Source organism: Mesorhizobium australicum WSM2073 (genome assembly GCF_000230995.2).
In the GTDB taxonomy this organism is placed as follows: domain Bacteria; phylum Pseudomonadota; class Alphaproteobacteria; order Rhizobiales; family Rhizobiaceae; genus Mesorhizobium; species Mesorhizobium australicum.
The window spans coordinates 2,994,427-3,217,879 of sequence record NC_019973.1; the positions used below are offsets into that span (position 1 = coordinate 2,994,427).

Below are 223,453 nucleotides of genomic sequence, written 5' to 3' on the forward strand. Positions count from 1 at the left end.
TGACGAAAACCTCGATCTCGTCGACGAGGCGATCGGAATTCTCGCCCCAGATCACGTGATCCCGGCCGGTGAGCTCGACATATCTGGCGCCTTCGATATGCGTTGCCAGGTAGCGTCCTTCTTCCCGTTTGACCCAGCGGTCGCCCGACGTCTGAACGATCAGTGTCGGAACATGAATGACAGGCAGGATGTCGCGAACATCGATTTCGGTTCCCCAGCGCCAGAGCGAGATCGCGTCTGCGGGCGAGGCTGAATTCCTGAGGTAAGCGGCGAACCATTCTCTTTCGGACGTGTCGTTCATCAGGCTGGGGGCCGCATTGCCCATGTCCGCCGGCTCTCCCCACTGTCTCTCAATGGTGGCCAGGTCTTCTTCCACCTGCTCGGCCGTCCTTGCCCAAGGGTAATCCTTCGACCATCTGCCCCTGGCATAGGTTCCGTTGAGCACAAGTGCCGCCGTGCGCTCGGGGTAGGTCGCCGCGAATAGCATGCACATGGGGCCGCCCTCGGAACCGCCGAACACAACCGTGCGCTTCGAGCCGACCGCATCCAGCACGGCTCGCATGTCCTCCATCCGCTCTTCCATGGTCGGCAAACCGATATTGCGGTCGGATAGCCCTGTGCCGTGCTTGTCCATGCGGATCAAGCGGCAGAAGCTGCCGAGCCGCTGGAACACATGCAAAAGCCGTGGCGAGGCCCAGGCAAGGTCGAGATTGGAGACCCATCCAGGCACATAGATCAGGTCGATCGGCCCGTCGCCGGTCACCTGATAGGCGATGCTGACCCCGGAGGATTTGACATAGTGGGTGTAGGGGCGCAGGGGTTCGCCGCCCGCCTCGGCGCGCGGCGGCTCGGAGGCCGAGGCCGGACGCGGCGATGTCGTGCGGCGGGCCCGCAGCGTATCGTGCAAATGTCTTGTCTCCGGCTCGGGCTGCAGCCTCAGCTCCCGCTGCAGCGCATCGCGGCAATTGTCATATTGCTTGAGCGCCAGATTGATCCGGCCCTGCGCCGCATAGACGTGCATCAGGGCGCGGTGGATGTCCTCCCGCAACGGCTCCATGGCGAGCAGGCGCGTAGCAGCGCGGACGCAGGATCCTTGGTTGCACTATAATGCGCGACCAGCCTGTCCAGCGCCGCGACAGCCGTTGCCCTCAGACGCTCGCGCTCGATCCGCAGCCAGTCCTCGAAAGGCTCCTGCTTCAGGCCGAAACCGTCAAGCAGGTCGCCGCGATAGACGACAAGCGCCTGTTCGAGGTTATCAGGCTCCGAGCTGGCCGCCAGCGCCTCGAACCGCGCGACATCGAAATCAAGGCCATCGAGATGAAGGGCGACATTGTCGCTATCCCTGAGGAAGCGAGCACTGCCAGAAGCTTGCATAGCCTTGCCGACAACCGAAACCGCTTGTCGCAGGTTCATCCGCGCCTGGGTCTCGCTGTTGCCACCCCACAAAAGGGCGGCGAGCTTTTCGCGCGACTGCGCATGTCCCGATTGCAGCGCGAGGTAAGCCATCATCGCCCGCGCCTTGCGGCTGAAGGCGGGGACCGCAGCCCCAACGCCGGCAAAGTCGAAACCACCCAGTAGATAGAGATGAGGCCCGGTCATCGGATCCGCCACAACAGCCACCACGCACCGGCGATCCTTTCGTGTCGCCGTCCCTATTTCAACCGTGATTCTGCCAAAATCGCGCTTTTCACGATTCCATCACGCTGGTTGCTGCGCGTTTCTCACGGCTGTCGAGGAGATTGCCGCACTGAGCCCCTTGTTTCTCACTCCGCGTGTCTCAGGAGGACGCCGTGCAACGCCCAAGCTCGATCGACTGGCCCATCTGGCATGACGATCCCTTGCATGAAGAGTCTTGGCACAATCCGGCGTGGCGCGGCGCGGTTGCACCACTGTGTCACGACATTGCGCTTGCCAACTATCTCGAAAGGCAAAAGGCCCACCGCGGATCAGTGGTTCGCCGGCTTGATCTCTCAGCTGCCGTCATGGGCCGCGCATGCGTAACTATCGCGCGTGTCGGACGCGCTTTCCTCCAGCGATTGCGCCCGTTGCAGCGTAGCGGGGACCCTGCGAAGAATGCTTGAGTTGGTCGACGACATTGACTTGAGAATGTCGAGGGCCCACTCGGGATTCAGCAAGGCTCTGGGCCATCGTGCGCGGCACCCGAGACCGGTGACATACTGCCCTATCCACGGACTGACCTTCCGACCCACAGGGCCGAACCCCGCCATGACCCCTTCTCCCACAACCGGGAGCAGGCAGGCTCGGTTGGTCGGCAATTTCGGGGCCGATCAAGTCGATGCGAGCGACAAGCCCTGAAAGTCATTTTTGAAGATCCAAGCCTCAAAGCTCCTGGTCTGCCTCTGGCCGCGTTTCCGCCGCCCGGTCATCGACGTTCGTTGCCCTGCGCGCTGTGCCGCCGTCTTGCGGCCAGCGGCCAAATGCGCGAATGTTGTCTTTGGACTTAGCCGACTTTTTTGACACGTTGACCGGAGTGGGCCATGCCGCTCGACATCGAGACCCGGTTTCTCTGCCTAGCGGATCTTGAACCGGCGGCACGAGAGGTATTGCCGCACGCAGTTTACGAGTTCATTGCTGGGGGTGCTGGCGACGAAATCACCAAGCGTGACAATGAAGCCGCATTCGACCGCATCAGATTAAGGCCGCGCGTGCTACGTGATGTGACAAGACTTGATACCGGGATCACGCTCTTCGGACAAAGTCTGCCGCATCCGATCATCCTGGCCCCAATAGCATATCAGCGGCTGGTGCATCCGGAAGGCGAGGTGGCAGCGGCGCGCGGCGCCGGAGTGGCGGAAGCGGTGTTCACTCTGGGTACCACGGCGACGGCGGCGATCGAGGATTGCGTGGCGGTGAGCCAGTCTCCAGTCTGGTTCCTGCTCTATTGGCAAAGCGATCGCGGTTTCAATGGCGAACTCGTATCGCGCATGGCGGCACTGGGCGCGAAGGCAATCAGCGTGACTGTCGACTTGCCAACGCCAGGCGATCGCCACAGGCAGTTCCGGGCAGGATTCAAAATTCCCGACAGCCTCGCAACGCCATACTTCAAGGACCGTAACACCGGCGTGCTCAAAGTTGGCACTGCGCAGCGGCGGGCGATGCCGACCTGGGCGGATATTGCCTGGCTGCGTTCGCTGACAACCCTACCGCTTATCCTGAAGGGCATTCTCGATCCTGACGATGCCGAGCAGGCAATCAGAACCGGTGCCGATGCCATCGTCGTCTCGAACCACGGTTCGCGCAACCTCGACACCCTGCCAGCGACCATCGACGCCCTGCCCGCCATCTCGGAGCGGGTAGCCGGGCGGATTCCCATCATCCTCGACGGCGGCGTGAGGCGTGGCACAGACGTTTTGAAGGCGATTGCCCTAGGGGCAAGCGCCGTCATGATTGGTCGCCCCTATGTCTACGCACTTGCAACGGATGGTGCCGACGGCGTAGCCTATTGTGTCAACCTGCTCCGCAGAGACTTCGAGGCGGCAATGGCGCTAACCGGCCGGGCGCGCATCGACGAGATCGAGCGGTCGGCAATCTGGTGAAGCCCGAACTATTCCTCGGCATGTTCAGTATTGCAGCTCTACGCTTTACTCCGTCCCGCTTTTTGTCCAGCCGAGCGCCCACTATATTGTCGCCGGTTCTGAGAATTTGGACAGAGAAGCCGATGGTCTGCTGTCGGCCCCACAACAGCCGTTTATGTTCATCGCGAATCGCCAACGCGCGTTGTCATAGTCCCACCCTGTGGTGGGCTGGTGCCATCACCAAATCTCACGCCACTCGCTGGCCGGCGGTAGCCGGGTGGCCCCGGAGTGATTGAAGCGCACGGCGCTGGGGCTGAAGGCGGTTGGGCGTAGCTTGGGGTTCCGGCCTGGCGGTCAGCCGCCGCGGCCTTCCGCGCCGTTGCATTGGCGCTGCCCCGGGTCGAAACTGCCGCCATGAAAACAGTTCCCAGGCTCACCACACCAAGGCTCGTGCTTCGGGCGCCGGGCGAGCGGGATATCCTGGCTTGGTTCGCGCGCGCGAGCGATATCGAATCCGCCTCCCTTGCCGGCGATCCCGTTGCCGACGACATCAGCGCGGGCGCGCGATGGCTCGCCCTTGCGCGTCAGCGGTTGGCCGACGGCCGGGCGATCAAATGGTCGATAGACCAGCCAGGCGTGGCGGACGCGATCGGGACGATAACCCTGTCCTTCGGCGCGAACGAGGCTAAGGCAGCCGCATTGGGATTTGTGCTGGGACGTGCGCATTGGGGGCAAGGACTGGCCAGCGAGGCGGCACGCGAAGTGGTTCGCTACGCCTTCGAGACCCTGGCGCTCGAACAGGTGACGGCCGAGGCGGCGGCGCGCAATATCGCGTCGCTGCGGATCCTGGCGAAGCTCGGCTTCAAACATGTCGGGAGCTTCATCGATGAGTCCGACGGCGAGCAATGCGAGCGTTTCGTGCTCGACGCGCGCATAGGACCGTTGGTCCTGGCGAACCAGGCTTAGAGCTATCGGAGCACGCCAAGGGCCACCGTGCTCTGCAAATCAATCGCACGTGGTCGCGGCCTTGAGCGCTTCGGCCCGGGCCGGTTCGCGCAGGTCAGCGATCCGTCGAACGGAAGCGTAGAATCTCGGATAGTCGCTGGAGCACAGCTCGAACAGGCGAATAAACGCAGGAACCTGTTCGCCATAAACAGACGTCGCGGCGAGCTTTGCGTTGTTGATCGGCGCATTGAACCAGGCATCGTATCCCCGGTATCCGTGCCAGCTTCCGTCGCGCATTTGCCGGTAGCGCGTCCGAAACCTGTCGAGCGTGGCTGCCTTGGCCGCCGCCATCCCGTCGGGGGTCCGGGAGCTTTCATAGACCTGCCGCAACTCGTCGCGGGTTTTCGACACCAGTGCGAGAAAACCGGCGCTGCGCTTGCGATCGGCCTCGTAGCGGCGCAATCCGGCGCGATCGCCGGCGGCGCGGAGCCATTTTCTCGTGCCGGTGGTTTCGACGGCGACCGCGAAAGCCTCATTGAATGCGGAATCGCCGTTCACATAGAGGCGCTGATGCGCCAGTTCATGGAAGACAAGGCTCGCCAGATAGGTGTCGTCCTGACGCAGCATGGTGCTTAGCAGCGGATCGCTGGACCAGCCCAGCGTGGAATAGGCGGTAATGCCGGTGACATAGACGTCCAGCCCCTGTCGATGAAGTGCCACGGCGCTTTCGGTCGCGGATTTCCGATCGAAGTATCCCCGGTATGGAACGCAGCCGAAAACAGGAAAGCACCACGTTTTTGGCGTGAGCGAGAATTGCGGGGCGGCAAAAACGGCCCAGGTCACGGCGTCCCGGTGGATGTCGACATAGCTGCGGTAGCTGCTGTTGTCGGGCAGTGCCAGCTCATCCGTCGCGAACCGCCTTATGGCGCTCGCCGACGTCAGCTTGGCGCGCAATGCCTCCGGCGTCGAAGGGGCCTGGATCAGTTTTCCAACGTCTTGGCGCGCGGCCATGATCCGGACATGGCCCTCCAGCGATTGCGCGTAGTAGGAAACGCTGGTGCAGCCGCTCAGCGCGGACGCCATGACGGCCGCCGCAAACAATCGAAAAACGCGCTTCACTTCTTCCCCACCGCCTCGTCACCTGCCATGGAGCACATGTTGCGCCCCAATGTCCAAACCGGCGCACCAATTTTCGTCAAGATCCATAGCGAGCAGCGGCGCGGACTGTCGACCCGGCTTCTGGCTGACGACAAATCTCCCCCACCGCTGACTCTTTTCCGGATACTCAAACGTCTTAGCTACAGTGAAACACTGGAGCAGGGTCAAATGAGCCTCAGGGACAAGAAAATCGTGGTCACCGGCGGCAGCCGTGGGCTTGGCCTCGGATTGGTCGAAGCGCTGGTCGAGCAAGGTGCCGGCGTGACCGTGGTCGCGCGGGGCACCGAGGCGCTGCAGGCGGTCGGTGCGCGGCTTGGGGTCGCTACCATCGCCGCCGATGTCACGGACGAGGACGCCGCCTATCGCATTCTTGGCGAGGTCCGCCCTGACATACTGGTGCTCAACGCCGGCGCCACGCCCCGGATGGGGCGGCTGGACCAGTTGAAGTGGGAGGACTTCTCCATCGCATGGGAAACCGATGTCAAGGCCGGGCTCTACTGGCTGCAGGCGTCGCTGAACCTGCCGCTCGGGCCGGGCAGCCGGGTGCTGGTCGGGTCGAGCGGTGCGGCCGTCACCGGCTCGCAGATGTCGGGCGGTTATGGCGGCGCCAAGCGGATGCTCTGGTTCATGGCCAAATATGCCAATGGCGTGGCGCAGGAGAAAGGCCTCGGCATACGCTTCCAGGCGATCGTGCCGCGGCAGATGATCCTCGACACCGGGATCGGCGATGCGGCCGCCGGCGCCTATGCCGGCTCGATGGGCATCACGCCGGAACAATTCGTCACCCGCTTCGGCGCGCCGATGCCGCCCCGGGCTTTCGGCGACAGGGTGGTCTCGCTGCTGGAAGACCCGCAATATGGCGAGGGCGTCGTCTTTGGCCTCAGCGGCGACGCCGGGGTGACGATCATGGAGGGCGCCGGTCCTTGAGCGACGCAAAGCCAGCGGTGGAGCGCGACCGGCAGGAAGGGCTGCTTGCCCTTGCCACCGCCTTGCGGCCGGAGCTGCACCGCTATTGTTCGCGCCTGATGGGCTCGGTCATCGACGGCGAGGATGTCGTGCAGGACACGTTCGCGCGCGCCGTCGTTGCCCTGGAGGAGTTGTGTGAGGCGCCGCAGCTCAGACCCTGGCTGTTCCGGATCGCCCACAACCGCGCGCTTGACCTGTTGCGTAGCCGCGCAATCCGCGCCGTGGAGCCGATCGAGGCGGCGCTCGACATAGCCGACGAAGCCGACCCGGTGGAGGTGCTGATGCGCAGGCAAGCCGTGCAAACCGCCGTGTCGCGCTTCGCCGAGCTTCCGGTGACGCAACGCAGCGTGGTCGTCCTCAGGGATGTGCTCGACGAGCCGCTGGCCGACATCGCCGCCCTGCTCGGCATCACGGTCGATGCGGCGAAGGCGCATCTGGCGCGCGGCCGCGCCCGGCTTCGGCGGATCAACGCCGAGGCCAATCCGCTCCCCGATGCGCGCATCGCATCGGCGGCCATCCTGCGCTACGTCAATCTGTTCAACCGACGCGACTGGGACGGCTTGCGCGCGCTGCTGGCCGACGATGTGAGGCTCCATCAGTCCACGCACAAGCCGCGCGCGGGGGCCGCCGACGTTGGCATGTTCTTCACCATCTACGCCAGGAGCGGCGGCTTGTGGCTCAGGCCGGCATGGGTCGAGGGCCGCGAGGTGATCGCGGTGTTCGAAGACCGGGCCGACGCGAAACCCAGTCATTTCATGTGGCTGGAATGGCGCGACGGCCGGATCAGCTTCATTCGCGACTACCGTTATGTCCGGTACGTTCTCGAGGACGCCGACCTGGTGCTGGCAAGGTGAGGCGCCGTGCCTTCACGAGATGAGGGCGGCGACCTCGCGGTCGGACGGACGCTCGCTCGCGGCCAGCCCGGAGGCCACGCCGGCGCGGTCGGCGGCGTTGCGGTTCTGGCTCATCTTGCGCTTGCCTTCGAGCCTGACGACCGGCATGCGCAGGCCGACAATGCCGCGAAGCTGCGACTGGATGAAGTCTGGCGGCGCGTCCGACACGGCCCAGGGCGCGGCGCGCGCGCCCTCATGCAGGTTGGTCAGCCGGGTGACAACTTCCAGCAGCCTGTCCGCATCCTCGAAGAACTCGACCGGCCCGTAGGCATGAACCGCGGCGTAGTTCCAGGTCGGCACGACCTTGCCGGTTTCCTGCTTGGTGGCGTACCAGGCCGGCGTCACATAGGCGTCCGGGCCCATGAAGATGGCGAGCCCGTCGCCGATCGCGGGAACGCGCCACTGCGGGTTGGCCTTGGCCAGGTGGCCATGGATGACGCCGTGCTCGCCCTCGGTCTCGTCGAGAAAAAGCGGCAGGGGGGTGGCGAGCGGCCCGTCCGCCGTGGCGGTGACGAGATTGGCCAGCCGCGCGGCGCGGATCGTCGCGATCAGGCTATCCTTGTCGTCGTCGCGGAAGGCGGGCGGCGTGTACATTTTCGAACTCCTCGCATTGCCCTCACAGATGCCACACAATCCGGCCCGTTGGGAATATCCAGTTCGAGGCATCCAGGTGGCCAGTTGACAGAGCTTTGCGGCGGAGCTGGCCGGCGTGCCGCCGAGATCAGCCGAGAAGGTTGCGCGCGGTCCTCATGAAGATCTTCGAGCCGATCGGGATCAAATCGTCGGGAAAGTCGTAGTCGGGATTGTGCAGGGCAGGGTGCCGCTCGCCCGCACCGAGGAAGAACATCGCCGACCTGGCGCTGTGGCCGAACAGGCCGAAATCCTCCGAGGCGCGCATCGGCAAGGCTTCCTCGCCATGCGCGACGCTCTCTTCATCGAGGGCGCGCCGCAGGTGCTCGACCGCATCCGGCGCGTTGACGCTGGCGACGAAGATCTCGTGATAGTCCCAGCTGGCGGAGAGGCCGTGGCGGCCGGCAATCTCCTTGACCAGGGTTTCGGCGGCGGCGCAGAGGTCGGCCATGCGCTCGTCGCGGCGCGTGCGCAGCGTCGCCCAGACCTCGGCGTGGGCGGGCGCGATGCCGAACACGGCTTCGCCCATCCGCGCATGGGTGACGGTGACCATGGAGAAATCATCGTCGGCGAAAGTCGCGCGGCCGAGCGCTGGCAGGGCCGGCATCAGCTCCGAGATCGCCGGCATGGGCGAGGTTCCGGTCTCGGGCATGGAGGAATGCGCGGTCTTGCCCTCCAGCACGATGCGCATGCCGCGCGAGGCGCAGTTGACCACGCCGGGCTTGAGCCTGACTTCGCCGAACGGCACGCCGGGCAGATTGTGCAGCGAGAAGGCGAAATCCGGCGCGATCTCGCCAAAGCGCGGATCGGCGACGACGCCGGCCGCGCCATTGCCGGTTTCCTCGGCGGGCTGGAACATCAGCACGACGCGGCCGCTGGCGGGCCGTTCGCGCCCGAACTGGCGGCCAAGGGCGGCCAGGATAGCGGTGTGCCCGTCATGGCCGCACATATGCGACTTGCCAGGAATTTGCGATGCATGCGGCACGCCGGACAGTTCCTCGATGGGCAGCGCGTCGAGTTCGGACCGAAACAGGACGGTTGGTCCGTTTTTGCCGCTGTCGTAGATGGCCGCGACGCCGTTGCCGCCGAGGCCGGTCAGCACCTTGTCCGGCCCGGTGTCGGCGAGGAAAGAGACGACCTCTTTCGCCGTCTTCTCCTCTTCGTTCGAGATTTCCGGCTGCCGGTGCAGCTTGCGCCGCCATTCGGTCAGTTCGACAATGTCGCGATTGGTCAGGGTCATGGTCTTTCGCCTCCACTGCGGTCCTCTGCTAACGATAAACGGCCGTGCTTGCCACAGTCCAAGTCCCGGGCTTTGGCGGGCCAGGCCTCGAGACCGGTCTACTTCACGCGCTTGGGGCAGAGCGCCTTGAACTGGTCCAGCGTATAGTCGTAGCCCGAGGCGCCGGAGCCATCCAGCACCGCTTTCTCGTCGACGGCGGTGATCCGGTAATCGGTTGTTACATCCGTGCCCTTGTTGCGGCCCTGGAACAGCATGGCGGCGCCATAGAAGGTGGTGAATTCGCCGGTCTTGCAGTTGGCGGTGATTTCGAAATGCAGGGGCGCCTTCATTTCCGCATCAATGCACTCCTGGGTGAAATCATGGCCGTATTCGCGGCAGTAGAGGCGGGCCTTCCGCCTGTCGTGCCTGGCCAGGATGCTGGCGTGCGTGGAGCCGATGCCCGACTTTTTGACGATGGTAAGCTCCATTCCAATTCGGGCGCCGTAATAGAGCGTCGCGGCGCCAGCCGGCGCGGCCAGCGTCACGGCGCAAAGCACAGCCAACAGACATCGCATGGAAACTCCTCCCTTGGCCGGGAAGGATTGACGCACGGGGGGGCGGTCAAGCCCCAATCGGCCCGCTGGCTGACGCTTCGCGGCCATGTTCCAGGTCGAGTGGACCGCATTTTGCCGCACCTGGCCCAATCGCCTCGGCTCGGGAAACGGATGGTCATTATGAGACGATTGTTTATAACGGTCGCTGAAAATCGCGATACCAAGGGGAGACGATGCGCTACATACGTCCGCTTTCAATCGAAGACGCCGTCGGCCAATTGGCCGGATCGGCCGGCCCGGCCGCCATCCTTGCCGGTGGCAGTGACCTCCTGGTGAGGATGAAGGGCGGCTTTGTCGAACCCGAACTGATCATCGACATCAAGTCGATCGCCGGCCTGCGCGACATCAGGGAAACCGCCGACGGCTTCAGCATCGGCGCCGCCGTGCCCTGCGCCGTGCTGGGCGAGAACGCCGGCTTGAAGAAGGCCTGGCCTGGAGTGGTCGAGGCGGCCAAGCTGATTGGTTCGAAGCAGGTGCAGGGACGCTGCACCATTGTCGGCAATCTGTGCAACGCCTCGCCGGCGGCCGACAGCGTTCCGGCGCTGGTGGCGGCGGGCGCCAAGGCCGTGGTCGTCGGCCCGTCGGGCAAGCGCACCATTGCCGTCGAGACGGTGCCGACCGCGCCGGGCCGAACCTCGCTCGCCAAGGGCGAGATCATCGAGGCGATCCTGCTAGGCAAGCCCGCGCCGCGTTCGGCCGATGCCTATCTCAGGTTCATTCCGCGCACGGAGATGGACATCGCCGTGGTCAGCGCCGGCGTCAACCTGACGCTGGACGAGGCGGGCGTGGTGACAGCGGCCCGTGTGGCGATCGGCGCCGCGGCGCCGACCGTGTTGCTGGTGGAAGAAGGGGCCGAGGCCCTGATCGGCCGCAAGCTCGACGAGGCAGCGCTGGAGCGGCTGGCCAAGGTCTGCGCCGGGGCCTGCCGCCCGATCGACGACAAAAGAGGCACAATCGAATTCAGGCGCAAGGTTGCGGGCGTGCTGGCCAGGCGGGCCGCAATGACCGCCTATGCACGTGCAGGAGGCAAATGATGGCTGGCGTAGCGGTTTCAACCACGATCAACGGCGACAATGTCGAATATCTCTGCCAGCCCGACGAGACGCTGCTCGACGTGCTGCGTGACCGGCTCGGACTGACCGGCGCCAAGGAAGGCTGCGGCACGGGCGACTGCGGCGCCTGCAGCGTCATCGTCGACGACCGGCTGGTCTGTTCTTGCCTGGTGCTTGGCGCGGAAGCGGAAGGCCGCCGCATCGAGACCGTCGAGGGCATGGCGCATGGCGACAGGCTGCACCCGCTGCAGCAGAAATTCCTGGAGCACGCCGCACTGCAATGCGGCATCTGCACGCCCGGTTTCCTGATCGCGGCCAAGGATCTCCTGGCCAAGAACCCCGACCCGACCGAAGAGGAAATCCGCTTCGGCCTGGCCGGCAATCTCTGCCGCTGCACCGGCTACGACAAGATCGTGCGCGCCGTCCAGGACGCGGCCATCGTTATGAAGGGAGCCTGAGATGAATTTCGATCCGCGTTTTTCGGGGCGTAAATTCGCATCCGTCGGCACGCGCCCGATCCGTCCCGACGGTGTCGACAAGGTGACCGGCCGCGCCCGCTATGGCGCCGACTTCAACATGGCCGGCCAGCTGGTCGGCCGCGTGCTGCGCAGCCCGCACGCGCATGCCAAGATCCGCAAGATCGACACTTCCAAGGCGGAAGCGCTTCCCGGCGTCAAGGCGGTGATCACCGCCGCCGACCTGCCTGACCTCACCGATGGCGATGCCGCCATGTACGACATCCTCGACAATTGCATGGCGCGCACCAAGGCGCTCTATGACGGCCATGCGGTGGCCGCGGTCGCGGCGATCGATGCCGGCACGGCCAGGCAAGCGCTGAAGCTGATCGAGGTCGACTACGAGGTGCTGCCGCATGTCACCGACGTCGACGAGGCGATGGCGCACCACGCGCCGCTGATCAACGACACGATCTTCACCGAGGGGCTGGAGGAAAAGCCGGTCAAGCCCTCCAACGTCACCAAGCGCTCGCAGTTCGGCCATGGCGACGTCCATCAGGGTTTTGGGCAGGCCGATTTCATCGTCGAGCGCTCGTTCAAGACCGAGCAGACCCACCAGGGCTATATCGAGCCGCATGCCTGCGTGGCCAATGTCAGTTCCGACGGCACGGCGGACCTGTGGGTCTGCACGCAGGGCCATTTCGTCTACCGCCAGCATTGCGCCCAGCTGCTGGGCATGGAAGCCTCGAAGCTGCGCGTCACCTCGTCGGAGATCGGCGGCGGTTTCGGCGGCAAGACCCATGTCTGGGCCGAGCCGGTGGCGCTCGCTCTGTCGCGCAAGGCCGGCCGCCCGGTGAAGCTGGTGATGACCCGCGACGAGGTGTTCCGCGCCTCGGGCCCGACCAGCGCCACCTCGATCGACGTCAAGATCGGCGCCCGCAAGGACGGCACCATCACGGCGGCGGAAGCGACGCTGCGCTACAGCGCCGGCCCCTATGCCGGCTCCTGGGCGGAGATCGGCGCCATGACGGCGTTCGCCTGCTATAAGCTGGATAACGTCAAGACGGTGGGCTACGAAGTGCTGGTCAACCGGCCGAAGACCGCCGCCTATCGCGCGCCCTCGGCGCCGATGGCTGCCTTCGCGGTGGAAAGTGCCGTCGACGAGCTCGCCAAGGAACTCGGCATGGATCCGGTCGAGTTCCGCATCAGGAACGCCGCGCAGGAAGGCACGCGCTCTTCCTACGGCCCGGTCTACGGCCCGATCGGCATCGGCCCGACGCTGGAAGCGGTGAAGAGCCATGCGCACATGAAGGCGCCGCTGAAGGAGAACCAGGGCAGGGGCATGGCCTGCGGCTTCTGGTTCAATTTCGGCGGCCAGACCTGCGTGGACTTGAACATCGGCATGGACGGCTCGGTGTCGCTGGCCGTCGGTACCGTCGATGTCGGTGGTTCCCGCGCCTCGCTGTCGCTGGTCGCGGCGGAGGAGCTCGGCATCGACTATTCCCAGCTCAAGGCGGTGGTCGCCGACACCTCTTCCCTCGGCTACAACGACATGACCGACGGCAGCCGCGGCACCTTCTCGTCCTCGATGGCGACCATCTCGGCCGCCCGCAACGCGATCAAGATCCTGCGCGAGCGCGCCGCGCAGATGTGGGACATCTCCGTCGACGACGTGATCTGGGAACAGGGCCATGCGGTCGCCAAGGGCGAGAAGCACGGCAATCTCGGCAAGCTGTCGCTGAAGGAGATCGCGGCCAAATCGGGCACCACAGGCGGGCCGATCGCCGGCCATAGCGAGCTCGTCGCCGACGGCGCCGGCGTCTCCTTCGCCACCCATATATGCGACGTCGAGGTCGACCCCGAGACGGGTTCGACCAAGGTGATCCGCTACACGGTGGTGCAGGATGCCGGCAAGGCGGTGCACCCGACCTATGTCGAGGGCCAGTACCAGGGCGGTGCGGCGCAAGGCATCGGCTGGGCGCTCAACGAGGAGTATATTTACGGCAAGGACGGCCGGCTGCAGAACGCCGGCTTCCTCGACTACCGCATCCCCGTGTGCTCCGACCTGCCGATGATCGACACGCAGATCCTGGAAATCCCCAACCCCAACCACCCCTATGGCGTGCGCGGTGTCGGCGAAACCTCGATCGTGCCGCCGCTGGCGGCGATCGCCAACGCGGTGTCGAACGCGGCCGGCGTGCGCATGACCCACATCCCGATGTCACCACCCCGCATCCTGGCGGCGATCGAGGCGGAACGGGAAGGGTAAGGCGAAAGCTAGGGATAAGGTGTGTTGAGATTCAGGTCAGGTCGAGCCGAAAGTGGCGGGTTCCGAGAACCTGAGCGGAGCGTACTTGAAGTACGTGAGCACCGGAAGCGCAGGAACCTGCCATTTGCAGGCCGGCCTCACCTGAATATCGGCACACCTTAAGCGATGGTCGAGGTCACGCTCTGGGGGGCGCTCAGCCAGCTTGCCGGAGGCCAGAGCAAGGTCGAGGTCGAGGCCAAGGACATAAGGGAGCTGTTCAGGAAACTGGCTGAACAGTATCCCGGGTTCGAGCCGTGGATCGATCGCGGGATTGCGGTCGCGATCGACGGGACGATTTATCGGGATACGTGGAGCAAGAAGCTGCCGGAGGGGGCGGAGATTTTTCTGCTGCCTAGGCTGGCTGGGGGGTGAAGCGGGCCGAACACTTCAAGGCCCATTTATTCGTTAGTCTAAGAAATGTTGCAGCTAACCGCCTCAAAGGGCGCATACGCGAAAGCAGATTGCAGCCTGAGTTTAGTGCCTTATCCATAAAGCTTTTTTTGGCACGATTAAGGGCCCCACCAAATCAGGCATCGCATAGTAAATGTGGATGCGTGCGAGGTACTTCCCATGGAAGCACTTCTATTATAAACACATTTTGGGGCATATTTTTCGGGGTCATTGGGGCTGTGGAATGACGAGCAACGTTAGCTTAGCGGTTTGGTGCAAGCCCAAGAAGCAAACCGCCACGACACAAATTGAGGCGCATTTCAATTATTGGCGAATCGCAGGCGACGCAAATTTTCGCAGGAGCGATAAGGAGGCGATATCCGATTTCATCGAAGTCGGCCTCATGGTGGATGATCCGACGCAGATCGACTCCATTCGGATATTTATCCCTTTGGAAGTCGAGAGGATAGCAGTAACCGATTGTTCTACTTACTTCACCACGGCCGATATCGCTCAGGGGATTTTCAACGAGTTGCTTCGCGGGGTAGGAGCGGCCAACTCGGGGCCGAAAAGTGTTGAGCTGTTGAGAGGAGACAATTCGGTCTTCGCACGGGTTCACAGCTTCACCAAGTCCGACTCAGGCATCGTTGCAAAAGAACTCGACCTAGAGAAGCGTGATAACGGTACACTGCTGACAATATCAAGTCACGCCTTAAATGATGCTTCTGCTCTTTATGGCCAAAGTCCATCCCCGGCTTATTTCCGGTTGCGCATTAATATAAGTGATGTGGAAAGCAACCCTCTTATTCGTGTTGTATCGACTCCGGATAGACTTCTTCAAAGCAGCTACGATCAAATTGAGTACCTGGATTTTCGATTGAACGAAGCCCGCACCCTTCCTGACCCTCTCGAGTTGGACATGAGAAATGAGAGAGGGACGGGTGTGAAAATGCGCCTTGTCGCCTTTTTGACTGCAATCCCGGTGCAATCTGAAATTTCAATTTCAAATAATGCTTCTCACAAGATGCGTTTGCTTGAGCATGATTTGTGGAACGCATATATGCCAGGAGGAATTCCGGAGGGGATGGTGGTCTACCACTGGAAGCGCACAGCGAGCGGGCTCATTGAGTCCGCGTTGACGGGCGAGTTCACCGGCGAGATTGGCGACTTTACGGCGTTTGTGAAACTCAGGACGCGCCGGTCAAGTGTGCGGATATGGTTAGCCTATCTCGCTGTCGCATTTGTCTTCGGCGTCCTCGGTAATCTAGTCGCCAATTTCGTCCAAAGCTGCATCGATGGCCGCTGGTAAGCCTTGGAGGCAGGCCCGACCTCTCTATCTGTAAGGCTCAGGATAGCGCGAATTAGGGCGGGTTACTCTACCGTCGGCACGGCAAACCGTATAGGAAGCGAACGATGATAACGCAGACGTCACCTCTTGGGCTTTCCTCCCAGTCCGAAAGGACCGGCATTGTCCTGTCGCCCTCCGAAGCCGAAGCCTTGCGCTTTCTGCTGCCGCTATCGAGTGATTACCCCGGCATCGATAGATGGTTTGCCACAAAGGTCGTGCCGGGTTTGCGCATTGGGTCCCGAACTCTCCTTCGCATCGAGCGCGATGGCGATCTCGTGGGTCTCGGCATTGCTAAGAAGGAAGATGACGAGCGAAAGATTTGCACAGTCCGTATTGCGCCTTCTTACGTTGGAAAGGGTATCGGTGTTCGTATTTTTGACAGGCTTCTGACGTGGCTTGATGATGATAAGCCGCATTTAACAGTAAGTAGTGAAAAATTACCGATCTTCGAGCGGATTTTCGAATATTATGGTTTCAATTTGACTTCCAAAAATCACGGTCTTTACTTGCCAAAATCAACTGAGTTTGGTTATAATGGATTTACTACTTCGGAAATGCTCTAAGCATAATCCTCTGGCTAAGGCGGTCAATCGCGGGTTGCAAATCATATTGAGGTTCCGAAACAGCATCTATTATTAGCGGCTTACCAAGCGCTTTAGCATAAGAAGTGACCGCCTTTCGTTCTGCCTGAGCCTCATCGCCAATCTGTGCGACTGAGCGCTGGGGGCGAGGGCGAGACGCCTCTTCCCTGCGCTGCTTAATCGTTGCCGGGGCGGCCTCGAGCAAGATAAAGCCGTCAGGCTCAATGGCCATTATAATATCAAGCGGCACTTCCACGAAAACGGTGTCGTTGTCTATCACCGCATGGGAATCAAGAAGGATCGTGCGGCTTGGCTCGGCTTTCCGAAGTGCCCTTACGGCAGACGGAAGAACGGCTTGGTTTTCAATTACCGAAGATGCGGGTCCGATGCGTAGCGCTTCGACAGGAATTCCGTGGGCTTTCTGGAGGATTGCGCTAGCGCGATCGTAGAGATAGTTGGGGTGGGCGTCCACATAGGCTAAACAAGCTGTCGTTTTGCCCACTCCTGAAATGCCGAAGACCATGATCAGGGGCGAACGTTCCATTAGAGCAGCGGAAGCTGTTGCTGGCGCCGGATATCCTCCCCGCGCCCAGCGACATACATGTAGGATTGCGGGGGTGTGAATTCTTCAATAACATCAGCAGGGACAATGGGTTCGCTGAATATCCGCAGCTCTCCAATTCTCAGCGCATACGCTTTCTCTCGACCGGCAAAATAAGCATCAAAGTATCCTTTCGTAATTCCGGAGCCATTCTCAGTTGATAGCCACAGGCGTTCCGGATCATCTTCGATTATGTCGGCAATATCGAATTCCGCGACAAATCGCCCAACGGGCTTGGTCGAGTAAATTAGAACTGTGTTTATATCGCGTCGTGCAAAAATTCTACGGCGAAACTCGAAAATTTTGATTCCGCTTAAAATATTTGCTACGTGCACGGGTTTAATCGACAATAAGACGCGCATTTACTTCTCCGGCAGAGAGGATATGCGTGAGCTGACCTAAGGTCAAAGCGCGCAAATCCCATCTGGGTTGAACGGATAATATGCCCTCCTCAATGAGGCGACCTCGGGTCGTTCGCCGGTTGAAGGCAGCATTATAGGTCATTTTGGCCACACTTAGCCGGTGCCGCGTTCTGAATTGGTCTCGCAGTTCTTCTTCGGTGAAAACACTACGCGGCCTAGTATAACTCAGAAAGTCTTCGACATCGGCGAAGTCGCGTTTTGTCTTTACCTCCTCTACTATGCAGATCGACGTCACTACAGATCGATAGTGGGCGTGGCCAGGTCTGTCGGTAGTTCGATAAAATATTACTACGTCTCCTGGCGACATTCTTTGAAGAGAGAGGCCCGATATGTAAACTTTATGAATTGTGTTTGTGTGTGAAACGTCTTCAACAATCTCTTGTGATTCGTTTCGTAAGATCGAATCTGGAAGTAGGCGTGTATGATACTCCGGGTAAATCGCTAACAGCCAATATGATTGGCCAGCAGTATGAATAAATGGATAGTCCTTAAGAGCGTCACCCGATAGATCTGTCAGAGACCGTGTCAGAACAATTTCGGTTCCGTTTCGAGTTGTCTTCGTCGCAGTCTGCTGAAAGCCGTAGCGTTCAAAGAGGTCGATTAGACTGTCATGCACTTCAAAAATTGTAACGTAGATTCCCTCAGCCCCTTTATCAAATGCTGTGTCGAAGATTTTTTTGATGACCCTTTCACCGAGCTTCGTGCCTCTTGGGACTATTTTGAGTGTTCCAACTTTGAGCCAGGCTTTCGCCGGTAGCGGAGGCTCGACGTCACTAACAGCGCCGTCCTCCCGCTTTAGGTAGATCATTCCACTGAGTTCTGCGTCGTCATCAACGACGTATAGTTCTTCGTTAGCCTTGCTGAGAAACCAATCGGCAAATTCAGCATAACCCGCCTTCAGGCTGTCGAAGAACGGATCGTCAATCGACAGATCCTGAAATTTGGTAAGTCGCAAACGCCTCGACATGCCCCCTCCAGCCGATACGTCTCCACTATCGTTCGACCTACAGTCTTGAATCGATCTTGACCGATTCTGTCAATGCAGATTGGCGTCGGCCCATCGATGGCCGGGTGAAGGGCTCAGGCCAACACCCATCACTACCCCAAACCTCACGCCAAAACGTCCGCCGCTCGCGCAATGTCGCCGTGATAGCCGCAATTCCTCCTCGATCTCGCGCATGCTCGGAGGATCGCGTCGCCGGTGGCGCATCGGGGAACCGATTGGCCCGCGTCGGCAGCCGATGTCCTCGCGGCTGAAGCGGGCCTCGGCCTCGTCGACGACCGCCCGGGGCCGTTGATTGGGGAGCTCCTCAGGCCCCCAGCGTCGGCCCCGTATCACATCATCGCTTCCTCCTCTCATCGTCCGCTAAGGCTCTTCCCGTGCGCCGCCAGCGCTGCCCGACCCCCTACGCGCCGGCTGACAAAGGCGTTCCGCGAGCGCTGTCATTCGATGCCGCTCGGTTTGCCTCGACACCGAATCGAAACTGTTTCGCCTGCTTCACGCTCCGACCACTCCTGCCCCCTGCGCCCGCATATACACCAACCCCGCCACCGCCAAATCCCCCACAGCCAGCCCCCGGAACACAAACGCCGTCGTCTCGCCCGGCCCCTCCCGCCCCGCAAAGTCCCCACAAACCAGCCCCGTCAAATCTCCGGCAACCAGTCCGGGATCAACCATCGGCTTGGCCATGTTTCGCTCCTGCTCCAAATCGTCGACGATGATGCGGTCGAAGCGGGGCATGGTCTCTCGCAGCCAGGGCAGGGCCTGGTCGGTCATCACGGTGAAGCTTCCCGGCTTCAGCCAGTTGGCGTCGAGGAAGGGCGCGGGTTTGGGCACCAGGGTCACCGTCGTCACCACCATGTCGGCGCCTTCGATCGCGGCCCTTGCCGTGTCGCATGGGATTGCCTCCAGTCCACGCGATTGCGCCATTTGGCACAGCGCGTCGCGGTTGGCGGTGCCGCGGCCGAAGGCGCGGATTTCGCGCAAGGGGAAGAGGTCGGCGAATGTCTCTAAGTGTCCACGCGCTTGCACCCCGCAGCCGATGAAGGCCAGGGATGACGCGTCGCCGCGCGCCATGCGCCTGGCGGCGACGGCGCTCAAGGCGGCCGTGCGTTTCTCCGTCACCCAATTGCCGTCGACAAGGGCAAGCGGCAGGCCGGTCTCGGCGTCGAGCAGCGTGATCAGCGAATTGAGCGTCGGCAGTCCGCGCCCGGCGTTGCGCGGATTGACGACCAGCGATTTCGTCGCCAGGACGGGCGGCGTGGAGGCGACGCCCAGCGTCGCCATGATGTAGCGGTCGTCGCCCGGCAGCACCACCGCCTTCGGCGCGCACCAGACTTCGCCTCGCCGCTGGCCGACGATCTGGCGCTCGATCTCGTCGACCACGTTGGGCGTGGAGATCGCCAGGCGATCGAGAACCGCCGATGACAGATAGGGCAGGGTTTCGGCGGTGTTCATCATGTCATTTTCCCCAAGAAACCGTCAGACTACACGATGTGCGCGGAGCCGGAAGCCTGGCTGGGCGAGCGGCGGGACGGCATGCCTGGCCGGGTCCAGCCATTGCCGGTCTTCCCGGCGGGTCGGGTGGCCTTGCTTAAACCTGCGTTCTTGGGCTGAATGGCTAGACATGCCGCGAGGAGGGCATCGAGATGAGCCAGGACAGTCCACGGCCACTTGCCGAGATCGCCAGCTATCATGCCCATATCTATTTCGACGGGCCGGCCGAGCGGCAGCAGGCCGAATGGCTGCGGCTGCGCATCGCCGAACGGTTCCGCGTGCGCCTGGGCAGTTGGCACGACAAACAAGTCGGCCCGCATGAGCAGGCCATGTACCAGATCTCCTTCGCGACCGGGATCTTCGGCGCGCTGGTTCCGTGGCTGATGCTGAACCATGGTGGGCTGAGCATCCTCGTCCACCCGAACACGAGCAATCCCAAGCGCGACCATCTGGTCGATCCCATCTGGATCGGCCGGCCGCTGGCGGTGCATGGCGACGTGCTTCCGGAGGACCATGAGGCGGAAGAGGCGCTGGAACCCAACACCGAGCCGTCCCTGCCGGCGTAGGCCGGCGCCGGTTCCACGCCGCGCAGGGCATTGCGCGATGCCGTTGGGTACGCTTCTATCCCTGCCGCGCCATGGGGGTCATCATTTGTCTGGCAGGAACCAAACGTCCACCGGTCACGAAGCGAGCGAGGCCGGCTGGCTCGATCTTCATTTCGAATCGTCGCGGCCCGAATACGAGGCGGCCTTGCTCGACGCCGGCATCCGCCCGGGCTGGCGCGTGCTCGATGCCGGTTGCGGCAGCGGCGGCTTCCTGCCGCTCATCGCCAGGGCCGTCGGCCCCTCCGGCTTCATCGCCGCGCTCGACCTCGCGCCCGAAAACATCGGCCGGGTCGAGGCGCTCGCGGGCACGCTGCCCGAGCCGCCGGAAATCGCCACGCATGTCGGCAGCATCCTGTCGCTGCCCTTCGCCGACGCATCGTTCGATTGCGTCTGGTCCGGCAATGTCATGCAGTATCTGACGCCGGCCGAGTTCGAGCTTGCCGTCGGCGAGGCCAGGCGCGTGCTGAAGCCGGGCGGTATCCTGGCGGTCAAGGATTTCGATTCGACCATCCTGCAGATCCTGCCCATGGACCGGGCGCTGCTGGCGCGCTTCATGGCCGCCAGGCTGCAAGGGTTCCGCGACCGGGGCGTGCTCGGCACCGACTGCGGTTCGACGCTTCCGGCGCGCCTGCGGCAGGCGGGCCTGGAGGTCGTCAGCCGCAAGGGCTGGCTGGTCGAGCGCTGGGCGCCGGCGCCTCGCTTCACGCGCGACTATGTTCGCGACCTGCTGGCCTATTTTGCCAGCGTCGCGCCGGGCTACGCCCTGCCTGACGCCGACCAGGCCTATTGGCGTGAGCTGAAGCAGCGGCCGGATCGCCTGCTCGACGATCCCGATTTCTGCTACCGCGAGTTCTTCGTCATGGCGGTCTGCCGGACCTAGCGCTCGGCCGCGACGACCGATGCCCGGCGGCTGCGCGAGGCCGGGGGCATACCCGCTTCCGAGATCCAGGCCAAGCCGCATTCGCCAGTCATCCAGTCGAATGGCCGGCTTTCGATCGAATTTCTTTGCAACCCGTTAATGCGGCCATGCGTCAATAAGCATCTGCTAATTATCCGGTGGCGTGGGGTACGCAATGACCAGAATCTTGGCAATGGACGCTATGTGCCGCCCAAGGACACGAGCGTCTCCTTGTTCGGCAAGGTTGCGCCGGCGCTGTTTCCGCTCGTCGCGGCGGCGCTGGGCTACGTGATCGGGCGGCAATTCCTCGGCCTGTAGCAGCAATTCCAGGAAAGTGCGTAGCGCTTCCCCTGGGGAATTGCGTGCTTTGGCAAGGCCGACAGGCATCAAGCGCCGGTCTCGGCTGCCGCCTCCTCGGCGGCGGCTTCGGTTCGGCGCACGCGGTCGCTGGCCAGAAGCACGACCGGGCAGGCGGCTGCGGCCAGAACCGCGCTCGCCGTGTCGCCGAAGAACAGCTCGTCGCCTGGCCGCTGCGTGACGCCCATCACCACCATGGCGGCGCCCTTGGCTGCTTCCCTGGCGATCGCCTTGTCGGGCGTGGCGCGCGTCCTGATCGCGGTCTCGACGGCGACGCCATAGCGGTCGGCGAGATCGGCGACATCCTTGAGCACGGCCTCCTCGCGGCGGTGCGAAACCGAGCTCGGCCGGCTGCCCTTGCGGGCCTGCGAGACATAAAGGACTTTCACGCGCGCCCGGTGCGGCCGCGCCAAGGCGAGCGCGAAATCAGCCGCGCGCCGCGCCACCTCGGTGCCGTTGACGGGAACCAGGATGGTCGCGCCGGCGCGCAGCATCGGCATCTTGCCATCTGCCTTGGCGCCATTCAGCACCAGACAGAGCGGGCCGTCGAAGCCGCTGGTGATGGCGTTCAGCGTGCCGCTGAAGGCGCCTTCGGCCAGCGCATTGTCCAGCCCGACCAGCAGCAGGCCGTAGCCCTTGCGGGCTTCGGCGGCGATCGTCTCGGCGGTGGCTTCAAGCTCGGTGCGGGCCGTGAGGTGGACCTTGTCGACGGGCGTATCCTCGGCCTTCCTGACAGCCTTGGCGCTTCTGGCCGCCCCCCTCTTGACCTGCTTGGAGGCCCGCTCGGGACCTTTGTCGCGGGCAGGGCCGGGCAATTTGCCATCCTCGAGGTGGAGCAGCGTGGTCGGCATGCCGCTGCCGCCGCCGACGAGACCGGCGAGATAGGCGGTGAACTTGCCGACCGGGCTGTCGTCGACGAGCAGCAGCAACCGCTCCAGCTTGGAGACGAAGCCGCGCTCGTCGAGCAGTTCGCGGTCGACGCGCTGCTTTTCCACGTCGCCGACCGGCAGCCGGCCGAGCGCCCAGCGCAGCATTGGCGGCATGGCCAGCGTGGTGATGACGGCCATGGTGACGATCATGGTGAACAGATTGTGCGAGAGGATGTTCATCGAGAGGCCGATCGAAGCGACGATGACCTCGGTCGAGCCGCGCGCGTTCATGGCGCTGCCGACGGCGGTGGACTCCTTCAAAGACATGCCGGCCAGCCGGCCGCCGAGGAAAGCGCCCGAGAACTTGCCGATGCTGGCGATCGCCACCAGCGCCAGCGTCAGCAGCGCCAAAGTCGGGTCGGCAAGCACGGTAAGGTCCGCGGACAGGCCGGCCATGCCGAAGAACACCGGCATGAACAGCGCCGTGATGACGCCGCGCAACTGGCCCTCGATGTGGTCCGACAGGATCGGCGATTCCCCGACCAGTATGCCGGCGACGAAGGCGCCGAGCACGGTGTGGACGCCGATCAGATTGGTGATCAACGCCATCACACCCATGATGATGAGGATAACGGTGATGACGGCGTATTCGCTGCGGAAGGAATCGTTGCTCCAGCGGATCAGGGTGAACACCAGGCGGCGGCCGATGGTGAAGGAGAACACCATGAACAGCGCCACTTCGGCGACCGTCAGGACCAGTGGCAGCACCTGCAGGCTGCCATTGGTGGCGATGCCGAAAGTGACGGCGATGATCAGCCAGCCGATCGTGTCCTCGATGATTGCCGAGGAGACGATGATCTGGCCGAGATTGCGGCGCATGAAATTCATATCGCGCACCACCATGGCGACGATTTTCACCGAGGAGATCGACAGCGCCGTGCCGAGGAACAGCCCGGCGACGATGCGTTCGCTCGGCTCGGGCAGAAGCGAATCCGGCAAGACCTGCGCCAGCGCGAAACCGCAGGCAAAGGGCAGGACGACGCCGGTGATCGAGATCGAAAAACAGGCCGCACCCACCCGCCGCACGAGCCGCAAATCCGTCTCCATGCCGGTCAGCAGCAGGAGCAGCAGGATGCCGAGCTGCGAGACGGCATCGATCATGCTTTTCTGCGCCGGATCGGTGGAGAAGATCAGATGCTGGGCGCCGGGCCAGAGCCAGCCGAACAGCGACGGCCCGAGCAGGATGCCGCCGATCAGCTGGCCCATGATCGCCGGCTGCCGGTAGCGCTGGAAGATTTCGCCAAGGCCACGGCCGACCAGAAGCAGAAGCACGATCTCGGCGACGAACAGCCCTTCGGCCGAGCCGCCCATGCCCGAGGCGTGGCCGGCCGGCTGCGCGGCCAGCGCCTGGCTTGCCGGGGCGAGGGCGACGATGGCCAGCGAAAGGGCGGCCGCGGTGCCGTGCGACCTTGTTGCCAGTGGGTGGATCATGGGTCCCTTCAAGACGCCGCCGCGGACTGACCATCACAACGCGCGGCCGGGGTTTGCGTTGCAGCCATCCATCACGAGGTATCGAACTCAGACGTGGACGTCGCCGAAGGAGAGTTCGCCGTCGTCGCCCGGTGTCAGGAAGGCGGCTGCCAGCAGGACGGCATAGAGGAGGGCAACCACGGCGACGATGACTACGCCCGGAATGGGACCGAGCGCCGCGGCGCCGACAGCTTCGCGCATCGTGCCGACAAAGCCGACCGGCACGCCTTGGTCAATCAGGCTCGGGGTCGACAGTTTGAGGATCCAGGCGAGCAGCAGGATCAGCATCATGTGCAGGTAGTTGCGGCGCAAGCGGCGCGCCAGCGCCACGCGCTGCGAGACCAGGAATTTTGGCGTGCGCAGGCTCTCGCCGAGGATCAGCAGCCAGTCGGAGGCAAAGTCGGGCCGCGGCGAGAAGATCTGGGCGAAATAATGGCGCTCGAACTGGCGCACGCGGGCGCGATAGACATCGAAGAAGCGGTAGCGGCGCGCCTCGATCCACAACAAGAGCAGCACCAGCAGCATGGCGAACAGCAGCACGCCGTGATGGGCACTGGCCGTCGACAGCGACACCGACAGCATCGCCGCGACAACGGTGATCGCCCAATTGCTGGTGCGGTCGAGGCGGTCGCGCCAGCCCGCCATGCGGGCGATCTCGGCGCGATGGAAATGGGACATCACGGTGACCAGCTCGCCAGGCGAAAGCGGCCTGCCGACGGGCGTTGCCGGCGCATCGTTCATGACTTCCTCCCCGCCGACAACGCTTATGAGGCAATGTCGTTCCGGCCAGCGGTCATTCGGGCCCGCCGGTCCAGTCGGCCAGCAGGGCAGCGAGACCAAAGGCGGCGCCGATGGCGCAGAGACAGGGCCAGCCGCCCAGGGTCCAGCCGATGCCGGCCAGCAAGGAGCCGATTGCGCCGCCGATGAAGAAGATGCCGACGAACAGGCCGTTGAGGCGGCCGCGCGCCTCGGGACGCAGCAGGTTGATGGCGCGGCGGCCGAGCGTCTGGTCGCCGGTGACCCCGATGTCGAGCAGCACGGCGCTGACGCCCATCAGCGCGAGCGGTGTCCATGACACTCCGGACTGAAAGGAGCCGGCCCAGGCCGCGAGCACCAGCGCGCCGATCAGCACGAGATGGCAGAAGATCGTCGCCGCCCGCGTCCAGCCACGGTCGCCGGCGCGACCGAACAGCGGCGTAACCACGGCACCGCCGGCGCCGACGAGCGCGAAAAGCGCGATACCGCGCTGCCCGAGGCCGAAAGGCGGCTGCGCCAGGCGCAGGGCCACCGCCGTCCAGAACAGACTGAACGCCGCCATCACCAACGCCGCGGTCAAGGCGCGGCGCCGCAGCACCGGCTCTTGGCGCAGCAGATGGAACAGTGAAGCAATCAGCGCGCCATAGGACGATTTCACCTCCGGCCGCCGTCGCGGCAGGGTGAAGGCGAGCACGATGGCGAGCAGCGTCAGGGCGGCGGCGCTGAGGCCATAGAAGGCGCGCCAGCCCCAGGCATCGGCGACGAGGCTGGCCAGCGGCCGTGCGAGCAGGATGCCGATCATCAGTCCGCTCATCACATCGCCGATGACGCGGCCGGCCTCGCCGGGCGGCGCCATCGAGGCGGCGATTGGCACCAGTATCTGGATCGCCGAACAGGCGGCGCCGAGCACGAACAGGACGATCAGCAGCGAGGCGATGGTGGGCGCCAGCGCGGCGATGCCGGCCGCAAGAGCCGCCGCGCCCAGCATGCGCAGGATCAGGGTGCGGTTTTCGCCGAGATCGGCCATCGGCACCAAGAAGAACAGGCCGGCGGCATAGCCGAGCAGCGTCGCCATGGCGACCAGACCGACGCTCGCTGTGCCGGCGCCGAGCGACGGGCCGATCAGGCCGACCAGTGTCTGCGGCGCGAACAGATTGGTGACGATAATGCCGGTAGAGGCTGCAAAAAGCAGCTTCTGCGGGCCGGTGATGGTTCGAGCCGGCAGCCGTCCGGCCAGTTGGCCGTCATTGGTATCGAGCATGAAGTCCTCAATGAAGTGGCATATCCTGTAAGGACTTTATGCCGAAGCTTTATCATGCTACAATTCAATCTAATCGATAATGATTATGCGAGATATGCATGAACATCCACGATCTCGAAGCTTTCGTCGCCGTGGTGGAAACTGGCTCGATCGTCGGCGCCTCGGCCAGGCTCAATCTCACCCAGCCGGGGGTCACGCGCCGCATCCAGAACCTCGAGGATGTGTTGGCGACAGCATTGCTCGACCGCCAGTCGAAGCCGCTGAAGCCGACCGCCTCGGGACGCGAAGCTTATGAGCATGGCCGGCGCGTGCTGCGTTCGCTGGAGGACCTGAAGGCAGGCGTGTCGCCGCAAGGCGAGGTCAGGGGCGAATTCCGCCTGGGCATCATGCCCTATCTCTCGGATGCGGCGCTGGCGCTGCCGCTCGATGGCCTGCGCGCCGCCTTCCCGCAATTGACGCTGCGCATCACTTCGGGCTGGTCGCCAAGGCTGGTCGAGCAGGTGGCGCGCAGCGAGGTCGACGCGGTGGCGGTGTGCCTCGCCGAAGGCCTGGCGCCACCGGACGAACTGGCCCGCGACGATCTCGGCGTACAATCGGTGCTGCTGGTCGCGTCTCCCGGCCTTGGCGTGCCGAAGCAGGCGAAGCTTGCCGATCTATCGCGCTTTGCCTGGGTGATGAACGAAAACGGCTGCGGTTTTCGCGCCTTCATCCGTCAGAGCTTCGAGGCCGCGAGGCTGCCTTTCCAGGTCGGCGTCGAAGCGCTCAGCGTCGATCTCAGAATGTCGCTGGTGGCGCGCGGCCATGGCATCGGCATCGTCACGCCGGGCGCCTTCGCCGACAGTCGCTGGCGCGATGCCGTCGAGGTGATCGACTGCCCCGACTTCAAGCCGCAAGTGCGCGCCTGGCTGCTGCACCGCCCGCCTGCCGGGCGGCTGGGGCGCCCCATCGCGCTGTTCCGCGATGCGCTGATCGACGGGCTCAAGCTGCCGATGCCGCTGGTGTCATAGGCACGCCGAACGTCGCCCGATTTTGTTGAATCTGATCAAGCTGCTGCACGGGATGGCTCAGGTATGGATTCCAGGTTTCGAACGGTTCTGGCTCTTGAGAATCCCCTAGCCTTCAGCAACATGGCTGCCATGGCCGAGGCACGACAATGAGCAAGCCGATTTCCGCCGCACCGCGCAAATCAGCGCCACGCAAGGCGCCGATGGCGCTGACCGAGGCGCTGGTGGCGCGCACCTTGCGCGTGGTCGAGGATGCCGGGCCGGTGCCGGGCATGATCCCGATGACCGATGACGACTATGCGCGGTTTCGCGACGAGATCCTGGCCTCGGCACCGGCCGGGCCGCTGAGGCTGTTCGCCTATGGCTCGCTGTTGTGGAAGCCGGCGGGCGAGGTGAGGGGCGGCGAGCGGGCGGTGGCGCGGGGCTGGCACCGGTCGTTCTGCTTCACGGTGCAGCGCTTTCGCGGCACGCTCGAGCAGCCCGGCCTGATGATGGCGCTCGACCGTGGCGGCCAGTGCCAGGGCATGGTGTTCGAGATCGCCGAACCGGTAGCCGCCAATCTGGAAGCGCTGCTGCGCCGCGAGATGACCATTCTGCCCGCCGTCAACGTGCCGCGCTGGCTGCGGGTCAGCACCGAAAGCGGGCCGTGCCTGGCGCTCGGCTTCGTCGTCGATCCCGCCAACCCGCGCTATGCCGGCAAACTGGACAAGCCCGCGGTCGCGGCGACGCTGGCGAACGCCGTCGGCCATTGGGGCTCGGGCGCGCAATATCTGTTCGAGACCATCCGCCATCTCGACGCCTGCGGCATACGCGACCGCAATCTGTGGCAACTGCAGGAACTGGTGGCGCGCGAGATCGGTCGCAGCCACGTCGCCGTCTAGCCACCACCGTATTCAGGACGCTGCAATCTTTCGCTTGACGAACATATATCCCTGTGGTTATACGTCAACCAATAGCCAACGGGTTATCGATTAGAGATGCCAGACGCTCATGACACGCTCTTCAGGACGCTCGCCGACCCGACACGGCGGGCGATCTTCGAGCGGCTGTGCCGCCAGGGAGAGCAGACGGTCGGGGCGCTGACCAGCCAGTCCGGCGTCTCGCAGCCGGCGGTGTCGAAGCATCTCGGCGTTCTGAAGCAGGCCGGGCTGGTGCGCGACCGCCACGAAGGCCGCCAGACGCATTACAGCGCCCAGCTTGCCGCGCTGGCGCCGCTGATGGACTGGACACGCCATATGGCGGGGTTCTGGGAAAGCCGGTTCGACGACCTCGAGGATTTGCTCAAAAGGATGGACCAGTGAACGATAGTGCACAGCAAACCCGCACTGTCGTCGTCGAGCGGGAGATCTCCCATCCGCCCGAAAAACTCTGGCGCGCGCTGACGCAACCGCATCTGATCGAGGAGTGGCTGATGAAGAACGATTTCAAACCCGCCGTCGGCCATCGCTTCAACATCAGCGCCGACTGGGGCGGCGTGCTGGACTGCGAGGTGCTTGCCGTCGAGCCGCACAAGAGGTTGTCCTACAGCTGGAACCTCGCGCATCAGGACCCAGCGTTCGATCTCAGGAGCGTTGTGACTTTCACGCTCACCCCGACGCCAACGGGAACCCATCTGCGCATGGAGCAGGCCGGTTTCCGGCCCGACCAGAAGCGGGCCTATGGCGGCGCCAAGGTGGGTTGGCCGCAATTCCTGGAAAAGCTGGAAGAGCTTCTGGCGCGGACGGACTGAGGCCTCTCGGCCGAACTGAAAGCCACAAAGCCACACAGAAAAAATAGAGGGCGGGTTTCCCGCCGGCAAAACCATGGAGAAAAAGCGATGAAGATCAAACTGACCAGCATCTATGTCGACGATCAGGAAAAGGCGCTTGCCTTCTACACCGGCGTGCTGGGCTTCACCAAAAAAGCCGATTTCAGCAATGGGCCGTTCCGTTGGCTGACGGTCGTCTCGGCCGAAGAGCCCGACGGGACCGAATTGCAGCTGGCGCTGAACGACAACCCGGCGGCCAAGGCCTACCAGCAGGCGATCTTCAAGCAGGGCCAGCCGGCGCTGATGCTCTTCACCGACGACATCAAGGGCGACCATGAGCGCATCAAGGCGAATGGCGGCGCCTTTGCCATGGCGCCTACCGACGTGACCGGCTCGACCATCGCCAAGTTGGAGGATGGCTGCGGCAATCTCATCCAGATCACCGAACTGGCGCGCTGGTAAGGCGCCGGGTTTCAAGGCATAGCGCAAGAGGAGGCAGAATTGGACTGGAGCAAATGGATGCGGCAGGCGCATCGCTGGCTGTCGATCATCTTCACGGCGACCGTCGTCGCCAACTTCGTCACCATGGCGTTTGGGCAGCCGCCCGCCTGGGTGGTCTATTCGCCACTGCCGCCGCTCTTCCTTATGCTGTTCAGCGGCCTCTATATGTTCGTGCTGCCCTATGTCGCGAAAGGACGCAGCGCACAGCGGGCCAATGGATAGGAGGAAAGCGCATGGCCAAGGCGACCCCGGCCAAGGCTGAGCCGAAGCTGCTTTCCGGCGGCAACCCGCAGATCGCCAAGGGTTATGACGACGCGCCGGTGCAGGCCTATATCGCGGCGATGCCGGGCTGGAAGCGCGAGATGGGCGGGCGGCTCGACGCGCTCATCGAGCGCGCCGTGCCCGGGGTGAACAAGGCGGTGAAATGGAACTCGCCTTTCTACGGCGTCGAGGGCGAAGGCTGGTTCCTCAGCTTCCATTGCTTCACCAGATACATCAAGGTGGCCTTCTTTCGCGGCATGTCGCTGGATCCGGTGCCGCCGGGCGAATCCAGGAACCAGGACACGCGCTACCTCGACATTCATGAGGACGACGCGTTCGACGAAGCGCAGTTCAGCGCCTGGGTGAAGCAGGCGAGCCTTTTGCCTGGCGAGCGCATGTGAGTGCCCTATCTAGCATTCGAAGGAGAAACGGCATGACGACCACCCAGGACAGCAAATCTCCCTCCGAGCTGATCGACGGCAGGATCAAGGACTTGGGCGACTGGCGCGGCGAGATGCTGGGGCGGCTGCGCACGCTGATCCATCAAGCCGATCCCGACGTGGTCGAGACGTGGAAATGGCGCGGCGTGCCGGTGTGGGAGGATGCCGGCATGATCTGCACCGGCGAGACCTACAAGGCCGTCGTCAAGCTGACCTTCGCCAAAGGTGCCGCGCTGCCCGATCCCGCGCGCCTGTTTAATTCCAGCCTCGAAGGCAACACACGGCGCGCCATCGATTTCCAGAAAGGCGAGGAGGTCGACGAGGAGGCCTTCAAGGCGCTTGTACGCGCGGCGGTGGCTTTGAACAAATCCAAGTCCCGAAAGTAATCGTTCATTGCGCATAGAGGTCACGGTCGGCGCTGCCCCTCACTGTCCTGCCGGACATCTCTCCCCGTAAACGGGGCGAGAGGGCTACCGCGAGGCCGACGCTCTTTCCGCAACGCCGGCGATTGGCGAAATCGGCGAGAACGGCGTCCCTCGCCCCGTTTACGGGGAGATGATGCCGGCAGGCAGGCGAGGGGCAGCGCTGACGGCAGATGATTGCCAACGGCTTCAACACGGCGGCCCGCGGACGCTGCCAGCCTCACCGCAAGACAGCCGCGTTTACGATCTGGGAAGCTTGATGGTGCTAGACATCGCGGGATGATGGCTGGCCAGCCGGGCCGGCCGGTTTGGATTCCCCGCCATGAACAGCAGCCCAATGCGCATGCCGTGGGTGGACACGGCCAAAGGCCTCTCGATCATCCTCGTGGTCATGATGTACTCGGCCTACAACACCGGCGAGTATACGGGCGGCGTCGGCTTTCTCCACTATGTCATCGGCTTCGCGACGCCGTTCCGGATGCCGGAATTCTTCCTGATCTCGGGGCTGTTCCTGTCGCAGGTGATCGACCGGCCGTGGCGGCGCTATATCGACCGGCGCGTCGTCCATTACCTCTATTTCTACGTGCTGTGGGCGATCATCTCGATCGGGCTGAAGATCGGCATCTTCAGCCGGGATCCCGCCGGCATGCTGCACGACCTGGCAATGGCCGTCCTCCAGCCCTATGGCGTCCTGTGGTTCATCTACATGCTGGCGGTGTTCGGTCTTGCCGCGAAACTGCTGCGGCAGCTTGCCGTGCCCGCCTGGATCGTCATCCCGATCGCCGCCGGCCTGCAGATGTGGGCGCCGCATCCCGACAGCTACGCGGTCGAACAATTCGCCGCCTATTTCGTCTTTTTCTACGTTGGCTTCGTCATGGCGCCGCTGGTGTTCCGGCTCGTCGAATGGACGCAAGCCCGCCCGGCGCTGACCGTCTCCGGGCTCTTCCTGTGGGCTGTCGTCAATGGCCTGCTGGTCTATTCGCCGGGTTATGCCATGCAGCCGGTCGGCATGCAGATGGGCCTGGCGGCATGGCCGCCGCTGCATCTCGTCCTGGCCGTCGCCGGTGCCGTGGCGCTTTGCGTGGTTGGCGGTTTCCTGTCGAAATTTCCCGCCATGGAATGGCTGCGCTGGCTGGGCGAACATTCGCTGGTCGTCTATGTCGCCTTCACCATTCCGATGTCACTGTTCCGCGGCGCCGCACTGGCAAGCGGCCTGCTGACCGACACCGGCTTGCTCAGCCTGGCGGTGCTGCTGGTCTCGATCGTCAGCCCCGTCGTGCTTTACTTCATTGTCCAGCGCATCGGCTTCGGCATGTTCCTGTTCGAGCGGCCGGCCTGGGCGCATATTGACGGCAGCGCCGCGAAAACAGCGCCGAAAAAGCCGCTGACCGCCGCCGCCCAGTCGAGCCGGACATAACCGGCCGCCCCACGGCGTTGCCGCCGGTATCAACCATCCCGCAGCCAGACCAGCATCTCGCCCGGCTCGCGGTTGTCCCAGGCGAAATAGGGGACGGCGGTCAGGCGGGTCTCGACCTTGGCCGGCGGCTCGGAGCGATAAAGGCCGTCCTGCCAGCCGTCCCCGGCATCGGCTTGTGCCGTGGCTGAAAGCGTCACCACGCCGCCTAGCAGGTCCGGTTCGTCATGAGCCTCGATGCCGGCCGTGCGCGGCAGGGTCAGGCGATGCAGGCGGCTGTCATTGTCCGATGCCTCGACGCAGTAGATCAGCGGCCCGCGCGACAGCGCGACGCGGCCGGCGTCCTGCCTCACCTCGGGATTGGCATAGAGCCGCTCGATCGGCATTTCGAGATCGAGCCTGACACGGTCGCCCTTCTTCCATTGGCGCCGGATCGCGGCGTAGCCGTCACTGGTCACTTCTGCGAGGTCGATCGCCTCGCCATTGATCTCGAGCTTGGCCTTGGAGCTCCAAGCCGGCACACGCAGGTGCAGCGTGAACTCCACCGACGTTTGCGGCTCAACGGTGATCTCGACGGCACCATCCCAGGGATAGCGGCTCGCCTGCGTCAGCGTGACCGGTGTGTCTGCAATGTCGAAGCGGGCGGTGGAATCGCCATAGAGATGAACTGCCAGCGCGTCGTCCGCCAGGCTGTAGAAATAGCTGCCGATCGAGGCGACCATGCGCCCGATATTTGGCGGGCAGCAAGGGCAGCGGTGCCATTTCCATCTGTTATGCTTGCCCCGGCTTTCCAGCGGGTTCTCGTAGAAGAACAGCGAGCCGTCGAGCGACAGGCCGGAAATGGAGCCATTGTAGAGCGCGCGCTCCATCATGTCGGCGTAGCGGGCGTTCGGCCCCATGCCGAGCATGCGGGTCGCCCAGAACACCAGCCCGACCGACGCACAGGTCTCGGCATAGGCGGTTTCGTTGGGCAGGTCGTAGTCGCTGGTGAAGCCCTCATTGTGCGCCGACGGGCCGAGCCCGCCGGTGATGTAGAGGTTCTTGGTGGTGAGGTCGTCCCACAGCCGGTCGAGCGCCACCCGCAACGTGTCGTCGCCATATTCGGTCGCGATGTCGGCCATCCCTGAATAGAGGTACATGGCCCGCACCGCGTGGCCGACGACCTTGTCCTGCTCGCGCACCGGGATGTGCGACTGGCTGTATTCGTAGGTCTTGAAATGATAGGCCTTAGGGTCGGCGCCACGGGCGCGTGCCTCCTCGTCGAAATAGTGCGGCTGCTGCCCGCGCTGGTCGATGAAGTATTTGGCCAATTCCATGTACTTTTGTTCGCCCGTCACCCGCGCCAGCTTGACCAGCGCCAGCTCGATCTCCTCATGGCCGCAATAGCCCTTCTTCTTGCCGGGCTCGGGCCCGAGCACCGAGGCGATGTGGTCGGCGTAGCGGCACATGATGTCGAGCAGCTTGCGCTTGCCCGTCGCCTGGTAGTAGGCGACCGCGCCCTCGATGAGGTGGCCGGCGCAATAAAGCTCGTGGCAGTCGCGCAGATTGGTCCAGCGCTTGCCCGGCTGGATGCGCTGGTACCAGCTGGAGAGATAGCCGTCCTCCTGCTGCAGCCTGCCATACATGTCGATGACGGCGTCGATCTTCTTCTCCAGTTCGGGATTCTTACGCCGGTAGAGCGAATAGGCCGCGGTCTCGATCGTCTTGCCGAGATCGGAATCCCAGAACATCTGCGTAGTCACCGTCGAGCCGGTGAAGCCGGCGGAGGCCGCCTCGTCGGGCGAGGGCGAGTGGAACGGAATGACGACGCCTGGCGAGGGCTGGTCCGGATCGATCTGCTCCAGCATGCGCGCCGCCACGCAGCGGTCGTAAAGGATGTCGGCGGTGCGCGTGGCAACCGCCTCGGCGCGGTCGCCCCAGAAGCCGCGCACGTCGACCTGCGGCACCGGCAGCGGGCGGAAGGCGAGCTTCGGCTTGCCCGTCTCCTGCGATTTATTTGGGGTGGCGTGGCGGGGGGATGGCGATGCGGTCATGAACTCACTCCATTCGATCTGACGTCTATCTCTTTGTTGGAGCATGATCTTTCCGAAAACCGGTTCCCACTTTTCGGGATCATGCTCTATTTGACGGCCCCGGCCATCAGGCCGCGGATGTAGAAGCGCTGCAAAGCCAGGAACAGGATCAGGCACGGCACCATCATCACGGTGACGCCCGCCTGCACCGCGCCCCAGTCGATGGCGCCGAAGCGGCCGGACTGAAGTGCGGTCATCATCACCGGCAGCGTGAACTTGGACTGGTCGGTCATCAGCACCAGGGCAGCGAGGAATTCGTTCCAGGCGCCGAGGAAGGCAAACAGCGCGATGGTGACGACACCAGGCCAGACCAGCGGCAGCATGACCTTTATGAGCATGGTGGCGTTGCCGGCGCCGTCCATGCGCGCGGCCTCCTCGATCTCGCGCGGCACCGCGTCGAAGGCGTTGCGCATCATGAAGATCGAGAACGGCAGCTGCAGCGTCACATAGACGCCGACCAGGCCGGTCAGCGTGTTGTGCAGGCCAAGCTTGGTCAGCACCAGGAAGATCGGCGTCAGGATCGACTGGAACGGGATCATGATCGTCGACAGGATGAGGACGAAGAACAAGTCCTTGAACGGGAACCGAAACCGCGAAAAACCGTAGCCGGCGAGCACGCTGACGATGACCGACAGCATGACCGTCATCACCGAGACATAGATGCTGTTCTGCGCCGAGGCCCACAGGCCGTCGCCGAAACTGTTCAGCGTTTGATAGTTCTCCAGCGAGAAGCCCGTCGTCGGCCAGGGCGGCAGCGGCGGCAGGCGCGCCTCCTGTGCCGGCTTGAAGGCCGACAGCACCGTCCACACGATCGGCGCCACGAACAGCACCGAGGCGACGATGCCGGTGGAATGCCTGGCCAAGCGCGCGGCAAGCTTGCCTGTGCCCGATATCGCCTGCGTCATCAGTCGAGCCCCTCGGGTTTGCGCAGCAACCAGAGCTGGACGAGGCTGAGCGCCACCAGGATGACCAGCAGCACCATCGAGAGTGCCGCGCCATAGCCGAGCTTGAACGAGACGAAGGACTGGTTGAAGATCCAGTACACCGCCGTCAGCGTCTGGTTGCGCGGGCCGCCGCGCAGGATGATGTAGAACTGGTCGAAGGCAAGGATGGAGCCCGCGACCGACAGGATCAGCGCCAGCGCCAGGGTGCGGCGCATCAGCGGCAAGGTGATCGCCCGGAACCTGGCGAACGGCCCGGCGCCGTCGATGACGGCGGCCTCCTGCAGATCCTGCGGGATCGACTGCAGGCCGGTCATCAGGATGATCATGGTGAAGCCAGCGACCTTCCACACCACCATGGCGATGATCGACCAGAAGGCCGGTTGGAAGGTGGCGAGCAGGTTGAACTTCTTGTCGATCAGGCCGAGATCGTAGGCGGCGGGGCTGAACAGGCCGGAATCGACGTTGAGCAGCCACGACCACAAAAGGCTCGCCGAGGCAAAGCCGACCACCGCCGGCATGAAGAACATGGTGCGGTAGAGGTTGGTGAACGGGCGCGGCCGCTCGATGAAGATCGCCAGCGGAAAGGCGACGGCGAAGATCGCGATGGTGACGATCAGCGTGTAGTAGCCGGTGAATCTCAGCGCGTTCCAGAACCTGGTGTCGCGCAGGATTGCCCAGTAGTTGCCGAGGCCGATGAAGGAGTGCTCGCCCATCAAGGGCCAGTTGTGCAGCGACATCCAGGCCGTCATGCCGAGCGGAATGACGAAGAACAGCATGACCAGCGCCACCGCCGGCGCCACATAGAGCAGGCCAATCCATTGCCGGCGCCCGGCGCCAACGCGTTTGCGGAGGCGGGGTGGGGCGGTGGTTGCGGTGATGGTGGTCATGGCTGTTTCCCTGGCGCTGCGTCCCCTCCTCCTCGAGGGGAGGGTCCGGCCGAAGGCCGGGGGTGGGGTCCTCCGCCAAGCGCGCCGACATCAAGGAACGTCGAGCACTGCCGAGACGACCCCACCCGGACCTGCGGTCCGACCTCCCCTCAAGGGGAGGTGGAGGCGGCGCTACTTCTGCGGCGCCTGGTCGATGATCGACTGCATGGTCTCCTGGGCGTTTGCTATGGCGCCATCGACGTCGTCGCCGAAGAACACCTCGTTGATCATCTGTGTCCACGGGCCGTTGGCGGAGTTGATCAGGTCGTTGAACACCACCGAATACGGCGTCTTGCCCTTGGCCATCGCCTCGGCGGCGATCTGGTAGCGCGGGTCGAGCTCCTTCAGCGCGTCCTTGGCGATGTCGCCGCGCACCGGCAGGCTGCCGTATTTGGCCAGGATCGTCTGGCCTTCGAGCGAATAGGCGAAGTCCAGGAACTCCTTCACCACGGCGAGTTTCTTGGTGCCCTTGGTGACAACGAAATTGTCGCCGCCGGCAAAGGACGACCAGTTGCCATCCTTGCCCGGCAGGAAGGTGACGCCGTAGTCGACATCAGGATATTGCGTGTTGAGCGCGCCGATGGCGAAGGCGCCGGAGGGCGAGATGCCGATATTGCCGGCGGCGAAGGCGGCAAAGAAATTGGCGCCGGTGTCGGTCTGCGCGCCCGCCGGCACCAAATCCTTCTTGACCATCGAGCGGTAGAGATCGATGGCGCCGCGCAATTGCGGGCTGTCCAGCGTCGCCTTGGAGCCGTCCTCCGACAGGATGTCGCCGCCCGAAGCCCAGATCAGCGGCGTGAAGGTGAAGATGTTGCAGCCACCGCAATTGCCGGAGAAGTAGAAGCCCTTGATGTTGCCGCCAAGCGCGTTGACCTTCTCGGCGTCGGCTTCGATCTCGGCCCAGTTGGCCGGGCCTTTTTCAGGGTCGAGGCCTGCCTGCTTGAACAGCTTCTTGTTCCAGATCAGCACCGAGGCGTCGGCCGAGAAGGGCAGGCCGTAAATGCGGTCCTTGTAGGTGCCGGTCTTCACATGCGCGGGCGACAGGCTGGCGAAATAGGGGAGCGACTTCGCCCAGTCGGTGATGTCCTCCAATTGGCCGGCGGCCGCGAAGGAGGGCGTGTAGATCAGGTCGAGCGACAGCGCGTCGGGCGCCGTGCCGCCGGCCGCGGCCGCGCCATATTTCGGGATGATCTCGGCATTGGGGATGATGTCGAGCTTGACCTGGTCCTTGTTCGCCTTGTTGAAGGCGTCGACGATCCTCGGCATGAAGTTCGAGCCGTCGGCGCGTACCCAGATGTTGGCGGTTTCGGCGGCGGCAAATTGCAGGCCGCAACCCAGAACGGCAGCCGTCAACGTCAATTTGGTCAGGGCCAATTTGGTCAGGGCCAATTTGGTCGGGGCCAGTTTGGCAATCAAAGTCCTCATGTTCTCCTCCTCCTCATTTGGCCGCGATGCGCGGCTTGCCGCCGATCGCGGCGCTTCGTTTCTCAGCCGTCTTTTCAGCCGTCGGGCAGGCGGCCGCAGGACTGCCGCACCACCAGCCGGCACGGCAGTTTTCTGATGCCCGGCGCGGCGGGCTTGCCGCCGACCAGGGAAAGCAGGGTCAGCCCGGCCTCGCGGCCGAGCGCTGTCAGGTTCATGTCGACCGAGGTCAGCGGCGGGCGGGTCGCCTCGGCCACGATCTCCCAATTGTCGAAGCCGATGACGCCGACATCGCCGGGAACGCTCAAGCCACGCTCGCGCAGGGCATCGATGACGCCGCGCGCGATCTGGTCGTTGCCGCAGAAGACGGCGTCCGGCTTTTCTCCCCCGCCATCGAAAAGGATCGTCACCGCCTCATGCCCCCAGGCTTCCGACCAGGCGCCGAGCAGGGGCTCGATGAGGGGTAGGCCGTTCTCGATCAGCGCGGCGCGATAGGCCTGCGCCCGTTCATGCACCACGGCAAAGCTGGCCGGGCCACTGACATGGGCGATGCGCTTGCGGCCGAGCCGGCAGAAATGGTCGACGGCCAGCCGCGCCCCGCCCGCATCGTCGGAAACGAAGGCGACGGCGTCGGGATCGGGCTGGGTGAAGGCGTAGATCACCGGGATGCGCAAATTGGCGAGATCGATCGGCAGATGGCGGTCGATGCGCTTGCCGGTGGCGATGATGCCGTCGACGCGCTTGTCGAGCATGGCCTCGACATGGAGCTGGCCGAGACGGGGATCCTCCTCGACATTGCACAGGAATACCGAGACGCCGGCATCGACCAGCGCATCCGAAATGCCCGACATCAGCGGCAGCGAGAAACGGCCATAGGTGTCGTTGGTGAGCAGGCCGACAGTAAAGGAGCGGCGCCTCAGCAGGCTCTGCGCCAGGCTGTTGGGCCGGAAGCCCAGGTTGCGCGCCGTCTCGCGAATGCGCTCGCGAGTCTCGGCGGTCATGCGCCCCTGATCGTTGAGCGCCTTGGATGCAGTGGCAACGCTGACGCCGGCCTGCGCGGCCACGTCGCGCAAGGTGACGGGTTTGGGAAAGACCGGAACTGGCTGGTCGTCCGATGCCATCGCGGCAGAAATCCTTGGTTGGAAAAAGGTTTTCCCTTACCGGCCCGAATAAAGCCCGGCTAACGGCCGAACGCCATCGGGACTGTCTGGAAAAACCTTTTCTCAACTTGAAGGCTAGGCCAGATTGGGGGACCGATCAAGAGGAAAATGGCCAGATCAGGGTTCCTCGGTACCATCCGCTATTTCGCGCGCGGCCGCGACGTTTCGCATCTTCGAGGCCGAAAGGCAGGTGAAAGGGAACGCGCCGCGGTGTGGAGCTGGACGCTCTTGCCCTTGGTCGGCAGGACCATTGCATGGCTGGGACGTCAGACGTGGCTTGAGCCGCCGCATTCCTCGACTTGGTGCAAGCCCAGCGGGAGACTGCTCACGTCCTTGGAGTGACTCTATGCCTTCTTGGCCACACGCTTCTTTTTCGGCGCCGGGTTCAGCGCTTCCGCCACGCGATCGGCTTCTTCCTTGGCCAGGCGCAATTCCCTCAGCCTTGCCGTCTTGATCTCCCTGGCCCTCGCCTCGGACATGTATTCGGCGGTTGCCTTGTTGCGCTCCGCGGTTTTCTTCTGCTTGTCGACAAAGCGGGCTTCAGCTTTTTGCATGATCGTCTGATTGCCGTCGGCCATTGAAGAAATCTCCTTCGCGCGTGAAATCGTGAAAATGAACTTCTCGATAAATAGGCGCCCGGAAGGAAAAATTCAATCTTTCGAATAATTTGGCCTCCTTGTCGGCGTCAGGAGACCGCGCTTCGAAATAATACTTTTGAAATTTTTCTCCCGCCGGAATCAAATCTTGCGCCGGGAATGGAGATAGCGCCAAGGCGCCAACGGACAGAATTTCGAACGGAAAACCGTTTCGCATTTTCCTGGAATTGCCTAGGATGGTCAGGTGGTCGTTTGGTGCAGGGTTTGCGGAAACGGAACCGCGATTCCCGGTTTGGAGACAAGTCATGTTCGCGGCCCAGGCCATCGATATCTCAGACAAGGCCGCGTTCTACCGCGACCTCGCCAAGCAATTGAAGGCGCTGCTCGAGGGCGAGCACGATTCGATCGCCAACGCCGCCAATACCGCGGCGCTGATCTTCCAGATGGTGCCCGACCTCAATTGGGCCGGCTTCTATTTCCTGGCATCGGACGAGGAGTTGGTGCTGGGGCCCTTCCAGGGCAAGCCGGCCTGCGTGCGCATCGCCGTCGGCCAGGGCGTATGCGGAACGGCGGTCGAGCTCGGCACCTCGATGCTGATCAAGGACGTGCATGATTTCCCCGGCCATATCGCCTGCGACGCCGCCTCGCGCTCCGAGCTGGTCGTGCTGCTCGAGGACGAGGAGGGCGTTTTCGGCGTGCTCGATCTCGACAGCCCGCTGCCCGGCCGCTTCGACAGTGCCGACCAGGCCGGCATCGAGGCGCTGGCGGCGATCTATGTCGCGGCGAGTTCGTTCCAGGACTGAACTTCCGGCAGCGTAATCAGGGCGCTGCCTTCAGCGCGCGCCTGAAGGCCGTGGTCGCCATGTCGATCAGTTGCGCGTGGATTTGCGCGCGTGACCGGCCCGCGCCGTCGTCGCATACGGGGTCGCCGATCTCTTGGGATATGATGAGCGCCGGCGCGCCGGGCTTGCACTCGCCGAACATGCTGTAGTGGCTGGCATCTCCGATCGTCGCGTAGCTGGAATTGGGGATCGCCTTGGCGATGCCCGAGGCATCGGCGGTCGCGGGGATCTTTCCCGGCTGGCCAAGATTGACGATGTCGATCGGGATTTTGATGCCGGAAATGCTCCCGGCGTCAAAGACATCCGATGGCGCGGGGTCGACCGCCATGACGAAGCGGACGCGCCGGTCGCTGTTGTCGCGGCCGGCGAGCCGCATATCCATGGTGTGGAGGTCGACGCCGCTTTGCCTCACCCAGCCGCAAAGCGAGGCGTTGAGCAAGTCGGTGTCGCAATAGGCCGCCAGCAGCTTCGGGTCGACGCGTGCGCCGGCAATGGCGAGCGCCGTGCCGCCGCCCATGGACAGGCCAAGGGCGCCCACTTTGCCTTGCTCGATGTGGTCCCGGAAGGAGGCCTCGTTTTCCATCGCGTCCAGGGTTGCCGTGAGATCGGTGGGGCGCAACCACAGTTTCATCGTCTCGGCGGCGGACCTGTTTTTTCCGCCATTTCCCGGATGGGTGGGCCCGGCGACGATGAAGCCTTGTCTGGCCAAGGGCGCCGCGATCCAGCTCAGGGCTTGCGGGGTGCCGGCCAGGCCGGCGCCATGCGAGAGCAGGATGAGCGGGAATTTGCCGGGAGATACCGGCGCATCGCGCTCGGCGGACGTTCCGGTGAAGAGCTGGCTATCGCCGAGCATGACAGCCACGCCGCCCGGTTCTGCCGGGTACCAGACGGTGACGTCGAGATCGCTGCCGCGCTCCAGCGATCGGGCCGCAACATGGCGAACACCGACTGCATCGACGGCATTGGCCTGATGTTGCAGCGCCAGCGTGGAAACGATGATGGCGCAAAGCATGGTTCGAAATCTCATTGAAGTCTCCGTTTTCCGACAGCGTGCCATCGCCGGAACCCCCGAAGTCTCCGGGCAGCAGCTTTGGTCGCAGTCTCGATGACGCGGTATCGCCGGGTCCGGGGGCGCCCGCGACCTCGATCGCGATCGAGGACGTCCACAATCGCGATCTGGTACGGTCGCCGCGGAGCGGCGTGCTCAGCTGCTCAGGGGGCTCGCAAGGGACGGCGCCCGCGCGTTCTTCTCGCGCCAGGCGAGCGGGGTCGTGCCAGTCACGCGGCGGAACTCGCGGTTGAAGTTCGATTTGGTCTGGAAGCCGGCGGCGAACATGATCTCGGTGACGGACTGGCCGGTTTCGCCGAGCAGCCGGCAGGCCTCGGCGATGCGGTGTTCGTTGACATATTGCGAGACGTTCCTGGTCGTCGCGCGATTGATGGCCGCCGAGATCTGCCGCGCCGGAATTCCGGCCCGCCGGGCAAGCCGGTTAAGGTTGAGGTTGGCGTCGCGATAGAGCTTCTTCTCCTGCATCAGCTCGTTCACCCTGGCGATCGTGTCGGCGTCTTCGCCGTCATCGGGCGGCGATAATTGGTCTATCGGATCGGCGAGGGTGCCGGGAACATGGCTTTGGCTGGCCGCCGCCGCCGCCACGCCGACAATGACGAGGATGAAAAGATTGGCGATGCCGATGATCGTCGCGGCACGGTCGCCATGGCCGGATGCCAGCTCGAAGGATACCAGCATGTCGACCAGGGCCGACAGGCACAGTGCCAATGCCGCCGCGATGATGGCCCTGTAGGCAGGCACCGCGCCGTCGAAAGGCGCCAGCCGAAGCCCATCCGCGCCGGACCGCAACAGCCAGAGGATGGCCGCGGCGTAGATGAAGTCGATTGCGACGAGCGCCATGTCGACCGCGTCGCGCCGCACTATGACCAGCAGCATGACGATTGCCGCCGGCGCCGCGTGGAGCATCAGCAAGGCCGGCCACCGGCGGTGGCTGGTGCGGACCAGCCTGGAGACACCAGCATAGAGCAGCGAGGGCATGATGGCGGCGGAGACGGGAGCGATGTAGCCGACCTCGCGGATGCCATAACCCCAGCGCAGGCCGGTTAAAATAGATTGCAGCGCGGCAAGCAGGATCAGGCCAAGAAGCGGCAGGTTGGGCGCCGCCTCATCCTCGCGCCTGGCGACGACCCAGAGCAGGATGAACAGCAACAGCGCGACGACGAAGGGCAGGGGAACGAATGGCATGGGTCGGGGGCTCTGTGCTGACAGACGGACCCTAGCCGAAGTGGTCTCGATTCCCAATTAGAGCCGTTCGGAAAACCGGTCCGCACTTTTTCTGGAATTGCTCCAGCGACAGAGCCGAGCCCATCTCAGACGAATTTCACCAGCATCAAGCTGAAGCCGCCGATGAACAGGAAGGCGCAGAAGGCGAGCGCCAGCGGGCGCAGGCCGCGCGAGCGCAGTTGCGAAATGTCCGCCTGCAGGCCCATGGCGGCCAGCCCCATGGTGAGCATGATGGTGGTGGCCAGCACTACCGCCTGCTTCACTTCGGCTGGTATCGTAACCAGGCTGTTCAATGCCACGACGGCGACAAAGGCGGCGACGAACCACGGCATGGGCGGGCGTGCAGCCGACTGGTCGTCACTTTTGCGGCGCGCCATCAGGCCGAGCGCGATGACCATCGGCGCAAGCATGGCGACGCGGGTCAGCTTGGCGACGGTGGCGATCTCGCCGGATTGGGTGCCGTTCTGGAAACCGGCGCCGATGACTTGCGCCACCTCATGGATGGAGGCGCCGGCCCACAGTCCGAAGGCGTGCTGGTCGAGGCCGAGCAGCGGCGCCAGCAGCGGGAAGCCGAGCATGGCGATGGTGCCGAACAAGGTGATCGAGGCGACGGCATAGGTGACGTCCTCGTCGCGCGCATCGGTGACGATGTTGGTGGCGACGATCGCCGAGGCACCGCAGATTGAGGTGCCGGCGGCGATCAACTGGGTGAGCTTGGCGTCGACGCCGATCAGCCGGCCGAGCGTGATGGTGAAGACGAAGGTGGCGCCAAGGGTCAGCGCGACGACACCGACGCCGCCGGTGCCGATCGAGACGACCTGGCCAAGCGTCAGCTGGAAGCCGAGCAGCACGATGGCGAAGCGCAGCAGGCGCTTTTGCGAAAAGCCTATGCCGGCCTTGGCGTGCGCCGGTGTGCCGAGCACGTTGGAATAGATCATGCCGGCGACGACGGCCAGGATCATCGGGCTGAACAGGGCGAAACCGGAGACATTGCGGGCCGAGAAGGCGACGGCCGTGATCATCGCCACCAGCACGATGCCGGGAAGGATGCCGTTCGCCAGGGAATCGAGGCGCTTGCGACCTTGGGCCAGATCGGCGGAAATCAGGCCTTTCGGAATACCGTTCGCGATGCGAGTCAGGGACGACAATACAATTCTCCGTGCGAGTACGCCGGAGAAATGTCATTCCAACACTCATCTTTCCAACGAATTATTTTCGTTAGAATGATCGATTTTTACGAACGGTCTTAGCCCCTCGAAAGCTGAGGGGCCGGCCTACAGCTGCGCTTCGATCGCCGCCTTGTCGATCACCGACCAGACGTGCCTGATCCTGCCGTCGAGAAACTCGTAGAAGACGTTCTCGCTGAAGGACACTTTCCTGCCGTTGACCGGCAGGCCAAGAAAAGTTTCCTTCGGCGTGCAGTTGAATTGAAGGCGGCTCGCTATGAAAGGCGTATCGGCGATCAGCAGCTGGATGTCGAAATAGAGATCTGGAATTTCGCGAAAATCCCGCTCCAGCATGTCGCGGTAACCCGACAGGCCGACCCGGTCGCCATTGTAGTGCACCTCCTGGTGTACGAAGCGGTCTAGGCTCCGCCAGTCCTGGGCGTTGAGGCAGGCGATGTAACCACGATAGCTATTGGCAAGATCTTCATCGGTCATAGCATGCTCCGGTGCTTTGCCAACCGCATGTCTTCCACGACTGTTCCGGACGGCGAGAAATGCTTGTTCGGGGAAGACATAGAGCGGCGATACCGGAATGCGAGTGCGGCATCAGGGAAGGACTTCGAATTCCGGTCCACCGATCACCTCGTCGATCGCCTGTGGGTCGACGTGCTCGCTGTCGACCGAGGCTTCGAGCTGCGACAAGGGGGCTTCAAGGGTCCAGGTAACGCCGTGGCTGTCATATTCGAGAACGCCGGTGCCACTCACAGCTGCTGGAGCGACGCGCTGGAGCACGACGGTGCCGAAACCGCCATGGCCGATGTTCTGCACCTGAGGACCATCGCGCTCTTTCCAGATCAGCTGGAACCGTTTCAGGTCGCCTGCCTGGCTCACCTTCCATTGCACCGATATCGTTCCCTCGGCGGCCGAAAGCACGCCATATTTGGCGGAATTGGTCGCCAGTTCATGAAAGGCGATGCCGAGATACTGGACGGCATTGGGGTTCAGCGTCAGGGAAGGGCCAGCCATGGAAATCCGTTCCTCGTTGCCGAACGGTTTGGCTTGTGCCAGGAGCAGCTCGAAAATCGTCGCGCCTCGCCAGTCGCCGGATACCAGCAGGTCGTGCGAGAGCGACAGCGCCATGATGCGCTCGCGCACCTGGCGTTCGAACTCCGCCGGTGTCGAGGACCTCTTGCTGGTCTCGCGGATCATAGAGATGATGACGGAATACTGGTTCTTGACCCGATGGTTGACCTCGCGCATCAGCATGCGGATGCGATATTCGCTCTCCTTGGCTATCGAGATGTCGCGGGCGATCTTGGAGGCGCCGATGATCCGGCCGACGGCATTGCGTACGGGCGAGATCGTCAGGGATACGGGCACTAGGCTGCCGTCCTTGCGGCGGCGGATGGTCTCGTAGGTCTCGACCCGCTCGCCTTTGCGGATGCGCTCCAATATGCGCGGCTCCTCGTCCAGGTGGTCATCGGGTATCAGCATCGTCACGGACCTGCCGACCGCTTCGTCGGCGGTGTAGCCGAACAGGCGCTGGGCGCCTGAGTTCCAGCTCTTGATGACGCCGTTCAAATCCTTGCTGACGATTGCATCGAAGGAGGATTCCACGATGGCCGACAGATGATGCCTGGCCTCGTCGGCAAGATGCCGGTCGGTGAGGTCGAACAGCATGTTGACGGCCCCGACCAGCCTGCCTTGGTCGTCATGGAGCGGCGTGGGATAGGGAAGGAAGGGCACGCGCGTGCCGTCGGGACGCTGCGAGATGGCCGACTGGTTTCTGACCGGCCGGTTCTCCCGCAACGCAATGGCCATCGGGCATTGGTCGTGCGGCAAGACCTGCCCGTCGGTCGTGAACAGCTTGTGCGTTACGCACCACTGGTCTTTTCCGAGCTCGGGCTCGCGCCCGGCAAAATCGGCCGCGGCCCGGTTGAAATAGGTGATCCTGCCTTCGCTATCGGTCGTGTAGATGGCGACAGGAAGATTATCGAGGATTTGATGGGATAGATCGAGTGTCGAACTGTTCGACAGGTCCGTCATGCGCAAGGTTCCATTTAACCACCGTGAACGCTGTCCGGCTGAATTGGTTCCTGGACCCGTAGGCTAGCCGCGATAACGCAGCGCATCGACCAGCAGCGTAAAGGCGGGCGTCGCCTGGCGGCGGCTGGGATAGTAGAGGTGGTAGCCGGGAAACGGCGGGCACCAGTCGGCCATGAGCCGCAACAACCGGCCATCGGCGAGATGCGCCGTCACTTGATCCTCCGGGAGATAGGCGAGGCCGACGCCGGCCAACACGGCATTCATGCGCAGCCCCGCCGTGTTGAAGACCAACTGGCCGTCGACGCGCACCTTCAGCTCGCGTCCGGCCTTCTCGAATTCCCAGGCATAGAGCCCGCCATGGGTCGGCAGGCGCAGGTTGATGCAATTGTGATCGGTCAGGTCCTGCGGCGTGCGCGGCTTCGGCCGGCTTGCGAAATAGGCCGGCGAGCCGACCACCGCCATGCGCATGTCCGGCCCGATGCGCACCGCGATCATGTCGCGCGCCACCTGTTCGCCCAGCCGTACGCCGGCGTCGTAACGCCCGGCGACGATGTCGGTCAGGCCGTAGTCGACGACGATCTCGACCCGGATGTCGGGATATTGCGGCAACAGCCGGGCGATGGCTGGCCACAGGACCGTGTCGGCCGAATGTTCGCCGGCGGTGATGCGGATGGTCCCGGCGGGCTTTTCTCGCAATGCGCTCAAGGCGGCGAGCTCACTTTCGATCTCGTCGAGCCTCGGTCCGACGGTGCGGGCCAGGCGTTCGCCGGCTTCGGTCGGCGAGACACTGCGCGTGGTGCGGGTCAAAAGCCGCACGCCCAGCCGCTCTTCCAACGTGCGCAAGGCATGGCTGAGCGCCGATTGGGATACGCCAAGCTTGGCCGCCGCCCTGGTGAAGCTCTTCTCGCGCGCGACGGCGAGGAAGGCGGTCAACTCATTCAGATTGTCGCGTGGCATTGATGAATTTCTCTCATAAGTACATGCCGGATATAGCAGCTACTCATGACCATCGCAGCCCCTAAATAGAACGCAATCGGCCGAACAAGCCGGCGCTCCTGGCCTGGCGGCAATGTCCTCCCGGCATCACGAAAGGACGGAAAACGTGGAGATCACACGAAGCGGCTCGCAGCCCTCGGCGAAGGGGCCCGCCGAATATTTCACCGGGGCGGTGCGCATCGATGCATCCTTCAAGGGCAGCGACCTCGCGCGCGTCGGCGGGGCCACCGTGACCTTCGAGCCCGGCGCGCGCACGGCCTGGCACACGCACCCGCTCGGCCAGACGCTTATCGTTCTGTCGGGCGCCGGTCTGGTGCAATGCGAAGGTGGGCCGATCCAACAGATCCGTCCCGGCGACATCATCTGGTTCGCGCCGGGCGAAAAGCATTGGCATGGGGCGTCGCCGACAACGGCGATGAGCCATATCGCCATTGCCGAAGCGCTCGACGGCAAGGTCGTCGACTGGATGGAGCATGTCACCGACGAACAATACGGGATTTGACCACCAGGCCTCGCCCACCGACGACACAAGAAGGAGATCCTCATGACCCATGCCCCAGCGCCTCCCAAAAGCCCGTTTTCCGACATCGCTCCAGCACTCGGCACCTATACCGACGAGGTGCTTTTCGGCGACGTCTGGAAACGCCCCGGCCTCTCGCCGCGCGACCGCAGCCTCGTCACCGTCGCCAGCCTGGTCTCGGGCTACCGGATCAACGAGATGCCGTTCCACATGAAGCGGGCGCTCGAGAATGGCGTGACCCATGACGAGCTCATCGAGGCCATCACGCATCTTGCCTTCTATGCTGGATGGCCGCCGGCAAGCACCGCGATCGGCATCGCCCGCAAGGTCTTCGAACAGGCCGACGCCGAGAAGAAGGGACACTGACGATGCAAAAGCGCACACTTGGAAACAGCGGCCTCGAAGTCTCGGCCATCGGCCTTGGCTGCATGGGCATGAGCCAGTCATATGGGCAGCCGATGAAGACGCCGGATGCGGTCCGTCTGATCCGGGCGGCATTCGAGCGCGGTGTCACCTTCTTCGACACGGCGGAGGTCTACGGACCGTTCAGGAACGAAGAGGTCGTCGGCGAGGCGTTGCAGCCAATCCGCGACCAGGTGGTGATCGCCACCAAATTCGGCATCGACATCGCCGGTGCGGCCGGACACCAGGGCATGGACAGCCGGCCGCAGCATATTCGCGACGTCGTCGAGGCCTCTCTCAAGCGGCTGAGGACGGACTACATCGATCTTCTCTACCAGCATCGGGTCGATCCGGTCGTGCCGATCGAAGAGGTGGCTGGCGTGGTGAAGGACTTGATCAGCCAAGGCAAGGTGAAGCATTTCGGCCTCTCGGAAGCGGGCGTGCGCACCATCCGCCGCGCTCACGCGGTGCAGCCGGTCGCCGCGCTTCAGAGCGAATATTCACTCTGGTGGCGTGAACCCGAGGAGGCGATCCTGCCGGTCCTCGAGGAACTGGGAATCGGCTTTGTGCCTTTCAGTCCGCTGGGCAAGGGTTTCCTCACCGGCGCCATCAACGCCGGGACGACGTTCGATGCCAACGATTTCCGCAACAGCGTTCCGCGGTTCACGGAGGAAGCCCGCCAGGCAAACCAGGCACTGGTCGACGCCATCGTCGCGATCGCGGCTGACAAGAACGCGACATCGGCACAGGTCGCGCTTGCCTGGCTGCTGGCGCGCAAGCCCTGGATCGTTCCCATCCCAGGCACGACCAAGCTAAACCGCCTTGAGGAAAACATCGGATCTCTCGCCGTTGCCCTGACCGCGGACGATCTTCGCGATATCGAGAACGCGGTCTCGGCGATTGCCGTCCAGGGAGAACGATACTCCCCGCAACAGGCGGCGAGGATCGATCGCTGAGGGTCCCAGCCGTATCAGGCCAAGGCGTTGCCGACGGTTTGGCCCAATGACAGGCCGAGGCGGTGTCTTGACGCGGGACCGTTGCTGCTCCAGCTTGCCGCGATGTTCGTTCCCGCGCCCGTCATCGCCAAGCGACGCCGCTTCCGCCCAGCGTGGAGCGGCACGCTGATTGCGCGACGACAAAGGCCGGCAGGATAAATCCGCTTCGCTCGTTTCCAGCCCCGCCCGCGACAACAGCCGGCGGGGTTTTTCATGCCTGGAGCACTGTCATGATCATCGAGTCTGCCATCCGGTTTCGGCCGGCCGAACCCGCCGATGCCGCCGCCATCCGCGACATTGTGCGTGCCGCCTATGCCAAATGGGTGCCGGTGATCGGCCGCGAGCCGCTGCCGATGCGCGCCGACTACGAAAAGGCCGTCGCCGAGCATCCGTTCGACCTCGCCGTCGAGGACGGCCGCATCGTCGGCATGATCGAGACCACGCTGGCCGACGATCACCTGTGGATCGAGAACGTCTGCGTCGCGCCGGAAGCGCAGGGCAGGGGTATCGGCCGCCTCCTGCTGGAGCGTGCGGAAATCAAGGCGCGCGAGGCGGGCCGCAACGAGCTTCGCCTGTTGACCAACGGCGCCTTCGAAGCCAACGTGTCGCTCTACAAGCGGCACGGCTATACGGTCGACCGGGAAGAGCCGTTCATGAATGGGGTGACGGTCTATATGAGCAAGAGGTTGACATGACGATCGGAGCGCGACGATGGCTGCGAGGATAACGCTGAAGCAACTGTCCGGGCTCTACGCGATTTCGCGGCTTCAAGCCGCTGACGGTATTCCTGGCTGGGCGGACGGACCAGGTTTCGTCAGCATCACCAGGACCGACGACGAGCTCTCGATCACCTGCCTTCAGGATCGCGTGCCCGATGCCGTCAAGCATGACCGCGACTGGGTCGCCTTCAAATTGCAGGGGCCGTTCGCGTTCGACGAAACCGGCATCGTGCTGTCCGTCATCAGGCCGCTGTCGGAAAACGGGCTGGGCATCTTCCTGGTATCGACCTTCGATGGCGACCACCTGCTGGTGAAGGACAAGGACCGGCCGGCGGCAACACGGCTGCTGGGCGAAGCCGGGCATACGCTGCTATAGTCCGCTCATCGCTGGTCTGGCCGTCTGGCTCAACCACTGCCGCGCTGGCTCAACCGGTTCGGGGATTGCGTTTGACAGCGCCGTTCGCGCATCGTTATTTCTAGCCAGATATCACGGCCTGACCGGCCATGCGGCACCCCAAGGAGAGACCATGTCACACGATCTGCAGTTCTACATCGATGGCGCGTGGGTCGATCCTGTCGTGCCCGACACGCTCGACGTAATCGATCCATCGAACGAGGACGCTTTCGCGCGGATTTCGCTCGGCTCCAGGGCCGATGTCGATAAGGCGGTGGCCGCCGCCAAGCGCGCCTTCAACACATATGGCTTCACCTCGGTCGAGGAGCGCCTCGACATCCTCAACCGCGTCATCGAGGTCTACAAGAAGCGCAGCAAGGACCTGGCGGTCGCCGTGTCGCGCGAGATGGGCGCGCCGCGCCAGATGGCGCTCGACAGCCAGGTCGGCATCGGCCTGGCGCATCTGGCCAAAATGGCCGAGACGCTGAAGAATTTCCAGTTCCGCCACGTCAAGGGCAACCATCTCGTGGTCAAGGAGCCGATCGGCGTCGTCGGCCTGATCACGCCCTGGAACTGGCCGCTGAACCAGATCACCTGCAAGGTCGGTCCGGCACTCGCCGCCGGCTGCACCATGGTGCTGAAGCCGTCGGAAATCGCGCCGCTCGATGCCATCATCTTCGCCGAGATCATCGACGAGGCCGGCGTGCCGAAGGGCGTGTTCAACCTCGTCAATGGCGACGGCCCTGGCGTCGGCCAGGCGCTGTCCAGCCATCCCGACATCGACATGATGTCGTTCACCGGTTCGACGCGAGCCGGCATATTGGTGGCCAAGGCCGCCGCTGACACCGTCAAGCGCGTGCATCAGGAGCTTGGCGGCAAGTCGGCCAACATCCTGTTCCCGGATGTCGACCTCGCCACCGCCGTCAGCAAGGGCGTCGCCGGCTGCTTCAGCAACAGCGGCCAGTCCTGCAACGCGCCGACGCGCATGTTCGTGCCGCGCGACCGCCACGACGAGGCCGCGGGATATGCCAGGACGGCGGCGGAAAAGTTCACGGTCGGTCCAGCCGACGGCGCCAACACCAAGCTCGGCCCCGTCGTCAGCCAGGTCCAGTTCGATAAGATCCAGGACCTGATCCAGAGCGGCATGGACGAGGGTGCCACGCTGGTCGCCGGCGGCCCCGGCCGCCCTGCCGAACTCAATCGCGGCTACTATGTCAGGCCGACCGTGTTCGCCGACGTCACCCACGACATGCGCATCGCGCGCGAGGAGGTTTTCGGGCCGGTGTTGGCGATCCTGCCCTACGACACGGTCGAGCAGGCTGTCGAGCAGGCCAACGACACCGTCTATGGCCTTGCCTCCTACATCCAGGCCAAGGACCTACAGAAGGCGCGCGAGGTCGCGGCCCGCATGCGCTCGGGCAATGTCTACATCAACTATCCCCAATGGGACGCCGGCCTGCCCTTCGGCGGCTACAAGCAGTCGGGCAACGGCCGCGAATACGCCGAATACGGGCTCGAGGATTTCCTCGAGATCAAGGGCATCGCGGGGTACGAGGCGGCGGAGTAGTGCAGGACTTTCGGGCCGGCGCAACGCCGGCCCGGTCAGAAGGGACAGGTCCCGTCAGAAGGCTCTATTTCAGCGGCAGAAACAATTCGCAGACCACATCAGGCACCGGCACATTCGGGAACATCGAAAAGTGCCGTTGGCAATAGATCGGGAAGTCACGCGCTTCCTCGCCGCTGGCAGGAAGCCAGTCGCGATAAAGGTAGAGCGCGGCTGACTCCAGGTTATTGGTATTGTGGACGACGCGCAACACGGCGCAGCGTCCGCCGGGGATCACGCCAGCCATCATTTGCCCGTCATCAGCGTCGATCGGCAGGTCAGTCCCGACACACAGGTCCATGCTGTAATCGGCTGGGTTGGCGGGCATCCTCTCGGAACGGAAGACGTTGAAAGTCGGGCTCGTCTCCGGCGACAGGCCGGCGGCCTTGCGCCAGGCGATGAACCGCTGGATGGTGTCGCCGAGTGTCGCCCGGTCGCCTCGATGTTCCATGATCGCCACCGGCGTCGGGGGCACATCGCGGATCGTCACGTCGTCGTGGTCATAGGTAATGTGCATGAGCTTGCTCCTTGCATTGTCCATAGGCCCGAAGGCCGCAAGCCACGGTGCCCAGTCGGGCGACTTCCGGAACGATGAAGGAGACTGCCCGAACCGTTGCCGAAAGGCGCGGGCGAAGGCGTCCGGTGCATCGTAACCGGCATCCATCGCTATGTCAGTGACGCTTTCGGCATCCCTGAAGGCCAGCCGGTATGAAGCGCGCTTCATGCGGGCAAGCTGGACATAGCGATGAACGGACAGCCCGAAGGTCGCCGTGAACTGCCGGTGGAAATGGTATTTGGAAAATGCCGCGATGCCGCTCAAAGCATCCAGGTCCAGATTGCCGTTCAAATGCTGGTCGATATGATCCAACACTCTCTGCATCCGGGCATGGTAGTTTTGAAGCGCCGCCTTCATCATTCCGTTCTCCGTGGCAGCACCAGCTAAAGCGTATGCGGACATGACGCGCTCGACCGATCTTGCGGTTTGTCACGGGTCGCGGAACCGGGCGCCAAGGACCGTTTAGGGGCACGCGCGACCTTAGTTGGAAATCCAACTACCGGGAAATTCGACCGTAATTGTTGATGCAACATTGTTCGGACCATCTAATCGCCATCAGTGCGGTCTTCACTGGCAATGGCTCCCCGCCTTGCCAATTGGCATATACATGCTATATATCTGCCAATTAGCGAGGTCTAAACATGCAGCTTCAAGCCATCACCGCCACACCGGCCACGGTCGGCTCAGCCATTTCGGATGAAGAGGCAGGCGCTTTGGCGCGCACCACGGTCAACCTGTTCAAGGCCTGGAACCTCACCGACTTCGAGGCCTGCGTCCTGCTTGGCGGCATTTCGGCGCGCACCTGGGCGCGGTGGAAGGAGGGCGGCATCGGCCGGATCGACCGCGACCTGCGCACCCGCATGGCGCATCTGATGGGCATCCACAAGGGGCTGCGTTACCTCTTCACCGAGCCGGCGCGCGGCTATGCCTGGATACGCAAGCCCAATGCCACCTTCGGCGGGCAGTCGGCGCTCGACGTGATGCTGCGCGGCGACATTTCCGATCTCGCGGCGATGCGTGAATGGCTCGACGCGGAGCGTGGTGCATGGTGAGTGGGCTCGCGGTCCGGCGCCGCGTCCACTGGCCCCAGACCTATCGCATCATCCGCTCCATCCATCCGCCGATCGATCTGTTCGAGGACATCGCCGATCCGCGCGACTGGGAGGCGCTCGCCGCCGTCGAGGAGAAGACCAACCCGCGCATCCGGCTGGAGCTTGGCGATCTCGGCAAGGTGCCGGCCGCAAGGCGGGTTTCCGGCCCTGGCGCCAGCTTCGTCATGGCGCCTTTCGTGCATTGTTCCGTCCTTCGGCCCGGCCGTTTTTCGGACGGCAGCTACGGCATCTACTATGCCGGCGACAGCGAGGACGTGGCGCTGGCCGAAACCATCCACCATCACCAGAAATTCATGCGCGCCACCAACGAGGCGCCCGGCTGGACGGCCGATTTCCGCGTGCTGATCGGCAGCGTCGATCGCGACCTCGACGACGTCAACGCCGTGCCCGGCGTGCTCGATCCCGACGACTACACGGCGTCGCAGGCGGAAGGGCGGGCGCTGCGGGCCGCCGGCAGCGACGGGCTGGTGTGGAACAGCGTGCGCATGCCCGATGGGGAGTGCATCGGCATCTTCTGGCCAAACGTCATCGGTGTCCCTGTGCAGGGCCGCCACTACAGTTACCACTGGGACGGCGGCCGCGTCGATTTCGTGCGCCAGCACGACACGGGCAAGGTGCTGGAAGTGGTGTGAGCGAAGGCGGCCGCGGCGACCAGTCCCAGCCTTTACGTAGCCTTGCGTGCCTGCGTGACGGCCAGCCATACGGCCGAGACGAGAAAATAGAAGGCACCGAACGCGGCATAGGGCGCGATGTCGGTGATGCCAGGCGTCGCGGTGCCGATTGCCTGTTTGATGAAGAAGCCACCGGCCAGCGCCGACTGCGCACCGCTCAGCACCATCGCCCATTGCGCGCCTGCCCGCCAACGGCGCACGCCGGTCGCAAGCTGGAACAGGCCGGCGAGAACCGCCCACGCACCGAACACCGCCAGAACCGCGTGCGGGCCCTGTCCGAGTGCGATGACGACGGCAATGGCCGTGATCGTGCTGACCACCGCGTTGAGCGCCTGGCTGGGATTGGCTTTCAGGCCGCCGCTGCGCTGCGCGTCCAGAATATTGGCGACAGCGTCCCACAAGGGGTAGGCGACCAGGAGTAGCGCGGAGACCGGCGGCGCGCTTTTGCCAAGGGTGAAGGCGGCCGCCACCCAGGCGACCGAAAAGCCGGCCCGGAGGAAATAATAGGACTTCAGCCACTGCGATGGGGCGCCGGGCGCCTGAATGGTTTGAGTGCTCATTGGAATTTCCTGTCTCGTTGGTTGGACGGCGATTGACCCGTTTGATCGATTTGGAACCACGTTCGCCGAGTTGGATGATTGGAACAGCCCGTTCTCGCAGCCTTGGCTGCGGGATTGGTTTTGATCCAAGAAAAAAACGGCGCATAATCAGCACGAAAATGCGCTATCGTCGTAAGGAATGTAGGGGAGCCGGCCGGCCGCATCCATGATGGAATCGCCTGAAAATTTGACCATTCTTCCGGATGGAGGGCCGCGTGCCGGTGTCTCCGGGGACCTTCTCTCGCATGTGCTGGCGCAGATCAGGCTTACCGGCGACGAGGTTTTCTCACGCACGCTGGCACAGGCGGAGCAACTCGATCTCGACGAGGGCCAAGCCCATATCGTCGTGGTGACCGTCGGCGCGCTGCGCATGGAGAGTAGGGATCAGGCCCCTGTCGTCATAGAGGCCGGCGACCTCGTGCTCCTGCCTCGCGGTCCCGGCACGTTGCGGCTGGTGGCGTCGCATCCGCAGGTGGCGATCGTCGCCTGCCGCTTCTGGTTCGATCCTGACAGCCTGCGGGGAATGATCTTCGCCTTGCCACGATGCATCCATATCGAGCGTGCCCAGGGGGCAGGGTGGGTCGATGGAATGCTGCCTTTCCTGATGGTCGAAACCAGCGACGCCCAGCCCGGGGCGGCTTTGATGATTTCCCGCATCATCGATCTCATGGTCATCCGCACCTTGCGCAGTTGGGTGCATGAAGGACGCGCCACGGGCTGGCTCGGCGGGCTTTCGGATGCACGCATCGCCCGTTCCCTGAAAGCCATTCACGAAAGGCCGCTGCAGCGGTGGAGCATCAATGAACTGGCCGACAAAGCCGGCATGTCCCGTTCCAGCTTCTGCGAGCGTTTCGCCGCGCTCGTCGGGCGCTCGCCGCTGCGCTACCAGAATGAATGGCGGCTGGGCCTGGCCCGCGATCTGCTGGCCAGGCGAGACGCACGCGTGGGTGAGATCGGCTTGCGCATCGGCTACGAGTCCGAAGCCGCCTTCAGCCGCGCCTACAAACAGCTCTTCGGGCATCCGCCACGGGTTGAATATGCCTTGGCGAATGAAGCCGCACCGGTGAAACCGCGCTGACCGATGGCGCCAGCTTGAAAATATCGGGTTGCGGCCGCTACCGCACCACCAGCACCGGGATCTCGGTGTAGGACAGCACTTCCGCCGTCTGGCTGCCCAGAAGCAGCCTGCCGAGGCCACGGCGGCCGTGCGAGGCCATGACGATCAGGTCGCAGCCTTGCGCCCGCGACAGTTCCAGGATCGCTTCGGCCGGCCTTTTGTCCTCGACATGGACCAGCGTGGCGGACAGGCCGGCGGCATCGGCGGATGCCTTGCATTTGTCGAGCACTTCCTTGCCATAGCGGCGCGCTTCCTCCTGATAGGTGACCAGTTCGTCGCCGGCGGCATAGCCGGCCATGGCGCCGCCCCAGGCGAAGATCGGGAATTGTTCCGAGACGGTAACGAAGGTGACGGCGGCGCCGATGCCCTTGGCCAGTGTGAGGCCCTGGGCGACACCCTTGCCGGCCAGGTCAGAACCGTCGGTGGCGATGAGCAGATGTTTGTACATGATGGTGTTGCCTGTCGTGCCTGATGACTATCCAGCAGAGATAGTTATGCCGCACGCTCAATCATTGTGCCAATGCGGCGGGAATCAGGGCCAGGCGAGGTTTCGCCAGTACCCCGGATTCCCCTTTGCCGCATCGTCCTCTAAGGTGCCGCCGACTTCGAAAGGCATCCCATGAGCAACGCGTTTCCGCAGATCCATCTGGTCCGGCATGGCGAGACGGCGTGGAGCCTTTCGGGGCAGCATACCGGGCGCACCGACATGCCGCTGACGCCGGCCGGCGAGGCGGCCGCGCGGGGTGTTGCGGAGCGGCTGAAAGGCCTAACGTTCTCAGCCGTCTGGTCGAGCCCCTCGCAGCGCGCCTACAACACCAGCGTGCTTGCCGGCTTTGGCGCGACAAGCGTCAAGATGGACGATCTGCAGGAGTGGGACTACGGGGCCTATGAAGGGCGCACGACGAAAGAGATCCTGGCCGAGCGGCCGGGCTGGACAGTGTTTCGCGACGGCTGTCCGCAAGGTGAGGTGGCGGCCGATGTCGGCATCCGCGCCGACAGGATCATCGAGCGCCTGCGCAAGGCCAATGCCGACATACTGATCTTTTCCAGCGCGCACTTCCTGCGCGTGCTGGCCGCCCGCTGGCTCGGCCTGCCGCCGGAAGGCGGGGCGCTGTTCGTGCTCGACACGGCCAGCATCAGCGTGCTCGGCTACGAGCATGATTTCGGCGAGCCGGTCGTGCGCAAGTGGAACGGGAAGTAGGGCGGGCACCGGCTCGGCGCGGAAGCGCCGTCTTTTCGTCATCCACGGGCGGAGCAAGGAGCGTAGCGACGCGGCGCAGACCCGAGGATCCATGCCGCGACCTCCGAGCGCGGCCACGGTGCGGAATCTGCTCCGCTGCACTCCACGGCCAGCATCGCGGCATGGATCCCAGGGTCTCCGCGACGCCGCTTTCGCGGCTGCTCCGCCCTGGGATGACGAACGCGGGGAGGCTTCGGCAATTCCAAACCCTAGCCAATCCCGACCGTCTCTATCTGTCAAACTTCCGGATCGCCTCGGCGCTGACGGGCTGGAAGAAATTCACCAGATTGCCGTCGGGGTCGCGGAACAGCAGCGAGCGGTTCCCCCAGGGCATGGTGGTCGGCTGCTGCACGGTCGTGCTCTTGATGAGGTCCGACAGCCGGGCGAATTCGGCATCGACGTCGCCGACGCGGAATTCGAGGATGGCCGTGTGGTTGTCGGCGGGGCGGGCGATGTCGCCGCCGAACAGCATCAAGGTGCGCGTGCTGCCGATCGCCAGCGTGCAGGCTGGCGTCGTCAGTTCGGCGAAGTCTTCGGTATAGACCGTCACCGGCATGCCGGTGACCTCACCGTAGAAGCGCACGAGGCGCTGGACATCCGATGTGATGATGCGGACTGAGACGAAATTCATCGCTTAGGTTCCTTGGTCGCTGAAGCCCGGGCCGGGCTTCCCAGCCGATGCATAGCCCAGGCCTCCTGACAGCTTTCTGTCAGGAGAGGGGGGTGCGATGGTCTATTCGGGCCTGAGCGACTCCTGGACGGCGCGAGGGAGAAATCATCGGCAGGTGTCAAACAGCGCAATCGGCAATCTGTTCTTGGCAAAGTTTATGGCTTGACGATTTTCATGGCGTTGTTTCGACAGGAATACTCCATTTCATTCGGCAGAGTGTTGATAAGGGCGATCGCCGGGCCTTTACTCGATTTTGTTCTGATAACCATGAATTGATTGGTATGGCTGTTTCCGTGATTTGAGCCTGGATTTGTGCCGTCATAAAATCGCCGGTGGGAAATTTCTGAAACGGGGGAAAAAACATGTCTCACCGCGCGACAAGCATCATGGCCGGCCTGGCGCTTCTGGCTTTTGCGGTTAGTCCGGCGGCTGCTTCCAACCGCATGTTCACCTCCCAAAAGACAGCGCTTTCGGGCCGCGATGTCTATTTCTTCGGCGGAGCGAGCCTGAACGTGGATTGTTCCAGCGCGGGCAGGGACGATGTGAGGGTGGTCTCGGGTCCAAGCCACGGAAATGTAAAACTCGTCCATGACGGGGTGTTTACGCATTACAACAAGTCGAACGACCGGGCAAAATGCAATTCCCACAAGGTGAATGGCATCAAGGCGCTTTACAGGTCGAGCCCTGGCTTCAAGGGCTGGGATCAGGTGACGATCTCGGTTCACACCTATGACGGCGACGCGTTCAAATACGTCACCAACATCAAGGTGGAGTAGTGCTCGCCCGAACGCTTTGTTTTACGCAATTCCGGACGGAAAACCATTACGCACTTTTCCTGGAATTGCCCTAAATCGCACAAGCAGGAGGATCGTTGAAATGAAGCGTCGGACGACAGGTGCGATAACGGCATTGGCGGTTCTGGGATGTGCCGCCTGGCCGGCGGCGGCGGAAAGCTATGGAAAGGTGGCGCTCTCCGGACAGGAGATCTATATTTTCAGGGATGCCAGCCTGAATGCCGACTGTTCCAGTGCCGGCGCGAACGATGTCAGGATCGTCGCGGGCCCAAGCCACGGGAAGATCAGGCTCGTGCATGCCAAGCTCTATACCGGTTTCAGCAAATCGAACGAGCGCTGGAAATGCAATGCCCACAAAGTGGACGGCATCAAGGGGTTTTACCGGTCGAACCCCGGATACAAGGGGCGCGACCAGGTCACGTTTTCGGTCCACACCTATATGGGCAATGCCCATCAGACCGTCGTCAGCATCAACGTCGAATAGTGGGCTTCGTCGCCCACTCACTGCGCCAGCAGCGCCAGTTCCTCCGGCGTGAGGTGCCGCGCGGCGCCCTTGGCGAGGTCGCCGAGGGGCAGGCGGCCGATGGCGACGCGGATCAGGCGCTTGACCTCGATGCCGTGAGCGGCGAGCAGGCGGCGGATGTGGCGGTTCTTGCCTTCGTCGAGCACGATCTCCAGCCAGGCCGTGCGACCGCCGCTGCGCAGGAATTCGATCGAATTGGCCGCCAAGGCCTCGCCGTCGATGGTGGCGCCCGCGCGGAGTTTGTCCAGCAGCGTTTCATCCGGCACCGTGGCGACCTGCACGTGATAGGTCTTGGGCAGATGCGAGGCCGGGTCCATCAGCCGGTTGGCGAAGCGTGTGTCGTTGGTCATCAGCAGCAGGCCTTCGCTGGCCTTGTCCAGCCGGCCGACCGGCGAAACGAAGGGCAGGTCGAGCCCTTCGAGACAGGCATAGACGGTGTCGCGCTCGAGCGGGTCGTGGCGAGTGGTGACCAGCCCACGCGGCTTGTTCACCATCAGATAGACCTTGCGCTCGGCAACCACCTCGACGCCATCGACGACGATCCTGTCGCGGTTCATGTCGACGCGCAGCGCGGCATCGCGCACCACCTTGCCGCCGACGCGCACGCGGCCTTGCGCGATCAGCGCCTCGCCCTGCGTGCGCGAGCACAGGCCGAGTTTTGAGAGCGCGCGGTTCAGGCTGACGCCGGGAGGGCCGGCGCTGCGTGGCTTGCCGGGTGGCGGCCTGCCGGGCGGTGGTGGTCGTGCTGCCATGCTGCTTGGGTCGATCCGTGGTATAGGACAGATGCCATGGGCAGCGTCAGCTTAGCAAGCTGCCGCCGAGGCCGCATCGAGGCCCCCGGCGGCAAGCGGCCAAACAGCAATGGTATATCCGGCAAGGGGCCTTTCGACGCGTCACGCAGCCTGCTCGGTCTCGCCTGCTATGCCGTTCAAGACCTGGACGGCATCCGCCGGCAGCTTAAGCTCGGCCGCCGCCAGGTTCTCCCTGAGATGCCCGACCGACGAGGTGCCGGGGATAAGCAGGATGTTGGGCGAGCGCTGCAACAGCCAGGCGAGCGCCACCTGCATGGGGGTAGCGCCGAGCTTTTGCGCGACGTCGGCAAGCGTGCTCGACTGCAGCGGCGTGAAGCCGCCGAGCGGGAAGAACGGCACATAGGCGATGCCGTCGGCGGCAAGCTCGTCGATCAGCGCGTCATCCTGGCGATGCGCGATGTTGTATTGGTTCTGCACGCAGACGATGTCGGCCATGCCGCGTCCCTGCGCGATCTGCTTGCGGGTGACGTTGCTCAGGCCGATATGGCGCACAAGTCCTTGGCGTTGCAGTTCGGCGAGCGTGTCGAGTTGCGGCTCGAGCGAGCCTTCGGTGGGCCCGTGGATGCCATGCATCGAGCGCAGGTTCACGACCTCGATCGCATCCACCCCGAGATTGCGCAGGTTGTCATGCACGGCCTGCGTCAGCTCCTGCGGTGACATCGCCGGGATCCACGAAGCATCCGCGCCGCGCCGCGCACTGATCTTGGTGACGATGGTGAGGTCCGCGGGATAGGGGTGCAGCGCCTCGCGGATGATCTGGTTGGTAACGTGCGGACCATAGAAATCCGATGTGTCGATATGGTCGACGCCGCTGACAACGGCCTCGCGCAGCACGGCTATCGCCGCGTCGCGGTCCTTCGGCGGGCCGAAGACGCCGGGTCCGGCCAGTTGCATGGCGCCATAGCCCAGGCGCTTCACGGTGCGGTCGCCGAGCTTGAAAGTTCCGGCCTTGCTGATGTCGGTCATGGGTCTCGATCTCCTTTGGATCGGCTCGATATAGACAGTCCCCGCCCGCGCGATAATATGGCGCAATCGGCACAGGCTGTGCGGAAAGGTGAACAATGGCATCGGATCTGGGTGACCTCCAGGCATTCATGGCGGTGGCGCGCGCCGGCGGGTTTCGGCAGGCGGCGCGGACGACCGGCTTCAGCGCCTCCAGCCTGAGCGAGACGGTGCGACGGCTGGAGAGCGGGCTCGGCGTGCGGCTCCTCAACCGCACCACGCGCAGCGTCGCGCCCACCGAAGCCGGCGCGCGCCTGCTGGAGCGGCTCGGTCCGGCGCTCGGCGAGGTCGAGGCCGCGCTCGACGTGGTCAACGGGTTTCGCGGCCGTCCGGCCGGCACGCTACGGCTCAACGTGCCGGTGGTGGCGGCGAAACTGGTGCTGCCGCGCCTTCTGCCGCCCTTCCTCGCGGCCTATCCCGACATCCGCGTCGAAGTGACCGCCGAGGACAGTTTCGTCGACATACTGGCGAGCGGCTGCGATGCCGGCATCCGCTATGACGAACGGCTGGAGCAGGACATGATCGCGGTGCCGATCGGCCCGCGGCGGCAGCGCTTCGCCACCGCCGCCGCACCGGCCTATCTCGATCGGCGCGGCCGGCCCGGCCATCCACGCGACCTGCTCGATCACGCCTGCCTGCGCGGCCGCTTCGCCAGCGGCTCCATGCCGCCCTGGGACTTCGAACGCAACGGCGAGACGGTGAGCGTCGACCCGACCGGCCCGCTGCTGGTCAGCACCGGCACGGCGATGGACCTCGCTGTCAGCGTGGCGGTCGACGGCGGCGGTATCGTCTCATTGTTCGAGGACTGGCTGCGCCCCTATTTCGACGATGGCAGGCTCGAGCCCGTGCTGGAGCCTTGGTGGCAGGAATTCTCGGGTCCGTTCCTTTACTACCCCGGCCGCCGCCTGACGCCAGCGCCGCTGCGGGCATTCATCGATTTTGTCGACGGGATGCGGTGGTGAGGGGGGGCGCGACGGCCTGGCTCCTTCGACCAAAGGCAATCCCTGATGTAACACTTTGTTGTCATTGAGGGTCTATCGAGGAGGCGGTACGGCGAAAGCCCGGTAACAGGAAAGGCGCCCAATGGGTTCGCCCTGGTCCGAATTGCTGGCCAATCTGGCGGTCGTGGCGATGTTCGTGTCGGTCTGGATCCACACCCATGTGTGGCTGGACCGCTGGGCGCCCGCCGTAAAGGCGGCGACCTTCGGCCTGCTGATGGGCGCCGGAGCCATCATCCTGATGCTCACACCAATGCAGCTGCAGCCTGGCGTGCTCGCCGATCTCAGGGCGACGATGATTGCCGTTGCCGGCTTCTTCGGCGGTCCCGTCGCCGGCGTCGTCGCCGGGGTTATGGCCGGTGCGTTCCGGACTTTTGAGGGTGGCATCGGCGCCTTCGCCGGCGCGGTGGGGATCGCGGCCGCCATGCTGGTCGGTGTTGCCGGAAACCTTGCCCTTAGGGGCCGCCGGCCCACCATGGTCGACATCATGACCCTCGGCGCGGCGGCAGCGGCGGCGTCGCTGCTTGGCCTCAGCGTCCTGCCGCGGGATGTGCTGCAAACAGTCCTGCCGAAGGTTGCGCTGCCTTCCTCCCTGCTCATCTTCGTCTCGGTGGTGCTGTCGGGGCTTACGCTTTACCAGGAGCGGCGGCGCCTCGAGGCGCTGCAGTCGCGGCGCATCTACAAGGCCGTGGTGGAGACGCTGCCGGATTGCCTGAACGTCAAGGACCTCGACGGGCGGTTCATCGCGGCCAATCCGGCAACGGCCGAACTGATGCAGGCGCCAGACGCCAAGGCGCTGATCGGCAAGACGGACTTCGACTTCTATCCGCGCGAGACGGCGAAAGGTTTCCGCGAGGACGAGCTTGCCGTGCTGGCGTCGGGCGTCTCGTCCACCATCGAACAGCACCTTCACCACGAGGATGGAACCGAAGGCTGGCTGGCGACCTTGAAGGCGCCCTTTCGCGACAGGAGCGGGGCCGTCGTCGGCCTGATCACGCACAATCGCGACATCACGGCGCGCAAGCAGCTCGAGACCGAGCTGGCGGAAAGTCGGGTCCGGCTCGGAGACGCCTTGACACACATGGCCGACGGTCTGGTGATGTTCGACCCGGACGGCAGGCTGGTGCTGTGCAACGACCAGTATCGCGCCATGTTTCCTAAGACGGCTGAGATGAGGGTGCCCGGCGCCGACTATCGCGACATCCTGCGCGCCTCGGCGGCGCGCGGCGAGGGGACCACACCGCCAGACGCGGTCGAGGGCTGGATCGACGGCATCATGGCCTCGCAGAAGCTTGTCAGCCACCGCCAGGTCCGGCTCGCCGACGGCCGCTGGCTCGACGTACGCACCCGGCCGACAGGCGACGGCGGCAGCCTCAGCGTGTTTTCCGACATCACCGAGGCCAAGCAGGTCGAGGCCGAACTGCTGGCCGTCAACGAGAAGCTGAACCTTCTGGCGCACCGCGACGGGCTGACCGAACTGTGGACGCGCCGCGCCTTCGATGAAGCGCTGGCGCGCGAATTCTCGCGCGCCAGGCGCAATGCGGCGCCGCTCAGCCTGGTGATCATCGATGTCGACTGGTTTAAGCGGTTCAACGACCATTACGGCCATCCGGCGGGCGATGATTGCCTGCGCGCCGTGAGCCGCTGCATCCAGGCGACTGCCCGCCGTCCGGCCGACGCGGCGGCCCGCTACGGCGGCGAGGAGTTCGCGCTCATCCTGCCGGAGACCGACGCCCGGGGCGCCTTCGTCATCGCCGAGACCCTCAGGAGCAAGGTGCGCGAGCTTGCCATGGCGCATGCCGGCAGCGAAAAGGGTATCGTCACGGTCAGCATTGGGGTGAGCACCCTCGATGCGGACGGCGCCGCGATGGAGATTGCCGATCTTCTGAGACGCGCCGACGAGGCGCTTTACGGCGCCAAGGCCGCCGGGCGGGACCGGGTGCATGGCTGGCGCCCGCATCTCAGCGACCAACGCTCGACCGGTTCCCGGCGCAAGATATGAGACTTGCAAGGCCACTGCCGGTGGATTTGGATCAAGGCTGAGCTTGCGATTGCCTGAACGAGGGTCCGGGCGGGAAGCTCTCTCGGTGGCGCGTAAGCTTCAGCCGGAGTGAACTGAATCCGTGCTGGCGCGATCGAGCTTCACAAGACGAGCCTTCGCTTCGCCGACGCGTTGTTGCGCGGATCTTATCCTGTCACAAAGCCGCAGATTGATACCGACGCCACAGTCTTCGTCCAGCATCGCGTTTGCGCGTTCAAGGGCGAGTTCCGCCCGGTTAAGTCGCTGCCTCGCCCTGGCAAGTTCCAAGGTCAAAAGTTCCATTGCTGCTTCCGTGGTTTGCGGTCCCTTCCATTGGGAAACCGCTGCCGGGTGGTTTGGTTCCGGGCCGTTCGTGAAGCAGTATTCGCTGCCGGGGTCAGGCGTCTGCCTGGAGATGCCGCGGCCGCCGCGCTTCCAGGATTGGGCTGGTGATTGGCAGTCATGTCTTTGTTTATTGACCCCGCCAATGGCTGGCGTAACTTGTCAAAGGCCGTCCGCGACGCGAAGACACGTGGGCGCTTGGGAGCGATCATCCTGCTTCCACCCAAATCCAGGAGGAAGCTGTGCGCAGGCTACTACAGACGCGCCCTGGCGAATATCTCGATCACCGATTGGAGTGCCCCTTTTGCGGCACCATCCGCCTGCAAATCCCGGCCGATGCGACACCATCGACGCGGATCAGTTGCGCCGAGTGCGGCAGATATCTTGGTATCTGGGATGAGCTGCAGACCGACTTCGAGCAACAAGGCGGGAACGATGGCGTGTTCCGTCTCGACAAAGGGCGCATCCAGAAGCTCGACTAGGCTTGCCGCGAGCAGCGCTCGATAGCGCCGGCTAGGGTCGGCTCACCATCGCCGATGCCCATCAGGACGGCCTTGGATGGGCAAGGCCGGTGTCGAAGGTGCCTGGCAACACAGGTGGGCCACTGCGGCTGGTCGAGGCTGTCGCCATCGCGTCAACCGGCACGATGATGATCATGCGGGCATGCTGCTCCGGCCACAATGGCTTTCCGAAAAGGAAGAATGTGCTGGCGAGAAAACAGACCAGCAAGAGGATGGCCAAGGTGTTGGCGATGATCTCACCAAGCTGCATTGCTCTTCTCCAATTCACGCGTCCCTCTCGGCAACGAGCGCCAGCAAACTATGTTCAATGTTTGGGACCAATGCGCCTGGTTCGCAGGACTTCAGTCCGAGTTGCGGGTCGAGCGATAAACGCACAACCTGCCTTTGCACCGGCCCGAGCCTCCGCCAAGTGTGGCAGCCGGAGCATAGCCCGGCCTGCTCGCAACGTGCCGAGCCCTCCGCCAAAGCAGGCCGGGCTCCTTTCTGAAAGGGTCACAAACGGACCGCGATTTCCACGGGCAGCGGTGAGCGCTGGTTGCGCAGCGAGGGCAAGGCCCGATCAGCGGGGTGGCGGAAAGCGCGCCGGTACCGTCCGCCTTGCTCCACGGCGACAAAGGCGCGATTCTCCTCCCTTTGGCGGCTAGCATGGTCAGATCGGGCCAGCATGGTCAGGTTGGGATTGTATGGGCGGATCTGTTGTCCCATGGCCTCAACTCGACCCCACGATTGGCGATAAAGGCAGCAAGGGCTGCTACCAGTTCAAAGTAAGGCTGACGAGCAGGACGGCGATCAAGGCCGACAACGGGACCGCCATCACCAGCGCCGCCTCCATAAGGCGGGTTTCCTTGTCGCTGAACATCAAACCTCCTCACTTATCGGCTGACGCCGAGGGTTTAGGGTTCGCTCACCGCCTGAAGCAGTGAGCGAACCCTATTGGCGCAGGAAGGGACGTAGCTGCGCCAATTCGCAAAAACACACCCGCAGTGCCCGACATCGGTCGGATTACTGCGATGAACTTGCAGCGAACAACGAGCGTGAAAGACGGCCGTTCCCGGCGGCGGCGCCGGCAGGACTATTGCGTTTTTCGATGGGACCTAAGTCCGGTGCTGGCCGGACCGAAGCCCAAGCCGGGAACATTCAATCATGCCTGAAGTTCGATCCGGCAGCGCGGTGACAATGTTGTGCTGTGCAGGTTTCAGATGGAGGTACTCATGAAAAAAGATCTTGCCGCCGTAGCCGCCGTTCTCTTGCTCGCAGGTGTCGGCGCAGCCGCTGCCGAGGACGTCGTCATCCAGCCCGAGCAGGAAACAGTGATCAAGGAGTATGTGCATAAGCAGCCGCTGGCTTCGGTCAAGGTTCCCGGCGTGGAACTCAACGTCGGCACGGCCTTGCCCGATACCGTCGAGCTTCACGAAGTCCCCAACGTCAAGTATCGCTACACCGTCGTCGACGACCGGACCGTGATCGTGGATCCAAGCACCCGCAAGATCGTCAAGATCATCCAGTAGCGGCGCCTGGCCCGCTGCCGGCTGGCGGCGGGCCACCGTGCAAATGCGTTGCCTGACAATCAGATTTGCGTGGGTGGATGCCGACCTTGCGCAAGCTGAACGGGTGTGCGAACGCCGCCTTGAATGGGATCCAGAGTCAACGCGACAGGTCCAGCTCTCGCTCCTTGTGCCGCCGGGCGAGATCGCGGATCCGGTCGGCGACCTTGCTGTCCACCGGGTTGTAGACGGTCAGGCTCAGATCCGGCCGGCCATCCACCGCGAAAGCCGAATATTCGAGTTCAATGTCGCCGAGTTCGGGATGCTTCAGGCGCTTTGTCCCGTCGCCATGGCTGAGCACGTCGTTTTCCCGCCACAGCGCGTCGAATTCCGGGCTGGCGCTGCAAAGCTCCTCCACCAGTTGGGCGACCTCTGACACCGCGCCGGCGCGCGCCGCATCGGCCCGGAACGCGCCGACCACGAAACGGGCGAGGTTCTCCCAATCGTGCTGCTTGGCGCGGATGGTGGGGCTCAGGAACATAAACCGCAGGATGTTGCGCTGGCCAGCGGGCAAGGTGCTGTAATCGGTCATCACGACTTGCGCGGCGCGGTTCCAGGCGACGACATCCCAGGTCGCCGTCTTGATCAGGGCCGGGCTTGCCTCGAGCGTGTCGATAAGGCGCTGCAGCCTGGGGCTGACGCCGTCGGCGCCGATGTAGCGGACCTCGGGCGGGCGCCCGAGCCCCAGCATGAAAAGATGTTCGCGCTCGGCCTCGGTCAGCAGCAGGCCCTTGGCGATCCGGTTCAGCACGTCGGCCGAAGGTGCGCCGCCGCGTCCCTGTTCCAGCCATGTGTACCAGGTCGGGCTGATGTTGGCGCGTTGCGCGACCTCTTCCCGGCGCAGTCCCGGCGTGCGCCTGCGCCCGGAAAAGCCGAACGATGAGGGGTCGAGCCGGGTGCGTCTGTCTTTCAGGAATGCCGCGAGCGAACCGGCGGAAGTGTTGGACATCCTGTTAGCCATTATACCATGATAAGATCACTACTTTAATGGAATAATAGAGCAGCGATAGTACGCAGGCAACTGTGCAGGAGATTTTGCATGCGTATCTTTTTAACCGGCGCGACCGGTTTCATCGGTTCGGCCATCGTTCCCGAACTTCTTCAGGCCGGCCATCAGGTCGTCGGCGTCACCCGTTCCGATGCCGGTGCCGAGGCGTTGGCCGCCGCCGGCGCCGAGGTGTATCGGGGAACCCTCGAGAATCCCCAAGGCCTGCGCGACGGCGCGGCGGAGGCGGAAGCCGTGATCCACACCGCGTTCGACCATGATTTTTCGCGGTTCGCCGAGAATTGCGAAAAGGACAGCCGTGTCATCGCCGCGCTCGGCCAGGCACTCGCCGGCTCCGACCGGCCGCTGGTGATCACCTCGGGCGTCGGCATGGGCAGTCCCGGCCACGGCCAACTGGCCGTCGAGGATGTCTTCAACCCCGATCACCCCAATCCGCGCATCGCCTCGGAACTCGCCGGGAATGCGTTGCTGGAGGCCGGCATCAACCTGTCGGTGATGCGCCTGCCGCAGGTCCACAACACGCTCAAGCAAGGCCTCATTTCACCGCTCATCGAGATCGCGCGCCAGAAGGGCATCTCGGCCTATGTCGGCGAGGGCCGCAACCGCTATTCGGCCGGCCATGTCGCGGACGCCGCGCGTCTCTACCGGCTCGCGGTGGAAAAGCGACAGCCCGGCGCGCGCTATCACGCCGTCGGCGAGGAAGGCGTCGAGGTGCGCGCGATCGCCGAGGCGCTTGGCCGGGGACTGAACCTGCCGGTGGTTTCGATCGCGCCGGAAAGGGCGGCGGAGCATTTCGGCTGGATGGCGATGTTCGCCCCCATGGACCTGCCGGCGTCCAGCGCGCTGACCCAGGCACGGCTCGGCTGGCGTCCGACCGGCCCGACGCTGATCGCCGATCTGGACGCGATGCGATACTGAGGCGCGTAAGAGGCGGCCTTAGCCCGGGGTGACGGCGTAGCGCAAATGGACGAGCCCGTGCGCGAGGGCTTTGCAATCCTTGAGCGACAACCGCACCTTGTCGGCAAGGCCGCTTTCACCGAACTCGACAAAGCCCTGGTTTGCCGCCCGCGCATCGAGCGCGGGAGCAATGAGAACGCTGAGTTCATCGACCAGCCCCGCCGCCAGGAAGGAGCCGTTGATGCCGGCGCCGCCTTCGAGCAGCAGGCGGCGGATGCCGAACTCACGCCCGAGCACGTCCAGCATGGCGGCGAGATCGATGCCGGGCGTTTGCGACACGATATAAGACACGCCGTCAGTGGCGAGCTCGGCCAGATGGCTGTCGGCCACATCATACCCGAGCAGCACCACGACATGGTCGCCGCCGATATCGGGTTTGGCGAAGTGCAGCTTGCCCGAGGCATCGAGCGCCACGGCAAAGCTGCCCGCGTCGCGCCGCGCGAAATGATGCGGCCGATCGACCTTGCCCACATGCTCGGGCGGATGCGCGGCGGCCTTGCTCATCTCGGCCATGGTGACGCGGCCGACGATCCAGGCGTCACCTTCGAGGTCGTTGTGGATCTTTTCATAGAGGCCCGACCACTCCGCCCGGCTGCCGTCGGGGCTTTCAGTATAGCGGCTTGGATGAAGGCTGCCGTCGAGCGAGGCAAGCATGTGGCAGATGATGCGCGGCTTCATATGGTGTCTCCATTTCGTCGGCCTGGCCGTCCCAAAGGTAGTGGCGCACCGGGAAAATGGAAGCCGATGCGGTGTGCCTTGAGGCTGCACGCCCCGGCAGGTAAAAAATGACTGGATCTGCGCGACCTAGGGGCCGGTGCATGACGGACATCATCCTGTTTCACTCGGTTCTTGGCCTTCGCCCGATCGAGCGTCATCTTGCGGAATGCCTTCGCGTCTGCGGCCATGCGGTCGCACTGCCAGATCTTTATCAGGGTGCGGCGACGGATGATCTGGATGAAGGTTTCGCGATCAAGGCGCGGATCGGCTGGGGTGCCATCTGCCTGAAGGCGCGAGAGGCTCTGGCCTCGACGCCGGGGGATGCGGTGCTGGCGGGTATCTCGATGGGAGCCGGCGTGGTGGCGGAATTCTGGGAGTCGCGGCCGCTGGCAGCGGGTGTTCTGCTGTTGCATGGTTTGGCGACCGTGCCTGCCAACACACGACCCGGCTTGCCCATCCAACTGCATGTCGCGGACACCGATCCACTGTTCCCCGAGCCCGACGTCACTGCCTGGCAGGAAAGCGCGGAGGCAGCGAGAGCGGATGTGCAGGTTTTCCGCTATCCAAACGCGGGACATTATTTTTCCGACCCGGCACTGTCCGATTACAATGCAACGGCGGCCGCGCAGCTCTGGAGCCGCTCCTTGGCGTTCCTGACGTAGAAGGCCTTCGGACCGAAGAGTCCAAAATTCAGACAATTCCGACAAGTTGCTGTCCTGGCTGTTATATCGATGTTGCACAAATGGTTGACCCTGGGTTAGCATCCTCTTGTTGACGCCGATCGGAGGAATTTAGGCGGCGGTCAGCTGGAGCGGCATGCGTTCTTGGCGCAAGGAGGATGCTCCAACACTTTAACCGGCGCATGATCCTTCCTGAAACCGGTCCCGGTTTTTAGGGGCCGTGCGCTTCTGTGGAGGAGGAACCCATGAACAGACGCGAATTCCTGATGACGTCCGTGGCCGCGGGCGCCATGATGCTCGCCGCACGCTCGGCTTTCGCCGAGGACAAACTCACCATACTGGGCTCGGTGCCCAGTCTCGGCTTTCCGTTCTTCGTGCACATGCTGAACGAGATCAAGGCCGAAGCGCAGGCGCAAGGCGTCAACCTGACCGAGAGCGACGGCCAGAACTCGGCCACCAAGCAGACCGCCGACATCGAGGCGGCGCTGGTGCAGAAGGTCAACGCCATCGTCATCTCGCCGCTCGACGTCAACGCGCTGGCGCCAGCCATCGAGGAAGCGGTGAAGGCCGGCGTTCCCGTGGTGACGATCGACCGCCGCGTCGACGGTGTCCAGGGCATTCTGGCCCATGTCGGCGCCGACAATGTCAAGGGCGGCGAGGCGGAAGCCCAGGCCGTGGTGGCCGCGTTCCCCAATGGCGCCAAGCTGTTCCACCTGCAAGGCCAGCCGGGCGCGGGTCCCGCGATCGACCGCAACAAGGGCGTGCACAATGTGCTCGATCCGCTGAAGGACAAGTACCAGATCGTCTACGAGCAGACCGCCAACTTCGCCCGCGCCGAGGCGCTGACGGTGACGGAAGCCGGCCTTGCCGCCAACGGCAAGCCGGACGCCATCATCTGCGCCAATGACGACATGGCGCTGGGCGCGCTCGAAGCGTGTGCCGCGCGCAATTTCAGCGACGTCAAGATCTACGGCTTCGACGCGCTGCCGGAAGCGCTGGTGGCAGTGCGCGACGGCAAGCTCGCCGGCACGGTCGAACAGTTCCCAGGCAAGCAGTCGCGCACCGCCGTGCAGATCGCGGTCGCCTACGCCAAGGACAAGACCGAGCCGAAGGAGAAGCTGGTGCTGCTGACGCCGATCGTCATCGGCAAGGACAATCTCGATAAGGCGGAGAGGTTGAGCGAGACGAAGTAGGGGCGGGTGGACATCGGCCGATTGGCGAGGCGGGCAGGACAGCACCCCCCTCTGTCCTGCCGGACAGAGGGGGGTGTTCAAGCGCAGCCTGAACCGCATCAAGGAGCCACCCTTGTCTCCGTCTGAAGCCGCATCGCCGATCCTGCTTGCCGTCGAGGGCGTCACCAAGCATTTTGCCGGGGTGACCGCGCTGAGCGATGTCTCGCTCGATGTCCGCGCCGGCGAAATCCTCGGCCTGCTTGGCGAAAACGGCGCGGGAAAATCGACGCTTCTGAAAATCCTGTCGGGCGTCATGCCACCGTCCGGCGGCCGCATCACCTTCGACGGCGCCGACTACCAGCCGGCGAGCCCGCAGGAGGCCAAGCGGCTGGGCATCGTCACAATCTACCAGGAACTCAGCCTGATCCCGACGCTGACCGTGGCGGAGAACATTTTCATCGGCCGCGCGCCGATCGGCCGGCTCGGGCTGGTGAGCTGGCGCAAGATGGAACAGGATTCCCGCGCCATCATTGCCCGTGTAGGCCTTACCATCGATCCGATGACGCCGGTGTCGGCACTGTCGGTGGCCGAGCAGCAGCTGGTCGAGATCGCCCGTGCGTTGTCCTTGAAAAGCCGGCTGATCATCATGGACGAGCCGACCTCGGCGCTGACCGAGACGGAGGTGCAGAGGCTGCTGTCGATCATGGACCGGCTGCGCAAGGACCATGTCGCGATCATGTTCGTCACCCACCGGCTGGAAGAGGCATCCGCCATCTGCGACCGCATGACGGTGCTGCGCGACGGCAGGCTGGCGGGACATCTCAAGCGTCAGGGTGGGCCGGTCAAATTGCCCGCCATCATCGAAAAGATGGTCGGCCGCGCCGCTTCCGAACTTTACGCCCGTCCGGCGCAACGCGCGGCGGCCGGCGATGTGGTGCTGTCGGTTCGGGGCTTGCGCACCGTGCGCGATCCCGAAGCGCCGCACGCCATCGTGCTCGACGGTGTCGATATCGACCTCAAGGCGGGCGAGATCCTCGGCGTTGCCGGCCTCGTCGGCTCTGGCCGCACGGAGCTGGCGCGCGCCATTTTCGGCGCCGACCGCATCGCGGCGGGAACGATCACGCTCGACGGCAAGCAGATCGCGCCCGCATCGCCGGCCGACGCCATCGCGCTCGGCATTGGGCTCGTGCCGGAAGACCGCAAGCACCAGGCGATCTTCGCGGCACTTGGTATCCTGCCGAATTTCTCCGTCGCCTCCCTCGGGCGCTTCAGCAACGGCTTCGGCTTCATGGCCGAGGGGCGCGAGCGCGACGCGCTGTCGGGGTTCAGGAAGATGCTGTCGATCCGCATGGCTTCGGCCGAGCAGGCGATCGAGGGCCTGTCGGGCGGCAACCAGCAGAAGGTGATCCTGGCGCGCTGGCTGGCGCGGGACCCGAAAGTGCTGATCGTCGACGAGCCGACGCGCGGCGTCGATGTCGGCGCCAAGGCCGAGGTGCATCAGATCCTGGTGCAGCTGGCGGCGCGCGGCATCGCGGTGATGATGATCTCGTCCGAGCTGCCCGAGGTGCTGGCGGTGTCGGACCGCATCGTCACCATGCGCAAGGGGCGCATCACCGGCGAAATGCCGGGCGTCGAGGCAAACGAGGAAAGATTGATGGAACTGATGGCGCTCGACAGGCAGGATGCGGCGGCACAGGACGCGGAGGGGCAGGCACGATGAGCATCGCCGAGGAACAGAGCCAGCGCGGCGGCGTGACGATCGCGCGGCTTTTGATGAGCTTTGGGCCGCTGCTGTTCCTGGCGGCGCTGGTCATCGTCTTCACCGTGCTGAAGCCGAGCTTCATCGATCCGATCAACCTGTTCAACATCACCAGGCAGATCTCGATTACCGGGCTGATCGCGCTCGGCATGACCTTCGTCATCCTCACCGCCGGCATCGATCTTTCGGTCGGCTCGCTGCTCGCCTTCTGTGGCATGGTCGCGGCCGTGGTCGCCAAGGGCGGCACCGCCAACACGCTGTCTCTGTCGACGTCAGGCACGCAAGGTTTTGGCTGGTTCGCCGCCCTGCTGGCCGCTGTGGTGGTCGGTGCGCTCGCCGGCGGCGTGCAGGGGTTCGCCATCACAAGACTGAAAGTGCCGCCCTTCGTCGTCACGCTGGGTGGGCTGACGGTATTCCGCGGGCTGACGCTGACCATTTCCAATGGTGGCCCGATCTCCGGCTTCGACGCCTCGATGCGCTGGTTCGGCACGGGACTGATCGGTCCGGTGCCGGTGCCGGCGATCATCTTCGCCATCGCCGCCATCCTGTGCCATATCGTGCTGCGCTACACCCGCTATGGCCGCGCCGTCTATGCCGTCGGCGGCAATGCCGAGGCCGCGCGGCTGTCCGGCCTGCGGGTCGACCGTATCCTGGTCTCGGTCTATGTCATCGTCGGCTTCTTCGCCGGGCTCGCCGCCTTCGTGCTGTCGGCCAGGCTGAATTCTTCCGAAGCGGTCGCCGGCATCGGCTACGAATTGACGGTGATCTCCGCTGTCGTCATCGGCGGCACCTCGCTGTTCGGCGGCATCGGCTCGGTCGGCGGCACGGTGGTGGGGGCTGCCCTGATCGGGGTGCTGCAGAACGGCCTGCAGTTCAACAACGTCTCGTCCTACACGCAAAGCATCGTCATCGGGCTGATCCTGATCCTGGCGGTGGCGTTCGACCGCTGGCTGAAGTCGCGGGTGAGGCGATAGCAGCGAGAGGTTGTGCGCTCACCCTAGCCATTTGCCAGGAAGCTGCCCCATTTCTTGCAAAACATCCGCGCCTTGCTAGAAAGCTTCGCGCGGGGCAGCGTGAAAGAATCTCATGGTTGCCGACATCATCGGGCCGATCAGCTTGAGTTTTTCGCTGCTGCGGCGCTTCTGGCCGCAGCTCGTGGCGCTGGTGCTGGCCGGGGTGCTGGCCGGCGATCTCCTGCTGCAGCTGGCTGCCAGGGTGGCGCTCGCCAACCATTTCGCCGGGCTTGCCATGCTGACGCTGGTGGCGCTGGCGCAGCTGGTGGTGACGGTTGCGATGTTCCATGTGCTGCGGCCGGGCCTGCCCAATGTGCTGGCCGCGCAGCGCGGCGCGGACAAGGCCGCGGCCTCCGAGAGCGAAGTCGCTGGCAAGGAGGCGAGAGGTACTGACCGGCGCGGCTCGCGGCTGGTGCGCATGATCACCATCGCGCTGCTGCCGTTCTTTGCCTATTACGCCGCCTGGGGGTTCCTCGGCGATATCGTGCGCCAATATTCGCGCGCCTCGCTCGAACAGGCCGATTTCGGCCAGAGCGGCAATGTGCTCGACGTGCTCGATTCGCGCTGGCTGCTGATTTCGGTCGCCGTGTCATGGCTGATCCGCCGGTTGGCCAAGTTCATGCAGACGAAGACGAGAGCAACGTCGTTCTGGCAGATCGTGGTGGTGATCTGCGAGACCAACTGGATCTTCGTCGGTCTCTACGTCATCAGCCGCTGGAAAGACAGCGCGCTGCACTGGCTGATGAGCCGCAATCTCTGGTCTGTGCTGCAGGCGTCCATCGACGGGCTGGCGAGCCCGGTGACGGCGACGAGCGCCGCATCTGTAACGGCGACGAGCGCGGCATCTGTGGTGCCGGTCGAGATCACCTCGATCACGCCCTCGACGGTAGCGGTCAATCTGTTTTTCTACATGCTTTTGCCGCTGATCTGGCTGGTGATGGCGGCGCTGATCTATGGCTATGACGTGCGCGACGACGCGGCGTTGATGCGGGTCGACAGCCGCGTCGAGCGGTTCGGCCGGCGCTATGCCGGACTGCCGAAATTCCTGCGCGATTTCGTCGAGCATTTCATCGCCGGCTACCGTTCGCGCTACCTGCCGATCGCCAATGGCGTGCGGCTGACGGTGAGTTCCAGCCTGGTGCTTTTGTGCACGCTGATCGTCGGCTACCGCCTGCTCGACTGGGGCGCGGCCTGGCTGTGGCTTGGCGCGACGCGGCTGATTGGCCCGCACGAGCTCGATGTCTGCCAGATTTTCTCCCATGGACTGACGCTGCTGTTCGGCAGCCCGTTCCAGGATTCCTCCACCGGCATTTTGATCGAGCCGATCAGGATATGTTTTCTCGCCGCCGTGCTGGAGACGGCGTTCTCGCTGCCCAAGCGGGTGACCGGGACTGTCGAAGCGCGGAAGTAGAGGATTTGTTGGCGCCGGCCTTGCAGAGCCGAGCCTGGGGCGCTGTCACTTCGGCGGCCGCTGGAAACGCAGATACCACGGCCGTTCGCTGCCCAGCCCGACGGCGGGGCGAATGGTTTTCACCGCGTCCTCGGGCACGATGAAGGTGTCGCCGACGGTGATGACATCGCCTTTTTTGGCGCCGGAGAAGATGGCCGAAGCGCAATTCATCACGCCGTCGGGCAGGCTGACGCCGCTGATGAAATCGGGCAGCCATCGGCGCCCGGCGGCGTCGGTCAGCATCAGCTTGCAGCCCAGCCATTGTTTCTGCAGGTCTGGGTCGCCAATGGTCACGGTGAAGGTAGCGATGACGGCGAAGGCGTGGTTGGGCAGGCGGCCGGCCTTGCCGCCGCGCAAATCGGCCAGTTTCCAGCCGCTGCCGCCGAACGGCACGGATTGGCCGAACTCGACATCCCTGGCGATAAGGTCCTCGCCATGCAGCCATTCGCGGACGCTGTCATGGCTGGTCTCGGCCAGTGTCAGCGGCAGCAGGATGGCGAGCGCCATCAAGCCGCGCCGGCGCCATCGTCGCTCGGATTGCCGGTCCACGGTCGGGGTGTCTGTCGAAACGGCGCTCATGTCTTGCCCTGCGGTGTCTTGTCCTGCGGTGTCAGGCCCGGCGCCCCGTCGAGGTCGAATTCCGGCAGGATGTCGGCCGGCTGGCCGTCAGCGCGGGTCGGCAGCGCGTCGAGGCTGATGCGGGCCTGCGCGTCGAGCGGGCCGAACTGGCGCGCCGATATCAGCAGCCTGCGCCGCGGATCTGGTCTGGTGGTACCTCGAAAACGAACAGGCTACGCTTGTCCAGGCCCGGATCGACGCCGTGCGGCGGCATGTCGGGGCGGTAGCCCAGCCGCTCCGTCTGGTGATAACGCAGCCCGGTCGGGCCTTGCCAGAAGCCGTCGGCGACCGCGGTGGAGGTGCTGGTCGCGGTGAGGTTTGTTGTTACCACCGCCCATAGGCCGCTGGTCGTCAAAAGCTTCTCCTGGCCGAACTGATTGGTCTTGAGCTGGCGCGCGAAGATCACCTTGTCCAAGCTGACAGCGAAGCTGCGCGCGCGCACCGTGTCATGCATCGAACCATTGATGGGGATAGGTGCGGTGAGGTCGGCATAGTGCGGCTTCGTCATCTGCATGCCGTAGCTCAGCACCACGGTGGCGCAAAGGATCGCGAGATTGCCAAGCACGCGTATCCTCATGGGCCGCTTTCCGGCTGCCCACTCTGAGACTGCCCACTCTGCGACTGCCCGGCCGCCGGCAGGTCGGCGACCGGCAAGGTGACGGTGCCGAGCCGGTAGGGGTTGTACCAGCCTGGTGTGCCATAGAGATTGTCGCGCGGCTTGAAGATCTCGGCGGTGACGCCGAAGGCGAGGCTTGCCGGCACGGCGGCGTCCCCGGCAAGCGGCCAGACATAGGCCATGCGCTCGGTCATGCCGGGATGCAGTTCCGGCGTCATCGTGGAATCGCGTGTCAACACGATCATCGGCACGGGATCGGACAGGATCACGCCGTCCGGCGCGAAGACGTTGAAATAGCCCTTGTCGGATTGCGCGGTGCGGTTGGTCATGTCGACTTCCAGCACCAGTGCCTTCTGGCCCGGCTTCAGCGGCACGCCGTGGACCCCGGCATGGCCGACATAGGCGCGCACCGGCTGCAGGCGCCAGCGGCCGGCCTCGATGACGGCGTCTGGCGGCAATTGTGGTGGATCATGGGCGGGCAGGGCGCCGAATGCCCCCATCAGGCCGGCGACGAACAAGGCGGCAATGGTTCCCCCGCCGGCCGTTATCCAGGTCTGAACTTTTGAGCGGGCAGTCTTGAACATTCCAAATTATGTGCGTCGAACGAACAGGCACCCCAGGCGCAATCTAGAAAGAAAAATCAGGGATTGAAACCGCAAATGGCTCGGTCCAGCCGTGCTCGGGCCTCAGGCTGCTTCAAGTGCCCAAAGACGATGGCCGAAACGGCGGAAGAAGCGCGCCACGAGCCGCTGCTGCTTCGCCCTGGCAAGGTCGGCCAGGCGCCGTTCCTGGCGCCAGCGCGGCATGTTGCGCCAGCCGGCGATGAAACGGGCTGCATCCTCGACGGCTTCGTGCGCCGACAGCGCCGGGTCGATCGCGGCCAGGAACAGCGGCTCCGCCTGCTTCAACTCGTCGATGACGGCCTTGCGCCTGAAATGATCCAGGCGGGCCTGCGCGATGCCGGTGCGGCGGATCGCCTCGAAGGCTTCGAGCAAGGCGGGACTGTCGCCGGTGTAGCCGCAGGCGCGGGCGAAATCGGCGGCATCCATTCTTGCTCCCGGATCTGGCGCGAGGTGATCCCGCGCCGACTCACATTTGCAAGTGTGATATAAGCATAACTCAAACGTACATAGAAGGGAGACTTTTGGAGGAGTTTGGAAACTGCGACTCGACTCCTGCTTCGAAACACGGGAAGATAGGAACAAAGCACGAACAAAAGGACGGAGAAGTGATGGCGTTGCCAGGCAGGGAAGCAGTGATCGCGCAGGTCGCCTCGCTGTCGGTCGAGTGCGCCGATTGCGGCCGCAACAGGTGGTGGCGGCCCGATCAGTTGAAGCGCTTCGGTGTGAATGGGAGCACGCCGCTGGCCGCGCTGTCGGGCCGCATCGTCTGCTCGGCCTGCCGGGCCGACGGGCTGCCTGGCACGGCGATCTCGATCCAGGCCGCTTTCATCGACGAGCGCCAGCGCGTGCGCTCGGAAGCGCGCATGCTGAGCGGCCGCGACGTGCCGCTGGAGGGGTCGAGGCGGGCTTGAGGGCGCCGGCTGCCTAAGGCGTCAGCAAACGTGTCTTCGTCGAAGAGGGCAACGTCTCGACCGCCGTGAAAGGCTTGCAAGACCGTCACGGTGTTGTCCTTGACGCTGAATGCTATCGTGGCTCGCGGGCGATAGCCCACGCCACGCAGGCCCGGTCTAGTATCCCAGCAGTTCCTTCAGCGGAATCACCCGCCAGACGTGCTTGATGGCGTAGCGATTGAAGGTCAGCGTCTTGGGCGGATTGTACTGCTCGACCACCAGCTCGCCCGCCGTGCGCCGGACCAGTTTCTTGATGAAGGCCTTGCCGTTCTTCTCGTTCTCGTCGGGAAAGGTCTCGATCACCACATGGTCGCCCGGCACCGCGTCGCGGCCGCCGCAATAGATCATGTCGCCGGGTTCGTAGCGCGGCACCATGGAATCCGAGAGGACATGGAGCGCGAATACTCTCGGCAGGTTGCGGATCCCTGGCGGACGCTGCACGTATCCTGCCGGCTCGCCGTTGAAGGTGAAGTCGCCGTCGTCGCCGCCGACGGCGGCGCCCAGCACCGGAATGTCCATCGCTCCGGCCGGCAGCGGGCCGGCGTCGGTGACGATCTCGGCGTCCGCCACTGGGCCGGCATCGTCGAGAAAGACGACCTGCCCTTGGCCCAGCGCCACGGGGTCGACGCGCAGGAAGGCGGCGGTCTTCAGCAAGTTCTCGGTCTTGGGCAGGTTGCGCCCGGTTTCCCAGTTGCCGACGGCGGCGACATCGGTGTCGTTGTGCTCGGCGATGTGGCGCATGACCAGGCCACGCTGCTTGCGTGCCTGGCGGATCGCGGCCCCGACCCTGATCGACAGTTGCGTTTTCACCATGGCCTCATGTGACCGGCAAGTCCTGCTTTCGTCCATGAAAGAATGGCTTGCATGAGTTTTTGAGTTATGCTTATATCAACTTATGCAAAAGCTCAACCCTCTCAGAGTCGACAGCACCTCCAGACCGGCCTTGCCGGCCTGCCCTTTCCCTTCCGCCCCGGCCGCCACCTCCCCGGCCGGGGCGAAGCGCGAAGCCGATTGCCTTGGTGCATCGGCCTTGCGTCCGGTCCGCCCGTTCCCGGCGGCCGGAACGGCCGGAGCCGCCGCTCCCCGCGGCTCCGGCCCCCCATTCGACCCGGCCGCGGGTGTTGCCTGTCGCACGCAGAACGGCACCGTAGATCCTGTACGAGCCGATGACGGGCAGGGCTGGTTCGGCCCCCCGATAGAGACCTGGCGCGGGCGCGGCTTGCGCGCCTCGCCGCAGGTCGCCCGGCGAGGCTGAGAGCCGGCTCGTGCACAGCAATCCCAGCGGCCGACAGGCCGACCAGGCCCGACAGCGCCCATGACGGCCGCGGGCAAACCCCACGCTTGCCTGACGGCGCCGTCCACGGCGGCCGCTGGCCGCGCAATGGAGACGGACATGGTAAGCTACAGTGACAGCGAATTGCAGGCGATTGCCGCCTGGCTCGGGGATGGGCTTTCGGCCTCCAGGATCGCGGCGGCGTTCAGCGCACAGCGCGGCAGCCCAGTATCGCGCAACGCCATTATCGGCATCGTCCATCGCAATGCCATGCTGGGCGCGATCGGCTTCGCCAATGGCAAGGGCCCGTCGGCGGCCGGCACGGCGATGGCCACGGCGGCGAGCCGAGCCGCCAAGGCGGAACCTCCAACGAGCCGTGCCGGCGCCATCCCGCAGCCGGGGAGCACACCGGCCGTGCGGCCGAAGCAGGCCCCTTCGCCCGTCCGGCCACGGCTTTTCCAACGCGAGGCGGGCGTGCTGATCGCTGATGGGCAAACCTACCGCTTCAAGGTGCCGGCGTCGCCGCGCGGTCCTATCGGCCGGCAGCCGCATGGCGTGGCCATGCGCTTCATCGATTGCCTGTTCACCCGCTGCCGTGCTCCGCTCGACCCAGCGCCGGAGGAAGATGCTAAAAATGGTCAGCCCGGCGGACGGCCCGGCCAGGACATGCTGTGCTGCGGCATGCGCACCACGGCGTTGAAAAGCTACTGCGGCTATCATCAGGCGCGCTTTCACCGCCCTGTTTGCGAAGCCGGATGAAGCTCGGTCCCTTCTCCCCGTTGAATGGAGGAAAAGGCGCTTCTCACGCCGCCGTCACCAGTTTCGATCGCCGCCAATACCGGGAGAATTACCGTGAACGCCTATCGCGCCGCACCGCTATTTCGGCATCTGGCGCCCTTGTTTGGGCGGCTGCACCGCCCGTCGCTCCAGCATCGTCGCCGGGCCGCCGCCGGCAACCAGAATGCCGGCAACCCGGGCAAAGCCGGTGAACACTTTCATTGCATCGGATTGCGAGATCTGCGCCGCGATGGCGGCGCTGCAGGCGTTGAGGGCGCTGCGATAGACGTGGCCCCGCCGCTCGATCGGCCAGCGCTGCAGGAAATCGGCGGCCTCGCTGACAGTCTCGATCTCCTCGACATGGCCGTCCAGGCAGACTTTGAGCGGCACTCCGGTCTTCATCGTACCCACGGCATTCACCTTCGGTGCGGGCGCGGCTTTCGAGCCGACGCTCATAAACGCACAAGGCCTGCCGCCGGTTGCATCGCGGCCGTCTCAGGGGCTCGCTGCCGCGTCGAGCCACTCATGTGCGCGGCTTCTTGGCTTGGCCACCAATATGCCTTGTTGCCTGGCCGCCTCGCGGAAGGCCTCGAAGGCGGGCCGCGGACAGCAAGTACCCTCGACCGCGAGCCGGACGAGCCGTGCCGCCTCGAGATAGCCCGGCGCGGTTTTGTCGGGCCATTGGTGACGAAGCGCCATCGCCGCATCGGCCACCGAGCCGACCAGCATGGTCTTGTTGTCGCAGAAACGCAGGGTCACCGGCATGAAAGCCGTCATGGGCAATCCTCCCCTTGGGCATGGACGCGTCACAACGTCCGGACCGGCGGCGGGTTCCATTAGCGCGGCTGTAAGAACGAGGTGGTGCGCGGCATGAGCGAACGGCCCTTCATGCAGCTCTACGTCTCCGATTTCGTCGGCGACACGCTGCAACTCTCGACCGAGCAGATCGGCGCCTACATGCTGCTGCTGATGGCGATGTGGAACGCCGGGGGAAGCCTGCCCGAGGATGACGCGAGGCTGGCGCGCGTGGCGCGCCTGCCGTTGAAGCGATGGCGCGCGATCAGTGCCGAGCTGCTCGCCTTCTTCGAGCGCGAGGGCGACGAGATCGGACACAAGAGACTGACGAAGGAGCTGCGCAAGGCGCGGCTCAAGAGCGAGGCGAGAGCGGCCGCCGGCGCGCGCGGCGGAGCCGCCACCGCCTTGAAAACAAAGGCGCATACCCAAGCAAATGCCGATGTTTTGACGCGGCATTCTCCAGAGTCCAGAAACCAGATGGAAAAAGCTTCGGCTTTTTCAGCGCGCGAAGGGCGCGAAAGACCGGGCCGGCTCAAAAAGCCGCCGGGCTGGACCAGGCCGAAAACCCACGGGGACGCCGCCAACGCCATCATCGAGGAGATCCGCGGATATGACCACGGCCGAACTGCAGCAGGCAACGAAGGCGCTGGCGGCAATGTTCTCCTGCTTCCCGCAATCCGCCCTGACTGACGTCGAGATGCAACTGCGCGGCTACCTCGGCGCGATCAGGGATGCCGAACTGGGCGACCTGCAGGCCGCCATCCAGCGCTTCGTGCGCGGCGAGGTGAGGAGTTGCAACGCGCAGTTCTGTCCTTCGAGCGCGCAGCTCTGCATCGAAGTGCGCGAGCGGCGGGTGATGCGGGAGTTGCTGGCGCGGAGGGGCGCCGGCCTGGTTTCCTCGCCTGTGCGAAGCGGCGGGCAGGTGGCCCGGCGAAGCCGGGACGGAGAGGGGGACGCCCTCGGCCACGCCAGAGCCGACTGAGAATTGGCCACCACTCGAACACAACCAAGGAGCCACCCATGCCCAAAAAAACCAAGGCCGCCAGGCCGCAAGCGCCGAAACTGCCGAGAGGCGAGGCCGAGCAGGTGCGCATCCGCCGCGAGGTCGGCCATGATTTCGCGCTGAAGGACGATGCCTTCGGCCGCAAGCGGCTGACACCGGGCACGGCCGAGGCGCGGCGCGTCTACGAGGTGTCGAATGACGGCCACACTTCCACCGGCGGCATCGTGCGGGTGCGCAATGTCGACCCGCTGCTGGGCATCACCTCGCTGACCCGCCAACAGCGCGAGGCCGGCATGCGCTACCGCGAGCACTTCCGGTGCAGCCAGCAGGCCGATATCAAGCCGATCCGCTGGACGGAGCGCGTCGACGGCGGCCGCATCGGCGGCGGCATCGCCGACAGCGTGCTCAACGCCGGCCGCACGCACGCCGCCGCGACACGGGCCCTCGGGCATTGGGATGTGGCGGCAATCGTGCATAAGGTCGTGTGCCTGGAACAGCCGGTGAAGACCGTGGCCGAACAGGATGGCGAAGGCCGCGACGTGGTGACGAGGCTGCTGAAGGTAGGGCTCGACGTGCTGGCCGTGCACTATGGGATGATGATGGGACGTTAGGATTGTTCAACCCCGACGATGCGGGCGCGCCGGCAAATGCTGGTGTTTTACGCAAGCCGGACGGTAATATTGATCCGGCCGGCTAACGCCGGCCGGGCCAAATCCCAAGGTCAGTAGCCGCAGACCCGCACTCTCTCGATTACACGGTGGTGGTGGCGCCAATGCTTCACCAACTCGGTGTGGCAGCGGCGATGGTACATGCCGTAATAGCGCGGCCGGTAGCCGTCGTCGTACACGCCATAACGATAGTGGTGACGGCGGTAATAGGCACCATCGTCGGAGTAGCCACCGTAATAGTCGCTATCGTCGGAGTAGTGACGGTAATAGTCGCGATGTCTGGGAACGTAGTAGTCGTCATCATAGCCGTTCCCGATGCCGAGCGTGATACTGGCGGCATTTGCCGGAGCGATCACCGCCATCGCCGAAGCGGCCGCGATCACGGATGCAAGCAAGAGCTTTTTCATGACAACCTCCTTCTTAAGGTGCGCCTAATAAACGCTGCAGCCGCGGCCCTGTTCCCATAAATCGGTGGATCGATCGTTCGAGCTGTTTGCCGGGGCGCGAAAGGACCTGTCCGGCGATGCCGCCCTGGCCGTACCTGTCAGCATGCTGGGGGGCGTTTTGAACCTTGGCCGCCGCCGTCCATTTCCCCTGGATGCAACGGGGGCCGAGTAAGCGGGCGCGCTTCCTTTTCCCACAAGGGGAAAGGAACCCTCTAAAACAGCGCCTTTTCCAGCGGTCCTGCCAATGTCTCGGCAAAGGCCGTCGCCAGATGATGCCTGTCGCGGAAGGCGAGCTTGCCGTCGATGAAGACGTGGCATTCGGTCGGGCCGCAGAAGCGGTCGGTGAGGTCGACATAGAGCGTGTCGGGGATGCTTTTCACCACCGCGCGCTCGGCGGCGGCCACGTCGTCATTGGCGGCCTCGGCCCTCGGCGTGTCGCACAGCGACGGCGCCTCGCGCCACCACAGCGCGCGGGCGACGCAGGCGTTCGCGAAGCTGTCGCCGATCGGCGTGTCGCGGATGACGGCGGCCTCGACGCCTGCCTGGCTGAAGGCCTCCAAGGTGGAGCGCAGGCCAGCCTGCCAGCGACCTATCTCGGCCTTGCGGCTGGCGGCGGACATGTCGCGTGTCAGATTGCCGATCGAGAATTCCGAGATCACCACCAGGCGCGGCTTGCTGCGGATAATGTCTGAAATCGCCTGTTCGCGCCAGGCGTCGCATTCGGTGTAGTCGCGCTTGAGCACGGCGTTGAAGGTCGACAGGCGTGAAGCGCGGCACGAGGATTTGAGGTAGGTGATCACTTTGGTGTCGTTGCGTTTTGCTGCCTCGACCAGCGGCGTCGACCAGTGGTCGGCATGCGAATCGCCGAACAGCACGATGGTGTGGGCGGCGTCGGCCGGCCCGAAGGTGCAAGGTTTCGGCTCCACCGTGTGAAAATCGAGCAGGCAGTCCTTGTCGACGGCGCGCGCGATGGACGGCTGTTCGGCGGCCTCTTCGATGCCGCGCTGGGTGGGGTCGATGTTGCGCGTGGCCAGATGCGCGTTGGCGTAGGCCGCAGCCACGCCGGCGGCGGTCAGCACGAGGGCCGGGGCGAGGGCAAGCCCGGGGAAAAGCCGAAGCGGTCCTGCGGCCGGGCTGGCGTCGAAGCGAAAGGCCCTGGCTGTCGCCGCCAGCCAGTCGCCGCGCCGCGCGGGGTTTTCGATCAGCCGGTAGGTGGCCGACGCCAGCGCCAGCGCCAGCACGGCGCAGCCGATGCGCTGCGCCACGCCGAGGTCGGGCTGCAGCATGGTGGCATAGACGATGACGGGCCAATGCCAGAGATAGAGCGAATAGGAGAGCGTGCCGACCCACTGCAAGGGCGGCAGCGAGAGCATGGCGGCGGGCGCCAAGGCCCGCCAGCGAGTCCTGGCCGGGGCATCGCCCTGCTCGCCGGCGCCGTTCAACAGCACCAGCACGGAGCCGGCAACCGGCAGCAGCGCGTACCAGCCGGGGAAGGGCAGGTCTTCGCTCAAACAGAGATAGGCGACGGCGATCAGCGCCAAGCCCAACCATCCCTGTGCCGCCCGCAGCCAGGATTGATGCCGCCACAAGATTGGCGCGGCAAAGGTCGCCAGGCCGCCGGCGGCGAATTCCCAGGCCCGCAGCGGCGAGAAATAGAAAGCCCAGGCCGGCGAGAGACTGGTGAGCCAGAGACAAGCCGCGAAGGAGGCGAGGCCGACGGTACCGATCACGACCACCGTCATGCGCCGGCCCCGATGCAACCAGGCGGCGAAGACAAGCAGTGCCGGCCAGACGAGATAGAACTGCTCCTCCACCGACAGCGACCAGAAGTGGATGAAGGGGTTGCTCAAGGCATCGGCGGCGAAATAGTCGAACGACCAGCGCAGCAGCCACAGATTGATGGTATAGGCCGCGGCATACATGGCGCCGCGCGAATAGAGCGCCTGTTCCTGCGGCGCCATGATGAAGGTGCCGATGGCGAGCGTGATCAGGATGACGAAGATGGCGGCCGGCAGAAGGCGCCGTGCGCGCCTGGCATAGAAGCGCCAGAGGTCGAGCCGGCCGGTCTCGGTGATCTCCTGCATCAGATGCGTGGTGATCAGCCAGCCGGAAATGACAAAGAAGATGTCGACCCCGGCAAAGCCGCCAGGCAGCGCCGTGAGGCCAAAATGGTAGGCGACGACGCCGCCAACCGCCAGCGCGCGCAAGCCCTGTATGTCAGGCCGAAACGATGCCGCCACGACAGCTCCTTCGTTTGCGCCCACCCGTCACCTGTCCGGCCGGGTAGCCGATATTGCAATGCAGAATATATTTCGCAGTGCAACATGGCCAGAGCAAGGACGCTGCTTTTTCCTCTTCTTGAAAAAAGCGGGAAATGTGTTGATCGAGGCAAAAACTCGTGGGGTCAGGCACTTGGAGTGGGGGCCGAATGAGTAGCGGCAGGGCAAAGCACGGCGGTCACGAAAACAGCCCCGCGAACGGGGCTGTTTTCACGGCTGCGGCGCGTTATCAACTGCCGCCGTTCAATTTCACGCTGCTGCAGAACTCCGGATGCGTGTTGGTCGGGTTGGCGTTCTTGGCCTCGTCGGCGCAGGCGGTCTTCATGGCGGTCTGGTCCTCGGGCGTGAGGGCCTTCCAGGCTTTGACGAAGTCATCATTGCCGACCATCTTCTTCATGCCTGAGTCCGTGTAGAACGGCTTCATCTTGGCAGGATCGTCGAGAGCGGATGTTCCCGTGCTGCCTCCCGCGAGAGCCGAACCGGTGGCCATCGAAAGCGCCATCGCGCCAAGACAGATCATCTTGATGTTCATGACTGGATCCTTCCCTGTTGCTTTGTGATCGTCGAAGCAACGATCAAGGTTATAACGAAACAGTTTGCCCGAAAGTTCCGGTTTTATCAGACCAAAATTCCCTAATTCAGCCAAAATGTGTTCTGTCTGACCTTTGAAATATTTGCGGTATTTGGAACGCGAGCCACGGCTCCAGGCGACTGCTTGGTTGAGCAATCTTCCCCGCTGCTGCTCATCGCCGCTGACGCTGGACGACCAGGCTTCAGGTCGTCTGGACAACTTCGCGGCTCGCGGATGGTTCCGGGTTCCGGCAGGACGGCCTTGTCGCCGCACAAAAAAGGCCTCGCGGGCGCAGCCAGCGAGGCATTGATTGGAGGGACTTGTCATCGCCTCAGGAAGCGATTGCGCAGCAACGAGGCCGGCTTGCGGAAAGTTTCAGCGCCCAGCGACCGTCAAGCGCCTCTGCTACGAGCCTACAACTTCGCTCGAACCTAGGAGGAAGCCTCGCTATCCCGCTGGTTCAGCGTGCGCGCCGCGTCTGCCCCTGCCGCGAGGATGCGTTCCGAGAGTTCCGTTCCGTCCACGGCGCGGGCCATCTGAAGGGCGCCGATAAGGGTCGCAAAGATGCCCAGCGCAACGCTTTCCCGATTCCGGGTCCGCGGCGGCAGTTCCGCCGCCACCTGGCGCACCTGGGTCAGCAAGCGCTCGGTATAGAGTTGACGTGTTTCGGAAGGCTCGCGTGCGATCTCCGGCAGCAATGCGGCGGACGCGCAGCCCTGTCTCGGATTGTCCCGGTGTGCCGTCGACAGATAAGCGTCGATGGCCATATCCAGGCCGCCGGCAGCCAAAGCTTCGCGGATCTGGTCCGACTGATCCTCCAAGGCCGCTGCCACGGTTTCACGGACAAGCGCCGCCTTGGATTGAAAGTGCGGATAGAAGGCCCCGTTGGTCAGGCCGGCGTCTTTCATGATGGTTGCGAGCCCGGACGCGGCGATACCGTCACCGCGAAAACGGTTGGCGGCAACCTCCATGATCCGGCTGCGCGAGGCGTCCTTCCGGCCTTTTTCATAGCGCATGGCTGCGATTCCTTTCTTCTATTGCATTATGATTGTAATGTGATATTACGAGCATAATTCTAACGAGGCGAAAAAGCTAGCCCTAATGATTTTGGAGCACCAAATGAACAGGAATTCGGGAAAGACCGCGCTCGTCACGGGAGCCTCCTCGGGCATCGGCCGCGCCAGCGCGGAAGCGCTGGCGCGAGCGGGATTTACCGTGTTCGGCACAAGCCGCCGCAAGCTCGGCGACAGCCCGAACGGAGTAACCATGCTGGTTTGCGATGTGACCGACGACAAGGCCATCGATGCACTCGTTTCAACCATACACGCGCAGACCGGCCGCATCGATCTGCTGGTCAACAATGCCGGCGTCGGCATGTTTGGAGGAGCCGAAGAATCCTCGATCTCGCAGGTGCAGGCGCTGTTCGACGTCAATCTGTTCGGCGTCATGCGCGTGACCAATGCGGTGTTGCCGTCGATGCGGCGGCAGGGCGTAGGACGCATCATAAATATCGGCTCGATCCTGGGATTGGTACCCGCGCCATATTCGGCGCATTACTCCGCGGTCAAGCACGCGCTCGAAGGTTATTCGGAATCGCTCGATCATGAGATTCGTGCTTTCAATATTCGCGTCTCGGTCATCGAGCCGGCATTCGTGCGCACCGTCTTCGACCAGAATGGAATAGAACCGGATTCCGTGCTGAAGGAATACGATCGGGCGCGAGCCGGCTTCAAGGCGTTGCTTGCCGATGTGATGCCCAAAGCCGATCGGCCGGAAGTGGTGGCGGATGTGGTCGTCAAAGCGGCGACCGCCAGCCAGCCGCGCCGGCGCTACACCGCGGGCAAGGCGGCCCGGCAGGTCAGCCTGCTGCGTCGCTTCGCGCCCGCCGGGATGTTCGACAAGACCTTGCGCAAGCAGTTCCGCTTGCCTGCCTGAGCAAACGATTTTCAGAAAGTGACCATGATGAAAGCCTTTGTCGTCGACAAATATCAGAAGAAGGGCGCCCTGCGGCTGGCCGAAATGCCAGAGCCGGATCCGCGGGACGATGATGTCCTGGTCGAGATCTATGCCGCCGCCGTGAACCTCCTGGATGCCAAAGTCCGGGACGGAGAGTTCAAACCCATCCTGCCCTATCGCCCGCCCTTCATTCTGGGCCACGACGTGGCAGGAATCGTCGTGCGGGTCGGATCGAAAGTCCGCGGCTTCAAGCCAGGCGACGAAGTCTATGCCCGGCCGCGCGATGGCCGGATCGGGACATTCGCGCAATCCATAGCCATGAACGAAGCCGACGTGGCCCTGAAGCCAAAAAACCTCAGCATGGAAGAGGCCGCCTCGATCCCGCTCGTCGGCCTGACTGCCTGGCAGGTGCTGGTCGAGAAAGCCAAACTGAGGAAGGGCCAGAAAGTCTTCATCCAGGCCGGTTCCGGCGGTGTGGGGACCTTCGCCATCCAGCTGGCGAAGCATCTTGGCGCGACGGTCGCGACAACAGCGAGCGCGGCGAGCACCGATCTGGTCAAAAGTCTCGGCGCCGATATCGTCGTCGATTACAAGAAGGACGATTTCGAAAACGTCCTGCAGGGCTACGACGTTATCCTGAACAGCCAGGACGCCAAGACGCTCGCAAAATCGCTGCGCGTTCTGAAGCCGGGCGGCAAGCTGATCTCCATCTCCGGTCCCCCGGATTCCGACTTTGCCAGGAAACAAGGCCTCAACATCGTCCTGAGGCTGATCGTGGGCCTGCTCAGCCGTGGCATACGCCGCAAGGCAAAACGCGCCGGTGTCGACTATTCGTTCCTGTTCATGTGGGCGCAGGGCGACCAGCTGGGCAAGATCACGTCGCTCATCGAATCCGGCGCCGTACGCCCAGTCGTCGATCGGGTCTTCCCATTCGAACAGACCAACGAAGCATTGGCCTATGTCGGGACCGGACGGGCAAAAGGCAAGGTCGTCATCAAGGTCAGATAGAATGGCGCGGCAGCGGCGCGTCACCTGTACCCCGGCACTGTCCGTCATCATCCTTAGCCGGCGTCGCGGCCCACCGGTCCCATCTCGACCTCCCTCAGATAAAACGCCTTGCTCGGCTGCAGGTGATCGACACAGAGCTGCGCCAGCACCCAATTGTCGCTGCGCTTCAGCGCCTCGATCATCATCAGATGATGCTGGCGCGAGATTTCGAGCTTGTCCCGGTCGGCCAGCGAATTCGCCCGTACCGGCAGGCTGAGGCGCATATAGTGCTCGATCGAGGACACGAGATAGGCGTTGCCGCAGGCCGAGAACATGGTGAGGTGGAAGCGGTCGTTGGCCTCATGGATGCCTCTGAGGTAGCCGGCGTCGACATGGGTGCTGTAGACGCGGTGGATCTCGATCAGCTCGGCGATCAGCGCCTCGCTCGCCGGCAGCCGGATCATCAGCGCGGCCTGGCGCTGCAGCATCTCGCGCACCTCATATATCTGGCGGACTTCCTCGGGGGCGAGCCGGCGCACCGTGGCGCCCTTGTTGCGCTCGCGCGTGGCGACGCCAAGCCTTTCCAGCTGGTAGAGGGCCTGGCGGATGGTGTGGCGCGAGACCGGGAAGCGGGCCAGCAGCACGTCCTCGACCAGCCGCGTGCCGGGCGCCAGCCGGCCAAAGATGATGTCTTCCTCCAGCGCATGGACGATATCGGCTTCCTTGCCGCCATAGTCGACCGTGTTGAGCATCGCGATCCTCTTGCTGGCCCGGCCAAATCGTCATTGGCCCAGACCACTCTAGCGTTCGCGCGCGAGGCTGGCCACAAGCTGGTCGAGGCTGACGTCGCCGCACATCCGCATCGCGTGGCGCAGGCTGATCCTGCCGACTTGCTGGCGCATGATGACCGGCAGGCAGGCCGGCCCCGCTCCGGTCAGCACGAAGGCCTGGCCGACCAGGACCGGTTCGGAGAAGGGCGCCCACTGCACGGCCACGAATGGGACCTTCGGCCAATATCGCTGCTGGATATGGAAAGGCCCGCCACCGACGCGACTCGTGACGGGCCTTCCGAGTACGCCGGGCTTCCCACCGCCCGGCCATTTGCAAAACCAGCCGGCGGCGCGATCGTTCCATCAGGAAGCGCGGGCACCTCTGGGAGACGGGCTCACGGACCTTTGCGGGTCACTATTTGTGGATGAGCCATTCTATCAAGCCGGTCTCGGCCAGCTCGCAGCCGGTAAACTCGTGAACCAGGCTTTTGGCCAGATCGCGCCATTGACACTCGGGCACGTTCGCTTGCGAAACCAGATCTCGAAATACAGCGCGCAGAATGTCGGCATCGAACGCTGAGACGGGAACCGGGTCTGTAGCTTCCCAGGCTTGACCGTTGTCATCGCGTTGGCGTTGGCGAAGCTGTTTCAGAAGCTCGCGCGATTGCGCGATCGCGCGCCTGGAATGGTCCATTTCACGGCGAAAGGCGATGTTTCCAGCAATGGAACGATGTCGTAGCAGGAAGCTGGCTTCGATAGCTGCCCGCGCCACGTCTATATGGCTTCCAACCATCGCTACCTCCCTGAGGTTGTTTTTTACGCCTCCGAAGGTGCATCTCAAAGGGGATTCAGCGTACGGTTTGGTACAAAACCCGCCTATGCGGTTGAGCACACCCGCGCGGTTGCTCAATTCCTGTCGGACGGCTTCGAACGCATCCTCGACACCGTCTCGCGCTCGGCGCGTTTGGAGCGCAGCGGCGGCAGGCCACGGTCGATCAGGTCCATGTCCTCCAGCACCATGTCGCCCATGCGTTTGAAGGCGATGTCGAGGGCGCCGGCGCGATGGGCGGAGCGCAGGAAGCCGGGCAGCGCGCGCACGGGATGGTCGACTGCCAGCGGCTCCTCGGGAAAGACATCGCTGGCGGCAAGGATGTGGCCGCTCTTCACAGCCGCCATCAAGGCGGGGAAATCGACCACGCCGGCACGGCTGAGCAGGATGAAGGCGGCTCCCTTGCGCATCCTGCCAAAAGCATCGGCGCCCAGAAACCCCTGGTTCTCGGAGGTTACCGAGGCGACGACGAAGACGAAGTCGCTTGATGACAGCACCTCGTCCAGCGAGGCCGGCTCGACGCCGTTTTCCCTCAGGATCGACGGCGGCAGCCAGGGGTCGAACACCTTCGTGTGGGTGCGGAAGCCCGACAGCAGGCGGTTGAGGGCGCGGCCGAGATCGCCGAAGCCGATGATGCCGACATCGGCTCCTGAAAGCAGCCGCGCCGTCTGGTTGCCGTCGCCGCCCCACAGTTCCTCGCCTTTGCGGAAAGCAAGATCGGCATCGACGATGCCGCGGGCAAGGTTGAGCGCCATGGCCAGGCCGAGCTCGGCTACCGGCTCGGCGAAGACCAGGCCCGTCGTGACGACATGGATACCCCGTGCGAACAGTGTTTCGTAGGGCATGTTGTCGAGGAGGTTGCTCTCGACATTGAAGACGCAGCGCAGCGCCTTCATCGCCTCAAGCGTCCGCGGCGAGATCGGCGGCTGGCCGACGATGTAGCGGGCCTCGGCCAGCACCTCGGCCGGCAGCCGCGCCACGCCGTCGGGCGTCGTCTCGACGATGCGATAATGCGCCTTGAGGCGCGCCAGCTGCGGCGGCGTGAAGATCAGTTCGAGCGTGCGCGGCTCGGGCGCGCTGATCACCAGCGGCAAGGCGGTGTCTGACATTGGCAAGGTCCTCCCACGCGCCTTGTGGCGCTTTCTCGATCCTAAATCTATCCCGTGCCGGCGGATTTGAAAGCACGGTAGACCAATTCACCCGGCGCAGGCGTTCGAACAATCACCACGGCCGTCCTGGTACGATTGACATTGGCGGCGAAGCCGGTGTTCTCTACGGTTTCAAACAAGGGGAGATGGCTGGTGAAGAAATACGAGAAGCCAACCTGGCAGAAGCGCGAACGGCTTTCGGCCGTCACTGCTCTCGCTGGACCTTCAGGGTTACCGTCCTGAACGCATTCGCCTGCTGAAACAAAGGCGCGATCGACCGATCGCGCCTTTTGCCTTTGCGAACGAGAAGGCCGTCACCCACGCCGCTTCGGCGGTGCGGGCTTCTGTCGCTCGCCGCTTGGCTCGGCGGACAGTCGCTGTTTGCGAAGGCGCTCGGTCTTTGCGTCGCGGGCCTGCCGTTCGGCGTCGAGGATGAGCCGCGACTCGCGATCGGCTCTCTCAAGCTTATGCTTGTCGACCAATCGGGCCACTTTGTCCTCCGGCAGCGTGTCGCATTCCATGAAACCAACGCCGTTCGGCAAGGTTCCCTTGGGTGTGGGCTTTGAGATCGCGTCAGGATTCTGCGTGGTCCGATCGCTCGGCGCGATGACCGGCCTGCCAACTGGTGAGTTGGCGCTCGGCCTCCGATATGGTCACGCTCATCAAGCCGTCAAATTCGGCCATGGCTTCCATATGCCCATGATCAATGATGGATTTGCGAAGAATGCGCATTGCCAGAATAGCATCCTGCAACGCGCGGTCGATATTCTTGACCATGACAGGATCTCCTGCGGGAATAACCTGTCGGCAAGCCGCTTGTTCCCACCGAACGGCACTGGATCTGCTTTTTGAGCGCGATGTCGCTGTCCCGGTGAAGCGCTCCAGCGGTTTCCTTCTCCGGGAGGGGTGGAGCCAGGTTAGAGGTAAGGCCCTCAGGACAGAACCACGATGACGATAAAGGGTGGAAAGCCCCCTCACGCCATGCCCGGCTCCCGCCGCATTCCCAAATGGCGCACCTTGCGGCCGATGATCATCAGCCTGCGTGCCGTATTGTTGCGCAGGCGCCGCGCGCGCCATTCCAGCCCGGTTTCGGTGGTGATCCGCCTAGCGTAGACACTCACACGCATGCCGGCCTCATCGGAGGCCAGCTTGACCGGATCGTCATAGAAAGCGGCAATCTTGTCCGCCGCCATGCCTGGCGTTTCCAGCCAGCGTGGAATGTGAACGGAATGGAGCTGATCGACGTCGATCATGACCCGCCCTATGCCGACGCCCGGCGTCGGGCATGTCGTCCAGAACGCGTCACCGATGAAGACGACCCCGTCGCGGCGATGGCCTTGCGTCGTGGTCAGGTTGATCTGCCGGACCTCGACGGGACTTGAGACAGCGAAGTTGCCGCATTGCGCCGATATTTCAGGCATCAATTCGCAAAGCATTTTCTGCGGATTGGCCCGAAAGTCCCTCGTCCATTGTTCGGCCACGGTGCGATAGACGAACATGTTGGCCCGCATCTTGTCGCCGAGAGGAAAGACGGTGATGTAGGCGACGCGGTCGCTGGCCCGCCTGCCGTAGCAGGTGACGGCCTGGTAGCCGCACTCGCGCGGCGGAATGGCGAGGTCGAAACCCATCGACAGCGAATGAGCTTTCGATTGCTCGACCCGCTCGACGCCGATGGCGCGCCGCACCGCTTCGCTGTGACCGGTGGCGACCACCAGCAGGCGAGCCGTGATGACCCTGCCGTCGTTCAGCACAAGGCGCTGCCGGTCCGGTCCGGTCGAGACCTCGGCGACCTTGCCGACCGTTATCGGCACTTGCGGGGGAAGGGCATCGCGCAGCCCGTTGATCAACGCTCCATAGGAAAATGCGTATTCGGGCCTGCGCTCACGCGCGAACAACTGGCCAAGGCGGAAGACATGAATGTCGTCAAACGGCGTGACGAGCCGCATGATCGTTTTGTCGAGGCCGAGCTTCTCGAACAGCCGTATCTGATCGGTACCGATTTTTTCGGCCCGGAACTCGTCGTGATGAACGCGGTGCGGATCGATCAGTGCCACCTTGCGGCCGGCTTTTGCCAACACGGTTGCCAGCGTGGTGCCGGCCATTCCGGCGCCAACGATCGCCACGTCGACCTCGATGGGGTCAGCGTCGGCGGGGGTGATATCGCTGCCCTTCATGCTGGTCATCTTCTGTCTCCACAATCCGTGGTGGAAAATATCTTCCGGACCATAATCAACCTCAAGCAACCAACGCGGGTGGCCGGTAGTAACAAACGTTTAGGTTAACCACGGCCACCTCTTTTCCATCGCGGCGCGATCGCCGAGCCGTCGATGAACTCCAGGCCGCCCGCCTCGTTGAGCGTGTGCAGCTTACGCCCACTCCATAGCGCGCCGGGGGTTAAGATCGTCTCGACACGCTGCTCCATGCCGTTCAAATCAAGGTGAGTGACGCGTGCGATGCCAAGGGCGCCGCCGTAGCTCCTGCGGCAGTCCTGTACCGGACGCAGCAACTGGCCGTCACGTTCGACCATGCGTCCGGCCGGCCGCGCCGAGGCGATGTCGATCAGCACCGGATTCCTGGGATGCGGCGTCCAGGGGCCGCGAAAGTCCGGCGCCGACCACAGATGCAGCGCGTCCGAGAAGGCGCCGCCGCCGCCCCGGGCGCTGCCTTCACCGTCCCGGACGGTGGCGAACAGCCACCACGAGCCGCCATGCTCGACCAAGGTGGCGTCGCTGGCGACGATGTCGGACAGCAGCGTCGCTTCCTTGACCCATCCGCCCGGGAAGGCCGTGGCGCGGTAGAGATCCACCGTCCGGTTGGCGCAGCTTTCGGGAACCATCCAAACCTCGCCGTCACGCTCGAAGACGAAGGGGTAGGAGAGATGGTAGGGCAGATCGAGCACCGGCTCCGGACTGCCGATTGGCCCCGACGGACCAAAGGGCACGGCGGAAATGATGGCTCGGCCCAGGCGGTGGATATAGTCCTCGACGAACAGGGTTACCTGTCCCTGATGAAGGATCGGGAACGGATCGGCGTAGAAGCGGCTGCCGTCGTCGGGCAATTCTCGCCAGCCAGAGGCCGGATGCGCGCGCAGGTCGAACAGATCCCGCCCGCCGGTCTGGCGCCAGCCGACCTTCCAGTGCGGGGCGTTGTAGCAGAGATGGTAGATCTTCTGGACGACGCGGCGCGCCAATGCCTTGCCCGCCCTGACGCCGAGCTTGCCGGCCGAGGGCAGCGATGGCGGCCCCCTGCCGTCCTCCGGCTCGGGCAGGGCGGGCAGGGCGCCCCGCGCCGCGCCCGTCACCGCCGCCAGGATCAGGCTTGCCGTGCGCGCCAGCATGTCTTGGAACGAGGCGAGCGCGATGCCGCCATATTCGGTGCCCAGGCGTCCTTCGGCGACGACGGCGCCGTTCTCCTCGATGCAGGCCCGCGGGGTCCGGCCATCGAGGATCGACGCCAGCAGGGCCGCTTCGCCGCCGGCGCCGTCATAGGTCACATGCCAGACGCGTGTTCCTTCCATTCGCACATCGCCGCAGAGGTCGAGCACGAGGTCGGGCGCGGCGGCGGGCTGCGTGCGGTAGGGTGCCAGCGCCGACAACGGCAGGCGCTTGGCCAGTCCGTCCGCGGGCAAGCCATGGATGACCGTTTCAAGCCGGAACAGTGCCGCGACGCTGCCTGGAATGCCGCTCCCGGCTGGGCGTGCGTCGACGCTGACCGCGACCTCGGCGAGCGCGGCCAGGCGCTGCAGCAGCAGCAGGTGAAAGGCACGGAGGCAGTCGCTGTCCAGGCGCAGGCTCACCTGCATGTCGCACCCCTAGAATTCTGATATTCGGTATTGGCCGGTGTTCGATTTTTAGGCACGATCGGTGGGCGACGGTCGGACTGGAGGAAGATGTTGCTCCATTCCATTCGTTTCCCGCTCGCTCGCGCCCTGTCAACACGGCCCATGCCTCTGCTACGCAAACTCCGTGCCAAAAATCAGAAGAGCTCCCAACATAATTAACAGTGTTTTAACAGTTGGAGTAATAGCTAAGCTTAAGCCGCAATTTAAGCTTTTGGGGCACATGGAGTGTTGTCGGAGCGACCTTTGCAATCATCCCTGCTCTCGTTGCCGCAACAACACGCTCCAGAGGTGATGCAATATGCGCCGGAGCCACCGCCGGCCGCGTCCTATCCGTCCTCGACCGTCGAGCTGGGTGACCTGAAGCGCATTCTGGTGCGCCGCCGTTTCCTGATCCTCGCCACCGCCGCGCTGCTGACCCTCGGGGCGCTGCTCTATGGACTGTTCACGCCGGCGCTTTACAGCTCGGTGGCGGAGATCATCGTCGATCCGCAGGACCTGCAGGTGGTCACCAACGACGTCAATCCGAGCCGCGTTCCGCCTGATGGCGGCATCACCATGGTGGAAAGCCAGGTTGCCGTCGTCCAGTCGAGCGGCGTGCTGCTCAGGGCAATCGCGGCGACCAACCTGACCGAGGACCCGGAATTCAACGGGCAGGGCGGGTTGTTGAGCCGCCTGCTCGGCGGCGTGCTGGGCTCGGGCTCGGCCGAAACCGACAAGGCGGGCAAGACGCTCGATGCGCTGCGCCGGCGGCTTGCGGTCAAGCGGGCCGACAAGGTGCTGGTCCTCGACGTGATCGTTACCGCCAAGAGCGCCGACAAGGCGGCGAAGCTCGCCAATGCCATCGCGCAGGCTTACCTGGCGGATCAGGCGAGCGCGCGCGCGAAGATGGCCACGGATGCTTCCGACTCGATCACGGCGCGGCTGGACGAGCAGCGCAAGCGCGTCCAGCGGGCCGAGAATGCGGTCGAGGCCTACAGGTCGGCCAACAACATGGTCATGGCCGCCGGCAATCTGGTCAGCGACCAGGAACTGACCGAGATCAACACGCAGCTCGCCGCCGCGCAGAGCCGCACCGCGACGCTGAAGGCGCAGGTCGACCAGTTGCGCCGGTCCGGCGGCGCGCCGGACGCGACCTCGGAAGCGATGCGCTCGGCGGTGATTTCGAGCCTGCGGGCGCAGGAGGCGACACTTGTCGACCAGGTTTCGCAGCTCGGCACGGAGCTCGGGCCGCGCCATCCTTCGATGATGGCGGCCCAGCAGCAATTGCGCGACACGCGCGCGCTCATCGCGCGCGAACTCGGTCGTATCGCCGCCGCCGCCGAAACCGACTACGAGCGCGCGCTGGCCAACCAGCAGGCGCTGGAAGCGAAGGTCGCGGGCATGAAGAGCAAGTCGCTCGACACCGACCAGGCCTCGGTCAAGCTGCGCGAACTGCAACGCGATCTCGAGGCGGTGCGCTCCGTCTATGCCACTTATCTGCAACGGGCGCAGGAAACGCGCGAGCAGGTCAATGTCGACAGCACCAATGCGCGCATCATCTCCGACGCCATGCCGGCCCTGAAGAAGAGCTGGCCGCCGCTGTTGCTGCTGGTGTTCGGCGCGTTCTTCGGCGGGCTGGGGCTCGGCACCGGCATGGCGCTGATCGCGGAATATTCATCGCCGACGGTGCTTTCCAGCGCGCAGATGCAATCGGCCATCGACGCGCCCGTGGTGGGCGTGCTGCCGGCAAAATCAGCGCGCCGCCGCTGGTGGCCTTTCGGCGGCGCCGCCGCGCCGGCCGGACAGAAGATGGACGCCGTCGCCGGCCTGGCGTTGAGACGCCTGTTCTCCTCCAGCCGGCGTCCGCCGAACTGGCCACTGGTACCGTCGATCCTGGTGACGTCGGCGCCAGAGGACGCCGCGCAGCGGGGCCGGGTGGCGCGCCTGCTGGCCAACGCGGCGGCTGCCAGGGGCAGACGTGTCCTGTTCATCGACACCAACAATGCCGGCGGCAGCCAGAAGGAGCCGCAGCCAGGTCTCCTCGACGTGCTGCGCGGCGAATACGCCTTCGAAGCGCTCAGCCAATACGCGCCCGGCAGCAACGTCGCGCTTCTCGGCAAGGGTCGGCCGAAGGCTGCTTTTTCCGAGGCGCAGGGCGTCTATTTCACACAGCATATGCTGGCCCAGGCGAGCCGCAATTTCGAACTCGTCGTCGTCGATGGCGGCGCGCTGGCCGACAATCTCAACGCCTCACCGCTGGTCGCCATGGTCGACGAGATAGTGCTCGTCGCCACGCTGAACGCGACGCCGATGCGCGACGTCACGGCGGCCTCGCAAGCCATTTCGGTCATGGGGCGGTTGCCGACCGGCGCCTTGCTGGTCGACGAGGCGGCCTGACATGGCTGCCATCCGGGGCGCCGCCCGGTCCGCCACCCCGGCGGCCGGCTGGGCCGGCCAGGGTCAAGCCCCGACCGCGCCCCGCACCGGCAATTCCGTGGACTGGGTGACCGGCTACGGCCTTGTGGCGGTGGTGGCGCTGCTGTTCAGCATTTCGGGTGGCATGCTGTGGCTGGTGGGCTACAATTACGACGGCCTGACCGGCAATCCGGCGACCAAGATCCATCCTTCCACCTATCTGCTCGTGCTGATGTTTGCCTGGCGCGCCTGCACGTTCGGCAACCCGGTAGGCTATACGCTGGCCATCGCCGACAGGCGGCCTGCCAGCGCGCTGCTGGCCGTCATGTCGATCATGCTGCTGGTCGTCGTCATCGTCAGGCAGCGCCCCGGCATGGCCGGCATGATCGACACGTTCGTGGCGGCGGCGCTGCTGGTGATGATGCTGGCCGAGGCCGACGAAAAGACGTTCGCCCGCATGCAAACCGTGGTGCACGCGGTGATGACGGTCAACGCGCTGCTGGCGCTGTTCGAGTTCGCCACCAAGACGCTGGTCTTTCCCTACCGGCTCGACGGCGAGGTGTTCATGAACGACCTGCGCTCGACGGCGCTCCAGGGCCATCCTCTGTCTAACGCCACGATCACCTCGATCTATGTGCTGGCGCTGCTCTCCGGTTCGAAATCCCTGTCCATGCCGCTGCGGCTCGGGCTGATCGGCCTGCAATGCGCGGCGCTGGTGGTATTTGGCGGGCGCTCGGCGATGGTGACGACGATCGCGCTCGGCGGCATCTATCTGCTTTTCAGTGGCGTGGCTTATCTGCGGCGAGGACGCATCAGCCTGCCGGGTGCCGCCCTTGCCGTCATGCTCGCCTCGCTGCTGCCGGTCGTGGTGGTCATGCTGTTCTCCTACGGCTTCTTCGACGCGCTGCTGGAGCGCTTCGTGTCCGACAGCGGCAGCGCCAATGCCCGCGTCGAAATGTTCGAGTTGTTCAAGCATTTCGAACTGCGCGACTTGATTGTGGGGCCCGACATCGATCTCATCGAAAGCCTGCGCCGCATCAACGGCCTCGAACAGGGTATCGAGAACCCGATCATCCGCCTGCTCCTCTATCAGGGCGCCTTCTTCACCCTGCTGTTGTTTTTCGGCTTCGCGCTGTTCATGCACGAAGTGGCACGCCGCTGCCATCCCGGCATCTGGCTGCCGATGCTGGGCTGGCTGATCCTGCTCAACACCTCCGAAAGCCTGGCGTCCAAGACGACGCTGATGACCAAGTTCGTGGTGATCGCGCTGGCGCTTTACAGGCCGGTGAAGGTGGCGGGGCGTCCGGGCGCACAAGGGGTGCCGAGGTAGCGCTGCTCTACGGCGACAAGGAACTCGGCCGCATTTGGAAGGCGGTTATTCCGGCATCCTTAACCCGAGTGCATCCACCATCGCCGGGTCGAGCGAGCGGGTTTTGTCGTCCATCATGCCCATGCCGTCGAACAGGTCCCAGAAGGCCCAGGGGAAGCCGGATGCCTCGGCGCTCTGCCTGACATCGGCGATGTAGCGGGCGCGGTCGGGATTGGGGGCGGCGACGTAGCGGGCGTCGGTGCGCAGCGCGCCGAATTCGCCCATAATGACGCGCGTCGGGGCGATGCCGTGGCTGTCGGCCCAATCGCGCGCCTGGCCGATATATTTGTCGACGAACCAGCGATCTGGCCTGGCGTCGAAATAGACCTTCAGCACGCGTTCGGTTTCGGCATAGGCGGCCTGCTTGTCCGCTTCCGAGGTTTCGGTGTCCCCGGCCATGCGGGCCCTGACCGAGGCCAGCGTGCGTTCGAGCAAACCGGCGGAGGCTGGCCATGGCACGTTGTTGAGCGCGCGGTAGACCGGCTCGCGCATCCAGGGTGCGCCCTGATGGCTGAACAGATAGGGTTCGTAGAAATGGAAGGTGAACAGGATCGGCTCGAAGGCCGCCAGCGGTTCCGGATCGAGCGCGGCAAGCCCGCTCACCATCGAGCCGCAGCCGCCGGTGACGACCAACGGCAACGTCTGGGATGACGCCCTGGCCGCCGCCAGGAGGGCCGCCTGGACGTTCGACCAGACGTTGGAGGAGCAGGATTGCGGCGGTTCGTTGACCGGCTCCAGTGCTACCATGCCCGACGGGAACCGCTGCAGCCTGTTGGCAAGCGTGCCGACCAGCGCGCGATAGGCTTCGAATTCGGGCGCGGCTGTGCTGGAGACCATGCGGTCGGGATTCCAGTAATGAGTGGCGCCGTTGGCCTGCACGTTGACGATGATGCCGAGATCCGCATCGATGACTGCCGCGACGGCATCGTCCAGCATCGCCAGCAATTTTGCGCGCGTGGCGGCATCGGCGGCCAGGAACGGGCCGGGATCGACCGGCAGGCGGACGAAGTCGAGCCCGGTCCGGCGCAGCCGGCGAAGGTCGTCCGGTGTCGGCACCGGCCGCTGCGACTGGAAGGGCGGCCAGTCATAGTCGGTGCGCGGCGCGGGAAACTCACGCGTCAGCGCGAACCAGGGCCAGGCGTTGACGCCGCGGCGAAAACGCCATTCGCCGGTGGCGGCCAGCGCGGGCGATGCGGACGAGAGTGCTGCCGTTGCGGGCACCAGCGCCGTCGACAGCGCGGTCCTCAGCAGCCGCCGTCGCGACCAGCCCGTCATACGGCGCCGGGCGAGGGACGGTCGACCGGCTGGGCTGCGGCGGCGCTCACGCCCAGAAGCCGGTAGGCTTCGGTTTCATAGGCAAGCAGGACATCGTCCCAGCGGAAAGCTTCGTTGGCGCGGGCTCTCGCGGCCGCGCCGCAGGTCCTGACCAGCGCGTCATCCTCTATCGCCTGCCGCATCCGCTCGGCGCAACTCTGCCGGTCGGTGAAATAGATGGCGGCCGCGCCGGCGGTCCATCTGTTATAGGGGTTGTCGTGGGCGATCACCATGTTGCCGGCGGCCAACGCCTCGACCAGCGACGGGTTGGTGCCGCCGACGGTGTGGCCATGCAGATAGGCGCGCGCGTGAAAACGCAGCGCCTTCACCGCCGCCTGGTCGTAGATGGCGCCGGGCAGCACCACCGAGGCGTTCGCCGCCTTGCGGACGGCGACATGGTAAGGGATATCGGGGGAAAGCGTGCCCAGGACCACCAGCTTCATGTCGCGCTTCTGGCTGCAGAAGGCTTCGACCATGGGCAGAATGTTGTTGTCGGGCTCGATACGCGCGATCGAGATCAGGTAGTTGCCAGGCTCAAGGCCGAGCGCGCGCACCGGCGCCTCCGGTGCCGATGTCACCGGGTCGGCGCCATAGGTGATGGTGGCGATGGCGCTGCGCGGCCGGCGCGTCGCCAGGTGATCCGCGATCACCGGATGGTCGGCGACCAGGCGGTGCGAGGCCCAGGCGCCGATCCATTCGTTTAGCCAGAACCATGTGCGCGCAGCCATACCCCATTTTGGCCGGCGCCACTCGATGCCGTCCATGTTGGTGATGATCTTGCGCCGCATCAGCCTCAGCCAGGTCAGGAAGACCGCGCCATTATAGCCGAGCACCAGGCAGATGCCGGGCCGCCGGGCGGCGTCGAGCGCGCATTGCCAGTCGAATTCCAGCGTCGCGCGGGGACCTTTCGAGGCGACCTGGACGTGGATGAGATCGATACCGTTCCAGGTGTCGACACGCACCCTTTGGTCGACCCGCTCGACCTCCTCCTGGCAATAGACGCCGACCTTCCAGCCGCGCCCGGCAAGAAACAGCGCCAGCTTCTCGGCGAAGGTTTCAAAGCCACCATGGGCCGCTGGAATGCCGCGCGTCCCGAGGATCAGGATGGTGGGCATTTCAGGTTTCATGGCTGCTGGCGCTTTCAAATCCGCTCGATTCCGCAATGCGCGGCCGTCCCCTCTGGAAACCACAGCCCAGCGATATCCGTGCCAGACTCAGTTCCAGCCATCATCGCACCGGGGTGTAAAATATTTCTTCCAGCGGCCGGAGTTGTTTCACTATCGGTCAACTATCCCAGCGTATGTGTATCGAAACAAGGCAATGCCGCGACCGGGCGACCTGCAGACGGAGAAATCAGGGCCGGCATGATCCTTGCTCATGGACTTCTGTGCGCCACACCGGCGGAGGACGTGCAGCATTTGGTATGGTGATCCGGGTTCTACATCCGCTCGTCACCATGCCGGCAACAAGTGAAGTCCAAAGGGGTGTTGGGCTTGAAGTCTCCAGTCGCCTGTTCTGTCAGGCGGCGGGATCGTCAAACTACCCCTGGCAGAAAGATGCATGGGAATATGCGGATTGCATGCGTCCATCAGGGCTATGAACTCTATGGTTCCGATCGCAGCTTCGCGGAGAGCGTCGCCGCGTTGCGCGCCGCGTTTCCTTCAGCCGATATCGAGGTCGTCCTGCCGCGCAGCGGACCGATCGTGCGGATCCTCGAACCGCATGCGACCCGGATCGTCTTCGAGCCGCTCTGGGTGCTGAGGCGCCAGGCGATTGCGCGCCTTGCCACCATCGAGATGGCGCGGCTGCCGGTCGCGGTGCTGAGGGCCTGGCGGCGGCTCCGGGATTGCGATCTCACCTATGTCAACACCTCGATCGTGGCCGACTATGCGCTTGCCGCGCGCCTGCTGCCGCACAAGGCCGTGCTGCACATCCACGAAATTCCCGAAGGCGCCATGCGCAGGATCCTAGTCGGCCTGATGCACTGGAGCCATGCCGATCTCATCTTCAACTCGCGCGCCACACGCGCCGCGTTCGGCGAGCCCAGATACGCGCGCTCCCATGTGGTCTATAACGGCGTTGCCGGCCCGGCCGCGGCCGAAGCGACGACCTATGACGGCAAGCGGCCGCTCAAGGTGCTGCTGCTTGGCCGCATCAACAGGATCAAGGGCCAGGAAGTGCTTTTGGAGGCGATCGCCTCGTTGCCGGCGGAACTCAAGTCGAGGATCGAGGTGCGGCTGGTCGGCGGCGCCTTCGAAAGTACCGAGCGCGAACGCGCGCTCGCCGAACTGGTCGGCAGCATGGGGCTCGGCGGACGCGTCAGCGTGCTGCCCTTCATCCCCGATCCCTCCGAGCATTATCGCTGGGCCGATATCGTCACCGTGCCCTCGCGGCGTCCCGAATCGCTCGGCCGCGTCGCCATCGAGGCGATGGCCTACGGCCGGCCGCCGCTGGTGTCGGCGATCGGCGGGCTGGTCGAGGTGGTGAGCGACGGTGAGACCGGCTGGCATGTTCCGCCCGGCGATGCCGCCGCCCTTGCAGCCAAACTCGAGGAGATCATCCTGCGGCCCGAGGCCTGGCGCTCCTTTGTCGCTGCCGGGCGGGCGCGCTACGAGGCGGTCTTCAGCGAACCGGTCGCGGCGGCGGCGATCGCGGCGATAGCCGCCGACAAGCTGAAGACAGCCATCGCCAGGCCGGGGCGGACGGCAACCACCCGCCAGGCGGAGACACGGCCGTGAAACTTCCTGGCCATCTGGTGCGGCGTCTCGTGCTGATGATCGGCGGCGAGGCGATGCAGAGCGGCTTCCACTTCGCCCTCAACATCGCGCTGCTGCATATGCTTTCGGCGCAAGGCTACGGCCTCTTTGCCATAGGCATGGTGATGGGCGGCGTCGGCCTGTCCTACATCAGGTCGCTCACCGCCGTTCCAGCCTCGATATGGATGGGCAAGAGCACCAACAGCGCCGGCGTCGATGCCTATGACGTTGCCTTCGGGACGGCGGCGCTGGTTGTTGCCTTGCTGATGGCCGTCGGCACGGCGATCGTGATGCGTCTCTTGGGCGACCCCAGCGGAATTGCCGCGGGCTGTTTCGTCGGCGCATGGTCGCTGCGCAGCCACATGCGCACGGCCTTCTTCGCGCGCCGCCAGCAGGTGATCGTTTCCGTCAGCGATGCCGCCTTCACGATCGCCGGCACGGTCATGGCCGGCCTGGCGATCTGGCTGGCCAAGGACGCGCTGCAGACCGTGTTCTATGCGCTCGCGGCGGCCAATGTGTTTGGCATCTTCGTCCTGGTCAGGCTGGCGCGCCGCACGATGCGCATCAGCTTTCGCATGCCGACACGGCGGCGCTATGCGAGGCTGTGGTCCCAGCTCTGCTGGTCGGCATTCAGCGCCACCACCACCAACATCCAGGGGCAATGCCTGGCGCTGCTGGTCGCGGGGATTGCCGGGCCGGCCGCCTATGCGCCGCTGGCGGCGGTGCTGGTGCTGTTCGCGCCGCTGCGCATCAGCAGTCTTGCCTTCGTGAACATGACGCAGCCCGAACTCGCCAAGCTGATGCGCAACAACGAAACGCGCCGTGTCTGGGCGCAGGCAAAGCTGTGGGCCGTTGTCATGGGCCTTGGCGCGGTTGTCTATGGATGCGCCATCCTGTTCGTCCTGCCGATGATAAAGTCCCAGGCTCTCCAGGACGCGTCGGTGGGATTTATCGGGTTTTTCGTGATCGCGAATTTCGTCCCGATCATGCTCTACATCATGCCCCGCATCGTGCTCGAGATAATGGGTGACTTCCGCATCGTCGCGTTCATAACCCTGGGCGGCGCCATCGTCGGGCTGGCGTTGATCGCCATCCTGCTGTCGATCGCCTCCCCGCCATGGGCGCTGCTGGGTTCGGCGGTCTCCGAGATCTTCGTGCTCGTGGCATCATGGTATTTCGTGCATCACCGCATGTGGAACATCGAACACCCGGACCAGCAGCGCGACAGCCGCCTGGGCTCCTGGCGACGGGCGGTTTCGTTCGCCGCGGTCAAGCGATAGGAGAAGGATGTGACAGGCCACGCAGTGCAAATTGCCGCGATGACCGACTTGCCTGGCGGGCAGGTCTCGCATCCCACCTCCGTCGCGGCGAACGACGCCTATACGGCAAAACTGCACACCAGCCTCGAGGCGGTCAGGCCACTCTGGCTGCGCCTCCAGGAAAGCGGTGTGTGCACCGGCCACCAGAATTACGCCTGGGCGGAAGGGATCGCCACGCGGCTGCTGCCGGAAGGCGCCGAACTCCTCATCGTCGAGGTGGGCGACGCCACGACCGGCGAACCCAGGATGCTGGTGCCGCTGATGCGGCGCAGGGCTTTCCATCATTGGGTGGTCGAATGGTTGAGCTGCGGCGTCTGCGACTATTCGGCACCGCTGCTGGCCGATGCCAGCCCGTGGACGCGACAATCCGCGCAGGCTGCGTGGGCGGCGGTGCGCTCGGCGCTGCCGCCGGCGGACCGCGTCCACATCGTGGGGATTCCCCGACAGATCCAGGGCGTCGCCAATCCGCTGGCCTTGCTGTCGGCCACGCGCGATTCCATCCAGACCACTTTCGGCCTCGCCATCGACGGCGATCCCGAAACAGTGCTCAAGCGTCTCTGCAGGCCATCCTTCGTCAAGGAATTCGGCAAGGACTGGCGCCGCCTCGAACGGCTTGGCGGCGTGGAACTGGTCGAGGCCGGGGCACCGGCCGAGGTTGACCGTATCTTCGGCGAACTGGTGCGGATGCGGCTCGACCGCTTTCGCGAGCTTGGTCGCTTCGATCTGCTGACCCAGGAGAACATCGTCGATTTCTACCGGAACGCGGCTGTTCATGGCCTGTTGGACGGTTCGGTGCGGCTTTTCGGGCTGCTCGTCGGCGAGGCTCTGATCGCGGTTCAATATCTGCTCGTGCATCAAGGGACTGTTCATGCTCTGCTGATAGCAATGGACCAGGGCGTCGTGCCCAATGTCTCGCCGGGGCTTGCAATCATGGGCAGGTTGATCGGCTGGGCGCGCGAACGAGGCTTTGGATATTTCGACCTGTCGGTCGGCAACCAGAGCTACAAGGAACATATGGGCGCCAAGGGTTCGGTATTGGTCGAACTCTGCCATGGGTTCACGATGCGGGGCAGTGTGGCGACCACCGCCATCGAGTTCCGCAGGCGGGCCGAGGCTTTCGTACGCTCCAGCCCAAGGCTGCTCAACGCAGTCCAGGGAACAATGCGGGGTTTTCGGCGCTTGCGTGGATAATGCCCATGCGCCCCAGAACGAATGGGAGAGGCATGTGGCAAGCCAGGCAGTGCGGTTGGTCGCGACAGCGGATGCACCGGTTCAGCCGATTTCGCCGGTTAGAGCAGGCATGGGCGCCACCGCGCGCTATACGGCGCGGCTGCACACGAGCTTCGACACCGTAAGGCAGCTCTGGCAGCGTCTTGAGGAGACCGGTTTGTGCACCGGTCACCAGGGCCTTGCCTGGGTGGAAGGGATCGCCGGGCGGCTGATGCCCAAAAGCGCCGATCTGCTCGTCGTCGAGGTCAATGATGCCGCCACGGGCCTGCATGTCATGCTGCTGCCGCTGATGCGGCGCCGGGCGCTCGGCCACTCCGTGATCGAATGGCTGAGCTGCGGCGTGTGCGATTATTCGGCGCCGCTGCTGGCCGATGCCAGGCCTTGGACCAGGCAAAACGCCGACGCCGCCTGGGCCGCGGTCCGCGCCGTGCTGCCGCCCGCCGACCGCATCCATATTGCGGGGATTCCGCGGGAAATCCACGGCGTGGCCAATCCGCTGGCGCTGCTTTCGGCGGCGCGCGACTCCATTCAGATCGCCTCGGGTCTCGTCATGGATGGCGAGCCGGAGACGCTGGTCAAGCGTATCTGCAAATCCTCCTTCACCAAGAATTTCAACAAGCACTGCCGCCGCTTCGAACAACTCGGAGGCCTCGCACTGGTCGAAGCCGAGACGCCTGAGATGATCGAGGAGCAGTTCGGCAGGCTGCTCGACCTCAGGCTCAACCGCTTTCGCGAACTCGGGCGCTTCGACCTTTTGACGCAGGCGCCGATCGTGGAGTTCTACCGCAACGCCGCGCTGCAGGGGCTTTCCGACGGCTCGGTGCGGCTGTTCGGGCTGCGCGTCGGCCAGGCCTATCTCGCCGTCATGTACGTGCTGGTCATGAAGGGCACCTTGCACGCCCTGCTGCTCGGGATCGACCAGGACGCGGTGGCCAACGTCGCGCCGGGCCTGACGATGATCGGCAAGCTGATGGTGTGGGCACGGGCGCAAGGGCTCGGCTATTTCGACCTCTCGGTCGGCGGACAGGGATACAAGCAGCATATCGGCGCCTCGAACTCGGTGCTGGCCGAACTGTGCGAGGCGATGACGCTGAAGGGCAGGGGCTCGACCACCTATATCAGGCTGCGCTGCAAGGCCGAGCTGTTTGTGCGCTCCAAGCCGCGGCTTTACAAGGCCGTGCAGGGCGTGATGCGCCGTTTCCGGCGGTTGAAGACCTGAAGGACGCCGCCCGCGAAATTGACAGGCGCGCGTGTCTCCGCCATCCTTGGGGCCAGTCGCCGGGCCGCCAAAAGCGGCCGAGTTCCGTGTCAGGCGACCGAGGGCGAAGCGCATGTCCACTGCCGTGAACGGCCAGAACTCCAAGCGCGCCGCGGTGCGCAAGGCACTTGACCGCCACAAGGTCTACGTCACCGCGCAGCGTTTCTCAGGCGGCACCTACAGTGCGCGCGTGCTGGTCGACGGCGAGGCCTACTGGGTGGATGAGTTCCGGCTGAGCCAGTTGCAGCAGGGTTTGTCGCCGGCCGAGCTGGAGCTGACGCCGGCGACGGACGACTGAGACCACGTGATAAATCGCGAGCGGTGCCAAGGTAGCGCCCCACGGCGCGAAGGAACGAGGCGGCTGTTGGTTTCCGCCAGGCTCGGCTTTTGACATGCCGCCCGCCAAGCTCGGATCCTATCGCGCCAAGCGCGAATTCTCGAAGACGCCGGAGCCGGCCGGCGGGCTGATGACTGGGGGCGGCAACCGCTTCGTCATCCATAAGCATCACGCCACGGCGGACCACTACGATCTGCGCCTGCAGGTTGGCGATGTCTTGAAAAGCTGGGCGGTGCCGCGCGGGCCATCGCTCAACCCAGCCGACAAAAGGCTGGCGGTGGAGACCGAGGACCATCCGCTCGAATACATCGATTTCGAGGGCGTCATTCCCGAAGGCGAATATGGCGGCGGGCCGATGATCGTCTGGGACACAGGCAGCTGGGCGCCGATGGACGATGTCGACAAAAGCCTGCGCACCGGCGCCTTCAAGTTCCGGCTGGCCGGCGAAAAGCTCAATGGCGGCTGGATGTTGACCCGGCTGAAGCCAAAGCCCGGCGAAGACGAGAACAAGAAGAACTGGCTGCTGTTCAAGGAGCGCGACCTCGCCGCCGACACGGGGCTGAATATCCTCGAAGCGCGGCCGGAAAGCGTGAAATCCGGCTTGCGCATCGAGGAGCTGGCAGCGCCACCTAAGCCGGCCGCGAAGTCCGCGCCAAAGCCCGGTTCGCTGAAGCCGGGCGACCTGCCGGGCGCGGCCAAGGCGCCAGCGCTGAGCCGCATCGAGCCGCAACTGGCGAGCCAGGTGCCGAAGCCGCCGGGCGGCGAAGGCCTTGCCGAGAATACGAACGAGCTCTGGCTGCACGAGATCAAATTCGACGGCTACCGCACCATGGCGCATATCTCCGACGGGCAGGTGCGGCTGATCACGCGCGGTGGCATCGACTGGACGAGACGCTATGGCGACTTGCCACATGCGTTCGCCAAGCTGCCGTGCCGCGAGACGATCATCGACGGTGAGATCGTCGTGCTCGATGCCAAGGGCATTTCCCGCTTTGCGCTGTTGCAGGACGCGCTGGCAGCGGGCGCCGGCAGCAAGCTGCATTTCTACGCCTTCGACCTGTTGCATCTCGAGGGCTGGGATCTGATGAAGGTGCCGCTCATCCGGCGCAAGGCGCTGTTGGCCGAACTGCTTGGCGGGCTTGGCGCCAACTCCGCGATCCAGTTCTCCGACCATGTCGAGGGTTCCGGGCAAGCGCTTTACGACCAGGTGACGGAACTCGGCCTGGAGGGCGTGATCTCCAAGCGCGCCACCGCGATCTATCAGAGCGGCCGCACCAAGAGCTGGACCAAGACCAAGGCACTCGAAAAGGACGATTTCGTCATCGCCGGCTACACCATTTCGGACGCGGCCGAGGGGCTGGCCGCGCTCGGCATGGCCGAGTGGGTGGACGGCGAACTGCACTATCGCGGCAAGGTCGGCACCGGCTTCGATGCCGGGACCGCGGCCGACCTGCTGGCCCGGCTTGGGCCGCTCACATCCGGCGCCACGCCGCCGGAAGGCGTGCCCCGCGAAATCATGCGCGAGATGCATTGGGTCAAGCCGCTGTTTTCGGCGCGCATCCACTACGCCAATCGAACCGCGGACAATTCGTTGCGCCACGGTGTGTTCCGGGGCCTCAGGGATGTCGGCCTGTCGACGCCGGTCTCCTCGACGCGCAAGCGCCTGATCGCCGAAGCCGATCTCGCCACCATCTGGGTGACAAACCCGACGCGGCGGCTGTTCGGCAAGACCGGCCCGACCAAGCTCGACATCGCCGTCTATTACGCGCTGGTCGGCGACTTCATGCTGCCGCACATCCTTGGCCGCCCGGTGTCGCTGGTGCGCTGCCCGACCGGCCTGCCCAAGGACTGCTTCTTCCAGCGTCATGCGTTCACCGGCATGCCGCCCTCGGTGGTGACGTTCCAGGCCACCAATTCCGAGGGCGAGACCAAGTCCTATCTCTCGGTCGAGGGCGCGAAAGGCTATCTGGCGCTGGCGCAGTTCGGCGTGGTCGAGTTCCACACCTGGGGCACGCATCGCTCGAGCCTCGACAAGCCCGACCAGATCGTCCTCGACCTCGACCCGGGCGAGGGGATTTCCTGGCGCGAGGTGGTGGAGGCCGCCGTGCACATCAAGGGCGAGCTGGAGGGGCTTGGTCTGGTGCCGTTCGCAAAGACCTCCGGCGGCAGCGGTATCCACATCACCGTCCCGGTGACGCAAAAGCAGAACTGGAAGAAGCTGCATCAGACAACCAGCGCCATATCAACGCATCTAGCCGCCACCGCGCCCGACACCTTCACCACCACAATGGGCAAGGAAAACCGCAAGCGGCGCATCTTCATCGACTATCACCGCAACGCGCGCGGCCACACCTCGGCCGCGCCCTATTCGCTGCGCGCCCGAACCAACCTGCCGGCCTCGACACCTGTGAGCTGGGCCGATCTGGAGGCGATCGATGCACCGCAGGATTTAAATTATGCGTCGCTGCCGGGGTTGCTGGAGACGTCGGGCGATCCGTGGGCTGAGATCGACGACTTCGCCAGGGATCTGCCGGTGGTCTCGGGAAAGGTAAACGGGCTTTGAGGCGCCCTTCGACGACCAGGGCTCCTGAACTTCGTCATCCTAGGGCGAAGCAGGAGCGAAGCTCCGTCGCGAAGACCCTAGGATGACGAAGCGTGGAGCGTTCGCTGTGGTCGCCGGCGTGTCGGCTCAAACGCCATCGACGCTTTCGACAATTTGAATTATCTTGTCGCCGGTCCTCTCGCAGCCCCGGCGGGAAGATTTCGTCAGGGATTTGTCGGTATTGTGCGGGGTCGGTGTAGGATTTGCGCAGCCTTGTTCGTCCTTCGGACGAAGCGCTGCGAAGTAACAGTCAGTGCATGGCCGCGTAGGAGTTCATCATGGCGCCCAGGGCAAGTTGGAAGGGTTACCTCAAACTCAGTCTCGTCAGCTGTCCGGTGCGGCTATATCCCGCCACCAGCGCCAGCGAGCGCATCTCGTTCAACCAGCTGCACAAGAAGACCCACAACCGCATCAACATGAAGCCGGTCGACCCTGAACTGGGGCTCGTTGAGCGGGCGGATCTGGTCAAGGGCTACGAGTACGAGGACAAGCAGTACATCATCATCGACGATGCCGACCTCGACGCGGTGCGCATCGAATCCAACCACACGATGAACATCGAGGCTTTCGTCGATGAGGACGAGGTCGACGTCATCTACCAGGACGCGCCCTATTACATGGCGCCGGACGGGGCGATGGCGGAAGAGACTTTCGCCGTGCTGCGCGAAGCGATGCGCAAATCCGGCAAGCTCGCCATCGCCAGGCTGGTGCTGTCCAGCCGCGAGCGCGTGGTGACGATCGGCGCGCGCGAGAACGGGATGTTCGTGTGCACGTTGAGGAACCCGAACGAAGTGCGTGGCACGGCTGAATATTTCGGCAACATTCCAGCCGGCAAGCCTGACCCGGAAATGCTGCAGCTTGCCGAAGCGCTGATCAAGCAGAAGGAAACCACCTTCGATCCGAAGAATTACGAGGACCGCTACGAGGTCGCGCTGATGACGATGATCCGCGAGAAGCTGAAGGGCCACAAGCCGATCATCGCGGCGGCACCGGAGCGCGGCAACGTCATCAACCTGATGGATGCGCTGAAGGCCAGCCTGTCTCAGTCGAAGCCGCCGGCCAAGTCGAAGAGCAAGGCCGACGAGCCCGCCAAGCCCGCCGCGAAGAAGGCGGCTGCGGGTGGTGCGCCTGAAAATCCGCTCAAGGCCAACCTGCTCAAGGCGGTCGGCAAGAGCAAGAAATGACGGCTCCGGCCGTTCCGGGCGCTGTCTTCGGCACGATCGGCGCACTGGCGGCGTTTCCGCTCAGGCTTGCCGCACGCGAGGTGGAGCGCCAGCACGGCCAGCTCAGGCGCGGCGTCACCCGCCGCACCACGCATGTCGTGTTCGGACGCGCATTGTTGGTCAAGGCGGGGCTGACCAAGGCCGGACTCACCAAAAATAGCGATAGCGAGATCGAACGCCGCGTTGGCGCCGAGCGCGCGGCCGGGCGCATTCTCATGAGCGAGAACGGTTTCCTGCGGCTGCTCGGGCTGATGAAGGCGCCCGAGGCGTCTTCGCTGTCGCGCCAATCGCTGATCGACCAGTCAAGGCTGTCCGGCGCCGATCTCGACAGGCTCAGCCTGTTCGACGCCTTCGAGCATGATGGCGAGCCCTATTCCTTCCGCGACCTGATCCTGGCGCGCAAATATGCCGGGCTGATCGCCGGGGGTGCGACATGGGGTGCGATCGCGCGCTCCGTCCACCGCTCCGGCCCGGTGGCCTCGCTCACCGCCAAGTCGCTCAATGTCGGCTCGCGGCACGGGCGGCCCGACGCGATCTACCTCGAAGGCGGCCAGAGCGAGCTCGACGGGCAGCTGCTGTTCGATCTCGGCGCCGCGGCAGAAGGCGACGACACGCTGGAAGATTTGTTCGCCGAGGCGGAAGCCGCCGAGGAGGGCGGGGACCATGACGGGGCCGCCGCACTCTATCAGCGCTGCCTCGCCATCGATCCCACTGACGCCATCGCCGCCTTCAACCGCGCCAACTGTTTGCGCGGGTCCGGGCGCGTGGCGGAAGCCGCGCATGATTATGCCAGGGCGATCAAGCTCGATCCGGCCTTCGTCGAAGCCTGGTTCAACCTGGCCGGGCTGATGAGCGAGCAAGGGCGCGACGCTTCGGCGCGAAGGCATTTGCAGAAGGCGATCGCACTCGACAAGACTTATGCCGACCCGGTGTTCAATCTGGCGCGGCTGGAGTTTGACGCCGGCAATCTGCTCGAGGCGCGGCGGTTGTGGATGCGGTACCTGGAGCTCGACGCGGTCTCGGAATGGGCAGGGGTGGCTGCCAGGGGTGTGCAGTTCGTGGACATGCAGCTGGCGAAGTCGGCGGGGTGACGATGGTGGGCGAAGGCCGCGATGACAGCCGATCTCTCGCTTCGTGGGGGGAGATCGGCAGCTTCGCCGTCGCGCGGGGTGTCACATCATGACCAGCTTCCTCTTCGACGGCCACGAGACCGCTCCCGTCACCATCCTGCTTGCCCATGGCGCCAGCGCTTCAATGGACTCTCCCTCCATGACAGCCACCGCAAAGGCGCTGGCCGCCGCTGGCTTCCAGGTCGTGCGCTTCGAGTTCCACTATATGGCCGCGCGCCGCTACGGCCAGCGCAAGCCGCCGCCGCGTGCCGAGACGGTGAACCCGGAATACATCAAGGCGATCGCCGACCTCAGGGCGAAGGGCGTGACGGGCAAGCTCATCATCGGCGGCAAGTCGATGGGCGGGCGGGTCGCGTCGATGATCGCCGACGAGATGTTTTCCAAGGGCGAAATATCGGGACTGGTCTGCCTCGGCTATCCCTTCCATCCGCCTGGCAAGCCCGAGCAATTGCGGACAAAACATCTCGCCGGGCTGAAGACGCCGACGCTGATCTTCCAAGGCACACGCGACGAGTTCGGCACCAAGGACGAGGTCGCGACCTACAACCTTTCCGATGCCATCGAAGTGATCTGGCTGGAGGACGGCGACCATGATTTGAAGCCGCGCAAGAGTATTTCGGGTTTCTCTACCGCGGATCATCTGACGACGCTGGCGGAGACGGTGAAGGCTTGGATGGGCAGGATCGCGCCCTGATCCCAATGAAGATCGCCAGCTTCAACATCAACAACATCAACAGCAGGCTGGACAACCTGCTGTCGTGGCTCGGCTCCGCAAAACCCGATGTGGTCTGCCTGCAGGAACTGAAGGCGCGCGACACGCAGTTTCCGCGTACCGCGCTTGCCGATGCCGGCTATGGCGCGGTGTGGAAAGGCGAGCCGACCTGGAACGGCGTCGCCATACTCGCGCGCGGTGCCGAGCCGGTGCTGACCCGCGATGTGTTGCCCGGCGACGATGCCGACCGGCAGAGCCGCTACATCGAGGCGGCGGTGAACGGCATCGTCATCGCCTGCCTTTATGCACCGAACGGCAACCCGCGGCCGGGACCGAAATTCACCTACAAGCTCGCCTGGCACGCAAGGCTGGAAGCGCATGCCGAACAACTCATCGACACCGGCCTGCCCGTGGTGCTGGCCGGCGACTACAACATCGTGCCCGAGCCGCGCGACATCTACGCCACACGCTCCTATGACGACAACGCGCTGGTGCAGCCGGAAAGCCGCGCCGCCTTCGCCGCGCTGCTCGAACAAGGCTGGACCGATGCGTTGCGCAAGAAATACCCGAAGGAAACGCTCTACACCTTCTGGGATTACCGCCGGAACCGCTGGCCACGCAACGCGGGCCTGCGGCTCGACCACATCCTGTTGTCGAAGACGCTGGTGCGCAAGCTCAGGGCCGCCGGCATCGATCGTGACGTGCGCGGGCAAGATGGCGCCAGCGACCACGCGCCGGTCTGGGTGGAATTGGGGTGAGGGATTTCACGTCCGTCAGCGGCGCACGCACCCTTTTCCGCGGGTTGTCTCTCGCGCTAAGCTGGACAGGATCGGCGGGGATAGTTGATGCATTGCATTTGTGACAATGGCGAGCGGCTACCGAAGCCGGTTTGCCATGAGTGACCTCGCTCTTGTCGGCCTGCTTGTGGCGGCGCTCGCGATCATTGCCGCCGCGGTTGCCGCCATTCAGCTGTTGCGCAAGGCGCGCCTGCGCCGTCGGGCGCTGCGCCGGGCCAATCCTGCCAACGACTACGCCGTGCGCACCGACTGGAGCCGCAGCACCGGCACCGTCAACTACTCGTCCTTCGTCTATTTCGACGTCGACCGCGACGGCAGCTACGGCGTGGCCGACCGGCCCATGGCCGGCATCATGGTGCGGCTGTTCGACGGGCAGGGTGGCTTTGTCGCGTCCTCGAGGACGAACAATGGCGGTTATGCCAATTTCGCCATGTCGACATCTGCGCTGACGGCTGCGATCCGCGTGCCGGCCGCCTACCGGTTCTCCGTTTCAGTGCCGCCGGGCTGGCGCTCGCCAAGCGCCAACGACACGCAGTCGATAGAGTTCCGGCTGGCACCCGGCTCGCCCGCCGGGCTGATATCGCAGGACCTGCCGCGGCCGGTCGGGCTGGCACCGGTGCGCAGCCTGGCCGGCAGGATGGCGGCAGGCGGTAGCGCGACCCTGTCGGTGATGGCGCGGGGGCAGGTGACGGAGAGCCGGACGCTGGCGCCGGCTTCGGCCTTCCGGTTCGAGCTTGCCGACGACGCCGACACTGTGGTGATCACCGGCGGCGGGCTCGACCGCCGGCTGGTGCTGTCGCCTTACCCCACCGATCTCGGGTTGCTTTCGCCCCGGGCGCCGGTGGATGAGGCGGCGGCGCGCACAATCGGCTTCGACGACGTCACCGGGCGCGGCTTCCGCAAGATCCCATGCGGCCACGCCGGGCTCGACTGGCGCAACCTGAACGCCATGGCGAATGACCACACCAAGGACAGCGAGGGCTATGTCAACGGCAATGTTTCAGGCGACCACGTGGCATACACCAGCAGCGGCTATCCGGCCGAGTTCAGCCGCGAGACGCCATTTGTCTTCCACTCGGTGCTGCTCAGCGCTGCCTGGCTGAAGGCGGAGGGGGAAACGGCGCTGATCGAAAGCTGGTCGGGCGACCGGTTGGTCGCCAGCGATGAAATGGTGCTGTCGGCGCTCACGCCGCTGCGCTACGCCCCGATGCTCAGGGAGATCACCCGTGTCCGCCTTTCGACGAAACACCACTGGCAAATGGTTGTAGACGACCTGGTTCTGACCAGCTGATTACTTCGTGATCGAGATCACAATCGGCCCGTTGGTCGCGGCTGTGATCAATTTCAGATTGCCCTTCCTGATCAAAACGGGCCGTTCATAAATCTTCTTCATGATGCAAGCTCTCCACTATATCCCGGGCGGAGTGTGTCATAACTCCGTCCGCTGTCAATATTTCGCCGGGGATGGCTGAGTTCCTATCGGCAGCGACCGTGGTAAATTGAACACTAACCTTTGTCGGCGTCGTCTGGTCGAACCGGAGATCCGTGGCCACGACGGAGGCGGCGCAATCAACCTCAAGCTGGGTTTTCTTGAGCAGGGCCGCCGCAGATCTTCTTATACCGCGGCTGTCTGCGTCCGTCTCACGCGATGCCCGGCGGCATTTTGCGATACGCCCATGACGCTGATAGTCTGACCTGAAGGCCAGGCGAGGAGGATGCGCGATGAACAGGTTGGCTGACAGGTCGCTGGCGCTTGTCCTGGCTGTGGTCGCGGCCGCCTGTCTGGCCCATGTCTATCCGCTGATCGACATCCTCGCCGGGCGTGGCCTTGCCGGGCTCGACGTTGCCATGCTGCGGCCGGCGGCATATTCGGCGGCGGCACTTGCCTGTTTCATCGGTGCGTTGCTGTTCCTGGCGGGTCAATTGCCCGGCCGGCCCGTGCACGCGGCCGGGGTGCCGCTGTTCGGCAGGGACGCCGAATTGGAGCCGGCGGGCCGCCCACGCCTGCGCCGGACTTTCCTGGTGCTGCCAGTGGTTGTCTTGCTGGCGCTGCTTGGCGACGGGTTCGGCTCGTGGCGGCCGCATGAGGGTGGCGAGCATGTCGCCAGCGCGCTGCCCATGGAATCCGCGCCAAAGCCGGAACCGCCGGAGCCGTCGCCGGTTGCTCCGACACCGCCTTTGCCGCAGGCCCCGCCGCCCGAGCAGACGGCCACGCCGCCAGCCGCTGCAAACCCGCCGGCTTTGCCGGTGCAACCAGCTCCGCCGGTGGCCGCGCCTGCTGTTCCGCCGGCGTCTGCGGCCGCGACGCCGCCGGAGGTCGCGGTCATTCCGCCGCCGACGGTGGCGCCGTTGCCGCCGTCGCCGCCGGCGGCACCAACGCAGCCCGACGGCCATCGCGATGCGGTCGTCTGGCTGGCGGTGGCGCCGGATGGGCGTTCGATCATGAGCGCCAGCACCGACCACACGATTAAGCTCTGGGACGTGGGCGGCAAGCACCTGATGCGCAATCTCGGCGTTCACAAGGACATGGCGCGCACCGCGCTCTACATGCCCGACGGCGTCAGTGCGCTGACGGCCGGCGACGACGGTGAGATCGTGCAGCGAAAACTCGCCGACGGCGCGGTGCTGCACGTCTTCCAATCCGGCCAGAATGGTGGCGTCAACAAGCTGGCGATCAGCCCGGACGGCAGGCGCGCCGTCAGCGGGCACGACACCGGCAACGTCATTATCTGGGACCTCGTCAACGGGTCCGTGCTGCATGTGCTGACCGGCCACGACTGGTCGATCAGCGCGGTCGCCGTCTCGCCCGATGGCAAGCAGGCCCTCTCGGGCAGCATCGACGGGACGCTGAAACTCTGGGACATCGACAGCGGCAAGCAGTTGCGCAGCTGGCACGGCCATGAGCAAGGCACCTATGGCGCCGTGTTCACCGCCGACGGGCATCATCTGATCACCGGCAGCGGCGACCTGACGATCAAGGTCTGGGATGTCGACAGCGGCCGCGAGGTGAAGCGCTTCGAGGGCCACGAGGGCACGGTTTACGCACTGGTGCTATCGGCCGACGGCAAACGCCTGCTGTCGGGATCACTCGACGGCACCGCAAGGCTGTGGGACATGGCGAGTGGGAATCAGATCGCCATGTTCGACAGCCAGACCGGACCGATCTACGCAGTCGCCTTCGCCGCCGATGGCACGGTGCTGACCGGCGGCTCCGACCGCACCATCAGGGAATGGCCAGCGGCCGGTGGTGACGGCGTCGTGCTGTTTGCAGGGGCGCCGGGGTGAATGCCTGGAGACGCTGGGCCGGGGTATGGACGCTGGTCAAGTAACCGGGCGCTTGCCATGGTCGACGCGGACGGGGGGGCGCATTGTTGGGGTGTGCTCGGCGCCCGCGCCAACCAGGGCGGCTCGTACCGCCGCAACAACACCATCGCACATCGCCCAAACCTCGGAAACTTCCGCGAAAGCGGAATAGGCAGCGGCTGCAAGGCCCGGCATTCTAAGCCGGCATGATCGGCCAACCGCCAGACGGCTTGGCGAGGCGGCAACGCAGTATGGCAAAGTGCTGGTCCATGGATTGACCGGGGACGTTGCGTCGCTATCTGACTCGATAGGCTGCGCGCCTGCGGATCGAACTGATCGGTTTTCCTTGTAGGACCAAGGTCTTGTTTCGTGCGCCCGAAAGTCCGAGAGGCCCCGTTCGGTTCCGGCAATGTCCATTGGACGTTCCGCTATTTTATCCAATCGAGATATGATCACCCGGCCTCGCCGCCAGGTTCAAGAACGGTAGCCTGCTCGGACAGGCATGGGCTGGTGGCTGCCCGGCAGGCAAAGACAAGCGCAAAATTCCGGCGAGAGCCGCTGCCAGCCAGCCTGCCCGCGCGAAAGCGGGTAGCTCTTGAGGTCGTTTGTTTCGGAGCGAAAAACTTGACCGCTCCATGCAGGCAAGGGATCGAACTGCCTGGGCTTGCCGTTACCCCAGCCACCACCACAATGCCGCGATCACCGCCGCGATGGCGGCCATCGTCAGCCCCAGCATGATGTAGGAGCCTTTGATGATGTCGCGGATGATCTTCTTGATCGTTTCGCGGTCGTTCAGGTTGGGGAAAGTTTCGTTTGGCTGGGCGACGTCGAGGAAATGGCAGAGCGGCCCCCAGCCTTCGCTGACGTTGAACACCAGCAGCTTTTCCGGCGGCACGGCTGCTCTCACTTCGTCGACATAGCTGGCGTAGCGGGCAACCGCCTTGTCGCGGTCACCCATGACGCCGGCCAATGTGCGGCCCCAGATGAGCTTGCGCGACATGTCGCCGAACTTGCGGCCGAACGGTGTGAGCCATTCCAGGACCTTGAACTGCCACAGGTTCTCGGTGAAGTAGATCGTGTCGATGGTGCTTTCATACCAGGCCTCGGCGCCGCGTGGGTGTAATGTCAGCAGCACCTTGGCGTCGGGGTAGGCAGCCATCAATTCCTTCCAGACGCAGCAGCCTGGATTGTCGACGGTGGCCGTATAGCTTGCGAACACGCGGTTCCAGTCGTGCTGGGTGCCGGGCGGGCTGTTGGCCACCGAGCGCCAGAAATCAAGATGGCCCTTATTGGCCTTGTTCATGATCACTTCCTGCATGTGATAGCAGGGCAGGCCGAGCCTGTTAAGCGCTGCAAAGGTCGACCATGTGCCGGTGCGGCCGAAACCGGCGCCGATAAGCTTGAGCGTCATTTCCAATCCCCACCGGACTTCTTTTCCCTGATATCGCGGTCCGTGAGCATCAAACTGCTCCTGCCGGGGCCGCCCCGCAACAAACTTCTACATGGATGCCTAGGCGGACGCCATACTTGCGTAGTTGCTAAAATAATGAAAGCCTGTGCGCGGGTGTGGAGATGGGCAGGGAGTCGCCGGACCGGAATCGGTTCGGCGATCTTGATGGTCGATGTATTTTGGGTCTTTTCTCGTCGGGATGTCGGCGACCACGATCGTTGTCGCAGTGTGGACCTATATTGCTACCGGTTCGTTCTGGGTGGCGCTTGGCTGGACAGTGGTGGTCCTGGTCGTCCTGCAGGTCGGCTATTTCGTGCTCGTCGTGGGGCTGATCTACAGGCGCGCGCAAAACGTCGCGATGAGCCCGGATGCAGTCAACCCGGTGCCGCCGCTCCATCGGGACGGCGTCCGATTCTAACGAAGAGCTCCCGCTCCGGTATCGAGCGTTGCGCACCTTCCGCCAAATCGCGGCGGCCGGTGGAACGAAGCTGTGATGCGTGCGTTTTTCCTGCCTCGATCGGTGAGGCGCCACCTCCACCGGTCCGTTGAAGGCCCGTTCTGCTCCCGGCAGGGCGGGCCTTTTTTGGAGGCCCGGTAGAGCATTTGGAACGACACTCTTCGCTATACGTTAGTTGTTCCTAAGGAGCGGGTAATCCGAGAAAGAGGCGACATTGCTTGCGCTGCAACGCGCGATGCTTTTGCTATTTCCGCAAATTAGAAGAAGTTTCTTCAGAAAAGCAAAGCATACCATTGCTTATCTTCACATGTGTGCATAATAAAATGTGGCATGTTTCTGGTTGCGCGCCACATTTATTTCACAAACAAGGATGGAACCTCCCAGTTGCGTGAGAGTTTTCCCTGAGGCGGAGCGAAATACCCAATCATGGAGGTTGTTATGAAGCATTATCTTACGAGCGCCGCGGCTGCCATCGTCCTGCTGGGCGGCGTCGGAGCGGCCCTGGCGGACACGATCGTGGTCCAGCCGGAACAGGAGACGGTGGTTCGCGAATACATCAAGAAGGAGCCGCTAGCGTCGGTGAACCTTCTGGGCGTCGAGCTCAAGCTCGGCTCGTCCGTGCCGGACAAGGTCGAACTGCGCGAGGTCCCCAACGTCAAGTATCGCGTTGCGGTGATCAACGATCAGACCGTGCTGGTCGACCCGGACACCCGTCAGATCGTGGAAGTTCTTCACTGATCCGTCTCTGCATCAAGCAAAAAGCCCATCACCGATTTAATCCGGTGATGGGCTTTTGCTTGTCGCCCGCCAGTTCTCCAGAATTACTCGGCGGCCAGCTTGTCCTGCGTCCTGGTGTCGAAGTCGCTGGCGTCATGGCGTTCGTGCAGTTGCATGGACGGTTCGCCAAAGGCGCGGTTGACCATGCGGCCACGCTGGACAGCGGGCCGTTCGTCGATCGCCTTTGCCCAGCGCTGAACGTGCTTGTAATCCTGAACCGACAGGAATTCGGCGGAATCATTGTACATCCGGCCGAGCGCCAACCCGCCATACCAGGGCCAGACCGCCATATCGGCAACCGAATAGTCCTTGCCACCGAGATACTCGACCTCGGCCAACCGGCGGTCGAGTACGTCCATCTGCCGCTTCACCTCCATCGAGAAGCGGTCGATGGCGTATTCGAACTTCTCCGGCGCATAGGCGTAGAAATGGCCAAAACCGCCGCCGAGATAAGGCGCAGAACCCATCTGCCAAAACAGCCAGGACAGCACTTCCGCCCGGGCCGGCTGTTCAGTGGGCAGGAATTCACCGAATTTTTCGGCGAGATAGACCAGGATCGAGCCGGATTCGAAGACGCGCAGCGGGGTCTTGCCGCTGCGATCCATCAGGGCGGGGATCTTGGAATTGGGATTGACCTCGACAAAGCCGCTGCCGAACTGGTCGCCATCGTTGATCCGGATCAGCCAGGCGTCGTATTCGGCGCCCTTGTGGCCAAGCGCTAGAAGCTCCTCCAGCATCACCGTTACCTTGACGCCGTTCGGCGTCGCCAGCGAATAAAGCTGCAGCGGGTGCTTGCCGACGGGCAGGTCCTTGTCATGCGTCGGACCGGCGATCGGCCGGTTGATGCTGGCAAAGGTGCCGCCATTGGCCTTGTTCCAGGTCCATACTTTCGGCGGGGTGTATTCAGTCATTGCACGGCCTCGTGTCGTGGGAAGGATGGATAGGCGTTTATAGGTAGGGCTGTGGAGGGGGAAGTTCAACTTGTGTTGAACTATGTTAATCTTGGGCCGCCGCATTGTCCTGCCGGGCGTTCGAACCTCGAAAGGCCAAGTGATTGGCTTCGTGGTCCATGGCCACCGTTCTCACCCCTTGCGCCTTCTCCCGCGTGGCATACCTATACAGCAAGCCGCCAGGCATTCGCATCGCAGGACAAAATCATGACCATCAATCCCAATTCGCGCTCCGTGGTTGCCGTGCGGGCGACCGTTCCGGAGGATGCCTTCACGGCCGGGGCCCTCGGTACGCTCAGGGAAGGCAGCGGCGTCGTCATCCGCGATGACGGGCTGGTGCTGACCATCGGCTATCTCATCACCGAGGCGGAAGAGGTCTGGCTGACCTCGCATGACGGCCGTGTCATTCCCGCGCATGCGCTGGCCTACGACCAGGAATCAGGCTTTGGCCTCGTCCAGGCGCTGGCGCCGACCGGCCTGCCGGCCGTGGCGCTGGGCGATGCCGGCAAGGCCAGGATCGGCGACGCGGTGGTGCTTGCCGACGGCATCGGCCGGGCAGTCGAGGCCAAGATCGTCACCAAGCAGGAATTCGCCGGCTATTGGGAGTATCTGCTGGACGAGGCGATCTTCATCGCGCCGGCGCATCCGTCCTGGGGCGGCGCGCCCTTGTTCAGCGCCGAGGGCGCACTGCTCGGCATCGGTTCGCTGCGCCTGCAGATGAGCCGCGCCGGCGAGGTGGCCGATATCAACATGGTGGTGCCGATCGACCTGTTGCCGCCGATCCTCGACGACCTGCTGACGCGTGGCCAGGTGGCTAAGCCGCCGCGCCCGTGGCTCGGGGCGCTGTCGGCCGAAAGCGACGGCAAGGTGGTGGTGATGAGCGTGACCGAGGGCGGCCCGGCCGCCAAGGCCGGCCTGCGCGAAGGGGACGTCATCTCCGAGGTCCGTGACGGCGCGGTCGACGGGCTCGCCGATTTCTATCGCAAGCTGTGGGAAAGCGGTTCGGCCGGTGCCGAGATCCCGATGCGGGTGGTGCGCGATGGCCGCGAAACGTGGCTGCGTGTGAAATCCGCCGACCGCGGCAGTTTCCTGAAAAAGCCGCAGCTGCAGTAGGCCGGGCGATTTCGGCCAGCCGATGCATCCAAGACTGCTCAAGACCTTCCTCGTGGTGGCGCGCTGCCGTACCGTCACGCGCGCCGCCGAGACGGTTCATCTCGCCCAGTCGAGTGTGAGCGACCAGATCCAGTCGCTGGAGGCCGAGCTGGGCGCTGTCTTGTTCACGCGCTTGAAGTCGGGCCTGGAACTGACCTCGGCGGGACTGGCGTTGAAGCCCATCGCCGAGGAACTGCTGCGGCTCGATGCCGAAGCGCGGGCGGCGGTGCTCGCGGCGGCGGGACAGACCAGCGGAGCGCTGACCATCGGCGCGCTGGAGACGATCGCCTCGGCCCGGCTGGCGCCCTGGCTGCCGGGGTTCCAGGCCAGTTATCCTGATATCGCCGTGCGCATGAAAGTGACTGATAGCGGCGCGCTGCTGCGCCTGCTGGAGGAGGGCGACATCGATGTCGCCTTCTGTTTCGAGCGCCGCGATATGTTCAACGGCGGCGCCAATCAGCGCTTCGCCAGGCGCACGATTTTGGCCGAACCGCTGGCGCTGGTCACCGCGCCGGGGCAGAAGCCGGTTCCGTGCGACCTGGCCGCCCTTGCCGCGCTGCGCTTCGTGGCAACGGAGCCTGGATGCATCTACCGGCACATGTTCGACACCGCCTTTGCCGAGGCGGGCACTGGTACGCCTGAACTTGCCGCCGAAGTCGGCAGCATCGGTGCCATTGCCCGGCTGGTGGCGGCCGGCGCGGGGCTGGGCCTCATTCCACGTCTGGCGGTCAGCGACGCGCTCAAGCGTCGTGAGCTGATCGAACTGCCTTGGCCTGGCCCGGAACCGGCGGCGCCGCTGACGATGATCTGGCGGCGCCGGCGCGTCCAGCCGCCGGCATTGCGCCGCCTGCTTACCGCCGCGAGCGACATGCAGGCGCCGGCATCCTCGAAAGCCAGTTCAGACGCTGAATCCTCAAGCCGCTCCAAGGTCCTGCTTTAACAGCATTTCGCAGAGCCGTCCGTTTTAGACGAGACGATGTCCGCCCTCGACGTGGAGCGTCGTGCCGGTGGCAAAGCCATTGCCGATGAGGAAGGCGATCGCGTCGGCGATGTCCTCGGGCTGGCCGATCCTGCCGACCGGCAGCCGCTCGGCCATCGCCGCAAGCGTGTCTGCCTTCCTGTCGCCCGCCACTTGCGCCCAAATTTCGGTATCGACCCAGCCGGGTGACACCGCGTTGACGCGGAGCGGCGCGAGTTCTATGGCCAACGCCCGCACCAGCCCTTCGAGCGCGGCATTGACAGCGGCGACGACCGAGCCGCGCGCGGCCGGCCGGTAGGCGGCGATGCCGGAGACGAAGGTCATCGATCCAGCCGCTGCCAGCCGTGGCGCACCATGCTTGGCAAGCAGCAGCGGGCCGAAGAGCTTGCTGTCGACCACGCGTTGCGCCGCCTCGAGACCGAGCTCCGGCAGCAGCCGGTAGGCGCCTTCGATGTCGGCGGCGGTGCTGACGATATGGTCGAGGCCGCCGATCCCGGCGAACAACGCCCCGACCTGGTCTTCCCGCGTAATGTCGACAGTGGCCATGTCCAGGCCCGCGGGATTGCCCAGCGCCTCACGCGCCTGCCGCAGCCTGTCCTCGCCGCGCCCGGCGATGATGACTTCGGCCCCGGCTTCGAGGCAGCGCCTTGCAAGCGCGAGACCCATGCCGGATCCGCCGCCGACGATCAGGATTTTCTGGTTTGAAATGCTCATTTCCGCTCTGCCTTCGTTTGGTTGGACAAGGGCAGGGAATTGGCAGCTCGATGCGGTGAGGGGAAACGGAAGAAACCGATGGTGCTATCGGAGATGCCGATTGGTCCGACGTCGTGCGGTTTGGAAACCCGATTGCCTCGATGGCCGGAGCTTGGTCAACGGGCCAGCGGGCTATCCCAGACTGCGAACAAGAGCGCCTTAAGTTCGGCGAAGCGCTTCGGCCCAAGTTCGGTGCGCCAGTCCTCCTCGATGTCGCGCAATATGTCGACCATTTTCCAGAAAGCAGCGTGGCCGCGCTCGGTGGACCGCACCACGCGCGCGCTGCCTTCGCCGTCGGAGCGGACGAGATAACCGTAGCCTTCCAGACTGGTGAGCAGCTGGTTGATGGCCTGCTTGCTCATGCCGGCACGCTCGGCGATCGTGCCGGGCCGCGCGCCGTCCGGGCCGGGAAACTGCAGCACGGCCATATGCGGCAGACGCAGTTCGTCGAAGCCGGCGGCATTGAGCTCCCTGATCAGCCGGCGCTGGATCGCCTGGGCTGGCACGCGCAGCAGGGCGCCGATCAAAAGGTCCTCGGTCTTGGTCTGCAGAACTTCGGTGGAGGTGGCCATTGACGATCCGGTAAATTGAATTTACTGATAGCTAGTAAATGTAATTTACCGGAGGGGTTTGCGCAATGTCATCCATGAATCCTGGGGTCAACCCAGCCGATGAGACCATCGGCACCAAGGGGCTGTCGGTCCGTTTCCTGGTGTCGGGCGAAAATTCGAACGGCAGCGTCGCCGCTTTCGAACTGATGGTGCCAAGCGCGCAGCGCTTGCCCGCGCCGGCGCACAGCCACGACCATTACGAGGAAACGATCTACGGCATTGACGGGGTTTTGACCTGGACCGTGAACGGCAAGCCGATCGAGGTTGGGCCGGGGGAGGCGCTGTGCATTCCACGCGGCGCCGTCCACCGCTTCGACAATAACGGCACCCGGGATGCCAAGACGCTGTGCGTCATCACGCCGGCGGCAATTGGTCCGGACTATTTCCGCGAGACATTCGGTCTGCTTAACGCCGCTGCCGGCGGGCCGCCCGACAAAGCTGCCATGATGGAGATCATGCGCCGCCATGGCCTGACGCCGGCAATGCCGCCACCGGCCTGATGCCGGCCGAAGCCCAGCGAGCCATTATTCCTGGCAAGCAGCGAAGGCGTCGCCCGAGTTCCAGTCCCGGAATGCGATGGTCTTGCCTTCCGCCGACACGGTCTTGTGCTTCGTGCTGCCGTCCGGCTGCTGCTTCGAGCTGGTGCCCTTGCCGGTCAGCACATTGTAGTCACAGGCGCTGGCGGCATTCTCCTGCAGGTAATCATCGGAATCGTAGGCGAAGCCGGCAACGATGAAGGCGCCGTTGCGGTAGGCCACGGTCAGCGTCTGGTTGGTGCGCTCGCTGCCGATCTCCGGCGCCGGCAGATGGAATTTGATCGACCCGTTGGGCAGCATTGTCAGCTCCGGCTCGGCGTCGGAGTTTTCGTAGCCGGCCCGGTCGTAGCCGTTCCACTCGCCACCGATCTGTTCGCGCACGATCTCGACAGGCTTGAGGTAATTGTGCTCCTTGTCCCCGAGGAAGAAATGGATGTCCATCGGGTCGGTCGGGCCGGTCTCGACCACCATGGCAAGGTCGGGAGCGCCGTCGCCGTTGAAGTCGCCGGTCAGCGCGGTGATGATCTTGCGGGTTTCGATCGGTTCGGCCAGCGCCACGCCCGGCAGCAACAAGGCAAGGCCGAAGAGCAGAGATTTCATTGCGGCATATCCCCCCGCGTGGCATTTGTGGTCCTATAGCACGGTGGGGAAGCGTCGTGCTCCTCCATCTGGTCGGGCGCGCTTCAGCCGCAACGCGGCAATCCATGGTGTGTTTCCAACTTCATGACAGCGTCTCCATTGCTGACGGGAATTGGGTGTGATGCCATGATGCCGGGCCGCAGGATGACGGAGGCAAGATGACAGGGGCCCCAGCGACAACAATTCTGAACCGGCAGGCCCGCTGATGGCTCCGGTCAAGGTCGATCCCGAAAAGGTCAGGGAATTTCCCGACGCGGCCAGTTTCCATACCTGGCTCGGCCAGCACCACGCCACGGAAACCGAAGTGTGGATCAAGGTTCACAAGGTAGGCTCGGGACTGAAGTCGATCACACCGAAGGAAGCCATCGACGTCGCGCTGTGCTTCGGCTGGATCGACGCCGTGCGCAAGGGGCTGGACGAGAACAGTTTCCTGCAGCGCTACACGCCGCGCGGCAAAAAAAGCATCTGGAGCAAGATCAACATCGACAATGTCGCGCGGCTCATCGAGGAGGGCCGCATGACCGAGCACGGGCTGAAACAGGTCGAGGCGGCCAAGGCCGACGGGCGCTGGGCACGTCCCTATGGCAGCGGCAAGGAGATGAAAATCCCCGATGATCTGCAAGCGGCGATCGATGCCGAGCCGGCGGCCAAGGCGATGTTGGAAAAGCTCAGCGCGCAGAACCGCTTCTCGCTCGCCTTCCGCACCCACAACATGAAGACCGAAGCCGGGCGCAAGAAGAAGATCGAAGCCTTCGTGGCGATGCTGAAGCGCGGCGAGACGATCTATCCGCAGGGAAAGAAATAGCAGCCTTCAGACGCGGTAGTGTGGGTCAAGGGTCCGGGAATTGTCCGCACGGGCGCCGACGACGCCATCAAGACATCGCCGCGGACGGCCTGGACAAGAAAGTCGAGCACCGTTGTCACACGCAGCGGGATATTCCGGCGGGACGGGTAGACGACATTGATCGGCAGGCGCGTCGGCGGAAAATTCGGCATCAGCTTGACCAGCCTGCCCGCTTCGATGTCCGATCCGGCGAGGATGTGGGAAAGCACTGCAAGCCCGGCTCCCGCCAGGGTCGCGCGATGGACGGCCATCGAATTGTTGGCGACGAGGCGGGGCTCAATCCGCAGAACCACTTCCTCCGCTCCGCTGGAGAACGACCACGACCGGCCGTCCCCGCCACGGCTGTAGCAAATGCAGGAGTGATCCTTGATGTCTTGCGGCGTTCGCGGTGTGTCGCGTCCCTCGATGTAGGCTGGCGAGGCCACGAGAAAGGCTGTTGTCCAGCCGATCCGGCGGCAAATCAGGCTGCTGTCACAGACCGGCCCGAGGCGTACCTCTAGATCGATCGCATTCGCGACCACGTCCGACGGTTCATCCCGAAGGAGCAGTTCGACCTGAAGTGCCGGATGGCGCTCCAACAGCCCTGCCAGACGGTCGCTGAGGAAGAAGCCGAGGGGCGTCGGCAGGCTGAGCCTAACCTTTCCGGATATGGCTGCCGCTTCGGCGCCGCTGGCTTCGCCGAGCGCTTCGACCGCTTCGATGACGCGCAGCGCCATCGGCAGCATCCGTTCACCCTCCGCCGTCAAGGCGAGCGCGCTCGTCGTGCGATGCAGGAGGCGCGTCTTGAGATGCGATTCCAGCGCGGAGACCTGCCGGGATACAGCCGGCTGCGTCAGATTGAGGTCGATGGCGGCCGCTGAGAAGGATTTTGTCTGCGCCACCCGCAGGAACGTTCGCAACGCCGATACGACGTCCATCCTCGCCCTCATACTTTTCGACATAAGCCTTATGTTCGCATCGTAGGCGGGTGGCGCTTTACTGTCCAGTCATTATGGATATTAATTGTCCTTAAGGACACAAGATATCCAAAAAAGGAAAAGCCATGACGCAGCGCCTGAACGCCGCCCAGCAATCGCCTGAACTCTTCAAGAAGCTCCTCGATTTCAGCATGGCCGAGACACATGGCGCGATCGAAGAGAAGCTCCGCGATCTGGTCCACGTCAGGGCATCCCAGATCAATGGCTGCGCCTTCTGCCTCGACATGCACGTCAAGGAAGCAAAGATCCACGGCGAGAGCGAGCTGCGGCTGTACCATCTCGCCGTCTGGCGCGAATCGATCCTATTCATTCCCCGAGAACGTGCCGCCCTTGCCTGGACCGAAGCCGTCACCAAACTCCCCGAAGGCGGTATCCCGGACGAGCTCTATGAACGCGTGCGCGGGCAGCTTTCGGAGAAGGAAATCTCCGACCTCACCTTCTCGATCATGGCCATCAACGCCTGGAACCGTGTCAGCGTCGCCTTCAAGACCGTGCCCGGCTCCGCGGACAAGCTCTATGGCCTCGACAAGGCCGGCCTGAACTGACCTCTCCCTCAACGAAACCAGCAACGACGCGGCGCGACCGCGAACGGAGACTATCATGAAAATCGTCATCATCGGGGGCACCGGGCTTATCGGCTCCAAGACGGTCGAACGGCTGCGCAAGCAGGGCTGCGAGGTGGTTGCCGCCGCCCCGAATACCGGCGTCAACACCATCACGGGCGAAGGCCTGGAGGCGGCGCTGGCTGGCGCCGAGGTCGTCATCGACCTCGCCAATTCACCTTCGTTCGAGGACCAGCCCGCCATGGATTTCTTCACCACTTCGGGCCGCAACCTGCTCGCCGCGGGCAAAGTTGCCGGGGTCAGGCACCACATCGCGCTCTCGGTTGTCGGGACCGAACGCCTGCAGGACTGCGGCTATTTTCGCGCCAAGCTCGTCCAGGAAGAGCTGATCAAGGCCTCCGGCATCCTCTACACCATCGTTCATTCGACGCAGTTCATGGAATTCCTGGCCAGCATCGCCAAGTCCGGCACGGTCGGCGAGGCCGTGCACCTGTCGCCGGCCTATGTGCAGCCTATCGCATCGGACGACGTCGCCGATGCGATGGCCGGGATCGCGCTCGGCGCGCCGATCAACGGCATGATCGAGATTTCCGGTCCGGAGCGTGCGCGCATGAGCGAACTCGTCGCCCGCTACCTCAAGGCTGTCGGCGATCCCCGCGAGGTCGTGGCTGATCCGGAGGCGCTCTACTTCGGCGCGAGGCTGAACGACACTTCGCTCGTCTCCGACAACAATCCGCGCCTTGGCCGCATCACCTTCGAACAATGGTTCGCCACCGCGGCGCGGAAATGACCGCCAGGATGCGCCGTAGCTCAACACACAAAGGAGTTTTCGAATGATCAAGTCAATCGCCATCGCGCTCGCCCTGACGGCGGCACTGGCCGGCCCGGTTGGAGCCAAGGAGGCCCATCGCGCCGGCGAGAAGGCCGCCAAGGTCACCCTCGTCTATGAGCATAAACTGCCGAATGCCCCCGGCAAGAGCATCAAGGGCATCCTCGTCGAATATGGCCCGGGCGGCTATTCGGAGGCGCATACGCATCCAAGCTCCGCCTTCATCTATGCCACCGTTCTGGAAGGCTCCATCCGCAGCCAGGTCAACGACGACCCGGTCAAGGTCTACAAGGCCGGCGAGAGCTTTTCGGAGATGCCGGGTGATCGCCACAGCGTGAGCGAAAACGGCAGCGAGACGAAGCCCGCGAAGCTGCTGGCGGTGTTCGTGGTCGATAGCGCCCAGAAGGAATTGACCTATCCGGCCAAGAAATAGGGGCGAAAGGCCGGTCGCCCTTCCTCGCGCCCGGCCCTGCCGCCAGCCAAAATACTGTCGGTGAGCCCATGTTCGGCGATTATCATTTCTTGGCTCTGGTCTTGATCAACCTTCTCGGGCTTGCCGGCATCGTCGTCTGGTATTTCCAGGGCCGTGGGCGTCCCATGGCACGCCTGAGGCCGCGAGAAGCGCGCCTGCTCCAGGACCTGGTGGTCGCCGCCATCTATCTCGGCGTGGCGCTGTCGATAACGGGCGCCCGGAACGATGCGGGCATGGCTAGCCGCCTGCATGCCGGCGACGGGAGACCGGCCGCCCGCGACGGTCATGCGGCCACGTTCATCCGGCGCGCTCTAGCACCCATTCGAAGCTGTTTTTCCAAAGCTCCGCGGGGATGTCGAGCGCCAACGCTTCGGTGAGGTCGGAAAGCCTGACGGCGCGCAATTTTGCGCGCCAGGCCTCATCGGCCTCCCACATGATGCGCGCCACCGGGCAAGGATTGCTTTCGCAATAGCCCTGGGGACGACACGGATTGTTCTCGCGGATATTGTTGCAGACAAACGTCCGCGCCTTGCCCTCAACCGCCTCCACGATGTCGAGGAAGGTCAGCTCTGCCGGCGTCCGCGCCAACCGGTATCCACCCGACGGCCCCAGCGTCGTGTGCACCAGTCCCGCCTGCGACAGGCTTTGCAGTGCCTTGGAGAGATATTCCTTGGGAAGGCCGTGGAACTCGGCAAGCGCTTTTGTGGAGAGATACCGCCCCTCGGGCAGACCGGCGAGAATGGCGCAGCAGTGCAGTGCCCATTCGACTTGGCTTTTCAGGATCATCCACGGGTTCCCGGGCCGGTACCGACCGACCTATTAAGGATAAAAAGTATCCCTATTCCACCGCGGTGTAAACAGAGACGGATTCTGGCGGGAGCCAAATCCGTCAGCGCATGCGCTCAGGCTCCGGAATGCGGATCGATACCGTAGGGATGGACGGGGTAGCCGGGTCCGATGGCATCGCGCACGCGCTCCGTCCATGCGGCGAACGCCGGATAGTCCGCGAGCGAAAAGCCGCAATCCCCGGCGCGATGGCTGTAGGCATAGACGGCGATGTCGGCGACGGTGAAGTCGCTGACGGCGAGGCAAGGGGCGGCCGGCATCGTCTGGGCCGCGACCTTGCCGGACGACGGCCCGACCGGCGGCTTTTTTCGCGATGGCGAGAGATTGCCGTGGTGACGTCGGGACTGCCGTGGTGATGGCGTGCAGAATTCCTCGACCGCGTTCTACCCGGATTCCATCTAGATCCGTCATCAGGACTTTGCCGCCATCCAGCAAAGGCAAGACACGCTGTGCGAGGGCGGACCGCTCGCGGCATTGCCCGTGGGAAAAAGCCGCCCTTTTCGTGACGGGTTTCAAGGATGATGACTGCTCGTCACTGGTTGAGGTCGACCGGTGTCACACCGAGGAGCTTCAGGGCGTTGGCGTAGGTCCGGATGCCTTGCGCCTGCTTGCTTTCGGCACAGAACCGGTTCGCCTTGTCCTGCAGTGCCGTTGCCTGCGCGATCTGGCTCGCACTGGCACCGGGCCTGGCCTTGGTCTGGATGGCGCCGTCGAGTTGAAGACCGAGCCGGCTGCAATATTCGCTACGGGTGACCGCCGCCTCCGCACCCGACTGTGCGCCCGCGAGCATGGCCAGCGAAATGCCTGCTAGGGCACTCATCCATCCGGTCGAATGTCGTTGCATCGCGGGCAGCATCCCTTTGCATTGGTGGCGACCGCTGTCCGGTTGCCACGAACATGTTATGCCCGACGATGTTTTCCTCAGTTTTTCCCGGATGTTGAATCTTGTTTCTGGAGTGTTTCTGGCGGTCGGGATCACACCTCGTCGGCGTCGAACAACAGCATCGTCAGATCGTCGTCGCCCGGGGCCAGTATCCGCCGGTCGGCGGCGCAGGCGACACCGACTTCGGAGGCGAAGGCGGCGCGGATGTCGTCGAGGCTGTCGAAATACAATGTTCCCACCAGATAAGGCATCTCGCCCGCCGAGAGCTTGACGATGGGCCGCCTGCTGACATCATAGCGCCGCAGCCCGGGAAGCTTCTTGGCAAGCGGTATGTGAACGTCGAAATAGTGGCGGTCGAAGGCGGCCGGATCGGCCGGGGTTTTGTAGATCACGAGCATCTTGGCCATTGCCATGGTCCTGTCCTGTTGGCGTTGCTGGTCTGGCCGTGCAGGCCACAGCGCCAAAGTCGTTCGACAAGGGCGGATTTCGACCGCCCGCCGATTTTCATGGGCGCCGACAAGCAGGAGCAGCCATGCAAACCCGCCGATTTCCCCCCGCTGAGGAGATCGGCGCCTCGTGCTCCGCCAGGCATCTGCGGCGCTTCTGCCTCTTCCCCTGGCATCTTCATTCGCGTAAGGGCGCGGGCAAATCCTCCAATCTCCTTTGAGCCTCCCCGGACCACTATGATCAGACTTGAAAACATCGGCAAGCAGAACGGCCGTCAGCTTGTCTTCATCGAGGCGTCGGCCACGCTGCAGAAGGGCGAGAAGATCGGCCTCGTCGGGCCGAACGGCGCCGGCAAGACGACCTTGTTTCGCATGATCACGGGCCAGGAGCAGCCTGACGAGGGCCAGGTGCAGGTCGATCGTGGCGTCACCATCGGCTATTTCAGCCAGGATGTCGGCGACATGGCGGGCCACAGCGCGGTCGCGGAAGTGATGAACGGCGCTGGGCCGGTGAGCGACGTGGCGGCCGAAATGGCGGAACTCGAGGCTGCGATGGCCAACCCCGACCAGGCCTACCGGATGGATGAGATCATCGAAAAGTATGGCGAGGCGCAGCATCGCTTCGAGGAACTCGACGGTTATGCGCTGGACGGGCGTGCCCGCGAGGTGCTGGACGGTCTGGGCTTCAGCCAGGAGATGATGGACGGCGACGTCGGCAAGCTCTCGGGCGGCTGGAAGATGCGCGTGGCGCTGGCCCGCATCCTGCTGATGCGGCCCGACGCCATGCTGCTCGACGAACCGTCGAACCATCTCGACCTGGAAAGCCTGATCTGGCTTGAGCAGTTCCTGAAAGGCTATGACGGCGCGCTGCTGATGACCTCGCACGACCGCGAGTTCATGAACCGCATCGTCAACAAGATCGTCGAGATCGATGCGGGATCGCTCACCGCCTATTCCGGCAATTACGAATTCTACCAGCAGCAGCGGGCGATCGCCGACAAGCAGCAGCAGGCTCAGTTCGAACGTCAGCAGGCGATGCTGGCCAAGGAGATCGCCTTCATCGAGCGCTTCAAGGCGCGTGCCTCGCATGCCGCGCAGGTGCAGAGCCGGGTGAAGAAGCTAGACAAAATCGACCGCGTCGAGCCGCCAAAGCGCCGCCAGGTGGTGAATTTCGAGTTCCAGCCGGCGCCGCGCTGCGGCGAGGACGTCGTCACCTTGAAGAACGTGCACAAGGCCTATGGCAGCCGCACCATCTATGAAGGGCTCGACTTCCAGGTCCGCCGCCGCGAGCGTTGGTGCATCATGGGCGTCAATGGCGCGGGAAAATCGACGCTGCTGAAGCTGGTGGCCGGTGCTTCCGATCCCGATACCGGTACGGTGGCGCGGGGACCGAGTGTGAAAATGGGCTATTTCGCCCAGCACGCCATGGAGTTGCTCGAAGGCGAGCGCACCGTGTTCCAGACGCTGGAGGATAATTTTCCGCAGGCCGGCCAGGCGCCGCTTCGGGCACTTGCCGGCTGTTTCGGCTTTTCCGGCGACGAGATCGAGAAGAAATGCCGGGTGCTGTCAGGCGGCGAGAAGGCGCGGCTGGTGATGGCGCTGATGCTGTTCGACCCGCCCAACCTCCTGGTGCTGGACGAACCGACCAACCATCTGGACATCACCACCAAGCAGATGCTGATCGAGGCGCTGTCGCAGTATGAAGGCACGATGCTGTTCGTCTCGCACGACCGGCATTTCCTGGCCGCGCTGTCGAACCGCGTGCTCGAACTGACGCCGGAAGGCATCCACACCTATGGTGGCGGCTATACGGAATATGTCGAGCGCACTGGACAGGAAGCGCCGGGGTTGAGGAGCTGATTTCCAGTTTCAAAATGTGCGCCGGAGCGCGTCGCACGGTCATGGCGACGCGCTTCACGCCACGAGGCTTATCTCATCGAGATGGCGAGCCCGCTCAGATCGGCGTTGACCTGCAGGCCAACCTGTCGGCCCGTGAGTTCAAGCTGGGCGCCCTTGTCGTTGGTCATCACGATCACCTGGGCGCCTTTGCCGAGCGTGCCGCCGCCGCCGGCGGCGCCGTACACGCCAGTCACGTCCCGGACGCGCTTGATGTGGCGCACGGTGCCCTGGAAATAAGTCTTGGAGACGCCGAAGGCGAGGCCGCCCGAGACGCCGCCGATCGAGATCGGGTATTTGCGGCCATGGAAAGTCAGCGTGCCCTCGCCACCGGAACCTCCGACAAAGAAGGCCGCCTTGTAGACGGAGAAGCGGATTTTACCGCTGTCGGCATGCGCGGCGCTGGCCAGGCTGACGCCCGCAGTGGCGATCGCGGCAACGGCGATTGAACGAAATCCGGACGAAATAGTCATGATGGGAACTCCTGAAGATGGCCGCCTTGCCCGCCGGCAAGAATGTCAGCGTCGTATCAAGTTACAACTTACAACTGAACAGTCTCGCCCATTATTGGTTCCAAGCCGCGGTCCAAATCTGGCGGAGGGCGGCCCCCAGGAAACGAGGCCGGGCTCTCTGGTCGCAACGCTCCCCTTGTGAGATGAAGGCGTCCATGTACTCTCCACGGTGGTTGGCAAAGGGATTCTGCATGAAAATTGCGGTGGGGCTTGCAACGTCCGCATTGGCCGCGACGATGGCCGGATGCGCGACTTCTCCAGTCGATTACGGAGCCTCGCTTTCGCAGCAGGACCAGAAATGGGCGACGCCGCAATGCCAGCAAGCTCGAGCGGCGGCTTCGGACTACGCGGTCCGCGAAAAGACGCATCCGGGTTGGGGATTCGTCGCACTTGGCCCGTATGGATTGGGGATCATAGCGGCCACCAAGGAGCACGAGCAGAAGCAGCGAAAGCTGCTCGCCCGCGACGTCCATCTGCAATGTTCGAGCCTTCCCCTGCCCAAGGAATTGCAGGGCGATCTCGGCGCTTCCGGCCCCGCTAAGGCGCAATATCCGTAGACGAGAATGGGGCGCGAGCGCGATCCTCGCCGGAAAATCGTTTTCCTGGGGTTGCTCTACCGGAGCAATCCTTCCGCCTCGAACGTGTCCCAGCCCTCGAGCTTTGGCGCATCGTCTTTTCCCGAATTCCTGGTCTTGCGGGGGTTGCCCGTCCGCTTGCCTGCTCGCGTCAGCGCGGCCTTGCCAGCTCCGCGCCTCCTGTTTTCGGATGTTTCCCGCGCGTCCTCCTCCCGCCAGGCGGTCGCCAGGTCACGATCAAGAACGTCCTCGATGTGGCGTGGATCGAAGACATGGAAGGTCACGGCCTTGGATCGCCCGCGCATCTTCACGGTGCGCGTGCCGATGCTTTTCAGGCGACCATCCCTGAGCCACTTGTGCCGCTCGCGCGACGAGATGGTGAGAATGTCCTCCGCTTCTCGCGGAAGCACGGCCAGCGCTTCGATCCCCTCCAGCATCCTGGAGATGGTTGCCGAGGCGGCCCGGAACGCATCCGCGTCGGCTTGCAGCATGCGCAAGACGATGCGGCCGGTCTCGGCCTTGGCAAATTTCCTCACTGTCCAGGGCAGCCTGGCTCGTACTTCGCGTTCGATCCCTTTCAGGCGCAAGGAGGAGCCAAGCGTCGTCGACGGCGGCAGCGGCCATTCGGCAACCATTGACGCGGTGCTCGCGCCTTGCTCGGCCCTCCGGTCAGGGGTGGTCGCAATCGCCGCTGCGATGCCACCTAGGACCTTCCGCAGGGAACCGCGCCGCTTGGCTGCAGGTTTCATATTTTATCTTCGCTCGTCAGGTGCCTGCCGTGCAACGATCGTTCGCACAACAGACAACCGAAATCAGGCTCGATCAGTTCCCCTAGCATGGGACCCGGCGGGTGTTCGGCTTCATCGGCGGGGCAGTTGGATTCGCCGCCCGATGGACACGCTTCATTCGGGTTCGCCAAATTACCGCGCCGCGGCCTTGGCAATTCCCTCGAGGTCCGGATCAGCGTCGGTGGCCCTGGGGCCGCCACCGCAGCCAATAAGCCAGCGCGCGCGAAGTGTCTCGCCGCCGGCGCGGACGGTCGTGCTCATCCGACTGCTCGAAGTCCTCGACTCCGAGGCCGCGCCTGATCTCGGCGCTGATCGCGCGGCGAGAAGGGTTGCGCTCGCCTTCATGTCGGACGCGACGGGCGCTTGAGCAGCGTCCGATGTTCGTTGCGGGGATCTCGTGCACGAAGCCGAAGACCAGAACTTTCCCGGCGAAAGGAATTCGCTGGCGAAAGGAGTTGGGCTTGCCAAACCAACTCTGCCTTTTCCGACACGGGCTATATAAGGGGGTGCCGATTGATGCGCAGCAGGGTGCAATCAGAGGGCACGAGGACGGTTCCGAACAACAATGGCCAGGCGTTTTGCGTTTCTCCTCGTTCGCGACTTCACGCTGTCGCCGCTATCGTTGTTCATCGACACGCTGCGGCTGGCGGGCGATGAGGGCGACCGCAGCCGCAGGATAGAGTTCGACTGGGAGATCGTCGGCGAACGCGGCCTGCCGATCCGGGCAAGTTGCGGCGTCGAATTGCTGCCGACTGGGGGGATCGGCAACCCCGAGGATTTCGATAACGTGGTCGTGGTCGGCGGCCTGCTCGACACAAACCGCAGCCTGAGTTCCGAGAAGGAGGCGTTTCTTTTGCGTGCCGCCGGCAAGGGAGTGCCGCTGACGGCGCTCTGCACGGGAAGCTTCGTGCTGGCGCGCTACGGGTTGCTCGACGGCTACAGCGCTGCCGTCAGCTGGTTCCACATCAAGGATTTCCGCAGCCGGTTCCCGGAGGTCAACGCCCATGCCGACAGCCTTTTTACCGTCGACCGGGGCCGCGCGACATGCGCGGGCGGCACGGGTGCCGCCGACCTCGCGGGCCATTTCGTGTCCCAGTTCATCGGCCAGAAGGCGGCCGAGAAGGCCGCCAAGATCCTGGTGCTCGACCGGATCAGGAGCAGCCGCGACGTGCAGCCCGTCGGCGACCTGTTTCCGGCGGCGTCGAGCCGGGCGGTGAAGCGGGCCTTGCTGTTGATGGAGAGCAACCTGCAGGAGACGCTGTCGGTGGCGGAGATCGCAAGCCGCCTGAACTGCTCGCGGCGCCAGCTCGAACGGCTCTTCGGGTTGGAACTGGGCATCGGCCCGATGGCGGCATATCTGGCGCTCAGGGTGCATCATGCGAAGTCGCTGCTGGAAGGCAGCGACTTGCAGATCGGCGACATCGCCTACCGCTGCGGCTTCACCAATGCCGGCCATTTCAGCCGTGTGTTCCGCCAGCAGACCGGCATCACGCCAACCCACCTCAGGCATCCGAACCGGGCAGTGGCGGCGGGAGGATAATGGTCAGTGACGGCCTGGTCGTGTCGCATACTCCGCCTGGCCGATTGCGTCGGTGCAGAAGCTGGCCATAGCATTGCGACGAGCGGCGGTGCCGCCGCTGCCTTGACGGTCAAATTCGCCAGCGAGAGCCATGCCGCATTATCCCGACGCCATGCCTGGATCAAAGAGCCTCTTTGAGCGCGCCAAGAAGGTGATGCCGGGCGGCAATACGCGCACCACCGTCTTTGTCGATCCGTTTCCGATCTATGCCGCGCGAGGCGAGGGGTGCAGGGTCTGGGATGTCGACGGCAACGTCTACTATGACTGCATCAACAATTTCACCTCGATGATCCATGGCTACACGCATCCCGATGTCGCTGCCGCCGTGGTCGAGCAACTGCCGTTCGGCACGGCCTTCGGCGCCCCGACGCTCAGCGAGATCGAGCTTGCCGAGCTTCTCGTCGACCGGCTGCCCTCCGTCGACCGGATCCGCTTCACCAACTCCGGCACGGAGGGGGTGATGATGGCCATCAAGGCCGCGCGCGCCTTCACAGGGCGGCCGAAGATCGTCAAGATCGAAGGCGCCTACCATGGGTCGTATGATTTCGCCGAGGTGAGCCTGGACAGTTCCCCGTCCAATTGGGGCGACATGCCAAGATCGACGCCTTACGCAATGGGAACGCCGCGCGGGGTGCTGGACGATGTGATTGCCGTGCCCTTCAACGATGTCGAGGCGCTTCGCGCCGTCTTCGCCGCTCAGGGCGACAGCATAGCAGGCGTGCTGATCGACCCGATGCCCAATCGTGCCGGCCTCATCCCGGCACGCCGGGACTACCTGCGCGCGATGGTCGAGATTGCCCGCGCGGCCGGGACCCTGGTCATCTTCGACGAAGTCATCTCTTTTCGCCTTGGCTGGTCGGGCGCGCAGGGGTTGTGGGGCATCGAGCCCGACCTGACCGCGCTCGGAAAGATCATCGGCGGCGGCTTCCCCGTGGGCGCCGTTGGCGGGCGCGCCGATGTCATGGCGGTGTTCGATCCGACCAGGGGCAAGCCCGCTCTTCCCCATGGCGGCACGTTCACCGCCAATCCGGTGACCATGCGGGCCGGGCTCGCCTCGATGCGGGCGCTGACGAAGGAGAGCTTTGCCCATCTCGATACGCTGGGCGCATTCCTGCGCGAAGGGGTGTCCGCCTCGTTCGACAGGCATGGCCTTGCCGGCCAATGCGTGGGCCTCGGTTCGCTGTTCAAGGTTCATTTTACCTCGCATCCGGTTACGGACTATAGATCCGTCTATCCGGGCCAGGCCGAGCACCGGAGGTTCGATACGTTCCACAAGGGCTTGCTCGGCCGCGGCGTCCTGTCTGCCAGCTACGGCCTGTTCGCGCTCTCGACGCCAATGACACAGGCGGACGCGCGCAGCATTCTGCATGCGATCGACGACATTCTGGGCGAGATCGCCGCGCAGCGTGGATCAGGATGACGTTTGGTCGATTCGCCTCCCTATCTCTTTGTCGAAGCATGAGCTCTGGAACATCGGGGACCATGCCTGAACGCAGGTGACAATATGACAGCTTCCCTCCATGTCGCGGTGATCGGTGCGGGCACGCTGGGCCTATGCACGGCGCTCAACCTCCTCGAACAGGGCGCGCGCGTGACGGTGCTGGAAGCGCAGTCGATCGCTTCGGGCTCGAGCGGCAGGTCGGTCGGCGTTGTCGGGTCGCAATTTACCGATCCGTTCGAGATCATGCTTCGCGTTCAATCGTTCCGCCGGTTTCGCCAGTGGGAGGGGCAGGGGCTTCAATTCAACCACATCGGTTATCTTCGGCTCGCGCGCACGCCCGCGCAGATGGAGCTGTTCGCGAAATCAGTCGAGATTCAGGGCGGGGCCGGCCTGAAGTCGCGCCTGATCCGTGCGAACGAACTCAGGGACCTTGTTCCCCACCTCAGCCCCGACGGGCTCGAAGGCGGTTTGTTCGGACCCGACAACGGCTTTCTCGATCCCTATGACATGTGCAATTTCTTGGCGCGGATCGTCCGCGAAAAGGCCGGCGACATCCACCAGTACCGCAAGGTCCTCGGGGTGGGAAGGCGGCCAGGCGGCTACAGGCTGGAGACCAATGGCGATCCGGTCGAATGCGATGCCGTGGTCAACGCAGGCGGCGCCTGGGCGCCGCGGGTCGCCGAGCTCTTCGGCCAGCGCCTGCACATATGGCCCGAGCGCCATGAGGCGGTCGTCATCCATCTGGACAGGCCGCTCGACTATACGATGCCGATGGTCATGGACCTCGTGGACGGCGAGGGCAGCGGCCTTAATTTCCGCCACGACAAGCCAGGCGCGCTGATTGCCGAGATCCACAAGGTGACGTCCATCGCTCCCGAGGATCCGGACAATTACAACGACCAGTGCGAGGAGCAATCGAAGGTCCACCTGGCCGAACTGCTGCTGGAACGGCTGCCCGATCTGCCGGGCGCGCGGCTTGGCCGTGGCTGGGCCGGCCTTTATCCTGTCACGGCCGATCATCGGCCGCTCGTCGGACCGATCGATGCCTCGGAACCGGCATTGGTCACCGCCGCCGGCGCCGGAGGCTATGGCATCCAGCTGGCGCCGGTGATCGGGCAGATCGCGGCGGATTGGGTTCTTCAAGGCGCGCCGGCTTCAGTGCCCGGAGCCGGGAGCCTTGCACCCACGGCCGAGCGCAACATCCGCAAAGTCGATCACTGACCGGTGCGAGTTGAAACCAGACCGGCGCTGCCGGAATTGCGGAAACAAGCGTTTAGAGCCCCGATGGGGATCTGCAGACCCCACGCCTTCAGGCGGCTGGGATCTGGGCTGTTGCGCGAGACGGCACGGGCGCATCAAATGGTGGCTGAACCGCACCAAGCGCCCGCGACCTTCAGGAAATCCGCTTCCCGGCCCCGTCCAGCAGCACGCAGCCGTCCGGGGCAAAACCCAACTCGATCGTCTCGCCTTCGCGAAGCACGCGGCCAGTGATCGGTGTATTGGCGCGGAGGCTGGTCTTGCCGCCGATGTCGATCTCGTAGATCGCGCTGCCGCCCAGATAGGAGGCCGAGATCACGCGGCCGGACAGCCGATTGGCGCTCGTTCCAGCACCGACCGAAAATTTCTGCGGCCGCACCACGACGGTGACCTTGCTGCCGTCGGCAAGCGGCCTTGGACAAGCCACGCTGACCGTCTGGCTGGTGCCAAGCACCACCGTTGCCGTTCCTTGGCCGGACCGGCTCACGGTCCCTGCAAGCATGTTGGCCTTGCCGAGGAAGTCGGCGACGAAGGCTGTCGCCGGCGCCTCGTAGACCTCCTCCGGAGTGCCGATCTGCTCCACCGCGCCCGCGTTCATCACCACGATACGATCCGACATGGAAAGGGCTTCTTCCTGGTCGTGCGTGACGAAGATGGCGGTGATGCCGGTTTCCTTCTGGATCTTCTTGATCTCGACGCGCATCTCCTCGCGCATGTTGGCGTCCAGCGCCGACAACGGCTCATCCAGCAGCAGCACCTGCGGCTCGAAGACGATGGCGCGGGCGAGCGCGATGCGCTGCTGCTGCCCGCCTGACAGTTGCGACGGCAGCTTCTTCTCGCTGCCCGGCAGCCGCACCATTTCGAGCGCCTTGCCGACCTTGCGCACGATCTCGGGCTTCGGCACGTTGCGGTACTTCAGGCCGAAGGCGACGTTGTCGAATACGTTCTTGTGCGGGAAGAGCGCGTAGCTCTGGAAGACCAGCCCGATGTTGCGCTTGTAGATCGGGACGTCGTCGACGCGCCGCCCGTCGATCATGATTTGGCCGCCCGAAATATCGACCAGGCCGGCGATGGAGCGCAGGATCGTGGTCTTGCCGCAACCCGAAGGCCCGAGCAAGGTGACGAAGCTGCCCTTGCGGATCGAGAGCGAGAAATCGCGCACCGCGACGAACTTGCCGTAGGCGATGTCGATGTCGCGGAACTCGACCGCCGGGCTGTTCGCCTCGGCGGCCGCGCTCGCGCCGGCTGCCCCGGCCTGAACAGGCCGGGGATGGAGTGTCGTTTCCTGGCTGTCAGGCACCCTTCGAGATCCTGTTCCACTGCTTGGTCCAGGCGTCCTCGTTGGTCGCCCAGTAGGTCGGATCGGCAAAGGTCAGCGACTTCATCGTGCCCGTCTTGTCGAATGCCGGCAGCTTCTCGATCTTCTCGGTCAGCTTGACCTTGTTAGGATCGAGCGACGGCGGATAGCTCTGGCCTTCGGCCACCGCGATCGAGGTCGCCGGGTCGAGCATGAAGTTGATGAGTTCCTCGCATTCGGCCATGGGCGAACCCTTCAGAATCAGCATGTCCTCCATCCAGGCGTAGGAGCCGGCCGGATCGAGATAGCCGATAGGATGGCCCTGGTCCTGCAGCGCGGCGACGCGGCCCGACCAGGCATCGGTCACCACGATCTCACCCTTGGAAAGCAGGTCCATCAGCTCCGCGCCGGAACTCCAGAACTTCTTGGCGAGGTCGCGCGTCTCGCGCACCTTGGCCCAGATGGCGTCCATGTCCTTGAGGTTGTTGGGGTCCTGCCCGGTGGCGAGCGCCGCATACCAGACGCGCGTCGTCATGTCGGAATAGCCGCCGACCTTGCCAGCGTATTTCTTGTCGAGCAGGAGCCCGGCGCCCTTTTCCTTGGCTTCCTCCGGCGAGATCACGTTGGTGTTGTAGGCGATGCCCGTCGTGCCGTAGTCGTAGGGCACGGCGGAGAGCTTCGGCGTCAGCTTGCGGAACGGCTCGATCATCGGCTGCAGCACGTTCGCCATGTTGGGAATGTTGGCCTCGTTGATTTCCGAGGTCAGGCCGGCGTTCACGTATTTGATGTAGTAGTTGACGCCGGAGGAATGGATGACCTGGTAGTCGCCGGGCTTGGCGGTCTTGATCTTGGTGATGATCTCGTCCTCGTCGCCGAACGTGCCCTGGACCACCTTGATCTTGGTCTTGGTCGTGTAGGGCTGGAAGGCGAACTTGTCGATCGCATCCTGCACCGTGCCGCCCCAACCGTCGAAGCGAACCTCCTGGACCGCGGCGAGCGCCCGGCCCATCCAGGGCATGGAAAGGCCCGCCGATGCTGCCGCGGCTGCGGTCAGCGTCAGGAACGTGCGGCGGCTCAGGTCGCCATTGGCGTATCGATCGTGCAGCCGTTCCAGCCGCTTGGTGGTGGTGAGTTTCATTGTATTTCCTCCTTTGGTTCGCCACGTCTTCTCAGTTTTGTCAGGCTTTGCAGGATCAGGCCACCGATCAGCGGGATGCCGACGGTCACCAGGATCATCACGGTGCCGAGCGCGTTGATCTCCGGGCTGATCGAAATCTTGAGCATGGAAAGGATCTGGGTCGGCATGGTCTCGACGCCGGCCGGCCGCCAGAACAGGCTGGCCGAGGTGTTGTCGAACGAAATGGTGAAGGCGAGCAGGGCGCCGCCGACAACGGCCGGGATGAGCAGCGGCAGCGTGATCTCGCGGAAGGACGAGAAGCGAGAGGCGCCAAGCGACAGTGCGGCCTCCTCGTAGACGCGCCGGATGCCGATCATGCGCGCCTGGGCGATCAGCACCACATAGGGCACGGCGAGCAGGATATGGCCAAGCACCAGGAGCAGCATGGTCCTCGGCTGGTCGATGGCCTTGATCAGCACCAGCAGGCCGACGCCGAGGATGGTTTCCGGCACCAATGCCGGCAGGATCACCAGCGTGCTCAGCGCCTGCTTGCCGCGAAATTCGAAGCGGACCAAGGCAAACGCCGTGGTGACGCCGATGGCGGTGGTGACGATGGCGGTGACCAATGCGATCCACAAGGATGTTCGAAAGGCAGCCAGCACCGCCTCGTTGGCCATCAGCTTGCCGTACCATTGCAGGCTGAAGCCGGTCATCGGGAAGCCGCCGAACATCGAGGCGTTGAACGACAGGACCACCGTCGCCACGATCGGCGCGAACATGAAGACGTAGACGCAGACCGTGACAAAGCCGGTCAGCCGCCAGGCCCATCTCCCTTCCTGCCTGCGCCGTGTTCCCCTCATCCTGCAAGCCCCGTCATCCGCCAAGCCCTTTGACGATCTGCGACATGCCCATGTAGCGCGTGTAGACGGCGGCGAAGAAGCCGAGCACGATGAACAGCACGATCGAAAGCGTGGCTCCCATCGGCCAGTTCAATTCGCCCATGATGGTGTCGTAGATCAGGTTGCCGAACAGAGCGTCGCGGCCCGAGCCGAGAAGCTGCGGCGTCACATAGCTGCCGGCGGCCAGCACGAAGCAAAGCAGCAGGCCCGCCGCCAGGCCGGGCAGCGACAGCGGCAGCGTGACCTCCCGGAACGCCTGCGCACTCGTGCAGCCCATCGAGCGGGCCGCCGAAATCAACGTGCGATCAATGCTCTCCAGGCTGACATAGACGTTGAGGATCATGTAGGGCAGCAGGAAGTGCAGCATGCCCAGGATGACCGCGCCTTCGTTGTAGAGCATCTGCAGCGGCTCATGGATGATGCCCATTTTGAGCAGCGCGACGTTGATGACGCCCTGTTCCCCCAGGATGTTGATCCAGGAAAAGGTGCGGATGGTGAAGCTGATCCAGAACGGCACGATCAGCAAAAGCAGCAGCAGCCATTTGTGCTTGAAGGTCGTGGCCCAGATGAAATAGGCGGGGAAGTAGCCGAGCACGCCGCACAGCAGCGCCGTCATGGCTCCGACCCTCAGCGTCTTCAGGAGGAAGCCGTGATAGTAGCTGTCGGTGAGGAATTCGTGCCAGTTCGCGGTCGTCAGCGCGCTCGTTTCCACGCCGGCGGTGACAAAGGTGAAGAAGGTATAGCCGGCCATCACGGCGATCGGCAGCACCAGGAAAAAAATCAGCAGCAAGAGCACCGGCGCGACCAGCATCCAGGCCAGCCGTGGATCATACAATGTCCATCGTCGTTCCATGAGCACCCGGAAGTCCGCGCCTTCTTTGAAGGCCTGTTTTGTTCCCGGGCCAAGATTGAGGGATTGCAGGCGCGATGTCCACAGTCGGCGATTGAGCCAGCGGACTTCAGTGTCGCCGGGTGCGAGAGATGCCGAAATTTGTCGGGAGACGGGGTCGCCACGCAACCCCGTTCGACCACACGTCGGGAACGGCTGGCCGGCGTCTCCTCAGCCCTTCGAAATACCGCGCGCGATCAGCCGGGCGAGGCGCTCCGAAAACGCCCTTGCGTCGGCCGGCTTGTCGCCGTCGAGGACGCGCGCCTCGTCGTAGAGAAGGTGGGCGGCATCCTCCTTGAAGGCCTGTTCGTCTTCGCCGAGGCTGGCGAGCGCCAGGACGCGCTGGTGGCGGGGGTTGATCTCGAGGATCGGTTTGGCCGTCTTGTCGAGGCGGCCGGCGGCGTTGAGCAGCCGCTCGAACTGCCGGTCGGGACCGTGTTCGGGCGCCACCAGGCAGACCGCGCTTTCGGTCAGGCGGTCGGAGGCCTTCACGTCCGACACTGCATCGCCAAGCGCCGCCTTGAGGAAGGCCAGGAAGCCATCGACCTCGGGCGCCGCCGCCGCATCCGGCTTGTTCGCCTCGTCGAGCAGCGGGATCTCGGAAAGTTCGGCCACGCCCTGCGTCACCGACCTGAACGGTTTGCCGTCGAATTCGGGCGCCATCGACGTCCAGAAACTGTCGACCGGGTCGGTGAGCAGCAGCACCTCGATGCCGCGTGCCTTGAAACCTTCGAGCTGCGGCGAGGCTTCGAGCCGTGCACGGTCGTCGCCGGCCATGAAGAAGATCGCCTTCTGCCCTTCCTTCATCGCCGAGACGTATTCGGCAAGGCCGCGCCAGCCTTCGCCGGAGGCGGTTGAGCGGAAGCGGGCGAGCTTCAAGAGCTGCTCGCGCCGCTCATGGTCCTCGTAGAGCCCTTCCTTGAGGACGACGCCGAAGTTTTCCCAGATCTTCGCATAGGCCTCGGTCTCGTTCTCCGCCAGCTTGGCGAGATCGCCAAGCACGCGGTTGGTCAGGCCCTTGCGGATCGCGGCAAGCAGCGGGCTTTCCTGGATCATCTCGCGCGAGACGTTGAGCGGCAGGTCGGCGGAATCGACCAGCCCGCGCATGAAGCGCAGGTAGCGCGGCAACAGATCGGCATCGTCGGTGATGAAGACGCGGCGCACATAGAGCTTCATGCGGCCCTTCCGGTCCTGGTCGAAGAGATCGAAGGGACGCGAGCCGGGCACGAAGGCCAGCACGCTATATTCCTGCCGGCCCTCGGCGCGGAAATGGATGGTGGCGGCCGGCTCGTCATACTGGCCGGAGACGCCGCGGTAAAAGTCGGTGTATTCCTCGGGCTTGATCTCGCTCTTCGGCCTGACCCAAAGGGCCGTGCCATCGGCAATGTCGCGCGCCTCGGCACCGGGCCTCTCGATGAGCGTGATCGGCACCGGCACATGGCCCGACTGCGACTTGGCCAGTTGCTCGAGCCGATAGGATCCGGTGTAGGACACGGCGTCGTCCATCAGATGCAGCACGACGCGGGTGCCGCGCTTGGGGGCGGCTTCGAGCGGGGCGGGCGCGATCTCGTAGGAACCCTTGCCGTCGGACGACCAGCGCCAGGCTTCTTCGCTTCCCGCCAGGCGGCTGATGACGTCGACACGGGTCGCGACCATGAAGGCGGAGTAGAAGCCGACGCCGAACTGGCCGATGAGCTGCGTGTCCTCGCTCGAATTGCCGGCGCCGACGCGCTCGATGAAAGCGCGCGTGCCCGAGCGCGCGATCGTGCCCAGCGCCTCCGTCATGTCGTCGCGGCTCATGCCGATGCCGTTGTCCTCGACGGTGATCAGCTTGCCGTCGGGATCGGCTGAAATCGAGATGCGGGGCTTCGGATCGTCGGCCAGCAATTCGGGGCGACTGACGGCCTCGAAGCGCAGCTTCTCGCAGGCGTCGGCGGCGTTGGAGATCAGTTCGCGCAGGAAGACGTCCTTATCGGAATAGACCGAATGCACCATCATGTGCAGCAGCCGCGAAACATCCGCCTCGAATGCCTTGGTTTCCGTCGCTTTCGTGTCTGTCGTCATTCCGGGTTTCCCACGCTTTCCTCCGCCCGCCGCGCCATGCGCGATCAGGACTTCCTTTCACCAATTTTCAACGGTGCTGGCAACTGCCGTCAGCAAGGCCAACGCGCCGACAATATCGTGATGGGATGCTGGGGCCGCAAGGGGGTGGAAACGGTGCTGACGACGAAACAGCCAATCTCCCCCGCGAAGGGGGAGATTGGCAGCGTCGGCGCCGCGCCGGTCCTGCGCGCCCTACTTCCCCGCCATCTGGTCGGCAAGCGCCTGCGCCTGGGCAAGCAGCGTGGGGAAGGCCGGGTTGTCGCGCAGGTTCTTGCCCATGCAGGCGCGGAAGTCGCTGTCGCCTTTTGCCCAGGCGGCGTCGGCGGCATCGGATGTATTTTCGTCGCTGTCGTCGGTGGCCTGCTTGACCAGTTTCTGGGCGGCGGCGTCAGCCGCGGTCCACACCGCGTCGCAGGCCGCGATCCTTGGGACGGGCGGTGTCGCGGGCGCCTCGGCGATCATGACACTGTTGCCCTTGACCAGCGTGACGACGATTTCCTGGTCGTAGTTAGGTCCGACGTCCTGTGCCCAGCCGCCGAGGCGGGCGATCGCCATGTCGGCGCCGTCGGGCGTCTTCAGGTTGAAGTCGAGCGTGCCGGTGAAAGCGGCGTCGCTGCCGATCGCCTGGGTGTAGAACGCATCGAGCTTCAGCGCCGCGTCGAAGCTGGTGGGCAGTTTGAGGTCGGCGTCCGTCTCGGCCGCACGCGATTGCAGCCAGCGCTCGACCAGCCCGCGTGTCGACGCCACGATGCTGGGGCCGTCCTCGGTGCCGTGACGCAGCCCGTCCAGCATGCCGAAGCCGACATCGGAGGAACTGAGGCTTTCGATATTGATCCTGCCGGCCGCCGGAAAACCCTTGACCGTGAAAGGTCCAAGAAGCGTCGAAAGGCGCTGTTCGAGATCGGCGCGGGCCTTCTCATTGGCCGCATCGAGCGTTTCCACGGGAGCGTTCGCGCTTTCCATCGCGGCGATGGCCGCGATCGCCTTGTCGCGCGCGGCGATGTAGTCGTCCTCCGGCGAAGCCGCATACGCCGCACCGCTCGCCAGCGCGAACACCAAAGTCCAGACCAGACGCATCGTGAAAACCTCCGTTTTACAAGCTCTTCGCGTGGCTTGGTGGCGATTGTGCGGCGGTGAACTCATGGCGAGACGTGGCGGATATCGGGGCACCAGGACAGCCCTGGCAAGGTCGCAAGCCCTCATGATGAAACCTTCCGATACCCAGGCCGTTATGGCCGTTGTGGCAGACATCAAACCCAAACAGAGGCCGGCCGGCGGCGCCAAGCCAAACGGTGCCAGGAAGCCCCGCCGGGAGAAGGTACCCGATGTCGAGGCCGCATCCGAGGTCGTCGGCGAGGCGGCGCCGCCGCCAGCGGCGGTGGAACCTGATCCGCAGCTGAGCCCCGAACAGGCCGAACAGGCGCGCAAGAAATACCTGCTGAAGCGCTTCTGGATCAGCGCGCGCGGCTATTGGAGCCGGCGGGGCGACAAGCTCGCCTGGCCATGCACGATCGCGCTCCTGATCCTGATCTGCGTCAATGTCGGCTTCCAGTACGGGATCAATGTCTGGAACCGCTCGATCTTCGACGCCATCGAGCAGCGCAATGCGCCGACCGTCTATTTCCTGAGCGCCGTGTTCGTGCCGCTGGTGCTTGGAAGCGTCAGCCTTGTCGTTGCGCAGGTCTATCTGCGCATGACGATCCAGCGCCGCTGGCGCTCCTGGCTCACTACATCCATCATCGGCCGCTGGCTCACCAACGGCCGCTACTACCAGCTCAATCTCGTCAGCGGCGATCACCAGAACCCGGAAGCCCGCATCGCCGACGATTTGCGGATCGCCACCGAATCGCCTGTTGATTTCGTCTCCGGCGTGCTCAACGCGTTCCTGGCGGCCTCGACCTTCATCGTCGTCTTGTGGACCATCGGCGGCGCGCTGACGCTGCCGATCGGCTCCTCGACCGTCACCATTCCGGGCTTTCTCGTCATCACCGCGGTCATCTATGCCGGCATCACCTCCACCTCGATGGTGGTCATCGGCCGGCATTTCGTCGAACTCTCCGAGCAGAAGAACCAGGCGGAAGCGGAATTTCGCTACACGCTGATGCGCGTGCGCGAAAACGGCGAGAGCATCGCCCTGCTCGGCGGCGAGGAGGAGGAGCGCAGCGGCATCGACAGGACCTTCGCCGGCGTGCTGGGGAAGTGGGCGATGCTTGCTGGCCAGCACATGCGCACGGCGCTGGTCTCGCAGGGATCGAGCCTGTTCGCGCCGGTGGTGCCGGTGCTTTTGTGCGCGCCAAAATTCCTCGACGGCTCGATGTCGCTTGGGCAGGTCATGCAGGCGGCATCCGCCTTTGCCATCGTGCAGGGCGCGTTCGGATGGCTGGTCGACAATTACCCGCGCCTGGCCGACTGGAACGCCTCGGCACGGCGCATCGCCTCGCTGATGATGTCGCTGGATGGGCTCGAGCGCGCGGAAGAGAGCGACGCGCTCGGACGCATCAATCGCGGCGAGACCAAGGACGACACGATGCTCAACCTCAACAATCTGTCCGTGTCGCTCGATGACGGCACCGCCGTGGTCAAGGAAACCGAGGTGGTGATCCAGCCGGGCGAGCGGCTGCTGGTGGCCGGCGAATCCGGTTCGGGCAAGAGCACGCTCGTGCGGGCGATAGCGGGCTTGTGGCCGTGGGGCGGCGGCAGCGTCGATTTCCACCCGGGCAAGCGCATGTTCATGCTGCCGCAGCGCCCCTACATCCCCTCGGGCACGCTGCGCCGGGCCGCTGCCTATCCAGGCGCCGCCGAGGATTGGACGATCCCGCAGATCAGGGCTGCCCTCGACAAGGTGGGGCTCGGTCATCTCGGCGACCGGATCGAGGAAGACGCGCCGTGGGACCAGACCCTGTCGGGCGGCGAGAAGCAGCGCCTGGCCTTCGCGCGGCTGCTCCTGCACGCGCCCGATATCATCGTGCTGGACGAGGCGACGGCGGCACTCGACGAGAAGAGCCAGGACAGGATGATGGAGACCATCATCCACGAATTGCCTAATGTGACCATCTTGAGCGTGGCGCACCGCGCCGAGCTGGAGGCCTTCCACAGCCGCAAGATCACGCTCGAGCGGCGCAAGGGTGGCGCCAAGCTGGTCAGCGATATCGACCTCGCCCCGCGCAAACGCAGGGGCTTGCTCGGCCGCGCCCTGTGGGGTTCCGGCACTTCCGCCGAAAAGCGCGGCGCCGCCCGTAAAAAGAGTTGATGACGCTCAGGCGAGTTCTGGTTTCAGCTCAAGGGATGGCCTTCTATCAGCCGCCCAATTCTTCCTGATGCGCCTTGGCGAGGTCGGCCATGCTGTCGAAGCGGAAGTCCACCTTCGGCATCTCGCCGGGATGCATCGTGGCGCCGAAACCCTGATCGGCATGCCGGCGGTGGATCCAGCACGATTTAAGGCCCAGGCGGTTGGTCACGGCATGGTCATGAAACAGGCTTTCGGCCGTGTGCAGGACTTGCTTGTCGCCGATCCCGAGCGTCGCCAGTTTTTCCAGCATATAGTCGAAATTCCGGGGCGACGGCTTGTAGGAGCCGATGTCCTCCGCCGTGTAGATCGCATCGAAATCGACGCCGAGCTTCCTGTTGCTGAAGGAGAAGCTCGTATTGTCGACGTTGGAGAGGATGACGAGCTTGTAGTGCTGCTTGAGGTATTGCAGGGCGGCGGCGGTATCGGCAAAGGCCGGCCAGTCCTTCACGCTTTGGCCATAGGCGATGCATTCCTCCGGCGTGGTCACGACGCCCCATTCCTCGGCGAGCCGCTTGTAGACGACAGCCAGAAGGTCGCAGTAGCGCTTTTGCGGCGTCCAGTCCTGCTGGCTGGATTCGTGCCTGGCATGCGCCTGCAGGATCTCGTCGCGGCCGAGGCCGCGGCCAACCCGCCCGGTCAGCGGCTTCAGGGCGTCGATCATGCCGGATTCCCAATCGATCAGCGTACCGTAGCAGTCGAAGGTCAAGGCCTTGAAATCAGTCAGCTTCATGGTTCACTCCCTTGAGTTGGATAATTGGCTGGCGTTTGCGTGGATCGTGATCAATCGGCTGGCTGCCCGGCTGGGCGCAAACCTGCCTCGCCCTTCGGTGCGGTGCCGCGCGACGATGTCAGCCAGATGCCGACCAGCGTCACCGCGAGGCCAAGGACCATCGCCGCAGAAAGGGGCTCGCCGAAGAGCAGCCAGGCCCAGAGCATCGTCACCGGCGGGCTGAGATAGATCATGCTGCTGACCTGCGCGGCGCTGTGGAGGCGCAGGCTCGCATAATAGACGCCGTAGCAGAAGAAGGTCGAAAACAGCACCAGCCAGGCGATGCCGAACTCGAACCGGCCATCAAGGGGCGGCATCAGCCCGCCTTTCCATTCGGCGCAAGCGGCAAAAAACAGCGCCGCCGTCAGGCATTGGATGCACAGGCTCTGGTGGATGGGCATGTTGATCGTCCCCATCCGCTTCTGCAGCACGGTCGCCAGAGCGAAGACCATCATGGAAGCGATCGTGACCACGTACGCCCAGGCCGGCGCGGTGCCGAGACTGAGGCTGTTCAGCGAGACGACCAGCACGCCGAGCACGCCGAGAGCCGTTCCGGTCCACTGCCTCGATGTCAGCCGGTGGCCGAGAACGGGCTGCGACAGTGCCGCGATGGCGAGGGGGACGAGGTCCGAGATCAGCGCGACCAGGCCGGTCGGCACGCGCTGGCCGATGGCAAGCGCGAAGCCGCCGAGATAGAGGAACATCATCGCCACGCCGAACGCCATCTGCTGGAGCAGCGCCCGGACGCCGATGCGCGGCCCGACCATGAGCGCGAAGGGCAGAAGGACCAGCCCTGACATCAAGGTTCGCCAGAACAGCACGAGCATGACGTCGGCGCTCTCGCTGGCGTAACGGATGCCGACAAAGCCCGAGCTCCAGCTTACGACCAGGGCTGCCGCCAGAAGCGGCCAGGCCAGGCGACGGGACGGAGGTTTCGGGAGCGTCATGCGGTCTCTTCGTCGAAGCGAGTTCGCCAGCGGATCACGGCCGATCTCGGATGCGGGATTTATGGCGGCGCGCAAGCGCCTTTGCACATGACAAATTTCGATATATCCATGAAATAGGCGCGAGATGTGGCATATATGATTGACCTCAAAGCCCGTTCTCTGCCGAAACCTTGAAGCGCTGCTTTCGTTTCAAACGAGGATTGTCATGACTGGAGTGATGAGCCGCCGCCTGGATGTCGATGCCTTGCGGGCGATGGTGGCGATCGAGAAACATGGCGGCGTTACCCGGGCAGCCGAGATGCTCGGCCTGTCGCAATCGGCCGTCAGCCACAAGATCAGGCGGCTGGAAGCGAGTCTCGACTGCGAAATCCTCAGCCGCAAGGCGAATGCGCCGATGTTCACCAGTTCAGGGCAGGATCTGCTGGGCTATGCCAGGCGCATCCTGGGCATCCATGACGAGGCGATCCTGAGCCTGTCGAAGAGCACGCTGCAAGGCAAGATCGCTTTGGGGATGACCGAGGATACGACCTGCACGGACCTTTCGCGCATCCTTGGCCGGTTTCGCCGGCTGTACCCCGAGGTGAGCGTGCGCACGCAGGTGCGTATGAGCCTTGCCTTGCAGAAGCTGTTGGGCGAGGGCGCGCTCGACGCTGCCATCATCCAGGTGTTCCAGCACGACGTCCGCCCCACCGATGTCCCGCTGTTCCGCGAGACCCTGCATTGGGTGAAGTCGCCCGAGCTGACCCTTGGGAAAGGCGACCCGGTGCCGTTCCTGTCCTTCGACGAGAACTGCTTCTATCGCCGTTGGGGCCTCGATCTCGGCCAGGACGAGGGAACGGTGTTCGAGATCGTGTTCGAATGTTCGAGCGCGGCCGGCATCATCGCCGGCGTGACCTCCGGCCTCGGCGTGGCGCTGCTCAGCCAGCGCCATCTGCGGCCCGGCATGGAGATCGTCGACAAGTCGTTCCCCAAGCCTCCGGACCTCGCCTACGTCATTCGCCGCACCCGCAACGTCCGCAATCCCGCGCTGGAGACGCTGGTGCGGGAGATAGAGGCTGAGGTGAAGCGCCACGGGACCCTGCAGATCGCGGTGTGAGGAGGCGTGATTAGCGTTGGCGCCCGTGCGCCCGGTCGATGATATCGCGCGCTCGAGCCTCTCGCCTCATTTCCGGAGTATCTTCTCCATCGCTTTCCCCTTCGCAAGCTCGTCGATCAGCTTATCGAGGTAGCGAATTTCCTTCATCCGTGGATCCTCAATATCTTCCACGCGGACGCCGCAGACCACCCCTGTAATCAAATTCCGCAAAGGATTCAGTCGAGGGGCCTGACCAAAGAAATCCTCGAAGCTGGTTTTCTTCTCCAGTTCGGCGTCGAGTTCTTTCTCGGTGTAGCCCGTCAGCCAGCGGATGATCTCATCGACCTCGGCTCTGGTGCGTCCTTTCCTTTGCGCCTTGGCGACATAGTGCGGATAGACGCTGGCAAAGCTTGTGGAATAGATTCGATGCTCCGTCATGACGTGCCCTTACCGGTGGCGCCTATCGCCCGCACTCAACTTTGCCTCCAATGCGCAGGTCTCAGCAATTGGCGCAGGACCGACTCCAATCTTCCCGCCGCCCTTCACCCGTTCCTTTTCTCCACCTCAGCCTTGCGCAACAAGAACCGTTGGATCTTGCCGCTAGGGGTCTTCGGCAATTCCCCGACGAAGTCGATCTCGCGCGGATAGGCATGGGCCGAGAGGCGTTTGCGGACATGCTGCGCCAGTTCTTCGGCGAGTTCCGGGCTGCCCTCGTAGGCGGGCGCCAGGATGACGAAGGCCTTGACGATCTCGGTGCGCTGCGGGTCGGGTACGCCGACCACCGCCGCCTCGTTGACGGCGGGATGTTCGATCAGCGCGCTTTCGACGTCGAAGGGGCCGATGCGGTAGCCTGACGAGGTGATGACGTCGTCGGCGCGGCCGATGAAGGAGACCGAGCCGTCCGGCTCGTATTCCACCGTGTCGCCGGTGCGGTAGTAGCCGCCCGATATGGCCGGCGTTTCGGCCTGGTGGTAGCCGTCGAACCAGCGCAACGGCGAGTTGGCGATGTCGACGGCGAGGATGCCGGGCTGGTTGGGGCCGAGCTCGTTGCCGGCCTCGTCCAGCACCACCATGCGATAGCCCGGCATGGCAAAGCCCGCCGAGCCGGCGCGGACAGGGTGCGCCAGGCCGTGATGGTTGTTGACCATCATGCCGTTCTCGGTCTGGCCGTAATGGTCGTGGATGGGCGCGGCGAGATGGGCGTCGAACCAGCGGATCACTTCCGGGTTGAGCGGCTCGCCGGCGCTGCTCACCACACGCAGCCGGCCTTTTGCACGCGCGGCGGCGTCGGGACCTTCGGCGAGCAGCAGGCGGAAGGCGGTGGGCGAGCCGGCAAGGCTGGTGACGCCAAGCCGCTCGATGACATCATAGGTGTTTTTGGCGGTGAAGGCGCCCTCGTTGAAGGTCGTGGCGATGCCGAGCAGCAGGGGTCCCGTGATGGCGTAGTAGAGGCCATAGGCCCAACCCGGATCGGCGATGTTCCAGAAGATGTCGTCTGGGCGCAGGCCGATCGCGTCGCGCATATAGGCGCCGAAGGCGAGCAGCGCGTTGAGCGGCACCGGCACGCCCTTCGGCAGGCCGGTGGTGCCCGAGGTCGACATCATCATGAACAGGTCTTCGCCCTTGCGCATCACCGGGTCGCAGTTGGGTGAGGCGGCGGCAAGCGCAGCACGGAAATCGATGTCGCCCGGGGACAGGGCGTCGCCAGCACCGAGGATGGTGGCGATTTGCGGAGGGTTCGCGACCTCGTCGAGCTTGCCGCGATTGGCCGGATTGGTCACCACCAGCCTGGCGCCGCTGTAGCCAAGCCGGTGTTCGATCGCCTTCGGGCCGAAGGCAGTGAACAGCGGCTGGTAGACCGCGCCGATGCGCCAGGCGCCGAGGATCAGCGCCACCAGTTCGGGGATGCGCGGCAGCATGCCGGCCACGACATCGCCCGGGCCGACGCCCAACTCCTTCAGCAGAGTGCCGACGCGGCCGGACATGTCGGCGAGATCCTCGAAGCTGAATTCGCTGAGTTCGCCGCCGGCAGAGATGGCGCGCAGCGCCAGGCGGTTTCCGCCGGTGTGCCGGCCGCAGCATTCGACATAGGCGTTGATGCCGGTCGCGGGGTCGCCCTGCAGTCTCGCGATCTCATCCTCAATACGAAAGCTTGCAACGGCATCGTCATAGCGCGGCAAGCCGGCTTGCTGCTTGGTCATGAAAATCCTCCCTGGCGGTGCGCCATCTCCCCATGGCGCGCTGTCGCGGCGACATTGACATCAGATGGCGCCGATGGGCAACGGCGAGTGCCTGTTCCTTTGTATTGACGCAACTCCGGACGAAAAACCGCTACACACTTTTCCCGGAATTGCGCTTACAGGTTCGCCTCGGCGAAGATGCGTGCCGCCCAGTCGAGAAAGACGCGCAGGCGCGGCGAAAGCTGCCGGTTCTGCGGATAGAGCGCCGACAGCGGTGTCGGCGAGGGCGGATACCCGGCCAGCACCTCGACCAGTGTTCCCTCTGCCAAATCCTTCTCGAAGCGATAGCGCGGCGCCTGGATGAGACCGAGGCCAAGCCGGGCGAGGTCGGCGGCGGTGTCGGAATTGTTGGCGGCGACGCGGCCGGGCAGCCTGACCTCGCGCGTCTTGCCGCCGACGGTGAATTCGAAGGGCAGCACTTCGCCGGTGCGGGAGGAGACGAAACCGATCGCCTGGTGGCCGTCCAGCGCATCGGGGGAGGCGGGCGTGCCGTGGCGGGAGAGATAGGCGGGGCTGGCGCAGGTCATCTCGCGGATCATGCCAAGGCGGCGCATGATCATGCCGCTGTCCGGCGGCTCGCCGACGCGGATGACGCAGTCGACGCCCTCGCGCACCAGGTCGACCAGCCGGTCGCTCTGGCCGATCTGCAGGTCGATCCTGGCATAGCGGGCGAGGAATTCCGGCAGGCGCGGCAACAGGAAGGTGCGTGTGAGCAGCGTGCTGGCGTCGATGCGCAGCAGGCCGAAGGGTTCGGCATTGCGGAAGGCGGCCTCGGCATCCTCGATCTCGGCCAGGATGGACAGGCAGCGCCGGTAATAGGCCTCGCCGTCCTGCGTGGCGTTCACCTGGCGCGTGGTGCGCTCGAGCAGCCTTGCGCCGAGATGTTCTTCCAGCCGCCGGACCGCTTCCGTCGCGGTCGAGCGCGGCAGGCCGAGATCGGCGGCGGCAGCGGTGAAGCTGCGCCGCTCCAGCACGCGAACGAAGAGCCGCATCGTGTCCAGGCGATCCATGGTCTTTGTTCGCAGTTTCCGAATAGTGATGTCAAGACAAGGCTGATTATCCGGAAGTTGGTTCGGCCTATATCCGTCTCACCAATAAGAAGGAGAGACTTCCATGACTTCAGGCCAAACGAGCACGGGCCAAACTAAAGCGGCGATCGTGACCGGCGCCTCCAAGGGCATCGGCGCGGCGATCGCGCGGCGGCTCGCCCGTGACGGCATCGCCGTCGTCGTCAATTACGCGCGGGGACAGGCCGAGGCCGAGGCGCTGGTGCGCGCCATCGAAGCCGATGGCGGCAAGGCGATCGCCGTGCAAGCCGATATCGCGGTTCCGGCCGGTATCGCCAGCCTCTTCGACGCCGGCGAGAAGGCGTTCGGAGGCATCGATATACTGGTCAACAATGCCGGCATCATGAAGCTTTCGCCGATCGCACAGGCCGATGATGCCTTCTTCGACACCCAGGTCGCGATCAATCTCGGCGGCGTGTTCCGTGGCATGCGCGAAGGCGCAAAACGCATTCGCGATGGCGGCCGCATCGTCAATTTTTCGAGCAGCGTGGTCGGCCTCTACCAGCCGGGTTACGGCGTCTATGCCGCCACCAAGGCGGCGGGAGAGGCGATGACGCACATTCTGGCCAAGGAGCTTGGCGCGCGCGGCATCACCGTCAACGCGGTGGCGCCCGGACCGGTCGAGACGGCGCTGTTCACCGATGGCAAGAGCGCGGCGCAGATCGAGGCCACGGCCAAGATGATCCCGCTCGGCAGGCTCGGCCAGCCCGACGACATTGCCGGCGTGGTCTCGTTCCTGGCCGGGCCGGACAGTGCCTGGGTCAACGGGCAAATCATCCGCGCCAATGGCGGCGTGATCTGAAGGAGGCTGGCCGCTGCTGCTGTGGCGGCCTGCCTCCCGTTCCATTCGAAACCTAGCCCAAACGATTGAGAAGACAAGGAAAAGACCATGCCATTCGCCAATATCAAGATGCCGCAGGCGGCGCTCTCCAAGGCACAGAAAGAAGACCTCATCCATCGCACGACCGCCATGTTCGTCGACTTTTTCGGCGAGGGCGTGCGGCCCTACACGATGGTGCTTGTGGAGGAAGTCGCCGATGGCGGCTATGGCCGCGCCGACGAAGTGTTCGTGGTGCCGGACGCTTTTCGCGCCAAGGACTAAGGTTGCCGATGTCCGGCCGGCCTGCACATGGCTCACGCCCGCGCTTCCGGTACTCACATGCTCAAAAGCACCCTCCGTTAGCCGCAGCATGGCCCGGCGGAGGGGCCACAGCAGGCCTTGGCCTTCTTTTCCTCCTCCAGCCAGCGGTCGCGCGGCTTGCAACTCGCTGGCCGTGGCGCAAGCGCGACATGCACGGCGCCGTCGGCCAGCCGGGGCAGGGCGGCCCGGTAGAGCTGCATCGGGCGCACGCCGTCGCTGACCTCGAAGGTCAGCTTGGCCGCCTGGTCGAGACCGACATGCTCGGTCACTTTCCGGATGATCGCCGCGAATTTTCCAGCCGGCATATGGGTGCGGTCCTCATTGACGTCCCATAGCTGCACGAAGATCTCCGACCATGATTCCGGATTCCCGCCGCAGTCGAGCGCGTCGAAGCGGCCGGCCTTGACCTCGGTGACATGGTAGCCCGGCAACACTGGCCCGCCTTCATGGAAAAACACCAGTGGCTTTTCCCTGTGATCCGCCAGAAAGTCCAGCAAGCCGGCCATGGTGATGTCCCGGGGGTCGGCCGTGATCACGGGATCAAATTCCCGATTGTCAGAGGCGAGCATGTGCGATAATCCTTGGTTCAATATTCATAGGATTGTTGAAATATGAATGAACGTCAAGCCCTGGCGGCCTTCGCGGCGCTGTCGCAGGAAACACGGCTGCGCGTGCTGCGCCATCTGGTGATCGCCGGCCCCGACGGCATCGCCGCCGGGGCGATCGCCGAAAAGGTCGAGGTTTCGGCGTCCAACGTCAGCTTCCACCTTAAGGAGCTTGAACGCGCGGGGCTGGTGAGCGTGCGCCGCGATTCCCGCTCCATGGTCTACAGCGCCGAGTATGACATGCTGAGCGGTCTTATCCGCTTCCTGATGGAGGATTGTTGCTCCAGCCGGCCGGAAATCTGCGCGCCGGCGGTGTTGCCGGGCTGCTGTGCGGCCGACACGCGGGAGCCTGCCCGATGACTGGCGGCCACACTGTGCCTGGCGCGTCCTCCATCCGGGACATGGCCGGTTTTGATTTGCCGCGCCGGCTCACGGCGGAAGCTCTCGGCACCGGCTTGCTGGTGGCCACGGTGGTCGGCTCCGGTATCATGGCGCAGTCGCTGACGACCGATCGCGCACTGACGCTGCTTGGCAACACTTTGCCGACGGGCGCGATCCTCGTGGTGCTCATCACGATACTGGGGCCGGTCTCGGGCGCTCATTTCAATCCGGCCGTTTCAATGGTCCTGGCGCTGTCGCGCCGGCTGCCGGCGAGCGACTGCGCCTGGTATGTGCTCGCCCAACTCTCGGGCGGCGTCGCCGGCACGGTCGGCGCGCACCTGATGTTCGGGCTTTCGCCGCTCGCCTTGTCGACGCATGACCGAACGGGACCCGCGCTCTGGCTTTCGGATGGGATCGCGACCTTCGGGTTGCTGGCGGTCATTCTCGCCGGCCTGCGTTTCGAGCGCTCGGCCATCCCCTGGCTAGTCGGCCTCTATATCACCGCCGCCTACTGGTTCACCGCATCGACATCGTTCGCCAACCCAGCGGTCGCGGCCGCACGGTCACTGACGGACAGTTTTCCGGAATCAGTCCGGCAAGCCTGCCGGGCTTCATCGCCGCCGAACTGGCCGGCGCGGGCATTGCCCTGGCGCTGACGACATGGCTGCTGCAGCCGCACGTTCAACCGTTCCCCATCGAGGCCAGGCCATGACGATCACCATCTACCACAATCCGGACTGCGGCACCTCGCGCAACACGCTCGCCATGATCAGGGCGAGCGGCGAGGAGCCGACCATCGTCGAATATCTGAAACATCCGCCGCCACGTGCGCGGCTGGAGCAGTTGATAGCGACGCTCGAAATTCCCGTGCGCGCCCTGCTGCGTGAAAAGGGCACCCCCTATGCCGAACTGGGCCTGGCCGATCCAAAATGGTCCGACGGCCAACTGCTCGATGCCATGCTCGAGCATCCGATCCTGATTAACCGGCCGATCGTCGAAACGCCGAGAGGGACACGGCTGTGCCGTCCGTCCGAGCTTGTGCTGGATCTGCTCGACCACCCGGTGAGCCGGTTCACCAAGGAAGACGGCGAGGTGGTGAGCCATGACCGCGGTAGGCAATGATGGAAGCCTTGCAAAAGCCGAGACCGCGGAGCGTGCCCCGATAGCGGCTGTCGCCGCGCTCGGGATCACCCAGATTATCGGCTACGGTACGCTTTATTACAGTTTCAGCATCCTTGCCGGCGACATGGCGAAGGATATGGGCTGGCCAACCGAATGGATATTCGGCGCGCTATCGGCCGCGCTGCTGGCCGGCGGGCTAACCGCCCCCTTGCTCGGCGGCTGGATCGACCGTTTTGGCGCGGGACGGATCATGACCGCCGGCTCGGCCGTTGCTGCCGCTGCGCTTGCCGCCTGTGCCTATGCGCCCAACGGTCCAGCCTTCGTCGGCGCGCTGATTGCGCTGGAGGCAGCATCGAACCTTGTCCAATACGGCGCGGCCTTCGCGCTGCTGGTCCAGATACGGCCGCGTGCCGCGCAGCGCAGCATAACCTATCTCACCCTCGTCGCCGGTTTCGCATCGACAGTCTTCTGGCCGATCACATCGGCCATGCATGCGCATTTGCCTTGGCGAGACGTCTACCTCGTCTTTGCCGGGCTGAACCTGCTGGTCTGCCTGCCGCTGCACGCCTGGCTCTCGCAGGGGCTGGCCAGGAGCAGGCGCGCGGCGATCGAGCCGCCACGGCACGTCGCGGGATCGCTGCCGGCCCCGGCGCGGCCGCTCGGCTTTGCCTTGATGGTTGTCGCTTTCTCGCTCCAGAACCTGGTCAGCGCCGCCGTGCTGGTCCATATGGTGCCGCTGCTGTCCGGGCTTGGTCTGGGTGCCGCCGCCGCCATCGTCGGAACGCTGTTCGGGCCGTCGCAGGTGCTCAGCCGTTTCATCAATATGGTCTACGGGATCAACCTGCCGCCGCTGCGGCTCGCCATCATCTCAGCCGTGTTGATGACGGCGGGCGTGGCCATCCTGCTTGGCACCGCGCCTTCGATCGCCGGCGCGATGGCGTTCGCCATCGTCTTCGGAATGGGCAACGGGCTGTTCAGCATCGTCACCGGGGCACTGCCGCTGATGCTGTTCGGCAGCGAAGGCTATGGCCGGCTGCAGGGACGCGCCATGTCCGCCCGCCTGATCGTCTCGGCGGTCGCGCCGTTCGCCCTGGCATTGGCGATGGCCCATATCGGCATTTCCTGGTCGCTGGGCCTGATGGCACTTGTTGGCTGTCTGGCTCTGCTGGTGCTGGCGGCGATCGCGAAAGTGTCGAGCGCCACCTGAAACCGGGCAGGAATGCCCAGAGGCGGTTTGGCGCCACTCCGCCGGCTCAATTTCCCCTCTCGGAACCGTCGTGGATCGGCTTGTGATGCCTCAAATCGTCCGGCCGCAGCAGCGGATGTCTGGCGTTTCAAAACCGGCTCGCCGAACAGTGGCTACGCGCCTTTGTCACGACGGCAGGTTCATCTGTTTTCGGAGGCTTTTGTCGAAGGCATGCGCGGGAACAAACCGTCGCAGCAGGTATAGGCGACGCGCCTGCTTGCTGGCGGGATAGCGCAGCTTCGGCGATGTCGCGGTGGCCGCGGTGACGACCGCCTGGCCGACGACCTCGGGAGCATCGCCGGTTTCGATCGCCCTGTTCCAGACCGCGGTTGCCGTTGCCCGCGCCTGGTCATAGACACTCATCATCCTGTCCGGCTTCGTCGCATTGTGATCGAGAGCCGTACGGGTGAAGGCCGGTTCGACCAGCAGGACGCGAATACCGAAGGGGCGGACCTCATGGTCCAGCGACTCGGAGTAGCCCTCGACGGCATGTTTCGTGGATGTGTAGAGCGCGCTGAACGGGCTGGGGACAAAGCCGACAACCGAGCTGATGTTGACGATCCGGCCGCCGCCCTGACGTCGCATGATCGGCAGCACCTCGTTTGTGACGCGGATGAGACCGAAGACGTTGACGTCGAAAAGGGTCTTTGCCTGTTCGACGGACGATTCTTCCGCACCCGCGATCAGTGCATTGCCGGCATTGTTGACCAGCAGGTCGATGCGCCCGGCCTGGCTTATCACTTGCGACACCATGCTTGCGACGGAGTCCGCGTCGGTTACGTCGCAGCTCAGCATCGTGATCCCGGGCGGTGACCCGGTCGCGGCTTTCCGGCTCGTGCCGAAGACGCGGTAGCCGGCCGACTGAAGGGCTTTGGCTGTCGCGAGCCCGATGCCGCCCGCTGCTCCGGTGACGACGGCGACGCCGCGATGTTTGTTGTTCATTTCAATTTCCTTCGAGATGCATGATCATGACGCTTTGTGCCGACGGACTTGTCAGCCGTGTACGCTCAGATGAAGCATGGGGTGATGTTCGTAATGGCCGGCGCCATTTCTCACGATGGGGTCTTGTGAGGTTATCGCCTGGATGTCCTGGTCGTCGGCGATCCGGTATAGCGACAAGCCATAGCCGCCGCCTGGATCCATCACCGGACCATGGGCGACGATCAGTCCGCGGTCGAGCAACTCGTCCAAGAAGGCGCCATGCTGCCTCATCCATTCCCGCTCGTCGCCAGTCATCGATGCAAGAAAGTCGGCACGGGGCGGGATGTACTTGCACAGATAGAATTTCATTTGGGACTCCAGCGGCGCGATGACCGGCCGTCACCATCATTTTTCGGTGGAACGGCCTCGCGAGATCAGATACTATCAAATCAGTAGTAAGTCACTATCAAAATGGTATCGTCGTGAAGAATCTTTCCAACCAGCCCTGTTTGATCGCCCGCAGCCTCGGCACGATGGGTGACACGTGGAGCATGCTGATCATGCGCGATGCCCATGCGGGGCTCAGCCGTTTCGACGAATTTCGCAAGAATCTCGGCATCGCTCCGACGATGCTGACCAGCCGGTTGGCGACCTTGACTCAGGAAGGGCTGCTGGAGAAACGGCGATATTCGGAGCGGCCGCCACGGGATGAATATGTGCTGACCGAGGCCGGTCGGGATTTGCTTCCGGTGCTGTTCTCGCTCGCCGCCTGGGGCAGCAAGCACCGGGGCGGTGGCAATTTCACCCGGTTCTTCGACGCCGAGACAGGAACCGAAATCGACCCAGTCAGCATCGATCGCGGGACCGGGGCGCCGATCGGCAGTCGTCCCATACAGATCGTGACGCCCAAGCTGCCTGACGGCCCGTCGGACTGACTGGATGCGCCGGAGCGAACGGCGATAGCTGGCCGGCAAGAGAGGGAATTCAGGTGGGCCTTCCTCGGATCAGCCGCTCTTCTTCGCACCAATCCAGTCGGCGGCCACTTCGGCGAACAGCCAGTCACGGAACGCCCTGATCTTTTTCTGGCGCAGCGCGCCTTCGGGATAGACGACGTAGTAGCTGGCCGCCGATTTCAGCGCGAGATCGAAGGGCCGGACCAGCCGGCCTGCCGCGAGGTCGGCCGAGACCAGCGCGCTGCGGCCGAGCAGCACGCCTTCGCCATGCACGGCGGCCTCGACGGCGAAGGTGGCGGAATCGAAGCGCACGCCGCGTGTGGGGTCGATGCCTTCGACACCGGCCTGCTCAAGCCATGTCGCCCAGTCGATGCGAAAGGCGTCGTGGATCAGTTTGTGGTGCCTGAGGTCCGCTGGCAGATGCAGCGGATGCTCGCCTTGCAGCAGTTCCGGGCTGCAGACGGGGAAGACCTCCTCGTCGGCGAGGAACTCCGCCGTCACCCCGCTATAGCCGCCGCGGCCGTAGCGGATGGATATGTCGATGCCGTCGCTGACGAAATCGGCCAGCACGCCCGAAGTCGCCAGCCGCACGTCGATGTCGGGATTGGCGCGATGGAAACGATGCAGCCTCGGCACCAGCCAGCGGCCGGCGAAGCCGTCGGACGTGCTGACATTGAGAATGCGCGTCGAGCGGTCGGGCGTGGCGGCAATGGTGGCGGCGGCGATCTGGTCGAGCGCCTTGCCGACTTCCGCCGCATAGGCCGCGCCGACGCCCGTGAGGCGCACGGAGCGTGTGCCGCGATCGAAGAGCTGGATGCCCAGCCTGTCCTCGATGTTGCGGATGGCGCGGCTGACCGCGCCATGGGTGAGGTTGAGCTCCTCCGCGGCCTTGGAGAAACTCAAATGCCTGGCCGCCGCGTCGAAGGCGGGCAAAGCGGTGAGGGGCGGCAGTCTGCGCGGCATTGGATCGACCTGTGAGTGGTACTCACAAATCCTGCACAAAGAGTCGTTTGTCGTCCAGCCCTTAATGGCCCAATATTCAGGCGTACCAAGCATCCACACCGGCTTTCCGGTTCATCGATGCGCTGAATTGACCAGACAAGTGTGAGCAATCGTCATGCTCGCCCCACTCGGGCGACATCGGCAGGCTTGCGCCCAGTGAAACACAGGAGACGGATTATGACCTTGACCCTTCGACCCATCGGCGCCGCGATGAGCGGCCTTGCCACGCGAAGCTTGGCAGCGTTCGAGCGCCGCCGCACATTGCGCCGGATCTCCCGGCTTTCCGATCGCCGTTTGCATGACATCGGCCTCGAACGCGACTGGGATGGTTCGATCCTTGCTAACGAAATTCTGGGCAATGGGAGGGCGATATGACCAGCACCCTGATCATTGGCGCCACCGGACTGCTCGGCAGCGAGATGGCCAAGGCCAGTGCGCGCAATGGCGACAGCCTGCATGTCCTGGTCCGGCAGGCAACGTCGGCCAATGAAGCGCGGATGCGCCCGCTGAAGGATCTCGGCGCCACCGTGCATGTCGGCGATCTCGACGACTATGACAGCCTCGTGCGCGCCGTCGGCAAGGTCGACCGCGTCATCAGCTCGGTGCATGTGGGGTCGGCCAGCGAGATGACGCTGGTGCGCGCCATCAGGGATGCCGGCGTCTCCCGCTATGTGCCGTCCGCCGGCTTCGGCCTCGACTTTGCCGCCGCCGCACCTGGCTCGATCGAACCGCTCGACATCAAGCGGACCGTCTTCGACGCGGTCCGTGAGGCCGACCTGCCCTATACGGTGATCTACACCAACGGCTTCTTCTCGACCTGGGTGGCGACGCTGGGCGACCTGACGCGCTTCGGCTCGTCGCCGCTGCCGCCCGCCGAGGTGACGCTCTATGGCGAGGGCAACGTGCCGGCGACCTTCGTCAGCGAGAAGGATATCGCCGCGGTCACCATGCGCGCGCTTGACGATCCCAATGCTGTTCGCAGCGAGATACGGATCGCACAGAACAAGATCACCCAACGTGAAATGATCGAGCTGTGGCGGCAAGTGAGCGGCCGTTCGCCCCGCGTCAAGCAGATGAGCGCCGAGGAGCTGGAGGCGCTGATCGCGGCGGTTCCCGGCCTTGGATTGCTGCGCGCATTCTGGATCCGCGGCGAGACCGCGCTCGAGACGGCCACCCCGGAAGCCGGGACGCTTTATCCGGAGCTGAGGTTTGAAAGCATCGAAAGCGCTTTTGTGGCGATGGCTGGCGCGGGTGGGCATAGGTTGTGAAGGCGGCGGACATGGCTGGCGTTGCGACAGCGGTTGACCGCGCTGTCCATCCGGCCGATAGGTCCGCGCAAACAGCCGAGACGCCCGATGCCCAATCTCAAAGATGCGACCCGCGCCGCCGACAGCGCCTGGCAGGAGGATGTCCGCGCCGGCGTGCGCCATGTGCGCGACCTCGCTTCCCTGCCGCTCTCGCCGGCCGAGCGCGAAGCCGCGCAAGCCGCCGCGGCGCTTCACAAAGTGCGGGCGCCAAAGGCCTATCTCGACTTGATCGACTGGAACGATCCCGCCGATCCGATCCGGGCGCAGGTGATCCCGTCGCCTGGGGAATTGGACGAGGCTGAGGGTGAGCTTGGCGACCCGATCGCCGATCATGAATTCAGCCCGGTGCCGCGGCTGACGCATCGCCATGCGGATAGGGTACTGTTGTTCCCGACCTATCAATGCGCGGTCTATTGCCGGTTCTGCTTCCGCAAGGAATCGCTGACGTCGATCGGCCGTGGTTATACGCGCGAGGCGCTGGAGCCGGCGCTGGCCTATATATCGGACCATCCCGAAATCCGCGAAGTGATCCTGACCGGCGGCGATCCGCTGTCGCTGCCCGACAAGGCACTGGCCGAGATCCGGGCGCGCATCGAGGACATTGCCCATGTGCGGTTGCTGCGCCTCCACACGCGCGTGCCGGTGGCACTGCCGTCGCGCATCACGCCAGGGCTGGTCGCGGCGCTGCAGGGTCGGCTGATGGTGACGGTGGTCACCCACTTCAACCACGCGCGCGAGATCACCGACGCCACCGAAGTGGCCTGCCGCGCCTTGCGACAGGCCGGCTTCGTGATGCTCAACCAGAGCGTTCTGCTGAAGGGCGTCAACGATACGGTCGAAGCGCTGGAAGAGCTCTGCCGCGAGCTGATGTACCGGCTGGGGATAAAACCCTACTACCTCCACCATGGCGATCTCGCACGCGGCATGGCACACAGGCGCACCACGATCGCGCAGGGGCAGGCGCTGGTGGAAGCGCTGCGCGCGCGCCTGTCGGGCATCTGCAACCCTGTCTATGTGCTCGACCTGCCCGACGGGGGAGGGAAAGTGCCGCTTGGACCTTGCCATGTCGAGGAACAGGACGGGCAGCGCTGGCGCATACGTGGGCTGGATGGGCAGGTGAGGACCTACCGCGAGATAGTTGGCGAATAGGCGTTATTCCCGACAAAACGCCAGCACGACCACGCGCGGGGCCATGCAGTGTGCGAGGCTGACCTTGCGACCGGTCCTCGTTGTCGCGTGGCCGGTTTCGAGGTCCACGGCGATATCCTCATAGCCCAGCACCTCGCGATCCAGCGGATAAGCGGCCTTGTAAACCGCTTCCTTGGCGGCGAAAAGGATGCGGCCGGCGAGCTGCCGGTCGGCGGCGCCCATCCGGTCGGCGGGAATTGCCACGAGCGAGAAAATCTCATCGGGCAGGGGCAGCGCCGGCTCGACGTCGATGCCGAGCGAGATGATGCCGGCAACAGCCGCGACCGCCGCCACGGCCATGTCGTCGTCATGCGCGAGCGAGCCCGTTATCGCCTCGGGCCATGCGGGTGCACCGGACGGCGTGCGCAAGAGGGCGAAACCCTCGAAGCCGACATCCGCGAGCAACCGGTGCGCGAGCCAGCGCGCCGCGCCGCTGGCCCGCCGCATCGACGGCTGGCGAGCGGGGATGGAGCGTGCTTCCGGCGGCAACAGATGGGTCTCGTCGCCTTCGCGGATGATCCGGCAACCGGTGCGGACCCCGGCCGGAGCCATGGCGGCCATGGCGCGCGCCAGGGCGATTTCCTCGGACGGATCGGCGGGCGGCGTCATCGGTCGCCGGTTGGCAGAATGAGATCGGCGATCATTTCGCCGTCCTCGTCGAGCCCCTGTTCGACGAAACCGGCACTGCGATAAAGCTGCCGCGCCGCCTCGTTCTCCGGTTCGTAGCAGATCGACACATGCCTGATGTGGCCGAGCCCGTCGATTTCCTCCAGCACTTCACGCAACGCGCCCTTGCCGTAACCCCGGCCTTGCGAGGCACGGTCGATCATGAAGCGGTAGATGCGCGCCTCGTCATCGTCCCGCGGCGCCTCGTACATCAGGAACCCGACGATCTGGTCGCCTGCCATGACGGCGCGTGGCCGCGCGTCCCGATCGGATCTGGCCTCACGCAGGGAGGCTGCATTGCTGGCGACGAAATCCATCTGCTCCGGCGCCAGCTGCAATGCGGTGACCAAAGCGCGATTGGCTGGGGTCACCGGGCCGATCCGGATGTCTGCGGTGCTTCCGGATCGCTCTGCCATGTGGCCTCCGACGATATCGGGATCGAGCGTCAGGACGACGCCCTGGAGCCGTCTTCCATGACCGGCTCGACGAACCGGTGCAGCTTGGCCGGATTGCCGCGCCAGATCGAGTTGGGCTCCAACTCCTCGCCCTTCATCACGAAGGAATCGGCATCGACCATCGATCCTTTGCCCATCACCACGCCGTAATGGACAAAGGCGGAAGGTCCGAGCGTGCAGCCATCGCCGATACGGATGAAATCGGACTTGAACGCACCTTCTTCCAGCGAGTGGGCCTGGATGACGCAGCCTTCATTGAGCGTGACGTCATCGCCGATCACCACGAGGGAACGCTCGGTCAGGTTGGCGCCGCCGTCATAGACGCGCTTGCCCACCTTGACCCCAAGCATGCGCAGGATCATCGGCCGGAACGGGGTGCCGGCGAACAGGCGCACAACAGGCGAATCCGCGAGCTTCCAGTGGCGCTCGTGGCGCCAGAATGTGACGTCGTAGATCGTCGTTATCTGCGGCTTCAGCTTGCGAAAACCGAGGCTTGCCCGCTCGACGAAGATGTAGAACGGAATGGTGATCGCCGAGGTCAAAAGCACCGCCACGAAGAGGGCGATCTCAGCCCATTCGGTGTAGTAGTTCAGTGCCCGGTCCCAGATCGCAAGCGTGGCGAACAGCATGACCCATTGCGTTGCCATGAACAGGAGGATCGTCACCAGATTGTGACGGTTCTTGAGCGGGATGCGCTGACGCCGGTCTTCCTCATCGATGCCGGCGATGAGTTCCTTGTCGCGGTTCACCATGCGCGGGATTTCAAAGGGCGGCGAGCCCAGAAGGCCGACATTCTCGCGCAATGGCCCGTCGATGGGGACCATCACCTTGGTGCCGAGCAGCACGTTGTCGCCCGTGCGTCCATCCGGCGGATAGTAGATGTTGTTGCCGAGATAGTTGCGCTCGCCGATCCGGGTCGGCTCGAGCCGGAACGCGGAAGCGGACTTGTGCATGTTGATCATGAAAAGCCCGTCCGACACCATGGTCTGGGTGCCGATCTCGCACAGGAGCGGGTTTTCGTGCTGCTGGTTGGAGCCGAAATTGGAGCCCGTCTGCACCACCTTGTTGAGGTTCCAGCCGATGGCGCTCATGTAATGGACGATGGCCGAGCTATCACCGAACAGCAGCCCGAGCACGCGGGAGTTGCTCGAGAACTCGGCAACCGTCTGCAGCCAGTAGCGGAAGCCATAAAGCGTGTAGGTACGGCCGGGTTTCAGGATCAGGCTGAACAGGCGCGGCACCACCGTGGCGGCGAAAAAGGCCGCGGCGATGTAGCCGAACAGTGTGACCGTGGTGCCGATCGCCACAATGCCGATGGTCTCCTGATAGTCGTCGCCGACATTCTCCCAATAGCTGTGGAACAAAAGCGGCAGCGGGGTGACGATGGCAAACAGGCCTATCAGCTGCACGGCCTCGTAGAGGAAGCGCCGGATGCGGGGAGGATTGACGTTGCGCACCTTGCAATAGTCCGCCGTGGTCGGCACCGCGGGCGATCCATGCCAGTGTTCGCCGTCGGGGATGCTTTGCCCGTGCTGCAGCGAGGAAGAATGACCGAGCTGGCCGCCGTCGCCGATCGCGGTGTCGATGTCGAGCGTGCAGCCGACGCCGACGAAGGCGTCGCGGCCGATGGTCAGCGGCCCGGTGTGGATATAGCCGGCCTGGGCGCGATAGCCGAGGATCAGCGATTCCTTGCGCAGGATCGTTCGGTCGCCGATCGAAATCAGGTCCGTGCACACCGGCACCGCCCGGGATTCGATGACCACGTTCTTGCCGATCCTGGTTCCCAGAAGCTGCAGGTAGAGGCTGTAGAGCGGGCTTCCGCGGAACAGCACGACGGGTGCCGTGCGGATCAAGGTTTTGACCACCCAGAAGCGATAGTAGCGCAGGCCCCAGATCGGGAACGCTTCCGCCTTCCAGCGGCCCACCAGCAGCCATTTGGCGGCAATGGCGAAGCCCGACATGCCGAAGAACACGCCGGCAGAGAGCACCACGCACCTGACGTAAAGCTGCAGCGGGTCGTCGAGCGTGTCATAGACCCAGTTGAGGCCGTCATTGATCGCCCACAGCGCCACGTAGCTGTAGAGCGCGTAAAACAGCAACTGCGCCGCGCCGCAGGTCCAGTAGACGAAATTGGACGCCTGGCGGGTGAGAACGGGCTCGTTGGTGGCCGTCGTCATCTCTTCCGCCACGCTCAGGTGCTTGGCCAGGCGCGCCACCGTCGGATAGAGATAGATGTCGCGCATCGACGTCGTCGCCCATTCCTTGCGGGTGCGCACACGCGCGCAAAAATGCGCCATCAGCAACGAGTTGGCGCCGAGATCGTCGAAGAAATTGTCCTCGACGGACACATCGTCGAACTTCAGCACGGCGCATAGCGCGTCGGCCAGGAAACGCTCGTCGTCATTGCCGGGCGGCACCATGGCGCGATCGGCCGAGAGCCGGACGCTGGTTGGTTTGGGCAACTGGCGAAGGTCGACCTTGTTGGAGACCGTCATCGGGATCGCCGGCAGTTCCTCCAGATAGGAGGGCACCATGTAGTCGGGCAGCCGCCGCTTCATCGTCTGGGCAATGTCGGCGCGCGAGAAAGCCGGCTGGCCGGCCTTGGGCGCGTAATAGGCAACGAGTTCGACGCGGCCGGGCTCGATCTCCCAGGTGGTGACGGCGGCCTGCGCGATCTCGGGCTGGTCGAGCAGCACGGCCTCGATCTCGCCGAGTTCAATGCGATAGCCGCGGATCTTCACCTGGGTATCGATGCGCCCGGCATACTCGATCTCGCCGGCGTCACTGATCCGGCCAAGGTCGCCGGTGCGGTAGATGCGCTTCGACGGGTTGTTCGGCAGGCCGAGGAAATCGGCGATGAATTTCTGTTCGGTCAGGTCCGGCCGGTTGAGATAGCCGACCGCCAGCCCGATGCCGGCAATGCCGATCTCGCCCAGTTCGCCGGGTTCGGCGAGCCGCGGCAGCGAAGGGTCGAGAATGACGATCGAGTAGGTGGGCAGCGGCGCGCCGATCGTCACCGGCCGGTCCGGCGTCAATGCACCCATGGTTGCCGTGACGGTCGCCTCGGTCGGGCCATAGGTGTTGAGGATCTGCCGGCCGGGCTTCGACCAGCGCACCACCAGATTGTGCGGGCAGGCCTCGCCGCCGACCAGCAGCGTGCGCAGGCTGGGCACGTCCGATGTCATGGACGACAGAAGCGTCGGGCTGCAGGCCATGCAGGTGATGTCGTGATGGCGCAGGAAATCGGCGAGCTCTTCGCCCACGAGAGGCATCTGGCCTGGTGCCGGCACGACCGTCGCGCCGGCGACGAACGGCACCCAGATCTCCTCGGAGGAAAAGTCGAAGGCGATGGTCATGCCCTGGTAGACGCGATCGCCCGGCCGGTAGCCGTAGGATGCGGCGGCGACGCGGATGAAGTTGACGAAGCTCTGGTGGCGGATGGCGACGCCCTTCGGCCTGCCGGTGGTGCCGGACGTATAGAGGATGTAACAGATGTCTTCGACCGCCGTGGGGGCCGGCGCCTTATGCGGCTTCAGCGGCGCGTCGGATTGGGCTGATATTTCGGCGGCGGCGCTGTCGATCAACAGGTGCGGAACCGGCAGCTGGTCGGCCCGCGAAGCGTAGGTGGCGATGGTGACGACCAGGCTGACGCTGGCGTCTTCGATGATGAGCGCCATGCGCTCTTGCGGAAAGGCGGTGGCCAGCGGCACGAAGGCGGCACCCGCCTTCACCACGGCGAGCAGGGCCACATAGGTTTCCGCGGACCGGTCGAGGATGAGCCCGACACGGTGACCCGGCCGCACGCCGCGCTTGACCAGCAGGCGAGCAAATTGGTTGGCGCGCTTGTCCAGCTCCCGATAGGTCCAGGTGCGGCCCTCGGAGATCACCGCCGGCAGCGTGGCGAATGTTCCGGCGAGTTGCTCGAAGACTTTGTCGAGCCGCTCGTCCGGTTGGCCTGCCCGGGCAAAATCGGCGCCCGCCAGGACCTGGCCGTGCGCTCCGGAGGCAATTCCCGCAAGTGCATCGACGCTGTCGGAGCTGGTCTCGGGCCCTGCGCCCAATCGTGCCGCTTCCCTGTCCAGTTCGGCGATATCGATACCGTGGTCCATTTCTAAACTTTCTCGTCCTGGCAAGCCGTTACAGGCACATCTCGGTCACGCCGCCGCGCCGGCGGGCATTGCCGGCTGTGCCGTCGCTGCAATTTGATCGTTGTTCATGGAGGGGGAATGACTGAAGCTTCCAGAACGGAAGATTCCGGAATTCAGACCGGCGATCGCCGGCCGCACCCTCTTTGGCCGGGCGGTTATCACGGAATCGACCGCCCCGTCTTCACAGTTTCGGGAGCATGGGCGTAGGGCGCAAGCGCGCGCATTGCCTGGGCGCTGCCGGCGGCGAGCGACATGCCGGGCGGGGCACCCATCGATCCGTTCGAACCTCGTTGCATTGCCGTACCCAATTCCGTGCGCCTGTGTCCGTGCGCCTGCGTCCGTGCGCCTGTGTCCGTGCGCTTGTGCGGCGGCCAGATTTCCGGCCGTTGAGGGATGTTTATGCCATCCGATCTTTTCGCCAGTTTTTCCGAACTGTTGAATCTTGTTTCTGAATTGTGTCTGGGCAGCCTTCCGTATGGCCGCTTCCTGCAGTTTCAGCCCTTCCAGAAAAAATCTCATAGCGCCCAGGAATAAAGCGCGGCCCTTGCGGGTCTTCTCTGCAAGCGGGGCAATCTTGCGGTCCGCGACCCATAGAAAACGAAACAAGGATTTACCGAAATGACCAAGCTCGCTCTCAGCGTGGCTGCGATGTTGCTTGCCTCGACTTCTGCCTTTGCCGGCAGCGACCATTTCGGCGCCAATGCCCCCAACCAGCCTGGCGCCGCCGTCGACACCAATGCCACCGCCTCGATCCCCTACGCGGCACGTCCTCATGGCGTCGATACCAAGGTGACGACCGGGCCGAGCCGGCCGGCGCCCAAATCCGATGCGGACGAACCCGGCCAGGGCATCTGGGGCAACTGAGTTCACGGTCGGCGCCGGATCCCGGCGGCGCCGATCCGATCCGCGATCAGCGACGGAGGGCCAGGGGCTTGGCGCTCCGTCATTCCATTCGACCTTTCGCCTTAGCCACCACTCAACAGAGGAGATCACCATGTTCAGCATGTCACGCCGCACAGTGCTTCAATCCGCCGCCGCCGCTGCCGCCTTCGGCCTTGCCGGCAAGCTGGAATTCACCCGTCCCGCTTTCGCGCAGACGCCGGTGGAACCCACCGTCGGCTTCTACAAATACACGGTCGGCGATATCGAGGTGACCGCCGTCTATGACGGCATCTGGAAAAAGCCGCACGACCCGGCCTTCATCAAGGATGTTTCGGTCGACGATACCAAGGCAGCGCTCGCCAAGGCGGGGCTGACGACCGACTTCATGCCCATTCCGCTCACCGTAGCGGTGCTCAAGATGGGCGGCAGGCTGATCATGATGGATGCCGGCTCGGGCGTCGGCCAGTGGCAGGCCAACGCCACGCACCTGCCGGCCAACATGGCCGCCGCCGGCATCGACTACAAGGCGATCGACACTATCATGATCTCGCATTTCCACCCCGACCATGTCTGGGGCCTCATGGAGAAGGGCACCAACACGCCGGTGTTCCCAAACGCCGAGCTGATCGTCAACGCCACCGAATACAAGTGGTGGACCGACCCGAGCAGGCTGGCGAAGCTGCCCGAGGGCCGCAAGCCGGCGGGCAAGCGCATCGCCGAAAACTTCCCGAAATGGAAGAACTGGAAGCTGGTCGAGGACGGCGCCGAGGTCGCGCCCGGCATCCAGATCATCGCCGCCCCCGGCCACACGCCCGGCCATTCGGTGTACCTCGCCAATTCCGGCAAGGAACAACTGATGATCTCGGCCGACACAATGTATGTGCCGGCGCTTCTCGCACCGCATCCGGAATGGCAGGGCGCCTATGACCAGGATGGGCCGACGGCGATCGCCACGCGCCACAAGATCATCGACCGGGTGATCGCGGACAACATCCGCATTTCCGGTTCGCACTTCCCGTTCCCGGGCACCGGCGTCTTCGTCAAGGACGGCAATGCCTACGGCTTCACGCCTGTCGAAATCTGAGCACCAGCTCCCAACCCAAGCGAGACAGACAATGAAACAATCTTTTTTGGGCAAGCACGCCCTGTTCGGCCTGCTCGGCGCCATTGCCGTGCTGACCGTGGTTCCCGTCGCAACCATCATCCCAGCCTATGCGGTCGACGACATCGAGGGCGCCGACGCGCCCGACCTCACCGCCGTCAAGGCCAAGATCGACGCCAAGGATTACAAGGGCGCGCTGGCGGACCTGCGCGACCTCGCGCAGGACAACCAGCAGGCCGACGTCTACAATTTGCTCGGCTTCACGCTGCGCAAGACCGGCGACTTCACCACCGCGCTGACCTACTACAACAAGGCGCTGGAGCTGAAACCCGACCACAAGGCCGCCCGCGAATATCTGGGCGAGCTCTACGTCGAAACCGGCGACATGGCCAAGGCCGATGAGCAACTGGCCTCGCTGCAGAAACTGTGCCCGACCGGCTGCGAGGAGCTTTCCGACCTGCGGAAAGCCATCGATACCAAGGTGACGAAGTAAGTTCCCCCTCACCCGGATTGCCAAGATCGAATTGCGAAAAGCAATTCGGGGCAATCCGACCTCTCCCCGAGGGGAGAGGAGGCGCCGCCTTTCTCTTCTCCCCGCTGGGGAGAGGTGGCCGCGAAGCGGCCGGATGAGGGGCTTGGCGCTGACCCACCAAAGTTCGGGCGCTCGTGGCTGGCGCCCATTGCCGGAGCCGGCGCCTCTCCCTCGAGCCGGCTCCGGCCCTTTCAAGCATCACATTCGGCAGGCGCCGTCCCCGCGCGGCCTTGCACGGTGTCAAAATATCGGAGGCTGACCATGATCCTGAACGAACGCGCCGCGAAGCTGCACGCCCTCGCCACCAAACTCTATGTCAGGGATCTGACCCTGCTTGTCGGGCGCCTGCTCATGTCCTTCATCTTCCTGCATGAGGGGGTGACACTGGCCACCCATTTCGACGGCGCCGCCAAGGCGGTGGCCGCGCAAGGCGTCGGTCTGCCGCTGTTTGTCGCCACCATCGCGTTGCAACTGGGGGCAGGGCTCTCGGTGGCAACGGGCGTGCTGACGCGGCTGGGGGCGATCGGCCTCGGCCTCTTCTGCCTGGCAACGGCCACACTGTTCCACACCAACTTCGCCAGCCAGAGCGAGCTGCTGAATTTCGAAAAGGATCTGGCGATCGCCGGCGGCATGTTCGTTCTGGCCGTAGCCGGCGCCGGCCGGATCTCGCTGGATTGGCTGCTGGCCTGCACTCTGCAGCAGCGCCAGCGCGATCGGGAAACGGTGGCGTCGCTGCTGGCGGTCGAGAACCAGTTTTCCCAGAGGTGAGGCTGCCGGTCTGAGGAGGAGCTGAGCGCGCGCGACCCGTTCAAGCGCCTGCGACACGTACTTTGCTGGAACCAGCCTTGATGCTCCGCATTCTATAAGCAGGGGCTGAAGGAGCGTGACGTGAAAGCGATTTTGGCATTGGTCGGCGGCTTTGTCTTGACCCTTGCGGTCTTCGGCAGCGGGCTGGGCTTTGCCGCCTGGTTGCTCGCCGCCAAGCCCGCGCATGAGGCAAGGCCGACCGTCAGCGTGGCGGAACTGTGGACCAGGGACGCGCGGCCGGTGAACAAGGCGGCGCAAAATCTGCAACGCTTGCCGGCCGACCAGCCCGCGCCGCCCGATATCGCCGTCAAGCCGCGGGCACCCGATCCGGCCGCGACCGGATCGATCGCGCCGGCGGCTGAAGCCGACGCGCTGCCGGCGTCCCATGTCAGTTGGTGCGCGAACCGCTACCGCTCCTACAATCCGGATGACAACAGCTACATGTCCTATAGCGGGCAGCAGCGCCCCTGCGTCTCGCCCTATCTCGACGCCGGCGACGACCAGGGCGCGCAGCCATCGGCAGCCGTCAGCTATGTCGAGGGCGGTGTCGCCCCGGCGGTCGCGACGACGGCGCTTTCCGCCGACCATGTCGATTCCTGCTTCAGCCGCTACCGCTCCTACAGGCCCGACGACAACAGCTATCAGCCATATTCCGGCGGACCCAGGCGCCAGTGCGAGTAGCCGCCGTTGCCGTGCAGGCCTGGCTGAAGGGTTGCATCTTGTCGTCCCGACGATCACGCAGATTTTTTGGATCGTTCGCACCGGCGCGGCGTTCATGCCTCACATGAGTGGAGGAATGACATGAGCGACGACCGCGACGACAAGATCAGGAACCGCGCCTACGAGATCTGGCAACGCGAAGGCGGCGGCCATGGCGACCATGAGCGGCACTGGAGCCGGGCCGAGATGGAGATCGACAGGGAAGCCGCCCTGCCGCTGACGGCGGATGACGCGCTGCCACAAACCGGCGAGATCGCGAGCTCCGACGTTCTGACGGTGGAGGAACTGGCGATCCGCGCGGGCATATCGGGCGAGGAGGCGCAGGAGCTGATCGACCGTCTCGGCACCGACCGCGCCGCGATCGAGCAAGCCGCGCGCAGCCTCAAGCCAAAGCGCGGGCGCTGAACGCGCGAGCCTTTCGAAACAACGCGTTGGTGCAACTCGATGACAAGATGATTCATCGAGCCACCGAGCGCAAAACCATGATCGCCCCGAAGCCGGCGCTCTCTTGGAGCGCTATCCCTGGTCATCTCCGACAATGTCGGAACCCTTGGCCGCCTCGGAGGTTCACCCTGTCCCACCGCAAAGGAGATGCACTCATGGACCACGCCAATCACGTAAGGCTCAGCCGCGCCGAACTGACCCCGGATACGCTTGAAGGCGCGACCATCTACGGCCCCAACGACGAGAAGATCGGCTCCGTCGACCATATGCATGGCAGCAGCCAGGTCGTCATCGACGTCGGCGGCTTCCTCGGCATCGGCGCCAAGCCGGTCGCCGTCGCCGCCAACGAACTCGATTTCATGCGCGACGAGGACGGCGACGTTCACGCCGTGACCAGCTGGACCAAGGACCAGCTGAAAGCCATGCCCGAACACCGCGACTGACAATAGGAAGGGCTCGGCGATCGCCGGGCCCTTCGTCCTTTCTGAGGAGAGACCAATGATCAGGAAGCTGAAACACGGAAAATATCGGCTTTATTCAAGGAAAAAGGACGAGAAGACGGGCAAGCGGCGAAATCTGGGCACGTTCGACAGCCGCGAAGCGGCGGAGAAGCACGAAAGGGAAGTGCAGTATTTCAAGCGGCATTGATGAGGATCGCAGTGCGCAGCGGTACACAGAGGCCGAGACCGCTGTAGGCCAACCGGCCTTCTTCGTCCTCCTAGGGGGCCAGCAAAGCGCGGCGGACCTTTCAGCCGCGCTTGCAAGCCATATGGAACCAAATACGCGGCCACGCGTTAAGGGCTTCGGCCCGATCCGGCCGGGGGTTCGCGTGGAGGGGTTTTTGGGCGCATCTCGGTTACCAAAAGAACAACTGGACTCTCGACAAATCCTTAGCGCTCTCAAAGCTTTTCGAAACGGCGATTTCTCCGTCCGCATCGAAAACGTCTATGATGGGCTGAGTGGCGAGATTGCAGACACGTTCAATCAAATCGTCGAACTCAATGACCAGGTGACGCGGGAATTCGCGCGGCTCAGCCGGGTGGTCGGCAAGGACGGGCGCATCAGCGAGCGCGGCCATGTCAGGAACGCCAAAGGTAGCTGGGAATCGAGCGTCCGATCGGTCAACGACCTGATCGAGGACATGGTGCAACCGACCGCCGAGGTGGCCCGGGTCATCGGCGCCGTCGCCAAGGGCGATCTGTCCCAGACCATGATGGTGGAGATCGACGGCAGGCCGCTGCGCGGCGAATTCCTGCGGATCGGCAAGATCGTCAACACAATGGTCGAGCAACTCGCCTCGTTCACTTCGGAGGTGACGCGCGTGGCGCGCGAGGTCGGCACCGAGGGCAAGCTAGGCGGTCAGGCCCGGGTCAAGGGGGTGGCGGGCACCTGGAAGGATCTGACCGACAATGTGAACGCGATGGCGACCAACCTGACGAGCCAGGTGCGCAACATCGCGGAGGTGACCACCGCAGTCGCTTCGGGCGATTTGTCGAAGAAGATCACCGTCGACGTGAAGGGCGAGATCCTGGAGCTGAAGTCGACCATCAACACCATGGTCGACCAGCTCAACTCGTTTGCCGGCGAGGTGACGCGCGTCGCGCGCGAAGTCGGCACCGAAGGAAAGCTCGGCGGCCAAGCCCGCGTCGAGGGCGTCGGTGGCACCTGGAAGGACCTGACGGACAGCGTGAACCTGATGGCCGCCAATTTGACCGGCCAGGTCCGCAATATCGCCGATGTGACGACCGCGGTCGCGCTCGGCGACCTGTCGAAGAAGATCACCGTCGACGTGAAGGGAGAGATTCTGGAGCTGAAGTCCACCATCAATACGATGGTCGACCAGCTCAACTCATTTGCCGGCGAGGTGACGCGCGTTGCACGCGAGGTCGGCACGGAGGGAAAGCTCGGCGGGCAGGCGCAGGTGCGGGGTGTCGCCGGAACCTGGAAAGATTTGACCGATAACGTCAATTCAATGGCGGCCAACCTGACCGGCCAGGTGCGCAACATCGCCGAAGTGACCACCGCGGTGGCTCTTGGCGATCTGTCGAAGAAGATCACGGTCGACGTGAAGGGCGAGATCCTGGAGCTTAAGAACACCATCAACACGATGGTGGACCAGCTGAATTCCTTCGCCTCGGAAGTGACGCGCGTCGCGCGCGAAGTCGGCACCGAGGGAAAGCTCGGCGGTCAGGCGGAAGTCCGTGGCGTCGGAGGCACCTGGAAAGACCTGACCGACAACGTCAATCTGATGGCCGCCAATCTCACCGGCCAGGTGCGCAACATCGCCGATGTGACGACGGCCGTCGCGCGGGGTGATCTCTCGAAGAAGATCACGGTCGACGTGAAGGGCGAAATCCTCGAGCTCAAGAACACCGTCAACACGATGGTGGACCAGCTCAACTCATTCGCCTCCGAAGTCACGCGCGTTGCCCGCGAAGTGGGCTCGGAGGGAAAACTCGGCGGCCAGGCCCATGTCGAGGGGGTCGGCGGCACCTGGAAGGACCTGACCGACAACGTCAACGCCATGGCCGGCAACCTGACCGTGCAGTTGCGCGATGTCTCCAAGGTCGCGACCGCGATCGCGACCGGCGATCTCACCCAGAAAATCACCGTCGATGCGCTGGGAGAGATTCTGCAGATCAAGGACGTCATCAACACGATGGTGGACCAGCTGAACTCCTTCGCATCCGAGGTGACGCGCGTGGCCCGCGAAGTGGGGTCGGACGGCAAGCTTGGCGGCCAGGCACAGGTCCGCGGTGTCGCCGGCACGTGGAAGGACCTGACGGATAACGTCAACGCCATGGCCGCCAATCTGACGGGCCAGGTCCGCAACATCGCGGAAGTGACGACCGCCGTTGCGCTGGGCGACCTGTCGAAAAAGATCACGGTCGACGTTCGCGGCGAAATTCTCGAGCTCAAGGACACCATCAACACGATGGTGGATCAGCTCAACTCTTTCGCCTCGGAAGTGACGCGTGTCGCGCGCGAAGTCGGCACCGAGGGGAAGCTTGGCGGCCAGGCACAGGTGCGCGGCGTCGCCGGCACCTGGAAGGACCTGACCGACAACGTCAATTCGATGGCCGAGAATCTGACCGGCCAGGTGCGCAACATCGCCGATGTGACGACCGCGGTGGCGCGAGGCGATCTGTCGAAGAAGATCACCGTCGACGTCAAGGGCGAGATCCTGGAGCTGAAGTCCACCATCAACACCATGGTCGACCAGCTCAACTCATTCGCGGGCGAGGTGACGCGCGTGGCGCGCGAAGTCGGCACGGAGGGAAAGCTCGGCGGCCAGGCACAGGTCGAGGGCGTGGCGGGCACCTGGAAGGACCTGACCGACAACGTCAACCTCATGGCGACCAACCTGACCAACCAGGTGCGCGGCATCGCCGATGTCGTCACCGCCGTGGCGCAGGGCAATCTCAAGCGCAAACTCGCCGTCGATGCCAAGGGCGAGATCGCGTCCCTGGCGGACACCATCAACGGCATGATCGAAACGCTGGCCACCTTCGCCGATCAGGTGACCAACGTCGCCCGCGAGGTCGGCATCGAGGGCAAGCTCGGCGGCCAAGCGAGGGTGCCTGGCGCCGCCGGCCTGTGGCGCGACCTGACCGACAACGTCAATCAGCTGGCGGCGAACCTGACCACACAGGTGCGGGCCATCGCCGAGGTGTCGACCGCGGTCACCAAGGGCGATCTTACGCGTTCCATCAGCGTCCAGGCTTCCGGGGAGGTCGCGGCGCTCAAGGACAACATCAACGAGATGATCCGCAACCTGAAGGATCAGACGCTCAAGAATGCCGAGCAGGATTGGCTGAAGACCAACCTCGCGCGGTTCTCGCGCATGCTGCAGGGCGAGCGCGATCTGGCCACGGTGTCGCGCATGATCATAATCGGAACTCGCGCCGCTGGTGAACGCGCAGTATGGTGTTTTCTACGTGACCAATCGCGACGAGGAAGAATCTTATCTGGAACTGGCCGCGTCCTACGCCGCCGAGGGCAAAGCCAAGATCCGCCAGCGTGTGGACTTTCGGGAAGGCCTGATCGGTCAAAGCGCGGCCGACAAACGGGCGATCATGCTCGACGAGGTTCCCTCGAGCTTCCTGCGCATCAGCTCGGGCCTCGGTGAAGCGCCGCCGGCCAGCGCCATCGTTCTGCCGGCATTGTTCGAGGAAGAGGTCAAGGCGGTCATCGAACTCGCTTCGTTCAGCCGCTTCAGCGACACGCATCGCCTGTTCCTCGAGCAATTGATGGAGTCGGTCGGCATCGTGCTCAACACGATCGCCGCGACCATGCGCACGGAAGGGCTTCTCAAGCAGTCCCAGCTTCTGACGTCCGAACTGCAGTCGCGCCAGACCGAGCTCACCAAGAAACAGGAAGAGCTTCACGCCACCAACGAGGAATTGCAAGAGAAGGCGCAGCTTCTCGAGAACGAGAAAAAGCAGGTCGAGAACAAGAATCTCGAGATCGAAATGGCTAGACGCGCACTTGAGGAGAAGGCGGAACAGCTGGCGCTGACGTCCAAGTACAAGTCCGAATTCCTGGCCAATATGAGCCACGAGCTGAGAACGCCGCTGAACTCGCTGCTGATCCTGTCCAACCTGCTCGCGACCAACCAGCAGGGCAACCTGAACGACAAGCAGATCGAGTTCGCTCGCACGATCAACTCGGCGGGCACGGATCTGCTCAGCCTCATCAACGACATACTCGATCTTTCGAAAATCGAATCCGGCACGGTTTCGATCGAGCTCAACGACATGCCGCTCGCACATCTGCGCCAGCATATGGAGCGAACCTTCCGGCAGCTTGCGGCCGACAAGGGGCTTGGGTTTACGATCAAGATCGATCAGATCCTGCCCGAGACGATCCGTACGGACGAAAAACGGCTGCAGCAGATCGTCCTCAACCTTTTGTCCAACGCCTTCAAGTTTACCTCCCAAGGCGACGTGACGCTCAGCATCCATGCCGAGCGGACCGGCCGCGGAAACGGCGCGGCTGCACTGCCGCAAGCGCTGGCCATCGCCGTCACCGACACGGGCATCGGCATTCCGGAGGACAAGCAAAAGCTGATCTTCGAGGCGTTCCAACAAGCCGACGGCACCACCAGCCGCAAATATGGCGGCACTGGTCTCGGCCTCTCGATCAGCCGGGAAATCGCCCGCCTGCTCGGCGGCGAGTTGCGTGTCGAAAGCCAGCCTGGAACGGGATCGACCTTCACGCTTGTCATTCCCTTCGACGGCCCGCGCAGCAGCAGTCTTGCACCGCAGATCGAGCTTTCGCCGGCCGCCGTTTCCGTTGCGGCCAGCAGCACGACAGGAACGCCGGAACTCGCCGACGACCGTGATGCGATCGATCCATCGGACAGGGTGGTGCTGATCGTGGAGGACGACCCCACTTTTGGCGGGCTGCTGCTTGGTCTTGCGCGATCGGCCGGATTGAAAGGCGTGCTCTCCACGGCCGGCTCGGGAACGCTGGCGCTTACGCGCAAGCTCATGCCCGATGCGATCACGTTGGATCTCGGCCTTTCGGACATTGATGGCTGGGTGCTTTTCGACCTTTTACGGCACGATCCGAAGACCAGGAACATACCCATCCACGTTATCTCCGGCGCCGAAGACATCGAGCTCCTCACGCGCCGAGGCGCCGCAAGCGTTTCCAGCAAGCCGGTGTCCGCCGGCGAACTTTCGCGTGTCTTCGACGACATTCAGTCGAGGACGCTCAGGACGCAACGCAATGTGCTGGTCGCGGATCCGGATCCCGAGCGTCGCCTGGCGCTGGTGGAAGCCATTCGCGACGGCGTCACGTCGGTCACCGCCATCGGCCGCGTCGCGGCTAATGCTGACGGGGGTGGTATTGCCGGATATGACGCCGTCGTGTTCGGTTTTGGCCGTTCGGCCAAGGACAACGCCCAGATGCTCGATGAGATCATGTCCCAGTTCGGCGATTTTGTCCCGCGCCTGCTCTTCTTCACGCCCCATCCGGACGCCTTTCAACAGCAGATCGCCTTGCATCCGCCGCTCAGCGATGTTCCACGTGCCGACAACTTTGCCCAGCTTGGCTTGTTGATGTCCGCCGCCCTTCCAGGCGATAGGCCCGACAAGGAAATCCTGGCTTCCGAGCAACTCGACAACGCCGATCTGGCCGGAGCCAAGGTTCTGATCGTCGACGACGACATTCGCAACATCTATTCGCTGACCAGCGTGCTGGAGACCTACGGTATCGAGGTGCAGCATGCCGAGCGGGGGCGGGACGGCATAGCCATGCTTGAAGAGGCGCCGGACGTCGACGTCGCCCTGATCGACATCATGATGCCCGAGATGGACGGGTACGAGACAATGCGCCGGATACGCTCCCAGCCGGAAATCGCGCACATTCCGCTGATTTCCGTCACAGCCAAGGCGATGAAAGGAGATCGCCAGAAATGTCTGGACGCCGGCGCGTCCGACTACATCGCCAAGCCCGTCGACCTCGACCTGCTCCTCGCCCTACTGCGGGTTTGGGTCGGTCGCTCGCGCTCGCGAGCGGGGACATCGCGGGCAGACGGCGACGACCGCAATCTGATCGCGCCCCGGCGGATTTAGCCAATGGCGGCGATGGAAGCAGAAAGCAGCGAACCGTTCGAAAAGCTGGGGCCGGTTCGCGTTCTGGCTGTCGACGACGACGCGCGAAATCTCCTTGCCATTGAGGAGGCACTTGACGGGGTCGGGCAGGTGATTTGCGCCCAGTCGGGCGACGAGGCGCTGCGCTTTCTGCTCAAGGACGACTTCGCCGTCATTCTGCTGGATGTGCTGATGCCCGGTCTCGACGGCTACGAAACCGCTTCGCTGATCCGGAGGCGCGAACGTTCGAACGCCACGCCGATCATCTTCCTGACCGCCATCAACAAGGAAGAAGCACATATGTTGCGCGGCTATGACGCCGGCGCGGTGGATTATCTGTTCAAGCCATTCGACCCGTCGATGCTGCGGTCCAAGGTCATGGTCTTCGTCGATCTCTATGAAAAGACGAGGGAAATCGAACGGAATGCTGCCAGGGAGCAACTGCTGCTTGAGCGAGCGCTGAAGGCGACCTCCGACAAGCTCGACGCCGAGCGGGCGCTGCGGCATTCCGAGGCCCGGCAGGAGGCGATCCTCGCTTCGCTGCCGATCTGTTTTCACGCCCGCGCGGCCGAGGCGCCATTCGCCGCAAGCTATGTTTCCAAGGGGGTCGAGCGGTTGACGGGATTTTCTCCGGACCGGTTCATGGCGGATCCAGATTTCGGCATCAGCCGGGTCCATCCGGCTGATAGGGACGCGGTGACAAGATCGCTTTCGGCCGCCCACGAGACCGGCTCTTATGCGTGCGAGTTCCGCTGGCGATGCGCCAATGAGGAATACCGGATATTCCTCGACCAGGGAGTGGTCGCCAGGGATGGCGCCGGGCTCGAACTGCTGGGCACCATGCAGGACATCACCGAGCAGCGCCATCTGGAAAGTCAATTGCTGCAATCGCAGCGGCTCGATGCGATCGGCAAGCTGACCGGCGGACTTGCCCACGATTTCAACAATCTGCTTGCGGCGATCCTCTCCGGGCTGAGCCTGCTCGAAAGGCAAGTGAGCCTCGACGGCAAGGCGGCCCAGGTTCTCGACATGACGCGCCGCTCCGCTTCCCAAGGCAAGGACCTCATCCAGCGCATGCTCGCCTTTTCAAGGCGCCAGGATCTGAAACCGGTTGCCGTGCGGATGTCGAGCCTGGGAGACACGATGACCGGCCTTGTGGCGCCGATCCTGGGCGGCCTGGTGCGCTTCGACTGGCATGTCGGTGACGACATATGGCCGGTGCATGCGGACCCGGCGCAGCTTGAGCTTGCTTTGATGAACCTGGTCTTCAATGCCCACGACGCGATGCCTTCCGGCGGGACAATCTGCGTCAAGGCCCACAATCGCAGCGTCGGCCACACCGGCCAGGGGCTTGCCGCGGGCGACTATGTCAGGCTTGCGGTCGAGGACACCGGGACAGGTATCGCCGCGGATGTCATCAGCAAGGTGATCGAGCCGTTCTTCACGACAAAGCCGATCGGGAAGGGCACGGGTCTGGGCCTCAGCACTGTCTATGGTTTCGCCAAGCAATCGGGTGGCACGCTCAGGATTGACAGCGAGCTTGGTCACGGCACCACCATGGAGCTCTGGCTGCCCCGTTCACGCGAGGCGCAAGACGTCACCGCCAGGGATGAGCCCGTTTTCGAAGCCAGTGCCGCGAACGATGCCGGCACGGACCTCCCGACGGCGGTTGAGGATCAGTTGCCGACTGTTCTGCTCATCGACGACAGTCAATCCCTGCGGGAGTTGACGGCGATGTCGCTGCGGCAATCGGGTTTCGACGTGACGGCGTTTTCCGGCGGCGCCCAGGCACTGGCCGCCATCGAAAAGGAACCGGACCGTTTCGACGTCATCGTAACCGACTTCGCCATGCCGCTCATTTCGGGCATCGACGTCATCCGCTTCGCCCGAAGCCTGCGCGCGGATTGGCCGGCACTCATCGTCACGGGCTACGCCGATGCCGAGAAGATCTCGGACCGCCCTCACGACGTGGCGTTGATCAGCAAGCCCTTCGAAGATGCCCATTTGGTAGCAGCCATTCGATCAGCTTCGCGCCGCCGCTGAAGGCCGTGGTTCGGGGGAGCCGCGCTTGTCGTCGGTCTCCGCAGGCGCTTAGCCGACCTCCCAATTTCTCGCACCAGCTGCCGAGTTGCCCCTTGCCGTTAACCATTCGTTAACCATTAACCCCCTAGCGTTTACCTCTCAGTAAGGATTCGCTGGCCGTGACCTTTGCCGCCCCCGTCGAAACAAAATCCATTCGTTTTCGCGCCCGTTCTTTCGTGGCCTTTACGCTCACGCCGGAGGCGCCGATTTCCGCCTGGCTGGAGGGGCTGGATCACTGGATCGGCAATTCGCCGGGGTATTTTGCGGGACGGCCGGTGGTGCTCGATCTGAACGTGCTGAAGCCCGACGTCGCCGACATCGGGCTGCTGGTTGCTTCGCTCGGTGCACGGGGCATCCGGGTTTATGCCATCGAGCTTGAAGGGGCCTCGCTCGGGCTTGACCTGCCGCCGTTGCTTGGCGGCGCCAAGGAGGCCACCACGGATGGCCTGCTGTCGCAGCCCGGCCGCAAGGGCAAGGCTGAGGCGGCTGATGAAGCCGGCAAGCTGGAAACGGTGTTTTCGGATCGCGGCAAGGATGCCGGCAAGGCCGGCGAAGTCAAGGCCGGCGAAGTCAAGGCCGGCGAGGGCAAGGCCGGCGAAGCCAGGGCCGAGGCGGGCAAGGGCAAGGCAGCCAAGGCCGCGGAAGCAGGCGCGATCGAAACTGTCCAGGCCGGCACGCTTATGGTCAAGTCGCCGATCCGCTCGGGTCAGTCGATCTTCCATCCACATGGCGATGTCATCGTTTTGGGCTCGGTCGCGTCCGGCTCCGAAATCATCGCGGCGGGCTCTATCCATGTCTATGGGACCTTACGCGGCCGCGCCATCGCCGGCTCGCAGGGCAACCGGTCGGCACGCATCTTCTGCCGCAAGAACGAGGCGGAGCTGATTTCGATCGACGGCTGGTACACCACCGCCGAAGAGATGGAAGGCGTCTCGCGCGGCAAGGCCGTGCAGGCCTTCCTCGAAGGCGACATGCTCGCCGTCGTGCCGCTGAACTAGGGCGGCGCGATGCTGACGCCCGGCTTCACGGTTCCGGCCCGGACAAGCGCCGAGGCACCATCGCCGCGCGCAAGCCTCGGACCGGTTTGGGATGGCATGATGGCAGGCTCTGACAACAGCCGTGCGGCGCACGGCACAACAAACGACAACAGGCAACGGAGGCTTTTTCCATGGGCAAGGTAGTGGTCGTCACATCGGGCAAGGGGGGCGTCGGCAAGACCACCTCGACGGCCGCGCTGGGTGCCGCGGTCGCCAAGACCGGCAAGAAGGTGGCGCTGGTCGATTTCGACGTCGGCCTGCGCAATCTCGACCTGATCATGGGCGCCGAGCGGCGCGTCGTGTTCGACCTCGTCAACGTCATCCAGGGCCAGGCCAAGCTGTCGCAGGCACTGATCCGCGACAAGCGCGTCGACACGCTGTTCCTGCTGCCGGCGTCGCAGACGCGGGACAAGGACGCGCTGACCGAGGACGGCGTCGGCGAGGTGATCGACAAGCTGCGTTCGGTCTTCGACTATGTCTTCTGCGACAGCCCGGCCGGCATCGAGCGCGGCGCGCAGCTCGCCATGCGCTTTGCCGACGAGGCCGTCATCGTCACCAATCCGGAAGTGTCGTCGGTGCGCGATTCCGACCGCATCATCGGCCTGCTCGACGCCCGCACCATGCGCGCCGAACAGGGCGAGCAGATCGCCAAGCATGTGCTGGTCACGCGCTATGACGCGGCGCGCGCCGCGCGGGGAGAAATGCTCTCGATCGACGACGTGCTGGAAATCCTGTCGGTGCCGCTGCTCGGCATCATCCCGGAAAGCCAGGATGTGCTGCGCGCCTCCAACCTCGGTTCGCCGGTGACGCTGTCGGAACCGCTCAACAACGCCGCCAAGGCCTATCTCGAAGCGGCACGGCGGCTTGAAGGCGAAGACTTGCCGGTGGTGGTGCCCTTCGAACGCAAGGGTTTCCTCGACCGTCTGCTCGGAAGGAGGGCCGCATGAGCATCCTCGACCTCTTCAAGCGGCGCACCAGCGCGCCGGTGGCGCGCGAGCGGCTGCAGGTGTTGCTCGCCTATGAGCGCCGCAGCCGTGGCCAGCCCGACCTCGTCTCCATTCTGCGGGAGGAGATCATGGCTGTGATCGCCAAGCATGTGCAGATCGACCAGGACTATCTCCAGGTCTCAATGGAGCGGGGTGAGACCATGTCGACGCTGGAAATCGACATCCAGATCCCCAACAAGAGCGCCGTGCCGCTGGCCATGGCGGGGTAAAAACGGTGCGCCTTTTCCTCGCCCCGCTCCACAGGGGGCGAGGAACCCGGATTGCCGGGCCGGCACCGCCGGTTTTCGTCCAGATCAGTTCAGCGAAAATCTCGACCTGAAGCCCGCGGCGCTGTTGCGATTGGGATAGTCCTGATCCGGTATCGCAACGCCCAGATGAGTGCACAGCGGTTCCCAGCCATCGCCAAGAGCGTGGACCAGCAGCCGCTCCGGTGGCACTTCGGCGTACACCGCACGGACATTGGCTTCGTAGCAGGCAATGGCATGCGCTCGATCGCCGGACCGGCCGCCGAACACCTGCCTGGCGATCAGGGCGAGGCCCAGCGATTCTTGATCGACGCTTTGCTCAAGTCCCGCCGCGATCGTTTTTTCAAAACTTTCCCACCAGCTTTCGGCCGAGCGGTAGGTCAGGATCACCCTGGCATTCGGATAGAATTCGATCAGTTCGCGCCAGTAGTACGCCGAAGGCCAGTCCAGGCAGGAGACATAGCCCGACAGCAGCTGGTTCCAGTCCGGCGCGGCACCTTGGGCCAGCGCACGCCACATCCGTTTCTGCTCCTCGTTGCCGATCACTTCATGCATGTGATGACAGGGGCCGTAGCCGAGAATGGCCAGCGCCTCGCGCATCGAATCCGTGCCCGTTCGGCCAAAGCCGGTTCCGATCACCTTGATCGACATCTCCATCCCCTCCCGTTCGACCTGCAAGCCGTTTGCTGGCAGCATATCAGGCTGCACACCGAATATGCACGAGAAGCGTTGACATCGCCGCGAACGCTACGGTCTGTGCCAGCCCGGGACCCGGCACTGGCTGTCGCGGCGGTGCAAATCCCCAAATGTCTGAAATTTACATTTCCCTAGGGGGGCTTCCCCTGCGGAATAAGCGGATGTAAGGATACATATTAGCAGTTTGTTAAATATCTGGTTTTCTTTGCGTAAGAGGGAGTTCCGTATGAACTTCAAGAGCCTGATCAAGCGTGCTGAAGACGTAGACGACGCACTCCAGGAGTTGCAGGACGATCTGGCGGACGCCCTGGATGCCAGCCTCGACAGCGAATTCGAGGCACCGCCGCAGGGCGACGATATCCCCGATGACGCGTCAACCCTCTCGCCACCCCAAGCCGATGCGGCGCAAGCGGAGGGCGCGGACAATCCCGACGATGCGGGCAACACCGACACCGCCGAAACCACGCCACGACTGACGCCCCATGCCCAGACCCGGCTCGCGGCGTTGAACGCCTTCGAAGGAATGTTCCACGACGCCAGGGATTATCTGGATGAGATCAACGGCAAATTGTCGGAAATCTCGACCTCGCACCATCTGACGCGCGAATTCCTCAACATCCTCCACACCGACATTCTTCGCGCCAATGAGCTGGAGCTCGCAAACGCCGGCCTGATCGCCGAGCAACGAGCGCTGTCGGAAAAGCTGCACGACACGGCGGCGAAGCTGCGCGAGCGTGACAGCACGTGCGAAGTGCTGCAGCAGCGCGAGACAGACCTGGTCCAGGACCGGGATGCGCTTCGCACAGCGCTCGCGGCGGCAAGGCTCGAGCTCGCCGAGATGGGCAATGCCAGCGCCAAACGCGACGCGGAATTCGGCGACATCGCCAACCGGCTGACGGCAAGGACGGTCGAGGCCAACAGGCGCTTGCGCGAGAGCAAGATGCTGCGGGAAAAACATGTCAGCCTGTCGGTCGAACTCGACAAGGTGCTGAAGCGGGAGAGCCAGGCGCGCCACAGGCTGGACGAGCTTTCGGCAGTCCACGCCAGCGAAGCGGCGCGCCTTGCCGAACTGATGGCGGCGCTTGGCAAGAGCGAGAAAGAGGAGATCCGGCTGCAGAAGGCGCTCGAGGCCACACAGGCGAAGCTGGCGGAAAAGACCGAAACGGCCAGCCTGATGGAAGGTGACTGGGAAGCCGAACGGGCTCGCGGCCAGACGGAGATGCGCGGATTGCGGTCCGAGATCCAAGACCTGGAATCGCGGCTGGAGCGGGCCTCGAACGAGAACAGTGCGGCCGCCGCCGAAATCGCCAGGCTCAAGACCGACCTGGACGACGCAGTGGCCGAAAAGAAAATCGCCGATGAAAGATTGTCCGCGCTCACCGACGAGAACGAAGCCGACAAGCTGAGCCTTTCGAAAGCGAACGCCAATCTTTCGCAACTTGCGCTGCAACAGGCATCGGAGGACATACAACGGGATGTCCAGCGGCAGGAATGCGAGGATTTGCGGGCCGAAATCGCGTCGCTCAATGCCCGGATCAAGGAACTGCTGCCCTACGAGCGGCTCCACAAGGCCACTAACGGCAAATCGCGCGAGGGCGAGGTGGTGGAGATCGCTGCCGTGGTGGCCGAGAAAGCCCGTGCAACGGGCAGGCGTCCCATCCGCAGGAATCTGCGCGCCACGTCGTAGCGCGCTTCGCAGACCTCGTTGCTTGGCAGTCCCAGCATTGGGCTGCCTTTCGCGATGTGGACGGGCCTGACCCAATCACACCGCCGCGAACACCACCGTCTGCGCCAGCCCGCCGCCCTGGCGGTTCTCCAGCGTCACGGTGCCGCCGTAGCGCTCGATGATCTCCTTGGCTATGGCGAGGCCGAGGCCGGCGCCTGGAATGGATTGCTGGCGGCCGGGGTCGACGCGGAAGAAGGGCTCGAAGGCCTTGTTGATGAGGTCGGGCGGAATGCCCGGGCCGACGTCCGATATGGAGAGCACGGCGCGCCTGTCGGCGAGGTCGAGCGCGATCGTGCAGGCCTTGCCGTGGGTGGCGGCGTTGACGACCAGATTGCGCACGGCGCGGCGCAGGCCGAGCGCGCCGGCGCGGACCGCAACCCTGTCCAGCTGCCCGATCGAGACGGAATGGCCGAGCGTAACCATCTCGGCAGATATGTCGCGCACCATCTTTTCCAGGTCGAGCGGCTCGACGGCATCCTGGTTCACCTCCTCGCGCACCAGGCGGATGGCGCTGTCGGCGATGCGGTCGAGCTCGTCGAGGTCGTGCAGCCACTTGTCGCGCTCCTCGTCGAGGAATTCGGCGCGCAGCCGCATGCGCGTCATCGGCGTGCGCAGATCGTGGCCGGCGGCGGCCACCAGCCGCATGCGGCTTTCCATGGCGGTCTTCAGCCTGGACGAGAGCTGGTTCAGTGCGTGCGCCGTGGCCTTGACCTCGGCCGAGCCTACCTCCGGCACTGGCGCCAGCACGCCGTCGCTGCCGATCTTGGAGACGGTGGCCTCCAGCATTTCGAGCGGCCGGATCAGCACCGAGGTGAAATAGACAGAGACGGCGGTGGCGCCGGCCACGATCAGCGAGATCCAGCCGGCAAGAACCAGCCATTCGCGCCTGGGCGGGTCGATATGTGCTATTTCGAGGATCGCCCACCGGCTGTCGGGCAGGCGCATCGAGGCACGTTGGCTGGGTTCACCCGGTTTGTCGCTGACGATGGCCAGCACGTCGAAGCCGCGGCGGCGCAGCAGATCATTGAGCATCGCCGTCTCCTGCCGGTCCACCTTGCCATCCGCCGGCCGGTCGCTGAATTGCACTCGCAGCACATCCGGTATCGGCCCCGGCAGCAGCCGCACCACGAGTTCCATCTGCTGGGCAACCCATGGCACGACGAGTTCCGGCGGCGGCCCGCCGCCGCGCACGCTGAGGACCGCCGCCGTCGCCAGGCCGACGACACCGACGATAGAGGCGACCAGCAAAAGGATGAGGCGGCGGCGCAGCGAGTTCACGCCTGCGCCTCCACCGTCTCGACGCGCGCGGTCAGCTGGTAGCCGCCATTGCGCACCGTCTTGAACAGCGGCCCGTCGCCGGTGTCGGTGAATTTGCGGCGCAGCCGGCTCATCAGCACGTCGACCGAGCGTTCGAGCGGGTCGCGCTCGCGGCCTTGCGTGAGATCAAGCAGCTGGTCGCGCGACAGCAGCCGGCCGGGGCGCGCGGGTGCCGCTTCTTCCGGCGTCGAGCGCCTGAGCACGGCGCGGATGCGGGCGGTGAGCTCGCGCGGGTTGAACGGCTTGCCGAGATAGTCGTCGGCGCCGAGTTCCAGCCCGATGATGCGGTCGACATCCTCCTTCAGCGCCGTCAGCAGGATGACGGGAATATGCGGCTTGCGGTCGCGCAAGCCCCGGCAGATGTCGAGCCCCGAACCATCCGGCAGCATGACGTCGAGCACGGCCAGGTCGAACTGGCCAGTGGCCAGCTTCTGCTCGCATTCGCGCCTGTCGGCCGCCACCGAGACGCGAAAACCCTGGCCGTCGAGATAGCGCCCGAGCAGCGTACGGATTTCGCGGTCGTCGTCGACGACGAGGATGTGGGGTTGTGACTGCATTATCGTGCCCTTGCCCATGATCCCGGGCTTGTCCTGATTATAGGGAGCGCGCGCGCAAGCGGCATGGAAAATTGCAACCCAATGTTTCTGGCCGGGGGATGGAAACATTCGGAAACAAATTGCCCTTTTGCGGAAACCTTCGGCAACATGCCGACGCGAAGCAGACAAACACGCTTCCTATCCTCCTGACGTCCAAAGCAGGGATGAAAGGAATACCGTCATGCGAAGCAGACTTCTTGCGGTCGGCCTGTTTTCCGCCGCCGCCATCCACCCCGCGCTGGCGGCGCAGCCCGACCCGGGCGCGGCGCCAGGCGGGCCGCCGCCTGCCATGGCAATGCAGGATGGAACGGACCATGGCTCGATGCCGCATCCTCCGCAAGGATGGGGTCCGCAGGGTTTTGGCCCGCACAGTTTCGGCCCGCAAGGCTTCGGCCCCCGCCGCGTGGGGCCGCCGCCGGAATTCATGCTGGCCGCCCGGCTCGCCGCGCTCGAAACACGCGTCGGCATCCGCAGCGAACAGCTCGACGCCTGGCGCGACTACACCAGCGCGCTGCAGGCGGTGCTTTCGCCACCGCGGCCGGACCGTGGTCCGGGTGGCACTGGCGGGCCTGGAGGGCCGGATGGCGGGCCGCAGGCGAAAGGCCCCGATGCAGGGCCGGCCGGCAAGCCCGATCCGTTCGCCTTCCAGGAAAGGCTGGCAGACGACGTCACGGCGCGTGCGGCTTCGGCCGCCAAGCTGAAGGACGCGATCGCCGAGCTGCGCGCCAAGCTCACGCCTGAACAGCTCGAAATCCTCGTTTCGGCGGAACGCCCACATGGACCACCCCCCGGTCCATGGGGCGGCCCGCCGAATGACGCAGTCGGTCCGGCAGGCCCGCCCAATGATGGCCCGATGCCGCCGCCCCAGCCCGGGAACGGCTGACAACCGACCGGCTGCGCCGGCCGGCCCCGGTACCCAACCCGTTCCCGGGCCGGCCGGGTTTCCTTCTCCGGGATGGCGGATCGCGCCTTCCCGGATTCACCCCATGCAACAAGGCACGACAATGTGGGAAGCCCTGATGCTGCTGCGGCTGATCGCATCGGCCAGCCCGAAATATTCGTTCGGCCGGCGCATCGATCATGCCGCAACGCCGCCGGCCTTGCCGGTCGACACGCTGCAAGGCGCGATCCGGCTGGAATTCGCCGCCTGGCGCCTGTCGCTGCCGATCTCGCGGCACGCCGATGGCCACGGAAATCATGACCGCAAGATCGCGTGAGACCTGGCAAGGCGCTTGGCATGTCGGTGCTGATCGGCATAATGGCGCGGAGGGCATCGCGGCCAGCCATCCGATCCTCGGGTGCGCTCCAGCCAGGAAGAAGGAGCGCGACATGAGCCGCTTCGAAGCACCGCTCGACGCCGCCCGCAAGTGGGCGCGACCCCTCGTCACGACATCGTCCGCCTCAAGCCTCACCTGCGACCGCCGGCGTTTGGCCTCGCTTTGCATTGGCCAAAGCCCAGGCGGTCACCGCACCCCCAGCGAAAGATCATTCAGCCATGTCCATGCAGTCTAGCCAGTCCTCCCCGCCAGTTCGCCGGCTCGCGTCCTGGACGGCGCTTGCCGCGGCTCTTCTCCTGGCGGCCTGCTCACAGGAGGGCGGCAAGGCTCCCGCAGGCATGGGCGGCGTCGGCAAACCGGAAGTCGGCGTCGTCACGCTGCATCCGCAATCGGTGGCGATCACAGCCGAACTGTCGGGGCGCACGGCGGCCTCGCTGATCGCCGAGGTGCGTCCACAAGTGAACGGCATCATCCAGCAACGACTGTTCAAGGAAGGCAGCGAGGTGGCGGCGGGACAGCCGCTCTACCTCATCGACCCGGCGAGCTACAAGGCGGCTTATGACAGCGCGGTCGCGGCGCAGCAGAAGGCGGCGGCGGCGGTGCCTACCGCGCAGGCCAAGTTCGACAGATACGCCGGCCTGTTGAAGCAGAACGTTGTTTCCAAACAGGATTATGATGACGCCGCCGCCACGCTTGCGCAGGCGCAGGCGGATGTGGCTTCCGCCAAGGCGAGCGCCGAAACCGCGCGCATCAGCCTCGACCGCACCTCGATCACCGCGCCGATCGCAGGCCGCATCGACAAGTCCACGCTGACACCGGGCGCGCTGGTCACCGCCAACCAGGAGACGGTGCTGACCACGATCCGTTCGCTCGACCCGATCAATGTCGACGTCACGCAGTCGAGCACCAATTTGCTCAACCTGCGCCAGGCGATCTCGGAAGGGCGGCTGAAGTTCAGCGGCCCCAATGTCAGCGTCAAGCTGAAGCTCGAGAACGGCACCATCTACGCGCAGACCGGCAAGCTGGAATTCGCCGGCGCCAATGTCGACCAGACCACCGGCACGTTCGCGCTCAGGGCCGAGTTCCCCAACCCCGACCGCCTGCTTCTGCCGGGCATGTATGTGCGGGCGCTGGTCGAGGAGGGCGTTGCCCAGAACAGTTTTCTCGTGCCGCAGCGCGCCGTCACCCGCAACACGAAGGGTGAGGCGACGGCCATGGTCATCAATGCGCAGGGCAAGGTCGAGACGCGCGTGCTCGCCGTGCGCAACACCGTCGGCAACAGCTGGCTGGTCGACAGCGGCGTGGGCGATGGTGACCGTGTCATCGTCGAGGGCCTGCAGCTCGTGCGCCCCGGCGGCGATGCGACCGGCGTCGAAGTGACGATCGACGAGGCGACCGGTGAGATCAAGGATCGCGGCCAGACCTCCGCCTTGCCGGCCCCATCCAAGGTGGCCAGCACCGGCCAGCAACCCGCCGCGTCGACCGGGAACTGAGACGATGTCAGCATTTTTCATCAACCGGCCGATCTTCGCCTGGGTGATCGCCATCGTGATCATGCTGGGCGGTCTGCTCGCACTCACCACGCTGCCGATCTCGCAATATCCGCAGATCGCGCCGACCACGGTCAATATCAGCGCCACCTATCCGGGCGCGGACGCCCAGACGGTCGAGAACTCGGTGACCAAGGTCATCGAGCAAGGCATGACCGGCATCGACAATCTCGACTACATGACGGCGACCTCGACCGCGACCGGTTCGGCCTCGATCACGCTGACCTTCACCAGTTCGGCCGACCCCGACACCGCCCAGGTGCAGACGCAGAACAAGCTGCAGCTGGTGCAGTCGCAACTGCCGCAGGTAGTGCAGAGCAACGGCATCACCGTCTCCAAATCCTCGACCGGCTTCCTGATGGTCATCGGCTTCGTCTCCAGCGACGGCAAGATGAACTCGACCGACCTCGCCGACTATGTCGACGCCACCGTCAACGACACGCTGAAGCGCGTCGAAGGCGTGGGCTCGACGCAGCTCTTCGGCTCGGGCTATGCGATGCGGATCTGGCTCGACCCCGACAAGCTGGCCAAATACGCGCTGATGCCAAGCGACGTGGCGAGCGCCATCGAGGCGCAGAACACGCAGGTTTCGGCCGGCCAGCTCGGCGGTCTGCCGGCGCGCAAGGGCCAGCAGCTCAACGCCACGGTGACCGCCAAGAGCCGGCTGCAAACCGCCGAACAGTTCCGCAACATCATCCTGAAGAGCCAGACGGACGGCTCGCTGGTCCGCCTCAACGACGTCGCCACCGTCGAACTCGGCGCCGAAAGCTATACGACGCAAGCCAACTACAACGGCAAGCCGGCGGCGGGCGTCGCCGTCAACCTGGCGACCGGTGCCAACGCGATCAGCACCGCCGAAGCGGTGCGCTCGACGATAAACCGGCTGAGCTCGACCTTCCCGCAAGGCGTCGAGGTCGTCTATCCCTACGACACCTCGCCCTTCGTGCGGCTGTCGATCGAGGAGGTGGTCAAGACGCTAGCCGAGGCGATCGTGCTGGTGTTCCTGGTGATGTTCATCTTCCTGCAGAACTTGCGGGCGACGATCATCCCGACCATCGCGGTGCCGGTGGTGCTGCTGGGCACGTTCGGCGTGCTGTCGCTGTTCGGCTATTCGGTCAACACGCTGACCATGTTCGCCATGGTGCTGGCCATCGGCCTGCTCGTCGACGACGCCATCGTCGTGGTCGAGAATGTCGAACGCGTCATGCAGGAGGAAGATCTGTCGCCGAAGGAGGCGACGCGAAAATCGATGAACGAGATCACCGGCGCGCTGGTCGGCATCGCCACCGTGCTGTCGGCGGTGTTCGTGCCGATGGCCTTCTTCGGCGGCTCGACCGGCATCATCTACCGGCAGTTCTCGGTGACCATCGTCTCGGCCATGGTGCTGTCCGTGCTGGTGGCTCTGGTGCTGACGCCGGCATTGTGCGCCACGATCCTGCGGCGGCCGAAGGACCATGCCACGCAGACCGGTCCGTTCGGCTGGTTCAACAGGATGTTCGATCGCGGCACGACGGCCTATCGCGACGGCTCGCACGGCATCATCAACCGGTCGTGGCGATTTCTTGCCATCTTCCTCGCCATCGTCGTCGCCATGGGCTGGATGTTTGCGCGGTTGCCGAGCTCGTTCCTGCCGGAAGAAGACCAGGGCATCCTGATCACCAGCGTGCAATTGCCGGTCGGCGCCACGCAGGACCGCACGGAGCGCGTGCTGAAGCAAGTCACCGACCACTATCTCAACGACGAAAAGGACGCCGTCGACGGGGTCTTCACCGCGTCGGGCTTCGGCTTCGGCGGAGCCGGGCAGAATGTCGGCATCGGCTTCGTGCGGCTGAAGGATTTCGCCCAGCGCAAGTCGTCCGCAATGGCCGCGCAGGCGATCGCCGGCCGCGCCATGGGCGCGTTCTCCAAGATCAGGGATGCGCAGGTCTTCGCGCTGGCGCCCCCGGCCATCCAGGGCTTCGGCAACACCAACGGCTTCGATTTCTACCTGCAGGACGTCAACGGCGCCGGCCATGACGCGCTGATCCAGACGCGCAACCAGCTTCTGGCCTTGGCTGGGCAGAGCAAGGTGCTCGCAAACACGCGTCCCAACGGCCAGGAGGACCAGCCGCAATTCTCGGTCGACATCGACCAGGAGAAGGCGAGCGCGCTGGGCGTCAGCCTTGCCGACATCAACAACACGTTGTCCAGCGCCTGGGGCAGCGATTACGTCAACGACTTCATCGATCGCGGACGGGTGAAGCCGGTCTACATGCAATCGGACGCGAATTTCCGCATGCAGCCGGAGGATCTCGACAAATGGCAGGTTCGCAATTCAAGCGGCGCCATGGTGCCGTTCTCGGCCTTTGCCTCCAGCCACTGGACATTCGGTTCGCCCCGGCTCGAACGCTATAATGGTTCGGCCGCGGTCGAGATCCAGGGCGCGGCGGCAGCGGGCGTGAGCTCGGGTGCGGCGATGGACGAGATCGACAAACTCGTCGCGCAACTGCCGGCCGGCTATTCGCATGAATGGACCGGGCTGTCGCATCAGGAGCGGCTTTCGGGCAACCAGGCGATGTCGCTCTATGCGATCTCGGCCTTGGTCGTGTTCCTGTGCCTGGCCGCGCTCTATGAGAGCTGGTCGATCCCGTTCGCGGTGATGCTGTCGGTACCGATCGGCATCTTCGGCGCGCTGCTGGCGGCAAGCCTGTTCGGCCAGACCAACGACGTCTATTTCAAGGTCGGCCTGCTGACCACGATCGGCCTCGCCGCCAAGAACGCCATCCTGATCGTCGAGTTCGCCATTGAACGGCAGGCGGCCGGCATGGGGCTGGTGGAGGCAACGCTCGAGGCGGCGCGACAGCGGTTGCGGCCGATCCTGATGACGTCGCTGGCCTTCATCCTCGGCGTCACGCCGCTTGCGATCGCCAGCGGCGCCGGCTCGGGCGCGCAGAACTCCGTCGGCATCGGCGTGATGGGCGGCATGATCGCCGCGACCGTGATCGGTGTGTTCCTGGTGCCGCTGCTGTTCGTCACGGTGCGGCGCATCTTCAAGGGCAGGGTGGCCAAACCAGATCCCGGGCAGGATACGGGCGAAACGCCGGTGACGGCCAACCAGCAGTAAGGGTTCTTCACATGACAGGTTTTGAACGTGGCTCGGTGGCCGAGGCGGCCCAGCGCTCGCTCTACTCGGTCGAGGATTCGCTGTTGCAGAGCCGCGTCCTTCTGGCGACCGACTACATCGCCCTCAACAAGGCGCTCGGCGGCGGCTGGGACGGCGCGGTCGACAGCGCCAGGCCCGAGATCGTCGACGGCAAGACCGGTCCGCGGCTGGCGAAGGTGGCCGGCCAGAGTTGACCGGTTCGGGTTCCCGCAGGGCTTCCAGGCTGGGGAACGCTTGCAATGCGATGCCATCATCAAGCTGAATTATCTTGGCGACGGCCTGGATTTCACCATGGCGCTGCCGTTGCGCGGGACCAGGCCGGCGCGGGCCTAGTCCTGATGCCGGTGAAAGTGGCACTTTTGGCGATAGCTCGCGCATCGCTTCGCTGATATTGGTGGCGTCCAGAAAATTCCTGGATGCAAGAGATGACATCGAATTCAGATAAGGCGGAAACGGTCGAGCAGTTGCTGGAAACGCCCGACCTTGCCAGCGCGCTGGAAAGCGAACAGTTCAAGAAGTTCCTCGACCAGGTGCCGATTGCCATCGCCGTTTCGGACCTCGGCGGGCAGGAACGTGTCGTCTATGCCAATCCGGAGTTCGAGAAACTGTCGGGCCTGAAGGCGGCCAGCCTCGCCCAGAAGAATTGGGCGGCACTTTCCGGCATTGGCCTGCACCAGCAGAAGGACAGCGCGCTGTCCGATGCGGTGGTCGACGGGACCGATTTCGTCGGCACGTTCCGGCTCGAGCGGGCCGAGGACAAGCTTGCGATCGTCGACGTCTATTCCAACGTCATCGAGGATGACAACGGCAAGGCCTGCTTCCGGCTGGTGGCACTGGTCGACGTCTCGGCCCATGGCGAGACCGAAGATGCGCGCTCGATCGAGGAGCGCGTCCGCGAGAAAGACACGCTGCTGCGGGAATTGCAGCACCGGGTGAAGAACAATCTGCAGATGATCACCGCCCTGATCCGCCTCGAAACGCGCAATGCGACCGAGCCGGACCGGAAACGCTTCGAAAGACTGGCCGGCCGCGTCGACGCCTTGGCCATCCTCTATCAAACGCTATCGGGCGAGGAGCACAAGGAGGAGGTCGATCTCGGCGTCTATCTGAGCCAGATCGCGTCAGCCGTGATGAGTTCGCATGCTGTCGAGGGCATTCGCCTCGACATGAAGGTGGACACCTACCCGGTTTCGATCAACGTTGCCATGCCCACCGGCCTGGTGGTCAACGAATTGCTGACCAACGCGCTCAAGCATGCATTTCGCGGGCGTGACAGCGGGACGATCACGCTGCACAGCGTCGTGAACGGGGATGGCTGCCGCGTCGTCGTCGCCGATGACGGGATCGGGTTGCCGGAAGGCGAGAGCTGGCCCAAGCAAGGCAAGCTCGGCGCGCTCATCGCACAATCGCTGACAGAGAACGCCAAGGCTGAGTTCGACGTGACTTCCAGCGCCGACGAAGGCACGCGGGTCACGATCGTGTTCAAGCGCTCCGCCGCCGCGGCCTAGGCAATTCCAGGAAACCAACTGGTTAGGGCGGGTTCGGCGTTCTGCCAAATCCAGTCTGGAGCGGCGATCCTGCGCATGCTGCGCGACGACGGTCCCCAGTCGCGTGCCGAACTGGCGCGGCGCACGGCGCTTTCGCCCACCACGCTGACCGATCTACGGCGCATCTGCTCAGGGCAGGGACCGTCGTCGAACTCAACCGGGCCGCCGCCAGCGACGCGTCCGTGGGCCGGCGGCCATCGGTGTCGCGCCGGCGCCCGATGCCCTGTCGGTGGCGGAATCGCCTTACGGCATCGGCCGTCTCCGTCTCTGGCCGTGCCCCCATCGAGGCATCCGCGCTGTCTCACGACAGCCAGGCCGGTTCATCCTATTGCATTGCTGCCGGGCAGGTTTTCGCCTCGGGGCATGGAGGGATGAAGCACAAGTGACATCAATGCCGCTTGCCAGCCGCGAAGCCGCACCCTTGCCGGTCGCGGCGCTGATGGGGGCCATGGTGTCGATCCAGATCGGCGCCACCTTCGCCAAGACGCTGTTTCCGGTGATCGGCGCGCAAGGCACGACGACGCTCAGGCTGGTCATCGGCGCGCTGATGCTGATCGCGGTGCTGCGGCCCTGGCAGGTACGGCCCTCGCGCGCCACCATGCCGTGGCTCATCGCCTATGGGGTGACGCTGTGCGCGCTCAACCTTCTGTTCTACGCGGCACTTGCCAGGATCCCGCTTGGCGTCGCGGTGGCGCTGGAGTTTTCCGGTCCGCTGCTGGTGGCGACACTGACCTCTCGGCGGGCCAGCGACTTTGCCTGGATCGCACTTGCGGTCGCCGGCATCGTGCTGTTGTCGCCCTTCATCCACTCGCTCAAGCCGCTCGACCCGATCGGCGTGATGCTGGCGCTGGCGGCCGGCGGGTTCTGGGCGCTCTATATCGTTCTGGCGCAGAAGGCGGGCGCGGAACTCGGCACCCGCACCACCGCCTATGGCATGGCGATCGCCGCTGTGCTGGTGCTGCCCTTTGGCATTGCCGAGGCGGGAAGCGGCCTGCTCGCGCCGTCGATCCTGGTCAGCGCGCTGCTCGTCGGCCTGTTCTCGAGCGCGCTGCCGTTCTTCCTGGAGATGGTGGCGCTGACCCGCATGCCGGCGCGCATCTATGGCACGCTGACCTGCCTCGAGCCGGGGCTTGGCGCGCTGGCCGGGTTCCTGTTCCTGCGGGAAAGCCTGACCACGCCGCAATTGGCCGGCATCGCCGCCGTGATCGTGGCCGCCGCCGGCACCGCGCTAACCTCGAAGCCGCCGGTGCCGTCGCCGGAGTAGGGGGCGGACGCCGGGACCGCCCGGCGACGTCAATTTGGCGCGAGCCGGCGGCCTGTTGTCGTCAGAACTTGACGCTGAGGTTTGCCTTGGCGCCGTTGTCGACGGTGCCACCACCGAACTGCCCGGAATAGGACAGGCCGAGCGTGGCATTGGGCGACATTTTCATGTCGACGCCGGCTTCGATTACCGCCGCGTTCCTGGCGATCGGTATGCCGGCGATGGTGAAGGCGTCGCCGCCGGCGAAGGCGAAACTTGAAGTCGGCGTGACGTCGCCGAAAGCGTGGCGCCAGCCGAGCATGCCGCGCGCGGTGGCATTGACGCCGCCAAGCCCAAAATCGGTCGAGCCGCGCAAGCCGAGCGTGGCGAAGGTGACGTTGCTGCTCGCGCCAGCGCTGGTCAAGGCCGCCGCACCGCCGGTTTCGCTGAAGCCTTCAGTGTGCAGGCTGACATAAGCGAGGTTGGCGAAGGGTTCGAACTTGAAGGCCCCGCTGGTCTCGGCCTTGTAGGCGAGATCGCCGAACATCTGCGCGGTGCCCGCATCGTAGTTGGCCGAGAGCTGATCGGCAAAACCGGTGAAGGCGACGGAGCGCTTGGTCGAGAGGCTGCTCCAGCTGTAGGCCGCACCGGTGCGGAAGGCGATGGCGCCCCAATTGGTGCCGCCATAGAGGCCGAGATGGTAGCTGTCGCTCTTGCCGGAGGAATTGCGATCGTCGGCGTTGAAGGAGGAATGGCTGTAGCCGCCGAGAACACCGACGCGCCAGCCGCCGACCAAAGTGTCGGCGCCGGCCAGCAGGCCGCCGGTCGAGCGGTCGAAGGCGGCGGCGTTGCCGTCGCTGGCGCTACTGCCCGTGGAACCGAACGCCTGGCCCCAGACGGCGAAGCGATCGGTATCGGCGGCGACCATCTCGGGGCCGCCCTCGCCATAGGCCATGACCGGAAGCGCCGCCGCGCCGGCATCGCCGAAGGCGGCAGCGATGCGGCTGTTGGCGGCGTCGCGAACGAAGCGGGAGTCCTCGATCAGCAGGCCCTTGGCCGAGGCATGGATTTCGCCGGAAAGCTGGTCGAAAGCGTCCTGGGCGGCTGCCTCGCTCGACAAGGCAAAGATGGCATCGAAGAGCGGATTGCCGGCGCCAAGGCTTTCGGCGCCGCCGCCGGTGGCGATCTGGTTCGGCGTCAGGCCTACACTGGCAAAGCTTGCCTTGGCCAGGTTGAGATAGACATTGTTCGCGTCATAGGTGAGCGTCGGCGCAATGAAGATCGAGCCGTCTTCGAGACTGGCCTTGTCGAAGGTGCCGGTGACACCGCCCGCCGCCGTGACGATCGTATAGGTCGTGCCGGTCGCATAATCCGGATAGGGTATGACGTCGACCGTGCCGCCGCCAATCGTCACCGTACCGGTGGCGTTGATCCGATCGGATGTGCCGCCGATTTCGACTTCAACTGCGTAAGTCGAACCGGCCGAGAAGGCTGTGTTGCTAACATTGATCGTGCCGATCGAATTGCCCGGTGCAAAGGTGCCGCCCGAAGCAATGGTCACAATGCCTACCGTGCCCGACCCGCCAAGCAGGCCGCCGGTGACATTTATCGCGCCGCCGAGCGAGCCGTTGACATAGAGGCCGCCGCCGAGAACGTTCGTCGTCCCGGTGAAGCCGGAGGAATTGCTGGTCAACTTGGTGTTGCCGGCGATCTGGTTGATCGTCCCCAGTCCGCTGATCGCCGAAGCGAAGCCATTGTTCGCGCTGGTATGGTTGAAATTGAGCGTGCCGGTGCCGGAGCCGAACTGCAACGTTGCCGAATCGAGGACGCCGGCGCCCGCCGCCGCGGAGCCCGCCGCGCCGCCGATGTTAAGCGCGCCGACAGAGCCGGCCTGGCTGGCGATCGCGGTAGAGCCGTCCACCAGAGCGGTGCCGCCGTTGGAGAGCGTCACCGAAGCAGTGCCGCTGAACCCGATATCCAGGTCGCCGTGCATCTCCCACAGTGAGGCCGGGCCATCAACGGTTGCCTGGCCGGTGGCACCGGCGGCGAACGCCATGTAGGTGCCGCCGCCGGATGCGACGCCGCCATTGGTGACGGCAAGCGTGCCGATTCCCAGACCGCCAAGGTACATGCCGTTCTTGTTGGTCCATTTCGAGCCCACGCCGTCGACGGTAACCGCACCGGTGGCTGTCGCCGCCTGGCCGACAAAGACGGAATCTGCATCCGCTGAACCGCCGCTGGAGATGGAAAGCGCCGCGTGACCGGCGCTTCCCAGGATAAGATTGTCATCGGTGCTCCAGGAGGATCCCGCCCCGTCCACCGTCACGGTGGCGGTTGCGGTTTCAAACACTGCGAGGAGTGCGGCCTGGTTGAGGACATGGCCGCCATCTGCCACCTGGAGCGTGCCGGCGCCCTTGAAACCGAGGAACAGGTCGCCGGAATTCGTCCAGCTCGAACCCGGTCCATCGACCGTGACGGTGCCCATGGACCCGACGTCGTAGCCCGCAGAGCCAGTCTGGTTGCTAACGGCGCCGCCATTGGTGATGTCGAGCGTGCCGGTTCCTGATTGGCCAACAATGAGTTCGCCCGTATTCGCCCAGGTTGAGCCGGTGCCGTCGACGAACGCCATGCCGATGGAGCCCGTCTTCGCGCCGACAGCGGCCCAGGTGTTGCTGACCACGCCGCCGTGAGTGATCCCCAGTGCGCCGTTACCCAAATTGCCCACAATCAGGTTGGAGCTGTTTGTCCAGATCGAGCCGGCGCCATCGACGAACGCGATGCCGGTCGAGCCCGTCTGCGCGCCGATCATACCGATGGTGTTGCTGACCGCGCCGCTATTCGAGACCGTCAGCGTACCCTGGCCCTGGAAGCCGATGAAGAGGTCCGAAGTGTTGGTCCAGGCCGAGCCGACGCCGTCGACCGCCACCAGGCCCTTGGAGCCCGCGGCATAGCCGGCATAGCCCACCGAACTGGTGACCGCGCCGCCATTCGTGACCGTCAGCGCGCCGAAGCCCGCGTTCCCAACCGCAAGGGCCGCGTTCGCCCAGGTCGAGCCAGCACCGTCGACAGTTGCCGTGCCACTGGAGCCCGCCAGGTTGCCCAGGATACCGCTCAGATTGCTGACCTTGCCGCCGTTCGAGATTTTCAGCGCACCGGTGCCCTGATCGCCGACGTATAGGTGGGAGGAGTTTGTCCAGGTCGAACCCGCTCCGTCGACCGTCACCGTGCCGGTGGAGCCTACATGCCAACCGATGGTGCCCATGGCATTGCTGACCACGCCGCCATTGGTGATGTCCAGCGTGCCTGTGCCAAATTCGGCGATATAAAGATCTCCGCTGTTGGTCCATGTCGAGCCCGGGCCGTCCACCGTTACGGTGCCGGTGCCCGGGCCGTAGCCGACATGACCCACTTTGTCGCTCACAGCGCCGCCGCTGGAGATCGTCAAGGTGCCGTTGCTGTTCGTACCCAAGGCAAGGAAAAGGTCCGAACTGTTGCTCCAGACGGAGCCTGCTCCAGTGACGCTCACGGTGCCGCTCGCGTCCGAAGCGTAGCCGAGATAGCCGGCAGTGTCGGAGAGGGTGCCGCCATTGGTGATCGTCAGCGAGCCCGAGTAACTCGAAATGGTGCCGACAAACAGATAATGAGCGGCCGCATTCGCCGCATTGACCACGGTCGGGTGCGGGAACACCGGATCGAGCATAACATCGTCGCTCGATGTCGGAACAGCGGCGGGGTTCCAGTTTCCGGCGGTAAACCAATCCGTGGAGGCGGCGCCGGTCCAGATCTCGGCTGCCGATGCGGGGATCGGCAGGCCAAGGCAGACCAGTGCCGTCGACGCCAGCGCCAGGTTTTTCAATGCGTTGGCCTTACGGCCTCCAAATGCATTCCGCGGCATTCGATCCCCTGACATGACAGTCGTTTCACCCTGAGGCTGACATGTCATTGGAGCCCGGCCTTGTCTTGGGCAGGGCCGCACCGGAATTGGACTGGAGTGAAAAGCAGCGTGTTTTGCGCGCATTGTGGCAGTTCGGCGTCATCGGTGGCGCAAGCCGCTGCGGAACGGCCTCGCACGGGCGGTACCGGACTGCTGGCGAAGGCTGCAAAACTTATCTGGCGCTTGTCGGCGTATAGCCGAAACGGCGACGAAAGCAGCGGTTGAAGTACGATACGTCGCTGAATCCGCTTGTCAGGGCGATGTCACTGACCCGCATGTCGCTGTGTTTGTGCGAGAGCATCCTGTGGGCGCTCTGCAGACGCAGTTCGAGAACGCGTTCGGAGAAGCTCATTCCCGTCTCCTGAAGGAGGTCGTGGACGTAGCGCACCGACAGGCCGAGTTGTAGAGCGACACTTTGGGCGGAGATGCCGGGGTCGATAAAATCCTCGGCGATCCTTGCGAGGACGGCCTCCAGCCTGGCAGCGCGCAGGCCCCGAAGCCCGACCAGTTCGGCAGCTCGACCTTTTGCGCCGGTCGCCAGGCCGATCAGATCCACGATCGTGTCCGTCGCGTGCGTGATCAGATCCGCGGAGGCAAGCGGGCTGCCGCTTTCAAGAAGCAGGCAATAGCGTTTGAGAAGCTCGAGGGCTTCGCTGTCGGCGCCGATCTTCAGCCCCAGCCTGTCATCGATCTGCGGGAAGGCGCGCAGGAGGATCGCGCGTGGGACCACCACATTCGTCCAGACATTGCTGTCGGCACCGTTCATTTTCAGAGCTTCCGATGCGGTGACAAGCACGGCCTCTCCCCGGCCGACGGCATATTCGCGGCCGGCATGTACCCCTGACAGCATGGTGTCGGCCTTGTTGATCATCAGCAGATAGCCGTCCTTGTCGTCATTGGCGATGTTGCTCGCTTTGCGTGTGGCATGCTTGACGGGTCCGGACATCTGGCCGAGAACCGCTGAACCGACGGCCGTGGCTTCGATGGCTTCGAAGTGCAGGTTTGCCGGACTGTCGTATTCGGCCGACCGTATTTCCGCGACAGGGATGTCTTGCCACGGGGAAAATCGTTCTCGTTCATCAAGATGCGGTGGCAACCGAGCCGATGAAAGCACCGTCTTTCGCGACAATGGGGAACCTCGACAACTGTCCACGGCTTAAAAAATATCGAACGCGATGCTTTCCATTGCGACAATAACCGGCAACAGTGGCGGCCCGGCGTTCAAGCGACCAAGTTCAACCCATAGTCGAGAGCGGCCGCGACTTGCGTCATCCAAAAGTATGATGTCACAAATTCCTCCGAGGCGAGATCGGGGCGTGCCTGGAGGTGTGATGGAAAGGCTGAGCAGTGAAGTCCTGAGTTCGATTATCGGCGATATCTACGATTGCGTTTTGAACCCGGAAGGCTGGGCCGGAGTCATGACCCGCGTCACGAAAGCTGTCGACGCGGCCTATACCACCATCGCGCTTGCCGGCACCGCCCATAATAGCGGCCGTTTCGCGGCTCAGTCGCCCTGGGATCCCGTACGGATGCGGGCCCTCGAAGAAGACTATGACTTTGATGGAATTCCCGGGCTGAAGGCAGCGGTCGTCGGCGATGTCGACCGGCCCGTTGCGACGCTGTCGCTCATGAGCGAAAGCGAACTCCAACTGACGCCGTTTTTTCAGAACTGGGCCAAACCGCAGGGACTGCGCGAGGCTTGCATCACCAAATTCGTTCATACGCCGGACCGAATCGGGCTTCTGGGCTGCACCACGCGAGCCAGCAGGGGAGGCATCTCGATCGAAGAGCAGCATTTCCTGGCATTGCTCTCGCCGCATCTGCGCCGTGCTTCGCTGATCGGCGATCTGCTCGACCAGGGCCGCATCACCATCGATCTTTATCGTCAGGCGCTCGATCATTTGGCTGTGCCTGTCGTGCTTACCCACGCCAATGGAGCAATCCTCCATGCGAATGCGGCCGCCGAACAGATGTTTTCGGTGCAGGGGCCCATTCTCTCCAGGAACGGCCTGCTCCAGGCACAGAATCGGGTCGTGGCCCGCGCCCTGCTCGACGCGATCGCCAGCACGGCGAGCGCGGATGCCTCGCTTGGCGCGCGCGGCATAGGGCTGCCGGTTTCGGCCCAAGGCCAGCCGCCCGCCGTTGCCTATGTGTTGCCGTTGACTGAAGGAACGGCGCGCGCGGTTTTCCGGCCGGCATGCGCGGCTGTGTTCATATCGACGACGACATCGGCTTCTCCCCTCCCGGAGGCCGTTCTGACCACGCTGTTCGATCTTACGCCCTCGGAGGCGCGGGTGCTGCTGCGGATCGGCAGCGGATTGTCAGCGTCCAAGAGCGCGTTGGCGCTCGGCATTGGCGAAAACACCTTGAAGACCCACCTCAACCGAATCTTTGCCAAAACCGGCACGAGACGCCAAGCCGACCTCGTCAAACTCGTGTCGGACATCGGCATGCCGCTGGCGGCTCATGGGCCCTGAAGCGCGCAGTCTCTACCGCGAGCGGGTCAGCGGCTTTACCGCCAGGGCGGTTCCGGCGCGAAGCGCTTGCCGATCCAGTCGGTGAAGGCGCGGGTCTTGGCGGCTTTTCCCTTGGCCGAGGGCGTGACGACATAGACGGCGCCTTCATCCGCCAAGGTCCACTCCTCCAGCACAGGCACCAGCCGTCCATCGGCAAGCTCGCGCCCGACCAGCCAGTCGGTGCTCATCATCAGGCCGAGCCCCTGCACGGCGGCCTCGACCAGCACCTCGGCATCGTCGCTGACCAACGGCCCGGAAACCTCGACGCGCGCGCGCCGGCCCTCGCGGTCGGTCATCTCCCAGGCCGGAAAGGTCTGGAAGCCCGAGAAGCCCAGGCAGGAATGATCGAGCAGCGCCTGCGGCGTCTCCGGCGTGCCCCTGCGGGCGAGATAGGAGGGAGCCGCGCAGAGCAGCCTGCGTCGCGTCGCCACCTTGCGTGCCACCAGGCGCGAATCCTCCAGGCTGCCCAGCCGCACGGCGACGTCGAAATTCTCGGCGACCAGATCGGTGAAGCGGTTGGAGAATTCGGCCTCGATGCGGACATCGGGAAATTCGGCAAGGAATTGAGGCAGCAGCGGCCCGATCCACATGCGCCCGAACGTGCCGGGCAGCGCCAGCCTGAGCACGCCGCGCGGGCGGCCTCCGGCATGCGCGGACGCGACGGCCTCGGCCTCGTCGACGGATGCAAGGATGGCGCGCACGCGCATCAGGAATTCGGCGCCCGCTTCGGTCAGCGAGACGCTGCGCGTCGTGCGCGAGAGCAATCTCACCCCCAGCCGCGTTTCCAGCGATTGCAGGCGCCGCGACAGAATGGTCGCGTCGCGCCCGACCCGCGCCGCCGCTTTGGTGAAGGAGCGCGCCTCGGCGATGGCCGCGAACGCAGCCATCTCGGCAAGGGCAGCGGGTTCGTGAGATTGCTGCATCATTCACAGTTCTCAATTTCGCGAAACGAGGATTATCCAGAGATAACGCAGCAAATAGGTTCACTCAACCACCAATCGTCCACCGGAGTGAAACCATGAAAGCCATCGAACTCAGCCAGCCCAGGCTGGACGCCTTCCGCGCCGCCACCGTTGCAACCCCCGAACCGCAGCGCGGAGAGGTGCTGATCCGCCAGCGTGCGGCGAGCCTCAATTTCGTCGATGTGGCGGTGGCAAGCGGCAATTATCCCGGACCGAGCTTTCCGCTCATCCCCGTAGCCGACGGCGCCGGCGAGATCGTCGCGCTGGGCGAGGACGTTGCGAGATTCGCCATCGGCGATCGCGTCATCGCCCATGCCAAGCCGCGCTGGATCGGTGGGCCGCCGCGGCCTTACGAAATGACGCAGATGCGCGGCATTTCGCTGCCGGGGTCACTGGCCGAATATGTCGCGTTGCCGGCCAATTCGCTGGTGCCGGTGCCGGCGCATCTTTCCTCCGAGGCGGCGTCGACGCTGCCCATCGCCGGCACCACCGCCTGGAACGCCATCCGCGCCGCCGATGTCGGGCCGGGCTCGGTCGTCGTGCTGCTTGGCACTGGCGGCGTCTCCATCTTCACCCTGCAGCTCGCCAAAGCCGCCGGCGCGACCGTCATCATCACCTCGTCGTCGGACGAAAAGCTGGAGCGGGCGAAGGCGCTCGGCGCCGATCATCTCATCAACTACCGCGTGACGCCCGAGTGGGATGGCAAGGTGCTGGAGTTGACCGGCGGCCTCGGCGCCGACCTTGTCGTCGAGACCGGGGGCAGTGCCACCTTCGCCCGCGCCGTCAACGCCACCGCGCCCGGCGGTACGCTGTTCACCATCGGCTTCGTCACCGGTGCCGAAGCCACGATCAATCTGCTGCCGATCATCATCAAGGCGCTGAAGGTGGTCGGCAACAACACCGGATCGGTGTCCGATCTCAGCGACGCCGCCCGCGCCGTCGGCGCGGCCCGGATCGAGCCGGTGGTCGACAAGGTGTTTTCGCCCGACGAAGCGGCCGAAGCCTACGCCCACATGGCCGCCGGCGGCCTGCACTTCGGCAAGCTGGTGTTCGGGCTGGAGTGGTGATCGGCGCAGGCGCTTTTTTTTCAATGTTGAAAATTGGCGGAACCGCCGCGACATCCAATCTCCCCCACGAGGGGGAAGATTGGCAGCCTCACCGTCAGATCAGCTTCTCCAGCGTGATCGGCAGATCCCGCACGCGCTTGCCTGTGGCATGGAACACCGCGTTGGCAATGGCCGGCGCCATGCCGACGATCGCCAGCTCGCCGACGCCCTTGCCGCCGAGCACCGAGGAGTGCGGGTCGGGAATCCCCACCGAGATCACCTCGATGTCGGGGATGTCGGCATTGGTCGGGATGAGATAGTCGGCGAGGTTGTTGTTGACGATGCGGCCGTGGCGGCGATCGACGATGCCTTCTTCGAGCAGCGCCTGGCCGATGCCCATGATGATGCCGCCCTTCCACTGGCTCTCGGCGAGTTTCGGATTGTAGAGGCGGCCCGAATCCAGCGCCGACACGACGCGCGACACACGCACCGTGCCGAAATCCTCGTCGACGCGCACCTCGACGAAATGCGCGCACCAGGAATGGCGCGAATAGTCACCCTCCGTGTGTGGCAGCGCCATGGCGATGGTGGTGTAGTTCTTGTAGCGATCCTCGACGCTCGAATTGGCCGGCATGGTGTCGCCCGTCGCCTCGATGCGGTCGCGGCCAACGCTTTTGAGCAGTTCGGCGATCGAGACGTCGGGGCCGTCGCCCCGCGGCGCGGTGATGCGGCCATTGACGACGACCAGCGTGTTGGCCTGCAGCGCATGGAAGGGCGAGCGCGGATCGCTGATCGCCAGGCCGACCAGCTGGTCGAGCGCCGAGGTCGCGGCCTTGTGGACGGCGCCCGTCATCACGCCGGCCAGCCGCGAGCCGCCGGCGACGCCGGCGCGGGGGAAGCGCGAATCGCCGAGCTTCACCGCCACGTCGTTGGCCGCAACGCCGACCGTTTCGGCGGCCGTCTGCGCCAGGATGGTGTAGGTGCCCTGGCCCATGTCGATGGAGGAGCTTTCGACCTCGACCGAGCCGTCGGCCAGGATGCGCACGATCGCCTCGCCATAGGCGCGCCGCACCGGATAGGTGCCGGCGGCCACGCCCCAGCCGACCAGATGGTTGCCGTCGCGCATCGAGCGTGGCTCAGGCGTGCGCCTGGCCCAGCCGAAGCGTTCGGCACCCGCTGCGAAAGCCTCGCGCAACTGCCTGGTCGACCAGGCTTTTTTCGCGTGCGGATCCTGTTCGGCGTAGTTGCGCAGCCGGATTTCCAGCGGATCGATGCCGACCTCGTAAGCGAGCTCGTCGATGGCGCTTTCGATGCCGAAGGCGGACGGGTTTTCACCCGGTGCGCGCATGGCGCCCGGCACCACCGAATTCACCCGCACGACATTCTGTTTCGAAGAGAAGTTCGGCGTCGCGTACATGATCGAGGTGACCGAGCCCAGCGGCTCGACCCACATGCCGTCGATGGAGGTTTCGTTGACGCCGCGATGCACGATCGACTGGATTCTTCCGTCATGGTCGGCGCCGATCGTCACCGTCTGCCGCGTCGCGGCGCGACCGCCATAGCCGGTGAAGGTCTGCGGCCGCGTCATGACCAGCCGCACCGGCCGGCCGAGCATTTTTGCCGCACTTGCGGCAATCGCGCCATGGCTGAGCGCCAGCGCCTTGGAGCCAAAGCCGCCGCCGACATAGGGCGATACCAGCCGCACATTCTCGAACGGCACGCCGAACCATTCGGCATAGGTGCGCGCCATGCCGTCCAGCCATTGGCTCGGCTCCCACACGGTGAGACGGTCGCCCTCCCAGCGGGCGATCAGGCCATGCGGCTCCATCGGCGCCTGGTATTCGCGCGGCGTGTTGTAGGCGGCGCAGACGCGCACCGGGGCGGAGGCGAAGGCGGCGGCCGCGTCGCCCCATTCCTTGGTCATGGCGTCGACCGGGACACCGTCACCGGCCTTGCCGTCGCTGAGGTCGACGATGGCCGGAGCCTCATCATAGCTGACCTTGACCATCGTCGCGGCGGCCACGGCCTGCTCGAAGGTCTCGGCGACCACGGCGGCGACGTGCTGGCCCGAGAAGGTGACGTCGCGCGCCAGCGGACAATAGGGTTTGTCCGGCGGCGGCGTGCCGAACCAGTCCGAGGCGGTTTTCAGGCTGATGATCGTGTCTGGTGTCAACACCTTGAGGACGCCCGGCGCAGTCTCGGCCTCCGCCGTCTCGATGGCGCGCACCTTGCCGGATGCGATGGTGCTTTCGACCAGCACGGCATGGGCGAGCCCTTCGAGCCGCTGCTCGACGGCGTATTTCGCCGCACCCGTGATCTTGGCCGGGCCGTCGACGCGCGACAGCCGGCCGCCGACGGCCTCCACCTGCGCGCCGTCGGACGCGTCGCCATGTCTTCCGACGTAAACAGTGCTTGCGATGTGAACGGTCATGCCGCTTCTCCCAATTTGAGGATGGCGCGTGCGACGACGCGCGGCGCGAGTTCGATCTTGTAGCGGTTGGCGCCATGGTCGACGGCGCCTTCGACGGCGAGCAGGCTGGCCGTGCGAACAGCGTCCGGCTCCAGCACCTTGCCTTTCAGCGCGGCTTCCACGGCTCGCGCCCGCCAGGGTTTGGTCGCGACGCCACCGAGCGCCACGCGCAGGTCGCGGATGGTGCGCCCGTCGGCCTCCAGTTCGAGCCCGACAGCGGCACTGGCCGCGGCGAACTCATAGGACTGCCGGTCGCGGATCTTCAGATAGGTCGAACGGCGGGCGACGGCGGAAGAAGGGATTTCGATGGCGGTGATCATCTCGCCCGGTCCGATCGCGTGTTCCCTGTCGGGCGTCGTGCCTGGCAGCAGGAAAAAGTCCTCCACCGGCACGCGCCGTTCGCCGAGATGGACCGTTGCGTCGAAGGCGACGAGCGCGGTGGCGAGGTCGCCGGGATACATGGCGATGCAAGCCTCGCTGGTGCCAAGCACGGCATGGCCCCTGGTAACGCCGCCGATCGCCGAACAGCCGCTGCCTGGTTCGCGCTTGTTGCAGGCGGCAAAGTTCGAGGGATCGCGGAAATAGGGGCAGCGCGTGCGCTGCATCAGATTGCCGCCGACGGTCGCCATGTTGCGGATCTGCGCCGAGGCTGCCTGCCAGAGCGCTTCGGAGATGGCGGGGAAGCGGCTCTTGATGTCGTCATGGTCGGCGACATGGCCCATCCTGGCGAGCGCGCCGATGACGGCGCCGCGCTCGTCGATCTCGATCTGGTCGAACCCCTCGAGATGGGTGATATCGACCAGCGTGTCGGGCTCGGCGACACCGCATTTGGCGAGGTCGATCAGCGTGGTGCCGCCGGCCAGAAGCATGGCGCCGGGCAGCGCGGCCGCCTGGCGGGCGGCATCAGCCGAGGTGGCGCGAAAATAGGAAAAATCCCTCATGACGCGGCCTCCAGCGCCGCCTGGCGCACGGCGGCGACAATGTGCGGATAGGCGCCGCAGCGGCAGAGATTGCCGGCCATGTATTCGCGGATTTCCTCGTCCGAGCCGGCATGGCCCTCGCGGATGCAGGCCACCGCCGACATGATCTGGCCTGGCGTGCAGTAGCCGCACTGGAAGGCGTCCTGCTCGAGGAAAGCAGCCTGCACGGGATGCAGTTCGCCCTCCCGTGCAAGCCCCTCTATGGTGGTGATGGCGCGGCCCTCGGCCTGTGCGGCCAGCGTCAGGCAGGCCAGCACGCGCTCGCCGTCGACATGGACGGTGCAGGCGCCGCACTGGCCGTGGTCGCAGCCCTTCTTGGTGCCGGTCAGGCCGAGCCTGTCACGCAAGGCGTCGAGCAGCGTGACACGCGGCTCGAGTTCCAGCGTGTGATGCTGGCCGTTGATATCGAGATGGACGGGAATCGTGGTCTTGCTCGTCATGGGCGTCTGGCTCCAGTTGCTTGACGCTGGGGGAATGAATTGAAACTGGGCAGGGCGCTCCAACCGACCGCTTGCCTGCCCTAGAGCCGGATGATTTCAGGTCCGTTCGACCTGAAATCTGAATCCGCGTCTAAATCAAAGAGATAGAGCATGATGTCGTCCGAAAACCGGTTCCCACTTTTCGGCATCATGCTCTGGCGCAGGCCTGTCGTTTCGGGCGGACCGCTCGTCACCCCAGCAGGTCCTCGATCCGGATCGGAAAGCGCCGTGGGCGCACGCCGGTCGCGTGCCAGACCGCATTGGCGATGGCGCCGGCAGTGCCGGTGATGCCGATTTCGCCAACGCCCTTGATGCCGAGGGCGTTCACGTAAGGGTCGTCCTCGTGAACCAGCAGCGCCTCGACCGAGGGCACGTCGGCATTCACCGGGACATGATAGTCCGCCAGGTTGGCATTCTGAATGCGGCCGGAACGCCGGTCCGTGACGGCTTCCTCATGCAGCGCGAAGGAAACGCCCCAGATCATCCCGCCATAATACTGGCTGCGCACCAGCCGCGGATTGATGACCCGTCCGGCGGCGAATGCGCCGACCAGCCGGGTGACGCGGATCTGGCCGAGATCCGGGTCGACCTTCACCTCGGCGAAGACGGCCCCATGCGCGTGCTTGGCGTAAGTCTCCTGGGAGGCCGGGTCCGGAGCGCCTTTGCCCCGGCCCTCGATTTCGGTCAGGCCCGCGCGGACGAGGATCTCGGCATAGCTTTCGCCGCGGCTTTCGTCATCGCGCCGGTAAAGGCGTCCGCCGCGTGCAACAACGCCTTCATTGCCGGCGCCGAACAGCGGCGAGGCTTCGTCGCCGGTGGCGAGATCGGCAAGGTTGGCGATGACGGCCGCACCCGCATTGTGGATGGCCATGCCGGCCGTCGCCGTGTGACCCGAACCGCCGGCGATACCCGCATTGGGCAGGTCGGAACTGCCGGCCCTGAAATCGACCTGGTCGATGTCGAGCCCCAGCCCGTCTGCTGCAATCTGGGCAAAAGCCGTCCAGGCGCCTTGGCCCATGTCCTGGGCGCCGGTCTCCATCAAGCCGGTGCCGTCGGCCCTCAGCACCGCGCGTGCCTCCGCCTGGAACATGAGTGCCGGGAACGTCGCCGTGCCCATGCCCCAGCCGGTGAGGAAACCGTCGGCGTCGCGCATCCGCCGCGGCTGCAGCGGGCGGCTCGCCCAGCCGAACGCCTCGGCGGCCTGTTCGTAACATTCGCGCAGCGCCTTGGAGGAGAACGGCTTGCCGGTCATCGGTTCGACCTCGGCGTAATTCCTGAGCCGGAATTCCAGCGGGTCCATGCCGCAGGCATGGGCCGCCTCGTCGATGGCGCTCTCAAGCGCGATCGATCCGGTGGCCTCGCCTGGCGCCCGCATGAACAGCGGCGTGCCGGTGTCGAGCCGCACGGCATCGTGCGAGGTGGCGATGGCCGGGCTGGCATAGAGCGTGTGCGAGGCATCGGCCGCCGGTTCGAAGAAATCGTCGAACGTGCTCGACGTGGTCCTGGCGTGATGGGAGATCGCGGTCAGCAGCCCTTCGCCATCCATGCCCATGCGCAATGTCTGGCGGGTCGGGGCGCGGTGACCGACGGGGCCGTACATCTGCTCGCGCCGGAGCACCAGCTTGACCGGGCGGCCGACGAGACGCGCCGCCAGGATGCCGAGCACTTGCGGTCCGGAAATCATGCCCTTGGAGCCGAAGCCGCCGCCCAGGAAAGGGCTGCGGATATGGACGTTTTGCGGCGCGATGCCGAACAGGCCGGCGATGCGGCCCTGCGCCATGGCCAGGCCCTGGCTCGGCGTGTCGATCGACAGCCGGTCGCCATCCCAGGCAGCGACGATCGCGTGGGGCTCCATGGCGTTGTGGTACTGGGCCGGCGTCTCGTAGGTCGCCTCGATCCGCGTCCTTGCCGATTTGAGGCCGGCCTCGACATCGCCCTTCTCCTGCACAGCCGGATTGCCGACGCCGACGCCGCGCGGCACGAAGCTTTTGGCGCCGTCCAGACCAACGCGCGCCGGCAACTCCTCATAGCGAGGCGACAACAGTGCCGCCCCTTCGGTCGCCGCTTCCAGCGTCTGCGCGATTACCACGGCAATGCTCTGGTTGGGGTAGCGAACCCCATCGTTCTGCAGCAGGTCGAGCCGGAACATGAAGGGATGGTCCTTGGCATCCGGATCGACGGCGAGCGCCGGCCGGTTCAGTGGCGTCATCACCTCGACCACGCCCGCATGCGCCTTGGCCGCCTCGACATCCAGCGAGACAACCCGGCCGCGTGCGATGCTGGAGACGGCAAGCACGGCATAGAGCATGCCGGGCGGATTGTTATCGGCGGCAAAGCGCGCGGCCCCGGTGACTTTCAAAAATCCGTCGCGACGCGTCAGCGGCTGGCCGATGCTGGAGCCCTGGCGCGTATGGGCAGGCTGTTGGTTGAGGCCGAGTTCAAGCGTCATGACGCACTCCGGGAAGGGAGGAAAAAGGGGAAGCAGGCAAAGCGGGCATCAGAGCGGGCGTTCCCGCCTGTGCGGACATCAGCGCCCTGACGACAATGCGGCGGGCAAGCTCGATCTTGAACGCATTGTCGCCGGAGGGGCTGGCGTCGACCAGAGCCGCATCCGCGGCCCGAACGAAGCTCGCTTCATTGGCATCGGCGCCGAGCAGCACCGCTTCCGCCGAGCGCGCCCGCCATGGCTTGGCCGCGACACCGCCGAGCGCCAGCCGCGCGGCGCGGATCTTGCCGTCGGCAACGGTCAGGGCCGCGGCAGCCGAAACGACGGCGAAGGCATAGGAGGTGCGTTCGCGTAGCTTCAGGTAGCGGGCGTGGGCGGCGAAGGACGCTGCTTCCGCCGGCAGGCGCACCGCAACGATCAGGTCGCCTGGCTGCAGCACGGTTTCGCGCTGCGGCGTGTCGCCTGGAAGCCGGTGGAATTCCTCCAAGGTCACGTGGCGCCGGCCTCCCTTGCCCTCGATCTCGACGACGGCGTCCAGCGCCACCAGCGGCACACAGAAATCGGAGGGATGGGTGGCGATGCAGGCATCGCTCCAGCCCAGCACCGCATGCAGGCGGTTCTCGCCGCCAAGCGCCGAGCAGCCGGAACCGGGTTCGCGCCTGTTGCAGGCGCTGGCGGTGTCGTAGAAGTAACTGCACCGCGTGCGCTGCAACAGATTGCCGCCGACAGTGGCGGCGTTGCGAAGCTGCGCAGAGGCGCCCGAAAGCAGCGCTTCGGCCACCGCCGGATAGGCTCTGGCGAAGGCCGGATCATGTGCGAGATCGGCATTGCGGACCAGCGCGCCGATGCGCAGGCCGCCATCATCGAGCGTTTCGATGCGATTGAGTTCCGGCAGGCGGGTAATGTCGACGATCCGTTCGGGGCTGGTGATGCCGCCCTTCATCAGATCGAGCAGATTGGTGCCGCCGGCGAGATAGGCCGAACCCGGTTCGGCCGCCGCCGCTATGGCGTCGGAGACGGTGGCCGGCCTGATGAAATCGAAGTCTCTCATGCCGCGGTCCTCCTGCGTGCCTCGGTGGTGGCGGTGTCGGCCATGTTTTTCTGGGCTTCCATGTTTTTCTGGGCTTCCAGGACGGCCTCGACGATGCCGCCATAGGCCGCGCAGCGGCAGATGTTGCCGCTCAGCCCCTCGCGGATGCGCTCGGGATCGTCGCCAGCCTGTCCTTCGGCGATCAGGCCGAGCGTGCTCATGATCTGCCCGGGCGTGCAGAAACCGCACTGGAAACCGTCATGGGCGATGAAGGCGGCCTGCACAGGGTGCAGTTCTTCACCGTGAGCGATACCTTCGATGGTCAGCACTTCGGCGCCGTCATGGCTGACCGCCAGCGCCAGGCAGGAGTTTATGCGCTTGCCGTCGACCAGCACCGTGCAGGCGCCACACTGGCCGCGGTCGCAGCCCTTCTTCGTGCCGGTGAACTCAAGCCGCTCGCGCAGCAGGTCAAGCAAGGTGACGCGTGGGTCGACCTCCAGTTCGTGTCGATGTCCGTTGACGGTAAGCGAGATGGGAAGGCTGGTCATGGGCGTCTGGCTCCAGTTGCTTGACGCTGAGGGGAATGAAGTGGGGTAGGGGCGGGGAAGGGCAAGGTCAGGCGACGGCCAATCTCCTGCGGGTTGGGAAAGTGGCGGGTTGCGGCTTCGAAAGACGTGACATACCGGTTCCCCTGATTATATGATGAGGGTTCTCCACTAAAAGCGGAGGTGCCTCCGTTTATTTACGTGGGGGCTGGCCAGGCGTGGTTCAAGCCCCCATATCCCTGGTGGAGAAAAAAATTGGCTTTTGAGCCCATTGCAACTGCTGACCAAAAAACCGCCGCCGCCGACAAGCCGTTGCGTGCCGATGCACGGCGCAATCGCGACCGGCTGGTCGAGGTGGCGGCTGCGGTCTTTGCCGAGCGCGGCATCGACGCCTCGCTGGAGGAGATCGCGCGGCGCGCCGGCGTCGGCATCGGCACGCTCTACCGGCATTTTCCGACACGCGAGCATCTGGTCGAGGTGGTCTACCGCCGCGAAGCGGAGGGGTTGTGCGCGGCGGCCGGCGAGCTCGCTGCAAGATATCCCTCCGATGTGGCGCTGGAAGAATGGATGCGCCGCTTCGTCGACTACATCGCCACCAAGCGCGGCCTGGCGACCAGCCTGCGCATCCTGTTCACCACCAATTCGACGCTGTTTTCCGACACGTCGGGACGGGTGTCGCAGGCGCTGCGGCAACTGGTCGAGGCGGCGGTGGCCGACGGCACCATCCGCGGCGATGTCGATGCCTCCGACGTGCTGCATGCGCTCGGCGGCATCTACTCGGCGCCCGACACGCCCGAATGGCGCGACCGCTCGCGCCGCCTGGTCAAGCTCCTGATGGACGGGTTGCGGTTCGGGGCGAGGAAGGCTGGATGAGAGGGCGAACGCCGCTTGCCCCGGCATGAGGGCGAGCGATGACAAACGCTGATCGTGCGATCGTGTTTGGGGGCGGCTGAATTTGGCTCCGGCATGGCAGCTCGGCGACTGCTCCGGTCCGGAAACAGGATCAGTCGGTCCGCCGTCGATCCGCCACCAGGCTCCCTGCCGTCGCCGGCTGCTCGAGCCGGCGAACCGCGCCCGGAAACTCCTTGAAGATCAACGATCGCAGCCAGCGATGCACGGGATCGGCATCCATGCGGGGGTGCCATGCCTGGGTGATGGTGAAGCCTGGGCTTGCCACCGGCAGATCAAACATCTGGGTACGGCCTGTCGCACCCAGATGGTACGAGCGCGGCACCAGTCCAACGAGATCGGATGCGGCCGCGACCGCGACGACCGCCGGATAGCTCGGCACCACCAGATCGACCTTTCGCGAAAGGTTAAGTTCGGCGAGTGCTTCATCGATCGGTTCGATGAAATGGCCTCGCCGGGATGAGACCACGTGCCGGCACGCGGCGTAACGCTCAGCGGTTATTTCGGTCTCCAGAAGCGGATGCCCGGTTCTCGCCACGCCGACAAAACGGTCCTCGAACAACGCCTGACCGCGCAATTCGGCACCATCACCCGAAAGCACGCCAATATCGAGGTCGATCGTGGCTTCTCTCAGCAGTTCGATGCGCTTGTCCGGTCGGGGCGCGAAGCGCAGCCTTATGCCGGGCGCGGCACTGGTGACAAGGGCATGGAGACGCGCGGCGTAGAGCAGCACGAAGGCTTCATTGGCCCGGATGGTGAAATCGCGCCGCACCTGGCTGATGTCGATCTCCGGCGAGGGGCTGAGCACGGACCGGACCGCCGACGTCAGCGTGTGCACCTGTTCGGCAATCGCTTCGGCATGAGGCGTCGCCACCATGGCGCGTCCCGCCGAAACCAGGATGGGATCGCTCAGCGCCAACCGCAATCTCGACAGTGTGCGGCTCATCGCGGACGTGCTGAGGCCAAGTTTCTTGGCGGCGCCCGAGACGCTGCGCTCCCGCAGCAAGGCGTCAAGCGCCACCAGAAGGTTCAGGTCGAGATCGAGCATGAGAGAGCCTAACGAGATGAGGCGTTTGACGCAACGGTCAATTTACTCCGTTGCGCCTGGTGCAATCATAGGGTGAGCGGTATCGATGCGGCGACACCAACGAAGCGGAGCCTCCGATGTCCATAGCCGCAACGATCAATCCCGCCCATGACGGCCTGCCGTCGCCACGCCGCTACCTGGCCATCGGCGTCCTGCTGATGACGCTGGTGCTCGTCGTGCTGGACGGCGCCATCGCCAATGTCGCGCTGCCATCCATCGCGGCCTCGCTCAATGCCAGTGCCAGCAGCACCGTTTGGGTGGTGTCGAGCTACCAGCTTGCGGTCCTTGTGGCTCTTTTGCCTTGCGGCGCGCTGGGCGAGATCCACGGCCCCCGGCGTGTCTTTCTTCTGGGTGTCGCGCTGTTCACGGTGGCTTCGGCCGCCTGCGCCTTCGCCGGCAGCCTGCCTGTTCTTGTGGCTGCCCGGTCCATCCAGGGACTGGGGGCGGGCGCCATCATGGCGACCGGGCCGATGAACCTGCGCGTTTCGGTGCCGCAGCGGCTGCTCGGAACCGTCATCGGCTTCAACGCGATGACGATCGCGATTTCCGCGGCCGCCGGCCCTGGTGTCGCCGGCGCGATCCTCTCCGTTTCCAGCTGGCCGTGGCTGTTCGCCGTCAACATCCCGATCGGCATCATCGTCCTGTTGTCTGGCGGGTTGCTTGCGCATCTGGATGGCGTGAAGCGTCACCTCAACCTCGTGGCATTGCTGGCCAACACACTGATGTTCATCCTGTTCTTCACGGGCGCCGACCGCATCGCCGGTGCGCCGGTCAGCGGGTCGATCCTGATCGGTTGTTCCGTCCTGTGCCTCGTCATCTTGTTGTCTCTCGAACGCAGGAGTGCCGCACCGATCGTGCCGACCGACCTCTTGGCCGATCCAGCCTTCCGGGTAGCCGTCATCGCTTCGATCTCGTGCTTCACCGGGCAGATGCTCAGCTACGTCGCGCTGCCATTCTACCTGCAGCACACCTTGCACATGAGCCCGGTCCAGGCGGGCCTCTACATGATGCCATGGCCCATCGCGACGATCATCATCGCTCCGATTTCGGGGCGGCTGGCCGATCGTTTCAAGACAGCGTGGCTGTGCGCCGCCGGCGGCGGGTTGCTGGCGATCGGCCTTCTGATCGCGGGCCTGACACCGCCCGGTCCAAGGGCGATTGCCTTCCTGGTCGGAACCGTCGTCGCGGGCACGGGTTTTGGTCTTTTCCAGACGCCGAACAATCGCATCCTGCTTCTCTCCGCACCCAAGGCGCGCAGCGGTGCGGCGGGAGCCATGCAGGGCACGGCACGGCTGTTGGGACAAACGCTTGGCGCCATTTCGATGTCGATCATTTTCGCGACCGTGCCGCTGACAGGCGCACCCAGCCTCGCGCTGGTCCTGGCCGGCATCTGCGCGGCCATCGCCTGCCTGGTCAGCCTGAGCCGCGCCCGCTACGAGAAGGTGGCATGAGACCAGCTGGCGCTCGACACGCTGTCCTCGATGCGCGCGCAAGGCATCGACATTCCGATACCACGGTCGATCTCGGCCTGCGCTCGGCAATCGAGATCGCCAAAGGCTACCGGCTCGTGGCGTCCCGATGACAAGGGCGTCGCCGAGGCGCTTGCCATGATGAAGTCGCTTATTGGTGAACCCACGCCGGCGTCGATCGGAGTCCAGGCCTTGCCGACGGTGCAGTCCGGTGCTGCTGGAATCCTTCAAGACGGTCTTCCACAACCACTCGCCGGGCGGAACTGGCGGACGCCTGCAACTCGCCAAGCCGAAGTGCAATTTAAATAGGGGGAACGATCACGGGCGCGGGCGAGATCCTGTGCCCATGGCGGCGTCCTGCGCACACCGCGGTCGACGGCTCTTCGCCCTGTGCAAACGATATGATAGGCGTCAGGCTACCGGTGGTCCGATTGCCGCCCGTTCGTGATTGAGGGGCATTTCAATGTATGTAGGCCGTTCCTACAAGGTGATCGATTTCGCACTGTGGTCACGGCGCAGCGTCCTCTACATGGTGGTGGTGAGTGGGCTGGCCGTGGCTGCCTACCGCTTTCCGGGCATTGCCGGGTTCTCCGTGCCATGGTCGGTGGTGCTGGTGCTCGGCACCACGGTGTCGCTGGTCGCCGGCTTCAAGAACTCGCAGGTGTTCACCCGCAGCAGTGAGGCGCTGCAGGCCTTCACGCAGATCACGGCCAGCAGCCGCGTATGGTCGAATTTCTGTCGGGATTTCCTCGATGCGCCGACGGCCAGGCAGCTCATCTACCGCCATATCGCCTGGATGACGGCGCTGCGATATGCGCTGCGGCGGCCGATGCCGTGGGAATCCATGGGGAAGGCCGCCAATATCGAATACCGACGGCGTTACCACATTCAGGAGGACAAGGGTTCGATCACCGACGAATTACGCCCGCTGCTGGGCGACCAGACCGCGGATGTCCTGAAATCGCCTCGTCCGGCGATAGCCCTGCTCGAATTGCAGTCCGTCCAGGTCAATGCACTGTTCAAGGACGCCAAGGTCCCGCCGCAGATCCATGGCGAACTGACGAAGCTGATCCGCGACTTCCACGACCAGCAGGCGCGCTGCGACCGCATCAAGAACAATCCCTATCCCCGGCAATACGCCATCGTCAGTTCCATGTTCGTCATGATCTTCTGCACGCTGCTGCCGTTCGGCGTGGTTCCGGTGTTCGCGGACATGGGCAAGCTGGGGGGCATGCTCGGCTCGATCGGCATCTGGCTGACGATCCCGTTCAGCACGCTGCTGGGCTGGGCCTACATGTCCCTCGACCAGGTCGGCGAGAGCAGCGCCAACCCTTTCGAGGGCAACGCCAACGACGTGCCGATCTCGCAAATCTGCCGCGACATCGAGATCGAGATGCGCGCCGGGCTCGGCGAGAGCGATCTTCCCAAGCCATTGCTGCCGGTCAATGACATCGCGACGTGAGGTCGGGCGCCGGAGTCGGGCAGAGCCATGCCTTCTCAGCGCCTAGCGGCGGGACATCACCCTCAGCCACGGCGCCAGATGGAAAGCGCTCATCAGCAGATACATGGCCGGCATGCCGCTCAGGATCGAGCCGGCCAGCGGCGAGGCGCCCATGCACAGCATGGTCCCGTCGCCGCCGTGAAGACGGGAAAGCAGCGCCATCACCGCAAAGGTCGGCGCCGCGGCGAGGCATAGCCAGTCGGCTATGCCATGGGGGACGACATTTTCGGGGGGCACGCTGCCGATGCCGGAAGGGATATCGCTCATGATCTTATTCCCTTGATGGTTGCGGCCCGTCATGACCTGGGGTCCTCGGCCCTGCCGGAGGCGGGGAGAGGAACCCAGGCTGCACGGGCTTGCGCCAGCTTACTGGTTGCCCTTGTCGCGGAACGCGGCCTCGCCGGCAGCTGACACTTCGGCCCATTTCTTGTCGGCCCCGGCATCGTAATTGTCGTGCCAGTTCCACCAGCTGTAGAGTGGCGTCTGCGGATAGCCTTCGGGCGAGTCTTCCCACACCTCCTGGCGGCCGAGCGGCGTGATGTCGAGATAGCTCCAGACGGTGCCCAAAGCCTCGTCGCCGCGGTTGTTGATGAAATAGGTGCGGAAGATGCGGTTCCCGTCATGGATGAACACGTTGTGGCCGTGCCATTCGTCGACGCCGAAGTCCTTGTCGAAGTTATCGGTGATCGTATACCAGGGCATCTCCCAACCCATCCGCTGCTTCAGCCGCGCAATGTCTTCCTGCGGGGCGCGAGAGGCGTAGGCGAGGGTGGTGTCGCGGGCGTTGAGATGGGCGAGGTGGCCGACCTGGTCGGCGCCGAGCGAGCAGCCGCGGCAGGCATGATCGGGCCAGCCATAGACGCCGGGCTCGAAGAAGGCGCGGTAGACGATGAGCTGGCGGCGGCCTTCGAACAGGTCGAGCAGGCTCACCTTGCCGTCAGGGCCCTCGAAGACATAGGCCTTGTCCACTTCCGTCCATGGCATGCGCCGGCGTTCGGCCGACAGCGCGTCCCTGGCGCGCATCGTCGCCTTCTCCTTCACCAGCATCTTTTCGTGCGCGGCGTTCCAATCCTGCTGTGAGACGATCGGTGGGGTGTTCATGGTCATGGTCATTGGTCTTCTCCTTTGCCAGTCGTGGCGTCGTTGCGATGTGGTGTTGCCTGGGCGTGTGGGGGAGCCGCAGGCGCGGCGAAATCCGAAAGATCCGGCCCGGCGCAGCAGGGGTGGCGTGCGGCGTGCTTGGCCGTATCATTGGCCGCGTCGAGGTCGAGGTCGGTGGAGGCAGGCATTTCTGGTTCTCCCTTGCTGCCGTCATTGCCGGCACGTCTTGCTGGTTGACGGTACTGACGTAAGTTAGGCGGCGCTGCGCCGAGGTGGGAGTTACAAGTGTGACGGGATTTGAATGGACTCGCTGATCACCGCGGCAGCGCTGGCGCTGGCGGCCGGCGATCCACTCGGCGCGCTCGACCGCGTTGCCCTGCGCGAGGATGCGCCGGCGCTGGCGCTGCGCGGCATTGCCATGGCGCAGCTCGGCGACTTCGATCGCGCCAAGCTCTTGTTGCGACGGGCCGCGCGTGCCTTCAGCCCGAAAGAGGCGGTGGCGCGCGCCAGATGCGTCGTCGCCGAGGCCGAAATCGCGCTGGTTTCGCGTGATTTGGGCTGGCCGGCCAAGGCGCTCGACGCGGCCCGCACGGCGCTGGAAAAGCATGGCGACCGGTTGAACGCGGCCCATGCCGGCCACCTCAAGGTGCGGCGCCTGCTCTTGATCGGCCGCCTCGACGAGGCCGAGCACGTGCTGGCCGGGCTCGACCCGGCGCCACTGCCGCCGGCGGCAAGGGCCGCGCACGAACTCGCCGTCGCCGGTATCGCCATGCGGCGCCTGCGGACCAGGCCGGCGCGCGCGGCGCTGGAGTGGGCGCGCCATGCCGCTCGCAAGGCCGGCATTCCCGGCCTCATCGCGGAGGTCGACAGCGCGTGGCTGGCACTGGAGACACCCGCGGCGCGGCTGATCGCGCAGGGCAGGGAGCAGCCGCTGCTGCTCGAAGAGGTCGAGGCATTGCAGGGAACGCCGGCGCTGGTCGTCGATGCTTTCCGCTACGCCGTGCGCATTGGGCGGACCACGGTTTCGCTGGCGAGCCGGCCTGTGCTGTTCGCCTTGGCGCGGACGCTCGCCGAAGCATGGCCCGGTGATGTTTCGCGGGGGGAACTCGTGGCGCGGGCCTTCGGCGGCAAGCATGCCGATGAATCGCATCGCGCGCGCCTGCGCGTCGAGATCGGGCGGCTGCGTGCCGAGCTTCGCGCATTGGCCGGCATCAGCGCCACCAGGCATGGCTTCACGCTGGTGCCGCGCCAGGCCCATGCAGTGGTGGTGCTGGCGCGGCCGATCGAGGAACGGCACGCGGCCGTGCTTGCCTTGCTGGCCGACGGCGAGGCCTGGTCGAGCTCGGCCCTGGCGCTGGCACTTGGAACCGGCCAGCGCAGCGTGCAGCGGGCGCTTGAGCCGCTTGCCGAGGCCGGCAAGGTACAATCCTTCGGCCATGGCCGGGCGCGCCGCTGGATGACGCCGCCGGTGGCGGGTTTCACGACCACCTTGTTACTCCCCGCGCCGCTTCCCAATGGCTAGAAAGTGACGACGACCACCATCGAGGGACAAGGACATGAAACATTCGGCAGCCGAAATCTTGAGGGAATACGGGCCCTTTCCCGGTGCTAATACAGTGGCCGGGGTAAGCTTTGACGGCAAGAATGTCTGGTTCGCCTCGGGCGACAGGCTGAACGCCTTCGATCCGGAGAGCGGGCAGGCCTTGCGCTCGATTGATGTCGCGGCACATGCCGGCACCGCCTATGACGGCCGGCATTTCTTCCAGCTTGCCAAGGACCGCATCCAGAAGATCGATCCCGACACGGGCGAGGTGCTTTCCACCATTCCAGCCCCCGGCAATGGCGGCGATTCCGGGCTGACCTGGGCCGAAGGCACGCTGTGGGTCGGCCAGCACCGGGAGCGCAAGATCCACCAGATCGACCCCGAGACCGGCGCGATCCTGCGCACCATCGAATCCAACCGGTTCGTCACCGGGGTGACCTGGGTCGACGGCGAATTGTGGCACGCCACCTGGGAGGGCGACGAAAGCGATCTGCGCCGCGTCGACCCGCGGACGGGCAAGGTTCTGGAGAAGCTCGACATGCCTGCCGACATGGGCATCTCGGGGCTGGAATCCGATGGCGCCGACCGACTGTTCTGCGGCAGCGGAAACGCCGGCGTGGTGAGGGCGGTGCGCCGGCCGAAATAAGGGTCCGCGAATTTTCCCCAATCGACTGGCCGTTGTGCGATGCCAAACCTAGATAGGCTGGACCATCCCCCACAAAAGGATTCTCCCATGCCCGAACAGATCACGTTGAACGACGGCACCGCCATTCCCCAGCTTGGCCTTGGCGTCTGGCAGGTCGATCACGACATCACGGCGCAGGTGGTGGGCTGGGCGATCCAGGCCGGTTACCGGCTGATCGACACCGCCGAGGGCTACCGGAACGAGGAAGGGGTCGGCGAGGCGATCCGCGCCGCCGGCGTGCCGGCGGCAGAGCTGTTCATCACCTCGAAGCTGCGCAACGGCGCGCACCAGCGCGATGCGGCGCTTCGGGCCTTCGACGACACGATGAAGAAGCTCGGCGTCGAGCAGCTCGACCTGTTCCTGATCCATTGGCCGGTGCCCAGCCAGGACAAATATGTCGAGGCGTGGAAGACGCTCGTCGAGCTGCAGCAGGCCGGCCGCATCAAGTCGATCGGCGTTTCGAATTTCAACAGGGATCATCTGGAGCGCATCATCGGCGAGACGGGCGTGACGCCCGTCGTCAACCAGATCGAGCTGCACCCGCGCTTCCAGCAGCGCGATCTGAGGGAATTTCACGCCCGGCACGACATCCATACGGAAAGCTGGAGTCCGCTGGGCAGCGGCCGGTTGCTGAGCGACCCGACCATATCAGGCATTGCCCGCAAACACGGCAAGTCCACCGCGCAGACAATGATCCGCTGGCATCTCCAGCAAGGGCTGATCGTCATCCCGAAGTCGGTGCGCCAGGACCGCATCGCGGCCAATTTCGATGTCTTCGATTTCGAACTGGACGCACAGGACCTGGAGACGATCGCCGGTATGGATTCGGCTGACGGCCGTAACGGTCCGAATCCGGTGACGGCGGCGTTTCTGTTCTGACAGGACGAAGCGGTCGGCGCGCTAAATCCCCGAGCCGTCCAGCTGTTGCGCGTCGTCGCCTTCCCACGGCGCCGGCATCGAGGCGCCCCGGCTGAGATTGGCCGAGGGCATCGGCATCCAGCACTTCAGCTCCGGTTCGGCATATTCGACGACGCGGCCGGGCGAGGAATCGGAGGCGCGCCAGCCCTCGTCACCGAACTGATCGGCGCGTGACCAGTAGGCGAGGTCGACTTCCGCCGGCCCCTGCTCGGATGGGCGGACCGTCACGAGGATCCGGCTGCCGTCTTTTGGCGCGCTCGACATGTGGCGCCAGCGGTCGGGCTCGTCCATCGTATTTCC

Annotated in this window: 222 protein-coding genes and 5 pseudogenes (1 of these 227 cut by a window edge); 122 read left to right on the forward strand and 105 right to left on the reverse strand. The window is 64.4% G+C overall.

Annotation, left to right across the window (positions count from 1 at the left end; translation table 11 throughout):
- Both MESAU_RS14260 and MESAU_RS31915 read right to left on the reverse strand, forming a co-directional pair.
- Window positions 1–1,057, reverse strand: the 5' portion of a protein-coding gene (locus tag MESAU_RS14260) for an alpha/beta fold hydrolase (protein WP_015316729.1). It extends 509 nt beyond the left edge of the window; only the first 1,057 of its 1,566 coding nucleotides appear in the window; its start codon is at window positions 1,055–1,057; its stop codon lies off the left edge, out of view.
- A complete protein-coding gene (locus MESAU_RS31915; protein ID WP_041163388.1) occupies window positions 1,021–1,599 on the reverse strand; it encodes an AfsR/SARP family transcriptional regulator in 579 nt (192 codons plus the stop codon). Before MESAU_RS31915 ends, MESAU_RS14260 begins: the two co-directional genes overlap by 37 nt.
- A gap of 899 nt (window positions 1,600–2,498) precedes the next feature.
- On the opposite strand from MESAU_RS31915, the gene MESAU_RS14270 reads away from it, so the two are divergent.
- A complete protein-coding gene (locus tag MESAU_RS14270; RefSeq protein WP_015316732.1) occupies window positions 2,499–3,557 on the forward strand; it encodes an alpha-hydroxy acid oxidase in 1,059 nt (352 codons plus the stop codon).
- Window positions 3,558–3,920: 363 nt separating this feature from the next.
- Window positions 3,921–4,502, forward strand: coding sequence for a GNAT family N-acetyltransferase (locus tag MESAU_RS14275; RefSeq protein ID WP_245262985.1), 582 nt, complete (start codon window positions 3,921–3,923; stop codon window positions 4,500–4,502).
- A gap of 39 nt (window positions 4,503–4,541) precedes the next feature.
- Here the strand turns inward: MESAU_RS14275 and MESAU_RS14280 are convergent, their stop codons facing one another.
- Window positions 4,542–5,564 carry an aminopeptidase gene (locus MESAU_RS14280; protein ID WP_041163768.1) on the reverse strand — a complete coding sequence of 341 codons (1,023 nt, stop codon included), beginning with the start codon at window positions 5,562–5,564 and terminating at the stop codon, window positions 4,542–4,544.
- Window positions 5,565–5,807: 243 nt separating this feature from the next.
- Between MESAU_RS14280 and MESAU_RS14290 the strand changes: the two genes are divergently transcribed.
- Together MESAU_RS14290 and MESAU_RS14295 are read left to right on the forward strand one after the other, a co-directional pair.
- On the forward strand, window positions 5,808–6,566 hold the full coding sequence (locus tag MESAU_RS14290) for an SDR family NAD(P)-dependent oxidoreductase (RefSeq protein WP_015316735.1): 759 nt from the start codon (window positions 5,808–5,810) through the stop codon (window positions 6,564–6,566).
- Complete coding sequence (locus tag MESAU_RS14295; protein ID WP_015316736.1) at window positions 6,563–7,459, forward strand: sigma-70 family RNA polymerase sigma factor; 897 nt, start codon at window positions 6,563–6,565, stop codon at window positions 7,457–7,459. The genes MESAU_RS14290 and MESAU_RS14295 overlap by 4 nt, the downstream gene beginning before the upstream one ends.
- A 12-nt stretch (window positions 7,460–7,471) precedes the next feature.
- Here the strand turns inward: MESAU_RS14295 and MESAU_RS14300 are convergent, their stop codons facing one another.
- From MESAU_RS14300 to MESAU_RS14310, 3 genes are all read right to left on the reverse strand, one after another.
- On the reverse strand, window positions 7,472–8,092 hold the full coding sequence (locus MESAU_RS14300; protein ID WP_015316737.1) for an FMN-binding negative transcriptional regulator: 621 nt from the start codon (window positions 8,090–8,092) through the stop codon (window positions 7,472–7,474).
- A 127-nt stretch (window positions 8,093–8,219) separates the two neighbouring features.
- Window positions 8,220–9,368, reverse strand: a complete 1,149-nt coding sequence (locus MESAU_RS14305; RefSeq protein ID WP_015316738.1) for an amidohydrolase — start codon at window positions 9,366–9,368, stop codon at window positions 8,220–8,222.
- A 98-nt stretch (window positions 9,369–9,466) separates the two neighbouring features.
- Window positions 9,467–9,922 carry a hypothetical protein gene (locus tag MESAU_RS14310; protein ID WP_015316739.1) on the reverse strand — a complete coding sequence of 152 codons (456 nt, stop codon included), beginning with the start codon at window positions 9,920–9,922 and terminating at the stop codon, window positions 9,467–9,469.
- 212 nt (window positions 9,923–10,134) lie between these two features.
- Between MESAU_RS14310 and MESAU_RS14315 the strand changes: the two genes are divergently transcribed.
- From MESAU_RS14315 to MESAU_RS30220, 6 genes are all read left to right on the forward strand, one after another.
- Window positions 10,135–10,995: an FAD binding domain-containing protein gene (locus MESAU_RS14315; protein ID WP_015316740.1), complete on the forward strand. Its 861-nt coding sequence runs from the start codon at window positions 10,135–10,137 to the stop codon at window positions 10,993–10,995.
- Window positions 10,995–11,471 carry a (2Fe-2S)-binding protein gene (locus MESAU_RS14320; RefSeq protein WP_015316741.1) on the forward strand — a complete coding sequence of 159 codons (477 nt, stop codon included), beginning with the start codon at window positions 10,995–10,997 and terminating at the stop codon, window positions 11,469–11,471. Before MESAU_RS14315 ends, MESAU_RS14320 begins: the two co-directional genes overlap by 1 nt.
- A gap of 1 nt (window position 11,472) precedes the next feature.
- On the forward strand, window positions 11,473–13,737 hold the full coding sequence (locus MESAU_RS14325) for a xanthine dehydrogenase family protein molybdopterin-binding subunit (RefSeq protein ID WP_015316742.1): 2,265 nt from the start codon (window positions 11,473–11,475) through the stop codon (window positions 13,735–13,737).
- Between the two features lie 165 nt (window positions 13,738–13,902).
- Complete coding sequence (locus MESAU_RS14330; protein WP_015316743.1) at window positions 13,903–14,148, forward strand: MoaD/ThiS family protein; 246 nt, start codon at window positions 13,903–13,905, stop codon at window positions 14,146–14,148.
- Window positions 14,149–14,410: 262 nt separating this feature from the next.
- Window positions 14,411–15,475, forward strand: a complete 1,065-nt coding sequence (locus MESAU_RS14335) for a hypothetical protein (protein WP_157163652.1) — start codon at window positions 14,411–14,413, stop codon at window positions 15,473–15,475.
- A gap of 104 nt (window positions 15,476–15,579) precedes the next feature.
- Window positions 15,580–16,077 (forward strand): GNAT family N-acetyltransferase, encoded by a 498-nt coding sequence (locus MESAU_RS30220; RefSeq protein ID WP_015316745.1) that lies wholly within the window; start codon window positions 15,580–15,582, stop codon window positions 16,075–16,077.
- Here the strand turns inward: MESAU_RS30220 and MESAU_RS14345 are convergent.
- From MESAU_RS14345 to MESAU_RS14360, 4 genes are all read right to left on the reverse strand, one after another.
- Window positions 16,058–16,639, reverse strand: coding sequence for an AAA family ATPase (locus MESAU_RS14345; protein ID WP_015316746.1), 582 nt, complete (start codon window positions 16,637–16,639; stop codon window positions 16,058–16,060). The two genes, MESAU_RS30220 and MESAU_RS14345, sit on opposite strands and share 20 nt — an antisense overlap.
- Entirely contained in the window at window positions 16,639–17,058 is a 420-nt protein-coding gene (locus MESAU_RS14350) for an ASCH domain-containing protein (protein ID WP_015316747.1), read from the reverse strand. The genes MESAU_RS14345 and MESAU_RS14350 overlap by 1 nt, the downstream gene beginning before the upstream one ends.
- Window positions 17,036–18,085: a GNAT family N-acetyltransferase gene (locus MESAU_RS14355; protein ID WP_015316748.1), complete on the reverse strand. Its 1,050-nt coding sequence runs from the start codon at window positions 18,083–18,085 to the stop codon at window positions 17,036–17,038. Before MESAU_RS14355 ends, MESAU_RS14350 begins: the two co-directional genes overlap by 23 nt.
- Window positions 18,086–18,616: 531 nt before the next feature.
- Entirely contained in the window at window positions 18,617–19,579 is a 963-nt protein-coding gene (locus tag MESAU_RS14360; protein ID WP_015316749.1) for an ornithine cyclodeaminase family protein, read from the reverse strand.
- A gap of 188 nt (window positions 19,580–19,767) precedes the next feature.
- Between MESAU_RS14360 and MESAU_RS14365 the strand changes: the two genes are divergently transcribed.
- Complete coding sequence (locus MESAU_RS14365; RefSeq protein WP_015316750.1) at window positions 19,768–20,181, forward strand: DOPA 4,5-dioxygenase family protein; 414 nt, start codon at window positions 19,768–19,770, stop codon at window positions 20,179–20,181.
- A gap of 85 nt (window positions 20,182–20,266) precedes the next feature.
- Complete coding sequence (locus MESAU_RS14370) at window positions 20,267–21,100, forward strand: methyltransferase domain-containing protein (protein ID WP_041163391.1); 834 nt, start codon at window positions 20,267–20,269, stop codon at window positions 21,098–21,100.
- 404 nt (window positions 21,101–21,504) lie between these two features.
- Here the strand turns inward: MESAU_RS14370 and MESAU_RS14380 are convergent, their stop codons facing one another.
- The 3 genes from MESAU_RS14380 to MESAU_RS14390 form a co-directional block, all read right to left on the reverse strand.
- Complete coding sequence (locus MESAU_RS14380; RefSeq protein ID WP_041163770.1) at window positions 21,505–23,715, reverse strand: cation:proton antiporter domain-containing protein; 2,211 nt, start codon at window positions 23,713–23,715, stop codon at window positions 21,505–21,507.
- A 207-nt stretch (window positions 23,716–23,922) separates the two neighbouring features.
- Entirely contained in the window at window positions 23,923–24,615 is a 693-nt protein-coding gene (locus MESAU_RS14385) for a DUF2270 domain-containing protein (protein WP_015316754.1), read from the reverse strand.
- A 52-nt stretch (window positions 24,616–24,667) separates the two neighbouring features.
- Window positions 24,668–25,891: an MFS transporter gene (locus MESAU_RS14390; protein WP_015316755.1), complete on the reverse strand. Its 1,224-nt coding sequence runs from the start codon at window positions 25,889–25,891 to the stop codon at window positions 24,668–24,670.
- 98 nt (window positions 25,892–25,989) lie between these two features.
- Between MESAU_RS14390 and MESAU_RS14395 the strand changes: the two genes are divergently transcribed.
- The 9 genes from MESAU_RS14395 to MESAU_RS14435 all read left to right on the forward strand — a co-directional run bounded on the left by MESAU_RS14395 (window position 25,990) and on the right by MESAU_RS14435 (window position 31,683).
- The gene (locus tag MESAU_RS14395; RefSeq protein ID WP_015316756.1) at window positions 25,990–26,898 is read left to right on the forward strand and encodes a LysR family transcriptional regulator; all 909 of its coding nucleotides are present in this window, start codon (window positions 25,990–25,992) and stop codon (window positions 26,896–26,898) included.
- Between the two features lie 146 nt (window positions 26,899–27,044).
- On the forward strand, window positions 27,045–27,776 hold the full coding sequence (locus tag MESAU_RS14400) for a gamma-glutamylcyclotransferase (protein WP_015316757.1): 732 nt from the start codon (window positions 27,045–27,047) through the stop codon (window positions 27,774–27,776).
- 96 nt (window positions 27,777–27,872) lie between these two features.
- Complete coding sequence (locus MESAU_RS14405) at window positions 27,873–28,196, forward strand: ArsR/SmtB family transcription factor (protein WP_015316758.1); 324 nt, start codon at window positions 27,873–27,875, stop codon at window positions 28,194–28,196.
- Window positions 28,193–28,624 carry an SRPBCC family protein gene (locus tag MESAU_RS14410; protein ID WP_015316759.1) on the forward strand — a complete coding sequence of 144 codons (432 nt, stop codon included), beginning with the start codon at window positions 28,193–28,195 and terminating at the stop codon, window positions 28,622–28,624. Before MESAU_RS14405 ends, MESAU_RS14410 begins: the two co-directional genes overlap by 4 nt.
- 87 nt (window positions 28,625–28,711) lie before the next feature.
- A complete protein-coding gene (locus MESAU_RS14415; RefSeq protein ID WP_015316760.1) occupies window positions 28,712–29,104 on the forward strand; it encodes a VOC family protein in 393 nt (130 codons plus the stop codon).
- Between the two features lie 39 nt (window positions 29,105–29,143).
- Entirely contained in the window at window positions 29,144–29,365 is a 222-nt protein-coding gene (locus MESAU_RS14420) for a hypothetical protein (RefSeq protein WP_015316761.1), read from the forward strand.
- Window positions 29,366–29,376: 11 nt separating this feature from the next.
- On the forward strand, window positions 29,377–29,805 hold the full coding sequence (locus MESAU_RS14425) for a DUF1801 domain-containing protein (RefSeq protein ID WP_015316762.1): 429 nt from the start codon (window positions 29,377–29,379) through the stop codon (window positions 29,803–29,805).
- Between the two features lie 32 nt (window positions 29,806–29,837).
- Window positions 29,838–30,230, forward strand: a complete 393-nt coding sequence (locus MESAU_RS14430; RefSeq protein WP_015316763.1) for a DUF1801 domain-containing protein — start codon at window positions 29,838–29,840, stop codon at window positions 30,228–30,230.
- Window positions 30,231–30,588: 358 nt separating this feature from the next.
- On the forward strand, window positions 30,589–31,683 hold the full coding sequence (locus MESAU_RS14435; RefSeq protein ID WP_015316764.1) for an acyltransferase family protein: 1,095 nt from the start codon (window positions 30,589–30,591) through the stop codon (window positions 31,681–31,683).
- Between the two features lie 29 nt (window positions 31,684–31,712).
- On the opposite strand, the gene MESAU_RS14440 is transcribed toward MESAU_RS14435, so the two are convergent.
- The 7 genes from MESAU_RS14440 to MESAU_RS31225 form a co-directional block, all read right to left on the reverse strand.
- The gene (locus MESAU_RS14440) at window positions 31,713–33,713 is read right to left on the reverse strand and encodes a glycoside hydrolase family 127 protein (protein ID WP_015316765.1); all 2,001 of its coding nucleotides are present in this window, start codon (window positions 33,711–33,713) and stop codon (window positions 31,713–31,715) included.
- Between the two features lie 86 nt (window positions 33,714–33,799).
- A complete protein-coding gene (locus tag MESAU_RS14445; protein ID WP_015316766.1) occupies window positions 33,800–34,657 on the reverse strand; it encodes a carbohydrate ABC transporter permease in 858 nt (285 codons plus the stop codon).
- On the reverse strand, window positions 34,657–35,583 hold the full coding sequence (locus MESAU_RS14450) for a carbohydrate ABC transporter permease (RefSeq protein WP_015316767.1): 927 nt from the start codon (window positions 35,581–35,583) through the stop codon (window positions 34,657–34,659). Before MESAU_RS14450 ends, MESAU_RS14445 begins: the two co-directional genes overlap by 1 nt.
- 171 nt (window positions 35,584–35,754) lie before the next feature.
- A complete protein-coding gene (locus MESAU_RS14455) occupies window positions 35,755–37,047 on the reverse strand; it encodes an ABC transporter substrate-binding protein (protein WP_015316768.1) in 1,293 nt (430 codons plus the stop codon).
- 74 nt (window positions 37,048–37,121) lie between these two features.
- Window positions 37,122–38,165 carry a LacI family DNA-binding transcriptional regulator gene (locus MESAU_RS14460; protein WP_015316769.1) on the reverse strand — a complete coding sequence of 348 codons (1,044 nt, stop codon included), beginning with the start codon at window positions 38,163–38,165 and terminating at the stop codon, window positions 37,122–37,124.
- 383 nt (window positions 38,166–38,548) lie between these two features.
- Window positions 38,549–38,782 carry a hypothetical protein gene (locus MESAU_RS14465; RefSeq protein ID WP_015316770.1) on the reverse strand — a complete coding sequence of 78 codons (234 nt, stop codon included), beginning with the start codon at window positions 38,780–38,782 and terminating at the stop codon, window positions 38,549–38,551.
- The gene (locus MESAU_RS31225; protein ID WP_157163653.1) at window positions 38,745–39,125 is read right to left on the reverse strand and encodes a hypothetical protein; all 381 of its coding nucleotides are present in this window, start codon (window positions 39,123–39,125) and stop codon (window positions 38,745–38,747) included. Before MESAU_RS31225 ends, MESAU_RS14465 begins: the two co-directional genes overlap by 38 nt.
- On the opposite strand from MESAU_RS31225, the gene MESAU_RS14470 reads away from it, so the two are divergent.
- The gene (locus tag MESAU_RS14470; protein ID WP_015316771.1) at window positions 39,106–39,603 is read left to right on the forward strand and encodes a GAF domain-containing protein; all 498 of its coding nucleotides are present in this window, start codon (window positions 39,106–39,108) and stop codon (window positions 39,601–39,603) included. The genes MESAU_RS31225 and MESAU_RS14470 overlap by 20 nt on opposite strands.
- Before the next feature lie 16 nt (window positions 39,604–39,619).
- Here MESAU_RS14470 and MESAU_RS14475 read toward each other — a convergent pair whose 3' ends face one another.
- The 6 genes from MESAU_RS14475 to MESAU_RS14500 form a co-directional block, all read right to left on the reverse strand.
- A complete protein-coding gene (locus MESAU_RS14475) occupies window positions 39,620–40,669 on the reverse strand; it encodes an alpha/beta hydrolase family protein (protein ID WP_015316772.1) in 1,050 nt (349 codons plus the stop codon).
- A 177-nt stretch (window positions 40,670–40,846) separates the two neighbouring features.
- Window positions 40,847–41,896, reverse strand: a complete 1,050-nt coding sequence (locus tag MESAU_RS14480; protein ID WP_015316773.1) for a helix-turn-helix domain-containing protein — start codon at window positions 41,894–41,896, stop codon at window positions 40,847–40,849.
- 125 nt (window positions 41,897–42,021) lie between these two features.
- Entirely contained in the window at window positions 42,022–43,083 is a 1,062-nt protein-coding gene (locus MESAU_RS14485) for a YeiH family protein (RefSeq protein ID WP_015316774.1), read from the reverse strand.
- A 126-nt stretch (window positions 43,084–43,209) separates the two neighbouring features.
- Complete coding sequence (locus tag MESAU_RS14490) at window positions 43,210–43,596, reverse strand: ester cyclase (RefSeq protein ID WP_015316775.1); 387 nt, start codon at window positions 43,594–43,596, stop codon at window positions 43,210–43,212.
- 111 nt (window positions 43,597–43,707) lie between these two features.
- On the reverse strand, window positions 43,708–45,147 hold the full coding sequence (locus MESAU_RS14495; RefSeq protein WP_015316776.1) for a PAS domain S-box protein: 1,440 nt from the start codon (window positions 45,145–45,147) through the stop codon (window positions 43,708–43,710).
- A gap of 63 nt (window positions 45,148–45,210) precedes the next feature.
- Window positions 45,211–46,104, reverse strand: coding sequence for a LysR family transcriptional regulator (locus MESAU_RS14500; protein ID WP_015316777.1), 894 nt, complete (start codon window positions 46,102–46,104; stop codon window positions 45,211–45,213).
- Between the two features lie 145 nt (window positions 46,105–46,249).
- On the opposite strand from MESAU_RS14500, the gene MESAU_RS14505 reads away from it, so the two are divergent.
- From MESAU_RS14505 to MESAU_RS14530, 6 genes are all read left to right on the forward strand, one after another.
- Window positions 46,250–46,645, forward strand: coding sequence for a (R)-mandelonitrile lyase (locus MESAU_RS14505; protein ID WP_015316778.1), 396 nt, complete (start codon window positions 46,250–46,252; stop codon window positions 46,643–46,645).
- A 42-nt stretch (window positions 46,646–46,687) separates the two neighbouring features.
- Entirely contained in the window at window positions 46,688–47,029 is a 342-nt protein-coding gene (locus MESAU_RS14510; RefSeq protein WP_015316779.1) for a carboxymuconolactone decarboxylase family protein, read from the forward strand.
- Window positions 47,030–47,031: 2 nt separating this feature from the next.
- Window positions 47,032–48,021 carry an aldo/keto reductase gene (locus MESAU_RS14515; protein WP_015316780.1) on the forward strand — a complete coding sequence of 330 codons (990 nt, stop codon included), beginning with the start codon at window positions 47,032–47,034 and terminating at the stop codon, window positions 48,019–48,021.
- Between the two features lie 269 nt (window positions 48,022–48,290).
- Window positions 48,291–48,755, forward strand: a complete 465-nt coding sequence (locus MESAU_RS14520; protein ID WP_015316781.1) for a GNAT family N-acetyltransferase — start codon at window positions 48,291–48,293, stop codon at window positions 48,753–48,755.
- Window positions 48,756–48,771: 16 nt separating this feature from the next.
- Window positions 48,772–49,155: an ACT domain-containing protein gene (locus MESAU_RS14525; protein WP_015316782.1), complete on the forward strand. Its 384-nt coding sequence runs from the start codon at window positions 48,772–48,774 to the stop codon at window positions 49,153–49,155.
- A 151-nt stretch (window positions 49,156–49,306) separates the two neighbouring features.
- Complete coding sequence (locus MESAU_RS14530; protein WP_015316783.1) at window positions 49,307–50,740, forward strand: aldehyde dehydrogenase family protein; 1,434 nt, start codon at window positions 49,307–49,309, stop codon at window positions 50,738–50,740.
- Window positions 50,741–50,804: 64 nt separating this feature from the next.
- Here MESAU_RS14530 and MESAU_RS14535 read toward each other — a convergent pair whose 3' ends face one another.
- Window positions 50,805–51,689, reverse strand: coding sequence for an AraC family transcriptional regulator (locus MESAU_RS14535; RefSeq protein ID WP_041163392.1), 885 nt, complete (start codon window positions 51,687–51,689; stop codon window positions 50,805–50,807).
- 284 nt (window positions 51,690–51,973) lie between these two features.
- Here MESAU_RS14535 and MESAU_RS14540 point away from each other — a divergent pair, with 284 nt between their 5' ends.
- Window positions 51,974–52,384 carry an MbcA/ParS/Xre antitoxin family protein gene (locus MESAU_RS14540; protein WP_015316785.1) on the forward strand — a complete coding sequence of 137 codons (411 nt, stop codon included), beginning with the start codon at window positions 51,974–51,976 and terminating at the stop codon, window positions 52,382–52,384.
- Window positions 52,378–53,076: an RES family NAD+ phosphorylase gene (locus tag MESAU_RS14545; RefSeq protein ID WP_015316786.1), complete on the forward strand. Its 699-nt coding sequence runs from the start codon at window positions 52,378–52,380 to the stop codon at window positions 53,074–53,076. The genes MESAU_RS14540 and MESAU_RS14545 overlap by 7 nt, the downstream gene beginning before the upstream one ends.
- 32 nt (window positions 53,077–53,108) lie before the next feature.
- Here the strand turns inward: MESAU_RS14545 and MESAU_RS14550 are convergent, their stop codons facing one another.
- Window positions 53,109–53,675 carry a DUF308 domain-containing protein gene (locus MESAU_RS14550; protein ID WP_015316787.1) on the reverse strand — a complete coding sequence of 189 codons (567 nt, stop codon included), beginning with the start codon at window positions 53,673–53,675 and terminating at the stop codon, window positions 53,109–53,111.
- Between the two features lie 205 nt (window positions 53,676–53,880).
- On the opposite strand from MESAU_RS14550, the gene MESAU_RS14555 reads away from it, so the two are divergent.
- Complete coding sequence (locus MESAU_RS14555; RefSeq protein WP_015316788.1) at window positions 53,881–54,792, forward strand: AraC family transcriptional regulator; 912 nt, start codon at window positions 53,881–53,883, stop codon at window positions 54,790–54,792.
- Between the two features lie 37 nt (window positions 54,793–54,829).
- Here MESAU_RS14555 and MESAU_RS14560 read toward each other — a convergent pair whose 3' ends face one another.
- A complete protein-coding gene (locus MESAU_RS14560) occupies window positions 54,830–55,279 on the reverse strand; it encodes a universal stress protein (protein WP_015316789.1) in 450 nt (149 codons plus the stop codon).
- Window positions 55,280–55,450: 171 nt separating this feature from the next.
- On the opposite strand from MESAU_RS14560, the gene MESAU_RS14565 reads away from it, so the two are divergent.
- Window positions 55,451–56,032 (forward strand): histidine phosphatase family protein, encoded by a 582-nt coding sequence (locus MESAU_RS14565; protein WP_015316790.1) that lies wholly within the window; start codon window positions 55,451–55,453, stop codon window positions 56,030–56,032.
- A gap of 268 nt (window positions 56,033–56,300) precedes the next feature.
- Here the strand turns inward: MESAU_RS14565 and MESAU_RS14570 are convergent, their stop codons facing one another.
- Window positions 56,301–56,702, reverse strand: a complete 402-nt coding sequence (locus MESAU_RS14570) for a VOC family protein (protein WP_015316791.1) — start codon at window positions 56,700–56,702, stop codon at window positions 56,301–56,303.
- A 401-nt stretch (window positions 56,703–57,103) separates the two neighbouring features.
- On the opposite strand from MESAU_RS14570, the gene MESAU_RS29630 reads away from it, so the two are divergent.
- Both MESAU_RS29630 and MESAU_RS14580 read left to right on the forward strand, forming a co-directional pair.
- Window positions 57,104–57,517: a hypothetical protein gene (locus MESAU_RS29630; protein ID WP_015316792.1), complete on the forward strand. Its 414-nt coding sequence runs from the start codon at window positions 57,104–57,106 to the stop codon at window positions 57,515–57,517.
- Window positions 57,518–57,617: 100 nt separating this feature from the next.
- The gene (locus tag MESAU_RS14580; protein WP_015316793.1) at window positions 57,618–58,019 is read left to right on the forward strand and encodes a hypothetical protein; all 402 of its coding nucleotides are present in this window, start codon (window positions 57,618–57,620) and stop codon (window positions 58,017–58,019) included.
- A gap of 17 nt (window positions 58,020–58,036) precedes the next feature.
- On the opposite strand, the gene MESAU_RS14585 is transcribed toward MESAU_RS14580, so the two are convergent.
- On the reverse strand, window positions 58,037–58,810 hold the full coding sequence (locus MESAU_RS14585) for a pseudouridine synthase (RefSeq protein ID WP_015316794.1): 774 nt from the start codon (window positions 58,808–58,810) through the stop codon (window positions 58,037–58,039).
- Between the two features lie 141 nt (window positions 58,811–58,951).
- Complete coding sequence (locus MESAU_RS14590; protein WP_015316795.1) at window positions 58,952–59,836, reverse strand: aldo/keto reductase family oxidoreductase; 885 nt, start codon at window positions 59,834–59,836, stop codon at window positions 58,952–58,954.
- A gap of 95 nt (window positions 59,837–59,931) precedes the next feature.
- Here MESAU_RS14590 and MESAU_RS14595 point away from each other — a divergent pair, with 95 nt between their 5' ends.
- Window positions 59,932–60,834 (forward strand): LysR family transcriptional regulator, encoded by a 903-nt coding sequence (locus MESAU_RS14595; protein ID WP_015316796.1) that lies wholly within the window; start codon window positions 59,932–59,934, stop codon window positions 60,832–60,834.
- A 121-nt stretch (window positions 60,835–60,955) separates the two neighbouring features.
- Window positions 60,956–62,872: a diguanylate cyclase gene (locus MESAU_RS14600; protein ID WP_015316797.1), complete on the forward strand. Its 1,917-nt coding sequence runs from the start codon at window positions 60,956–60,958 to the stop codon at window positions 62,870–62,872.
- Between the two features lie 99 nt (window positions 62,873–62,971).
- On the opposite strand, the gene MESAU_RS14605 is transcribed toward MESAU_RS14600, so the two are convergent.
- The gene (locus MESAU_RS14605; protein ID WP_015316798.1) at window positions 62,972–63,193 is read right to left on the reverse strand and encodes a hypothetical protein; all 222 of its coding nucleotides are present in this window, start codon (window positions 63,191–63,193) and stop codon (window positions 62,972–62,974) included.
- 281 nt (window positions 63,194–63,474) lie between these two features.
- Between MESAU_RS14605 and MESAU_RS14610 the strand changes: the two genes are divergently transcribed.
- Window positions 63,475–63,714: a hypothetical protein gene (locus tag MESAU_RS14610; RefSeq protein WP_015316799.1), complete on the forward strand. Its 240-nt coding sequence runs from the start codon at window positions 63,475–63,477 to the stop codon at window positions 63,712–63,714.
- Between the two features lie 61 nt (window positions 63,715–63,775).
- Here MESAU_RS14610 and MESAU_RS14615 read toward each other — a convergent pair whose 3' ends face one another.
- A complete protein-coding gene (locus tag MESAU_RS14615; protein ID WP_015316800.1) occupies window positions 63,776–64,003 on the reverse strand; it encodes a hypothetical protein in 228 nt (75 codons plus the stop codon).
- A gap of 961 nt (window positions 64,004–64,964) precedes the next feature.
- Between MESAU_RS14615 and MESAU_RS14620 the strand changes: the two genes are divergently transcribed.
- Complete coding sequence (locus MESAU_RS14620) at window positions 64,965–65,261, forward strand: DUF1236 domain-containing protein (RefSeq protein WP_015316803.1); 297 nt, start codon at window positions 64,965–64,967, stop codon at window positions 65,259–65,261.
- A 136-nt stretch (window positions 65,262–65,397) separates the two neighbouring features.
- Here MESAU_RS14620 and MESAU_RS14625 read toward each other — a convergent pair whose 3' ends face one another.
- Complete coding sequence (locus MESAU_RS14625) at window positions 65,398–66,246, reverse strand: helix-turn-helix transcriptional regulator (protein ID WP_015316804.1); 849 nt, start codon at window positions 66,244–66,246, stop codon at window positions 65,398–65,400.
- A 90-nt stretch (window positions 66,247–66,336) separates the two neighbouring features.
- Here MESAU_RS14625 and MESAU_RS14630 point away from each other — a divergent pair, with 90 nt between their 5' ends.
- Entirely contained in the window at window positions 66,337–67,221 is an 885-nt protein-coding gene (locus MESAU_RS14630) for an SDR family oxidoreductase (RefSeq protein ID WP_015316805.1), read from the forward strand.
- Window positions 67,222–67,239: 18 nt separating this feature from the next.
- On the opposite strand, the gene MESAU_RS14635 is transcribed toward MESAU_RS14630, so the two are convergent.
- Complete coding sequence (locus MESAU_RS14635; RefSeq protein ID WP_015316806.1) at window positions 67,240–67,938, reverse strand: RibD family protein; 699 nt, start codon at window positions 67,936–67,938, stop codon at window positions 67,240–67,242.
- Window positions 67,939–68,078: 140 nt separating this feature from the next.
- Here MESAU_RS14635 and MESAU_RS14640 point away from each other — a divergent pair, with 140 nt between their 5' ends.
- The 5 genes from MESAU_RS14640 (at window position 68,079) to MESAU_RS14660 (ending at window position 74,012) form a co-directional block, all read left to right on the forward strand.
- On the forward strand, window positions 68,079–68,639 hold the full coding sequence (locus tag MESAU_RS14640) for a dienelactone hydrolase family protein (protein ID WP_015316807.1): 561 nt from the start codon (window positions 68,079–68,081) through the stop codon (window positions 68,637–68,639).
- A 263-nt stretch (window positions 68,640–68,902) separates the two neighbouring features.
- Window positions 68,903–69,850, forward strand: coding sequence for a substrate-binding domain-containing protein (locus MESAU_RS14645; RefSeq protein WP_015316808.1), 948 nt, complete (start codon window positions 68,903–68,905; stop codon window positions 69,848–69,850).
- Between the two features lie 112 nt (window positions 69,851–69,962).
- Window positions 69,963–71,549 (forward strand): sugar ABC transporter ATP-binding protein, encoded by a 1,587-nt coding sequence (locus MESAU_RS14650; RefSeq protein ID WP_051041351.1) that lies wholly within the window; start codon window positions 69,963–69,965, stop codon window positions 71,547–71,549.
- On the forward strand, window positions 71,546–72,562 hold the full coding sequence (locus tag MESAU_RS14655; RefSeq protein ID WP_015316810.1) for an ABC transporter permease: 1,017 nt from the start codon (window positions 71,546–71,548) through the stop codon (window positions 72,560–72,562). The genes MESAU_RS14650 and MESAU_RS14655 overlap by 4 nt, the downstream gene beginning before the upstream one ends.
- 112 nt (window positions 72,563–72,674) lie before the next feature.
- Window positions 72,675–74,012, forward strand: a complete 1,338-nt coding sequence (locus MESAU_RS14660) for a hypothetical protein (protein WP_015316811.1) — start codon at window positions 72,675–72,677, stop codon at window positions 74,010–74,012.
- Window positions 74,013–74,057: 45 nt separating this feature from the next.
- Here MESAU_RS14660 and MESAU_RS14665 read toward each other — a convergent pair whose 3' ends face one another.
- From MESAU_RS14665 to MESAU_RS14680, 4 genes are all read right to left on the reverse strand, one after another.
- A complete protein-coding gene (locus MESAU_RS14665) occupies window positions 74,058–74,630 on the reverse strand; it encodes a hypothetical protein (RefSeq protein ID WP_015316812.1) in 573 nt (190 codons plus the stop codon).
- A 160-nt stretch (window positions 74,631–74,790) separates the two neighbouring features.
- A complete protein-coding gene (locus MESAU_RS14670; RefSeq protein WP_245262987.1) occupies window positions 74,791–75,234 on the reverse strand; it encodes a hypothetical protein in 444 nt (147 codons plus the stop codon).
- Between the two features lie 8 nt (window positions 75,235–75,242).
- Window positions 75,243–75,869 carry a hypothetical protein gene (locus MESAU_RS14675; RefSeq protein ID WP_015316813.1) on the reverse strand — a complete coding sequence of 209 codons (627 nt, stop codon included), beginning with the start codon at window positions 75,867–75,869 and terminating at the stop codon, window positions 75,243–75,245.
- Window positions 75,870–75,971: 102 nt separating this feature from the next.
- Entirely contained in the window at window positions 75,972–76,334 is a 363-nt protein-coding gene (locus tag MESAU_RS14680) for a hypothetical protein (RefSeq protein ID WP_015316814.1), read from the reverse strand.
- A 182-nt stretch (window positions 76,335–76,516) separates the two neighbouring features.
- On the opposite strand from MESAU_RS14680, the gene MESAU_RS14685 reads away from it, so the two are divergent.
- Complete coding sequence (locus MESAU_RS14685; protein WP_015316815.1) at window positions 76,517–76,819, forward strand: hypothetical protein; 303 nt, start codon at window positions 76,517–76,519, stop codon at window positions 76,817–76,819.
- 156 nt (window positions 76,820–76,975) lie between these two features.
- Here MESAU_RS14685 and MESAU_RS14690 read toward each other — a convergent pair whose 3' ends face one another.
- Entirely contained in the window at window positions 76,976–77,671 is a 696-nt protein-coding gene (locus MESAU_RS14690; protein ID WP_041163394.1) for an XRE family transcriptional regulator, read from the reverse strand.
- 580 nt (window positions 77,672–78,251) lie between these two features.
- Between MESAU_RS14690 and MESAU_RS14695 the strand changes: the two genes are divergently transcribed.
- Window positions 78,252–78,890 carry a GcrA family cell cycle regulator gene (locus tag MESAU_RS14695; protein WP_015316817.1) on the forward strand — a complete coding sequence of 213 codons (639 nt, stop codon included), beginning with the start codon at window positions 78,252–78,254 and terminating at the stop codon, window positions 78,888–78,890.
- 117 nt (window positions 78,891–79,007) lie between these two features.
- Here MESAU_RS14695 and MESAU_RS14700 read toward each other — a convergent pair whose 3' ends face one another.
- Together MESAU_RS14700 and MESAU_RS14705 are read right to left on the reverse strand one after the other, a co-directional pair.
- Window positions 79,008–79,310 (reverse strand): DUF982 domain-containing protein, encoded by a 303-nt coding sequence (locus MESAU_RS14700; RefSeq protein ID WP_041163778.1) that lies wholly within the window; start codon window positions 79,308–79,310, stop codon window positions 79,008–79,010.
- A gap of 93 nt (window positions 79,311–79,403) precedes the next feature.
- Window positions 79,404–79,685, reverse strand: coding sequence for a DUF982 domain-containing protein (locus tag MESAU_RS14705; RefSeq protein ID WP_015316819.1), 282 nt, complete (start codon window positions 79,683–79,685; stop codon window positions 79,404–79,406).
- Between the two features lie 111 nt (window positions 79,686–79,796).
- On the opposite strand from MESAU_RS14705, the gene MESAU_RS14710 reads away from it, so the two are divergent.
- The 3 genes from MESAU_RS14710 to MESAU_RS14720 are packed head-to-tail and all read left to right on the forward strand — an operon-like array spanning window position 79,797 to window position 81,317.
- Window positions 79,797–80,393 carry a YdaU family protein gene (locus tag MESAU_RS14710; protein ID WP_245263008.1) on the forward strand — a complete coding sequence of 199 codons (597 nt, stop codon included), beginning with the start codon at window positions 79,797–79,799 and terminating at the stop codon, window positions 80,391–80,393.
- On the forward strand, window positions 80,314–80,685 hold the full coding sequence (locus tag MESAU_RS14715; RefSeq protein ID WP_140617912.1) for a hypothetical protein: 372 nt from the start codon (window positions 80,314–80,316) through the stop codon (window positions 80,683–80,685). The genes MESAU_RS14710 and MESAU_RS14715 overlap by 80 nt, the downstream gene beginning before the upstream one ends.
- 38 nt (window positions 80,686–80,723) lie before the next feature.
- Complete coding sequence (locus MESAU_RS14720) at window positions 80,724–81,317, forward strand: DUF6456 domain-containing protein (protein WP_015316822.1); 594 nt, start codon at window positions 80,724–80,726, stop codon at window positions 81,315–81,317.
- 110 nt (window positions 81,318–81,427) lie between these two features.
- On the opposite strand, the gene MESAU_RS14725 is transcribed toward MESAU_RS14720, so the two are convergent.
- The 4 genes from MESAU_RS14725 to MESAU_RS14740 all read right to left on the reverse strand — a co-directional run bounded on the left by MESAU_RS14725 (window position 81,428) and on the right by MESAU_RS14740 (window position 85,686).
- Complete coding sequence (locus MESAU_RS14725) at window positions 81,428–81,781, reverse strand: hypothetical protein (protein ID WP_015316823.1); 354 nt, start codon at window positions 81,779–81,781, stop codon at window positions 81,428–81,430.
- A gap of 251 nt (window positions 81,782–82,032) precedes the next feature.
- Window positions 82,033–84,060 (reverse strand): acyltransferase family protein, encoded by a 2,028-nt coding sequence (locus tag MESAU_RS14730; protein WP_015316824.1) that lies wholly within the window; start codon window positions 84,058–84,060, stop codon window positions 82,033–82,035.
- A gap of 268 nt (window positions 84,061–84,328) precedes the next feature.
- Window positions 84,329–84,631 carry a hypothetical protein gene (locus tag MESAU_RS14735; RefSeq protein WP_015316825.1) on the reverse strand — a complete coding sequence of 101 codons (303 nt, stop codon included), beginning with the start codon at window positions 84,629–84,631 and terminating at the stop codon, window positions 84,329–84,331.
- A gap of 470 nt (window positions 84,632–85,101) precedes the next feature.
- Window positions 85,102–85,686 carry a TetR/AcrR family transcriptional regulator gene (locus tag MESAU_RS14740; RefSeq protein ID WP_015316826.1) on the reverse strand — a complete coding sequence of 195 codons (585 nt, stop codon included), beginning with the start codon at window positions 85,684–85,686 and terminating at the stop codon, window positions 85,102–85,104.
- A gap of 103 nt (window positions 85,687–85,789) precedes the next feature.
- Between MESAU_RS14740 and MESAU_RS14745 the strand changes: the two genes are divergently transcribed.
- Window positions 85,790–86,605: an oxidoreductase gene (locus MESAU_RS14745; RefSeq protein WP_015316827.1), complete on the forward strand. Its 816-nt coding sequence runs from the start codon at window positions 85,790–85,792 to the stop codon at window positions 86,603–86,605.
- Between the two features lie 27 nt (window positions 86,606–86,632).
- Window positions 86,633–87,634, forward strand: a complete 1,002-nt coding sequence (locus MESAU_RS14750) for an NADP-dependent oxidoreductase (protein ID WP_041163779.1) — start codon at window positions 86,633–86,635, stop codon at window positions 87,632–87,634.
- A gap of 53 nt (window positions 87,635–87,687) precedes the next feature.
- Here the strand turns inward: MESAU_RS14750 and MESAU_RS14755 are convergent, their stop codons facing one another.
- From MESAU_RS14755 to MESAU_RS14795, 9 genes are all read right to left on the reverse strand, one after another.
- The gene (locus MESAU_RS14755; RefSeq protein ID WP_015316829.1) at window positions 87,688–88,365 is read right to left on the reverse strand and encodes a GntR family transcriptional regulator; all 678 of its coding nucleotides are present in this window, start codon (window positions 88,363–88,365) and stop codon (window positions 87,688–87,690) included.
- Window positions 88,366–88,413: 48 nt separating this feature from the next.
- Window positions 88,414–88,608 carry a hypothetical protein gene (locus MESAU_RS14760; protein ID WP_041163396.1) on the reverse strand — a complete coding sequence of 65 codons (195 nt, stop codon included), beginning with the start codon at window positions 88,606–88,608 and terminating at the stop codon, window positions 88,414–88,416.
- A 190-nt stretch (window positions 88,609–88,798) separates the two neighbouring features.
- Window positions 88,799–89,176, reverse strand: a complete 378-nt coding sequence (locus MESAU_RS14765) for a hypothetical protein (RefSeq protein WP_015316830.1) — start codon at window positions 89,174–89,176, stop codon at window positions 88,799–88,801.
- A gap of 113 nt (window positions 89,177–89,289) precedes the next feature.
- A complete protein-coding gene (locus tag MESAU_RS14770) occupies window positions 89,290–90,321 on the reverse strand; it encodes a hydroxyacid dehydrogenase (RefSeq protein ID WP_015316831.1) in 1,032 nt (343 codons plus the stop codon).
- A 47-nt stretch (window positions 90,322–90,368) separates the two neighbouring features.
- Window positions 90,369–90,569 (reverse strand): hypothetical protein, encoded by a 201-nt coding sequence (locus MESAU_RS14775; protein WP_041163397.1) that lies wholly within the window; start codon window positions 90,567–90,569, stop codon window positions 90,369–90,371.
- Between the two features lie 105 nt (window positions 90,570–90,674).
- Entirely contained in the window at window positions 90,675–90,902 is a 228-nt protein-coding gene (locus MESAU_RS14780) for a hypothetical protein (protein ID WP_015316832.1), read from the reverse strand.
- A 31-nt stretch (window positions 90,903–90,933) separates the two neighbouring features.
- Window positions 90,934–91,137 carry a hypothetical protein gene (locus MESAU_RS14785; protein ID WP_015316833.1) on the reverse strand — a complete coding sequence of 68 codons (204 nt, stop codon included), beginning with the start codon at window positions 91,135–91,137 and terminating at the stop codon, window positions 90,934–90,936.
- A 197-nt stretch (window positions 91,138–91,334) separates the two neighbouring features.
- Entirely contained in the window at window positions 91,335–92,543 is a 1,209-nt protein-coding gene (locus MESAU_RS14790) for an FAD-dependent oxidoreductase (protein ID WP_015316834.1), read from the reverse strand.
- Window positions 92,544–92,638: 95 nt separating this feature from the next.
- Entirely contained in the window at window positions 92,639–94,162 is a 1,524-nt protein-coding gene (locus MESAU_RS14795; protein WP_015316835.1) for a glucosamine inositolphosphorylceramide transferase family protein, read from the reverse strand.
- Window positions 94,163–94,444: 282 nt separating this feature from the next.
- On the opposite strand from MESAU_RS14795, the gene MESAU_RS14800 reads away from it, so the two are divergent.
- Window positions 94,445–96,577, forward strand: coding sequence for a GumC family protein (locus tag MESAU_RS14800; RefSeq protein WP_015316836.1), 2,133 nt, complete (start codon window positions 94,445–94,447; stop codon window positions 96,575–96,577).
- A gap of 1 nt (window position 96,578) precedes the next feature.
- Window positions 96,579–97,925: a VpsF family polysaccharide biosynthesis protein gene (locus tag MESAU_RS14805; RefSeq protein ID WP_015316837.1), complete on the forward strand. Its 1,347-nt coding sequence runs from the start codon at window positions 96,579–96,581 to the stop codon at window positions 97,923–97,925.
- 45 nt (window positions 97,926–97,970) lie between these two features.
- Here MESAU_RS14805 and MESAU_RS14810 read toward each other — a convergent pair whose 3' ends face one another.
- Window positions 97,971–99,239 (reverse strand): glycoside hydrolase family 5 protein, encoded by a 1,269-nt coding sequence (locus MESAU_RS14810; RefSeq protein ID WP_015316838.1) that lies wholly within the window; start codon window positions 99,237–99,239, stop codon window positions 97,971–97,973.
- Entirely contained in the window at window positions 99,236–100,405 is a 1,170-nt protein-coding gene (locus MESAU_RS14815) for a DUF1972 domain-containing protein (RefSeq protein WP_041163399.1), read from the reverse strand. The genes MESAU_RS14810 and MESAU_RS14815 overlap by 4 nt, the downstream gene beginning before the upstream one ends.
- Window positions 100,406–100,846: 441 nt before the next feature.
- Here MESAU_RS14815 and MESAU_RS14820 point away from each other — a divergent pair, with 441 nt between their 5' ends.
- The 12 genes from MESAU_RS14820 to MESAU_RS14875 all read left to right on the forward strand — a co-directional run bounded on the left by MESAU_RS14820 (window position 100,847) and on the right by MESAU_RS14875 (window position 115,927).
- Complete coding sequence (locus tag MESAU_RS14820; protein WP_083883006.1) at window positions 100,847–102,016, forward strand: glycosyltransferase family 4 protein; 1,170 nt, start codon at window positions 100,847–100,849, stop codon at window positions 102,014–102,016.
- Complete coding sequence (locus tag MESAU_RS14825; RefSeq protein WP_015316841.1) at window positions 102,013–103,314, forward strand: MATE family efflux transporter; 1,302 nt, start codon at window positions 102,013–102,015, stop codon at window positions 103,312–103,314. The genes MESAU_RS14820 and MESAU_RS14825 overlap by 4 nt, the downstream gene beginning before the upstream one ends.
- A 9-nt stretch (window positions 103,315–103,323) precedes the next feature.
- A complete protein-coding gene (locus MESAU_RS14830; RefSeq protein WP_015316842.1) occupies window positions 103,324–104,544 on the forward strand; it encodes a GNAT family N-acetyltransferase in 1,221 nt (406 codons plus the stop codon).
- A gap of 34 nt (window positions 104,545–104,578) precedes the next feature.
- Complete coding sequence (locus tag MESAU_RS14835; RefSeq protein ID WP_041163780.1) at window positions 104,579–105,802, forward strand: GNAT family N-acetyltransferase; 1,224 nt, start codon at window positions 104,579–104,581, stop codon at window positions 105,800–105,802.
- Window positions 105,803–105,914: 112 nt separating this feature from the next.
- Window positions 105,915–106,139, forward strand: a complete 225-nt coding sequence (locus MESAU_RS14840; RefSeq protein ID WP_015316844.1) for a hypothetical protein — start codon at window positions 105,915–105,917, stop codon at window positions 106,137–106,139.
- Window positions 106,140–106,233: 94 nt separating this feature from the next.
- The gene (ligD, locus tag MESAU_RS14845) at window positions 106,234–108,741 is read left to right on the forward strand and encodes a DNA ligase D (protein ID WP_015316845.1); all 2,508 of its coding nucleotides are present in this window, start codon (window positions 106,234–106,236) and stop codon (window positions 108,739–108,741) included.
- A 317-nt stretch (window positions 108,742–109,058) separates the two neighbouring features.
- The gene (gene ku / locus MESAU_RS14850; protein WP_015316846.1) at window positions 109,059–109,964 is read left to right on the forward strand and encodes a non-homologous end joining protein Ku; all 906 of its coding nucleotides are present in this window, start codon (window positions 109,059–109,061) and stop codon (window positions 109,962–109,964) included.
- Window positions 109,961–111,094, forward strand: a complete 1,134-nt coding sequence (locus tag MESAU_RS14855) for a tetratricopeptide repeat protein (RefSeq protein WP_015316847.1) — start codon at window positions 109,961–109,963, stop codon at window positions 111,092–111,094. Before ku ends, MESAU_RS14855 begins: the two co-directional genes overlap by 4 nt.
- Before the next feature lie 88 nt (window positions 111,095–111,182).
- The gene (locus MESAU_RS14860) at window positions 111,183–111,827 is read left to right on the forward strand and encodes an alpha/beta hydrolase family protein (RefSeq protein ID WP_015316848.1); all 645 of its coding nucleotides are present in this window, start codon (window positions 111,183–111,185) and stop codon (window positions 111,825–111,827) included.
- Window positions 111,828–111,832: 5 nt separating this feature from the next.
- Window positions 111,833–112,603, forward strand: coding sequence for an exodeoxyribonuclease III (locus MESAU_RS14865; RefSeq protein WP_015316849.1), 771 nt, complete (start codon window positions 111,833–111,835; stop codon window positions 112,601–112,603).
- Window positions 112,604–112,739: 136 nt separating this feature from the next.
- Entirely contained in the window at window positions 112,740–113,933 is a 1,194-nt protein-coding gene (locus tag MESAU_RS14870) for a hypothetical protein (RefSeq protein WP_015316850.1), read from the forward strand.
- A 431-nt stretch (window positions 113,934–114,364) separates the two neighbouring features.
- Window positions 114,365–115,927 carry a WD40 repeat domain-containing protein gene (locus tag MESAU_RS14875; RefSeq protein ID WP_015316852.1) on the forward strand — a complete coding sequence of 521 codons (1,563 nt, stop codon included), beginning with the start codon at window positions 114,365–114,367 and terminating at the stop codon, window positions 115,925–115,927.
- A gap of 688 nt (window positions 115,928–116,615) precedes the next feature.
- Here MESAU_RS14875 and MESAU_RS14880 read toward each other — a convergent pair.
- Complete coding sequence (locus MESAU_RS14880) at window positions 116,616–117,356, reverse strand: sulfotransferase family protein (protein WP_015316853.1); 741 nt, start codon at window positions 117,354–117,356, stop codon at window positions 116,616–116,618.
- Between the two features lie 211 nt (window positions 117,357–117,567).
- On the opposite strand from MESAU_RS14880, the gene MESAU_RS14885 reads away from it, so the two are divergent.
- Window positions 117,568–117,813 (forward strand): hypothetical protein, encoded by a 246-nt coding sequence (locus MESAU_RS14885; RefSeq protein ID WP_015316854.1) that lies wholly within the window; start codon window positions 117,568–117,570, stop codon window positions 117,811–117,813.
- A 477-nt stretch (window positions 117,814–118,290) separates the two neighbouring features.
- Window positions 118,291–118,590 (forward strand): DUF1236 domain-containing protein, encoded by a 300-nt coding sequence (locus tag MESAU_RS14890; protein WP_015316855.1) that lies wholly within the window; start codon window positions 118,291–118,293, stop codon window positions 118,588–118,590.
- An 83-nt stretch (window positions 118,591–118,673) separates the two neighbouring features.
- Here MESAU_RS14890 and yghU read toward each other — a convergent pair whose 3' ends face one another.
- Complete coding sequence (gene yghU / locus MESAU_RS14895) at window positions 118,674–119,540, reverse strand: glutathione-dependent disulfide-bond oxidoreductase (RefSeq protein WP_015316856.1); 867 nt, start codon at window positions 119,538–119,540, stop codon at window positions 118,674–118,676.
- A gap of 246 nt (window positions 119,541–119,786) precedes the next feature.
- Between yghU and MESAU_RS14900 the strand changes: the two genes are divergently transcribed.
- Window positions 119,787–120,692 (forward strand): S1C family serine protease, encoded by a 906-nt coding sequence (locus MESAU_RS14900; RefSeq protein ID WP_015316857.1) that lies wholly within the window; start codon window positions 119,787–119,789, stop codon window positions 120,690–120,692.
- Between the two features lie 22 nt (window positions 120,693–120,714).
- A complete protein-coding gene (locus MESAU_RS14905; RefSeq protein ID WP_015316858.1) occupies window positions 120,715–121,671 on the forward strand; it encodes a LysR family transcriptional regulator in 957 nt (318 codons plus the stop codon).
- Between the two features lie 24 nt (window positions 121,672–121,695).
- On the opposite strand, the gene MESAU_RS14910 is transcribed toward MESAU_RS14905, so the two are convergent.
- Together MESAU_RS14910 and MESAU_RS14915 are read right to left on the reverse strand one after the other, a co-directional pair.
- A complete protein-coding gene (locus MESAU_RS14910; RefSeq protein WP_015316859.1) occupies window positions 121,696–122,424 on the reverse strand; it encodes an SDR family oxidoreductase in 729 nt (242 codons plus the stop codon).
- Window positions 122,425–122,579: 155 nt separating this feature from the next.
- Window positions 122,580–123,035, reverse strand: coding sequence for a MarR family winged helix-turn-helix transcriptional regulator (locus MESAU_RS14915; RefSeq protein WP_015316860.1), 456 nt, complete (start codon window positions 123,033–123,035; stop codon window positions 122,580–122,582).
- 65 nt (window positions 123,036–123,100) lie between these two features.
- On the opposite strand from MESAU_RS14915, the gene MESAU_RS14920 reads away from it, so the two are divergent.
- Window positions 123,101–123,574 (forward strand): cupin domain-containing protein, encoded by a 474-nt coding sequence (locus MESAU_RS14920; RefSeq protein ID WP_015316861.1) that lies wholly within the window; start codon window positions 123,101–123,103, stop codon window positions 123,572–123,574.
- A 24-nt stretch (window positions 123,575–123,598) separates the two neighbouring features.
- Here MESAU_RS14920 and MESAU_RS14925 read toward each other — a convergent pair whose 3' ends face one another.
- Window positions 123,599–124,210: a hypothetical protein gene (locus MESAU_RS14925; RefSeq protein WP_015316862.1), complete on the reverse strand. Its 612-nt coding sequence runs from the start codon at window positions 124,208–124,210 to the stop codon at window positions 123,599–123,601.
- A gap of 244 nt (window positions 124,211–124,454) precedes the next feature.
- Between MESAU_RS14925 and MESAU_RS14930 the strand changes: the two genes are divergently transcribed.
- The gene (locus MESAU_RS14930) at window positions 124,455–125,054 is read left to right on the forward strand and encodes a YdeI/OmpD-associated family protein (RefSeq protein ID WP_015316863.1); all 600 of its coding nucleotides are present in this window, start codon (window positions 124,455–124,457) and stop codon (window positions 125,052–125,054) included.
- Here MESAU_RS14930 and MESAU_RS14935 read toward each other — a convergent pair.
- A complete protein-coding gene (locus tag MESAU_RS14935) occupies window positions 125,033–126,010 on the reverse strand; it encodes a LysR family transcriptional regulator (RefSeq protein ID WP_015316864.1) in 978 nt (325 codons plus the stop codon). The genes MESAU_RS14930 and MESAU_RS14935 overlap by 22 nt on opposite strands.
- Before the next feature lie 125 nt (window positions 126,011–126,135).
- On the opposite strand from MESAU_RS14935, the gene MESAU_RS14940 reads away from it, so the two are divergent.
- From MESAU_RS14940 to MESAU_RS31920, 4 genes and pseudogenes are all read left to right on the forward strand, one after another.
- A complete protein-coding gene (locus MESAU_RS14940) occupies window positions 126,136–126,615 on the forward strand; it encodes a carboxymuconolactone decarboxylase family protein (RefSeq protein ID WP_015316865.1) in 480 nt (159 codons plus the stop codon).
- 55 nt (window positions 126,616–126,670) lie between these two features.
- Complete coding sequence (locus MESAU_RS14945; RefSeq protein WP_015316866.1) at window positions 126,671–127,423, forward strand: SDR family oxidoreductase; 753 nt, start codon at window positions 126,671–126,673, stop codon at window positions 127,421–127,423.
- A gap of 43 nt (window positions 127,424–127,466) precedes the next feature.
- Entirely contained in the window at window positions 127,467–127,895 is a 429-nt protein-coding gene (locus MESAU_RS14950) for a cupin domain-containing protein (RefSeq protein ID WP_015316867.1), read from the forward strand.
- 68 nt (window positions 127,896–127,963) lie between these two features.
- A pseudogene (locus tag MESAU_RS31920) lies at window positions 127,964–128,149 on the forward strand (hypothetical protein); the annotation flags it as partial.
- A gap of 82 nt (window positions 128,150–128,231) precedes the next feature.
- Here the strand turns inward: MESAU_RS31920 and MESAU_RS14960 are convergent.
- From MESAU_RS14960 to MESAU_RS14975, 4 genes and pseudogenes are all read right to left on the reverse strand, one after another.
- Window positions 128,232–128,720 (reverse strand): RrF2 family transcriptional regulator, encoded by a 489-nt coding sequence (locus tag MESAU_RS14960; RefSeq protein ID WP_015316869.1) that lies wholly within the window; start codon window positions 128,718–128,720, stop codon window positions 128,232–128,234.
- Window positions 128,721–128,836: 116 nt separating this feature from the next.
- Window positions 128,837–129,004 (reverse strand): annotated as a pseudogene (locus MESAU_RS14965) (glutathione S-transferase family protein); the annotation flags it as partial.
- Window positions 129,005–129,312: 308 nt separating this feature from the next.
- A complete protein-coding gene (locus MESAU_RS14970) occupies window positions 129,313–129,600 on the reverse strand; it encodes a hypothetical protein (protein ID WP_083883010.1) in 288 nt (95 codons plus the stop codon).
- Window positions 129,601–129,755: 155 nt separating this feature from the next.
- A complete protein-coding gene (locus tag MESAU_RS14975; RefSeq protein WP_015316871.1) occupies window positions 129,756–130,070 on the reverse strand; it encodes an EthD family reductase in 315 nt (104 codons plus the stop codon).
- Between the two features lie 276 nt (window positions 130,071–130,346).
- On the opposite strand from MESAU_RS14975, the gene MESAU_RS14980 reads away from it, so the two are divergent.
- On the forward strand, window positions 130,347–131,969 hold the full coding sequence (locus MESAU_RS14980) for an ABC-F family ATP-binding cassette domain-containing protein (protein ID WP_015316873.1): 1,623 nt from the start codon (window positions 130,347–130,349) through the stop codon (window positions 131,967–131,969).
- Between the two features lie 68 nt (window positions 131,970–132,037).
- On the opposite strand, the gene MESAU_RS14985 is transcribed toward MESAU_RS14980, so the two are convergent.
- A complete protein-coding gene (locus tag MESAU_RS14985; protein ID WP_015316874.1) occupies window positions 132,038–132,478 on the reverse strand; it encodes a lipid-binding SYLF domain-containing protein in 441 nt (146 codons plus the stop codon).
- 230 nt (window positions 132,479–132,708) lie between these two features.
- Between MESAU_RS14985 and MESAU_RS14990 the strand changes: the two genes are divergently transcribed.
- Entirely contained in the window at window positions 132,709–133,074 is a 366-nt protein-coding gene (locus MESAU_RS14990; RefSeq protein ID WP_041163401.1) for a hypothetical protein, read from the forward strand.
- 56 nt (window positions 133,075–133,130) lie between these two features.
- Here the strand turns inward: MESAU_RS14990 and MESAU_RS14995 are convergent, their stop codons facing one another.
- Window positions 133,131–133,841 (reverse strand): hypothetical protein, encoded by a 711-nt coding sequence (locus MESAU_RS14995; RefSeq protein WP_015316876.1) that lies wholly within the window; start codon window positions 133,839–133,841, stop codon window positions 133,131–133,133.
- A 604-nt stretch (window positions 133,842–134,445) separates the two neighbouring features.
- Here MESAU_RS14995 and MESAU_RS15000 point away from each other — a divergent pair.
- The 3 genes from MESAU_RS15000 to MESAU_RS15010 all read left to right on the forward strand — a co-directional run bounded on the left by MESAU_RS15000 (window position 134,446) and on the right by MESAU_RS15010 (window position 138,121).
- Complete coding sequence (locus MESAU_RS15000; protein ID WP_015316877.1) at window positions 134,446–135,420, forward strand: GlxA family transcriptional regulator; 975 nt, start codon at window positions 134,446–134,448, stop codon at window positions 135,418–135,420.
- A gap of 130 nt (window positions 135,421–135,550) precedes the next feature.
- Window positions 135,551–136,879, forward strand: a complete 1,329-nt coding sequence (locus tag MESAU_RS15005) for an aspartate aminotransferase family protein (RefSeq protein ID WP_015316878.1) — start codon at window positions 135,551–135,553, stop codon at window positions 136,877–136,879.
- A gap of 84 nt (window positions 136,880–136,963) precedes the next feature.
- Window positions 136,964–138,121: an NAD(P)/FAD-dependent oxidoreductase gene (locus MESAU_RS15010; RefSeq protein ID WP_015316879.1), complete on the forward strand. Its 1,158-nt coding sequence runs from the start codon at window positions 136,964–136,966 to the stop codon at window positions 138,119–138,121.
- A gap of 172 nt (window positions 138,122–138,293) precedes the next feature.
- Here MESAU_RS15010 and MESAU_RS15015 read toward each other — a convergent pair whose 3' ends face one another.
- The 6 genes from MESAU_RS15015 to MESAU_RS15040 form a co-directional block, all read right to left on the reverse strand.
- Window positions 138,294–139,457, reverse strand: a complete 1,164-nt coding sequence (locus tag MESAU_RS15015) for an ABC transporter ATP-binding protein (RefSeq protein WP_015316880.1) — start codon at window positions 139,455–139,457, stop codon at window positions 138,294–138,296.
- Window positions 139,450–140,592, reverse strand: a complete 1,143-nt coding sequence (locus tag MESAU_RS15020; protein ID WP_015316881.1) for an ABC transporter substrate-binding protein — start codon at window positions 140,590–140,592, stop codon at window positions 139,450–139,452. The genes MESAU_RS15015 and MESAU_RS15020 overlap by 8 nt, the downstream gene beginning before the upstream one ends.
- Entirely contained in the window at window positions 140,589–141,431 is an 843-nt protein-coding gene (locus tag MESAU_RS15025; RefSeq protein WP_015316882.1) for an ABC transporter permease, read from the reverse strand. Before MESAU_RS15025 ends, MESAU_RS15020 begins: the two co-directional genes overlap by 4 nt.
- 13 nt (window positions 141,432–141,444) lie before the next feature.
- The gene (locus MESAU_RS15030; RefSeq protein WP_083883012.1) at window positions 141,445–142,323 is read right to left on the reverse strand and encodes an ABC transporter permease; all 879 of its coding nucleotides are present in this window, start codon (window positions 142,321–142,323) and stop codon (window positions 141,445–141,447) included.
- A gap of 207 nt (window positions 142,324–142,530) precedes the next feature.
- Window positions 142,531–144,423, reverse strand: coding sequence for a molecular chaperone HtpG (gene htpG / locus MESAU_RS15035; RefSeq protein WP_015316884.1), 1,893 nt, complete (start codon window positions 144,421–144,423; stop codon window positions 142,531–142,533).
- A gap of 231 nt (window positions 144,424–144,654) precedes the next feature.
- Window positions 144,655–145,539 carry a hypothetical protein gene (locus tag MESAU_RS15040; RefSeq protein WP_015316885.1) on the reverse strand — a complete coding sequence of 295 codons (885 nt, stop codon included), beginning with the start codon at window positions 145,537–145,539 and terminating at the stop codon, window positions 144,655–144,657.
- A 124-nt stretch (window positions 145,540–145,663) separates the two neighbouring features.
- On the opposite strand from MESAU_RS15040, the gene MESAU_RS15045 reads away from it, so the two are divergent.
- Entirely contained in the window at window positions 145,664–147,712 is a 2,049-nt protein-coding gene (locus MESAU_RS15045) for an ABC transporter ATP-binding protein/permease (RefSeq protein ID WP_015316886.1), read from the forward strand.
- Between the two features lie 46 nt (window positions 147,713–147,758).
- Here the strand turns inward: MESAU_RS15045 and MESAU_RS15050 are convergent, their stop codons facing one another.
- Window positions 147,759–148,481 carry a haloacid dehalogenase type II gene (locus MESAU_RS15050; RefSeq protein ID WP_015316887.1) on the reverse strand — a complete coding sequence of 241 codons (723 nt, stop codon included), beginning with the start codon at window positions 148,479–148,481 and terminating at the stop codon, window positions 147,759–147,761.
- 50 nt (window positions 148,482–148,531) lie between these two features.
- The gene (locus MESAU_RS15055; RefSeq protein WP_015316888.1) at window positions 148,532–149,467 is read right to left on the reverse strand and encodes a DMT family transporter; all 936 of its coding nucleotides are present in this window, start codon (window positions 149,465–149,467) and stop codon (window positions 148,532–148,534) included.
- A 205-nt stretch (window positions 149,468–149,672) separates the two neighbouring features.
- On the opposite strand from MESAU_RS15055, the gene MESAU_RS15060 reads away from it, so the two are divergent.
- Window positions 149,673–150,563, forward strand: a complete 891-nt coding sequence (locus tag MESAU_RS15060; RefSeq protein WP_015316889.1) for a LysR family transcriptional regulator — start codon at window positions 149,673–149,675, stop codon at window positions 150,561–150,563.
- 66 nt (window positions 150,564–150,629) lie between these two features.
- On the opposite strand, the gene MESAU_RS15065 is transcribed toward MESAU_RS15060, so the two are convergent.
- The 3 genes from MESAU_RS15065 to MESAU_RS15075 all read right to left on the reverse strand — a co-directional run bounded on the left by MESAU_RS15065 (window position 150,630) and on the right by MESAU_RS15075 (window position 153,792).
- On the reverse strand, window positions 150,630–150,980 hold the full coding sequence (locus MESAU_RS15065) for a DUF2200 domain-containing protein (RefSeq protein ID WP_015316890.1): 351 nt from the start codon (window positions 150,978–150,980) through the stop codon (window positions 150,630–150,632).
- A 104-nt stretch (window positions 150,981–151,084) separates the two neighbouring features.
- On the reverse strand, window positions 151,085–152,743 hold the full coding sequence (locus MESAU_RS15070) for an acyl-CoA synthetase (protein ID WP_015316891.1): 1,659 nt from the start codon (window positions 152,741–152,743) through the stop codon (window positions 151,085–151,087).
- A 155-nt stretch (window positions 152,744–152,898) separates the two neighbouring features.
- Window positions 152,899–153,792 carry a LysR family transcriptional regulator gene (locus MESAU_RS15075; protein WP_015316892.1) on the reverse strand — a complete coding sequence of 298 codons (894 nt, stop codon included), beginning with the start codon at window positions 153,790–153,792 and terminating at the stop codon, window positions 152,899–152,901.
- Between the two features lie 103 nt (window positions 153,793–153,895).
- On the opposite strand from MESAU_RS15075, the gene MESAU_RS15080 reads away from it, so the two are divergent.
- Window positions 153,896–154,651, forward strand: a complete 756-nt coding sequence (locus MESAU_RS15080) for an SDR family oxidoreductase (protein ID WP_015316893.1) — start codon at window positions 153,896–153,898, stop codon at window positions 154,649–154,651.
- An 87-nt stretch (window positions 154,652–154,738) separates the two neighbouring features.
- Window positions 154,739–154,951: a tautomerase family protein gene (locus tag MESAU_RS15085; protein ID WP_015316894.1), complete on the forward strand. Its 213-nt coding sequence runs from the start codon at window positions 154,739–154,741 to the stop codon at window positions 154,949–154,951.
- Between the two features lie 77 nt (window positions 154,952–155,028).
- Here the strand turns inward: MESAU_RS15085 and MESAU_RS15090 are convergent, their stop codons facing one another.
- Window positions 155,029–155,559 carry a DUF6428 family protein gene (locus MESAU_RS15090; protein ID WP_015316895.1) on the reverse strand — a complete coding sequence of 177 codons (531 nt, stop codon included), beginning with the start codon at window positions 155,557–155,559 and terminating at the stop codon, window positions 155,029–155,031.
- Between the two features lie 42 nt (window positions 155,560–155,601).
- On the opposite strand from MESAU_RS15090, the gene MESAU_RS15095 reads away from it, so the two are divergent.
- The 4 genes and pseudogenes from MESAU_RS15095 to arsK all read left to right on the forward strand — a co-directional run bounded on the left by MESAU_RS15095 (window position 155,602) and on the right by arsK (window position 158,305).
- Window positions 155,602–155,955: an ArsR/SmtB family transcription factor gene (locus MESAU_RS15095; RefSeq protein ID WP_015316896.1), complete on the forward strand. Its 354-nt coding sequence runs from the start codon at window positions 155,602–155,604 to the stop codon at window positions 155,953–155,955.
- A 41-nt stretch (window positions 155,956–155,996) separates the two neighbouring features.
- Window positions 155,997–156,688: pseudogene (locus MESAU_RS15100) on the forward strand (aquaporin).
- Complete coding sequence (gene arsC, locus MESAU_RS15105) at window positions 156,685–157,098, forward strand: arsenate reductase (glutaredoxin) (RefSeq protein WP_015316898.1); 414 nt, start codon at window positions 156,685–156,687, stop codon at window positions 157,096–157,098. The pseudogene MESAU_RS15100 and the gene arsC overlap by 4 nt, the downstream one beginning before the upstream one ends.
- Window positions 157,079–158,305 carry an arsenite efflux MFS transporter ArsK gene (gene arsK / locus MESAU_RS15110; protein WP_015316899.1) on the forward strand — a complete coding sequence of 409 codons (1,227 nt, stop codon included), beginning with the start codon at window positions 157,079–157,081 and terminating at the stop codon, window positions 158,303–158,305. The genes arsC and arsK overlap by 20 nt, the downstream gene beginning before the upstream one ends.
- A 165-nt stretch (window positions 158,306–158,470) precedes the next feature.
- Here arsK and MESAU_RS15115 read toward each other — a convergent pair whose 3' ends face one another.
- Complete coding sequence (locus tag MESAU_RS15115; RefSeq protein ID WP_015316900.1) at window positions 158,471–159,286, reverse strand: oxidoreductase; 816 nt, start codon at window positions 159,284–159,286, stop codon at window positions 158,471–158,473.
- A 51-nt stretch (window positions 159,287–159,337) separates the two neighbouring features.
- Window positions 159,338–159,634, reverse strand: a complete 297-nt coding sequence (locus MESAU_RS15120) for a YciI family protein (RefSeq protein ID WP_015316901.1) — start codon at window positions 159,632–159,634, stop codon at window positions 159,338–159,340.
- 113 nt (window positions 159,635–159,747) lie between these two features.
- Between MESAU_RS15120 and MESAU_RS15125 the strand changes: the two genes are divergently transcribed.
- Complete coding sequence (locus MESAU_RS15125) at window positions 159,748–160,200, forward strand: winged helix-turn-helix transcriptional regulator (RefSeq protein ID WP_015316902.1); 453 nt, start codon at window positions 159,748–159,750, stop codon at window positions 160,198–160,200.
- Between the two features lie 69 nt (window positions 160,201–160,269).
- On the opposite strand, the gene MESAU_RS15130 is transcribed toward MESAU_RS15125, so the two are convergent.
- On the reverse strand, window positions 160,270–161,181 hold the full coding sequence (locus MESAU_RS15130) for a transcriptional regulator GcvA (RefSeq protein WP_015316903.1): 912 nt from the start codon (window positions 161,179–161,181) through the stop codon (window positions 160,270–160,272).
- Between the two features lie 216 nt (window positions 161,182–161,397).
- On the opposite strand from MESAU_RS15130, the gene MESAU_RS15135 reads away from it, so the two are divergent.
- The 3 genes from MESAU_RS15135 to MESAU_RS15145 all read left to right on the forward strand — a co-directional run bounded on the left by MESAU_RS15135 (window position 161,398) and on the right by MESAU_RS15145 (window position 163,676).
- The gene (locus MESAU_RS15135) at window positions 161,398–161,595 is read left to right on the forward strand and encodes a YjiS-like domain-containing protein (RefSeq protein WP_015316904.1); all 198 of its coding nucleotides are present in this window, start codon (window positions 161,398–161,400) and stop codon (window positions 161,593–161,595) included.
- Complete coding sequence (locus MESAU_RS15140) at window positions 161,592–162,488, forward strand: NmrA family NAD(P)-binding protein (protein WP_015316905.1); 897 nt, start codon at window positions 161,592–161,594, stop codon at window positions 162,486–162,488. Before MESAU_RS15135 ends, MESAU_RS15140 begins: the two co-directional genes overlap by 4 nt.
- A gap of 87 nt (window positions 162,489–162,575) precedes the next feature.
- Window positions 162,576–163,676, forward strand: a complete 1,101-nt coding sequence (locus MESAU_RS15145; protein WP_015316906.1) for a KamA family radical SAM protein — start codon at window positions 162,576–162,578, stop codon at window positions 163,674–163,676.
- A 3-nt stretch (window positions 163,677–163,679) separates the two neighbouring features.
- Here MESAU_RS15145 and MESAU_RS15150 read toward each other — a convergent pair whose 3' ends face one another.
- Genes MESAU_RS15150 through MESAU_RS15160 form a run of 3 tightly spaced genes read right to left on the reverse strand, consistent with a single transcriptional unit; the run spans window position 163,680 to window position 168,945 of the window.
- Window positions 163,680–164,324 (reverse strand): 4'-phosphopantetheinyl transferase family protein, encoded by a 645-nt coding sequence (locus MESAU_RS15150; protein WP_015316907.1) that lies wholly within the window; start codon window positions 164,322–164,324, stop codon window positions 163,680–163,682.
- Window positions 164,321–164,797 carry a GNAT family N-acetyltransferase gene (locus MESAU_RS15155; RefSeq protein WP_015316908.1) on the reverse strand — a complete coding sequence of 159 codons (477 nt, stop codon included), beginning with the start codon at window positions 164,795–164,797 and terminating at the stop codon, window positions 164,321–164,323. Before MESAU_RS15155 ends, MESAU_RS15150 begins: the two co-directional genes overlap by 4 nt.
- A gap of 29 nt (window positions 164,798–164,826) precedes the next feature.
- Window positions 164,827–168,945: a Pls/PosA family non-ribosomal peptide synthetase gene (locus MESAU_RS15160; protein WP_015316909.1), complete on the reverse strand. Its 4,119-nt coding sequence runs from the start codon at window positions 168,943–168,945 to the stop codon at window positions 164,827–164,829.
- A gap of 657 nt (window positions 168,946–169,602) precedes the next feature.
- On the opposite strand from MESAU_RS15160, the gene MESAU_RS15165 reads away from it, so the two are divergent.
- The 13 genes and pseudogenes from MESAU_RS15165 to minE all read left to right on the forward strand — a co-directional run bounded on the left by MESAU_RS15165 (window position 169,603) and on the right by minE (window position 184,405).
- A complete protein-coding gene (locus MESAU_RS15165) occupies window positions 169,603–169,848 on the forward strand; it encodes a DUF680 domain-containing protein (protein ID WP_015316910.1) in 246 nt (81 codons plus the stop codon).
- Between the two features lie 130 nt (window positions 169,849–169,978).
- Entirely contained in the window at window positions 169,979–170,950 is a 972-nt protein-coding gene (locus tag MESAU_RS15170; protein ID WP_015316911.1) for an MBL fold metallo-hydrolase, read from the forward strand.
- A 31-nt stretch (window positions 170,951–170,981) separates the two neighbouring features.
- The gene (locus tag MESAU_RS15175; RefSeq protein WP_015316912.1) at window positions 170,982–171,461 is read left to right on the forward strand and encodes a tetratricopeptide repeat protein; all 480 of its coding nucleotides are present in this window, start codon (window positions 170,982–170,984) and stop codon (window positions 171,459–171,461) included.
- A gap of 300 nt (window positions 171,462–171,761) precedes the next feature.
- Complete coding sequence (locus MESAU_RS15180) at window positions 171,762–172,268, forward strand: DoxX family protein (RefSeq protein ID WP_015316913.1); 507 nt, start codon at window positions 171,762–171,764, stop codon at window positions 172,266–172,268.
- A 120-nt stretch (window positions 172,269–172,388) separates the two neighbouring features.
- Window positions 172,389–172,988, forward strand: coding sequence for a BA14K family protein (locus MESAU_RS15185; protein ID WP_015316914.1), 600 nt, complete (start codon window positions 172,389–172,391; stop codon window positions 172,986–172,988).
- A 120-nt stretch (window positions 172,989–173,108) separates the two neighbouring features.
- Window positions 173,109–173,432 (forward strand): DUF2934 domain-containing protein, encoded by a 324-nt coding sequence (locus MESAU_RS15190; RefSeq protein ID WP_015316915.1) that lies wholly within the window; start codon window positions 173,109–173,111, stop codon window positions 173,430–173,432.
- A 194-nt stretch (window positions 173,433–173,626) separates the two neighbouring features.
- Complete coding sequence (locus MESAU_RS15195; protein WP_015316916.1) at window positions 173,627–173,914, forward strand: hypothetical protein; 288 nt, start codon at window positions 173,627–173,629, stop codon at window positions 173,912–173,914.
- Window positions 173,915–173,969: 55 nt separating this feature from the next.
- Entirely contained in the window at window positions 173,970–174,119 is a 150-nt protein-coding gene (locus MESAU_RS30945) for a hypothetical protein (RefSeq protein ID WP_015316917.1), read from the forward strand.
- A gap of 181 nt (window positions 174,120–174,300) precedes the next feature.
- A pseudogene (locus MESAU_RS15200) lies at window positions 174,301–180,052 on the forward strand (HAMP domain-containing protein).
- A gap of 3 nt (window positions 180,053–180,055) precedes the next feature.
- Window positions 180,056–182,113, forward strand: coding sequence for a response regulator (locus MESAU_RS15205; RefSeq protein WP_015316920.1), 2,058 nt, complete (start codon window positions 180,056–180,058; stop codon window positions 182,111–182,113).
- Between the two features lie 158 nt (window positions 182,114–182,271).
- On the forward strand, window positions 182,272–183,150 hold the full coding sequence (gene minC / locus MESAU_RS15210; RefSeq protein WP_015316921.1) for a septum site-determining protein MinC: 879 nt from the start codon (window positions 182,272–182,274) through the stop codon (window positions 183,148–183,150).
- A 170-nt stretch (window positions 183,151–183,320) separates the two neighbouring features.
- Window positions 183,321–184,136 carry a septum site-determining protein MinD gene (gene minD, locus MESAU_RS15215; RefSeq protein ID WP_015316922.1) on the forward strand — a complete coding sequence of 272 codons (816 nt, stop codon included), beginning with the start codon at window positions 183,321–183,323 and terminating at the stop codon, window positions 184,134–184,136.
- On the forward strand, window positions 184,133–184,405 hold the full coding sequence (minE, locus tag MESAU_RS15220; RefSeq protein WP_015316923.1) for a cell division topological specificity factor MinE: 273 nt from the start codon (window positions 184,133–184,135) through the stop codon (window positions 184,403–184,405). The genes minD and minE overlap by 4 nt, the downstream gene beginning before the upstream one ends.
- Window positions 184,406–184,489: 84 nt before the next feature.
- On the opposite strand, the gene MESAU_RS15225 is transcribed toward minE, so the two are convergent.
- Window positions 184,490–185,137, reverse strand: coding sequence for a sulfotransferase family protein (locus tag MESAU_RS15225; RefSeq protein WP_342447678.1), 648 nt, complete (start codon window positions 185,135–185,137; stop codon window positions 184,490–184,492).
- 226 nt (window positions 185,138–185,363) lie between these two features.
- Between MESAU_RS15225 and MESAU_RS15230 the strand changes: the two genes are divergently transcribed.
- Window positions 185,364–186,824, forward strand: a complete 1,461-nt coding sequence (locus MESAU_RS15230) for a coiled-coil domain-containing protein (RefSeq protein WP_015316925.1) — start codon at window positions 185,364–185,366, stop codon at window positions 186,822–186,824.
- Between the two features lie 75 nt (window positions 186,825–186,899).
- On the opposite strand, the gene MESAU_RS15235 is transcribed toward MESAU_RS15230, so the two are convergent.
- Both MESAU_RS15235 and MESAU_RS15240 read right to left on the reverse strand, forming a co-directional pair.
- Window positions 186,900–188,141, reverse strand: a complete 1,242-nt coding sequence (locus MESAU_RS15235) for an ATP-binding protein (RefSeq protein WP_015316926.1) — start codon at window positions 188,139–188,141, stop codon at window positions 186,900–186,902.
- Window positions 188,138–188,737, reverse strand: a complete 600-nt coding sequence (locus MESAU_RS15240) for a response regulator (protein ID WP_041163789.1) — start codon at window positions 188,735–188,737, stop codon at window positions 188,138–188,140. Before MESAU_RS15240 ends, MESAU_RS15235 begins: the two co-directional genes overlap by 4 nt.
- Window positions 188,738–188,957: 220 nt before the next feature.
- Here MESAU_RS15240 and MESAU_RS15245 point away from each other — a divergent pair, with 220 nt between their 5' ends.
- The 8 genes and pseudogenes from MESAU_RS15245 to MESAU_RS15275 all read left to right on the forward strand — a co-directional run bounded on the left by MESAU_RS15245 (window position 188,958) and on the right by MESAU_RS15275 (window position 197,556).
- On the forward strand, window positions 188,958–189,659 hold the full coding sequence (locus MESAU_RS15245; RefSeq protein WP_015316928.1) for a hypothetical protein: 702 nt from the start codon (window positions 188,958–188,960) through the stop codon (window positions 189,657–189,659).
- Between the two features lie 103 nt (window positions 189,660–189,762).
- Window positions 189,763–189,993, forward strand: a complete 231-nt coding sequence (locus MESAU_RS15250; RefSeq protein ID WP_224527071.1) for a hypothetical protein — start codon at window positions 189,763–189,765, stop codon at window positions 189,991–189,993.
- Between the two features lie 278 nt (window positions 189,994–190,271).
- Window positions 190,272–191,546, forward strand: a complete 1,275-nt coding sequence (locus MESAU_RS15255) for an efflux RND transporter periplasmic adaptor subunit (protein ID WP_015316931.1) — start codon at window positions 190,272–190,274, stop codon at window positions 191,544–191,546.
- Between the two features lie 4 nt (window positions 191,547–191,550).
- Window positions 191,551–194,706, forward strand: coding sequence for an efflux RND transporter permease subunit (locus MESAU_RS15260; protein ID WP_015316932.1), 3,156 nt, complete (start codon window positions 191,551–191,553; stop codon window positions 194,704–194,706).
- 47 nt (window positions 194,707–194,753) lie between these two features.
- Window positions 194,754–194,939, forward strand: a pseudogene (locus MESAU_RS15265) (efflux transporter outer membrane subunit); the annotation flags it as partial.
- Window positions 194,940–195,170: 231 nt separating this feature from the next.
- Entirely contained in the window at window positions 195,171–196,253 is a 1,083-nt protein-coding gene (locus tag MESAU_RS15270; RefSeq protein ID WP_015316933.1) for a sensor histidine kinase, read from the forward strand.
- 75 nt (window positions 196,254–196,328) lie between these two features.
- Complete coding sequence (locus MESAU_RS32395; protein WP_167331120.1) at window positions 196,329–196,667, forward strand: hypothetical protein; 339 nt, start codon at window positions 196,329–196,331, stop codon at window positions 196,665–196,667.
- Window positions 196,668–196,674: 7 nt separating this feature from the next.
- Window positions 196,675–197,556, forward strand: a complete 882-nt coding sequence (locus MESAU_RS15275; protein ID WP_015316934.1) for an EamA family transporter — start codon at window positions 196,675–196,677, stop codon at window positions 197,554–197,556.
- Between the two features lie 61 nt (window positions 197,557–197,617).
- Here MESAU_RS15275 and MESAU_RS15280 read toward each other — a convergent pair whose 3' ends face one another.
- Together MESAU_RS15280 and MESAU_RS15285 are read right to left on the reverse strand one after the other, a co-directional pair.
- On the reverse strand, window positions 197,618–201,427 hold the full coding sequence (locus MESAU_RS15280) for an autotransporter outer membrane beta-barrel domain-containing protein (protein ID WP_015316935.1): 3,810 nt from the start codon (window positions 201,425–201,427) through the stop codon (window positions 197,618–197,620).
- Window positions 201,428–201,638: 211 nt separating this feature from the next.
- Window positions 201,639–202,595: an AraC family transcriptional regulator gene (locus MESAU_RS15285; protein WP_015316937.1), complete on the reverse strand. Its 957-nt coding sequence runs from the start codon at window positions 202,593–202,595 to the stop codon at window positions 201,639–201,641.
- A gap of 46 nt (window positions 202,596–202,641) precedes the next feature.
- On the opposite strand from MESAU_RS15285, the gene MESAU_RS15290 reads away from it, so the two are divergent.
- The gene (locus MESAU_RS15290) at window positions 202,642–203,943 is read left to right on the forward strand and encodes a helix-turn-helix transcriptional regulator (protein WP_224683851.1); all 1,302 of its coding nucleotides are present in this window, start codon (window positions 202,642–202,644) and stop codon (window positions 203,941–203,943) included.
- A gap of 35 nt (window positions 203,944–203,978) precedes the next feature.
- Here MESAU_RS15290 and MESAU_RS15295 read toward each other — a convergent pair whose 3' ends face one another.
- Window positions 203,979–204,905, reverse strand: coding sequence for a LysR family transcriptional regulator (locus MESAU_RS15295; protein WP_041163790.1), 927 nt, complete (start codon window positions 204,903–204,905; stop codon window positions 203,979–203,981).
- A 95-nt stretch (window positions 204,906–205,000) separates the two neighbouring features.
- Between MESAU_RS15295 and MESAU_RS15300 the strand changes: the two genes are divergently transcribed.
- Window positions 205,001–206,011, forward strand: a complete 1,011-nt coding sequence (locus MESAU_RS15300) for a zinc-dependent alcohol dehydrogenase family protein (protein WP_015316940.1) — start codon at window positions 205,001–205,003, stop codon at window positions 206,009–206,011.
- A 94-nt stretch (window positions 206,012–206,105) separates the two neighbouring features.
- On the opposite strand, the gene MESAU_RS15305 is transcribed toward MESAU_RS15300, so the two are convergent.
- The 6 genes from MESAU_RS15305 to MESAU_RS15330 form a co-directional block, all read right to left on the reverse strand.
- Window positions 206,106–208,421 carry a xanthine dehydrogenase family protein molybdopterin-binding subunit gene (locus MESAU_RS15305; RefSeq protein WP_015316941.1) on the reverse strand — a complete coding sequence of 772 codons (2,316 nt, stop codon included), beginning with the start codon at window positions 208,419–208,421 and terminating at the stop codon, window positions 206,106–206,108.
- Window positions 208,418–209,401, reverse strand: coding sequence for an FAD binding domain-containing protein (locus MESAU_RS15310; RefSeq protein WP_015316942.1), 984 nt, complete (start codon window positions 209,399–209,401; stop codon window positions 208,418–208,420). Before MESAU_RS15310 ends, MESAU_RS15305 begins: the two co-directional genes overlap by 4 nt.
- Entirely contained in the window at window positions 209,398–209,880 is a 483-nt protein-coding gene (locus MESAU_RS15315) for a (2Fe-2S)-binding protein (protein WP_015316943.1), read from the reverse strand. The genes MESAU_RS15310 and MESAU_RS15315 overlap by 4 nt, the downstream gene beginning before the upstream one ends.
- Window positions 209,881–210,109: 229 nt before the next feature.
- Window positions 210,110–212,368 (reverse strand): xanthine dehydrogenase family protein molybdopterin-binding subunit, encoded by a 2,259-nt coding sequence (locus MESAU_RS15320; protein WP_015316945.1) that lies wholly within the window; start codon window positions 212,366–212,368, stop codon window positions 210,110–210,112.
- Entirely contained in the window at window positions 212,358–213,416 is a 1,059-nt protein-coding gene (locus MESAU_RS15325; protein WP_015316946.1) for an FAD binding domain-containing protein, read from the reverse strand. The genes MESAU_RS15320 and MESAU_RS15325 overlap by 11 nt, the downstream gene beginning before the upstream one ends.
- A complete protein-coding gene (locus MESAU_RS15330; protein WP_015316947.1) occupies window positions 213,413–213,943 on the reverse strand; it encodes a (2Fe-2S)-binding protein in 531 nt (176 codons plus the stop codon). Before MESAU_RS15330 ends, MESAU_RS15325 begins: the two co-directional genes overlap by 4 nt.
- 252 nt (window positions 213,944–214,195) lie before the next feature.
- On the opposite strand from MESAU_RS15330, the gene MESAU_RS15335 reads away from it, so the two are divergent.
- Window positions 214,196–214,813 (forward strand): TetR/AcrR family transcriptional regulator, encoded by a 618-nt coding sequence (locus tag MESAU_RS15335; protein WP_015316948.1) that lies wholly within the window; start codon window positions 214,196–214,198, stop codon window positions 214,811–214,813.
- 130 nt (window positions 214,814–214,943) lie between these two features.
- Here the strand turns inward: MESAU_RS15335 and MESAU_RS15340 are convergent, their stop codons facing one another.
- The gene (locus MESAU_RS15340; protein ID WP_015316949.1) at window positions 214,944–215,897 is read right to left on the reverse strand and encodes a LysR substrate-binding domain-containing protein; all 954 of its coding nucleotides are present in this window, start codon (window positions 215,895–215,897) and stop codon (window positions 214,944–214,946) included.
- A 197-nt stretch (window positions 215,898–216,094) separates the two neighbouring features.
- Between MESAU_RS15340 and MESAU_RS15345 the strand changes: the two genes are divergently transcribed.
- Complete coding sequence (locus MESAU_RS15345) at window positions 216,095–217,387, forward strand: MFS transporter (RefSeq protein WP_041163791.1); 1,293 nt, start codon at window positions 216,095–216,097, stop codon at window positions 217,385–217,387.
- On the opposite strand, the gene MESAU_RS31235 is transcribed toward MESAU_RS15345, so the two are convergent.
- Window positions 217,369–217,545, reverse strand: a complete 177-nt coding sequence (locus MESAU_RS31235; RefSeq protein WP_157163654.1) for a hypothetical protein — start codon at window positions 217,543–217,545, stop codon at window positions 217,369–217,371. The two genes, MESAU_RS15345 and MESAU_RS31235, sit on opposite strands and share 19 nt — an antisense overlap.
- 323 nt (window positions 217,546–217,868) lie before the next feature.
- Here MESAU_RS31235 and MESAU_RS15350 point away from each other — a divergent pair, with 323 nt between their 5' ends.
- A complete protein-coding gene (locus MESAU_RS15350) occupies window positions 217,869–218,867 on the forward strand; it encodes a bestrophin family protein (RefSeq protein ID WP_015316951.1) in 999 nt (332 codons plus the stop codon).
- Window positions 218,868–218,909: 42 nt separating this feature from the next.
- Here MESAU_RS15350 and MESAU_RS15355 read toward each other — a convergent pair whose 3' ends face one another.
- Both MESAU_RS15355 and MESAU_RS15360 read right to left on the reverse strand, forming a co-directional pair.
- A complete protein-coding gene (locus MESAU_RS15355) occupies window positions 218,910–219,173 on the reverse strand; it encodes a hypothetical protein (protein WP_041163405.1) in 264 nt (87 codons plus the stop codon).
- 99 nt (window positions 219,174–219,272) lie between these two features.
- Window positions 219,273–220,019 carry a DUF899 domain-containing protein gene (locus MESAU_RS15360; RefSeq protein WP_015316953.1) on the reverse strand — a complete coding sequence of 249 codons (747 nt, stop codon included), beginning with the start codon at window positions 220,017–220,019 and terminating at the stop codon, window positions 219,273–219,275.
- A 289-nt stretch (window positions 220,020–220,308) separates the two neighbouring features.
- Between MESAU_RS15360 and MESAU_RS15365 the strand changes: the two genes are divergently transcribed.
- From MESAU_RS15365 to MESAU_RS15375, 3 genes are all read left to right on the forward strand, one after another.
- A complete protein-coding gene (locus MESAU_RS15365) occupies window positions 220,309–221,529 on the forward strand; it encodes a hypothetical protein (RefSeq protein WP_015316955.1) in 1,221 nt (406 codons plus the stop codon).
- 34 nt (window positions 221,530–221,563) lie between these two features.
- On the forward strand, window positions 221,564–222,196 hold the full coding sequence (locus MESAU_RS15370; RefSeq protein ID WP_015316956.1) for a Vgb family protein: 633 nt from the start codon (window positions 221,564–221,566) through the stop codon (window positions 222,194–222,196).
- Between the two features lie 87 nt (window positions 222,197–222,283).
- A complete protein-coding gene (locus tag MESAU_RS15375) occupies window positions 222,284–223,114 on the forward strand; it encodes an aldo/keto reductase (RefSeq protein ID WP_015316957.1) in 831 nt (276 codons plus the stop codon).
- Window positions 223,115–223,135: 21 nt separating this feature from the next.
- On the opposite strand, the gene MESAU_RS15380 is transcribed toward MESAU_RS15375, so the two are convergent.
- Window positions 223,136–223,444, reverse strand: coding sequence for a hypothetical protein (locus MESAU_RS15380; RefSeq protein ID WP_015316958.1), 309 nt, complete (start codon window positions 223,442–223,444; stop codon window positions 223,136–223,138).
- Window positions 223,445–223,453 lie beyond the last annotated feature (9 nt).

Coding starts and splice junctions, on each gene's coding strand:
- MESAU_RS15380 (WP_015316958.1), bottom strand. CDS start 223,444: ATGGACGAGCCCGACCGCTGGCGCCACATGTCGAGCGCGCCAAAAGAC.
- MESAU_RS14740 (WP_015316826.1), bottom strand. CDS start 85,686: ATGCGCTATGAAAAAGGCCGGAAGGACGCCTCGCGCAGCCGGATCATG.
- MESAU_RS15250 (WP_224527071.1), top strand. CDS start 189,763: ATGCAACAAGGCACGACAATGTGGGAAGCCCTGATGCTGCTGCGGCTG.
- MESAU_RS31225 (WP_157163653.1), bottom strand. CDS start 39,125: ATGGCCTGGGCCGCGAACATGACTTGTCTCCAAACCGGGAATCGCGGT.
- MESAU_RS14310 (WP_015316739.1), bottom strand. CDS start 9,922: ATGCGATGTCTGTTGGCTGTGCTTTGCGCCGTGACGCTGGCCGCGCCG.
- MESAU_RS14390 (WP_015316755.1), bottom strand. CDS start 25,891: ATGCTCGATACCAATGACGGCCAACTGGCCGGACGGCTGCCGGCTCGA.
- MESAU_RS14790 (WP_015316834.1), bottom strand. CDS start 92,543: ATGACCAGCATGAAGGGCAGCGATATCACCCCCGCCGACGCTGACCCC.
- MESAU_RS14745 (WP_015316827.1), top strand. CDS start 85,790: ATGAACAGGAATTCGGGAAAGACCGCGCTCGTCACGGGAGCCTCCTCG.
- MESAU_RS14880 (WP_015316853.1), bottom strand. CDS start 117,356: ATGACGCTCAAGCTTATCGGCGCCGGTTTCGGCCGCACCGGCACATGG.
- MESAU_RS14890 (WP_015316855.1), top strand. CDS start 118,291: ATGAAGCATTATCTTACGAGCGCCGCGGCTGCCATCGTCCTGCTGGGC.
- MESAU_RS14905 (WP_015316858.1), top strand. CDS start 120,715: ATGCATCCAAGACTGCTCAAGACCTTCCTCGTGGTGGCGCGCTGCCGT.
- minD (WP_015316922.1), top strand. CDS start 183,321: ATGGGCAAGGTAGTGGTCGTCACATCGGGCAAGGGGGGCGTCGGCAAG.
- MESAU_RS14400 (WP_015316757.1), top strand. CDS start 27,045: ATGAGCAAGCCGATTTCCGCCGCACCGCGCAAATCAGCGCCACGCAAG.
- MESAU_RS15330 (WP_015316947.1), bottom strand. CDS start 213,943: ATGACCAGCCTTCCCATCTCGCTTACCGTCAACGGACATCGACACGAA.
- MESAU_RS15060 (WP_015316889.1), top strand. CDS start 149,673: ATGACTGGAGTGATGAGCCGCCGCCTGGATGTCGATGCCTTGCGGGCG.
- MESAU_RS15345 (WP_041163791.1), top strand. CDS start 216,095: ATGACGCTGGTGCTCGTCGTGCTGGACGGCGCCATCGCCAATGTCGCG.
- MESAU_RS15165 (WP_015316910.1), top strand. CDS start 169,603: ATGACCAAGCTCGCTCTCAGCGTGGCTGCGATGTTGCTTGCCTCGACT.
- MESAU_RS14495 (WP_015316776.1), bottom strand. CDS start 45,147: ATGACGGACCTGTCGAACAGTTCGACACTCGATCTATCCCATCAAATC.
- MESAU_RS15025 (WP_015316882.1), bottom strand. CDS start 141,431: ATGAGGGGAACACGGCGCAGGCAGGAAGGGAGATGGGCCTGGCGGCTG.
- MESAU_RS14995 (WP_015316876.1), bottom strand. CDS start 133,841: ATGAAACCTGCAGCCAAGCGGCGCGGTTCCCTGCGGAAGGTCCTAGGT.
- MESAU_RS14945 (WP_015316866.1), top strand. CDS start 126,671: ATGAAAATCGTCATCATCGGGGGCACCGGGCTTATCGGCTCCAAGACG.
- MESAU_RS14910 (WP_015316859.1), bottom strand. CDS start 122,424: ATGAGCATTTCAAACCAGAAAATCCTGATCGTCGGCGGCGGATCCGGC.
- MESAU_RS14600 (WP_015316797.1), top strand. CDS start 60,956: ATGGGTTCGCCCTGGTCCGAATTGCTGGCCAATCTGGCGGTCGTGGCG.
- MESAU_RS14405 (WP_015316758.1), top strand. CDS start 27,873: ATGCCAGACGCTCATGACACGCTCTTCAGGACGCTCGCCGACCCGACA.
- MESAU_RS15320 (WP_015316945.1), bottom strand. CDS start 212,368: ATGACGCTTGAACTCGGCCTCAACCAACAGCCTGCCCATACGCGCCAG.
- MESAU_RS14280 (WP_041163768.1), bottom strand. CDS start 5,564: ATGGCGTCCGCGCTGAGCGGCTGCACCAGCGTTTCCTACTACGCGCAA.
- MESAU_RS15300 (WP_015316940.1), top strand. CDS start 205,001: ATGAAAGCCATCGAACTCAGCCAGCCCAGGCTGGACGCCTTCCGCGCC.
- MESAU_RS14570 (WP_015316791.1), bottom strand. CDS start 56,702: ATGAATTTCGTCTCAGTCCGCATCATCACATCGGATGTCCAGCGCCTC.
- MESAU_RS14550 (WP_015316787.1), bottom strand. CDS start 53,675: ATGAGCACTCAAACCATTCAGGCGCCCGGCGCCCCATCGCAGTGGCTG.
- MESAU_RS14970 (WP_083883010.1), bottom strand. CDS start 129,600: ATGAGTGCCCTAGCAGGCATTTCGCTGGCCATGCTCGCGGGCGCACAG.
- MESAU_RS14640 (WP_015316807.1), top strand. CDS start 68,079: ATGACGGACATCATCCTGTTTCACTCGGTTCTTGGCCTTCGCCCGATC.
- MESAU_RS14630 (WP_015316805.1), top strand. CDS start 66,337: ATGCGTATCTTTTTAACCGGCGCGACCGGTTTCATCGGTTCGGCCATC.
- MESAU_RS14690 (WP_041163394.1), bottom strand. CDS start 77,671: ATGGTGAAAACGCAACTGTCGATCAGGGTCGGGGCCGCGATCCGCCAG.
- MESAU_RS14700 (WP_041163778.1), bottom strand. CDS start 79,310: ATGAAGACCGGAGTGCCGCTCAAAGTCTGCCTGGACGGCCATGTCGAG.
- MESAU_RS15230 (WP_015316925.1), top strand. CDS start 185,364: ATGAACTTCAAGAGCCTGATCAAGCGTGCTGAAGACGTAGACGACGCA.
- MESAU_RS14665 (WP_015316812.1), bottom strand. CDS start 74,630: ATGAGCGCCGTTTCGACAGACACCCCGACCGTGGACCGGCAATCCGAG.
- MESAU_RS14560 (WP_015316789.1), bottom strand. CDS start 55,279: ATGTACAAACATCTGCTCATCGCCACCGACGGTTCTGACCTGGCCGGC.
- MESAU_RS14980 (WP_015316873.1), top strand. CDS start 130,347: ATGATCAGACTTGAAAACATCGGCAAGCAGAACGGCCGTCAGCTTGTC.
- MESAU_RS14695 (WP_015316817.1), top strand. CDS start 78,252: ATGGTAAGCTACAGTGACAGCGAATTGCAGGCGATTGCCGCCTGGCTC.
- MESAU_RS14535 (WP_041163392.1), bottom strand. CDS start 51,689: ATGAAGGCGGCGCTTCAAAACTACCATGCCCGGATGCAGAGAGTGTTG.
- MESAU_RS15370 (WP_015316956.1), top strand. CDS start 221,564: ATGAAACATTCGGCAGCCGAAATCTTGAGGGAATACGGGCCCTTTCCC.
- MESAU_RS15205 (WP_015316920.1), top strand. CDS start 180,056: ATGGCGGCGATGGAAGCAGAAAGCAGCGAACCGTTCGAAAAGCTGGGG.
- MESAU_RS14510 (WP_015316779.1), top strand. CDS start 46,688: ATGACCCATGCCCCAGCGCCTCCCAAAAGCCCGTTTTCCGACATCGCT.
- MESAU_RS14940 (WP_015316865.1), top strand. CDS start 126,136: ATGACGCAGCGCCTGAACGCCGCCCAGCAATCGCCTGAACTCTTCAAG.
- MESAU_RS14855 (WP_015316847.1), top strand. CDS start 109,961: ATGACGGCTCCGGCCGTTCCGGGCGCTGTCTTCGGCACGATCGGCGCA.
- MESAU_RS15295 (WP_041163790.1), bottom strand. CDS start 204,905: ATGCAGCAATCTCACGAACCCGCTGCCCTTGCCGAGATGGCTGCGTTC.
- MESAU_RS15130 (WP_015316903.1), bottom strand. CDS start 161,181: ATGCCGCGCAGACTGCCGCCCCTCACCGCTTTGCCCGCCTTCGACGCG.
- MESAU_RS14490 (WP_015316775.1), bottom strand. CDS start 43,596: ATGACCGATGAAGATCTTGCCAATAGCTATCGTGGTTACATCGCCTGC.
- MESAU_RS31915 (WP_041163388.1), bottom strand. CDS start 1,599: ATGACCGGGCCTCATCTCTATCTACTGGGTGGTTTCGACTTTGCCGGC.
- MESAU_RS14515 (WP_015316780.1), top strand. CDS start 47,032: ATGCAAAAGCGCACACTTGGAAACAGCGGCCTCGAAGTCTCGGCCATC.
- MESAU_RS14785 (WP_015316833.1), bottom strand. CDS start 91,137: ATGGTCAAGAATATCGACCGCGCGTTGCAGGATGCTATTCTGGCAATG.
- arsC (WP_015316898.1), top strand. CDS start 156,685: ATGACGATCACCATCTACCACAATCCGGACTGCGGCACCTCGCGCAAC.
- MESAU_RS15180 (WP_015316913.1), top strand. CDS start 171,762: ATGATCCTGAACGAACGCGCCGCGAAGCTGCACGCCCTCGCCACCAAA.
- MESAU_RS15045 (WP_015316886.1), top strand. CDS start 145,664: ATGATGAAACCTTCCGATACCCAGGCCGTTATGGCCGTTGTGGCAGAC.
- MESAU_RS15360 (WP_015316953.1), bottom strand. CDS start 220,019: ATGACCATGACCATGAACACCCCACCGATCGTCTCACAGCAGGATTGG.
- MESAU_RS14805 (WP_015316837.1), top strand. CDS start 96,579: ATGGCTGCCATCCGGGGCGCCGCCCGGTCCGCCACCCCGGCGGCCGGC.
- MESAU_RS14530 (WP_015316783.1), top strand. CDS start 49,307: ATGTCACACGATCTGCAGTTCTACATCGATGGCGCGTGGGTCGATCCT.
- MESAU_RS14885 (WP_015316854.1), top strand. CDS start 117,568: ATGTATTTTGGGTCTTTTCTCGTCGGGATGTCGGCGACCACGATCGTT.
- MESAU_RS15115 (WP_015316900.1), bottom strand. CDS start 159,286: ATGAACAACAAACATCGCGGCGTCGCCGTCGTCACCGGAGCAGCGGGC.
- MESAU_RS14580 (WP_015316793.1), top strand. CDS start 57,618: ATGAAGCGTCGGACGACAGGTGCGATAACGGCATTGGCGGTTCTGGGA.
- MESAU_RS14870 (WP_015316850.1), top strand. CDS start 112,740: ATGAGTGACCTCGCTCTTGTCGGCCTGCTTGTGGCGGCGCTCGCGATC.
- MESAU_RS15190 (WP_015316915.1), top strand. CDS start 173,109: ATGAGCGACGACCGCGACGACAAGATCAGGAACCGCGCCTACGAGATC.
- MESAU_RS15340 (WP_015316949.1), bottom strand. CDS start 215,897: ATGCTCGATCTCGACCTGAACCTTCTGGTGGCGCTTGACGCCTTGCTG.
- MESAU_RS14315 (WP_015316740.1), top strand. CDS start 10,135: ATGCGCTACATACGTCCGCTTTCAATCGAAGACGCCGTCGGCCAATTG.
- MESAU_RS14300 (WP_015316737.1), bottom strand. CDS start 8,092: ATGTACACGCCGCCCGCCTTCCGCGACGACGACAAGGATAGCCTGATC.
- MESAU_RS15145 (WP_015316906.1), top strand. CDS start 162,576: ATGCCCAATCTCAAAGATGCGACCCGCGCCGCCGACAGCGCCTGGCAG.
- MESAU_RS14480 (WP_015316773.1), bottom strand. CDS start 41,896: ATGCCATTCGTTCCCCTGCCCTTCGTCGTCGCGCTGTTGCTGTTCATC.
- MESAU_RS14270 (WP_015316732.1), top strand. CDS start 2,499: ATGCCGCTCGACATCGAGACCCGGTTTCTCTGCCTAGCGGATCTTGAA.
- MESAU_RS15260 (WP_015316932.1), top strand. CDS start 191,551: ATGTCAGCATTTTTCATCAACCGGCCGATCTTCGCCTGGGTGATCGCC.
- MESAU_RS14450 (WP_015316767.1), bottom strand. CDS start 35,583: ATGACCACCATCACCGCAACCACCGCCCCACCCCGCCTCCGCAAACGC.
- MESAU_RS15005 (WP_015316878.1), top strand. CDS start 135,551: ATGCCGCATTATCCCGACGCCATGCCTGGATCAAAGAGCCTCTTTGAG.
- MESAU_RS14770 (WP_015316831.1), bottom strand. CDS start 90,321: ATGTCAGACACCGCCTTGCCGCTGGTGATCAGCGCGCCCGAGCCGCGC.
- MESAU_RS15140 (WP_015316905.1), top strand. CDS start 161,592: ATGACCAGCACCCTGATCATTGGCGCCACCGGACTGCTCGGCAGCGAG.
- MESAU_RS14520 (WP_015316781.1), top strand. CDS start 48,291: ATGATCATCGAGTCTGCCATCCGGTTTCGGCCGGCCGAACCCGCCGAT.
- MESAU_RS15375 (WP_015316957.1), top strand. CDS start 222,284: ATGCCCGAACAGATCACGTTGAACGACGGCACCGCCATTCCCCAGCTT.
- MESAU_RS14325 (WP_015316742.1), top strand. CDS start 11,473: ATGAATTTCGATCCGCGTTTTTCGGGGCGTAAATTCGCATCCGTCGGC.
- MESAU_RS15325 (WP_015316946.1), bottom strand. CDS start 213,416: ATGAGAGACTTCGATTTCATCAGGCCGGCCACCGTCTCCGACGCCATA.
- MESAU_RS15120 (WP_015316901.1), bottom strand. CDS start 159,634: ATGAAATTCTATCTGTGCAAGTACATCCCGCCCCGTGCCGACTTTCTT.
- MESAU_RS30945 (WP_015316917.1), top strand. CDS start 173,970: ATGATCAGGAAGCTGAAACACGGAAAATATCGGCTTTATTCAAGGAAA.
- ku (WP_015316846.1), top strand. CDS start 109,059: ATGGCGCCCAGGGCAAGTTGGAAGGGTTACCTCAAACTCAGTCTCGTC.
- MESAU_RS32395 (WP_167331120.1), top strand. CDS start 196,329: ATGCTGCGCGACGACGGTCCCCAGTCGCGTGCCGAACTGGCGCGGCGC.
- MESAU_RS15000 (WP_015316877.1), top strand. CDS start 134,446: ATGGCCAGGCGTTTTGCGTTTCTCCTCGTTCGCGACTTCACGCTGTCG.
- ligD (WP_015316845.1), top strand. CDS start 106,234: ATGCCGCCCGCCAAGCTCGGATCCTATCGCGCCAAGCGCGAATTCTCG.
- MESAU_RS14925 (WP_015316862.1), bottom strand. CDS start 124,210: ATGAAATCTCTGCTCTTCGGCCTTGCCTTGTTGCTGCCGGGCGTGGCG.
- MESAU_RS15065 (WP_015316890.1), bottom strand. CDS start 150,980: ATGACGGAGCATCGAATCTATTCCACAAGCTTTGCCAGCGTCTATCCG.
- MESAU_RS14590 (WP_015316795.1), bottom strand. CDS start 59,836: ATGACCGACATCAGCAAGGCCGGAACTTTCAAGCTCGGCGACCGCACC.
- MESAU_RS31235 (WP_157163654.1), bottom strand. CDS start 217,545: ATGGCAAGCGCCTCGGCGACGCCCTTGTCATCGGGACGCCACGAGCCG.
- MESAU_RS14605 (WP_015316798.1), bottom strand. CDS start 63,193: ATGGAACTTTTGACCTTGGAACTTGCCAGGGCGAGGCAGCGACTTAAC.
- MESAU_RS14355 (WP_015316748.1), bottom strand. CDS start 18,085: ATGTCGAGGCGTTTGCGACTTACCAAATTTCAGGATCTGTCGATTGAC.
- MESAU_RS15175 (WP_015316912.1), top strand. CDS start 170,982: ATGAAACAATCTTTTTTGGGCAAGCACGCCCTGTTCGGCCTGCTCGGC.
- MESAU_RS14620 (WP_015316803.1), top strand. CDS start 64,965: ATGAAAAAAGATCTTGCCGCCGTAGCCGCCGTTCTCTTGCTCGCAGGT.
- MESAU_RS14585 (WP_015316794.1), bottom strand. CDS start 58,810: ATGGCAGCACGACCACCACCGCCCGGCAGGCCGCCACCCGGCAAGCCA.
- MESAU_RS15245 (WP_015316928.1), top strand. CDS start 188,958: ATGCGAAGCAGACTTCTTGCGGTCGGCCTGTTTTCCGCCGCCGCCATC.
- MESAU_RS14615 (WP_015316800.1), bottom strand. CDS start 64,003: ATGCAGCTTGGTGAGATCATCGCCAACACCTTGGCCATCCTCTTGCTG.
- MESAU_RS14365 (WP_015316750.1), top strand. CDS start 19,768: ATGAGCCAGGACAGTCCACGGCCACTTGCCGAGATCGCCAGCTATCAT.
- MESAU_RS14305 (WP_015316738.1), bottom strand. CDS start 9,368: ATGACCCTGACCAATCGCGACATTGTCGAACTGACCGAATGGCGGCGC.
- MESAU_RS15225 (WP_342447678.1), bottom strand. CDS start 185,137: ATGCTGCCAGCAAACGGCTTGCAGGTCGAACGGGAGGGGATGGAGATG.
- MESAU_RS14680 (WP_015316814.1), bottom strand. CDS start 76,334: ATGGATGCCGCCGATTTCGCCCGCGCCTGCGGCTACACCGGCGACAGT.
- MESAU_RS14765 (WP_015316830.1), bottom strand. CDS start 89,176: ATGGTTGGAAGCCATATAGACGTGGCGCGGGCAGCTATCGAAGCCAGC.
- htpG (WP_015316884.1), bottom strand. CDS start 144,423: ATGACGACAGACACGAAAGCGACGGAAACCAAGGCATTCGAGGCGGAT.
- MESAU_RS14545 (WP_015316786.1), top strand. CDS start 52,378: ATGGTGAGTGGGCTCGCGGTCCGGCGCCGCGTCCACTGGCCCCAGACC.
- MESAU_RS15075 (WP_015316892.1), bottom strand. CDS start 153,792: ATGGATCGCCTGGACACGATGCGGCTCTTCGTTCGCGTGCTGGAGCGG.
- MESAU_RS14720 (WP_015316822.1), top strand. CDS start 80,724: ATGCCCAAAAAAACCAAGGCCGCCAGGCCGCAAGCGCCGAAACTGCCG.
- MESAU_RS14625 (WP_015316804.1), bottom strand. CDS start 66,246: ATGTCCAACACTTCCGCCGGTTCGCTCGCGGCATTCCTGAAAGACAGA.
- MESAU_RS14755 (WP_015316829.1), bottom strand. CDS start 88,365: ATGCTCAACACGGTCGACTATGGCGGCAAGGAAGCCGATATCGTCCAT.
- MESAU_RS15010 (WP_015316879.1), top strand. CDS start 136,964: ATGACAGCTTCCCTCCATGTCGCGGTGATCGGTGCGGGCACGCTGGGC.
- MESAU_RS14715 (WP_140617912.1), top strand. CDS start 80,314: ATGACCACGGCCGAACTGCAGCAGGCAACGAAGGCGCTGGCGGCAATG.
- MESAU_RS14865 (WP_015316849.1), top strand. CDS start 111,833: ATGAAGATCGCCAGCTTCAACATCAACAACATCAACAGCAGGCTGGAC.
- MESAU_RS15090 (WP_015316895.1), bottom strand. CDS start 155,559: ATGCTCGCCTCTGACAATCGGGAATTTGATCCCGTGATCACGGCCGAC.
- MESAU_RS14795 (WP_015316835.1), bottom strand. CDS start 94,162: ATGCAGGTGAGCCTGCGCCTGGACAGCGACTGCCTCCGTGCCTTTCAC.
- MESAU_RS14465 (WP_015316770.1), bottom strand. CDS start 38,782: ATGGCCGACGGCAATCAGACGATCATGCAAAAAGCTGAAGCCCGCTTT.
- MESAU_RS15095 (WP_015316896.1), top strand. CDS start 155,602: ATGAATGAACGTCAAGCCCTGGCGGCCTTCGCGGCGCTGTCGCAGGAA.
- MESAU_RS14875 (WP_015316852.1), top strand. CDS start 114,365: ATGAACAGGTTGGCTGACAGGTCGCTGGCGCTTGTCCTGGCTGTGGTC.
- MESAU_RS14725 (WP_015316823.1), bottom strand. CDS start 81,781: ATGAAAAAGCTCTTGCTTGCATCCGTGATCGCGGCCGCTTCGGCGATG.
- MESAU_RS14525 (WP_015316782.1), top strand. CDS start 48,772: ATGGCTGCGAGGATAACGCTGAAGCAACTGTCCGGGCTCTACGCGATT.
- MESAU_RS14455 (WP_015316768.1), bottom strand. CDS start 37,047: ATGAGGACTTTGATTGCCAAACTGGCCCCGACCAAATTGGCCCTGACC.
- MESAU_RS14595 (WP_015316796.1), top strand. CDS start 59,932: ATGGCATCGGATCTGGGTGACCTCCAGGCATTCATGGCGGTGGCGCGC.
- MESAU_RS14660 (WP_015316811.1), top strand. CDS start 72,675: ATGGTTGCCGACATCATCGGGCCGATCAGCTTGAGTTTTTCGCTGCTG.
- MESAU_RS15315 (WP_015316943.1), bottom strand. CDS start 209,880: ATGACGAGCAAGACCACGATTCCCGTCCATCTCGATATCAACGGCCAG.
- MESAU_RS15160 (WP_015316909.1), bottom strand. CDS start 168,945: ATGGACCACGGTATCGATATCGCCGAACTGGACAGGGAAGCGGCACGA.
- MESAU_RS14425 (WP_015316762.1), top strand. CDS start 29,377: ATGGCCAAGGCGACCCCGGCCAAGGCTGAGCCGAAGCTGCTTTCCGGC.
- MESAU_RS15305 (WP_015316941.1), bottom strand. CDS start 208,421: ATGACCGTTCACATCGCAAGCACTGTTTACGTCGGAAGACATGGCGAC.
- MESAU_RS14915 (WP_015316860.1), bottom strand. CDS start 123,035: ATGGCCACCTCCACCGAAGTTCTGCAGACCAAGACCGAGGACCTTTTG.
- MESAU_RS14900 (WP_015316857.1), top strand. CDS start 119,787: ATGACCATCAATCCCAATTCGCGCTCCGTGGTTGCCGTGCGGGCGACC.
- MESAU_RS15020 (WP_015316881.1), bottom strand. CDS start 140,592: ATGAAACTCACCACCACCAAGCGGCTGGAACGGCTGCACGATCGATAC.
- MESAU_RS14750 (WP_041163779.1), top strand. CDS start 86,633: ATGAAAGCCTTTGTCGTCGACAAATATCAGAAGAAGGGCGCCCTGCGG.
- MESAU_RS14335 (WP_157163652.1), top strand. CDS start 14,411: ATGACGAGCAACGTTAGCTTAGCGGTTTGGTGCAAGCCCAAGAAGCAA.
- MESAU_RS15155 (WP_015316908.1), bottom strand. CDS start 164,797: ATGGCAGAGCGATCCGGAAGCACCGCAGACATCCGGATCGGCCCGGTG.
- MESAU_RS14440 (WP_015316765.1), bottom strand. CDS start 33,713: ATGACCGCATCGCCATCCCCCCGCCACGCCACCCCAAATAAATCGCAG.
- MESAU_RS15030 (WP_083883012.1), bottom strand. CDS start 142,323: ATGGAACGACGATGGACATTGTATGATCCACGGCTGGCCTGGATGCTG.
- minE (WP_015316923.1), top strand. CDS start 184,133: ATGAGCATCCTCGACCTCTTCAAGCGGCGCACCAGCGCGCCGGTGGCG.
- MESAU_RS14435 (WP_015316764.1), top strand. CDS start 30,589: ATGAACAGCAGCCCAATGCGCATGCCGTGGGTGGACACGGCCAAAGGC.
- MESAU_RS15040 (WP_015316885.1), bottom strand. CDS start 145,539: ATGCGTCTGGTCTGGACTTTGGTGTTCGCGCTGGCGAGCGGTGCGGCG.
- yghU (WP_015316856.1), bottom strand. CDS start 119,540: ATGACTGAATACACCCCGCCGAAAGTATGGACCTGGAACAAGGCCAAT.
- MESAU_RS14935 (WP_015316864.1), bottom strand. CDS start 126,010: ATGGACGTCGTATCGGCGTTGCGAACGTTCCTGCGGGTGGCGCAGACA.
- MESAU_RS15310 (WP_015316942.1), bottom strand. CDS start 209,401: ATGAGGGATTTTTCCTATTTTCGCGCCACCTCGGCTGATGCCGCCCGC.
- MESAU_RS14385 (WP_015316754.1), bottom strand. CDS start 24,615: ATGAACGATGCGCCGGCAACGCCCGTCGGCAGGCCGCTTTCGCCTGGC.
- MESAU_RS15055 (WP_015316888.1), bottom strand. CDS start 149,467: ATGACGCTCCCGAAACCTCCGTCCCGTCGCCTGGCCTGGCCGCTTCTG.
- MESAU_RS14810 (WP_015316838.1), bottom strand. CDS start 99,239: ATGACGGGCTGGTCGCGACGGCGGCTGCTGAGGACCGCGCTGTCGACG.
- MESAU_RS14445 (WP_015316766.1), bottom strand. CDS start 34,657: ATGACGCAGGCGATATCGGGCACAGGCAAGCTTGCCGCGCGCTTGGCC.
- MESAU_RS15290 (WP_224683851.1), top strand. CDS start 202,642: ATGCTTTCCATTGCGACAATAACCGGCAACAGTGGCGGCCCGGCGTTC.
- MESAU_RS14555 (WP_015316788.1), top strand. CDS start 53,881: ATGATGGAATCGCCTGAAAATTTGACCATTCTTCCGGATGGAGGGCCG.
- MESAU_RS14990 (WP_041163401.1), top strand. CDS start 132,709: ATGAAAATTGCGGTGGGGCTTGCAACGTCCGCATTGGCCGCGACGATG.
- MESAU_RS14645 (WP_015316808.1), top strand. CDS start 68,903: ATGAACAGACGCGAATTCCTGATGACGTCCGTGGCCGCGGGCGCCATG.
- MESAU_RS15170 (WP_015316911.1), top strand. CDS start 169,979: ATGTTCAGCATGTCACGCCGCACAGTGCTTCAATCCGCCGCCGCCGCT.
- MESAU_RS14840 (WP_015316844.1), top strand. CDS start 105,915: ATGTCCACTGCCGTGAACGGCCAGAACTCCAAGCGCGCCGCGGTGCGC.
- MESAU_RS15240 (WP_041163789.1), bottom strand. CDS start 188,737: ATGCAGTCACAACCCCACATCCTCGTCGTCGACGACGACCGCGAAATC.
- MESAU_RS14415 (WP_015316760.1), top strand. CDS start 28,712: ATGAAGATCAAACTGACCAGCATCTATGTCGACGATCAGGAAAAGGCG.
- MESAU_RS14950 (WP_015316867.1), top strand. CDS start 127,467: ATGATCAAGTCAATCGCCATCGCGCTCGCCCTGACGGCGGCACTGGCC.
- arsK (WP_015316899.1), top strand. CDS start 157,079: ATGACCGCGGTAGGCAATGATGGAAGCCTTGCAAAAGCCGAGACCGCG.
- MESAU_RS14735 (WP_015316825.1), bottom strand. CDS start 84,631: ATGAACATCAAGATGATCTGTCTTGGCGCGATGGCGCTTTCGATGGCC.
- MESAU_RS14345 (WP_015316746.1), bottom strand. CDS start 16,639: ATGGAACGTTCGCCCCTGATCATGGTCTTCGGCATTTCAGGAGTGGGC.
- MESAU_RS14635 (WP_015316806.1), bottom strand. CDS start 67,938: ATGAAGCCGCGCATCATCTGCCACATGCTTGCCTCGCTCGACGGCAGC.
- MESAU_RS14675 (WP_015316813.1), bottom strand. CDS start 75,869: ATGTTCAAGACTGCCCGCTCAAAAGTTCAGACCTGGATAACGGCCGGC.
- MESAU_RS15365 (WP_015316955.1), top strand. CDS start 220,309: ATGGACTCGCTGATCACCGCGGCAGCGCTGGCGCTGGCGGCCGGCGAT.
- MESAU_RS14985 (WP_015316874.1), bottom strand. CDS start 132,478: ATGACTATTTCGTCCGGATTTCGTTCAATCGCCGTTGCCGCGATCGCC.
- MESAU_RS14540 (WP_015316785.1), top strand. CDS start 51,974: ATGCAGCTTCAAGCCATCACCGCCACACCGGCCACGGTCGGCTCAGCC.
- MESAU_RS14685 (WP_015316815.1), top strand. CDS start 76,517: ATGGCGTTGCCAGGCAGGGAAGCAGTGATCGCGCAGGTCGCCTCGCTG.
- MESAU_RS14820 (WP_083883006.1), top strand. CDS start 100,847: ATGCGGATTGCATGCGTCCATCAGGGCTATGAACTCTATGGTTCCGAT.
- MESAU_RS15350 (WP_015316951.1), top strand. CDS start 217,869: ATGTATGTAGGCCGTTCCTACAAGGTGATCGATTTCGCACTGTGGTCA.
- MESAU_RS15255 (WP_015316931.1), top strand. CDS start 190,272: ATGTCCATGCAGTCTAGCCAGTCCTCCCCGCCAGTTCGCCGGCTCGCG.
- MESAU_RS14705 (WP_015316819.1), bottom strand. CDS start 79,685: ATGACGGCTTTCATGCCGGTGACCCTGCGTTTCTGCGACAACAAGACC.
- MESAU_RS14500 (WP_015316777.1), bottom strand. CDS start 46,104: ATGCCACGCGACAATCTGAATGAGTTGACCGCCTTCCTCGCCGTCGCG.
- MESAU_RS15355 (WP_041163405.1), bottom strand. CDS start 219,173: ATGAGCGATATCCCTTCCGGCATCGGCAGCGTGCCCCCCGAAAATGTC.
- MESAU_RS14860 (WP_015316848.1), top strand. CDS start 111,183: ATGACCAGCTTCCTCTTCGACGGCCACGAGACCGCTCCCGTCACCATC.
- MESAU_RS14655 (WP_015316810.1), top strand. CDS start 71,546: ATGAGCATCGCCGAGGAACAGAGCCAGCGCGGCGGCGTGACGATCGCG.
- MESAU_RS15070 (WP_015316891.1), bottom strand. CDS start 152,743: ATGACCAAGCAGCAAGCCGGCTTGCCGCGCTATGACGATGCCGTTGCA.
- MESAU_RS14475 (WP_015316772.1), bottom strand. CDS start 40,669: ATGAGATTTCGAACCATGCTTTGCGCCATCATCGTTTCCACGCTGGCG.
- MESAU_RS14710 (WP_245263008.1), top strand. CDS start 79,797: ATGCAGCTCTACGTCTCCGATTTCGTCGGCGACACGCTGCAACTCTCG.
- MESAU_RS14380 (WP_041163770.1), bottom strand. CDS start 23,715: ATGGGCGGCTCGGCCGAAGGGCTGTTCGTCGCCGAGATCGTGCTTCTG.
- MESAU_RS14920 (WP_015316861.1), top strand. CDS start 123,101: ATGTCATCCATGAATCCTGGGGTCAACCCAGCCGATGAGACCATCGGC.
- MESAU_RS15195 (WP_015316916.1), top strand. CDS start 173,627: ATGGACCACGCCAATCACGTAAGGCTCAGCCGCGCCGAACTGACCCCG.
- MESAU_RS29630 (WP_015316792.1), top strand. CDS start 57,104: ATGTCTCACCGCGCGACAAGCATCATGGCCGGCCTGGCGCTTCTGGCT.
- MESAU_RS15150 (WP_015316907.1), bottom strand. CDS start 164,324: ATGACGCCGCCCGCCGATCCGTCCGAGGAAATCGCCCTGGCGCGCGCC.
- MESAU_RS14350 (WP_015316747.1), bottom strand. CDS start 17,058: ATGCGCGTCTTATTGTCGATTAAACCCGTGCACGTAGCAAATATTTTA.
- MESAU_RS14975 (WP_015316871.1), bottom strand. CDS start 130,070: ATGGCCAAGATGCTCGTGATCTACAAAACCCCGGCCGATCCGGCCGCC.
- MESAU_RS14460 (WP_015316769.1), bottom strand. CDS start 38,165: ATGGCATCGGACGACCAGCCAGTTCCGGTCTTTCCCAAACCCGTCACC.
- MESAU_RS14960 (WP_015316869.1), bottom strand. CDS start 128,720: ATGATCCTGAAAAGCCAAGTCGAATGGGCACTGCACTGCTGCGCCATT.
- MESAU_RS14330 (WP_015316743.1), top strand. CDS start 13,903: ATGGTCGAGGTCACGCTCTGGGGGGCGCTCAGCCAGCTTGCCGGAGGC.
- MESAU_RS14290 (WP_015316735.1), top strand. CDS start 5,808: ATGAGCCTCAGGGACAAGAAAATCGTGGTCACCGGCGGCAGCCGTGGG.
- MESAU_RS14395 (WP_015316756.1), top strand. CDS start 25,990: ATGAACATCCACGATCTCGAAGCTTTCGTCGCCGTGGTGGAAACTGGC.
- MESAU_RS14430 (WP_015316763.1), top strand. CDS start 29,838: ATGACGACCACCCAGGACAGCAAATCTCCCTCCGAGCTGATCGACGGC.
- MESAU_RS14360 (WP_015316749.1), bottom strand. CDS start 19,579: ATGATGAACACCGCCGAAACCCTGCCCTATCTGTCATCGGCGGTTCTC.
- MESAU_RS15135 (WP_015316904.1), top strand. CDS start 161,398: ATGACCTTGACCCTTCGACCCATCGGCGCCGCGATGAGCGGCCTTGCC.
- MESAU_RS15085 (WP_015316894.1), top strand. CDS start 154,739: ATGCCATTCGCCAATATCAAGATGCCGCAGGCGGCGCTCTCCAAGGCA.
- MESAU_RS15280 (WP_015316935.1), bottom strand. CDS start 201,427: ATGCCGCGGAATGCATTTGGAGGCCGTAAGGCCAACGCATTGAAAAAC.
- MESAU_RS14815 (WP_041163399.1), bottom strand. CDS start 100,405: ATGAAACCTGAAATGCCCACCATCCTGATCCTCGGGACGCGCGGCATT.
- MESAU_RS15050 (WP_015316887.1), bottom strand. CDS start 148,481: ATGAAGCTGACTGATTTCAAGGCCTTGACCTTCGACTGCTACGGTACG.
- MESAU_RS14320 (WP_015316741.1), top strand. CDS start 10,995: ATGGCTGGCGTAGCGGTTTCAACCACGATCAACGGCGACAATGTCGAA.
- MESAU_RS30220 (WP_015316745.1), top strand. CDS start 15,580: ATGATAACGCAGACGTCACCTCTTGGGCTTTCCTCCCAGTCCGAAAGG.
- MESAU_RS15080 (WP_015316893.1), top strand. CDS start 153,896: ATGACTTCAGGCCAAACGAGCACGGGCCAAACTAAAGCGGCGATCGTG.
- MESAU_RS14470 (WP_015316771.1), top strand. CDS start 39,106: ATGTTCGCGGCCCAGGCCATCGATATCTCAGACAAGGCCGCGTTCTAC.
- MESAU_RS14930 (WP_015316863.1), top strand. CDS start 124,455: ATGGCTCCGGTCAAGGTCGATCCCGAAAAGGTCAGGGAATTTCCCGAC.
- MESAU_RS15270 (WP_015316933.1), top strand. CDS start 195,171: ATGACATCGAATTCAGATAAGGCGGAAACGGTCGAGCAGTTGCTGGAA.
- MESAU_RS14565 (WP_015316790.1), top strand. CDS start 55,451: ATGAGCAACGCGTTTCCGCAGATCCATCTGGTCCGGCATGGCGAGACG.